Source organism: Serratia sp. BNK-33-b (assembly GCF_048684565.1).
Classification (GTDB): domain Bacteria; phylum Pseudomonadota; class Gammaproteobacteria; order Enterobacterales; family Enterobacteriaceae; genus Serratia; species Serratia marcescens.
Window position 1 is genome coordinate 3,676,046 of record NZ_JBLQTZ010000001.1, and the last position, 227,372, is coordinate 3,903,417.

At 59.6% G+C, this 227,372-nt stretch carries 219 protein-coding genes, 7 tRNA genes, 1 other RNA gene, 3 pseudogenes, 1 riboswitch and 2 other annotated features (2 of these 233 running past the window's edge); of the genes and pseudogenes, 122 read left to right on the forward strand and 108 right to left on the reverse strand.

Annotated features, from left to right (window positions below):
* From asnB to ACMGGK_RS17780, 7 genes are all read left to right on the forward strand, one after another.
* On the forward strand, positions 1-1,292 hold the 3' portion of the coding sequence (gene asnB / locus ACMGGK_RS17750) for an asparagine synthase B (RefSeq protein WP_079449578.1). It extends 373 nt beyond the left edge of the window; the window shows 1,292 of its 1,665 coding nt (coding positions 374-1,665); its start codon lies off the left edge, out of view; its stop codon occupies positions 1,290-1,292.
* Between the two features lie 219 nt (positions 1,293-1,511).
* Positions 1,512-1,588 (forward strand) — tRNA-Met (locus ACMGGK_RS17755).
* Positions 1,589-1,604: 16 nt separating this feature from the next.
* A tRNA-Leu gene (locus tag ACMGGK_RS17760) sits at positions 1,605-1,689 on the forward strand.
* A gap of 30 nt (positions 1,690-1,719) precedes the next feature.
* Positions 1,720-1,794: transfer RNA gene (locus ACMGGK_RS17765), tRNA-Gln, on the forward strand.
* Positions 1,795-1,838: 44 nt separating this feature from the next.
* A tRNA-Gln gene (locus ACMGGK_RS17770) sits at positions 1,839-1,913 on the forward strand.
* Positions 1,914-1,954: 41 nt separating this feature from the next.
* Positions 1,955-2,031: transfer RNA gene (locus tag ACMGGK_RS17775), tRNA-Met, on the forward strand.
* A 4-nt stretch (positions 2,032-2,035) separates the two neighbouring features.
* Positions 2,036-2,110 (forward strand) — tRNA-Gln (locus ACMGGK_RS17780).
* An 87-nt stretch (positions 2,111-2,197) separates the two neighbouring features.
* Here ACMGGK_RS17780 and ubiF read toward each other — a convergent pair.
* Entirely contained in the window at positions 2,198-3,379 is a 1,182-nt protein-coding gene (gene ubiF / locus ACMGGK_RS17785) for a 3-demethoxyubiquinol 3-hydroxylase (protein WP_420277081.1), read from the reverse strand.
* A gap of 197 nt (positions 3,380-3,576) precedes the next feature.
* Between ubiF and miaB the strand changes: the two genes are divergently transcribed.
* The 12 genes from miaB to ACMGGK_RS17845 all read left to right on the forward strand — a co-directional run bounded on the left by miaB (position 3,577) and on the right by ACMGGK_RS17845 (position 15,247).
* Positions 3,577-5,001 (forward strand): tRNA (N6-isopentenyl adenosine(37)-C2)-methylthiotransferase MiaB, encoded by a 1,425-nt coding sequence (gene miaB, locus ACMGGK_RS17790; protein WP_004939964.1) that lies wholly within the window; start codon positions 3,577-3,579, stop codon positions 4,999-5,001.
* A gap of 118 nt (positions 5,002-5,119) precedes the next feature.
* Positions 5,120-5,455, forward strand: coding sequence for a zinc ribbon domain-containing protein YjdM (locus ACMGGK_RS17795; protein ID WP_004939967.1), 336 nt, complete (start codon positions 5,120-5,122; stop codon positions 5,453-5,455).
* Positions 5,456-5,689: 234 nt separating this feature from the next.
* On the forward strand, positions 5,690-6,745 hold the full coding sequence (locus ACMGGK_RS17800; RefSeq protein ID WP_004939969.1) for a PhoH family protein: 1,056 nt from the start codon (positions 5,690-5,692) through the stop codon (positions 6,743-6,745).
* Entirely contained in the window at positions 6,742-7,215 is a 474-nt protein-coding gene (gene ybeY, locus ACMGGK_RS17805; RefSeq protein ID WP_016928766.1) for an rRNA maturation RNase YbeY, read from the forward strand. Before ACMGGK_RS17800 ends, ybeY begins: the two co-directional genes overlap by 4 nt.
* An 85-nt stretch (positions 7,216-7,300) precedes the next feature.
* On the forward strand, positions 7,301-8,179 hold the full coding sequence (corC, locus tag ACMGGK_RS17810; protein WP_004939973.1) for a CNNM family magnesium/cobalt transport protein CorC: 879 nt from the start codon (positions 7,301-7,303) through the stop codon (positions 8,177-8,179).
* A gap of 7 nt (positions 8,180-8,186) precedes the next feature.
* Complete coding sequence (gene lnt, locus ACMGGK_RS17815) at positions 8,187-9,716, forward strand: apolipoprotein N-acyltransferase (RefSeq protein ID WP_420277082.1); 1,530 nt, start codon at positions 8,187-8,189, stop codon at positions 9,714-9,716.
* A gap of 394 nt (positions 9,717-10,110) precedes the next feature.
* A complete protein-coding gene (locus ACMGGK_RS17820) occupies positions 10,111-11,007 on the forward strand; it encodes an amino acid ABC transporter substrate-binding protein (RefSeq protein WP_004939976.1) in 897 nt (298 codons plus the stop codon).
* Positions 11,008-11,220: 213 nt separating this feature from the next.
* The gene (locus ACMGGK_RS17825) at positions 11,221-11,961 is read left to right on the forward strand and encodes an amino acid ABC transporter permease (RefSeq protein ID WP_004939979.1); all 741 of its coding nucleotides are present in this window, start codon (positions 11,221-11,223) and stop codon (positions 11,959-11,961) included.
* Positions 11,961-12,635, forward strand: a complete 675-nt coding sequence (gltK, locus tag ACMGGK_RS17830) for a glutamate/aspartate ABC transporter permease GltK (RefSeq protein ID WP_004939982.1) — start codon at positions 11,961-11,963, stop codon at positions 12,633-12,635. Before ACMGGK_RS17825 ends, gltK begins: the two co-directional genes overlap by 1 nt.
* Positions 12,635-13,360 carry an amino acid ABC transporter ATP-binding protein gene (locus tag ACMGGK_RS17835; RefSeq protein ID WP_004939983.1) on the forward strand — a complete coding sequence of 242 codons (726 nt, stop codon included), beginning with the start codon at positions 12,635-12,637 and terminating at the stop codon, positions 13,358-13,360. Before gltK ends, ACMGGK_RS17835 begins: the two co-directional genes overlap by 1 nt.
* 113 nt (positions 13,361-13,473) lie before the next feature.
* Entirely contained in the window at positions 13,474-14,406 is a 933-nt protein-coding gene (gene rihA, locus ACMGGK_RS17840) for a pyrimidine-specific ribonucleoside hydrolase RihA (protein ID WP_016928768.1), read from the forward strand.
* A gap of 148 nt (positions 14,407-14,554) precedes the next feature.
* Complete coding sequence (locus tag ACMGGK_RS17845) at positions 14,555-15,247, forward strand: FMN-dependent NADH-azoreductase (protein WP_143778555.1); 693 nt, start codon at positions 14,555-14,557, stop codon at positions 15,245-15,247.
* Positions 15,248-15,287: 40 nt separating this feature from the next.
* Here ACMGGK_RS17845 and ACMGGK_RS17850 read toward each other — a convergent pair whose 3' ends face one another.
* Entirely contained in the window at positions 15,288-15,770 is a 483-nt protein-coding gene (locus ACMGGK_RS17850) for a zinc ribbon-containing protein (protein WP_004939988.1), read from the reverse strand.
* Between the two features lie 285 nt (positions 15,771-16,055).
* Here ACMGGK_RS17850 and leuS point away from each other — a divergent pair, with 285 nt between their 5' ends.
* From leuS to ACMGGK_RS17925, 15 genes are all read left to right on the forward strand, one after another.
* Positions 16,056-18,638 carry a leucine--tRNA ligase gene (leuS, locus tag ACMGGK_RS17855; RefSeq protein ID WP_033641093.1) on the forward strand — a complete coding sequence of 861 codons (2,583 nt, stop codon included), beginning with the start codon at positions 16,056-16,058 and terminating at the stop codon, positions 18,636-18,638.
* Between the two features lie 14 nt (positions 18,639-18,652).
* Positions 18,653-19,213: an LPS assembly lipoprotein LptE gene (gene lptE / locus ACMGGK_RS17860; RefSeq protein WP_016928771.1), complete on the forward strand. Its 561-nt coding sequence runs from the start codon at positions 18,653-18,655 to the stop codon at positions 19,211-19,213.
* Positions 19,210-20,244, forward strand: coding sequence for a DNA polymerase III subunit delta (gene holA / locus ACMGGK_RS17865; RefSeq protein WP_420277083.1), 1,035 nt, complete (start codon positions 19,210-19,212; stop codon positions 20,242-20,244). The genes lptE and holA overlap by 4 nt, the downstream gene beginning before the upstream one ends.
* Positions 20,234-20,896 (forward strand): nicotinate-nucleotide adenylyltransferase, encoded by a 663-nt coding sequence (gene nadD / locus ACMGGK_RS17870; RefSeq protein WP_015376938.1) that lies wholly within the window; start codon positions 20,234-20,236, stop codon positions 20,894-20,896. The genes holA and nadD overlap by 11 nt, the downstream gene beginning before the upstream one ends.
* A 194-nt stretch (positions 20,897-21,090) precedes the next feature.
* Positions 21,091-21,408: a ribosome silencing factor gene (gene rsfS / locus ACMGGK_RS17875; RefSeq protein ID WP_016928774.1), complete on the forward strand. Its 318-nt coding sequence runs from the start codon at positions 21,091-21,093 to the stop codon at positions 21,406-21,408.
* A gap of 3 nt (positions 21,409-21,411) precedes the next feature.
* Positions 21,412-21,882: a 23S rRNA (pseudouridine(1915)-N(3))-methyltransferase RlmH gene (rlmH, locus tag ACMGGK_RS17880; protein ID WP_004940002.1), complete on the forward strand. Its 471-nt coding sequence runs from the start codon at positions 21,412-21,414 to the stop codon at positions 21,880-21,882.
* Between the two features lie 38 nt (positions 21,883-21,920).
* The gene (mrdA, locus tag ACMGGK_RS17885; protein WP_016928775.1) at positions 21,921-23,816 is read left to right on the forward strand and encodes a peptidoglycan DD-transpeptidase MrdA; all 1,896 of its coding nucleotides are present in this window, start codon (positions 21,921-21,923) and stop codon (positions 23,814-23,816) included.
* An 8-nt stretch (positions 23,817-23,824) separates the two neighbouring features.
* Complete coding sequence (mrdB, locus tag ACMGGK_RS17890) at positions 23,825-24,937, forward strand: peptidoglycan glycosyltransferase MrdB (RefSeq protein WP_004940006.1); 1,113 nt, start codon at positions 23,825-23,827, stop codon at positions 24,935-24,937.
* Between the two features lie 10 nt (positions 24,938-24,947).
* The gene (gene rlpA, locus ACMGGK_RS17895) at positions 24,948-26,033 is read left to right on the forward strand and encodes an endolytic peptidoglycan transglycosylase RlpA (RefSeq protein WP_079449582.1); all 1,086 of its coding nucleotides are present in this window, start codon (positions 24,948-24,950) and stop codon (positions 26,031-26,033) included.
* Positions 26,034-26,213: 180 nt separating this feature from the next.
* Positions 26,214-27,425: a D-alanyl-D-alanine carboxypeptidase DacA gene (gene dacA, locus ACMGGK_RS17900; RefSeq protein WP_004940010.1), complete on the forward strand. Its 1,212-nt coding sequence runs from the start codon at positions 26,214-26,216 to the stop codon at positions 27,423-27,425.
* Between the two features lie 104 nt (positions 27,426-27,529).
* A complete protein-coding gene (gene ybeD / locus ACMGGK_RS17905; RefSeq protein WP_004940012.1) occupies positions 27,530-27,796 on the forward strand; it encodes a DUF493 family protein YbeD in 267 nt (88 codons plus the stop codon).
* Positions 27,797-27,930: 134 nt separating this feature from the next.
* Positions 27,931-28,599 carry a lipoyl(octanoyl) transferase LipB gene (lipB, locus tag ACMGGK_RS17910; protein ID WP_420277084.1) on the forward strand — a complete coding sequence of 223 codons (669 nt, stop codon included), beginning with the start codon at positions 27,931-27,933 and terminating at the stop codon, positions 28,597-28,599.
* A gap of 1,288 nt (positions 28,600-29,887) precedes the next feature.
* Positions 29,888-30,241 carry a hypothetical protein gene (locus ACMGGK_RS17915; RefSeq protein WP_420277085.1) on the forward strand — a complete coding sequence of 118 codons (354 nt, stop codon included), beginning with the start codon at positions 29,888-29,890 and terminating at the stop codon, positions 30,239-30,241.
* A gap of 37 nt (positions 30,242-30,278) precedes the next feature.
* Complete coding sequence (locus ACMGGK_RS17920) at positions 30,279-30,410, forward strand: hypothetical protein (RefSeq protein WP_420278092.1); 132 nt, start codon at positions 30,279-30,281, stop codon at positions 30,408-30,410.
* 652 nt (positions 30,411-31,062) lie between these two features.
* Positions 31,063-32,154 (forward strand): hypothetical protein, encoded by a 1,092-nt coding sequence (locus ACMGGK_RS17925; protein WP_420277086.1) that lies wholly within the window; start codon positions 31,063-31,065, stop codon positions 32,152-32,154.
* A 150-nt stretch (positions 32,155-32,304) separates the two neighbouring features.
* Here the strand turns inward: ACMGGK_RS17925 and ACMGGK_RS17930 are convergent.
* The 4 genes and pseudogenes from ACMGGK_RS17930 to ACMGGK_RS17945 form a co-directional block, all read right to left on the reverse strand.
* Positions 32,305-32,571, reverse strand: a pseudogene (locus ACMGGK_RS17930) (tail fiber assembly protein); the annotation flags it as partial.
* A gap of 46 nt (positions 32,572-32,617) precedes the next feature.
* Complete coding sequence (locus ACMGGK_RS17935) at positions 32,618-33,199, reverse strand: hypothetical protein (RefSeq protein ID WP_420277087.1); 582 nt, start codon at positions 33,197-33,199, stop codon at positions 32,618-32,620.
* Between the two features lie 159 nt (positions 33,200-33,358).
* Positions 33,359-33,922, reverse strand: coding sequence for a YmfQ family protein (locus tag ACMGGK_RS17940; protein WP_420277088.1), 564 nt, complete (start codon positions 33,920-33,922; stop codon positions 33,359-33,361).
* Positions 33,919-34,227: a hypothetical protein gene (locus ACMGGK_RS17945; protein ID WP_420277089.1), complete on the reverse strand. Its 309-nt coding sequence runs from the start codon at positions 34,225-34,227 to the stop codon at positions 33,919-33,921. Before ACMGGK_RS17945 ends, ACMGGK_RS17940 begins: the two co-directional genes overlap by 4 nt.
* A gap of 402 nt (positions 34,228-34,629) precedes the next feature.
* Here ACMGGK_RS17945 and ACMGGK_RS17950 point away from each other — a divergent pair, with 402 nt between their 5' ends.
* Positions 34,630-34,902: a hypothetical protein gene (locus tag ACMGGK_RS17950; RefSeq protein WP_420277090.1), complete on the forward strand. Its 273-nt coding sequence runs from the start codon at positions 34,630-34,632 to the stop codon at positions 34,900-34,902.
* On the opposite strand, the gene ACMGGK_RS17955 is transcribed toward ACMGGK_RS17950, so the two are convergent.
* The 6 genes from ACMGGK_RS17955 to ACMGGK_RS17980 form a co-directional block, all read right to left on the reverse strand.
* Positions 34,883-35,014: a hypothetical protein gene (locus tag ACMGGK_RS17955; protein WP_420277091.1), complete on the reverse strand. Its 132-nt coding sequence runs from the start codon at positions 35,012-35,014 to the stop codon at positions 34,883-34,885. The genes ACMGGK_RS17950 and ACMGGK_RS17955 overlap by 20 nt on opposite strands.
* Positions 35,015-35,088: 74 nt before the next feature.
* Complete coding sequence (locus ACMGGK_RS17960; protein ID WP_420277092.1) at positions 35,089-35,724, reverse strand: hypothetical protein; 636 nt, start codon at positions 35,722-35,724, stop codon at positions 35,089-35,091.
* 44 nt (positions 35,725-35,768) lie between these two features.
* Positions 35,769-36,353 (reverse strand): head fiber protein, encoded by a 585-nt coding sequence (locus ACMGGK_RS17965; RefSeq protein ID WP_420277093.1) that lies wholly within the window; start codon positions 36,351-36,353, stop codon positions 35,769-35,771.
* Between the two features lie 513 nt (positions 36,354-36,866).
* Entirely contained in the window at positions 36,867-37,025 is a 159-nt protein-coding gene (locus tag ACMGGK_RS17970) for a hypothetical protein (protein ID WP_420277094.1), read from the reverse strand.
* Between the two features lie 139 nt (positions 37,026-37,164).
* Positions 37,165-38,405 (reverse strand): IS3 family transposase gene (locus ACMGGK_RS17975; protein WP_420276929.1). Its coding sequence is split into 2 segments (ribosomal slippage): positions 37,165-38,090 and positions 38,090-38,405, totalling 1,242 coding nucleotides; the frame shifts between segments, so codons are not numbered across the junction.
* Positions 37,981-38,097, reverse strand: a sequence feature (AL1L pseudoknot). Its footprint overlaps the gene before it by 117 nt.
* A gap of 24 nt (positions 38,406-38,429) precedes the next feature.
* Positions 38,430-38,594, reverse strand: a complete 165-nt coding sequence (locus tag ACMGGK_RS17980) for a hypothetical protein (protein WP_420277095.1) — start codon at positions 38,592-38,594, stop codon at positions 38,430-38,432.
* Between the two features lie 286 nt (positions 38,595-38,880).
* Between ACMGGK_RS17980 and ACMGGK_RS17985 the strand changes: the two genes are divergently transcribed.
* Complete coding sequence (locus ACMGGK_RS17985) at positions 38,881-39,558, forward strand: DUF4145 domain-containing protein (RefSeq protein WP_420277096.1); 678 nt, start codon at positions 38,881-38,883, stop codon at positions 39,556-39,558.
* Between the two features lie 25 nt (positions 39,559-39,583).
* Here the strand turns inward: ACMGGK_RS17985 and ACMGGK_RS17990 are convergent, their stop codons facing one another.
* The 7 genes from ACMGGK_RS17990 to ACMGGK_RS18020 form a co-directional block, all read right to left on the reverse strand.
* A complete protein-coding gene (locus ACMGGK_RS17990; protein WP_420277097.1) occupies positions 39,584-39,826 on the reverse strand; it encodes a hypothetical protein in 243 nt (80 codons plus the stop codon).
* Positions 39,827-39,912: 86 nt separating this feature from the next.
* Positions 39,913-40,113 (reverse strand): hypothetical protein, encoded by a 201-nt coding sequence (locus tag ACMGGK_RS17995; RefSeq protein WP_420277098.1) that lies wholly within the window; start codon positions 40,111-40,113, stop codon positions 39,913-39,915.
* Positions 40,114-40,196: 83 nt separating this feature from the next.
* Positions 40,197-40,709 (reverse strand): hypothetical protein, encoded by a 513-nt coding sequence (locus ACMGGK_RS18000; protein ID WP_420277099.1) that lies wholly within the window; start codon positions 40,707-40,709, stop codon positions 40,197-40,199.
* Between the two features lie 6 nt (positions 40,710-40,715).
* Complete coding sequence (locus tag ACMGGK_RS18005) at positions 40,716-41,183, reverse strand: Panacea domain-containing protein (RefSeq protein ID WP_420277100.1); 468 nt, start codon at positions 41,181-41,183, stop codon at positions 40,716-40,718.
* A gap of 319 nt (positions 41,184-41,502) precedes the next feature.
* On the reverse strand, positions 41,503-42,321 hold the full coding sequence (locus ACMGGK_RS18010; RefSeq protein WP_420277101.1) for an antitermination protein: 819 nt from the start codon (positions 42,319-42,321) through the stop codon (positions 41,503-41,505).
* A gap of 29 nt (positions 42,322-42,350) precedes the next feature.
* Positions 42,351-42,599: a hypothetical protein gene (locus ACMGGK_RS18015; protein ID WP_420277102.1), complete on the reverse strand. Its 249-nt coding sequence runs from the start codon at positions 42,597-42,599 to the stop codon at positions 42,351-42,353.
* Positions 42,596-42,886, reverse strand: a complete 291-nt coding sequence (locus ACMGGK_RS18020) for a DUF968 domain-containing protein (RefSeq protein ID WP_420277103.1) — start codon at positions 42,884-42,886, stop codon at positions 42,596-42,598. Before ACMGGK_RS18020 ends, ACMGGK_RS18015 begins: the two co-directional genes overlap by 4 nt.
* Before the next feature lie 28 nt (positions 42,887-42,914).
* Between ACMGGK_RS18020 and ACMGGK_RS18025 the strand changes: the two genes are divergently transcribed.
* Positions 42,915-43,373: a tyrosine-type recombinase/integrase gene (locus ACMGGK_RS18025; protein WP_420277104.1), complete on the forward strand. Its 459-nt coding sequence runs from the start codon at positions 42,915-42,917 to the stop codon at positions 43,371-43,373.
* A gap of 45 nt (positions 43,374-43,418) precedes the next feature.
* Here ACMGGK_RS18025 and ACMGGK_RS18030 read toward each other — a convergent pair whose 3' ends face one another.
* The 3 genes from ACMGGK_RS18030 to ACMGGK_RS18040 form a co-directional block, all read right to left on the reverse strand.
* Positions 43,419-43,568 carry a hypothetical protein gene (locus ACMGGK_RS18030; protein ID WP_420277105.1) on the reverse strand — a complete coding sequence of 50 codons (150 nt, stop codon included), beginning with the start codon at positions 43,566-43,568 and terminating at the stop codon, positions 43,419-43,421.
* 172 nt (positions 43,569-43,740) lie between these two features.
* On the reverse strand, positions 43,741-44,058 hold the full coding sequence (locus ACMGGK_RS18035) for a helix-turn-helix domain-containing protein (RefSeq protein ID WP_420277106.1): 318 nt from the start codon (positions 44,056-44,058) through the stop codon (positions 43,741-43,743).
* 71 nt (positions 44,059-44,129) lie between these two features.
* Positions 44,130-44,549 carry a type II toxin-antitoxin system RelE/ParE family toxin gene (locus ACMGGK_RS18040; RefSeq protein WP_420277107.1) on the reverse strand — a complete coding sequence of 140 codons (420 nt, stop codon included), beginning with the start codon at positions 44,547-44,549 and terminating at the stop codon, positions 44,130-44,132.
* Positions 44,550-44,932: 383 nt separating this feature from the next.
* Between ACMGGK_RS18040 and lipA the strand changes: the two genes are divergently transcribed.
* Positions 44,933-45,898 carry a lipoyl synthase gene (gene lipA / locus ACMGGK_RS18045; protein ID WP_004940018.1) on the forward strand — a complete coding sequence of 322 codons (966 nt, stop codon included), beginning with the start codon at positions 44,933-44,935 and terminating at the stop codon, positions 45,896-45,898.
* 93 nt (positions 45,899-45,991) lie between these two features.
* Here lipA and tatA read toward each other — a convergent pair whose 3' ends face one another.
* Complete coding sequence (gene tatA, locus ACMGGK_RS18050) at positions 45,992-46,207, reverse strand: Sec-independent protein translocase subunit TatA (RefSeq protein ID WP_079449583.1); 216 nt, start codon at positions 46,205-46,207, stop codon at positions 45,992-45,994.
* Between the two features lie 218 nt (positions 46,208-46,425).
* Here tatA and ACMGGK_RS18055 point away from each other — a divergent pair, with 218 nt between their 5' ends.
* A complete protein-coding gene (locus ACMGGK_RS18055; RefSeq protein ID WP_049299645.1) occupies positions 46,426-47,493 on the forward strand; it encodes a diguanylate cyclase in 1,068 nt (355 codons plus the stop codon).
* Position 47,494: 1 nt separating this feature from the next.
* Here ACMGGK_RS18055 and ACMGGK_RS18060 read toward each other — a convergent pair whose 3' ends face one another.
* Complete coding sequence (locus ACMGGK_RS18060; RefSeq protein ID WP_151254830.1) at positions 47,495-47,923, reverse strand: GNAT family N-acetyltransferase; 429 nt, start codon at positions 47,921-47,923, stop codon at positions 47,495-47,497.
* 83 nt (positions 47,924-48,006) lie between these two features.
* Positions 48,007-48,069: riboswitch (Fluoride riboswitch) on the forward strand.
* A 79-nt stretch (positions 48,070-48,148) separates the two neighbouring features.
* Here ACMGGK_RS18060 and crcB point away from each other — a divergent pair.
* From crcB to ACMGGK_RS18075, 3 genes are all read left to right on the forward strand, one after another.
* Entirely contained in the window at positions 48,149-48,532 is a 384-nt protein-coding gene (crcB, locus tag ACMGGK_RS18065) for a fluoride efflux transporter CrcB (protein WP_016928782.1), read from the forward strand.
* 289 nt (positions 48,533-48,821) lie between these two features.
* Positions 48,822-49,418 (forward strand): TetR/AcrR family transcriptional regulator, encoded by a 597-nt coding sequence (locus ACMGGK_RS18070; protein WP_016928784.1) that lies wholly within the window; start codon positions 48,822-48,824, stop codon positions 49,416-49,418.
* Between the two features lie 6 nt (positions 49,419-49,424).
* Positions 49,425-50,615, forward strand: a complete 1,191-nt coding sequence (locus ACMGGK_RS18075) for a multidrug effflux MFS transporter (RefSeq protein ID WP_033641097.1) — start codon at positions 49,425-49,427, stop codon at positions 50,613-50,615.
* A 57-nt stretch (positions 50,616-50,672) separates the two neighbouring features.
* Here the strand turns inward: ACMGGK_RS18075 and cspE are convergent, their stop codons facing one another.
* Positions 50,673-50,882 carry a transcription antiterminator/RNA stability regulator CspE gene (cspE, locus tag ACMGGK_RS18080; RefSeq protein ID WP_004940030.1) on the reverse strand — a complete coding sequence of 70 codons (210 nt, stop codon included), beginning with the start codon at positions 50,880-50,882 and terminating at the stop codon, positions 50,673-50,675.
* Positions 50,883-51,228: 346 nt separating this feature from the next.
* Between cspE and ACMGGK_RS18085 the strand changes: the two genes are divergently transcribed.
* The 6 genes from ACMGGK_RS18085 (at position 51,229) to ACMGGK_RS18110 (ending at position 57,147) form a co-directional block, all read left to right on the forward strand.
* Positions 51,229-52,392, forward strand: a complete 1,164-nt coding sequence (locus ACMGGK_RS18085; RefSeq protein ID WP_033641098.1) for a M20 peptidase aminoacylase family protein — start codon at positions 51,229-51,231, stop codon at positions 52,390-52,392.
* 189 nt (positions 52,393-52,581) lie between these two features.
* Positions 52,582-53,907 (forward strand): LLM class flavin-dependent oxidoreductase, encoded by a 1,326-nt coding sequence (locus ACMGGK_RS18090; protein ID WP_016928787.1) that lies wholly within the window; start codon positions 52,582-52,584, stop codon positions 53,905-53,907.
* 26 nt (positions 53,908-53,933) lie between these two features.
* A complete protein-coding gene (locus ACMGGK_RS18095; RefSeq protein WP_004940036.1) occupies positions 53,934-54,854 on the forward strand; it encodes an ABC transporter substrate-binding protein in 921 nt (306 codons plus the stop codon).
* Positions 54,855-54,863: 9 nt separating this feature from the next.
* On the forward strand, positions 54,864-55,391 hold the full coding sequence (locus tag ACMGGK_RS18100; RefSeq protein ID WP_016928789.1) for a GNAT family N-acetyltransferase: 528 nt from the start codon (positions 54,864-54,866) through the stop codon (positions 55,389-55,391).
* Between the two features lie 31 nt (positions 55,392-55,422).
* A complete protein-coding gene (locus ACMGGK_RS18105) occupies positions 55,423-56,310 on the forward strand; it encodes an amino acid ABC transporter permease (RefSeq protein WP_004940038.1) in 888 nt (295 codons plus the stop codon).
* A gap of 9 nt (positions 56,311-56,319) precedes the next feature.
* Positions 56,320-57,147 (forward strand): amino acid ABC transporter ATP-binding protein, encoded by an 828-nt coding sequence (locus ACMGGK_RS18110; RefSeq protein WP_015376924.1) that lies wholly within the window; start codon positions 56,320-56,322, stop codon positions 57,145-57,147.
* A gap of 36 nt (positions 57,148-57,183) precedes the next feature.
* Here ACMGGK_RS18110 and ACMGGK_RS18115 read toward each other — a convergent pair whose 3' ends face one another.
* A complete protein-coding gene (locus ACMGGK_RS18115; RefSeq protein WP_016928790.1) occupies positions 57,184-57,693 on the reverse strand; it encodes a VOC family protein in 510 nt (169 codons plus the stop codon).
* Positions 57,694-57,859: 166 nt separating this feature from the next.
* Between ACMGGK_RS18115 and ACMGGK_RS18120 the strand changes: the two genes are divergently transcribed.
* Complete coding sequence (locus ACMGGK_RS18120; RefSeq protein ID WP_016928791.1) at positions 57,860-58,339, forward strand: cold-shock protein; 480 nt, start codon at positions 57,860-57,862, stop codon at positions 58,337-58,339.
* 24 nt (positions 58,340-58,363) lie between these two features.
* Here the strand turns inward: ACMGGK_RS18120 and ACMGGK_RS18125 are convergent, their stop codons facing one another.
* The 4 genes from ACMGGK_RS18125 to ACMGGK_RS18140 all read right to left on the reverse strand — a co-directional run bounded on the left by ACMGGK_RS18125 (position 58,364) and on the right by ACMGGK_RS18140 (position 63,119).
* The gene (locus ACMGGK_RS18125; protein ID WP_033634293.1) at positions 58,364-59,812 is read right to left on the reverse strand and encodes a sensor domain-containing diguanylate cyclase; all 1,449 of its coding nucleotides are present in this window, start codon (positions 59,810-59,812) and stop codon (positions 58,364-58,366) included.
* 629 nt (positions 59,813-60,441) lie between these two features.
* Positions 60,442-60,993, reverse strand: a complete 552-nt coding sequence (locus ACMGGK_RS18130) for a flavodoxin family protein (RefSeq protein WP_004940045.1) — start codon at positions 60,991-60,993, stop codon at positions 60,442-60,444.
* A gap of 324 nt (positions 60,994-61,317) precedes the next feature.
* Complete coding sequence (locus ACMGGK_RS18135) at positions 61,318-62,850, reverse strand: glycosyltransferase family 39 protein (RefSeq protein WP_016928794.1); 1,533 nt, start codon at positions 62,848-62,850, stop codon at positions 61,318-61,320.
* 125 nt (positions 62,851-62,975) lie between these two features.
* Entirely contained in the window at positions 62,976-63,119 is a 144-nt protein-coding gene (locus ACMGGK_RS18140; RefSeq protein WP_016928795.1) for a hypothetical protein, read from the reverse strand.
* A 356-nt stretch (positions 63,120-63,475) separates the two neighbouring features.
* On the opposite strand from ACMGGK_RS18140, the gene ACMGGK_RS18145 reads away from it, so the two are divergent.
* Together ACMGGK_RS18145 and ACMGGK_RS18150 are read left to right on the forward strand one after the other, a co-directional pair.
* Positions 63,476-63,787 (forward strand): MoaF-related domain-containing protein, encoded by a 312-nt coding sequence (locus ACMGGK_RS18145; RefSeq protein ID WP_115435688.1) that lies wholly within the window; start codon positions 63,476-63,478, stop codon positions 63,785-63,787.
* Positions 63,788-63,975: 188 nt separating this feature from the next.
* Positions 63,976-64,208: pseudogene (locus tag ACMGGK_RS18150) on the forward strand (tyrosine-type recombinase/integrase); the annotation flags it as partial.
* A gap of 24 nt (positions 64,209-64,232) precedes the next feature.
* Here ACMGGK_RS18150 and ACMGGK_RS18155 read toward each other — a convergent pair.
* Positions 64,233-64,309: transfer RNA gene (locus tag ACMGGK_RS18155), tRNA-Arg, on the reverse strand.
* Positions 64,310-64,721: 412 nt separating this feature from the next.
* Positions 64,722-64,931, reverse strand: a complete 210-nt coding sequence (locus ACMGGK_RS18160; protein WP_176063579.1) for a hypothetical protein — start codon at positions 64,929-64,931, stop codon at positions 64,722-64,724.
* 205 nt (positions 64,932-65,136) lie between these two features.
* On the opposite strand from ACMGGK_RS18160, the gene folD reads away from it, so the two are divergent.
* Together folD and ybcJ are read left to right on the forward strand one after the other, a co-directional pair.
* Complete coding sequence (gene folD / locus ACMGGK_RS18165) at positions 65,137-66,003, forward strand: bifunctional methylenetetrahydrofolate dehydrogenase/methenyltetrahydrofolate cyclohydrolase FolD (protein ID WP_016928798.1); 867 nt, start codon at positions 65,137-65,139, stop codon at positions 66,001-66,003.
* A gap of 10 nt (positions 66,004-66,013) precedes the next feature.
* Positions 66,014-66,226 (forward strand): ribosome-associated protein YbcJ, encoded by a 213-nt coding sequence (gene ybcJ, locus ACMGGK_RS18170; RefSeq protein ID WP_015376914.1) that lies wholly within the window; start codon positions 66,014-66,016, stop codon positions 66,224-66,226.
* A gap of 60 nt (positions 66,227-66,286) precedes the next feature.
* On the opposite strand, the gene cysS is transcribed toward ybcJ, so the two are convergent.
* Entirely contained in the window at positions 66,287-67,672 is a 1,386-nt protein-coding gene (gene cysS / locus ACMGGK_RS18175; RefSeq protein ID WP_016928799.1) for a cysteine--tRNA ligase, read from the reverse strand.
* A 309-nt stretch (positions 67,673-67,981) separates the two neighbouring features.
* Between cysS and ppiB the strand changes: the two genes are divergently transcribed.
* From ppiB to purK, 4 genes are all read left to right on the forward strand, one after another.
* Entirely contained in the window at positions 67,982-68,476 is a 495-nt protein-coding gene (ppiB, locus tag ACMGGK_RS18180; protein WP_016928800.1) for a peptidylprolyl isomerase B, read from the forward strand.
* A 10-nt stretch (positions 68,477-68,486) separates the two neighbouring features.
* Positions 68,487-69,209 carry a UDP-2,3-diacylglucosamine diphosphatase gene (locus tag ACMGGK_RS18185; protein WP_049299651.1) on the forward strand — a complete coding sequence of 241 codons (723 nt, stop codon included), beginning with the start codon at positions 68,487-68,489 and terminating at the stop codon, positions 69,207-69,209.
* A 149-nt stretch (positions 69,210-69,358) separates the two neighbouring features.
* On the forward strand, positions 69,359-69,883 hold the full coding sequence (gene purE, locus ACMGGK_RS18190) for a 5-(carboxyamino)imidazole ribonucleotide mutase (RefSeq protein ID WP_016928802.1): 525 nt from the start codon (positions 69,359-69,361) through the stop codon (positions 69,881-69,883).
* A complete protein-coding gene (gene purK / locus ACMGGK_RS18195) occupies positions 69,880-70,947 on the forward strand; it encodes a 5-(carboxyamino)imidazole ribonucleotide synthase (RefSeq protein WP_240430157.1) in 1,068 nt (355 codons plus the stop codon). The genes purE and purK overlap by 4 nt, the downstream gene beginning before the upstream one ends.
* A gap of 78 nt (positions 70,948-71,025) precedes the next feature.
* Here purK and ACMGGK_RS18200 read toward each other — a convergent pair whose 3' ends face one another.
* From ACMGGK_RS18200 to ybbA, 3 genes are all read right to left on the reverse strand, one after another.
* Positions 71,026-71,325, reverse strand: coding sequence for a hypothetical protein (locus ACMGGK_RS18200; protein WP_016928804.1), 300 nt, complete (start codon positions 71,323-71,325; stop codon positions 71,026-71,028).
* Positions 71,326-71,454: 129 nt separating this feature from the next.
* Entirely contained in the window at positions 71,455-73,887 is a 2,433-nt protein-coding gene (gene ybbP / locus ACMGGK_RS18205; RefSeq protein WP_420277108.1) for a putative ABC transporter permease subunit YbbP, read from the reverse strand.
* Positions 73,884-74,570: a putative ABC transporter ATP-binding protein YbbA gene (gene ybbA / locus ACMGGK_RS18210; protein WP_004940192.1), complete on the reverse strand. Its 687-nt coding sequence runs from the start codon at positions 74,568-74,570 to the stop codon at positions 73,884-73,886. The genes ybbP and ybbA overlap by 4 nt, the downstream gene beginning before the upstream one ends.
* Between ybbA and tesA the strand changes: the two genes are divergently transcribed.
* The 3 genes from tesA to ACMGGK_RS18225 all read left to right on the forward strand — a co-directional run bounded on the left by tesA (position 74,541) and on the right by ACMGGK_RS18225 (position 76,914).
* Entirely contained in the window at positions 74,541-75,179 is a 639-nt protein-coding gene (gene tesA / locus ACMGGK_RS18215; protein ID WP_161545168.1) for a multifunctional acyl-CoA thioesterase I/protease I/lysophospholipase L1, read from the forward strand. The genes ybbA and tesA overlap by 30 nt on opposite strands.
* A 26-nt stretch (positions 75,180-75,205) precedes the next feature.
* Positions 75,206-75,982 carry an SDR family oxidoreductase gene (locus ACMGGK_RS18220; protein WP_097102630.1) on the forward strand — a complete coding sequence of 259 codons (777 nt, stop codon included), beginning with the start codon at positions 75,206-75,208 and terminating at the stop codon, positions 75,980-75,982.
* A gap of 77 nt (positions 75,983-76,059) precedes the next feature.
* Complete coding sequence (locus ACMGGK_RS18225) at positions 76,060-76,914, forward strand: co-chaperone YbbN (protein WP_025160052.1); 855 nt, start codon at positions 76,060-76,062, stop codon at positions 76,912-76,914.
* Between the two features lie 114 nt (positions 76,915-77,028).
* Here ACMGGK_RS18225 and cfa read toward each other — a convergent pair whose 3' ends face one another.
* Entirely contained in the window at positions 77,029-78,180 is a 1,152-nt protein-coding gene (gene cfa / locus ACMGGK_RS18230) for a cyclopropane fatty acyl phospholipid synthase (RefSeq protein ID WP_110146740.1), read from the reverse strand.
* Positions 78,181-78,505: 325 nt separating this feature from the next.
* On the opposite strand from cfa, the gene ACMGGK_RS18235 reads away from it, so the two are divergent.
* Positions 78,506-79,411 (forward strand): SPFH domain-containing protein, encoded by a 906-nt coding sequence (locus ACMGGK_RS18235; RefSeq protein ID WP_004940203.1) that lies wholly within the window; start codon positions 78,506-78,508, stop codon positions 79,409-79,411.
* Between the two features lie 2 nt (positions 79,412-79,413).
* Positions 79,414-79,875: an NfeD family protein gene (locus ACMGGK_RS18240; RefSeq protein ID WP_016928811.1), complete on the forward strand. Its 462-nt coding sequence runs from the start codon at positions 79,414-79,416 to the stop codon at positions 79,873-79,875.
* On the opposite strand, the gene cueR is transcribed toward ACMGGK_RS18240, so the two are convergent.
* On the reverse strand, positions 79,872-80,273 hold the full coding sequence (gene cueR / locus ACMGGK_RS18245; protein WP_015376888.1) for a Cu(I)-responsive transcriptional regulator: 402 nt from the start codon (positions 80,271-80,273) through the stop codon (positions 79,872-79,874). The two genes, ACMGGK_RS18240 and cueR, sit on opposite strands and share 4 nt — an antisense overlap.
* A gap of 406 nt (positions 80,274-80,679) precedes the next feature.
* Between cueR and ACMGGK_RS18250 the strand changes: the two genes are divergently transcribed.
* The 17 genes from ACMGGK_RS18250 to ybaK all read left to right on the forward strand — a co-directional run bounded on the left by ACMGGK_RS18250 (position 80,680) and on the right by ybaK (position 106,199).
* A complete protein-coding gene (locus ACMGGK_RS18250) occupies positions 80,680-81,837 on the forward strand; it encodes an acyl-CoA dehydrogenase family protein (RefSeq protein ID WP_049299655.1) in 1,158 nt (385 codons plus the stop codon).
* Positions 81,834-83,849 carry a DUF6041 domain-containing protein gene (locus tag ACMGGK_RS18255; protein ID WP_240430156.1) on the forward strand — a complete coding sequence of 672 codons (2,016 nt, stop codon included), beginning with the start codon at positions 81,834-81,836 and terminating at the stop codon, positions 83,847-83,849. Before ACMGGK_RS18250 ends, ACMGGK_RS18255 begins: the two co-directional genes overlap by 4 nt.
* Positions 83,846-86,512, forward strand: a complete 2,667-nt coding sequence (locus tag ACMGGK_RS18260) for a PEP/pyruvate-binding domain-containing protein (protein ID WP_240430155.1) — start codon at positions 83,846-83,848, stop codon at positions 86,510-86,512. The genes ACMGGK_RS18255 and ACMGGK_RS18260 overlap by 4 nt, the downstream gene beginning before the upstream one ends.
* A 170-nt stretch (positions 86,513-86,682) precedes the next feature.
* Positions 86,683-89,286: a biosynthesis protein PigD gene (locus ACMGGK_RS18265; protein WP_420278095.1), complete on the forward strand. Its 2,604-nt coding sequence runs from the start codon at positions 86,683-86,685 to the stop codon at positions 89,284-89,286.
* Entirely contained in the window at positions 89,283-91,844 is a 2,562-nt protein-coding gene (locus tag ACMGGK_RS18270; RefSeq protein ID WP_420277109.1) for an aminotransferase class III-fold pyridoxal phosphate-dependent enzyme, read from the forward strand. The genes ACMGGK_RS18265 and ACMGGK_RS18270 overlap by 4 nt, the downstream gene beginning before the upstream one ends.
* 10 nt (positions 91,845-91,854) lie before the next feature.
* Positions 91,855-92,871 (forward strand): methyltransferase, encoded by a 1,017-nt coding sequence (locus tag ACMGGK_RS18275; RefSeq protein ID WP_004940222.1) that lies wholly within the window; start codon positions 91,855-91,857, stop codon positions 92,869-92,871.
* A 23-nt stretch (positions 92,872-92,894) separates the two neighbouring features.
* Positions 92,895-93,158 carry an acyl carrier protein gene (locus ACMGGK_RS18280; protein ID WP_004940224.1) on the forward strand — a complete coding sequence of 88 codons (264 nt, stop codon included), beginning with the start codon at positions 92,895-92,897 and terminating at the stop codon, positions 93,156-93,158.
* Positions 93,155-95,101 (forward strand): aminotransferase class I/II-fold pyridoxal phosphate-dependent enzyme, encoded by a 1,947-nt coding sequence (locus ACMGGK_RS18285; RefSeq protein ID WP_049299660.1) that lies wholly within the window; start codon positions 93,155-93,157, stop codon positions 95,099-95,101. The genes ACMGGK_RS18280 and ACMGGK_RS18285 overlap by 4 nt, the downstream gene beginning before the upstream one ends.
* A 4-nt stretch (positions 95,102-95,105) precedes the next feature.
* On the forward strand, positions 95,106-96,581 hold the full coding sequence (locus ACMGGK_RS18290) for a D-alanine--poly(phosphoribitol) ligase (RefSeq protein ID WP_420277110.1): 1,476 nt from the start codon (positions 95,106-95,108) through the stop codon (positions 96,579-96,581).
* On the forward strand, positions 96,578-98,872 hold the full coding sequence (locus ACMGGK_RS18295; RefSeq protein ID WP_420277111.1) for a polyketide synthase: 2,295 nt from the start codon (positions 96,578-96,580) through the stop codon (positions 98,870-98,872). Before ACMGGK_RS18290 ends, ACMGGK_RS18295 begins: the two co-directional genes overlap by 4 nt.
* Positions 98,873-98,885: 13 nt before the next feature.
* Positions 98,886-99,200 carry a RedY-like protein gene (locus ACMGGK_RS18300; RefSeq protein WP_004940233.1) on the forward strand — a complete coding sequence of 105 codons (315 nt, stop codon included), beginning with the start codon at positions 98,886-98,888 and terminating at the stop codon, positions 99,198-99,200.
* Complete coding sequence (locus ACMGGK_RS18305; protein WP_049299663.1) at positions 99,184-99,831, forward strand: 4'-phosphopantetheinyl transferase family protein; 648 nt, start codon at positions 99,184-99,186, stop codon at positions 99,829-99,831. Before ACMGGK_RS18300 ends, ACMGGK_RS18305 begins: the two co-directional genes overlap by 17 nt.
* Positions 99,828-100,886 carry a hypothetical protein gene (locus tag ACMGGK_RS18310; protein WP_016928821.1) on the forward strand — a complete coding sequence of 353 codons (1,059 nt, stop codon included), beginning with the start codon at positions 99,828-99,830 and terminating at the stop codon, positions 100,884-100,886. Before ACMGGK_RS18305 ends, ACMGGK_RS18310 begins: the two co-directional genes overlap by 4 nt.
* A gap of 18 nt (positions 100,887-100,904) precedes the next feature.
* Positions 100,905-101,633, forward strand: coding sequence for a DUF1295 domain-containing protein (locus ACMGGK_RS18315; protein ID WP_016928822.1), 729 nt, complete (start codon positions 100,905-100,907; stop codon positions 101,631-101,633).
* A gap of 206 nt (positions 101,634-101,839) precedes the next feature.
* Positions 101,840-104,551: a copper-exporting P-type ATPase CopA gene (copA, locus tag ACMGGK_RS18320; RefSeq protein WP_028128262.1), complete on the forward strand. Its 2,712-nt coding sequence runs from the start codon at positions 101,840-101,842 to the stop codon at positions 104,549-104,551.
* 133 nt (positions 104,552-104,684) lie between these two features.
* Entirely contained in the window at positions 104,685-105,491 is an 807-nt protein-coding gene (locus ACMGGK_RS18325; protein WP_420278097.1) for a TraB/GumN family protein, read from the forward strand.
* 228 nt (positions 105,492-105,719) lie between these two features.
* Positions 105,720-106,199 (forward strand): Cys-tRNA(Pro)/Cys-tRNA(Cys) deacylase YbaK, encoded by a 480-nt coding sequence (gene ybaK / locus ACMGGK_RS18330; protein WP_033633969.1) that lies wholly within the window; start codon positions 105,720-105,722, stop codon positions 106,197-106,199.
* Between the two features lie 10 nt (positions 106,200-106,209).
* On the opposite strand, the gene dacB is transcribed toward ybaK, so the two are convergent.
* Both dacB and ushA read right to left on the reverse strand, forming a co-directional pair.
* A complete protein-coding gene (gene dacB / locus ACMGGK_RS18335) occupies positions 106,210-107,676 on the reverse strand; it encodes a D-alanyl-D-alanine carboxypeptidase/D-alanyl-D-alanine-endopeptidase (RefSeq protein WP_049299667.1) in 1,467 nt (488 codons plus the stop codon).
* Between the two features lie 149 nt (positions 107,677-107,825).
* Entirely contained in the window at positions 107,826-109,478 is a 1,653-nt protein-coding gene (ushA, locus tag ACMGGK_RS18340; RefSeq protein WP_033641128.1) for a bifunctional UDP-sugar hydrolase/5'-nucleotidase UshA, read from the reverse strand.
* Positions 109,479-109,656: 178 nt separating this feature from the next.
* Between ushA and ACMGGK_RS18345 the strand changes: the two genes are divergently transcribed.
* Positions 109,657-110,877, forward strand: coding sequence for an MFS transporter (locus tag ACMGGK_RS18345; protein ID WP_420277112.1), 1,221 nt, complete (start codon positions 109,657-109,659; stop codon positions 110,875-110,877).
* Between the two features lie 245 nt (positions 110,878-111,122).
* Positions 111,123-112,814 carry a YbaL family putative K(+) efflux transporter gene (gene ybaL, locus ACMGGK_RS18350; RefSeq protein ID WP_004940247.1) on the forward strand — a complete coding sequence of 564 codons (1,692 nt, stop codon included), beginning with the start codon at positions 111,123-111,125 and terminating at the stop codon, positions 112,812-112,814.
* Positions 112,815-113,575: 761 nt separating this feature from the next.
* On the opposite strand, the gene ACMGGK_RS18355 is transcribed toward ybaL, so the two are convergent.
* From ACMGGK_RS18355 to ACMGGK_RS18410, 12 genes are all read right to left on the reverse strand, one after another.
* The gene (locus ACMGGK_RS18355) at positions 113,576-114,880 is read right to left on the reverse strand and encodes an inosine/guanosine kinase (RefSeq protein WP_004940249.1); all 1,305 of its coding nucleotides are present in this window, start codon (positions 114,878-114,880) and stop codon (positions 113,576-113,578) included.
* A 90-nt stretch (positions 114,881-114,970) separates the two neighbouring features.
* Positions 114,971-115,933: a ferrochelatase gene (gene hemH / locus ACMGGK_RS18360; RefSeq protein ID WP_049299668.1), complete on the reverse strand. Its 963-nt coding sequence runs from the start codon at positions 115,931-115,933 to the stop codon at positions 114,971-114,973.
* Between the two features lie 119 nt (positions 115,934-116,052).
* Positions 116,053-117,216 (reverse strand): glycerate kinase, encoded by a 1,164-nt coding sequence (locus tag ACMGGK_RS18365; RefSeq protein WP_049299669.1) that lies wholly within the window; start codon positions 117,214-117,216, stop codon positions 116,053-116,055.
* 9 nt (positions 117,217-117,225) lie between these two features.
* Positions 117,226-118,491 carry a GntP family permease gene (locus ACMGGK_RS18370; RefSeq protein ID WP_033641131.1) on the reverse strand — a complete coding sequence of 422 codons (1,266 nt, stop codon included), beginning with the start codon at positions 118,489-118,491 and terminating at the stop codon, positions 117,226-117,228.
* A gap of 119 nt (positions 118,492-118,610) precedes the next feature.
* Complete coding sequence (locus ACMGGK_RS18375) at positions 118,611-119,744, reverse strand: sugar diacid recognition domain-containing protein (RefSeq protein WP_016928832.1); 1,134 nt, start codon at positions 119,742-119,744, stop codon at positions 118,611-118,613.
* A gap of 165 nt (positions 119,745-119,909) precedes the next feature.
* On the reverse strand, positions 119,910-120,554 hold the full coding sequence (adk, locus tag ACMGGK_RS18380) for an adenylate kinase (protein WP_004940261.1): 645 nt from the start codon (positions 120,552-120,554) through the stop codon (positions 119,910-119,912).
* Between the two features lie 202 nt (positions 120,555-120,756).
* Complete coding sequence (htpG, locus tag ACMGGK_RS18385) at positions 120,757-122,622, reverse strand: molecular chaperone HtpG (protein ID WP_016928833.1); 1,866 nt, start codon at positions 122,620-122,622, stop codon at positions 120,757-120,759.
* A gap of 143 nt (positions 122,623-122,765) precedes the next feature.
* Positions 122,766-123,371 carry a recombination mediator RecR gene (recR, locus tag ACMGGK_RS18390; protein WP_004940263.1) on the reverse strand — a complete coding sequence of 202 codons (606 nt, stop codon included), beginning with the start codon at positions 123,369-123,371 and terminating at the stop codon, positions 122,766-122,768.
* Positions 123,371-123,700, reverse strand: a complete 330-nt coding sequence (locus tag ACMGGK_RS18395) for a YbaB/EbfC family nucleoid-associated protein (RefSeq protein ID WP_004940264.1) — start codon at positions 123,698-123,700, stop codon at positions 123,371-123,373. Before ACMGGK_RS18395 ends, recR begins: the two co-directional genes overlap by 1 nt.
* Positions 123,701-123,741: 41 nt before the next feature.
* The gene (gene dnaX / locus ACMGGK_RS18400; RefSeq protein WP_420277113.1) at positions 123,742-125,700 is read right to left on the reverse strand and encodes a DNA polymerase III subunit gamma/tau; all 1,959 of its coding nucleotides are present in this window, start codon (positions 125,698-125,700) and stop codon (positions 123,742-123,744) included.
* Positions 124,345-124,409 (reverse strand) — a sequence feature (DnaX frameshifting element). (Overlaps the previous gene by 65 nt.)
* A gap of 92 nt (positions 125,701-125,792) precedes the next feature.
* The gene (apt, locus tag ACMGGK_RS18405) at positions 125,793-126,344 is read right to left on the reverse strand and encodes an adenine phosphoribosyltransferase (RefSeq protein WP_015376864.1); all 552 of its coding nucleotides are present in this window, start codon (positions 126,342-126,344) and stop codon (positions 125,793-125,795) included.
* Positions 126,345-126,497: 153 nt separating this feature from the next.
* On the reverse strand, positions 126,498-126,878 hold the full coding sequence (locus ACMGGK_RS18410) for a DUF454 family protein (protein ID WP_049299671.1): 381 nt from the start codon (positions 126,876-126,878) through the stop codon (positions 126,498-126,500).
* Between the two features lie 134 nt (positions 126,879-127,012).
* On the opposite strand from ACMGGK_RS18410, the gene priC reads away from it, so the two are divergent.
* A complete protein-coding gene (gene priC / locus ACMGGK_RS18415; protein ID WP_033641136.1) occupies positions 127,013-127,549 on the forward strand; it encodes a primosomal replication protein PriC in 537 nt (178 codons plus the stop codon).
* A 106-nt stretch (positions 127,550-127,655) separates the two neighbouring features.
* Complete coding sequence (gene rsmS / locus ACMGGK_RS18420; RefSeq protein ID WP_016928837.1) at positions 127,656-127,835, forward strand: pleiotropic regulatory protein RsmS; 180 nt, start codon at positions 127,656-127,658, stop codon at positions 127,833-127,835.
* A 31-nt stretch (positions 127,836-127,866) separates the two neighbouring features.
* On the opposite strand, the gene mscK is transcribed toward rsmS, so the two are convergent.
* The 3 genes from mscK to acrR form a co-directional block, all read right to left on the reverse strand.
* Positions 127,867-131,259 carry a mechanosensitive channel MscK gene (gene mscK / locus ACMGGK_RS18425; RefSeq protein WP_049299672.1) on the reverse strand — a complete coding sequence of 1,131 codons (3,393 nt, stop codon included), beginning with the start codon at positions 131,257-131,259 and terminating at the stop codon, positions 127,867-127,869.
* 100 nt (positions 131,260-131,359) lie between these two features.
* Complete coding sequence (locus tag ACMGGK_RS18430; RefSeq protein ID WP_016928839.1) at positions 131,360-131,713, reverse strand: DsrE/DsrF/TusD sulfur relay family protein; 354 nt, start codon at positions 131,711-131,713, stop codon at positions 131,360-131,362.
* Positions 131,714-131,724: 11 nt separating this feature from the next.
* A complete protein-coding gene (gene acrR / locus ACMGGK_RS18435; protein ID WP_042705619.1) occupies positions 131,725-132,408 on the reverse strand; it encodes a multidrug efflux transporter transcriptional repressor AcrR in 684 nt (227 codons plus the stop codon).
* A gap of 142 nt (positions 132,409-132,550) precedes the next feature.
* On the opposite strand from acrR, the gene sdeX reads away from it, so the two are divergent.
* From sdeX to ykgO, 4 genes are all read left to right on the forward strand, one after another.
* A complete protein-coding gene (gene sdeX, locus ACMGGK_RS18440) occupies positions 132,551-133,738 on the forward strand; it encodes a multidrug efflux RND transporter periplasmic adaptor subunit SdeX (RefSeq protein ID WP_004940290.1) in 1,188 nt (395 codons plus the stop codon).
* A gap of 17 nt (positions 133,739-133,755) precedes the next feature.
* Positions 133,756-136,902 (forward strand): multidrug efflux RND transporter permease subunit SdeY, encoded by a 3,147-nt coding sequence (gene sdeY / locus ACMGGK_RS18445; protein WP_420277114.1) that lies wholly within the window; start codon positions 133,756-133,758, stop codon positions 136,900-136,902.
* 186 nt (positions 136,903-137,088) lie between these two features.
* Positions 137,089-137,343, forward strand: coding sequence for a type B 50S ribosomal protein L31 (locus ACMGGK_RS18450; protein WP_004940303.1), 255 nt, complete (start codon positions 137,089-137,091; stop codon positions 137,341-137,343).
* A 12-nt stretch (positions 137,344-137,355) separates the two neighbouring features.
* Complete coding sequence (gene ykgO / locus ACMGGK_RS18455) at positions 137,356-137,496, forward strand: type B 50S ribosomal protein L36 (protein ID WP_004940304.1); 141 nt, start codon at positions 137,356-137,358, stop codon at positions 137,494-137,496.
* A gap of 107 nt (positions 137,497-137,603) precedes the next feature.
* Here ykgO and ACMGGK_RS18460 read toward each other — a convergent pair whose 3' ends face one another.
* From ACMGGK_RS18460 to ACMGGK_RS18470, 3 genes are read right to left on the reverse strand one after another with little or no spacing between them, the layout of a single operon-like run.
* On the reverse strand, positions 137,604-138,482 hold the full coding sequence (locus tag ACMGGK_RS18460; protein WP_420277115.1) for a metal ABC transporter substrate-binding protein: 879 nt from the start codon (positions 138,480-138,482) through the stop codon (positions 137,604-137,606).
* Between the two features lie 25 nt (positions 138,483-138,507).
* The gene (locus ACMGGK_RS18465; protein WP_004940309.1) at positions 138,508-139,365 is read right to left on the reverse strand and encodes a metal ABC transporter permease; all 858 of its coding nucleotides are present in this window, start codon (positions 139,363-139,365) and stop codon (positions 138,508-138,510) included.
* Positions 139,362-140,075, reverse strand: coding sequence for a metal ABC transporter ATP-binding protein (locus ACMGGK_RS18470; RefSeq protein WP_049299731.1), 714 nt, complete (start codon positions 140,073-140,075; stop codon positions 139,362-139,364). Before ACMGGK_RS18470 ends, ACMGGK_RS18465 begins: the two co-directional genes overlap by 4 nt.
* A 404-nt stretch (positions 140,076-140,479) precedes the next feature.
* On the opposite strand from ACMGGK_RS18470, the gene ACMGGK_RS18475 reads away from it, so the two are divergent.
* From ACMGGK_RS18475 to ACMGGK_RS18485, 3 genes are all read left to right on the forward strand, one after another.
* Positions 140,480-140,833, forward strand: a complete 354-nt coding sequence (locus ACMGGK_RS18475; protein WP_016928845.1) for a hypothetical protein — start codon at positions 140,480-140,482, stop codon at positions 140,831-140,833.
* A gap of 158 nt (positions 140,834-140,991) precedes the next feature.
* On the forward strand, positions 140,992-141,360 hold the full coding sequence (gene tomB / locus ACMGGK_RS18480) for an Hha toxicity modulator TomB (protein ID WP_004940312.1): 369 nt from the start codon (positions 140,992-140,994) through the stop codon (positions 141,358-141,360).
* Between the two features lie 49 nt (positions 141,361-141,409).
* Positions 141,410-141,613 (forward strand): HHA domain-containing protein, encoded by a 204-nt coding sequence (locus ACMGGK_RS18485; RefSeq protein WP_004940313.1) that lies wholly within the window; start codon positions 141,410-141,412, stop codon positions 141,611-141,613.
* A gap of 329 nt (positions 141,614-141,942) precedes the next feature.
* Here the strand turns inward: ACMGGK_RS18485 and ffs are convergent.
* Positions 141,943-142,039, reverse strand: an RNA gene (gene ffs / locus ACMGGK_RS18490) — signal recognition particle sRNA small type.
* A 156-nt stretch (positions 142,040-142,195) separates the two neighbouring features.
* Here ffs and ACMGGK_RS18495 point away from each other — a divergent pair.
* A complete protein-coding gene (locus tag ACMGGK_RS18495; RefSeq protein ID WP_004940317.1) occupies positions 142,196-142,510 on the forward strand; it encodes an MGMT family protein in 315 nt (104 codons plus the stop codon).
* A 64-nt stretch (positions 142,511-142,574) separates the two neighbouring features.
* On the opposite strand, the gene ACMGGK_RS18500 is transcribed toward ACMGGK_RS18495, so the two are convergent.
* Complete coding sequence (locus ACMGGK_RS18500) at positions 142,575-143,066, reverse strand: YbaY family lipoprotein (protein ID WP_016928846.1); 492 nt, start codon at positions 143,064-143,066, stop codon at positions 142,575-142,577.
* Between the two features lie 230 nt (positions 143,067-143,296).
* Here ACMGGK_RS18500 and tesB point away from each other — a divergent pair, with 230 nt between their 5' ends.
* Positions 143,297-144,160 (forward strand): acyl-CoA thioesterase II, encoded by an 864-nt coding sequence (gene tesB, locus ACMGGK_RS18505; protein ID WP_420277116.1) that lies wholly within the window; start codon positions 143,297-143,299, stop codon positions 144,158-144,160.
* A gap of 90 nt (positions 144,161-144,250) precedes the next feature.
* On the opposite strand, the gene amtB is transcribed toward tesB, so the two are convergent.
* The 5 genes from amtB to ACMGGK_RS18530 form a co-directional block, all read right to left on the reverse strand.
* On the reverse strand, positions 144,251-145,537 hold the full coding sequence (gene amtB / locus ACMGGK_RS18510) for an ammonium transporter AmtB (protein WP_049299675.1): 1,287 nt from the start codon (positions 145,535-145,537) through the stop codon (positions 144,251-144,253).
* Positions 145,538-145,572: 35 nt separating this feature from the next.
* Positions 145,573-145,911: a P-II family nitrogen regulator gene (gene glnK / locus ACMGGK_RS18515; RefSeq protein WP_049299676.1), complete on the reverse strand. Its 339-nt coding sequence runs from the start codon at positions 145,909-145,911 to the stop codon at positions 145,573-145,575.
* A gap of 278 nt (positions 145,912-146,189) precedes the next feature.
* Positions 146,190-147,968, reverse strand: coding sequence for a multidrug efflux ABC transporter permease/ATP-binding subunit SmdB (gene smdB / locus ACMGGK_RS18520; protein WP_016928850.1), 1,779 nt, complete (start codon positions 147,966-147,968; stop codon positions 146,190-146,192).
* Positions 147,961-149,736, reverse strand: a complete 1,776-nt coding sequence (gene smdA / locus ACMGGK_RS18525; protein ID WP_016928851.1) for a multidrug efflux ABC transporter permease/ATP-binding subunit SmdA — start codon at positions 149,734-149,736, stop codon at positions 147,961-147,963. Before smdA ends, smdB begins: the two co-directional genes overlap by 8 nt.
* A 92-nt stretch (positions 149,737-149,828) precedes the next feature.
* The gene (locus ACMGGK_RS18530) at positions 149,829-150,290 is read right to left on the reverse strand and encodes an Lrp/AsnC family transcriptional regulator (protein ID WP_004940330.1); all 462 of its coding nucleotides are present in this window, start codon (positions 150,288-150,290) and stop codon (positions 149,829-149,831) included.
* Positions 150,291-150,412: 122 nt separating this feature from the next.
* On the opposite strand from ACMGGK_RS18530, the gene ACMGGK_RS18535 reads away from it, so the two are divergent.
* The gene (locus ACMGGK_RS18535) at positions 150,413-151,453 is read left to right on the forward strand and encodes a PLP-dependent cysteine synthase family protein (protein ID WP_049299677.1); all 1,041 of its coding nucleotides are present in this window, start codon (positions 150,413-150,415) and stop codon (positions 151,451-151,453) included.
* Between the two features lie 60 nt (positions 151,454-151,513).
* Here ACMGGK_RS18535 and cof read toward each other — a convergent pair whose 3' ends face one another.
* Entirely contained in the window at positions 151,514-152,338 is an 825-nt protein-coding gene (gene cof / locus ACMGGK_RS18540) for an HMP-PP phosphatase (protein WP_049299678.1), read from the reverse strand.
* Positions 152,339-152,442: 104 nt separating this feature from the next.
* Here cof and ACMGGK_RS18545 point away from each other — a divergent pair, with 104 nt between their 5' ends.
* Both ACMGGK_RS18545 and queC read left to right on the forward strand, forming a co-directional pair.
* The gene (locus ACMGGK_RS18545; RefSeq protein ID WP_176063605.1) at positions 152,443-154,158 is read left to right on the forward strand and encodes an SgrR family transcriptional regulator; all 1,716 of its coding nucleotides are present in this window, start codon (positions 152,443-152,445) and stop codon (positions 154,156-154,158) included.
* Positions 154,159-154,273: 115 nt separating this feature from the next.
* Positions 154,274-154,972, forward strand: a complete 699-nt coding sequence (gene queC / locus ACMGGK_RS18550; protein ID WP_143778571.1) for a 7-cyano-7-deazaguanine synthase QueC — start codon at positions 154,274-154,276, stop codon at positions 154,970-154,972.
* 36 nt (positions 154,973-155,008) lie between these two features.
* Here the strand turns inward: queC and ACMGGK_RS18555 are convergent, their stop codons facing one another.
* The 9 genes from ACMGGK_RS18555 to bolA all read right to left on the reverse strand — a co-directional run bounded on the left by ACMGGK_RS18555 (position 155,009) and on the right by bolA (position 165,653).
* Positions 155,009-155,422 carry an acyl-CoA thioesterase gene (locus ACMGGK_RS18555; RefSeq protein WP_004940344.1) on the reverse strand — a complete coding sequence of 138 codons (414 nt, stop codon included), beginning with the start codon at positions 155,420-155,422 and terminating at the stop codon, positions 155,009-155,011.
* A 154-nt stretch (positions 155,423-155,576) separates the two neighbouring features.
* A complete protein-coding gene (locus ACMGGK_RS18560; RefSeq protein ID WP_016928856.1) occupies positions 155,577-155,951 on the reverse strand; it encodes a ComEA family DNA-binding protein in 375 nt (124 codons plus the stop codon).
* Between the two features lie 138 nt (positions 155,952-156,089).
* Positions 156,090-157,973, reverse strand: a complete 1,884-nt coding sequence (ppiD, locus tag ACMGGK_RS18565) for a peptidylprolyl isomerase (protein ID WP_016928857.1) — start codon at positions 157,971-157,973, stop codon at positions 156,090-156,092.
* Positions 157,974-158,151: 178 nt separating this feature from the next.
* Positions 158,152-158,424: a nucleoid-associated protein HU-beta gene (gene hupB, locus ACMGGK_RS18570; RefSeq protein ID WP_004940351.1), complete on the reverse strand. Its 273-nt coding sequence runs from the start codon at positions 158,422-158,424 to the stop codon at positions 158,152-158,154.
* Between the two features lie 216 nt (positions 158,425-158,640).
* Positions 158,641-160,995, reverse strand: coding sequence for an endopeptidase La (gene lon, locus ACMGGK_RS18575; RefSeq protein ID WP_004940352.1), 2,355 nt, complete (start codon positions 160,993-160,995; stop codon positions 158,641-158,643).
* A gap of 194 nt (positions 160,996-161,189) precedes the next feature.
* Positions 161,190-162,461 (reverse strand): ATP-dependent protease ATP-binding subunit ClpX, encoded by a 1,272-nt coding sequence (gene clpX / locus ACMGGK_RS18580; protein WP_004940354.1) that lies wholly within the window; start codon positions 162,459-162,461, stop codon positions 161,190-161,192.
* 143 nt (positions 162,462-162,604) lie between these two features.
* A complete protein-coding gene (gene clpP / locus ACMGGK_RS18585; RefSeq protein WP_016928858.1) occupies positions 162,605-163,228 on the reverse strand; it encodes an ATP-dependent Clp endopeptidase proteolytic subunit ClpP in 624 nt (207 codons plus the stop codon).
* Positions 163,229-163,666: 438 nt separating this feature from the next.
* The gene (tig, locus tag ACMGGK_RS18590; protein ID WP_004940358.1) at positions 163,667-164,971 is read right to left on the reverse strand and encodes a trigger factor; all 1,305 of its coding nucleotides are present in this window, start codon (positions 164,969-164,971) and stop codon (positions 163,667-163,669) included.
* Positions 164,972-165,338: 367 nt separating this feature from the next.
* Entirely contained in the window at positions 165,339-165,653 is a 315-nt protein-coding gene (gene bolA, locus ACMGGK_RS18595) for a transcriptional regulator BolA (RefSeq protein ID WP_004940361.1), read from the reverse strand.
* Between the two features lie 314 nt (positions 165,654-165,967).
* Here bolA and ACMGGK_RS18600 point away from each other — a divergent pair, with 314 nt between their 5' ends.
* The 8 genes from ACMGGK_RS18600 (at position 165,968) to ACMGGK_RS18635 (ending at position 174,875) form a co-directional block, all read left to right on the forward strand.
* Entirely contained in the window at positions 165,968-166,546 is a 579-nt protein-coding gene (locus ACMGGK_RS18600) for a lipoprotein (RefSeq protein WP_004940363.1), read from the forward strand.
* 51 nt (positions 166,547-166,597) lie between these two features.
* Complete coding sequence (gene ampG, locus ACMGGK_RS18605) at positions 166,598-168,076, forward strand: muropeptide MFS transporter AmpG (protein ID WP_016928861.1); 1,479 nt, start codon at positions 166,598-166,600, stop codon at positions 168,074-168,076.
* A gap of 440 nt (positions 168,077-168,516) precedes the next feature.
* Positions 168,517-169,467 carry a cytochrome o ubiquinol oxidase subunit II gene (gene cyoA / locus ACMGGK_RS18610; protein WP_004940365.1) on the forward strand — a complete coding sequence of 317 codons (951 nt, stop codon included), beginning with the start codon at positions 168,517-168,519 and terminating at the stop codon, positions 169,465-169,467.
* Positions 169,468-169,470: 3 nt separating this feature from the next.
* A complete protein-coding gene (gene cyoB, locus ACMGGK_RS18615) occupies positions 169,471-171,462 on the forward strand; it encodes a cytochrome o ubiquinol oxidase subunit I (protein WP_004940366.1) in 1,992 nt (663 codons plus the stop codon).
* A complete protein-coding gene (locus tag ACMGGK_RS18620; protein WP_004940367.1) occupies positions 171,452-172,066 on the forward strand; it encodes a cytochrome o ubiquinol oxidase subunit III in 615 nt (204 codons plus the stop codon). Before cyoB ends, ACMGGK_RS18620 begins: the two co-directional genes overlap by 11 nt.
* On the forward strand, positions 172,066-172,404 hold the full coding sequence (locus ACMGGK_RS18625; RefSeq protein WP_016928864.1) for a cytochrome o ubiquinol oxidase subunit IV: 339 nt from the start codon (positions 172,066-172,068) through the stop codon (positions 172,402-172,404). Before ACMGGK_RS18620 ends, ACMGGK_RS18625 begins: the two co-directional genes overlap by 1 nt.
* Positions 172,405-172,421: 17 nt before the next feature.
* Positions 172,422-173,312, forward strand: coding sequence for a heme o synthase (cyoE, locus tag ACMGGK_RS18630; protein WP_015376842.1), 891 nt, complete (start codon positions 172,422-172,424; stop codon positions 173,310-173,312).
* Between the two features lie 198 nt (positions 173,313-173,510).
* On the forward strand, positions 173,511-174,875 hold the full coding sequence (locus tag ACMGGK_RS18635; protein WP_176519329.1) for an MFS transporter: 1,365 nt from the start codon (positions 173,511-173,513) through the stop codon (positions 174,873-174,875).
* A gap of 34 nt (positions 174,876-174,909) precedes the next feature.
* Here the strand turns inward: ACMGGK_RS18635 and ACMGGK_RS18640 are convergent, their stop codons facing one another.
* Positions 174,910-175,401, reverse strand: coding sequence for a YajQ family cyclic di-GMP-binding protein (locus tag ACMGGK_RS18640; RefSeq protein ID WP_004940373.1), 492 nt, complete (start codon positions 175,399-175,401; stop codon positions 174,910-174,912).
* Positions 175,402-175,583: 182 nt separating this feature from the next.
* On the opposite strand from ACMGGK_RS18640, the gene panE reads away from it, so the two are divergent.
* Together panE and yajL are read left to right on the forward strand one after the other, a co-directional pair.
* Positions 175,584-176,495, forward strand: coding sequence for a 2-dehydropantoate 2-reductase (gene panE, locus ACMGGK_RS18645; RefSeq protein ID WP_079449607.1), 912 nt, complete (start codon positions 175,584-175,586; stop codon positions 176,493-176,495).
* Complete coding sequence (gene yajL, locus ACMGGK_RS18650; RefSeq protein WP_049299681.1) at positions 176,458-177,048, forward strand: protein deglycase YajL; 591 nt, start codon at positions 176,458-176,460, stop codon at positions 177,046-177,048. Before panE ends, yajL begins: the two co-directional genes overlap by 38 nt.
* Before the next feature lie 65 nt (positions 177,049-177,113).
* Here the strand turns inward: yajL and thiI are convergent, their stop codons facing one another.
* On the reverse strand, positions 177,114-178,562 hold the full coding sequence (gene thiI / locus ACMGGK_RS18655; RefSeq protein ID WP_004940377.1) for a tRNA uracil 4-sulfurtransferase ThiI: 1,449 nt from the start codon (positions 178,560-178,562) through the stop codon (positions 177,114-177,116).
* Between the two features lie 160 nt (positions 178,563-178,722).
* Between thiI and xseB the strand changes: the two genes are divergently transcribed.
* The 4 genes from xseB (at position 178,723) to ACMGGK_RS18675 (ending at position 182,893) form a co-directional block, all read left to right on the forward strand.
* Positions 178,723-178,986, forward strand: a complete 264-nt coding sequence (xseB, locus tag ACMGGK_RS18660) for an exodeoxyribonuclease VII small subunit (protein WP_015376838.1) — start codon at positions 178,723-178,725, stop codon at positions 178,984-178,986.
* 5 nt (positions 178,987-178,991) lie between these two features.
* Positions 178,992-179,912, forward strand: coding sequence for a (2E,6E)-farnesyl diphosphate synthase (gene ispA / locus ACMGGK_RS18665; protein WP_047728733.1), 921 nt, complete (start codon positions 178,992-178,994; stop codon positions 179,910-179,912).
* A 34-nt stretch (positions 179,913-179,946) separates the two neighbouring features.
* A complete protein-coding gene (gene dxs / locus ACMGGK_RS18670) occupies positions 179,947-181,812 on the forward strand; it encodes a 1-deoxy-D-xylulose-5-phosphate synthase (protein WP_028128213.1) in 1,866 nt (621 codons plus the stop codon).
* 106 nt (positions 181,813-181,918) lie between these two features.
* On the forward strand, positions 181,919-182,893 hold the full coding sequence (locus ACMGGK_RS18675; RefSeq protein ID WP_016928870.1) for an aldo/keto reductase: 975 nt from the start codon (positions 181,919-181,921) through the stop codon (positions 182,891-182,893).
* Between the two features lie 33 nt (positions 182,894-182,926).
* On the opposite strand, the gene pgpA is transcribed toward ACMGGK_RS18675, so the two are convergent.
* The 6 genes from pgpA to nrdR form a co-directional block, all read right to left on the reverse strand.
* A complete protein-coding gene (pgpA, locus tag ACMGGK_RS18680; RefSeq protein ID WP_420277117.1) occupies positions 182,927-183,421 on the reverse strand; it encodes a phosphatidylglycerophosphatase A in 495 nt (164 codons plus the stop codon).
* Positions 183,414-184,406 carry a thiamine-phosphate kinase gene (thiL, locus tag ACMGGK_RS18685; RefSeq protein WP_016928872.1) on the reverse strand — a complete coding sequence of 331 codons (993 nt, stop codon included), beginning with the start codon at positions 184,404-184,406 and terminating at the stop codon, positions 183,414-183,416. Before thiL ends, pgpA begins: the two co-directional genes overlap by 8 nt.
* Positions 184,407-184,457: 51 nt before the next feature.
* Entirely contained in the window at positions 184,458-184,874 is a 417-nt protein-coding gene (nusB, locus tag ACMGGK_RS18690) for a transcription antitermination factor NusB (protein WP_004940384.1), read from the reverse strand.
* A 20-nt stretch (positions 184,875-184,894) separates the two neighbouring features.
* A complete protein-coding gene (gene ribE / locus ACMGGK_RS18695; protein ID WP_004940385.1) occupies positions 184,895-185,365 on the reverse strand; it encodes a 6,7-dimethyl-8-ribityllumazine synthase in 471 nt (156 codons plus the stop codon).
* A 107-nt stretch (positions 185,366-185,472) separates the two neighbouring features.
* A complete protein-coding gene (gene ribD / locus ACMGGK_RS18700; protein ID WP_420277118.1) occupies positions 185,473-186,582 on the reverse strand; it encodes a bifunctional diaminohydroxyphosphoribosylaminopyrimidine deaminase/5-amino-6-(5-phosphoribosylamino)uracil reductase RibD in 1,110 nt (369 codons plus the stop codon).
* Between the two features lie 10 nt (positions 186,583-186,592).
* Positions 186,593-187,042 carry a transcriptional regulator NrdR gene (gene nrdR, locus ACMGGK_RS18705; RefSeq protein ID WP_004940387.1) on the reverse strand — a complete coding sequence of 150 codons (450 nt, stop codon included), beginning with the start codon at positions 187,040-187,042 and terminating at the stop codon, positions 186,593-186,595.
* A 174-nt stretch (positions 187,043-187,216) separates the two neighbouring features.
* Here nrdR and ACMGGK_RS18710 point away from each other — a divergent pair, with 174 nt between their 5' ends.
* Positions 187,217-187,780, forward strand: a complete 564-nt coding sequence (locus ACMGGK_RS18710) for a DUF3251 domain-containing protein (RefSeq protein ID WP_420277119.1) — start codon at positions 187,217-187,219, stop codon at positions 187,778-187,780.
* 65 nt (positions 187,781-187,845) lie between these two features.
* On the opposite strand, the gene secF is transcribed toward ACMGGK_RS18710, so the two are convergent.
* The 5 genes from secF to queA form a co-directional block, all read right to left on the reverse strand.
* Positions 187,846-188,814: a protein translocase subunit SecF gene (secF, locus tag ACMGGK_RS18715; RefSeq protein WP_004940389.1), complete on the reverse strand. Its 969-nt coding sequence runs from the start codon at positions 188,812-188,814 to the stop codon at positions 187,846-187,848.
* A 10-nt stretch (positions 188,815-188,824) separates the two neighbouring features.
* A complete protein-coding gene (secD, locus tag ACMGGK_RS18720; RefSeq protein ID WP_004940390.1) occupies positions 188,825-190,672 on the reverse strand; it encodes a protein translocase subunit SecD in 1,848 nt (615 codons plus the stop codon).
* Between the two features lie 24 nt (positions 190,673-190,696).
* Positions 190,697-191,029: a preprotein translocase subunit YajC gene (gene yajC / locus ACMGGK_RS18725; protein WP_004940391.1), complete on the reverse strand. Its 333-nt coding sequence runs from the start codon at positions 191,027-191,029 to the stop codon at positions 190,697-190,699.
* 33 nt (positions 191,030-191,062) lie between these two features.
* Positions 191,063-192,187, reverse strand: coding sequence for a tRNA guanosine(34) transglycosylase Tgt (gene tgt, locus ACMGGK_RS18730; RefSeq protein WP_016928877.1), 1,125 nt, complete (start codon positions 192,185-192,187; stop codon positions 191,063-191,065).
* A gap of 72 nt (positions 192,188-192,259) precedes the next feature.
* Positions 192,260-193,330: a tRNA preQ1(34) S-adenosylmethionine ribosyltransferase-isomerase QueA gene (gene queA, locus ACMGGK_RS18735; RefSeq protein WP_016928878.1), complete on the reverse strand. Its 1,071-nt coding sequence runs from the start codon at positions 193,328-193,330 to the stop codon at positions 192,260-192,262.
* 121 nt (positions 193,331-193,451) lie between these two features.
* Here queA and ACMGGK_RS18740 point away from each other — a divergent pair, with 121 nt between their 5' ends.
* The 3 genes from ACMGGK_RS18740 to ggt all read left to right on the forward strand — a co-directional run bounded on the left by ACMGGK_RS18740 (position 193,452) and on the right by ggt (position 196,863).
* The gene (locus ACMGGK_RS18740; RefSeq protein WP_033641155.1) at positions 193,452-194,033 is read left to right on the forward strand and encodes an ACP phosphodiesterase; all 582 of its coding nucleotides are present in this window, start codon (positions 193,452-193,454) and stop codon (positions 194,031-194,033) included.
* Positions 194,034-194,262: 229 nt separating this feature from the next.
* Positions 194,263-194,865 (forward strand): peroxiredoxin C, encoded by a 603-nt coding sequence (locus tag ACMGGK_RS18745; RefSeq protein WP_004940403.1) that lies wholly within the window; start codon positions 194,263-194,265, stop codon positions 194,863-194,865.
* 234 nt (positions 194,866-195,099) lie between these two features.
* Entirely contained in the window at positions 195,100-196,863 is a 1,764-nt protein-coding gene (ggt, locus tag ACMGGK_RS18750) for a gamma-glutamyltransferase (RefSeq protein WP_049299685.1), read from the forward strand.
* A 53-nt stretch (positions 196,864-196,916) separates the two neighbouring features.
* Here ggt and malZ read toward each other — a convergent pair whose 3' ends face one another.
* The gene (malZ, locus tag ACMGGK_RS18755) at positions 196,917-198,740 is read right to left on the reverse strand and encodes a maltodextrin glucosidase (RefSeq protein WP_103686955.1); all 1,824 of its coding nucleotides are present in this window, start codon (positions 198,738-198,740) and stop codon (positions 196,917-196,919) included.
* 245 nt (positions 198,741-198,985) lie between these two features.
* Here malZ and ACMGGK_RS18760 point away from each other — a divergent pair, with 245 nt between their 5' ends.
* From ACMGGK_RS18760 to ACMGGK_RS18775, 4 genes and pseudogenes are all read left to right on the forward strand, one after another.
* Complete coding sequence (locus tag ACMGGK_RS18760) at positions 198,986-200,242, forward strand: mechanosensitive ion channel family protein (RefSeq protein ID WP_016928882.1); 1,257 nt, start codon at positions 198,986-198,988, stop codon at positions 200,240-200,242.
* A 132-nt stretch (positions 200,243-200,374) separates the two neighbouring features.
* Positions 200,375-200,644 carry a hypothetical protein gene (locus ACMGGK_RS18765; RefSeq protein ID WP_016928883.1) on the forward strand — a complete coding sequence of 90 codons (270 nt, stop codon included), beginning with the start codon at positions 200,375-200,377 and terminating at the stop codon, positions 200,642-200,644.
* 58 nt (positions 200,645-200,702) lie between these two features.
* Positions 200,703-200,981, forward strand: a pseudogene (locus tag ACMGGK_RS18770) (type II toxin-antitoxin system RelE/ParE family toxin).
* A complete protein-coding gene (locus ACMGGK_RS18775; protein ID WP_025160069.1) occupies positions 200,981-201,268 on the forward strand; it encodes a HigA family addiction module antitoxin in 288 nt (95 codons plus the stop codon). Before ACMGGK_RS18770 ends, ACMGGK_RS18775 begins: the two are co-directional and overlap by 1 nt.
* Positions 201,269-201,313: 45 nt before the next feature.
* Here the strand turns inward: ACMGGK_RS18775 and proY are convergent, their stop codons facing one another.
* The 5 genes from proY to phoB form a co-directional block, all read right to left on the reverse strand.
* Positions 201,314-202,720, reverse strand: coding sequence for a proline-specific permease ProY (gene proY / locus ACMGGK_RS18780; RefSeq protein WP_028128209.1), 1,407 nt, complete (start codon positions 202,718-202,720; stop codon positions 201,314-201,316).
* 73 nt (positions 202,721-202,793) lie between these two features.
* Positions 202,794-204,110 carry a branched-chain amino acid transport system II carrier protein gene (brnQ, locus tag ACMGGK_RS18785; RefSeq protein ID WP_420277120.1) on the reverse strand — a complete coding sequence of 439 codons (1,317 nt, stop codon included), beginning with the start codon at positions 204,108-204,110 and terminating at the stop codon, positions 202,794-202,796.
* 486 nt (positions 204,111-204,596) lie between these two features.
* Positions 204,597-205,559: a PstS family phosphate ABC transporter substrate-binding protein gene (locus ACMGGK_RS18790; protein WP_420277121.1), complete on the reverse strand. Its 963-nt coding sequence runs from the start codon at positions 205,557-205,559 to the stop codon at positions 204,597-204,599.
* Between the two features lie 14 nt (positions 205,560-205,573).
* Complete coding sequence (gene phoR / locus ACMGGK_RS18795; protein WP_004940434.1) at positions 205,574-206,890, reverse strand: phosphate regulon sensor histidine kinase PhoR; 1,317 nt, start codon at positions 206,888-206,890, stop codon at positions 205,574-205,576.
* Between the two features lie 24 nt (positions 206,891-206,914).
* Positions 206,915-207,604, reverse strand: coding sequence for a phosphate response regulator transcription factor PhoB (phoB, locus tag ACMGGK_RS18800; RefSeq protein WP_004940438.1), 690 nt, complete (start codon positions 207,602-207,604; stop codon positions 206,915-206,917).
* Between the two features lie 215 nt (positions 207,605-207,819).
* On the opposite strand from phoB, the gene sbcD reads away from it, so the two are divergent.
* The 3 genes from sbcD to licT all read left to right on the forward strand — a co-directional run bounded on the left by sbcD (position 207,820) and on the right by licT (position 213,380).
* Complete coding sequence (gene sbcD, locus ACMGGK_RS18805; RefSeq protein WP_049299688.1) at positions 207,820-209,052, forward strand: exonuclease subunit SbcD; 1,233 nt, start codon at positions 207,820-207,822, stop codon at positions 209,050-209,052.
* Entirely contained in the window at positions 209,049-212,300 is a 3,252-nt protein-coding gene (gene sbcC, locus ACMGGK_RS18810; RefSeq protein ID WP_420277122.1) for an exonuclease subunit SbcC, read from the forward strand. The genes sbcD and sbcC overlap by 4 nt, the downstream gene beginning before the upstream one ends.
* Positions 212,301-212,531: 231 nt before the next feature.
* A complete protein-coding gene (gene licT / locus ACMGGK_RS18815) occupies positions 212,532-213,380 on the forward strand; it encodes a BglG family transcription antiterminator LicT (RefSeq protein WP_016928891.1) in 849 nt (282 codons plus the stop codon).
* Here the strand turns inward: licT and ACMGGK_RS18820 are convergent.
* From ACMGGK_RS18820 to mak, 3 genes are all read right to left on the reverse strand, one after another.
* Positions 213,377-213,763, reverse strand: a complete 387-nt coding sequence (locus ACMGGK_RS18820) for a type II toxin-antitoxin system VapC family toxin (RefSeq protein WP_019454226.1) — start codon at positions 213,761-213,763, stop codon at positions 213,377-213,379. The two genes, licT and ACMGGK_RS18820, sit on opposite strands and share 4 nt — an antisense overlap.
* The gene (locus ACMGGK_RS18825) at positions 213,760-213,993 is read right to left on the reverse strand and encodes a type II toxin-antitoxin system Phd/YefM family antitoxin (protein ID WP_420277123.1); all 234 of its coding nucleotides are present in this window, start codon (positions 213,991-213,993) and stop codon (positions 213,760-213,762) included. Before ACMGGK_RS18825 ends, ACMGGK_RS18820 begins: the two co-directional genes overlap by 4 nt.
* Before the next feature lie 102 nt (positions 213,994-214,095).
* Positions 214,096-215,010, reverse strand: a complete 915-nt coding sequence (mak, locus tag ACMGGK_RS18830; protein WP_420277468.1) for a fructokinase — start codon at positions 215,008-215,010, stop codon at positions 214,096-214,098.
* Positions 215,011-215,227: 217 nt separating this feature from the next.
* Here mak and rdgC point away from each other — a divergent pair, with 217 nt between their 5' ends.
* A complete protein-coding gene (rdgC, locus tag ACMGGK_RS18835) occupies positions 215,228-216,139 on the forward strand; it encodes a recombination-associated protein RdgC (protein ID WP_004940461.1) in 912 nt (303 codons plus the stop codon).
* Between the two features lie 65 nt (positions 216,140-216,204).
* Here rdgC and ppnP read toward each other — a convergent pair whose 3' ends face one another.
* From ppnP to ACMGGK_RS18885, 10 genes are all read right to left on the reverse strand, one after another.
* Complete coding sequence (ppnP, locus tag ACMGGK_RS18840) at positions 216,205-216,495, reverse strand: pyrimidine/purine nucleoside phosphorylase (protein WP_004940463.1); 291 nt, start codon at positions 216,493-216,495, stop codon at positions 216,205-216,207.
* 151 nt (positions 216,496-216,646) lie between these two features.
* Positions 216,647-217,438 carry an energy transducer TonB gene (locus ACMGGK_RS18845; RefSeq protein WP_420277124.1) on the reverse strand — a complete coding sequence of 264 codons (792 nt, stop codon included), beginning with the start codon at positions 217,436-217,438 and terminating at the stop codon, positions 216,647-216,649.
* Positions 217,439-217,440: 2 nt separating this feature from the next.
* Positions 217,441-218,772: an HlyD family type I secretion periplasmic adaptor subunit gene (locus ACMGGK_RS18850; protein ID WP_350024485.1), complete on the reverse strand. Its 1,332-nt coding sequence runs from the start codon at positions 218,770-218,772 to the stop codon at positions 217,441-217,443.
* Positions 218,769-220,553, reverse strand: coding sequence for a type I secretion system permease/ATPase (locus tag ACMGGK_RS18855; protein WP_420277125.1), 1,785 nt, complete (start codon positions 220,551-220,553; stop codon positions 218,769-218,771). The genes ACMGGK_RS18850 and ACMGGK_RS18855 overlap by 4 nt, the downstream gene beginning before the upstream one ends.
* A gap of 72 nt (positions 220,554-220,625) precedes the next feature.
* Positions 220,626-221,192: a hemophore HasA gene (locus ACMGGK_RS18860; protein WP_016928898.1), complete on the reverse strand. Its 567-nt coding sequence runs from the start codon at positions 221,190-221,192 to the stop codon at positions 220,626-220,628.
* Between the two features lie 78 nt (positions 221,193-221,270).
* Entirely contained in the window at positions 221,271-223,970 is a 2,700-nt protein-coding gene (locus tag ACMGGK_RS18865; RefSeq protein ID WP_049299693.1) for a TonB-dependent receptor, read from the reverse strand.
* Between the two features lie 156 nt (positions 223,971-224,126).
* Entirely contained in the window at positions 224,127-225,080 is a 954-nt protein-coding gene (locus ACMGGK_RS18870) for a FecR family protein (RefSeq protein ID WP_049299694.1), read from the reverse strand.
* Between the two features lie 76 nt (positions 225,081-225,156).
* Positions 225,157-225,657, reverse strand: coding sequence for an RNA polymerase sigma factor (locus tag ACMGGK_RS18875; protein ID WP_025301723.1), 501 nt, complete (start codon positions 225,655-225,657; stop codon positions 225,157-225,159).
* A 144-nt stretch (positions 225,658-225,801) separates the two neighbouring features.
* Positions 225,802-226,002: a YaiA family protein gene (locus ACMGGK_RS18880; RefSeq protein WP_015376810.1), complete on the reverse strand. Its 201-nt coding sequence runs from the start codon at positions 226,000-226,002 to the stop codon at positions 225,802-225,804.
* Positions 226,003-226,049: 47 nt separating this feature from the next.
* Positions 226,050-226,454: a nuclear transport factor 2 family protein gene (locus ACMGGK_RS18885; RefSeq protein WP_097102683.1), complete on the reverse strand. Its 405-nt coding sequence runs from the start codon at positions 226,452-226,454 to the stop codon at positions 226,050-226,052.
* Positions 226,455-226,550: 96 nt separating this feature from the next.
* Between ACMGGK_RS18885 and ACMGGK_RS18890 the strand changes: the two genes are divergently transcribed.
* Complete coding sequence (locus ACMGGK_RS18890; protein WP_420277126.1) at positions 226,551-227,294, forward strand: helix-turn-helix domain-containing protein; 744 nt, start codon at positions 226,551-226,553, stop codon at positions 227,292-227,294.
* A 36-nt stretch (positions 227,295-227,330) separates the two neighbouring features.
* Here the strand turns inward: ACMGGK_RS18890 and aroL are convergent, their stop codons facing one another.
* Positions 227,331-227,372 carry the 3' portion of a shikimate kinase AroL gene (gene aroL, locus ACMGGK_RS18895; RefSeq protein WP_016928904.1) on the reverse strand. The gene runs 483 nt beyond the window's last position, so the window shows 42 of its 525 coding nt (coding positions 484-525); the start codon falls outside the window, past its right edge; it ends in the stop codon at positions 227,331-227,333.

Sequence of the window (227,372 nt, forward strand, 5' to 3'; positions counted from 1 at the left end):
CCCTGTATGACACCGAAAAAGACGCCTACCTGATCGGCCGCGATCACCTGGGCATCATTCCGCTGTACATGGGCCACGACGAGCACGGCAACCTGTACGTCGCCTCGGAAATGAAAGCGCTGGTGCCGGTGTGCCGCACCATCAAGGAATTCCCGGCCGGCAGCTATCTGTGGAGCCAGGACGGTGAGATCCGTGAATATTATCGCCGCGACTGGTTCGATTACGACAGCGTCAAGGACAACGTGACCGACGCCGCCGCCCTGCGCACCGCGCTGGAAGAGTCGGTGAAAAGCCACCTGATGTCCGACGTGCCCTACGGCGTGCTGCTGTCGGGCGGGCTGGATTCCTCGGTCATCTCGGCGATCACCAAGAAATACGCCGCGCGCCGCGTGGAGGATCAGGAACGCAGCGAGGCCTGGTGGCCGCAGCTGCACTCCTTCGCCGTCGGCCTGGAAGGCTCGCCGGATCTGCGCGCCGCGCAAGAGGTGGCCAACCATCTGGGCACCGTGCACCATGAAATCCACTTCACCGTGCAGGAAGGCCTGGACGCCATCCGCGACGTGATTTATCACATCGAAACCTACGACGTCACCACCATTCGCGCCTCGACGCCGATGTACCTGATGTCGCGCAAAATCAAGGCGATGGGCATCAAGATGGTGCTCTCCGGCGAAGGCGCGGACGAAGTGTTCGGCGGCTACCTGTACTTCCATAAGGCGCCGGACGCCCGCGAATTCCACGAAGAGACCGTGCGTAAACTGCTGGCGCTGCACATGTTCGACTGCGCGCGCGCCAACAAGGCGATGTCCGCCTGGGGCGTCGAAGCCCGCGTGCCGTTCCTGGACAAGAAATTCCTCGACGTGGCGATGCGCATCAACCCGAAAGATAAAATGTGCGGCAACGGCAAAATGGAAAAACACATCGTTCGCGAATGTTTCGAGTCCTATTTGCCGGCCAGCGTGGCCTGGCGCCAGAAAGAGCAGTTCTCCGACGGCGTTGGCTACAGTTGGATCGACACGCTAAAAGAGGTCGCTGCGCAGCAAATCAGCGATCAACAGCTCGAAACCGCGCGTTTCCGCTTCCCGTACAACACGCCGACCTCTAAAGAAGGCTACCTGTACCGCGAAATCTTCGAGGAGCTGTTCCCGCTGCCGAGCGCCGCCGAATGCGTGCCGGGCGGCCCGTCCGTCGCCTGCTCGTCCGCCAAGGCCATCGAATGGGACGAATCGTTCAAGAAGATGGACGATCCTTCCGGCCGCGCCGTCGGCGTGCATCAGGCCGCCTATAAATAATCGCGCGGCGTTTTCCCTTGGGGCGGGCCTTTTGGCCCGCCTTTTTGTTGCCTTTTTCCTCCGCCAACTGCCTGAATTGCCGATTTTATCGCCATAATGTTCACAACCCAGACAAACGGCGCTTCCGGGCGCTTTTTCGGGAAAAAACTTGTTGACGCAAATCGGTCATATACGCATAATGCGCCCCGCAACGCCGATGAAGGCAAAGCAAAAAAAGAGGGCTACGTAGCTCAGCTGGTTAGAGCACATCACTCATAATGATGGGGTCACAGGTTCGAATCCCGTCGTAGCCACCATCTCTTTTTTGCATTTGCGGGAGTGGCGAAATTGGTAGACGCACCAGATTTAGGTTCTGGCGCCGCAAGGTGTGCGAGTTCAAGTCTCGCCTCCCGCACCATTTCTCTTCATCGTCGGCGCAGTATGTTGATGGGGTATCGCCAAGCGGTAAGGCACCGGTTTTTGATACCGGCATTCCCTGGTTCGAATCCAGGTACCCCAGCCATATTCTTTCGGGAACGGGGTTTCAACATAAGATTTGTTTGCAGGTGGGGTATCGCCAAGCGGTAAGGCACCGGTTTTTGATACCGGCATTCCCTGGTTCGAATCCAGGTACCCCAGCCATAACAAACTGCTTGCAAATCAAAGAAGTAAAAAGTAACATCGGCTACGTAGCTCAGCTGGTTAGAGCACATCACTCATAATGATGGGGTCACAGGTTCAAATCCCGTCGTAGCCACCATAATTGGGGTGTCGCCAAGCGGTAAGGCTCTGGTTTCTGATACCAGCATACCCAGGTTCGAATCCTGGCACCCCAGCCATATTTAGAAAAGCCCGCTTCGGCGGGCTTTTTGCTGTCTGGCGTTCAGCCAATCCTAACGGGCCCAGCCGCCGCTGAGCCCTACCGGTTACAATCCCAACGCGTACTTCAACGCATGCTCTTTCAGCTTGCCCGCCCGCTGCGCGGCCATCAGCGCCAGATTGCGCGCCACGTTCAGCGGCGCCAGGTTATTGCTGAAGGCGGTATAAAACAGATCCATGCCGCTCTGCATCAGCAGATTGTCGGTGCGACGGCGACGCTGATAACGCAACAGCACCGCCTCGCTGCTCCAGTCCTCTCCCTGATCCCGCGCCTCGCTCAACACATTCAACAAGGCATCCACATCACGATACCCCAGATTGACGCCCTGCCCGGCCAGCGGGTTGATGGTATGCGCGGCATCCCCCAGCAGCGCCAGCCCCGGCAGCACGTAACGCTGCGCATGACGCCGCGTCAACGGGAACGATCCGGCGGCGTGCACCTTGACCGGGCCCAGTCGCGCTGGAAAAGCGGCGGCGATCTCGCGCTCCAGCTGCGCCGGCGGCATCGCCTGCAGTTGGCGAATGCGCTGCGGGCTGTCATACCACACCAGCGATGCCCAGCTGTCGTACAGCGGCAGGAAGGCGCGCGGCCCGGACGGGAAGAAGCGCTGCCAGGTCACATCCTGCTGCGGCGTGCCGGTATCGACGGTGATCAACATGCATGCCTGACGATACTGCCAACCGTTGGTGCCGATCGCCGCCAGCTTGCGCACCTGCGAGTTGGCACCATCGGCGCCGATAACCAGCCGCGCCTGCAGCGTTTCACCGCTGTCCAGCGTCAACTGCCAGGCCTTGTCCGCCCGCTGCAGCGATTGCAGCCTGGCGGGGCACAGCAACGTCAGATTGGCGCACTGCGCGAACTGCTGCCACAGCGCCAGCTGCAGAATACGGTTTTCCACCATAAAGCCCAGCTCCGGCAGCCCCAGGGACACCGCGTCGAACGCCACCCGCGACGATGCCCATTCCCAGGTCTCCAGCCGGCGATACGGCGCCGTGCGCATCGCCGTCACGGCCGGCCAGGCGCCGAGCTGTTTCAGCAGCCCCACCGAGGTGCAGCCGATAGCGGAAATGCGCAGGTCCGGCGGGCTTTGCGCCTCGAACGCCTGCGGCGCCTGATGTTCCAGCAACGCCACCGACCAGCCCGCCTGCGCCAGCCCGAGGGCCGCCGCCGCGCCGACCATGCCGCCGCCCACCACCACCGCGTCATACCGATTTTGAGATGTCTTCATATTGGCTATGTTTTCTGTGTGAATGCTCGCCATCCCACCCAGGATGGCGTTTTGCGCAGTGTACCGGATTTTCGCTTCGGCTTCAGGTTGCGTGCCATTTTCCCCCGCGCTGGTCACAACGGCGGCAAATGATTACAATACGCGCCCTGCATGTCGCGTAACGCAACTTTCGCTCCGCACTGAGTAATGGCAAGTCAATGACGAAAAAACTACATATCAAAACCTGGGGCTGCCAGATGAATGAGTACGATTCATCGAAAATGGCCGACCTGTTGAACAGCACGCACGGCTTCGAGTGGACCGACAACGCCGAAGAAGCGGACGTGCTGTTGCTGAACACCTGCTCGATCCGCGAAAAAGCGCAGGAGAAAGTTTTCGCCATGCTGGGGCGCTGGCGCTTGCTGAAAGAAAAGAACCCGTCTGTCATCATCGGGGTCGGCGGTTGCGTGGCCTCGCAAGAAGGGGAGCTTATCCGCAGCCGCGCGCCCTGCGTCGACGTGGTATTCGGCCCGCAGACCCTGCACCGCCTGCCGGAAATGATCAACCACGTTCAGGGCACCCGCAGCCCGGTGGTCGATATCAGCTTCCCGGAGATCGAAAAGTTCGACCGCCTGCCGGAGCCGCGCGCCGAAGGCCCGACCGCATTCGTGTCGATCATGGAAGGCTGCAACAAATACTGCACTTTCTGCGTGGTGCCTTACACCCGCGGCGAAGAAGTGAGCCGCCCGAGCGACGACGTGCTGTTCGAAATCGCCCAGTTGGCGGCGCAGGGCGTGCGCGAGGTCAACCTGCTCGGCCAAAACGTCAACGCTTACCGCGGCGCCACGCATGACGGCGATATCTGCTCGTTCGCCGAACTGCTGCGCCTGGTGGCCGCCATCGACGGCATCGATCGCATTCGCTTCACCACCAGCCACCCTATCGAGTTCACCGACGATATCATCGCGGTGTACGAAGACACGCCGGAGCTGGTCAGCTTCCTGCATCTGCCGGTGCAGAGTGGTTCGGATCGCATCCTGACCATGATGAAACGCGCGCACACCGCACTGGAGTACAAGGCGATTATCCGCAAGCTGCGCAAGGCGCGCCCGAATATTCAGCTCAGCTCCGATTTCATCGTCGGTTTCCCGGGCGAGAGCCAGGCCGACTTCGAACAGACCATGAACCTGATCGCCGACGTCAACTTCGACGTCAGCTTCAGCTTCATCTATTCGTCGCGCCCCGGTACGCCGGCGGCGGACATGGTTGACGACGTCAGCGAAGAAGAGAAAAAGCAGCGGCTGTACATTCTGCAGGATCGCATCAACCAGCAGGCGCTGCAATTCAGCCGCCGCATGCTCGGCACCGTCCAGCGTATTCTGGTGGAAGGCACCTCGCGCAAAAGCGTGATGGAACTGGCCGGGCGCACGGAATGCAACCGTGTGGTAAACTTCGAAGGCACGCCTGACATGATCGGCCAGTTTGTCGACGTGGAAATTACCGAGGTGCTGACCAACACCCTGCGTGGCGCAGTGGTGCGCACCGAACAGCAGATGGATCTGCGCGTACATGAATCCCCGCAGTCGGTGATCGCCCGTACCCGCAAAGAAAACGCGCTGGGCGTCGGCATTTACCAGCCCTGACGCCGCGGCGGCCGCCTTATCGCCGCCCATTCACGCTATTCCTTACCGTTTCTCCGCCGGGCGTCCGCGCCCGGTGATGTTTTTTTTTATTTTTTTATTGTTGAAGAGGCGACATAACATGCAACTCCCACACTGCCCGAAGTGCAACTCCGAATACACCTACCAGGACAATGCCCTGTTCATCTGCCCTGAGTGCGCCCATGAGTGGAGCGACAGCGCCCCGGCGGAAGATCAGGACGCGCTGATCGTCAAAGACGCCAACGGCAACCTGCTGGCGGACGGCGACGCGGTCACCGTGATCAAGGACCTGAAGGTCAAAGGCAGTTCCTCGATGCTGAAAATCGGCACCAAGGTGAAAAACATTCGTCTGGTGGAAGGCGATCACAACATCGACTGCAAAATCGACGGTTTCGGCCCGATGAAACTGAAATCCGAATTCGTGAAAAAGAACTGATTCCCAGCTGTCTTGTCCTGTGATGACGCGGCGGGCTTTGCGCCCCGCCGCGTTTTTTCCTTGTCTTCCCTTGAATTCCGCCGACGGCGCACAGATAGATCAGCGGTAAACTTGCGCCGTTGCGGCGCACCATGAATAATTCAAGAAAGAGAGTATTCAGGCTCGTCCTGAACGCGCGCGTCCCGGACGCGCTATGTGACATCAACCAGGCCCGATGTGACCTAGAGGAATAGTTTGAACGTCGCAACACAAGAAATTTTGTTAGAGCCCGCAGACAACCAGCGTTTGCTCAGCCTGTGCGGCCCGTTTGATGACAACATCAAGCAACTCGAGCGCCGATTGGGCATCGAAATCAATCGCCGCGACAACCGTTTCAAGCTGGTCGGCAAGAACCTGTGCGTGGTCGCCGCCGCCGATATCCTGCGCCATCTTTACGTGGATACCGCGCCGATTCGCGGCGTGATCCCGGATATCGATCCGGAGCAAATCCATCTGGCGATCAAAGAGAGCCGGGTGCTGGAACAGGTCGCCGACAGCGTGCCGGATTACGGCAAGGCGGTCACCATTAAAACCAAGCGCGGCATGGTGAAACCGCGCACGCCTAACCAGGCGCAATACATCGCCAACATTCTCGATCACGACATCACCTTCGGCATCGGCCCGGCGGGCACCGGCAAAACCTACCTGGCGGTCGCCGCTGCGGTGGATGCGCTGGAACGCCAGGAAATTCGCCGCATTCTGCTGACCCGTCCCGCGGTCGAAGCCGGCGAAAAGCTGGGCTTCCTGCCGGGCGATCTGAGCCAGAAGGTCGATCCTTATCTGCGCCCGCTGTACGACGCCCTGTTCGAAATGCTGGGCTTCGAGCGCGTGGAGAAGCTCATCGAACGCAACGTGATCGAAGTCGCGCCGCTGGCCTATATGCGCGGCCGCACGCTGAACGACGCCTTTATCATTCTGGATGAGAGCCAGAACACCACCATCGAACAGATGAAGATGTTCCTGACGCGCATCGGTTTCAACTCGAAGGCGGTCATCACCGGCGACGTCACCCAGATCGACCTGCCGCGCAACCAGAAATCCGGCCTGCGCCACGCGGTGGAAGTGCTGTCGGACGTGGAAGAGCTGAGCTTCAACTTCTTCCACAGCGAAGACGTGGTGCGCCACCCGGTGGTGGCTCGCGTGGTCATCGCCTATGAGGCCTGGGAAGCGGCCGAACAGAAACGCAAAGACGCGATTGCCGAACAACGTAAGCGCGAGGCGCTCGCCGCCTCCGAGCAGGAGACACCATGAGCCAGGTGATTTTGGATTTGCAGATTGCCTGTGAAAGCAGCGACGGCCTGCCGGATGAGGCCACCTTCCAACGCTGGCTGGAAGGCGTGCTGCCGCAATTTCAGGAGGAGGCCGAGGTGACCGTGCGTCTGGTGGACGAAGCGGAAAGCCACGAGCTGAACCTGACCTACCGCGGCAAAGACAAGCCGACCAACGTGCTCTCTTTCCCGTTCGAAGCCCCGCCGGGCATTGAGCTGCCGCTGCTCGGCGATCTGATCATCTGCCGTCAGGTGGTTGAGCAGGAAGCGATTGAGCAAGGCAAAACGCTGGAAGCCCACTGGGCGCATATGGTTGTCCACGGCAGCCTCCATCTGCTAGGGTATGACCACATCGAAGACGATGAAGCCGAAGAAATGGAGTCTTTGGAAACCGAAATCATGCACGGACTGGGCTATCCTGATCCGTACCTGGCGGAAAAAGACCCCGTCTGACGTCAGCCGTTTACCCTACAGCCCCTCTGCGGGGCTGTCGCTGACGCCCCTTAACTCTGACATGAGTGACAGTAACGAAAACGCCATGAGCGACGACCATTCACAAAGCAATGACAGCCCCAGTCCCAAGAAGGGGTTCTTTACTCTTATCCTTAACCAGTTGTTCCACGGCGAGCCCAAAAACCGTGGCGATCTGGTCGAGCTGATCCGCGATTCCGAACAAAACGACCTGATCGATCCCGATACCCGCGACATGCTGGAAGGCGTGATGGATATCGCCGAACAGCGCGTGCGCGACATCATGATCCCCCGCTCCCAGATGGTGACGCTCAAGCGCAACCAGACGCTGGAAGAGTGCCTGGACGTGATTATCGACTCCGCCCACTCGCGTTTCCCGGTGATCAGCGAAGACAAAGATCACATCGAAGGCATCCTGATGGCCAAGGATCTGCTGCCGTTCATGCGCGCAGATTCCGAGCCGTTCAGCATCGACAAGGTGCTGCGCACCGCGGTGGTGGTGCCGGAAAGCAAGCGCGTCGACCGGATGCTGAAAGAATTCCGCTCCCAGCGCTATCACATGGCGATTGTCATTGACGAATTCGGCGGCGTGTCCGGCCTGGTCACCATCGAAGATATCCTGGAACTGATCGTCGGCGAGATCGAAGACGAATATGACGACGAAGACGATCTGGATATCCGCCAGCTCAGCCGCCACATGTACACCGTGCGCGCGCTGGCCCCGATCGAAGACTTCAACGAAGCCTTCGGCACCCACTTCAGCGATGACGAGGTCGATACCATCGGCGGTCTGGTGATGCAGGCCTTCGGCCACCTGCCGGCGCGCGGGGAAACCATTGAAATCGAAGGTTACCTATTTAAAGTTGCCATGGCCGACAGTCGACGTATCATCCAGGTTCATGTAAAAATTCCGGACGATTCTCCACCACCGAAACTGGAAGATTAAATCCAACATGGCTAAAGCCTCATTACTTGAACGCCAGCGGGTTCGCGCCCTGCTGGCGCTGTTGTCAGGTGCCGGCGGGACGCTGGCGTTCTCGCCCTACGACTTCTGGCCCGCGGCCATCGTCTCCCTGTTCGGCCTGCTGGCCGTTACCCTCAATCGCACCACCAAACAGTCCGCCCTGCTCGGCTTTGTCTGGGGCTTCGGGCTGTTCGGCAGCGGCATCAACTGGGTGTATGTCAGCATCGCCGATTTCGGCGGCATGCCGTTCGCCGTCAACGTCTTCCTGGTGGTACTGCTCGCCGCTTACCTGTCGCTGTACACCGGACTGTTCGCCGGGCTGCTGACGCGCCTGTGGCCGGCCACCAGTTGGTGGCGGCTGGCCATCGCCGCGCCGGCGCTGTGGCAGGTGACCGAATTCCTGCGCGGCTGGGTGCTGACCGGCTTCCCGTGGCTGCAGTTCGGCTACAGCCAGATCAACGGCCCGCTGAAGGGCATCGCGCCGCTGCTGGGCGTTGACGCCATCACCTTTGTGCTGATGGCCATCGCCGGCCTGCTGGTGTACGCCGTCAATCAACGGCGCCTGTCGGCAGCCGTGATCGCCGCCGCGCTGCTGCTGTTGCCGTGGCCGCTGCGCCAGCTGCAGTGGTTTACCCCGCAGCCGAAGAAAGCGGTGAACGTCGCCATGGTGCAAGGCAACATTCCCCAGTCAATGAAGTGGGATCCGAGCATTCTGCTCAGCACGCTGCAAACCTATCTGGACGAAACCCGCCCCTACATGGGCAAGGCGCCGATCATCATCTGGCCAGAGTCCGCCATCCCTGACTTCGAGCCGCGTCAGAACGGCTTCCTGATCATGATGGATGACCTGATGCGGGCGAAGAACAGCAGCCTGATCACCGGCATCGTCGATGCGCGCGCCACCCCACAAGGCGTGCAGGAATACAACAGCGCCATCGTGCTGGGCGAACCGACGCCGTACAGCTACCCGGCCAAAGATCGCTACAACAAGCATCACCTGGTGCCGTTCGGCGAGTTTGTGCCGCTGGGTGAACTGCTGCGCCCTATCGCGCCGTTCTTCAATCTGCCGATGTCCGGTTTCAGCCGCGGCGACTACGTGCAGCCGCAGCTCAGCGTACGCGGCTACAATCTGACGGCGGCCATCTGTTACGAAATCGTGCTGGGCCAGCAGGTGCGCGATAACTTCCGCCCGGACACCAACTTCCTGCTGACCATCTCCAACGATGCCTGGTTCGGTCACTCCATCGGCCCGTGGCAGCACTTCCAGATGGCGCGCATGCGGGCGCTGGAGCTCGGCCGGCCGCTGCTGCGCAGCACCAATAACGGCGTTACCGCCGCAGTGGATGCGAACGGCGAGGTGATCGCCGAGATCCCGCAGTTTACCCGCCAGGTGCTCGAAGTGAAGGTCACGCCGACCACCGGCGTCACGCCTTATGCGCGCTTCGGCGCCACACCGCTGTGGGTGATTACCCTGCTGCTGGGCGGCTGGGCGCTGATGTTGGGCTTGCGCCGCAAATAATCCTCTTCGCCGGGGCGCGCCCGCCGCGCCCCGCGTTCCCGTCAATATCCCCACCTCAGTCAGAAAACGTCGTTAAATCAACGCGGCTGGCACACTCCTTGCTTTTATCTATGGCGACAACGCGCGCCGGTTTACTTTTGCTGACGTTTTGTCGCACCTGCGCACATTTTGGGTGCATTAAGCGCACCACGCGGGGGCGCCGACGTTTTGTTGCATTGATTTGGTGCGCGCGGCGTCTCAAAAAATGAAACATTTTAGTTTCAATGTGTTCACAATCGGTTATTTTTTAACAGCGTTCAGTTCATAAGACTATCTTTATAACTTGAGCAATAAACAGTCGATTTAACCTGACGCTCTTTAGTCAGAGCCACAACAACAGCAAAGGAGTTGGACCATGCAAATGCGTAAATTGGCGTTATCGTTACTGCTGCTCGGTGCGGCAGGTAGCGTGGCGCATGCGGAAGACCTGACCGGTACGCTGAAGAAAATCAAAGACAATGGCGTGATCGTTGTCGGCCACCGCGAATCGTCAGTGCCGTTCTCCTACTACGACAACCAACAAAAAGTTGTGGGCTACTCTCAGGACTACTCCAACCAAATCGTTGAAGCCGTTAAGAAAAAGCTGAATGCGCCGAATCTGCAGGTGAAAATGCTGCCGATTACCTCGCAGAACCGCATCCCGCTGCTGCAAAACGGCACCTATGATTTCGAGTGCGGCTCCACCACCAATAACCTCGAGCGCCAGAAACAGGCCGCCTTCTCCGACACCATTTTCGTGGTCGGCACCCGCTTGCTGGTGAAAAAAGGATCCGATATCAAAGACTTTAAGGACCTGGCCGGCAAACCGGTGGTGGTCACCTCCGGCACCACCTCCGAAGTGCTGCTGAACAAGCTGAACGACAGCGACAAAATGAACATGCGCATCATCAGCGCCAAAGACCACGGCGACTCCTTCCGTACCCTGGAAAGCGGCCGCGCGGTGGCCTTCATGATGGACGACGCCCTGCTGGCGGGCGAACGCGCCAAGGCCAAGAAACCGGATCAGTGGGAAATCATCGGCACGCCGCAGTCGAAAGAAGCCTACGGCTGCATGCTGCGCAAAGACGATCCTGAGTTTAAAAAGCTGGTCGATGACACCATCGCCCAGGCGCAAACTTCCGGTGAAGCGGCCAAGTGGTTTGAGAAATGGTTCAAGCAGCCTATTCCACCGAAAAACCTCAACATGAACTTCGAACTGTCGGACGACATGAAGCAGCTGTTCAAAGAGCCTAACGACAAAGCGTTGAACTAAATAGAACAAAAGCCGGGGCGGCCGCCAGGCCAAACCGGCCCAGTTGATGACTGGGACAGACAGGAATGAGGGGGGCCGTTCCCCTCCCTCATTTTCCCCAAGGCGCATCACCGACACCCGTACACAACAAGCCAGCCAGACTGGCCGCGCGGCGATCGGCGCTCATCAAGTCATCAATCTTCGGCGCCCTGCGCCCGTTTATCGGAGTTTGTTATGTCAATAGATTGGAACTGGGGTATCTTCCTGCAGCAGGCCCCGTTTGGGAACACCACTTACCTCGGCTGGATCTGGTCCGGCTTTCAGGTCACGGTGGCCCTCTCCGTCTGTGCCTGGATTATCGCTTTCTTCGTCGGTTCACTGTTCGGTATCTTGCGTACCGTGCCCAACCGCTTTCTTTCCACCCTCGGCACCTGTTACGTCGAACTGTTCCGCAACGTGCCGCTGATCGTGCAATTCTTTACCTGGTATCTGGTGATCCCCGAGCTGCTGCCGGCCAATATCGGCACCTGGTTCAAAACCGAGCTGGATCCCAACGTGCAGTTCTTCGTCTCTTCCATGCTCTGCCTGGGGCTGTTTACCGCCGCCCGCGTTTGCGAACAGGTGCGCGCCGCCATTCAGTCCCTGCCGCGCGGCCAGAAAGCCGCCGGGTTGGCGATGGGCCTGACGCTGCCGCAAACCTACCGCTACGTGCTGCTGCCGAACGCCTACCGGGTGATCGTGCCGCCGATGACCTCGGAAATGCTCAACCTGGTCAAAAACTCCGCCATCGCCTCCACCATCGGGCTGGTGGACATGGCCGCGCAGGCCGGTAAGTTGTTGGATTACTCCGCACACGCCTATGAATCCTTTACCGCCATCACGCTGGCTTATATCGGCATCAACGCCGTTATCATGCTGTTTATGCGTCTGGTCGAAAAGAAAGTGCAGTTGCCTGGCAACCTGGGGAGTAAATAATGTACGAATTTGACTGGGCGTCGATCGTCCCAAGCTTCCCTTATCTGCTGCAAGGCATGGTGATCACGCTGAAGATCACCGTGACCGCCATCGTGGTCGGCATCCTGTGGGGCACCGTGTTGGCGGTTATGCGTCTGTCGCCGTTCAAACCGATAAGCTGGTTCGCCACCCTGTACGTCAACCTGTTCCGCTCGGTGCCGTTGGTGATGGTGCTGCTGTGGTTCTATCTGGTGGTTCCAAGCTTATTACAACAGGTTCTAGGGCTGTCGCCGAAAACCGATATTCGCCTGATCTCGGCTATGGTAGCCTTTTCCCTGTTTGAAGCGGCCTATTATTCGGAAATCATCCGCGCCGGTATCATCAGCATCTCGCGCGGCCAATCCTCCGCCGCGCTGGCGCTGGGCATGACCCACTGGCAGTCCATGCGGCTGGTGATCCTGCCGCAGGCGTTCCGCGCCATGGTGCCGCTGCTGCTGACTCAGGGCATCGTACTGTTCCAGGATACCTCGCTGGTTTACGTACTGAGCCTGGCCGACTTCTTCCGCACCGCGTCGACCATTGGCGAACGCGACGGCACCCAGGTTGAAATGATCCTGTTCGCCGGTTTTGTCTATTTTGTTATCAGCCTCGCCGCCTCGGCGCTGGTAAGCTATTTGAAGAAAAGGACTGTTTGATGATATCCCTGAAAAATGTTTCCAAGTGGTACGGTCACTTCCAAGTGTTGACCGATTGCACCACCGAAGTGAAAAAAGGCGAAGTGGTCGTCGTCTGCGGTCCTTCAGGTTCCGGCAAGTCCACCCTGATCAAAACCGTCAACGGCCTCGAGCCGATCCAGCAGGGAAGCATCCTGGTGAACGGCACGCCGGTCAACGACAAGAAAACCAACCTGGCGCAGCTGCGTGCCAAAGTCGGCATGGTGTTCCAACACTTTGAGCTGTTCCCGCACCTGTCTATCATCGACAACCTGACGCTGGCGCAGGTGAAAGTGCTCAAGCGCGATAAGACCGCCTCACGCGAGAAGGGCCTGAAGCTGCTTGAACGCGTCGGCCTCTCCGCCCATGCCAACAAGTTCCCCGGCCAGCTGTCCGGCGGCCAGCAGCAGCGCGTCGCCATCGCCCGCGCGCTGTGCATGGATCCTATCGCCATGCTGTTCGATGAACCGACCTCGGCGCTCGATCCGGAAATGATCAACGAAGTGCTGGACGTGATGGTCGAACTGGCGAACGAAGGCATGACCATGATGGTGGTAACCCACGAAATGGGCTTCGCCCGCAAGGTGGCGAATCGGGTGATCTTTATGGACGAAGGCAAAATCGTCGAAGACCGCAACAAAGACGATTTCTTCAACAACCCCGAGTCCGATCGCGCCAAGGACTTCCTGGCCAAGATCCTGCACTAAACGCTCTCGATGCGCCCCGCCAGGGGCGCATCTTTTCTCCCGGCACTAAAAGCGCTTGTTTCTCCCCGGTTTTGATCCGATGCTCGCTGGATAACAAACAGAGGAGAAAGAACATGCCCCGCCCTATTATCATCGATTGCGATCCCGGCCTCGACGACGCCATCGCGCTGGCCATGGCGCTGCGTTCGCCGGAGCTGGACGTCAAAGCCATTACCACCTCCGCCGGCAACCAGACGCCGGAGAAAACCCTGCATAACGCGCTGGGCCTGCTGACCCTGATGCAGCGCGAGGACATCCCGGTCGCCGCCGGCGCCGGCGGCCCGCTGATGCGCGAGCTGGTGATCGCCGACTATGTCCACGGCAAAACCGGCATGGGCAACACCCACCTGCCGACGCCGACCCTCAAACCCGATCCCCGCGGCGCCGTTGAGCTGATCGCCGACCTGCTGCGCGCCAGCCCGCAGCCGATCACCCTGGTGGTGACCGGCCCGATGACCAACATCGCCCTGCTGCTGGCCCAGCACGCCGAGCTGAAAAGCCGCATCGAGCGCATCGTATTCATGGGCGGCGGCATGAACGCCGGCAATACCACGCCGGTGGCGGAGTTCAACATCTTCGTCGATCCCGAAGCCGCCGAAATGGTGCTGAAATCCGGGGTGCCGCTGACCATGGCCGGGCTGAACGTCACCCATCAGGCGCTGGTGTTGCCGCAGGATATCGAGCGCATTCGCCAGATAGACAATCCGGTCGCGCAGGCGGTCGCGGAGATGCTCGATTTTTACCTGCCGCTGTACCTCAGCCATCCGCGCGGCCTGCCCGGCGCAGCGATGCACGATCCCTGCACCATCGCCTGGCTGCTGGCGCCGCAGCTGTTCACCGGCGTAGAACGCTGGGTCGGAGTGGAGACCAAAGGGGACTACACCGTCGGCATGACGGTGGTGGACTATTTCCAGCAAACCGGCAACGCGGCCAACGTGGAAGTGTTGACCGGCATCAACCGCGAGGGCTTTATCGATCTGCTGGCCGAGCGCGTAGCGCGTTATTGATCCTATCGGGGCGCGCTCGCGCCCCTTTTTCAACTTTTTTGATTTAACTCAGCGAATTTTTGCGCTATCACTGTTGATGGCTTGCCTCTACCATGCGTTTACACCGACTGACATCGTTACCGATTAGCCTTCGCCTGGAGATAAGCCAATGAGCCGCGTACTGGTCCTGAAATCAAGCATTCTGGGTGAATATTCCCAGTCTGGAAAATTAGTCGATTTTTTTGTTGAACAATGGCGTGAAACTCACCCTGAAGACACGTTCACCGTGCGCGATTTGGCCAACCCAACGCTGCCGGAGCTGGATGGTGAAGTGATGGCCGGCTTTACCGCCGGCGACAAACCGCTGACGCCGCATCAGCAAAGCACCCTGGCGCTGTCCGATGAGCTGATTGCCGAGCTGAAGTCGCACGACACGCTGATTATCAGCGCCCCGATGTACAACTTCAACATCCCGACGCAGCTGAAGATCTACTTCGATCTTATCGCCCGCGCCGGCCAGACGTTCCGCTATACCTCCGCCGGCGCCGAAGGGCTGGTGACGGGCAAGAAAGCGATCGTCATCTCCAGCCGCGGCGGCGTCCACGCCGACACGCCGACGGATCTGATCACGCCGTACGTGAAGTTGTTCCTGGGCTTTATCGGCATCACCGACGTTGAATTCGTGCTGGCGGAAGGCTTCGCCTACGGCCCGGAAGCGGCGGAGAAAGCCGCCCAGGACAGCCGCATCGCGATCGCGCAGAAAATCCCGGCCGGCGTCGCCGTACCGGCGCAGGCGGAAGTTGCCCCGGCAACCGTCAGCGGCGGTTTCCTGAGCAATCTGCTGAAGAAACTGTTCCGTTAAACGCCAGCCTTAGCGTTCCCCGCCCTGCCGGGGAACGTCATCACGGTTCAAACGGCCGGCGCTGGAACTGGTCGTGACCGCATTTCGGGCAGAGCGGCAGCACCTCCGGCGTGTAAAACGCCAGATGGTAGTGACACTGCTCGCACACCAGGTTGCCCAGCCCCACCACTTCACCGCTGTGGTAAACGCCGTGGTGGCTGACATCCTTGAACACCTCGCGCCACTCCAGCTGGGTTTTGTCGGTGATATCCGCCAGTTCCTGCCACAGGCTCTCTTTGATCACGCGCATAAACACGCTGTCGGTAAACTCGTCCCGGCTCTCCTGATAGCTGCGCGCGAACTCTTCCAGATCGCGCCGCACCGCCTGCGTCACCTGCCGCACTTCGTCGCGGGTCAAATCTTCGGCCTCGTTCAAGCGCCGCTCCGCGCTGGCCACCAGTTCATCGATATCGCGTTCGCCGTTTTTCAGGCGTTCGCTCAACGATGCCACCAATTCGCGGTAATACTGAGCAACCTTGTTCATAGACTCTCCTCGATAAACGCTGCGCCGGACTTGGCTGTAGGGATCCCCCCTAAGCTACTTGTTCTTATTTTAGCCGTAAATGACTGATGCCACTTGGCAAGACGCGGGATCCGCAGGTTGTGAGCCGCGTCATGACGGCGTTTTTTTTAAATGCGCCGAGTCAGGCGCTGGAGTTGTTGCCGGGAGGTCTTATCAGCTATGCTATGCGGATCTACGAATACTAAATGTTCATTGCGTTGCCTCTGACCGGGGCAACGGTTTACACCTACAGGACCACCGGCCGCCATGCAAGAGCAATACCGTCCAGAAGACATAGAATCGAACGTACAGCTTCACTGGCAAGAGAAGCAGACTTTCAAAGTTACCGAAGACGACAGCAAGGAAAAGTACTACTGCCTATCCATGCTGCCTTACCCGTCCGGCCGACTGCACATGGGCCACGTTCGTAACTACACTATCGGCGACGTGATCTCGCGCTATCAGCGCATGCTGGGCAAAAACGTACTGCAGCCGATCGGCTGGGATGCGTTCGGCCTGCCGGCGGAAGGCGCGGCGGTGAAAAACAACACCGCGCCGGCCCCGTGGACCTACGACAACATCGAATACATGAAGAACCAGTTGAAACTGCTGGGCTTCGGCTACGACTGGGATCGCGAAATCGCCACCTGCCAGCCGGAATACTATCGCTGGGAACAGTGGTTCTTCACCAAACTGTATGAAAAAGGCCTGGTCTACAAGAAGACTTCGGCGGTGAACTGGTGTCCGCACGATCTGACCGTGCTGGCCAACGAACAGGTTATCGACGGCTGCTGCTGGCGCTGCGACACCAAGGTCGAGCGTAAAGAGATCCCGCAGTGGTTCATCAAAATCACCGCTTACGCCGATCAGCTGCTGAACGATCTGGACACGCTGGAAAGCTGGCCGGAGCAGGTGAAAACCATGCAGCGCAACTGGATTGGCCGCTCCGAAGGCGTGGAAATCACCTTCGACGTGGCGGACAGCGAAGAGAAGTTGACGGTTTACACCACCCGCCCGGACACCTTCATGGGCGCCACCTACGTGGCGGTCGCCGCGGGCCACCCGCTGGCGCAACAGGGCGCGCGCAACAATCCGGCGCTGACCGAGTTCATCGACGAATGCCGCAACACCAAAGTTGCCGAAGCCGAAATGGCGACGATGGAGAAGAAAGGCATGCCGACCGGCCTGTTCGTTGTCCACCCGCTGAGCGGCGAGAAGCTGCCGGTGTGGGTCGCCAACTTCGTGCTGATGGAATACGGCACCGGCGCCGTGATGGCGGTACCGGCGCACGACCAGCGCGACTGGGAATTCGCCACCAAATATGATTTGCCGATCAAACCGGTGATCCTGAACCTCGACGGCAGCCAGCCTGACGTAAGCGCCGAAGCGATGACCGACAAAGGCGCGCTGTTCAACTCCGGCGAGTTCGACGGTCTGGACAATGAAGCCGGCTTCAACGCCATCGCCGACAAACTGGTCGCCAAAGGCGTCGGCCAACGCAAGGTCAACTACCGTCTGCGCGACTGGGGCGTTTCCCGCCAGCGTTACTGGGGCGCGCCAATCCCGATGGTGACGCTGGAAGACGGCACCGTGATGCCGACGCCGGAAGACCAACTGCCGGTGATCCTGCCGGAAGACGTGGTCATGGACGGCATCACCAGCCCGATCAAGGCCGACCCTGAGTGGGCGAAGACCACCGTCGACGGCCAGCCGGCGCTGCGCGAAACCGACACTTTCGACACCTTTATGGAGTCTTCCTGGTACTACGCGCGCTACACCTGCCCGCAGTATGACCAGGGCATGCTGGATCCGGCCGCCGCCAACTACTGGCTGCCGGTCGATCAATATATCGGCGGCATCGAACACGCCATCATGCACCTGATGTACTTCCGCTTCTTCCACAAGCTGATGCGCGATGCGGGCCTGGTGGATTCCGACGAGCCGGCCAAGCGCCTGCTGTGTCAGGGCATGGTGCTGGCCGACGCCTTCTACTACACCGGCAACAGCGGCGAACGCGTCTGGGTATCCCCGGTTGACGCCACCGTCGAGCGCGACGACAAAGGCCGCATCATTAAAGCCACCGATCCGCAAGGCCGTGAACTGGTCTATGCTGGCATGAGCAAAATGTCGAAGTCGAAGAACAACGGCATCGACCCGCAGGAGATGGTGGAAAAATACGGCGCGGACACCGTGCGTCTGTTCATGATGTTCGCTTCACCGGCAGAAATGACGCTGGAGTGGCAGGAATCCGGCGTGGAAGGGGCTAACCGCTTCCTGAAACGCGTGTGGAAACTGGCCTACGATCACGTGGAAAAAGGCGCGGTGCAGCCGCTGGACGTGGCGGCGCTGAACGAAGATCAGAAAGCGCTGCGCCGCGATCTGCACAAAACCATCGCTAAGGTGACCGACGATATCGGCCGCCGTCAGACCTTCAACACCGCGATCGCCGCCGTGATGGAGCTGATGAACAAGCTGGCCCGCGCGCCGCAGGAGAGCGAGCAGGATCGCGCGCTGCTGCAGGAAGCGCTGCTGGCCGTGGTTCGCATGCTGTATCCGTTCACCCCGCACGTGTGCTTCACCCTGTGGCAGGCGTTGGGTGGCGAAGGCGACGTGGACACCGCGCCATGGCCGGTTGCCGACGAGCAGGCGATGGTCGAGGACTCCAAGCTGGTGGTGGTGCAGGTGAACGGCAAGGTTCGCGCTAAAATCACCGTATCTGCCGATGCGACCGAAGAGCAAGTGCGCGCGCGCGCTGCCGAAGAGCATCTGGTGGCTAAATATCTGGACGGCGTCACGATTCGTAAAGTGATCTACGTTCCGGGCAAACTGCTTAACCTGGTTGTGGGTTAACACAAGGAGGAGTTGTGCGACAACGTATTCTGACGCTGTTGCTGGGGTTGGCGGTGCTGGTCACCGCCGGCTGCGGTTTTCACCTGCGTGGCACCACGCAGGTGCCTAATGAAATGAAAACGCTGATCCTCGACAGCGCCGACCCTTATGGTCCGTTGACGCGCGCGGTGCGTGAGCAGTTGCGTCTGAACGACGTGACCATCGTCAGCGATCCGAAGCGTAAAGACGTGCCTTCCCTGCGCATCATCGGCGCGACGGAAAGCCAGGATACCGCCTCGATCTTCCAGGACGGTAAAACCGCCGAGTACCAGCTGGTGCTGACCGTGCAGGCGCAGGTGCTGCTCCCGGGCCACGACCTGTATCCGCTGTCGGTGAAAGTGTTCCGTTCGTTCTTCGACAACCCGCTGACCGCGCTGGCCAAAGACTCCGAGCAGGAGATCATTCGCCAGGAAATGCGTGAGCAGGCGGCGCAACAGCTGGTGCGCAAACTGCTGACCGTGCATGCGGCGGAAGAAGAAAACCGGCAAAAAGCCGCTGCCGCCGGCGAACGAGCGGCAAGCCAAACCGCACAATGATCCGTATTTATCCGGAACAACTTGCCGCGCAGCTCCGAGAGGGGCTGCGCGCTTGTTATTTATTGAGCGGCAATGAACCGCTGCTGCTGCAGGAAAGCCAGGATCTGCTCCGGCAGGCTGCGCAACAGCAGCAGTTCAGCGAGCACTACAGCATTTCCCTCGACGCCCATACCGACTGGGACGCCATCTTCGGCATCTGCCAGGCGATGAGCCTGTTCGCCAGCCGCCAAACGCTGCTGCTGATCTTCCCGGAAAACGGCCCGACGGCGCCGATCGGCGAACAGCTGACCAAGCTGGCCACGCTGCTGCACGAGGATATTCTGCTGATCCTGCGCGGCCCGCGCCTCACCAAAGCGCAGGAAAACAGCGCCTGGTTCAAGGCGCTCAGCCCGCACGGCGCTCTCGTCAGCTGCCAGACGCCGGAACAGGCGCAGCTGCCGCGCTGGGTCGCCGCACGCGCCAAGGCGATGAAGCTGGAGTTGGACGACGCCGCCAACCAGTTGCTGTGCTACTGCTACGAAGGCAACCTGCTGGCGCTGTCGCAAGCATTGGAGCGGCTGTCGCTGCTGCACCCGGACGGCAAGCTCACCCTGCCGCGCGTCGAGCATGCGGTGAACGACGCCGCCCACTTCACGCCGTTCCACTGGCTGGACGCCTTGCTGGCCGGCAAGAGCAAGCGCGCCTGGCATATCTTGCAGCAGCTGCAGCAAGAGGATGTCGAGCCGGTGATCCTGCTGCGCACCCTGCAGCGCGAACTGCTGCTGTTGCTGACGCTGCAGCGCCGCATGGCTTCCGCGCCGCTGCGCACGCTGTTCGACCAGCATAAGGTCTGGCAGAACCGCCGCCCGCTGGTGACCCAGGCGTTGCAACGCCTGTCCGGCCCCCAGCTGCAGCAGGCGGTGCAGTTGCTGACGCAAATCGAGCTGACGCTCAAGCAGGACTATGGTCAGTCGGTCTGGCCGGAACTGGAAACCCTGTCGATGCTGCTGTGCGGCAAACCCCTGGCCACGAGTTTTAGCGATGCCCACTAATCCGGAACACCCCACCGTATTGCACGCGCTGTTCGGCGGCACCTTTGACCCGATCCACTACGGCCACCTGCGGCCGGTGGAGGCGCTGGCCGCCGAAGTGGGTCTGAATCGCGTCACGCTGCTGCCTAACCACGTGCCGCCGCACCGCCCGCAGCCGGAGGCCAATGCGCAGCAGCGCCTGAAGATGGTCGAGCTGGCGATCGCCGGCAATCCGCTGTTTGCGGTCGACGATCGCGAACTGCACCGCACGACTCCCTCCTACACCATCGAGACGTTGGAAACGATTCGTAAAGAGCGTGGCGCCGCCCAGCCGCTGGCGTTTATTATTGGCCAGGACTCGCTGCTGACGCTGCATAAGTGGCACCGCTGGCAGGCGCTGTTGGACGTCTGCCACCTGCTGGTGCTGGCGCGCCCGGGCTATAACGATCGCATGGACACGCCGGAACTGCAGCAGTGGCTGGAACGCCATCGCACCGCCGACCCGGCGCTGCTCAGCCGTCGCCCGCACGGCCACATCTATTTGGCCGATACGCCGGAGCTGGAAATTTCCGCCACCGAGATCCGCCAGCGTCGCCATCAGGGCCTCAACTGCGACGACCTGCTGCCGCGCCCGGTGCAGCGCTATATCGAGTTGCAGGGTTTATATCGCTAGCGAAAGGTGCGTGATATACTGCGCCGCTATTTTTCAGGTATCCGCTGAAAACCCCGGAAACCTTAGCTGGCCGGGCAGTCACCAGTTAGCTGGCTTTCAGCGGCAGCCTGCCGAAACCATTATCCGGTTACGCCGCGGCGCGCGCATTTTGCCCGCCGCAGCCGACTGAACAGAACACACCCGAGGGGGAACCTTTGCAAGGTAAAGCGCTCCAAGATTTCGTCATCGATAAAATCGATGATCTGAAAGGCCAAGACATTATCGCTCTGGACGTTCAGGGCAAATCCAGCATCACCGATTGCATGATCATCTGCACCGGCACCTCGACGCGCCACGTGATGTCGATCGCCAGCCACGTGGTGCAGGAATCCCGCGCCGCGGGCATGGAGCTGTACGGCATGAAAGGCCAGGAAGCCTCCGACTGGATCGTGGTCGATCTGGGCGAAGTGATCGTGCACGTGATGCAGGAAGAAAGCCGTCGCCTGTACGAGCTGGAAAAACTCTGGAGCTAAGCGGTGAAACTGCAATTGGTGGCGGTCGGCACCAAAATGCCAGACTGGGTGCAAACCGGCTTTATGGATTACCTGCACCGCTTTCCCAAAGATATGCCGTTTGAGCTGACCGAGATCCCGGCGGGCAAACGCGGCAAAAACGCCGACATCAAGCGCATTCTGGACAAGGAAGGCGAACAGATGCTGGCGGCGGTGGGCAAAGGCAACCGCATCGTTACGCTGGATATCCCAGGCACGCCGTGGGAAACGCCGCAGCTGGCGCAGCAGCTTGAGCGCTGGAAGCAGGATGGCCGCAACGTCAGCTTGCTGATCGGTGGCCCGGAAGGGCTGGCGCCCGCCTGCAAAGCCGCTGCCGAGCAGAGCTGGTCGCTTTCTCCGTTGACGCTGCCGCATCCTTTGGTGCGCGTCCTGGTGGCCGAAAGCCTCTACCGCGCCTGGAGTATTACAACAAATCATCCTTACCACCGGGAATAGCCGGTGGTGACCGTGACAGAGTGAAATAAAGCAGCGGGATGAAAATAGAACGTAACCCTTTTCGCGACTATACGGCTGAATCCGCCCTGTTTGTACGCCGCGCCCTGGTGGCGTTCCTGGTCATCCTGGTGCTGTCCGGCATCCTGATCGCCAACCTGTATAATCTGCAAGTGGTCCGCGTCGAGGATTACCGCACCCGCTCCAACGAAAACCGCATCAAGCTGGTGCCCATCGCGCCCAGCCGAGGCATTATCTACGATCGCAACGGCACCCCGCTGGCGCTCAACCGCACCATTTATCAGCTGGAGCTGATGCCGGAGAAGGTCGACGATCTCAAAGCCACGCTACAGGCGCTGCGCACGGTGGTCGATCTGACCGACGACGACATCGCCAATTTCGAAAAAGAGCGTAAGCGCTCACGCCGTTTCGTCTCCATTCCGGTGAAAACCGCGCTAACCGAGGTGCAGGTCGCCCGCTTTGCGGTCAATCAGTTCCGCTTCCCCGGCGTGGAAGTGAAAGGCTATCAACGCCGCTACTACCCCTATGGTTCCGCCCTCACCCACGTCACCGGCTATGTGTCGAAGATCAACGACCGCGACGTCGAACGTTTGGACAAAGACGGCAAGCTGGCCAACTACGCCGCCACCCACGATATCGGCAAGCTGGGCATCGAACGCTATTACGAAGACACGCTGCACGGCAAAACAGGCTATGAAGAGGTCGAGGTCAACAACCGCGGCCGGGTGATCCGCCAATTGCACGAGCAACCGCCTTCCGCCGGTCAGGACGTTTACCTGACGCTCGATCTTGATCTGCAGCGCTATATCGAGCAGCTGCTGGTCGGCAGCCGCGCCGCGGTGGTGGTGAGCGATCCGCGCACCGGCGCCATCCTGGCGATGGTGTCCAACCCGAGTTACGACCCGAACCTGTTCGTGGACGGCATTTCCAGCAAGGACTATCAGGGCCTGCTGAACGATCCGAATCGCCCACTGATCAACCGCGCTACGCAGGGGGTCTATCCGCCCGCGTCAACGGTGAAGCCTTACATCGCGGTGTCGGCGCTGAGCGCCGGGGTGATCACCAAAAACACCGTGGTGTTCGATCCCGGCTGGTGGCAACTGCCCGGCTCGGAAAAACGCTTCCGCGACTGGAAAAAATGGGGCCACGGCCGCCTGAACGTCACCAAAGCGCTGGAAGAATCCGCGGATACCTACTTCTATCAGGTCGCCTATGACATGGGGATCGATCGGCTGTCGAGCTGGCTGACCAAATTCGGTTACGGCCAGTACACCGGCATCGATCTGTCCGAAGAACGATCCGGCCTGATGCCGACGCGCGAGTGGAAGCTGAAACGCTATAAAAAGCCGTGGTATCAGGGCGACACCATTCCGGTGGGCATCGGCCAAGGTTACTGGACCGCCACGCCGATCCAGATGGCCAAAGCGCTGAACACCCTGATCAACGACGGCACCGTCAAAACGCCGCACCTGCTGCAGAGCACCCGCGTCAACGGCGCGCTGGTGCCGTTCAAACAGGAAGAGAGCACGCAAATCGGCGATATTCACTCCGGCTTCTGGGAAATCGCCAAAGACGGCATGTATGGTGTGGCCAACCGTCCGAACGGGACGGCGCGCAAGTACTTTGCGGACGCACCTTATAAAGCCGCGGCGAAATCGGGTACCGCACAGGTATTCGGCTACGAAACCTACAACGCCCACAAACTGGCGGAGCACCTGCGCGATCACAAGCTGATGACCGCCTTCGCGCCGTTCAACAACCCGACGGTGTCGGTCGCCATCATTCTGGAAAACGGCGGCTCCGGTCCGGCGGTGGGCACCATCACCCGCCAGATCCTCGACCATATTCTGCTGGGCGACAACAATACGCAATTGCCAAGCGAGGCCCCGCTGCCGCCTGGCGTAGAAGGTGACTAAGGTAGAACATGACTGAAAGCCAACAAAAAGGCTCGATCTGGACCAAAATCCACATCGATCCGACGTTCCTGCTGCTGATCCTGGCCCTGCTGGTCTACAGCGCCTTCGTGATGTGGAGCGCCAGCGGCCAGGACATCGGCATGATGGAGCGCAAGATCGGGCAGATCGTCATGGGGCTGATCGTGATGGCCGTCATGGCGCAAATCCCGCCGCGCGTCTACGAAAGCTGGGCGCCCTATCTGTATATTTTCTGCGTGATTTTGCTGATCCTGGTGGACGCCTTCGGCCAGATCAGTAAAGGCGCGCAGCGCTGGCTGGATCTCGGCGTGGTGCGCTTCCAGCCGTCGGAAATCGCCAAGATCGCCGTGCCGCTGATGGTGGCGCGCTTTATGAACCGCGACGTTTGCCCGCCTTCGCTGAAAAACACCGCCATCGCGCTGGTGCTGATCTTCCTGCCGACGCTGCTGGTGGCCGCGCAGCCGGATCTCGGCACCTCAATCCTGATCGCCGCCTCCGGCCTGTTCGTGCTGTTCCTGTCGGGCATGAGCTGGAAGCTGATCGCCGTCGCCGCCGTCGCGCTGGCGGCCTTTATCCCGGTGCTGTGGTTCTTCCTGATGCACGGTTATCAACGCGACCGCGTGATGATGCTGCTCGATCCGGAAAGCGATCCGCTCGGCGCCGGTTATCACATCATTCAATCCAAGATCGCTATCGGCTCCGGCGGCCTGTCCGGCAAGGGCTGGCTGCACGGCACCCAGTCGCAGCTGGAGTTCCTGCCGGAGCGCCATACCGACTTTATCTTCGCCGTGTTGGCCGAAGAGCTGGGACTGATCGGGGTGTTGGTGCTGCTGGCGCTCTACCTGCTGGTGATCATTCGCGGGCTGATGATCGCCGCCAAGGCGCAAACCACCTTCGGCCGCGTGATGGTCGGCGGCTTGATGCTGATTTTGTTCGTTTATGTCTTTGTTAACATCGGTATGGTCAGTGGCATTTTGCCGGTAGTTGGCGTACCTTTGCCTCTGGTCAGTTACGGGGGTTCGGCGCTGATAGTGTTGATGGCCGGTTTCGGCATCATCATGTCGATCCACACGCATCGGAAAATGCTGTCTAAAAGTTTATAAGAGGTGAGTAATGCGTAAGGAATGGCTTTGGATCGGCGTCGCGGCGGTGTTGCTCTCCGCCTGTACCGCCCCGACCACGGAACAGCAAGCCCCTCCGCAGCCGTACAACGGCCCGGTGGTGGAAATCGGCGGCGTCGAGCCTCAATATGAACCCTATAACCCTAATAACATGCAGGATTATAAGGTTAATGGCGATACTTACCGCATCGTAAAAGATCCGCAGAACTTCTCTCAGACCGGCCTGGCGGCCTGGTATGGCGAAGAGGCCAACGGCAACACCACAGCGCTGGGCGAGCAGTTTGACCCCAACGGCCTGACGGCGGCGCACCCAACGCTGCCGATCCCAAGCTATGTGCGCGTCACCAACCTGGCCAACGGCCGTCAGCTGGTGGTGCGCGTCAACGATCGCGGGCCATACACCAAGGGCCGCATCATCGATCTGTCGAAAGCCGCCGCCGATCGCCTCAACCTGTCTAACAACACCAAGGTCAAAGTCGATTTCATCAATGTGGCGCCGGATGGCACGCTGAGCGGCCCCGGCACCATCGGCACCATCGTGGCGAAACAGAGCTACGCCCTGCCGGCGCGCCCGGATCTCGGCTCTAGCGGCATGGGCACCCCCATTCAACAGGACGTGCCGGTCGCCAGCGGCGCGGCGGTGCGCCCGATCGATAACAGCACCCTGCGCACCGACGACAACAGCGCCCCTGCTGCCGGCGGCAATGCCGCCAACGGCCGCAGCGGTTTCCTCGGCGCGCCAAGCGCATTACCGGCCGGCGTGCTGGAAGGTTCCGAACCTGAAGTCGCAGCGGTGGCCGCACCGGTCGCGGCCGGCGCAGCGGCTGTCGGTACGGCTGCCGCCGCCTCTTCCGGCGGCTACGTGGTGCAGGTCGGCGCGCTGAGCAGCGCCGAACGCGCCCAGAGCTGGCAACAGAGCCTGAGCCAACAGTTTGGCGTCCCGGGCAAAGTAGCGGCCAACGGCAACGTTTATCGCGTTCAGCTCGGCCCGTTCAGCAGCCGTCAGCAGGCGGCTCAGCTGCAGCAACGCCTGGCGAGCGAAGCGCAACAACAGTCTTTCGTTACTGCTGCACCCTGAGCGTTAAGCCCGGCGGGCATTCACGGCCGATAAGCGGTTATTTAGCTGAAACATTTTCTTGCAGCTAAAAGGGCACTAACCGCAATTAGTCAGATGAATGGGTAATGCCTGCCGGGATCGCATCTGCTATAGTGTGGCTCGTTTTTTAACTTTACTTTCACGGATGTTGTAGTCCCGATCATGAAACAAGTAACTTCTTTTCGCTTAATCAAAAGCATCGCCCTCGGCACCGTTATCGCAATGAGCGCAGCCTCCGTTGCGCACGCCGATGACGTTAACATCAAAACCATGATCCCAGGTGTCCCGCAGATCGATGCGGAAGCGTACATCCTGATTGATTACAACTCCGGCAAGGTGCTGGCCGAGATGAACGCCGATGCGCGTCGCGATCCGGCCAGCCTGACCAAAATGATGACCAGCTACGTCATCGGCCAGGCGCTGAAAGCGGGTAAAATCGGCCAGGACGATCTGGTGACCGTCGGCCAGGACGCCTGGGCGACCGGCAACCCGGTGTTCAAAGGCTCCTCGCTGATGTTCCTGAAGCCGGGCGATCGCGTGCCGGTCTCCAAACTGACCCGCGGCATCAACCTGCAGTCCGGTAACGACGCCTGCGTGGCGATGGCCGACTACGTCGCCGGCAGCCAGGACGCATTCGTTAACCTGATGAACACCTACGTCAGCAAACTGGGCCTGCAGAACACTCACTTCCAGACGGTACACGGCCTGGATGCCCAGGGCCAGTACAGTTCGGCGCGCGACATGGCGCTGATCGGCCAGGCGCTGATCCGCGACGTGCCGGAAGAGTACGCGATCTATAAAGAAAAAGAGTTCACCTTCAACAATATCCGCCAGATGAACCGTAATGGTCTGCTGTGGGATAACAGCCTGAACGTCGACGGCATCAAAACCGGTCATACCGACGCAGCGGGTTACAACCTGGTGGCTTCGGCGACCGAAGGCCAGATGCGTCTGATCTCCGCCGTGATGGGCGGCCGCACCTACAAAGGCCGCGAAGCCGAGAGCAAGAAACTGCTGACCTGGGGCTTCCGCTTCTTCGAAACCGTGGCACCGCTGAAAGTCGGTAAAGAGTTCGCCTCCGAGCCGGTCTGGTTCGGCGATGCCGACCGCGTTGAGCTGGGCGTGGATAAAGACGTCTACCTGACCATCCCGCGCGGCCGCATGAAAGATCTGAAGGCCAGCTATGTGCTGAACACGCCGGAAATTCACGCGCCGCTGGCGAAAAACCAGGTGGTGGGCAGCATCAACTTCCAGCTGGACGGCAAAACCATCGACCAGCGTCCGCTGGTGGTAATGAACGAAGTGAAAGAAGGCGGTTTCTTCAGCCGCATCGTGGACTATATCAAACTGATGTTCCACCACTGGTTCGGTTAACGGTTGAAACGGGCGAAATTGCCCCCATATACTGAATAACATTAACTCCCGCCCCGGCGGGAGTTATAATTTATAGATTAGCTAGCACTCTGGAGCGCACGCACATGCAAAAAACTAAACTGAACGAACTGCTCGAATTCCCTTGCTCGTTTACCTACAAGGTGATGGGCCTGGCGCAGCCTGAGCTGGTTGACCAGGTAGTTGAAGTGGTGCAGCGCCATGCGCCGGGCGATTACAACCCGCAGGTTAAGCCGAGCAGCAAAGGCAACTACCACTCGGTTTCCATCACCATCAACGCCACTCACATCGAGCAGGTCGAAACCCTGTACGAAGAGTTGGGCAACATTGAAATTGTTCGCATGGTGCTGTAATTCCAGCATAAACCCCTGCTTATCAACCCGGGATGGCGCAGCGTCTTCCCGGGTTGCGCATTTTTGGTCAGCGAAAGGCTGGCCGCCAGCCGGAGCGCCCGGTATAATGGCTTTACCACTTCTGTAACCTGACGATGACTCTTTTGCAACCAGACAAGATCATTTTGCGTCAGCTGGGGTTGCAGCCCTACGCGCCTGTATCCCAAGCCATGCATAACTTCACCGACAGTCGTACCGAGACTACGCCGGACGAGCTGTGGCTGGTGCAGCATCACCCGGTATTCACCCAGGGCCAGGCCGGCAAAGCCGAACACGTGCTGATGCCCGGCGATATCCCGGTTGTCCAGAGCGATCGCGGCGGCCAGGTGACCTACCACGGGCCGGGCCAGCAGGTGATGTACGTGATGGTCGATCTGAAGCGCAACAAGGTCGGCGTACGCCAATTGGTCACGGCGATAGAAGATACGGTTATCAACACCCTCGCCCACTTCCGCCTCGCATCGCGCGCCCGTCCGGATGCGCCCGGCGTGTACGTGGGGGAGCAGAAAATCTGTTCGTTGGGTTTGCGGATCCGCAAAGGCAGCTCATTCCACGGCCTGGCCCTGAATGTGGCGATGGATCTCAGCCCCTTCCAACGCATCAACCCTTGCGGTTACGCCGGCATGCAGATGACGCAGGTCAGCGCGCTGGCGCCCGGCGTTGGCATTGAAGACATACACCCAATCCTGGTACAGGAATTTGTTCATTTACTCGGCTACCAGACGGTCGAGCTTCGTAACTGGAATGTGAATGATTACATGTGATTTTCATTAATTATCAATGAGATAATAAATAAAAACACTGTTTCGCAACCTGTCAAAAACCACTTATTGGCAACCAATAAAATCAAATAGTTGCATAGTGGTTTTTTATTAACCAGTGTCCGCCTTTCCCCATCCATCCCCTTACCGCGCTACATAGACAATCATCACCACACCGAAGCATTCCTCCCCCCTATTGACGTCAATCACACCCCGTTTATATATTCCCTCCGTTCGTCCACCAGCGAACACGGCGCGGCCATTTCCCTCCAGGATTTTCAGGCCGCGCCACCCAATGGTGACCAAGGCCAACAATACTGTCCGCTCCGCAGGCGTTCACTTTAGGGGCTTTGGTTGCCACCCAATGGCGGCACACGCATGATGAACCCTTTGGCAGTCCGAAGATTCAGTGAAAACATGCAGTGTGCCGCAACCCTTCCGTTGACAATCAAATACTCCCTTTTTTAACGTTCGTTTGCTCGAGCGCACCCGAGCACGGCGCGCCGTCACCTACCTCCCTGTAGCAAGTGGCGCGCCACCCAATGACGAACTCCGCAACATGCCGCCGAACAGGCGCAAAAGTGATGGGGCGGAGTGTCGTCACCCAACAATGGCGGCACCTGGGTTAACGTAACTCTTCTCGGGGTTCGGATATAAAGGCGACCAGGTGCTGCCACCCCATCGATGGTGACGTCTGGACAAACTGCAGGGTTCTTATTCGTCGTGCCCCGACCCGGTCCTGCAGCCCAGACGTTGCCGACCCTATTGACACCGCTCAACTCCCTTTTTTACTTTTCGGCCGCTTGCACAAGCGCGGCGCAGCGTTATTCACAGGATTGGTAACACTGCGCCACCCAATGGCTGCTCATTTCAACCAGAGGGGCGAGGGTTATCTTTCATCATCTTTACCGACGTGCGGATACCCACGCATTGAAATGAGCGGCCGCCCAAACAATGGTGACCTTCAGCTTAACCAGCTAACGGGCGTTGGCACATATCGTGGGCTGAAGGTGACCGCCAAACAATGGCGACGTTCGGTGAATTCGCAAGGCAAATGCGCCAAGTCGTTAACCTCTTGCGCACCAAGCGTTGCCTCCCAACAATGCCGGCCGCTGGCTCCAACTACGCAGTGTGAACGTCACCTCACCATCTGCGTGTCAGCGCCCCCTCCTATCTTCTTGATCAAGATATTGACAGGGAAAATCTACCATCATTACTGTTTGCGCACCTATAGTTCAATGTCATTGCTTTACCGTTGATGACTTTCATAATAAAGTGAAATTTGGTAGCCATGAAAGATAACGAAGTATGCGAAACAGTTGAAACCAGCAAAGATATGGCAATCCAGTTGTATTGGAAGATCAGAGAGGTTTCTGGTTGGTTTATCCAGCACGTAAACACCAAAGCATTAGATGAGTTGCGAAATTTCAATCCCTCCTTTGATGAGATAGCGCAGCTTGCAGAACAAGCTGTTATGGTCATAAAAAGCTTGCTGCACTTAGGATTATGGGAAGACGAAAGAGTTATCCTCAACGCACAACAGGCCACCACGCTAATGCAGCAGATTGCAGAGGGGATTACCAAGGATGACCGCCATAGCGTTAAGGATGGCGCAGAACGATTATCACAGATGGATTTTTTTTAATCTATCATATCAAACAGGAGTCATAAAGGAGCTAATCATGCAGAGACAACTCATTGAACGCCAAAAGATAAGGCTTTTGAAACAAGCTATACAATACATCGATAGAATTCAAGAAATCCAATCGTTCATTGACAGTGAAATGCGAAAAAAAGATAAGCTCGCAGCCTAATTATTTTAACGTTCACAAGGGTGCCATGCACCCTTTTTTGTTGATTTCATCGCAACATCCAGAAACCACTTACCCAATTGACACCCCAAATCTCCCATCCATATATTCGCCCTGCTCTTCAAGGGAGTAACGGTGCGGCATCGGTTCCTTGTTGTCAGTCTGATGCTGCACCACCCAATCAATGGTAATGCCCTGCAATTTTATCGCTATGTGCCACTGCCTTTTTAGTGCCGGGCATTACCGCCAAACAATGGCAGTGACGAAAGTTAGTTAGTGTTGCGCTTCCTGTGTCGGGGCTTTCGTCATCGCCACCCAAAAAGGCAGCTCCAGAAGCAGGGATGTGTTCGGAAATGGGGCTGCAGTCCCATATGCAAGGACATGATTATGGTTTGGGATTTTCTTTTAGACATGTGGATGACATCTTGCCTTTTTCTTAATTAGCAGATTTTGATGCGTAGTTTACTGATTACATAAGGTTAAACCTTGTCGATATCCTGCCATAATCGAAGCCTCTGCACTCTGCAACATAGCCTCTTGGTTGACAATTCCAATCTAACATGACTATAAAAGCTTAGGATTAAATTATTAATTTAATAATTAATCCAGAACAATACCTTACTCACCAATCAATAGAATTAGAGAGAAATGATAAATGAGCAAAATTAGCGACCCAATATATCTACCAAGTGATAATTTCCCTGGCGGCCAAGTTAAGATAATTGCATATTGCATAGAGCAAGATTGCGTATATATACAAGGCATAGAAAACAATATATCAACTATCAGTGTGGGCTATAGTGGTAACAAGCTTGAAAAAAACATTAAAACAACTGGAAGCATCGCTGCAATGTGTATTAAGCACGGTTATACCAATGAAGCATACTCTAGCTACTTCCATGTAGACAGGCCGAGCACCTTATCGTTATTAGAATATGACAAGCTTAGCATATCAGAAATCTCACCATTAAAGCAGATGCTCGTCCCAGACGAGCTGGTCAACAGGAATATCATTAATGCTATTCATTTTGACATTGATAATAATGAACTTTATTGCTGTGCAGATAACTCACCCATTTTTTGTGGGTTTTACATATTTGATGGAAATACAAACGAATACAAGAGAAAACTAGATTTAACTCCATATAATTTTAACACACTGGGATTGTCTAACAAAGACATAGCCATTAGCAAAAGGCGTAGAGTATTCATATCAAATGGGCTTCAGGAGAAAATGGAGGCCATATTTTACATTGACGACACAGATGATATGCTTGTTGATGGGTTTTACATGCCTGACATAAATACCACGCCAGTCACAAGCATAACATCCATTTTCGCGGATAATATTACAGACATCCTATACGTAGTCTGTGTTGCTGATAGTGAAACAGATTTTAGCTCAACATCAAAAGTTTATGCCTTTGATATAAACAACAACAATAAACTAGTTGCGGAGTCACCTGCATACCCTCGTAGATTTACCGCATCTGCATTTGATTTTGAAGGTAAGTTATTGTATTTAATAGCCTCACCTGATCCAACACATTCTCAAGACTCTGACGAGCTGATATCATTGACTTTAGAAGATATGACTTTTATTAACTCAATAAAATTGCCAGAAAAGAGAATTGAATCCATAGTTCATCTTGCAGGCAGTCAGCGAGTAGGAGTAACAACAGCGAATATGTCGCTCGACAACCCTATTGCGGCATTTTTTACAGTGAGTCACCCCGGAGAACCATAATAAATATATTATTATACAATAGTCACTATTGTTGTATTTTAATTGGTTACCACATCTACCGCTGATTTATAATCAAGCCCCAATACTCGGGGCTTTCGCTTTTTGGACGTAAAAAAACCAGCTCAGGGCTGGCGGTCATTTCTATGTGGGTTACTCTGGCTTATCCGGCCACGCCGGATTATCGACATCAATCCGGCTCAATTCCACGCTGTAGCGCTCCCAGGCGTCCAACTTGGCCTTTTCTTCGTCCGTGGCCATGTCGAGTTTCACGGCGCGTTCAAGTGGCCTTATCACGTCTTCCGCTTCGCTCAGTAACCGCGATTTCCTTGATACCATGCCCTGGCGGGCTTCCTCGACCGATAACGGCGGAATATCGACCCAGGCTGGCTTGTCTCCCTTGCTGCCGCGCGTCTTGCCTTCCGGGGCTGTCCGGTGAAGGTGGTGTAATCTTCATCGCTGACGTCTAGACGGCATTATTTACCCACTCTTCAGTAGCGAACGTGCCAGCCTTGCTGCTGATTTTGCCGCTATAGGGGTTGAAGTCCCAGGCAGTATCCACATTGCTGTCGCCCTTCACATGGATAGTGGGGTGCGGGTGTTCGTCGTTGGGAGGCATCAGGTAACCAAAACTGACTGCCCCCGGATAGCCCTTGTCCTTGCGGGTTGATGTGCCCTTGGCGATGGGGACAAATATTCCGCCGGTGTTCACCGGCCACTGCCAGTTAGGCTGGAAGAATGGCGCCTGGGTGCTCAATTGGTCGGCATACGCACCGGCACCGGTTGGCATGGCCTCCGGAGTGGTTGCCACGGACGGCGTAATCAATTGGCCCGTCATTGTGTCGCCGGTCTTTTTGACGGCGTTCACATCCTCAGCCGTCAATTCAACATCGCCGGCCGCATCGGGACCGTGGCCATTGACGGTCTTCACAAGACCACCTACCGCGGTTCCCATTAATGTCTCGATGGCCTGGAACAGTTGGGTGTCATCGTTGGGATCCAGCGTCAGGCCCCCTCCTTCCACCACCTTGATAATTTCTCGCTGCACGGTATTCAGCCAGGGCGCCGTTATCCAGGTGCACGGGATTTGTTGCTGCGGGTCGCCGTCGGTAAATTCACCCTGACTATCCGCCGTCGGCGTCGTATCTCCAATTTTTTGTATAGTGCATCCTCGTCAGTTAAGACGCTGTGTATTCATCATTGGGCGTTAAGGTTGAGGCAGGAATATCACCAGCGTTTCCGATGGCGACTGTTTGGTCAACGTACAGACCAACTGCTGGTAATCGGTGTAGTTGGCGTCGGTGATTTTGGGACTGATGACGGTAACGCCCCAGGTAAACGGCCAGTCGCCATGATTCAGCGGCTGACCGGCTCCAGACATGCCGGCACGCAGCGGCCGGTATTCCGTTATCGTGATGGTAAAACCTAACGCCCTGGCCACAGAGATAAAGTAATCCCTAGACAGTCCACCGGTCGCTCCCCATTTTGACAGTACCGCACGCCGGCGCTGCCCCTCGTCTTCCTCCTGCCCTTTCATGCACGGGTCAGGCAATCCCAGCGTCAGCTCCCACTCGGGTAAAAGCAGGGTAGCCGTCGCCGGAAATCCACCGGCGAGCAGCGCCAGGGCGTCCTCGTCACTTTGCTGATAAGCGTGTGCCAGAGCGCGCAACACGGCCGTCTGAACCGCATCTTGCCGGCGGGGCCAGGCGGAGCCGGTAGGCATCAGCGCCTGCAAGGCGTGGGTGTAATCGTCAACGCTGAATTTGCTCATGTGTAGGTCACCGCCCCCCGCACGGGCAGTTGCCCCACGTCCAGGGTGATATTTTCGGTCGGCGCCATCAGCAGGAAACCTTTCGTACCCGGTACGTTGGCGATGGCCAGCTCAATGGAGGACAGGTCAATTTCCACCGGTGGCGTGTCGACCGCCGGTTTAACGCCCGGCCACCCCTCGCTGAAGAACACCTTATCGATGGCATCGTTATCTTCCCCTGAGAAGATCACCCATCCCTTGCTTTTCCATATCGTGATCGTCTTGCGACTGACACCGTGGAGACGCGCAAAATCTGACTGATTCATTGTTACCTCTCGCTGTTACCCCGTGTGTTACCTAAACTGTTACCCTGAAACCAGGTAACAACGTAAAAAATGTCTTGGGTAACACTTTTTCTTCGAAATTATTTTTTAATAACAAAGAATAAGCCATCACTTCGGTTTTACCGAAATGTTACCTGTTACCCAAATTTTGAAAATTTTTAGCTAGAAAAACACTGCGCGCGCGCAATGCCCATACATTAAACCCCTCCAGGAAGGACCCATTTTTTTCTGCCCCTCCCCCCACGGTCGTTTGGTGTTCAGAAAAAAGAAGCCCCCCGCTTTACCGGAGCGATCACTTTCTGTTACTGGCCTGTGTTTCTCGGGGCAGGCTCCCAGTGATATCTTGGAGCTGTCACACGCCAAGATAAAGGAAGGAAAAACACAATGACCAAAGAACAACTGGAGTTAATCGTCGCATTGTTTGCTGCTCAACAAGCAGCGACTGTCCACCTATCAATGCTAGTTGCCCAAAACAACGGGATAGAAAAAGAAAATATGGCTGACTCATTTCGAAAAACAGCAGAACTTTTAGGAGATCATGTTCCGAACAAAGAAATCATATCTTTGGTTTTAAATCAAATTGCTTACGGCATCTCTACATCAGCGGTCGAATCCCAAAAGGTTATTGAGAAGCAAATTAAGGAATTACTCCATTAAGTAGACCTGTTAATTCATTCGTTATTTTTTTAAACCAATCTGAGCTAAATTTTGTAGCAGCCGCAGTATTTTCAGATATTGCGGTATTTTCTTGTTTTTTCGTTTCTTTCATTATTTTCCAACCTTTCATTTTCGATAGATGCAATGGTGTTTTTCTTAACCAAATAAAAGGGCATCGCCACGGCGCTATTTCGCCGTTTTCATCGCGTCAGAGATAGCCTTGCTGAGCACTGACGGCATCAGTGCCGCCGCCATCTTGTTGGCGCGGTCGAAATAATTCAGGTGCTGTTTCACCGGTAAAGCATCACCGTACTGAATAAGTAGTTTGGGAGCGCGCTGTTTGCGCCGCTCACGCTGCGTGCCGTTCGGCGAGCGCTTCGCCCGTTTCCTGGCCTTTTTGTACTTGTAACGCTTGAATACGCCGCGTGCCTTACCAACCTCCCCGACAAACACATCATCCTTGGCCTTCAGCTGCGCCAGCTTGTTGCGTGGCAGGTTGCCGTACTTATTCAGCTTGATGTTCTTCGGGTTCAGCAACGCCTTACCATTCAGCTTGTGAACCCCACCGAACTCGAACGGGTCCAGATACTCGGCGGCGGTATCCATGACTGATACCGTGGCCACCAGGTTGTCTTTACGGGCACCACGAGACTTAACGGAGTTCACGGTAAACGGCGTGGGATTGGCAAAGGAGCGCTCAATGCCCACCTTTTCTGCCGCGGCTATTTGCCTGGCGACAGAGGTTAGTGCCTGGGCGGTCGCAAACGGGATTTGCTTTCTTATCTTTGCCAGCGTCGCCGGCAATTCTCGTATGTCGGGCATAGGGTCTCTCCCCTCATTATTACCGGAACAAATGGCATGATGATTCAGGTGGCAATCTGACCAGCTGCCCGTAGCGCTGCCAGTAATCCGTTAAAATCCGCCTGCGTCGGTGCCGCGGTTAAATCAGCCATCGCAGCAGCCATTTTTACCCCGCCAACCGCACTGGCCGTTGCTGCTGGCAATGTGTAAGGCTCACCTGCACCAATAGCGGTTCGCGCAGCCGCAGCATCTGCAGCTTTTAGTAACTGCTTCCCAACATCGGATGCATCGCTAATATCAGCTGTCGCTGGCTGATAGTTCCCTGCCTTGGCATCGGTTGCCGCAGTCCCAATCTTGAGGTTCGAAGTACCGGCACCAATAGTGCTCAAAATTTGTTCATTGGTCTGCTGTTTCAGCATGGTTTTCACCGGCGCGGAAGCATCGGTAATATTGTCGATAGTGACCGTTCCGTCACCACCCCCACCTCCGCCGCCATCGCCTTTGGCAACCACCTGCACCATAGAGAAGGAGCCCCATTGAATAATCGGGGCACCAAAAGGCTGATAACCATCAGCAATCTTCTCAGCGACCTTCGTTTGCAGGTCATCGGGGTTATCACCCACGACGACGGTATAATCTGTAAGTGCCATATAGACCTCATCATTTAATTTCAGTGGCTGTGCTGACACCCTCGCCACACACACCAAACAGAACAATTATGTTTGACCCGCACGCTCCCCCGTTTCGATACTTAAGCTGCATTGCATTAACGTCTTTGCCTCGTCCTTGAGGCATTCCTGCCCGTCCCCAGACGGGCTTTTTTTCTTGACTCTCCACACCTGCCATTCCCAGCTTTAAGAAGTGTCGTGCGTATAACTACAAAAGCGTTCTTCCAGAGAAGTCTTTAGCCCACAAATACCCCTTGTGGGCTTCTTTTATTCCCCCACCCGATACATCACCACAGCATTACCGTTCACCCATAACGGTCAGGGTGACCGGGCAGGATCCGTTGATGGTTTTGTTTATGCATTTTGGATGGCCCTCTCAAAGGCCACCTGAAGTACTTGACAGAAACACACTGCCTTTTGAACTGTGAAATCGTTCCGTGCAACAATTGCGCTCTTCCTCGTAGAGTGCCGCCCACGTCTCCTTGTGGGCTTTTTTTATTCCTCCACCCGGTACATCACCACGGCGTTACCGTTCACCGATACCCGTGTCACGCTCATGGGCGACGTTGAAGTGATTTGCACGCCGACGTAGCGCTGAGAGACGCAGCCGGTCAGTAAACACGATAACACCAGGCATAACGTCAGCGTTTTCATATCACTGCCCTTTACAGGTCTGGCTTTCGCCTGGGTTGGTATCGATACAAGCAGCCCCGTTCGGGTAGGTCATCACCACTGTGTTGTTGGGCTGTACTGAACCGCCCCGGTTTTTTTGGAGAGTTTTTAGTCCGGAAGCTCAGGCTGCCAGACCATTATTTGTACTGGAAGCATAATAGGCATTTTCAGCTTCTACCGGCGGTATGTGTCCTAGCCGTTCCAGTAACCTTCTATTGTTGAACCAGTCCACCCACGCCAGTGTCGCAAGCTCCACTTCCGCGTGGTTTTTCCAGCTCTTACGGTGGATCACTTCCGCTTTGTAAAGGCCATTGATACTCTCGGCCAGGGCATTATCGTAAGAGTCGCCTGTGCTGCCTGTCGACGCCAACAGCTCCGCCTCCTGCAGCCGCTGGGTGTACGCCAGTGACACGTATTGGGAGCCCTTGTCCGAGTGATGGATTGTACCTGAGGGGCGACGTGCCCACAGAGCTTGTTCCAGAGCATCTAGCACGAACCTTGCTTCCATCGACGATGAGACCCGCCAGCCAACGATCGTGCCCGCGAACACATCGATTATGAACGCCACATAGGCGAAGCCCTGCCAGGTGCTAACGTACGTAAAATCTGCACACCAAAGCTGATTGGGACGTTCTGCCACGAACTGGCGGTTTACCAGATCCGCTGCTGCCGCTGTTTTGCGACCGATCGTGGTCTTGATGACTTTGCCACGGAGTACGCCCCGAAGACCTATTATTTTCATCAGGCGTTCAACAGTACACCGGGCAACGCTAAAGCCCTCGCGGAGCAACTGACGCCAGACTTTTCGTGCTCCATAGACACTGTAATTTTCTTCGTAAACGCGTTTTATCTCCTGGCTGATTTGAGCATCGCACTTTTCTCGTTGGCTACATTTCTCAGGATACAGCCGGCGTTGCTGATGCCAGTAATATGTCGACGGGGCAATATCCAGTTCGCGACATACCGGCCCGACCCCGTGTGTACCACTCAGACACTGCATAAGTGGCATTATTTTTTCCAGTGGCGGTCGAGCTCCGCCTGGGCAAAATAAGCTGAGGCCTGGCGCAATATATCATTGCTGCGGCGTAGCTCCCGATTTTCACGCTCCAGTTCTTTTAAACGCTGGCGCTCATTGGTGCTCAGTCCGCCATCATCAGTGTTGACGGGGCTGACACCACCACTGGCATCATTTTTATGCTGGCGCAACCAGGCTCGTAAGGTGTCGTAATGGCACCCGATTTTTGACGATATGGCACGAATGGCATCCGGCTCAGAGTCATACTCATTACGGTGTTCCAACAACATTCTGACAGCGCGCTCACGCAGTTCAGGGGGATAGCGTTTGGCGGATGGTGATTTCATTTTGGGTCTCCTTTCACTGAGAGTTTAGTCTCCAAGAAACCCGGTACGGTTCAGTACCTCAGCATTGGTGATGCTCTGTCCCTTGGCACCGTTGGCATGTGTGAACGACACAGCAGAACATGCAGCCATGGAGAAAATGGCCACCAGCAGCAGTGCGTTAATTGCACACCGCGTCCTTTTCTTGTTCATGAATTTTTCCTTGCCTGAAATAAAAAAGGCCACACCGAAGTGCAGCCCTGAATGGGTGCCAGAGTCCGTCTGGCGGCGTATACCCTGCCGGTGATAGGGTCACAAGTTTCGCGGTCTAATTTTCAATCGTCTACTCTGCTCAATCAGCTTTCCGATCATTGATACCACTATGGAGTTTCTGGTTTCCTGATCAGCTACTTGATAAAAGCGGAACAACGCATCTTCCGGTCGCTGCGATTGCGAAAGAACCTGTTCAATTTCATTAATGATAGGAGTTAAATTTTTCATGGGAGTTATTACCTTACATGATGTCGCTTGTCCACATTGTTTACGAGAGACGCCAACACTGACTTGTTCAGCGGAAGTTCGTCTGACATTAAAACGTCTATTAGCACTCATTTTTTTATGTAGGAATTGTAACGGGATAACAGTCGCTGAAGTTATCCCTGATGATAATCTAATGAGGCACTATGGTAGCTATATCCAATGGGCGCACAGCACCCAAAGAGATCACGCTATCTTCCCAACAAGTGAAGAGCACCCTCGCGTGGTTAATATTTACCCGAAGCCCAACACGCCATCTAGCCCTGAACATGTTCCCGCCAACATTCAAGCTGTTTATTCCGAATCTGAAGATAATTTCAATCGAGGAAGATTTTCAACGTGTGTCATGTTAGCCAGAAAAACCTTAGACCTCTCTACAAAAGTCTTAGGTGTTTCTGAAGGAATTGATGTCAACGATCTTTCAAAGCGAATTTTTAAGCTCAGAGAAAGCGGAAAAATAACACCTGAAATGGCGCAGTGGGCAAAGATAGTCAGGCTAGATGGAAATACATCGACCCATACAGACGACGAGTTCAACGAGTCAGAAACAAGAGAATTACTGGATTTTGTTGAAACCTTCCTTCTATATGCGTTCACTTTACCGGCGATGGTTGCAGCAAACAAACATGAGCAACAGTAGAGCGTTGAGCGGGCTTGAATGAATACTAACCACCATCGTGGTCGGCATCCCTTTCAACTTCTTCATAGTTCTGCCCGCGCTCTACTTTACCATCGTTACACACTTCTGGGGCATCATCATGATGCTCCATGGCGATAAACGCTGCAGCGACATACTCTCCAGCAGATTTGGCCGACTCAGCACCCTCAAGGCAGTCCCTCACCAATAACGAACAGAGTGCAGTACGAGCGCAATTCTTCGTCTCTTCCGATAACTCTTCAAATTTCATGGTTTTCTCCAATAAAAAAGCCCACGCATATGCATGGGCCTGTAGTTGTCACGATGTGTGGTAGGTCATTGTCACCAGTGGATCACCTACCGTTGGAATTCACCACCAGCGACTGAAATCTGCCCCACACATACTATCTTCGAGGTCGCCTGCCCCTGCCTCATCATCTCCCGGCGAACGTCCGGGTGATTGAAGTCGGTAGCCACCATGCCGTTATCATCGATAGTGAATTTCCCGGTGTTCTCATTAAGAAGGCGAATGAGCCGTTTTTCTGGGTCTTCAAACATTGGCACCTCCAAAATGCAAAAGCCCCGGCAGTTAGCCAGGGCTTCAGTTAATTAGCATAATGTGCAAAATAAAAGTCTCAATATCATTCTTTCTTTGGCGATTTAAATAAACCACTGACAATAAAACCAACTAACCCAACGATGCTGATCGTACTCGTGCCAAGCAATGCTATTATCGCTTCAGGAGGTGGTTTTCCGTCATTGCACGCAAGGTAAATAAAGAACATCAGCGCAACAAACGAACACCACCATGTCATGAAATTAAACGTCATGTCAGCCATATCTCGCCTCAACTGATTGTCAATATCAGTCCCTCGGGATGCCGCTTGTACGGTCTCTATTTCAGCACGGATTTTATCTATTTCAGCTTGCAGGCCATTCATTCTGAGCTTCTGCATGATCTCATGCATTTCATCAGTATTAGCAGCAAATGCAGTTTGCTCTTCTTCCGCGTTGTTTTGACTTTGGGCTTCTTCCTCAGCATTCAAAGGCTCACATTCCTGATGAGCCTGCTTCGCCTTATCAGGATTACCTCTAGATTCCTCTATTCCCGCAGTTGCTTTAATGAGGCGAAAAATGTCTTCAGGACTACCCATGAATAATCATAACCCGTTACATTGCCCCTGCTTTGACATCAGGTTCTTATAGTAAGTCTGAATGGCTTCATTCGATATCACGGTGGACGACTGACGACCATTGTAGGTATCACACCATGGCGTCCCTGGCCTATGCGTCAACTCAGACAAGGTAATACCATCATTTTTACCGTAAATGCGGTAAACAGCTTCGATAACCGCCTCAGCCTTCGGGTCAAGATTATCTTGCACTGCATTTACAGGAGCGGGTATGCCTCTGTTTCCAAAAACCTTGAATGAATCATACATGCCTGGAATGACTGGACCGTACTTCCAAGCTGATACAGGCTCATTAAGCAACGGCGAGTCAGTTAAGGCCAAAAAATAACCATGGGCGATGTAAGTCAGTTTTTGGAGTTGCATATGCGTCAAACTCTCCCCAGCCTGAACGGCAAGGGCTACAAATTTGTTTGCAATTCGCACTGGATTGTACATACGACCTCCTTACCCAACCTAAAACAACAGCAGGATAACATCCAAAGACAGCTCTGAGAAAACCTCAAGACATTGAAAATAATCACATTGCGTAATTCACAACATACATTGTACTTGATGTTCACAGTATTACCAATCGGAATAAACGAACGGTTAATAGGTTGTCTTCTGCAACGAAGGTCTTCACACAACAAAAAGCCCGCACAGAGGCGGGCCAATCAACGCCAGGCACACAACACCCATCGTTAGAGCGAAATTATCCCAGTTTCCGGAAAAAGTAAATAGCTAGCGATAAAATAGCTCACGATTATATGCCTCACTATCTGGTTACATTCCTCAACGCGTCACCGGCGATGGACTCCTCCTCATCCAGGTTGCGGATCAGTCCATCGTAAAATGGTTTGACGGTTTTTTCCCATGAGGCCAAGGAAATGCTTTGAGTGTGTTGCTGAATTGCCTCAAAGGCGTGCGATGCAGGTATGCGCTCATACCCACGGCCAGAGCATCGTTTACAGTTACCTCTGACCGGCACGCCCTGTTTTTCTGTCTCCTTTCGGTCGACCGCTGTACCACGGCCAGAACAATCCCGGCAGGCCGTTGACACACAGCCCTTACCTTTGCAGCTTGGACACATCACTCGAACAACCTCACGAACCGATTTCCATTCCTCCCAGTACGACGGGAACACACCTTTTGTGGAGTTGGCCCACTTGGGTGGTTTGCCGTCTGGGTATTGAATTTTGTTGGTAAACACCTCGGCATCAATGAAACCATTATCACATGCGTCACAGGGCACCTCACTGGCTGCGCTACGGCAGTAATCCATGTATGCAAACACTGCCAACGTAAGTACCACCCTGGCTTTGACCTCTCCCGGCAGCTTGCGAATGGCAGCTACCTTGTCACAGTGCACCATTCCATACTTTGCCAACAGCACCACCGTTTTCACCTTGTCGGTTTCGCTAATGCCAATCTTTCCCAGAAACGCCGCAAGGCCAAATTCTGCTTGCGCCTGGCACATCCCCAGAGCACCCATCACATCGCTAATTGTCAGTGACTCTGACGCAGTGGCAGGTACGGAATCACCCAGCATGGGGGATTTTGGTGAAAAGTATTTCGCTATCGCTTCGAGTTTCATTCTGTATCCCCAGTACGCTCTTAAACCCGCTATGGCAGTAAGCTTTTCAATACCGCTATCAGTTCGCTGGATGCCTTTTCTTCTGCCGCCCTGGCGTCTATCAGTTCATCCGTTGCCTGGGTGGTTTTATGCTTCGCCTGAAGAAAGGCCAGTAGGCAAGGCTGTAATGTTTTCTTCATGTCAGCCTTGTCTGCCAGGCTCTTATCCACTTCATCGGCAACAAGGCGCATTTCTATGGCTTGTTGGCGTAGCCTCTCTGCAGCATTTGCCGATTTCATACCAAAGCCCCTATGCCAAACGAGTAATTCAAAAATTGCGCCAGATGGTCAGTTTGGCTTCCGTATTCAGCCTCCCATGCCGCCGGGTCGTCGTGCAGGTTCCGGTGACACATGCGACACAACGGTATGGTCAGATAGTCGGGCGGCTTGGTTCCCATCCCTCCCAGTCCGTGGCCGATGATGTGGTGAGGGTCGTCAGCTCGAGCGCCACAGCCACAGCAGGGTTGTGTTTTCACCCAGCGGGTCCACTTGCTGTCCTCCACGCGGGTAAGCTTCGGGCGAAGCATGTGTGACTTCGGTGGCTCGGGGTCGACGGTGAAACGCTTGATGGGGTTAGCGGAAATGAAATTTAAAGATGTGCACGATGGGTATCTGTGGATTGTGCAAATCAAAACCGGCGCTCGGGTAAGTCTGCCACTAAGTCTTTCGATACCAGATGAAGGGTTAGTCTTGGAGGAAGTTATTTCCCGGTGCCGTGCGTCAGGCGTAGTGAGCAAATACTTGCTCCACACAACGCGAGGAGGGAAGAAAGGGACGGGATTTAAGCCGGGCACACTATCAAAAGGCTTCAGTTCGGCAAGGGATAAAAGCAACTTGTCCTGGAAAGGCACCGAACCGAGCTTGCATGAGATACGCAGCCTATCAGCACGCCTGTATACCGAGCTTTACGGTAAAGAGGTGGCTCAGGCTATCATGGGGCACAAAACAGCAGCCATGACAGACCTCTATCGTGATACAAGAGGGGCTGAATGGATCACGGTAAAAGTCGGGTAAAAAAAATGACATGGTATACCATGTCATTTTTTAGATTAGTTCCTGTTACGCGCGAACCAAAAAGGCCCAAGATTTCCAGCCATATTCATGCGCATCCAGCTGTTTCCCAGATTTACCACGCACTTTACGATAGCGGCAGAAGATCCAGCGATACCCTTTCGGGGCCGGATTCTTCACGATAGATTTCAATGCCATCCATAATCACCTCCTTACTGGGAATGATTTAGACCTTGATAATCTTCGCGGATTGGCTAATAATCCTTTCTGTCAAGAAGAAGAAGCTCAAGGTGATGAAGTCTCCCAGACCATCATCTTTTTGTTTCTTAAGAGCCCCTGAGCGGTTGGCGCCGTTCAGGGGCTTAGTTTTTTACGCTACTTCAGTTGTCTGTTCTGCGCTTGCTGTGACGACGCCACCAGAATAACCAAACTTAAAATCCCAACCTAAAACACCAAGGATTTCAAATAACTTATCAATCGTGTGATTGGTCAGTTTACCATTTATAATTTCACTAATCCTTGGCTGAGTCGTACCCAGAAGCTTAGCTGCTTGCGCCTGGCTCAATCCGCGCTCTTGAATCATCTTGCGGATGATGTTCATTAACTGAGCACGAATGTGCTTATCTCCTGCAACCCTCGGGTCAGCGTTAGATGATGCATACGGGTTTTTTACTACGACAAATTCCATGATTCTCCGCCTTAGTCAGTTTGAGGTTAACTGACAATTGAATGTTATATCAAATTTGAGATACACGCAAGCTACTTGAATTTTTTCTCTCTCCTGAATGCTTCAAGCTGCTTGTAGCGCTCTTCGGCGGTCCCATATTCCTTCTTGCTTACACCCTCAGTCTTCTTTTTGAAGGTGTGTAGTACATAGATAGACTCAGTGAACTTAGCAACATAGATAACCCGATACGAATCAGTACTCTTAATGGTAAGTTGCATTGCATACTTACCAATACTTTTCATAGATTTTTTCTGGGCCGGGGGGAATTCTTGCTTTTCTTCGTCTGCCGCCTCTTCATCATCATCGCAAACCTCAAATGCAAAATCGTCAAAAGAGTGCGGGCAGTCCGTTTGCAAAGCAGTAAGCTCAAAATTTATTCTATCTCGAACAGGCTCAGGGTAAGCGTCAATCTCCGCCTGTGTTTTACTGTTCCAGTAAGCAATATCTTTCATTCTATCTATGCACCATATGAAGCAACTGGAATAGTATACAGGTGTTTCTGATAACTTTACACCACCACAAAACCAAAAATAAACCTTAATTATCAATTGGATAGGCAAATATCAAAAAATAAAACTCAATTTTACGGATCAATCTCATAGCAAAAGTCACGTGCGACCTACTATCTACAGGAGGATAAGTAAAACTTGAGGCAACTTTAAAACTTGCCCTGCAACGAAAGTATGATGGGAGCACTAAGAGTGGCTGAATGGAACACTGTAAAAGTGGTATAGTATTACCCGAGTTTTACCCCTATTTTACCCGACGATTTTAACCACCTGAAAACAAAGGTAAAAACGAATCGTCGAGCTTCGTAACTGGAACCTGCACGATTATGAGTAAACCAATTCAGATGGAACGCGGCGTCAAATACCGCGATGCTGACAAAATGGCGCTGATCCCGGTCAAAACGGTGGTCACCGAACGGCAGGAGCTGTTGCGTAAACCCGAGTGGATGAAGATCAAACTGCCTGCCGACTCAACGCGCATTCAGGGCATCAAAGCCGCCATGCGTAAAAACGGCCTGCACTCCGTCTGTGAGGAAGCTTCGTGCCCTAACCTGTCCGAGTGTTTCAACCACGGTACCGCCACCTTTATGATCCTCGGTGCTATCTGCACCCGTCGTTGCCCGTTCTGCGACGTGGCCCACGGCCGCCCGATCGCGCCAGACGCCAACGAGCCGGAAAAGCTGGCGCAAACCATCGCCGACATGGCGCTGCGTTACGTGGTGATCACCTCGGTTGACCGTGACGACCTGCGCGACGGCGGTGCTCAACACTTTGCCGACTGCATCTCGGCCATCCGCGCCAAGAGCCCGAACATCAAAATTGAAACGCTGGTCCCGGACTTCCGCGGCCGTATGGATCGCGCGCTGGAGATCCTCACCGCCACGCCGCCGGACGTGTTCAACCACAACCTGGAAAACGTGCCGCGCGTCTACCGCCAGGTGCGTCCGGGCGCCAACTACGAGTGGTCGTTGAAGCTGCTGGAGCGCTTTAAAGAAGCGCACCCGGATATCCCGACCAAATCCGGCCTGATGGTTGGCCTGGGCGAAACCAACGCGGAAATCATTGAAGTGATGCGCGATCTGCGTCGCCACGGCGTGACCATGCTGACGCTGGGCCAGTACCTGCAGCCGAGCCGTCACCACCTGCCGGTGCAGCGCTACGTCAGCCCGGCCGAGTTTGACGAGATGAAAGAAGAAGCGATGGCGATGGGCTTCACCCATGCCGCCTGCGGCCCGTTCGTGCGTTCGTCTTACCACGCCGATCTGCAGGCCAAAGGGATGGAAGTGAAATAACGCGTAATAGTTTGTTACGCTAAAGACGGCGGAAACGCCAAAAAACGGATGTCCGCAAGGCATCCGTTTTTTATTGCGCGCCATCAGACGGAATTAAACGTCTTTCTTTTCGACGCTCTGCTGAGCGGACTGGTTCTCGGCGGCATTGTTGCCGGCGGCCGGCGGCGTGCTGTCGTCGCCCACCGCTTTTTTAAAGCCTTTCAGCGCCGCGCCAAGATCGGCGCCGAGCGTGCGCAGTTTGCTGGTGCCGAACAGTAAAATCACCAACACCGCAATCACCAGAAGTTTGGTAATGCTGATACCTTCCATACTCACCTTCTTATCATAGAGCGCTGCGTGAACAGCGAGAAAAACTGACCTTGCCTGCGAATATTTAGCGACTTTCCTTCGGCTCGCACAACCGCAACATGTAACAGAGTGAGATCCGTCGCAGGAATGCCACGCGCCCCCGCGGTGTGAATCCAAGACTATTCTTAGTTTATCACCCGCATGCTACGCTGCCGTGATGCCTATCAGGGAGATGCCGGATGTATATTGCTCCACCCATTTTCGATGCCCGAAAATCCGGCCTCAGCTTCGCCAAACGCACCTATCTGCCCCGCGTCGCCGGTCTGGGGCTCGGCTTTATCTGCGTTTGCGCCGCGCTCTACCCCTTGGCTCCGCCCACGGCGGTCTGGCTATTGCTGGCCTTTCACGGCTTTCTCTGGCCGCATCTCGCCTATCGGCTGGCCTGCCGGGCCAAAGAACCGTTCAAAGCCGAGATCCGCAACCTCTTGATCGACTCCGCCTTCGGCGGCTTCTGGGCGGCGATGATGGCGTTCAACGCGCTGCCCGCCATCGTCATCCTGTCGATGATGAGCATGAACAACATCGCTTCGGCCGGCAAAGCGCTGTTTGTGAAAGGATTGGCCATTCAACTGACCACGGCGATGCTCACCGCCGCGCTGCTCGGCTTCCCGTTTCACCCGCACAGCACGGCGCTGCAAATCTATCTGTGCCTGCCGATGATCTACCTGTATCCGACGCTGCTTGGGCTGGTGACCTACCGCACCGCCAAACGACTGGCGGAAAAGAAACAGGAACTGCAACGCATCAGCACCCGCGATGGGCTGACCGGCTTATATAACCGCCGCCACTGGGAGCACCTGCTGCATCGCCAGTTCGACAGTTGCCGCCGCTACCAGGATAACGCCACGCTGATTCTGATGGATATCGATCGCTTCAAAACCATCAACGACACCTTCGGCCATGCTTTGGGGGATGAGGCCCTGGCGGCGTTGGCGGAAGAGTTGCTGATCGGCATGCGCAACGTGGATATCGTCGGGCGCTACGGCGGCGACGAGTTTGGCGCGGTGCTGCCGAACACTAACGCTGAACAGGCGGGAATCGTTCTGCGCCGCATCCAGCAGCGGCTGGACGCGGTCAGCTTCAAGGAGGCGCCGCAGCTGCGGCTGCAGATCAGCGCCGGTATCGCTGACTACCACCCCGCGCTGGGCGGCTATCTTGACTGGCTGAAAGCGGCCGACGGCGCGCTCTATCGGGCGAAGCAGAATGGCCGCAACCGGCTGGAAACGGCGGCGCCGCCAGGGAAGTAACTTACTTACTTAATAACTTGGCAAAATACTTCGGCGCTTCGACAAAGCCTTCGCGCCGGTAAAACGCATGCGCCCGCTCGCGGCGGCTGTGGCAATGGACTTCCAGCCGATCGCAGCCGCGACGGTGCGCCAGCGCCTCGCCTGCCGCCAGCAGCCGCCGCCCTACGCCCGCGCCGCGCGCCCGATCGTCGACGCAAAAATAGCTGATGCGGCCAATGTCGCCGGCCAACGCCAGCTGCGGCAGGAAATGCAGCGACAACACGCCCAACACCTGCTCCCCGTCCGCCGCCACCAGCAGCGCCTCATCCGGATGCGCCAACAATTGCTGCATTCGCTGCGTCAGAAACGCCTCGGTGCCGGGATAATCCAGCGCCGTCATTAATTCAGCGATAGCGTGCCGGTCGCTCAGACGCGCCGTTCTGATTTCCATCCGTTTTACCTCGCAGAGTGTCGATACTACAAAATAGGCGGCGTTAGGTGTAACATCCACCGGGTGCGGCGAAAAAGGCCGTGCGGCACGCTGGAGATGACATTCCTCCCTAACCGCCTTCACAGGCTGATGATGTCTACGTAACCTCTCGGAGAGAGACGCGTAGCGTTACGCCTGTCCCTTTCCGAGCCTCGTGAATTTCTCTGATTGAAAGGTAGTTGCCCCATGTTGAGCTCTTTACTGGCCGTATTTATCGGCGGCGGCGTCGGCAGCGTTTTGCGCTGGGCGGTAAGCATGAAAATGAATCCGCTGAACGCCCACATTCCGCTCGGTACGCTGATGGTCAATCTGATCGGCGGTTTTATCATCGGCCTGGCGATGGCGATTTTCACCCGCATGACGCATCTGGATCCCACCTGGAAATTACTGATCACCACCGGGTTCTGCGGCGGCCTGACCACCTTCTCCACCTTTTCGCTGGAGGTGGTATACCTGATGCAGGATGGCCGCTTCGGCTGGGCGCTGGCCAACATGCTGCTCAACCTGGCCGGCTCGCTGGCGATGACGCTGCTGGCCTTTATGCTGGTGATGTGGCTCAACGGGCGCTAAGCCCTTAATGTTTCCTTAATCTTGCATGCGCATAATCTCATCCAGTACCCCTGACTGGATGAGAAACCGCTATGTTTAGCCTGCCGAAAACCGCCGCCGAAGCGATTGCCGTTGCGCTGTGCGTCCTGATCGTCGCCGCCTTTATCAAATCCTACCTGTTCACATAAGCGCCTTTTCCCCGCAGCACGCGTTCATCTTGCGTCTTTCCGGCCGTTTACACTACAATTGAGAATGAACGTTCACACTCAAAAATGTGAACCCGGCTCACGCGTAGCAAAGGATCGGGCAGATGCTCCCCCCCAACGACAGTAAACAGGCCAAAGTGCAGGCTCGCCGCGATCAGATCGTCGAAGCGGCGAAAACCAGCTTTCGCCGCCACGGCTTCCACGCCGCCAGCATGGCGGAGATCGCCCAGGGCTCGCAGCTCAGCGTCGGGCAAATCTATCGCTATTTCGCCAATAAAGACGCGATTATCGAAGAGATCGTCAACCGCATCATCACCAACAAGATGCAGCGGCTGGAAAACCTTGGCGATCACATCAACCTGATCGCCGGCACGTTGGCGGCGCGCACGCTGTTTCAGCAGCCGGGCGAGAGCGAAACCGATCACATGCTGATGCTGGAAGTGACCGCCGAGGCCACGCGCAACCCGGTGGTGGCCAAAATGCTTAGCGATGCGGAAGCGCGGCTGTTTCGCCACGTGTGCCACAATCTGCAGCGGCTGTATCCCCATTTCAGCGCGGAGGAGATCGCCGCGCGGGTGGAGTTTATCGCCGTCATGAGCGAAGGCACCGGTTACCGTATCCTTACCACGCAAAAAGCCGATGCGTCCCTGCTGCGCGATCTGTATCAGCAGGCCATTTCTCACCTGTTCAGGAAATCTTAATCTCCCATGACCAAACACTTAGCCAGACAACGTCTGGTGTACGCCGTCGTGCTTGGCCTGCTGGCCGCGCTGGGGCCGCTGTGCACCGATCTCTATCTGCCCGCCCTGCCGGAAATGGCGGGCGAGCTGAATACCTCTACCGCCGCCGCGCAGCTCAGTCTGACCGCCGGGCTGCTCGGCCTGGGCGTCGGCCAGCTGATTTTTGGCCCTTACAGCGACAAGCTGGGCCGTATGCGCCCGCTGTTGCTGTCGCTGATCCTGCTGCTCGGCGCTTCGCTGTGGTGCGCGCTGGCGCCCACCATCGACCAGCTGCTGATCGCCCGCCTGCTGCAGGGCATCGCCGGCGCCGGCGGCGCGGTGATTTCCCGCGCCATTGCCCGCGATCTGTACGCCGGCCATGAACTGACCCGCTTCTTCGCCCTGCTGATGCTGGTCAACGGCCTGGCGCCGATCGTCGCGCCGGTGCTGGGCGGCGTCATGCTGCAGGTGATGAACTGGCGCGGTATCTTCGGCGTGCTGGCGGCCATCGCCGTACTGCTGTTCAGCCTGTCGGCGTTGAAGCTGCGCGAATCCCTGCCGGTCGAGCGCCGCAGCCAGGGCGGTATCCTGGCGATGCTGATGTCGCTCGGCGGGTTGCTGACCCAGCGCTATTTCATGGGCCTGTGCCTGACACAGGGCTTCGTGATGGCCGGCATGTTCGCCTATATCGGCGCTTCGCCTTTCGTCTTGCAGCAGATCTACGGCCTCAGCCCGCAGATGTTCAGCCTGTGCTTCGCCATTAACGGCGTCGGGCTGATCATTGCGGCGCAACTGGCCAGCCGTCTCAGTTCACGTTGGGGGGAACGCCGGGTATTGAGGGGCGGGTTAACGCTGGCGGCCGTCGCGTCGTTGTTGCTGCTGTTGGCCGCCGCGCTGCATGCGCCGCTGGCCGTGTTGCTGGTGCCGCTGTTCTTCTCGGTGGCGGTGATCGGCATCGTCGGCCCGACCGCCTCTTCACTGGCGATGCAAAGCCAGGGGGACAAAGCGGGCAGCGCCTCGGCCTTGATCGGCGTGTGCATGTTCGCCCTTGGCGCCTGCGCCGTGCCGCTCACCGGGCTGGGCGGCACTTCGGGCCTGTCGATGGCGCTGACCATCGTCGGCTGTTACGCCATCGCCATCCTGCTGTTCAGCCTGTTGGCCCGCCGCAGCGACGCATAACGCGCCCAATAAAAAACCCGCTCAATGAGCGGGTTTTAAGAAATTCAGCTACGCAGCTTAGATAGCAGTAACGTTAGCGGCAGATGGGCCTTTGGCACCGTTCGTGATTTCAAACTCTACACGCTGGCCTTCAGCAAGCGTTTTGAAACCATTGCTAACGATGGCAGAAAAGTGAACGAAAACGTCCTTGCTACCATCTTCCGGAGTAATGAAACCGAAGCCTTTGGATTCATTAAACCACTTAACGCTACCTTTAATCTTAGACATCAAACTTACCTTTAACGTGAATGAAAGACACAAAACCTGTGTCGATTACAGTACAGCAAGCAGGCAGGATTTTGTCCACCACCGCGATCACAGAAATCCGATAAAGAGTGAAAAAATCCGTGTTGCCCGGTGTAAATGCATTGCACCGGTTGCGATACGTTACCGTTCCAGGCCAATCCTCTCCCTGCGCCGGCGAACAACGCGCGAACGCCCAAACCCGCCCGCTGCCCCCAGCGTTGACGCCCCCATGCAGACGCAATCGCTATGAAATATAACCAGATGGTCTTTTTGCTTCTGCGCCCCCTGCACTAGGGTTAGGGTTTATTTCCCACTGTGAGCCAAGCCTATGACCAGCCAGTTGGCAGAAAAGATCATCGCCTATCGGCGTGAGCTGCACCAAAACCCGGAGCTTTCCAATCACGAATTCGCCACCACCGCCCGGCTGACCCGCTGGCTGCAAGAGGCGGGCATTCGTATTCTGCCGTTGGCGCTGAAAACCGGCGTCGTGGCGGAGATCGGCAGCGGCAAAGGGCCGATCATCGCCCTGCGCGGCGACATTGACGCCCTGCCGATCGACGAAATCGCCGACGTGCCCTTCAGCTCGCAAAACAGCGGCGTGATGCACGCCTGCGGCCACGACTTTCACACCTCGGTGATGCTCGGCGCCGCGCACCTGCTCAAAGCGCGTGAAGCCGAGCTGCCCGGCACGGTGCGCATCTTCTTCCAACCGGCGGAAGAGACCTTCAACGGCGCCCGGCACCTGATCGACGCCGGCGCGCTGGATAACGTCGCGGCGGTATTTGGCCTGCATAACGCGCCGGAGCTGCCCACCGGCACCTTCGCCACCCGCGCCGGGCCGTTCTATGCCAACGTCGATCGCTTCCAGATCAGCATCACCGGCAAAGGCGCCCACGCCGCCAAACCGGAACAGGGCGTCGATACTATCGTCACCGCCAGCCAGATCGTCGGCGCGCTGCAGACGCTGCCCAGCCGCAGCTTCAGCTCGCTGGAATCGCTGGTGGTGAGCGTGACGCGCATCGAAGGCGGCAATACCTGGAACGTGCTGCCGCAAACCGTCGAGCTTGAAGGCACGGTGCGCACCCACAGCGACGCGGTGCGCCGCCAGGTGCCGGACAAAATTCGCCAGGTGATCGACGGCGTTGCCGCCGCGCTGGGCGCGCAGGCAGAACTCCACTGGCAGCCGGGGCCGCCGGCGGTGATCAACGACGCCCATTGGGCGGCGTTCAGCAAAACCGTCGCCGCCGAGGCCGGCTACCGGGTCGAAGAGGCGGAACTGCAAATGGGGGGTGAAGATTTCGCGCTGTATCTGCATCATGTGCCGGGCGTATTCGTCAGCATCGGCTCCGCCAGCGAATTCGGCCTGCATCATCCGCGTTTCAACCCCGATGAACGCGCCCTGTTCCCCGCCGCACAATATTTCACACTGCTGGCGGAACGCACGCTGCAACAGCTCACTACCGCGCCAGAAAAAGCCCTCAGCAACGCCTGAATAACGTGAAAGAGTATTTCCCCGACGCCGCAGATGCCGCGCCGGGGATTATTATTTTCGCTCGCCGTGATATTTGCAGTTTTCAACATTTGAATATGCTGTTTTGTTGTTTTACATCCCGTTGCCGCTCATCAATAGTGGACACATCAGACACCGCGCGCCTTTGCGGCGCATGACAGGATAATCACGATGAGCGACAACGCGAATAATCAACGGCAATTACGGCTGGGCGCCATTCTGCACGGCGCATCGGGAAATATGTCCGCCTGGCGCCACCCGGATGCCACCGCCGACGCCAGCATCAACCTCGAATTTAATATCGCCTCGGCGAAAAAAGCCGAACAGGGGAAATTCGATTTCGTGTTTGTCGCCGATGGGTTATATATCAACGAAAAGTCCATTCCCCATTTTCTTAATCGTTTCGAACCGCTCACCCTGCTGGCCGCGCTGTCCGCCGCCACCGATAAAATCGGCCTGGTGGGCACCCTTTCCACCTCTTACAGCGATCCGTTCACCGTCGCCCGTCAGTTCGCCAGCCTCGACCACCTGAGCAACGGCCGAGCCGGCTGGAACGTGGTGACGTCGCCGCTGGAAGGCTCAGCCAAAAACTTCTCGCGCAAAGAACACCCAGAACACAGCCTGCGTTACCGCATTGCCGGTGAGTTTCTCGACGTCGCCAAAGGGCTGTGGGACTCCTGGGAAGACGATGCCTTCGTGCGCAATAAAGCCAGCGGCGAATTTTTCAGGGCCGGGAAGCTGCACACCCTCAATCACCAGGGGGAGTTCTTCTCGGTGCAGGGGCCGTTGAACATCGGTCGCACGCCGCAGGGTCGCCCGATCCTGTTCCAGGCCGGCGCCTCTGAAGACGGCAAACGGCTGGCGGCCCAACACGCCGATGCGATCTTCACCCATCACGACACGCTGGAGCAGGCGCAGGATTTTTATCAGGACGTGAAGCGGCAACTGGTGGAACAGGGGCGCGAGCCGGACGACCTGCGCATCTTCCAGGGCGTCAGCGTGATCGTCGGCGACGACGACGCGGACGTCGAGCGCCAATACCAGGAGACCGCCCGCCTGGTCAGCATCGAGAACGCCCTCAACTATCTTGGCCGCTACTTCGAACATTACGACTTTTCCCGCCACCCATTGGACGCCCCCTTCCCGGACATCGGCGATCTGGGGCAAAACAGCTTCCGCAGCACCACCGACGCCATCAAGCGCAATGCCCGCGAGCGGAACCTCACGCTGCGCCAGGTGGCGCTGGAAGCCGCTTCGCCGCGCCCGGCGTTCAGCGGCACGCCGGAAGCGGTGGCGGACGGCCTGCAACGCTGGTTCGACGGCGAAGCCGCCGACGGCTTCATCATCAGCGGCGGCACGCCCAACGCCTTCGGCCACTTCGTCGATCGGGTGGTGCCCATCCTGCAACAACGTGGCCTGTTCCGCCGGGCGTACCATGGCGACACGCTGCGCGAGCACCTGGGCCTGACGCGCCCGTTGAACAGATTCACCCAATAATAAGAACGCTGTCAGGGATACCCGCTATGCAAAAAACCGTTACCGCCGCCCTCGTGGCGGCCTTGCTGAGCCTGACCGGCGCCGCGCAGGCGGGCACCGGCATCGATTTACAGGCCAATGAAACCCCGATCCATGCGCCGAAAAACCCGCAGGCGATCGCCAAATTGCCGGCCGATTTCCACTTCGTGAAGCCGGGCCAATTCACCGTTGCAATCGCCGCGCTCAACACGCCGCCGCTGGCGCTGTTCGCCGCCGACAACCGGCGGCTTATCGGCAGCGAAGTGGATATCGCGCAACTGGTGGCCGACAGCCTGGGCCTGGAGCTGAACGTAGTGCAAACCTCGTGGGAAGACTGGCCGCTGGGGGTAGTTTCCGGCAAGTATGACGCGGCCATCACCAACGTCACCGTGACCAAAGAACGCAAAACCCGCTTCGACTTCGCCACCTACCGCATCGACTCGCTCGGCTTTTACGTCAAAACCGGCGGCAAGATCGCAACGATCAAACAGCCTGCCGATATCGCCGGATTAAAGATCATCGTCGGTTCCGGCACCAATCAGGAAGCAATTTTGCTGGCGTGGGACAAACAGAATCGGCAACAGGGGCTCAAACCCTTCCAGCCGATCTACGTGACCGACGATGCGGCCGCCACGCTGGCGATCCAGTCCGGCCGGGCCGATGCCTACTTCGGGCCGAACGTGCTGGGCGCCTATAAGGCGGCGTTGAACGGCCGCACCCGGCTGGCGGGCACGGTGGAAGGCGGCTGGCCCAAGGCGGCGCACATCGCCGTCACCACCCGTAAAGGCAATGGCCTAGTGCAGGCGGTGAATGAAGCGCTGAACGGCGCGATCCGCGGCGGACAGTACGATCAGGTGCTCAACCGCTGGGGCGAGAGCGTCGAACGCCTTGCGCAGTCGGAAATCAACCCGCCCGGCCTGGGCGATTAGGAGCGTGCGATGACGCAAGACACTTTCATTCAGACGCTGCCGACCGATCCGCTGATCGCCCCGGTGATCGAGGGGCTATTCGGCGAATATCGTCAGCGCTACGGCGACTATTTTGGTGACCAGGAACCGGAACCGCTGGACCTGTATGCACCGCCGCAAGGGGCCTTCATCGTGCTGCTGCGCGCCGGTGCGCCGATCGCCATGGGCGCCTTCAAACGCTATGACGGGCAAACCGCCGAGCTGAAGCGCATCTGGACCCGGGGCGATCTGCGCCGCCAGGGCCTGGCGCAGCGGGTGTTGCAGCAGTTGGAAACGCTGGCGCTGGCGCAGGGGTATCGCCGGCTCTACCTGACCACCGGCTTTCGCCAGCCCGAAGCGGTGGGCCTGTACCTGAGCAACGGTTACCAGCCGCAGTTCGATCCCACCGTTGACAGCGAGGTTTACAGCCGCCCGCCCTACGATGGCCGCCTGCCGTTCCGCAAAAGCCTGATTGCAGAGGACGCGTGTTGTTGCGCGTCAGAAAGGAAAATCGCCTAACCCCCCTTTATCTGTAGTCAGGAGACATGACATGTCCAAACAAGAAGTCTTGAAAGTGGTGCCCGCCCGCTATCCGCTGCGGCTGATCGGCGCCCTGTTCTCGCTGTTTATTCTGGCCGCCATCGTGCAATCGGTGGCGGGCAACGCGCGCTGGGAATGGGGAGTGTTCGCCGAGTGGTTCTTCGCCCCGGCGGTGCTGGCGGGGCTGGGACAGACCCTGCTGCTGACGCTGCTCGGCACGTTGTTCAGCATCCTGTTCGGCACCCTGCTGGCGCTGGCGCGGCTGTCGCGCTCTTACCTGTTGGCGTCGCTGGCCTGGGGGTATATCTGGCTGTTTCGCTCGCTGCCGCTGATCCTGGTGCTGATCATCCTGTATAACTTTTCCTATCTGTACGACGCCATCTCGCTGGGCATTCCCTTTACCTCGGTGGTGTTCGCCAGTTACCCGACCATCGACATCCTCGGCCAGTTCGCCGTGGCGGTGCTGGGCCTGACGCTGGTGCAGTCCGCCTACACCGCCGAGATCATCCGCGGCGGCATTCTGGGCGTGGATTACGGCCAGCACGAGGCGGCGGCGGCGCTGGGCCTGCCGGGCTATCGCCGCACCTTCCGCATTATTCTGCCGCAGGCGCTGCGCTCCATTATTCCGACCGGCTTCAACGAGATCATCAGCCTGGCGAAAGGCACCTCGATCGTTTACGTGCTGGCGCTGCCGGAGCTGTTTTACACCATCCAGGTGATCTATAACCGCACTCAGCAGGTGATACCGCTGCTGATGGTCGCCACCGTCTGGTATCTGTTCATCACCACCGCGCTGTCGGTGATCCAATACTACATCGAGCGCTATTTTGCTCGGGGCGCGGTGCGCGAACTGCCGCCGACGCCCTGGCAGAAACTGGCCGGCTGGCTAAAACGTTAGGAGACCCGCATGTCTGAAGCCATTGATTATTACGCCTTGCCCGAACAGCCGGCGCGCAATCTCACCCCGGTGCCGGCGCGCGGCCTGATCGAAATCAGCAACGTCAGCAAGTTTTTCGGCAAACACAAGGCGCTGGACGACGTCAGCCTGACGCTGCAGCCGGGCACCGTAACCGTGATCCTCGGGCCTTCCGGCTCCGGCAAATCGACGCTGCTGCGGGCGATCAACCATCTGGAGCGCGTGGACGAAGGCTTTATCCGCATCGACGGCGACTACGTCGGTTACCGCCGCAAGGGCAACCGGCTGTACGAGCTGAAGGAAAAGGCCATTCTCCGGCAGCGCATCAACGTCGGCTACGTGTTCCAAAACTTCAACCTGTTCCCGCACCTGACGGTGCTGGAAAACATCATCGAAGCGCCGGTGGTGCACAAAATTCACTCCCGCGAACGGGCGAAGGCGGTGGCCTATGAACTTCTGGATACCGTCGGGCTGCGCCACAAGGCGGATGCCTACCCGCGCCACCTCTCCGGTGGCCAGCAGCAGCGCATCGCCATCGCGCGCGCGCTGGCGCTGAACCCGAAGGTGATCCTGTTCGATGAGCCGACCTCCGCGCTCGATCCCGAGCTGGTCGGCGAAGTGCTGGACGTGATTAAGGGATTGGCAGATCTGGGCGTCACGCTGGTGGTAGTCACGCATGAAATCGGCTTTGCGCGCGAAGCGGCGGATCGGGTGGTGTTTATGGTCGACGGGCAGATCGTCGAACAGGGCGACGCCAGGCAGGTGCTGGCTCAGCCGCAGCACCCGCGCACCGTTAACTTCCTCAACAAAGTGCTGTGATCGTCGGGGCGCCGCAGCGCCCCGCACCTGATCCGCTTACAGGCCGGCGAAACGCCGCTTCTCGGCGGCGAAATCCAGCGGGCGAATTCCCTGCCGGTTTTTATCCTCTTCGGTCAGCAGCGCCGGCGGAATAAACCAGGTCACCTCAAACAGCAGTCCGTCCGGATCGTGGCCATAAATGCTTTTGTGTACGCCGTGATCCTCTTCCAGCCCGAGAATGCCGCGTTCGGCCAGCTGGTGACGAATGCGCTCCAGCTCTTCCAGACTGTCCACTTCCCAGGCCAGATGGTACAGCCCGGCCGGTGGCTCATGCTCTGCCGGCGGCTCGTTGTTGGCGCGAAACACCCCGGCGCGCTGCTGGCCCAGATTCTTGCTGAACAGCGCCAAATCGTGATCGTTGTCTGAATCGGCGGCCTGGGTAAATACCGCCCGGTCGGGGCTGTCGGACGGCTTCAGCTTGAAGCCCAAAACCTGATGATAAAAGTCGGCGCTCTGCCGCACATCGCTGACATACAGCACGGCGTGATTGAGACGTTTGATGCCCATCGATATTCCTTTTTCGCATTGAATGAAGTCAGCATGAACATAGCATGTGGGGGGAAAGCCGCTAAATGCCGTTATCGCATGACTAAATGCCGCCCGCGCAATCTGTCGCTGCAAGGCATTCCGCGCTATCATAAGCGCTGTATTGATCCCTTTTGTGAGAATAGCGATGAACGGCAAGATAACGACTTTTTTTGAAGACAAAGGCTTCGGCTTTATTACCGACGAGAACGGAGAAAATCGTTATTTTCACGTGATTAAAGTGCAGAATCCGGAGCTGATTAAGAAAAACGCGGCGGTGACCTTCGAACCGACCAATAACACCAAAGGTCCGTCGGCTTATGCGGTCAAAGTGTTGGCGCCCAGCAAATACATCATCATCGCCAATGAAAGAATCAAGATCACCAGCATCAAGTCTTTCAATACCTTCACCAAGGAAGTGCCGGTCAAAGCCGATGTGGATAAAGAGAACACCGTGCTGTCGGTCGGCCTGCTGATGAATCGCATTCGCCCGCAGTCAGAAGAGCAGGCACAGGCCATGCAAACGCTGCGCATGCTGACCATCACCACTTTCCAGAACACCACCCATACCTTCTCCGAGCACGAGATCGACATGGATGAAACCATCAAGGCGCTGAAAAGCCTGTAAGCAACGGTTGCCCGGCGTCGAGCCCTAACGGAACAGGATATGCTCGACGCTGTTGCCGTTCACCACGTTGAACGACTCCACCCGATTACGCCCCTGCGATTTGGCGCGATACAGCGCGATATCCGCCATGTTCATCAGTTGCTCCAGCGATTTCACTTCGTTCATCGCCAGGCTGGCGACGCCGACGCTGATGGTGATTTTCAACGTCTGCTTGCCTTCCACCTGCAGCGCCGTCTGCTCCACCAGCCGGCGCAAATGTTCCCCCAACGCCACGCCCTGCGCCGCCAACGCGCGCGGCAGCATGATGGCGAACTCTTCCCCGCCCAGGCGGCCGAACAGCTGATCGTGCCGCAGCTCGCGCCGCACGATGTGCGCAAACGACGCCAAAACCTGATCGCCGGCGCTGTGGCCGTGCGTATCGTTGATCTGCTTGAAATGATCAATGTCGATCAGCAACAGCGACACCGCCTCTTTGGAGCGATGTTTATGCTCCAGCAGCTCGCCCGCTTTACGCGTCATCGCGCTGCGCGCCAGCACGCCGGTCAAAAAATCGTGGTTGGCGCTGTGCTCCAGACGCCGCATCAGCTTGCGGTTGGCGGCGATAGAGCTGGCGAGGATCAGCGGCCCCATCACCAGCATGGCGATGCCCAATCGGGCGGACATCAGCGTATCGAGGAAGGCGTTGTGGTTGTTCGGCGTTTCATACAGCATCAGGTTGGCGGAAATGCTGCTGATCTCGGTCATGCCGGTCAATAGCGTCAGCAACGTCACGGGGAACAGCTGGTAGCGCACCGCGCACCACAGCAGCGCCGGGATCGGGAAGGCGATAGCACCCGGCCCGCCGATATAGACGCTGAACACCAGCGACAGCAGCAGCGCCAGCAGCGGCAGGCAACCTTGCAAACGCCAACGCACCTGCATGCGCAACAGTTGCTTCAGCCGCGGCGCCGCCATCAGCACCGGCAACAGCAGCAAGGTCGTCGAGAACTGCTCACTGAACCAGGCCAGCCAGGCGATCACCACCGTGTTGTTATAGAGGCTGTCATTACGCAGCACCGACAGCGTCGACGCCACCGCCGCGCCGGCCAAACTGGCGCTGAACATATAGAGTATCGCCTGGGGCTTGCCCATGCGCCGTTGAGATTGGGGCAGCATCAGCATGATGCCGTAACCGACGGCGATCAGCGACATGTTGCAGGCGTTCAGCCACAGCGCCAGGGACCAGCCTTCGCCGGTAATGAGATCGGCGACTATCATGCCCAGATAGGTGGTAAGCCAGCCGAGCGGCGTGGCGTAAATGGGTTTGCGCAGCAGCAGACCGAGCAGAATCGCATTCACCGGCCAAAATAAGGAAAGCGAGCCAATTGGCCGGCTAAGAATACCCACCAGGGAAAGTAAAAAGGCCAGCATGAAAAGATTGATCAGCTGAACCGTTAGCGGCAGGCCATGCCTGGCGTTTATTCTGGCGTTCATCGCCTCGCCCATATTTTGCTAATAACCAGAATAATAATGTGCATACTCGCTCGCCCGGCCAGTGAGGGATAGTCAATCCGAATTTCAACCAAAAAAGCCAGACAAATCAATAATAAAAAACATTAACATTTAATTAATAGACTTTTCTTAGCCTGAGGCGGCCGCGGCGGGACCCCCCGCATAGCGTCAGCAAATAATACCTACTCTGCTGTCAGCATAGCGCATGGCGTAATAGGCCGCCGACAGCGTTAATTACATTAATAAGTTTATGGTTATTGGTCATTAAATGATGTTTGAATCACTGCGCGATTATTTTCCTGCAACTGGGCCGCCTGTGCAATAACAACCCAAAAAAAGCCCGCATGAAGCGGGCTTGCTTGAACAACAGCAAATCGACAGTTACGACACGGCCATGCATTGCATGACCATGCTGACGCGCAGTATAGCGGCGAAAGCTTAAGCAGACCTTAGCAACAAAAAACCCGGCCTAGGAACCGGGAATATTTGTACGAAATGCAGTGTTAGCCCAAGCAGGCTAATAACATTTCGCAGATTACACGCCAATTGTGCAGAGAAAATGAACGCGGCATCCGTTCAACCGCGTCACCGTCCCATCTACGCGATAGGTATTACGCCAGTTTGGCGGCAAAGCCCGCTACGCGCTGACCATAGAGCTTGGCGGTCGCCAGATCGCCCGACAGCATCTCATCCACGCCGGCATCCGCCGGGGTCTGCACCAGCAGCCCCACCGAACCGCCCAGGTTATTGACGTCGGTGCGCTGCGCCGATTTGGTGTTGGCCGGCAGCAGCCCCAGGCTGACCCACAGGCCGCCATGTTGCGAAGCCAGCGTCTGCAGCGCGATCAGCGTCACCTGCTTGTCGCCGTTCAGGCTGGCGCTGTTGGTAAAGCCGCCGAACACTTTGTCTTGCCACTTGCGGCCGAACCAGGCTTTGGAGCTGGCGTCGGCGAATTTCTTGAACTGCCAGGATGGGCCGCCCATATAGGTCGGCGAGCCAAAGATGATGGCGTCCGCCTCATCCAGCGTCTGCCAGGCTTCGTCGCTGATATCGCCGTTCTGATCGATGGCGATCAATTCCGCCCCGGCGCCTTCCGCCACCACTTTCGCCAAACGCTCGGTATGGCCGTAGCCGGAATGAAACACCACTACTGTCTTCGCCATAGAAATTCTCCACTCATTGCACAAAGGCGCCGACGGCGCCCCTCTCGCGTTCAATCTAATCAAGCGCGCAGCGACTGAATACCGAATAAAACTGACGGTGTTATTCAAAAAAATCGCGTTACCCCGCCAGGCATACACAGATAAAAAAAATCCCGCACAAGGCGGGATAAACTTAACAGGGATGGGGTAATACACTACAGGGAATGGATAACACACAACATCATCGGGTAGAGCTACAGTACCAATCTCAATGTATAGAACTGTCATCCCCGCGTAAGTTTGCTCAGCCAGATGTAACGCCGAATGGGAAATATGACATTTTACTCAACGCACCACGAACAGGCGCGACTCAAAACCGCCGCTCTTGAAGGTAGCGGTGTTGACCCAACCCGGCGGCGAACGGCCGAAGTCCTGGTTGAAATCGCCGCCGCTGACCAGCCAAATCCGGCGATGGCCTTTCGATAAGGCGCTGAGCTTATCGACGTAGGTCTGCGCCGCCCGATCGTGGAAAAAGGTACCGAAACCATAGGCATTGGGCTTACCCGAGATGCCGTTGGGCCTGGCCGGCGTGTACAGCAAGGCGCGATAACCCTTCTTGTTGTAATACACATAACTCAGGTAGTTGAACATGTTGCTGACCACCACCGCATCGTTGAGCTGATAGTGGCTGTTGATGTAGTGCACCATCACCTTGAACTCATCTTTCTCGACCGGGTAATCGTTACGCACACCGCAACCGAACAACAAACTGAAGAACAGCAGCAAAGAGATCCCGCGCACTCGGCTTTTCGTTCTGGCGATCAGCACACCCAACACCAACGGGATGCCGAGCGCGGCCGAATAGAGGTAGCGATCGACAAACAGCGGCGAGCGCCAGGAAATGGCGAAGACCAGCGTCACCGGGATCAGAATCCCGCCAAGCAACAACAGAGAGAATGTTCTCGGCGTCTCCCGCCGCCACAGCAGCAATGAACACAACGCGACAAACATCGCCGGCAACAGCCAGAGAATGGCCATGGGATAGTTGCTGCCATCATGCCCAGTGAGAAAACGCCAATACATCGCGGGCAGATCGCCCCAGGAAACCCGAGGGATCCAACCGACGTCGCCGCCGACCCGCAGTTCGGCGATATGCGCCAGCAGATTGAACAGCGCCAGCAGCCAGGGAATGTAGGCCATCCCGATCGCCGCATTGGCCAACCACCACGCCGGCCGTTTGATGTAACGTTCGCCTTCGCGGCGGCACGACAGCGCCAGCAGCACCATCCAGTGAGCGATCAGCGTGAAAATCGTGAAGTAATGGGTATAAAAGCTTAGCGTCATCACTAACGCATACAGCGCCAGATAACGGCGGTTATCCGGCGTTTTCAGCCACTTCGCCAACGCCATGGCGGCGGCGATCGCCAGCAGCCCCATCAGCGCATACATGCGCGCCTCCTGGCTGTAGCGCACCGCCATCGGCATGATCGCCATCAGCCATCCCGCGATCAGCGCCGCCCGCTCATTGGCCAGCCAACGGGTAAAGCGCATCGCCAACGCCACCGTCATCACGCCGAACACCAGACTCAGCGAGCGGGCCGCCAGAATGCCGTCGCCAAACAGCGCCATCCAGCCATGCAGCAGCAGGTAATAAAACGGCGGGTGAACATCGAAGGAAGCGTGATAGAGCAAAGCGCCCACATCGTAACGGCTGGTCAGCACGCTGGAGGCTTCATCGCACCAAAAATACCTGTCCGTTAAGGAAATAGACCGTACGAGCGCCGAAAACGCCACGATCGCCAACGCATAATGTTTGTAACCGATGCCCTTTAAACCGTTGTTGCTCAAAGAAACATTCGATGCCTGCTGCAGTGACATAACCGCATTCCGCCCAAAAGAACCACACAATGTGGAGACGCAGCGTCATCATTGCCGACGGCGGGTAAATGGCGGGTAAATCAGTGCGAAAAATTCGGCGCAGTCCCCTTCAGGGCGCACGGCCCTCAGCGAATTTCAACGCTGATATCCGGGTAGGCCTTCTCGCCGTCGCTGAGGTAATGCCCCAGTGCCCGATATGCCATAACGTACAGCACGGCGGCGGCGCACAGGCACAGCAAGGTCACGAGCAGGAATCTGGATTTGCGCACGATAGGCTCCATGGGGAAATTTTCACCTATTGTAGCGTGACAAACTAAACGAAGGTTCAATGCCGCTTGCCGTTTCCTGTGACCGCGTTCGGTGCCTGGCAAAGACCCGTCACTTAAACCCCACTGTCCCCGCAGTGAACAGTAACCAGCCGCCCGTCCTCTTTATGAACAAAAAGAGAAAAGTGAATTGCCCGCCGGTCCCTTTTTCCACCGATGCGCCCTCTCTACTATTTATTGGCCCTATCCAGCCGCTTAACGCTCAGTTGGCTGACCTCACTCCCGTCTTAGGCACGAGTGATTCGGGATAGCAGCGTGCTTCACCGCCGCTTTTACGACACATTAAAGGAGTTGCGACAATGGCTGTAAAATTTCCTTATGCCGGTCAATCTTTTACCATCAAGATGGACAATGGTCTCGAAGTTAAAAACGCCTACCATGCCAGTGAAAACACCATTACCGTTGAGTTTCTAAACGGAGAACTTCGCGGAACCATTATGAATGTGCCTTTCCAGTGGCGTTCATTGGCTGACGGCTATTTCATGATTTCCTGGCAAGAGTCCGATAAAAATACCGTTGTTCACTGCGATAATTTCGAAAAAAACATTTCTTATGCTTACTACACAACGATGAGTGGAGATTTTTACGTGATGGAAGGGAAAATGCTTTAATTTACTTCAGCGCCTTTAATCCTTTACGCATATTAATTGCCGCTCTATCAAATAGCCTATCCTTTAGCGTGGCCATTTTTATGACTTTCTCATATCGCTCCCACATGACGCAAAAAACGGCCGCAGCCGTTTTTTAAATCAAGCCGTCAGGATAATCCCCAGAGTTGGGGCATTTCTTCAACATGTAGATAACTGATTTCCGCTTTCACGATCTGCGGCATACGTGGGCAAGCTGGTTGGTTCAGGCAGCGCCCCACTTTCGGCACTTCAGGAAATGGGAGGCTGGGAGAGCATTGAAATGGTACAGCGATACGCACACCTTGCACCTAACCATCTCACTGAGCATGCGAGGCAAATTGATGCGATTTTCGGAGGTTTAGTCCCAAATTTGTCCCATGATGAAATTGGGAAGACTGGTTAAAAGGCATAACTCATTGATACTTAATGGCACGCCCTATAGGATTCGAACCTATGACCTACGGCTTAGAAGGCCGTTGCTCTATCCAACTGAGCTAAGGGCGCATTGAGATGCGGCAACCTGCGGCTGCGGGTTGGGATTATACGGTCAGAGGTTAGCGAGTCAATGCCTTTTCATGACGTTACGACGGCGGCCGTGCTTTATGGCGTTTTTTCCGCCAGCGCCCGCGCGGCGAGGGTTCTCGTCAACCGGCGCCGTTATGCTGAACCAGGCCAACGCCTACGTAAATCGGCGTGCGCTCAGCCTCTTGCCGCCCACCGCCCCGCCGCAGACAAAGGCGCGTAGACTGCACCACTGCGGCAATGTCCCCCCAATCGGCATGCTCAATCACCCGTGTGTTGCAAGTCGCCGTCACGCTTTCAACCCATGCGGCGTCAGGGCGCGCGCTGTTTAAAGAAGCCTGGCTCCATGGCGCCCAAAGCAGCCATAGCGTGCAGCCTACCCATGCGCAGCCGTTCATGCGCACAGCTTCCGCCACAGCGCGCTCAGGCGTACCCGCCACGACGGCGCCGCTTCGCGCCGGCCGAGCTGATGCAACGCCGTCAGCTGCGCGCCGTCCGCCGGGTGCAGCGAAGAATCGAACACCGTCTCGCCAACGTGCTTAGGCTGCGCCGGTTGCTCGCCAGGCTGGTGATGCAACGGATAAAGCCGGGTTATCGCTCTCATGATCCTGCCCTCTTTCGCCCTGTGTATGGCCCCAGCGTATGCAAATACCGGTAAAAATGGCGTAGAGGTTCCTGAAGTCGGCATAAAAAAAGCGTAAATCGGTCTCGCCAACGGCGGCGAGGGTGATTCTGCGCCTGACAGCGCGCTCAGCTTCTGACAGAATAGCGGCATCCCCGCTTTTCTTAATTGATGGATTTCCACACTGATGTCAGCAAAGATTATTGATGGTAAAACGATTGCGCAGCAGGTTAGAAACGAAGTGGCTGAGCAAGTGAAACAACGTCTGGCGGCCGGCAAGCGCGCCCCAGGGCTGGCGGTTGTGCTGGTCGGCGAGAATCCGGCTTCGCAAATTTACGTCGCCAGCAAGCGCCGCGCCTGCGATGAAGTCGGCTTCCTCTCCCGCTCCTACGACCTGCCCGCTGCCACCAGTGAAGCCGAGCTGTTGGCGTTGATCGACCAGCTGAACGCCGACGCGGAAATCGACGGCATTCTGGTGCAGCTGCCGCTGCCGGCCGGCATCGATAACGTCAAGGTGCTGGAACGCATCCATCCGGACAAAGACGTCGACGGCTTCCACCCCTACAACGTCGGTCGCCTGTGCCAACGCGCGCCCAAGCTGCGCCCGTGCACGCCGCGCGGCATCGTCACCCTGCTGGAGCGTTATAACATCGATACCTACGGCCTGAACGCTGTGGTGGTCGGCGCCTCCAACATCGTCGGCCGCCCGATGAGCATGGAGCTGCTGCTGGCCGGTTGCACCACCACCGTCACCCACCGTTTCACCAAAAATCTGCGTCACCACGTCGAGAACGCCGATCTGCTGGTGGTGGCGGTTGGCAAACCGGGCTTCATCCCGGGCGACTGGATCAAACCGGGCGCCATCGTAGTGGACGTCGGCATCAACCGTCTGGAAAGCGGTAAAGTGGTGGGCGATGTCGACTTCGACGCCGCCAGCGAGCGCGCCGCCTACATCACCCCGGTGCCGGGTGGCGTTGGCCCGATGACCGTGGCTACACTGATCCAAAATACCTTGCAGGCCTGCGAGGAATATCACGACGTTCAACCTAAATAAGTAAGGCAGTATGGAAATTTTCAATCTGGACAATCATCCCCATGTCGAACTGTGCGATCTGCTGAAGTTCCAGGGCTGGTGTGAAAGCGGCGGCGCCGCCAAAGAAGTCATCGCCGAAGGGCTGGTGAAAGTCGACGGCAAGGTCGAAACCCGCAAGCGCTGCAAGATCGTCGCCGATCAGGTGGTGGAGTTCAACGGCGGCAAGGTCATGGTTAAACCCTAACCCGCAGCCATAGAAAAAGGCGCTGAATTCAGCGCCTTTTTTGTTTTCACTTCGGCCGGCTTACTTACGGCGCCAGGTGGTGCCCTGCGGGCCGTCTTCCAGCACGATGTTCATCTCGTTCAACCGATCACGCGCGGCGTCCGCCAGCGCCCAGTCCTTGGCGGCGCGCGCTTCGTTACGCTGTTTGATCAGCGCTTCAATCTCCGCCACTTCGCCGTCGTCAACCTGTGCGCCCCCTTGCAGGAACTGCTCCGGCTCCTGCTGCAGCAGGCCGAGCACTTTCGCCAGCTTGCGCAGTTCCGCCGCCATGCCGTTGGCCGCCGCCATGTCTTCGCTCTTCAGGCGGTTAACCTCACGGGCCAGATCGAACAGCGCCGAGTAGGCTTCCGGAGTGTTGAAGTCGTCGTCCATCGCTTCGCGGAAGCGGGCTTCGAACGCTTCGCCGCCGGCCGGCACGGCATCGGCGTCGGTGCCACGCAGCGCGGTATAGAGGCGCTCCAGCGCGGTGCGCGCCTGCTTGAGGTTCTCTTCGCTGTAGTTCAACTGGCTGCGATAGTGGCCGGACATCAGGAAGTAACGCACCGTCTCCGCATCGTAATGGCCGAGCACGTCGCGGATGGTGAAGAAGTTATCGAGCGATTTGGACATCTTCTCTTTGTCGATCATCACCATGCCGGAGTGCATCCAGTAATTGACGTACGGGCCATCGTGGGCGCAGCTCGACTGCGCGATCTCGTTCTCGTGGTGCGGGAACATCAGATCGGAACCGCCGCCGTGGATGTCGAAGTGGGTGCCCAGCTGTTTGCAGTTCATGGCGGAGCATTCGATGTGCCAGCCCGGACGGCCCGGCCCCCACGGCGACTGCCAGCTCGGCTCGCCCGGCTTGGACATTTTCCACAGCACGAAGTCCATCGGGTTGCGCTTCACGTCGTCGATCTCCACGCGCGCGCCGGCCTGCAGCTGATCCAGATCCTGACGCGACAGCAGGCCGTATTGCGGATCGCTGTCGATGGAGAACATCACGTCGCCGTTGCTGGCCACGTAAGCGTGATCGCGATCGATAAGACGCTGCGTGATCTCGATGATCTCGGCGATGTGCTGGGTCGCGCGCGGCTCTTGATCCGGACGATCGATCAGCAGCGCGTCGAAGTCGGCGTGCATTTCCGCCAGCATGCGTTCGGTCAGTTGGTCGCAAGTCTCATGATTTTCCGCCGCGCGGCGAATGATTTTGTCGTCTACGTCGGTGACGTTGCGCACGTAGTTCAGCGAATAGCCGAGATAGCGCAGATAACGCGCCACCACGTCGAAAGCGACAAAGGTACGACCGTGGCCGATGTGACACAGGTCATAGATGGTTACCCCGCACACGTACATGCCCACTTTCCCGGCATGAATGGGTTTGAATTCCTCTTTTTGACGACTCAGGGTATTAAAAATCTTTAGCATCGGGAGATTCCGTGGTGTGCGTGATAACAAAAAAGATAACCGGGCTTCAGGTTTTACGCCCGGTAGCGTATTGAAACCTGAAGCCTGATCTATTGCAAGGTTAAGGCCAAGCTTTGCTGATTTCACGCGAAGAAAACGCGTAAAATCCGGCCGCCGGCATAATTGTTATAATATAACAACAAAACAATTACCACAGACAGTGCGCGGTTGACCCGCTGCTGACTCGCCGGGGCGGATATGTTATAAGGGCGGTCTGAATGTTCACTCGCTTTACGTGGCGTCTCACTTCATCTTGTTAGGATTAAAACTATGGTTACTTTCCACACCAATCACGGCGATATCGTCATCAAGACCTTTGCTGACAAAGCGCCGGTTACCGTTGAAAACTTCCTGAACTACTGCCGCGCCGGTTTCTACGACAACACCATCTTCCACCGTGTGATCAACGGCTTCATGATCCAGGGCGGCGGTTTCGAGCCGGGCATGAACCAGAAAGCGACCAATGCGGCTATCAAGAACGAAGCCAACAACGGTCTGAAAAACACCATCGGCACCCTGGCAATGGCGCGTACCAACGATCCGCACTCCGCCACCGCACAGTTCTTCATCAACGTGGCTGACAACGACTTCCTGAACTTCCGCGGCGAAAACGTGCAGGGCTGGGGCTACTGCGTGTTCGCTGAAGTGGTTGAAGGCATGGACGTGGTCAACAAGATCAAAGGCGTGAAAACTGGCCGCAGCGGCATGCACCAGGACGTACCGGTAGAAGACGTCGTCATCAACAGCGTGACCGTCAGCGAGTAATCGCGGCTGCATGAGTACGCTGTTCATCGCAGATCTGCACTTGTGCGCACAGGAACCGGCAATCACTGCCGGTTTTCTGCGTTTTTTACGGCGCGAAGCGATGCACGCCGACGCGCTGTACATCCTCGGCGACCTGTTTGAGGCCTGGATCGGCGACGACGATCCCGAGCCGCTGCACGCGGAGATCGCCGCGGCGCTGAAAGCGCTGCAACAGGCCGGCGTGCCCTGCTATTTCATCCACGGCAACCGCGATTTTCTGCTCGGCAAGCGCTTCGCCCGCGCCAGCGGCATGCAGCTGCTGCCGGAAGAAAAAGTGCTGGAGCTGTACGGCCGCAGGATCCTGATCCTGCACGGCGACACCCTGTGCACCGACGATCAAGCCTATCAGCAATTCCGCCGTAAAGTGCACAACCCGCTGATTCAAAAACTGTTCCTCGCGCTGCCGCTGCGCTGGCGACTGAAGATCGCCGCCAACATGCGCGCCCGCAGCCAGCAATCCAACCAAGGCAAGTCGGACGCCATCATGGACGTCAACCCGCAGGCGGTCGAGCAAACGATGCTGCGCCACGACGTGCACTGGATGATCCACGGCCATACCCATCGCCCGGCGGTGCACCGACTGGCGCTGAGCAATGGCGAAGCCCATCGTGCGGTGCTGGGTGCCTGGCACGTCGAAGGATCGATGATCAAAGTCAGCGCCGACGCCGTCGAGCTGATCTCATTCCCATTCTGAATTCCGCACTGGCGCGAGAGTGAAAATTCGCGCTTTCGACGGTGAAAACCGGCGACGCAACCGTTTTCCTCGCCGTGCGCTCATGGTATGCTCTACGCCCTCATTCGGCCCTCAGCCGACGCCAGACAAATCACAGGAGCCTTACACCCATGGGAGCCAACGCCGCTTCAGCCGCCAATACCGGGGCGAAAATCGCAATTGTAATGGGATCGAAAAGTGACTGGGCCACCATGCAGTTCGCTGCCGAAGTCCTGACCCAGCTCGACGTCCCCTTCCATGTCGAAGTCGTTTCCGCTCACCGCACGCCGGACAAGCTGTTCAGCTTCGCCGAGCAGGCTGCCGCCAACGGCTTTGACGTGATCATCGCCGGCGCCGGCGGTGCGGCGCATCTGCCGGGCATGCTGGCGGCGAAAACCCTGGTGCCGGTGTTGGGCGTGCCGGTGCAAAGCGCCGCGCTGAGCGGCGTAGACAGCCTCTACTCCATCGTGCAGATGCCGCGCGGCATTCCGGTGGGCACGCTGGCGATCGGCAAAGCCGGCGCCGCCAACGCCGGGCTGCTGGCGATGCAGATCCTGGCGCTGCACGACGCCGCGCTGGCACAGCGTTTGGCGGACTGGCGTCAGGCGCAGACCGAAGACGTCTTGAACCACCCCGATCCGCGGGAGGACGCATGAAGCCGGTTTGCGTACTGGGCAACGGCCAACTGGGGCGCATGCTGCGCCAGGCCGGCGAACCGCTGGGCATCGCCGTCTACCCTGTCGGCATCGATGCCGAACCTGAAGCGGTGCCGTATCAGAACAGCGTCATTACCGCCGAGATAGAACGCTGGCCGGAAACCGCGCTGACGCGTGAGCTGGCGACCCACAGCGCCTTCGTCAACCGCGACATCTTCCCGCGTCTGGCGGATCGCCTGACGCAAAAACAGCTGCTCGACCAGCTCGGCCTGGCGACCGCGCCGTGGCAGCTGCTGGCGAGCGCCGCCGAATGGCCGCAGGTATTCGCTGCGCTGGGCGAACTGGCGATCGTCAAACGCCGGGTCGGCGGCTATGACGGCCGCGGCCAGTGGCGCTTGCGTCCGAGCCAAGAAGCCGAACTGCCGGCTGACGCCTATGGCGAGTGCATCGTCGAGCAAGGCATCAATTTCTCCGGCGAAGTGTCGCTGGTGGGCGCGCGCGGCCACGACGGCCGTTCGGTATTCTACCCGCTGACCCATAACCTGCATGAAGACGGCATCCTGCGCGCCAGCGTGGCGCTGCCGCAGCCCAATCCAGCGCTGCAGCAACAGGCCGAGCAGATGCTGGCGGCGATCCTGAACGAGCTGAACTATGTCGGCGTGATGGCGATGGAGTGCTTTATCGTCGGCGATCGGCTGCTGATCAACGAACTGGCGCCGCGCGTGCACAACAGCGGCCACTGGACGCAAAACGGCGCCTCCATCAGCCAGTTCGAGCTGCACCTGCGCGCCATCCTCGGCCTGCCGCTGCCGCAGCCGGTGGTGAGCACGCCGTCGGTGATGGTCAACCTGATCGGCACCGCCGTCAACGAACAGTGGCTGTCGCTGCCGCTGGTGCATCTGCACTGGTATGAGAAAGAGGTGCGCCCGGGCCGCAAGGTCGGCCACCTCAATCTGAACGACCCGAGCGCCGCCGATCTGCGCCAGGCGCTGCAGGCGCTGGCGCCGCTGCTGCCGGGCGAATACCAAAGCGGGCTGACCTGGGCGCAGCAGAAGCTGGCCTAAGGCTCACGCCGCCGAAAGTAAAAGGGGTTAGCCCAAGGCTAACCCCTTTTTTATGACGACAATTTTAAACCGCTGCACTTAATCAGAAAAAATATTCTTATTTTTCCTTAGCATACTTCTTATCATCAGATTCACACCCAAAAAACCGCTGATGCCATATCCAAGCGCTGTGACGATATGATTGCGCAAGAAAGGGTAATTAAGGGTCAGATCGTTAGCGATAAGAATCGAAAACCACGGCAACAATGCAACCAGCAATATGCCCGTTCCGTTAAAGAATCCCGCTGAAGCAAGGCCACGCTGCCAACGTCCGAGACGTTCGCGCAAAGGCAAATTTTTTAATTCCGGGATACTTTTAAGTGACCAGTAGATTTTCATTCCCTTCGTTCCTGGTGGTAACCCGCAGATAACACATTATAAAACACGAAAATAATACAGTTTAAAGACGACGCCTCTCTTTTCTGCCAAGCCGGGTGCTTATCACATCCGGCGTTATAAATAGCCGCATCAACCCTCATAACTGCGGAACAGCGCCTTGCCGCGCAGCAGGCGCACGCCCAGCCAGCCGCCGCACAGCGACAGCAGCAGCGCGCTGGCCAGCGGCAGCGCCCACCACAGCACCGGCGTCGGCGTCCACGGGAAGTCGAACACCCGGCTTTGCAGCAGCCACAGCGCCGCCTCGGCGCCCATCGCCGCCGCGATGCCCGCCACCAGCCCCAGCAAAGCAAACTCGCACCACAGCGTGCGGCGCAGCAGCCGTTTGCCGGCGCCCAGCGTGCGATAGACCACCAGCTCCTGCCGCCGCTGACGCATGCCGACCTGCACCTGCGCCAGCAGCAGCAGGCCGCCGCACAGCACCACCAGCACCACCATCACCTCCAGCGCGCGGCTGACCTGTTGCAGCACGCCGCCGACCTGTTTCAGGATCGCGCCGATGTCCAGCAGGCTGAGCGTCGGGAACTGGCGATTGAGCTGAGTCAGCATCTGGCCGTCGCCGTCGTAGCGAAAGCTGGTGAGCCAGGTCTGCGGCTGGTCGTCCAGCGCGCCCGGCGGGAAGATAAAGTAAAAGTTCGGCTTCAGGCTTTCCCAATCCACCTGGCGCAGGCTGGTGACTTTGGCGCTGAACGCCTGGGTATCGCCGCTGAAGGTCAGCGTATCGCCCAGCGTGATCTTCAGCCGCCCGGCGATGCCTTCATCCATCGAAACCTCACCGGTTTTCGGCGGCCAATTGCCCGCCACCAGCGGATTGTGATCCGGCAGATCGGCCAACCAGGTCAGGTTCAGCTCGCGGTTCACCGCCTCGCCGCCCGGATCGTCTTCATGCACCCGTTCGGTCGCCAGCTGCTGGTTTATCTCGGTCAGGCGCACCCGGACGATCGGATAATAGGTTTCCGGCTTGATCTGGTGCTGCTGCAGGAAGGCTTTCACCTGCGGCACCTGTGCCTCGGTCATGTTGAGCAGGAAATAGTTCGGACTGTCCGGCGGCAGCTGTTGCTGCCAGCGTTCGAGCAGATCGCCGCGCAACACCAACAGCAGCGCCAGCAGCATGAACGACAGCGAAAACGCCGCCAGTTGGCTGATGGTCACCCAGGGCTGGTGCAGCAGGCGGTTGACCGCCAGCCGCAGCGCCAGGCTCTTGAGCGTGATGCGGCGCAGCAACAGCAGGCTGCCCCAGCCGATGCCGCCCAGCAGCAGCGCCAGCACCGCCATGCCAGCCAGGATCGCCCACAGCAGCGTGCTGGCCCCCATCAGCGCCACCAACAGCGCCACCACGATCGCCGCCGTCACCGGCAGGAAGTAGCGCAGCGGCCAGACGTTGGCCGTCACGTCGCGGCGCAGCACCCGCAGCGGCTGGGTGGCCAGCAGCTGGCGATACGGCCGCAGCCCGACCAGCAGCGAGATCAGCACCAGCGCGCCGAGCGCCCACAGCCACGGCCAGGCGCCGGCGGCAGGCAACGCAGCCGGTAATACCGGCTTCAGCAGGCGGATCAGCAACGCTTCAAACGCCAGCCCGATCGCCCCGCCGCACGCCGCCGCCAGCGCCATCACCGCCAGCCACTGGCCGACGATCAATTTACGCAGCGCGCCACGCCCGGCGCCGAGGGTTTTCAGCACCGCGATCAGATCGTAACGGCTGCGGCAATAGTGGCTCATCGCCACCGCCACGGCGGCGATCGACAACAGCAGCGTCAGCAGAGCCGACAGCAGCAGGAACTGTTGGGATCGCTGCAGCGACTTGCCGAGCGCGCTGCCGGACTCCTGCAGCCCGAACCAGCGCTGATCCGGCGTCAACTGCGGCGCCAGCCGTTCCTCGTAACGCTGAATATCCGGCTCGGTGCCGGCGAACATGTAGCGGTAGGTCAGGCGGCTGCCCGGCTGCACCGCACCGGTCTTCTCGACGTCCGCCAGGTTGATCATGATGCGCGGCGCGGTCTGGAATGGATTGAAGCCGGCGTCCGGCTCCTGAATGATTTCACCGGCGATACGCAGCGTAGTGTCGCCCACCTCCAGCGAATCCCCCACTTTCACGTTCAGCAGCGCCAGCAAACGCGGCGCCACCAGCACGCTGCCCGGTTCGGGCTTGATGTTGGCCGGGCGCGTTTCCAGCTTGCCGTACAGCGGATAGGTCAGATCGGTGGCTTTCACGTCCGCCAGCTGCGGCCGCTCGCCGGCATAGGTCATGGTGGTGAACGACAGCTGGCGGCTCACCTTCAGCCCCTGCTGCTGCGCGTCCAATAGCCAGCCTTCCGGCACCGAATGCGCGCTGCGCAGCACCCGATCGCCGGCGATAAAATCGCGGCTCTGCTGGCTGAGCCCTTTGTCCATGCGATCGCTGATGCTGCCCAGCGCCAGCACGCAGGCGACAGAGAGCGTCAGCGCCAGCCACACGATCAGCAGCGACGGCGAGCGCCATTCGCGCCAGAACCAGCGCCAGATCATGCTTCCTCCCACAGCTTGCCTTCACGCAGCCGCAACCGCCGCTGGCAGCGCGCCGCCAGGGTTTCGTCATGGGTCACCAGGATCAGGGTGGTGTCAAAATCGCGGTTGAGAGAGAACAGCAGGTCGGCGATGCGATCGCCGGTCTGACGATCGAGGTTGCCGGTCGGTTCATCGGCGAACAGCACCCGCGGCCGGCCGCTGAAGGCGCGCGCCAGCGCCACGCGCTGCTGCTCGCCGCCGGACAGCTGCGCCGGCAGGTGATCGAGACGTTTGCCCAGTCCCAGCTGTTCCAGTAACTGCACCGCCTGCTCGCGACTCTGCCTGTCGCTCTCGCCGCGCAGCAGCGCCGGCAGTTGCACGTTCTCCAGCGCGTTCAGCGTCGGCACCAACATGAACGACTGAAACACGAAACCGACGTTCCTGGCGCGCAGCGCGGCGCGGCCTTCTTCGTCCAACGCGGTCAGCGACTCGCCGAGCAAACGCACCTCGCCCTCGCTGCCGTCGTCCAGCCCGGCCAAAATGCCCAGCAAGGTCGATTTCCCCGATCCGGATTCACCGATCAGGGCGATCGTCTGCGCGGGTTTGACAAGCAGCTCGACTCCGGTAAGGATGGTGAGCTGATGCTCACCCTGACCAACGTGTTTACTAAGATGATGAACTTCAAGAACGTTTTCCGCTGGCATCTTCCCTTCCTTTTGCTGTTGGGATTATTCAGTTTACGCGCTGCCGCCGCCGATACCTTATTGATTTTGGGCGACAGTTTAAGCGCCGGCTATCGCCTGCCGATCGAGCGGGCCTGGCCGACGCTGTTGGCCGAACAGTGGCAGAAAAAACCGGGCGCGCCGCAGCTGGTCAACGCCAGCATCAGCGGCGACACCGCCGCGCAGGGGCTGGCGCGTCTGCCCGCGCTGCTGAAACAGCATCAGCCGCGCTGGGTGCTGATCGAGCTGGGTGCCAACGACGGCCTGCGCGGCTTCCCGGCGCAGGACGTACAGCGCGATCTCGGCCAAATCATCACGCGGGTGCAGCAGGCCGGCGCGCAGCCGCTGCTGATGCAGATCCGCATCCCGCCGAACTACGGCCGCCGCTACACCGAGGCATTCAGCGCCGTCTACCCGGCGCTGGCCAAGCAGTTCAACATTCCGCTGCTGCCGTTCTATATGGAACAGGTGGTGGTGAAGCCGGAATGGATGCAGGATGACGGATTGCACCCCAATGGGGACGCTCAGCCGTTTATCGCCACCTGGATGGCGGAGCGCCTGGAACCGCTAGTAAAGCATGAGTCTCACTAAATTAGGGTCGAACACTAGGTAAAGTTATGCAAAAAGCGGTATTGATAACCGGCTGTTCCAGCGGGATTGGATTGATTGCGGCGCAGGATCTGCGCAACCGCGGCTACCGGGTGCTGGCCGCCTGCCGTAAGCCGCAGGACGTGGAAAACATGCGCCAGCTGGGGCTGGAAGGCATTGAGCTGGATCTGGACGACAGCGCCAGCGTCGAGCGCGCCGCCGCCGAGGTGATCGCGCTGACCGACGGCCGCCTGTACGGCCTGTTCAATAACGGGGGGTTCGGCGTTTACGGCCCGCTTAGCCGCATTTCGCGCCGCCAGCTGGAGCGGCAGTTCGCCACCAACCTGTTCGGCACCCACCAACTGACCCAGCTGCTGTTGCCGGCGATGTTGCCGCACGGCGAAGGGCGCATCATTCAGACCAGCTCGGTGATGGGGCTGGTCTCCAGCGCCGGGCGCGGCGCCTACGCCGCCAGCAAGTTCGCGCTGGAAGCCTGGTCGGACGCGCTGCGCATGGAGCTGCACGGCAGCGGCATTCAGGTCAGCCTGATCGAACCGGGGCCGATCGCCACCCACTTTAGCCAGAACGTCAACCAGGCGCAGAGCGACAAGCCGGTGCACAATCCCGGCATCGCCAAGCGCCTGACGCTGCCGCCGGAGGCCATCCTGCCCAAACTGCGCCACGCGCTGGAAAGCCCGCGCGCCAAACTGCGCTATCCGGTCACCCTGCTGGCGCACGCGATGAGCGTGCTGCGCCGCATTTTGCCGGGCCGCTGTCTGGATTGGCTGCTGCGCAGCAACGCTTAATTCGCCCGACGGGGTTGAAGAATGGCGGCGCGCCCCCATCTACACCCCATGGCTCCGCACGATCAGAGAGAAAAAAGATGCTAGCTCAAGCTGTTGTTGATATTAACGAAACTAACCTGCACCAGACGCTGGAACAGTCGATGTCCATTCCGGTGCTGTTCTACTTCTGGTCCGAGCGCAGCCAACACTGCCTGCAGCTCACGCCGGTGCTGGACAAGCTGGCGGCGGAATACGCCGGTCAGTTCATTCTGGCCAAGGTGGACTGCGACGCCGAACAGATGATCGCCTCCCAATTCGGGCTGCGTTCCATTCCGACGGTCTACCTGTTTAAAGACGGCCAACCGGTCGACGGCTTCCAGGGCCCGCAGCCGGAAGAAGCGATCCGCGATTTGCTGCAGCGTTTCCTGCCGAAGGAAGAAGATCTGAAACTGGCGCAGGCGCAAGAGTTGCTGGCCGCCGGCAACGCCGCCGAAGCGCTGCCGCTGCTGAAAGACGCCTGGCAGAGCAGCCAACAGCGCAGCGACATCGGCCTGACGCTGGCCGAAACGCAGATCGCCCTCAGCCGCAGCGAAGATGCCGAAGCGGTGCTGGCGACCATCCCGTTGCAGGATCGTGATACGCGCTATCAAGGCCTGGTGGCGCAGATTGAACTGTTGAAACAGGCGGCGGACACGCCGGAAATCCAACAGCTGCAACAGCAGGTGCAGCAGCAGCCGGACAACGTCGAGCTGGCGGTGCAGCTGGCGCTGCAGCTGCATCAGGTCGGGCGTAACGAAGAAGCGCTGGAACTGCTGATGGGGCATCTGAAGAAGGATCTGGCCGCCGCCAACGGCAACGCGCGCAAGACGCTGATGGACATTCTGGCCGCGCTCGGCACCGGCGACGCGCTGGCCGCTAAATATCGCCGCCAGCTGTACTCACTGCTGTACTGATACTCGTCATGCTTGAAGCTGCATCCAGGCAGCAAAGGTGAGAAGCCCTGGGAGCTTAGATAACTAAGCGACCAGGGCTCGAACGTGCAGTCAGCTTGAAATATGGCGGGGATATCAGCGATAGACCCGCACCCCGCCCTCCACGCCCGCCGGGCTGAACAACACCTGCCACAGCTGAATGTTGCGCGAACGGAACGCGCCGGCGCAGGCGTTCAGGTAATAAGTGAACATGCGCTCGAAGCGCTCGGAATAACCGCCCGCCAATTCCGGCCACGCCCGTTTGAAATTCTCCAGCCAGGCCATCAGCGTGCGATCGTAATCGGCGCCGAAGTTGTGCCAATCCTCCATCACGAAACGCCCTTCGCTGGCCTCGGCGATATGCCGCACCGAAGGCAGGCAGCCGTTGGGGAAGATGTATTTGTCTATCCAGGCATCGACGTTAAGGTCGGTTTGATTGGAACCGATGGTGTGCAGCAAAAACAGGCCGTCCGGCTTCAGGTTGCGTGCCGCGACGCTGAAATAGGTCTCGTAGTTTTTCGGCCCGACGTGCTCGAACATGCCGACCGACACGATGCGATCGAACTGATGATCCAGATCGCGGTAATCCTGCAGCAAGATCTCGACGTCCAGCCCGGCGCAGCGTGCCTGCGCCAGCTTCTGCTGCTCGGCCGAAATGGTCACGCCGTGCACCGCGACGCCGTAGTTTTGCGCCGCAAACTGCGCCAGCCCGCCCCAGCCGCAGCCGATATCCAGCAGCGTCATGCCCGGTTTCAGCTGCAGCTTCTCGCAGATCATCCGCAGCTTGGCCTGCTGCGCCTGCTCCAGCGTCTGCGCCTCTTTCCAGTAGCCGCAGGAGTATTGCATGTAAGGATCGAGCATCGCCCGGAACAGGTCGTTGCCGATGTCGTAATGCTCTTTGCCCACCTGCCAGGCGCGCTTGCGCGATTGGCGGTTGAACAGCCGGGCATAGGCGATGCGCGCGATGTCGCTCAGGCTTTTCGGCAGGCGCTCATCGACGCCGGCCTGCAGAATGCGGGTAAACAGCATGTCCAGCCGTTCGCATTCCCACCAGCCGTCCATATAGCTCTCGCCGAAGCCGAGCGAGCCTTCCTGCAAAATGCGTTTGAACAGGGCCGGGTTGTGCACCCGAATATCCCAGGCGCGCGGGCCGTTGATGGCGACGCCGGCTTCGGCCAGCATCTCCTCTACAATGCGATACCAGCGGTCTTTCTTCTGGGCGAGTTCATCAACACTGAGCGAATCCATAACAATCCTTGGCCGAAATGTCATTTCAAAAAGCATAGTCGCAAATAAAAATGACAAATTTTTGACGGTAAACACGGGGGTGTTTTTACTCTAGCCAAGGCGAGCAACATCATGAAATGAATAAAAATTATTGAAACCATGCCATTTAGGCATACTTATCCGCCAACTGTGCCAGACTTATTTCAATAACGTTTTTCTCCCTGTTCGGAACAGCGGTTCCGCTTATGGCGGAGTCGCCAATGTCCTGGATTAAGTCGCGGTATCGGTAGGCATTTTTCCGGCGCTGACGTAATATCTGTTTACATATGTCTGACAGGAGGTTTGCATGCTTACTTTTATTCCCATCGTGATCGTCGTCGCGCTGATTGTGGTGTTCGCCGGCGTCAAAATTGTGCCGCAGGGGTTCCAATGGACGGTAGAACGCTTCGGCCGCTATACCAAGACGCTGATGCCGGGCCTGAACCTGGTGGTGCCGTTCATGGACCGCATCGGCCGCAAAATCAACATGATGGAGCAGGTGCTGGATATCCCCTCGCAGGAAGTGATTTCCCGCGATAACGCCAACGTCGCCATCGACGCGGTGTGCTTTATCCAGGTGGTCGACCCGGCGCGCGCCGCCTACGAGGTCAGCAACCTCGAACAGGCGATCGTCAACCTGACCATGACCAACTTCCGCACCGTGCTCGGCTCGATGGAGCTGGACGAAATGCTGTCGCAGCGCGACAGCATCAACAGCCGCTTGTTGCACATCGTCGATGAAGCGACCAACCCTTGGGGGGTGAAGATCACCCGTATCGAGATCCGCGACGTGCGGCCGCCGGCGGAGCTGATCGCCTCGATGAACGCCCAGATGAAGGCTGAGCGCACCAAGCGCGCCGACATCCTGGAGGCGGAAGGGGTGCGCCAGGCGGCCATTCTGCGCGCCGAGGGTGAGAAACAATCGCAGATCCTGAAGGCTGAGGGCGAACGTCAGTCGGCGTTCCTGCAGGCGGAAGCGCGTGAGCGCGCCGCCGAGGCCGAGGCGCGCGCCACCCAACTGGTGTCCGACGCCATCGCCAGCGGCAACATTCAGGCGGTGAACTACTTCGTGGCGCAGAAATACACCGATGCGCTGCAGAAGATCGGTTCCTCCAACAACAGCAAAGTGGTGATGATGCCGCTGGACGCCAGCAGCCTGCTCGGCTCGATCGGCGGCATTACCGAACTGCTGAAAGAAAGCAAAGGCAAATAATCATGCTCGAACTGATCGCGGCGAATCCGCTGTGGTTTTGGCTCTCCCTCGGGGGCGTGTTGCTGGCGGCGGAAATGCTCGGCGCCGGCGGCTACCTGCTGTGGAGCGGCGTGGCGGCGCTGTTGGTCGGCGTCCTGATCTGGCTGCTTCCGCAACTTTCCTGGGCGTGGCAAGGCGCGATCTTCGCCGTCCTGACCGTCGTCGTCGCTTACCTGTGGTGGTACTGGCTGCGCCGGCGCCCGGCGGCCGCATCCGGCGGGTCGCCGGTGCTCAACCAGCGCAACCGCCAGCTGATCGGCACCCGCGCCACGCTGACGGAACCGATGCACAACGGCATGGGCCGCATCAATATCGGCGACAGCAGCTGGCGCGCGCAGGCGGCGGAAGATCTGCCTGCCGGCACTGAAGTGGAAGTGGTGGCGGTGGAAGGGGTCACGCTGGTGATCCGCGCCATCAGCCGTTAATTCGAACGACAGCATCCCGCCAGATTATTGATGATGGGGCACTCCGCCCCCTCGTCGCCCGGACATTGTTCCGCCAGCGTCAACAGGCGTTGGCGCATTTCTCCCAGTTCGCTGATGTGCCTTTCGATCTCCGCCACCTTCTGCAGCGTGCGCGCCTTCACGTCGGCGCTGTGGCGGGCCGGATCGTTGAATAACGCCACCAGCTCACGGCACTCGTCCAGGTTGAAGCCCACCTGCCGCGCCTGGCGCAGCAGCGTCAGCTCTTCAACGTGCCTGGCGGAATAATGGCGATAACCGTTATCGCTGCGGATCGGGGCGGTAATCAGCGCTTTCTCCTCGTAAAAACGAATCGTCTTGCTGGTTAACCCGGTCTTTTTCGCGACGTCGCTAATATTCATTTTTTCCTCCGGAATGCTCCTGCTCATCTCCTATCTTAAGCCGCTTTCCGCCACTCACCAAGCCTCAACGCCCTACCGTCGATATCGATGAGAAACCGATAGCCACAGCCAAAAGATAGATACTTCACCTGCAAAGTATTCATCAAAAAACAATAGACAATCTAACCTATTAAAATTTGATCAAATTAAGATTTTTATTATATGTAAATTTTTGTGTATAAATAACACAAAATAAAACACAATTAAAACAACAAAATAAAAACATCAATTAACAAAATTGTAATAATAGACCACACAAATAAACATTTGTTTACATTTACCATTACTTTGCCTGTTTGAGTTTTGGCCACCTCCAAACTAGAAATATTAGCTAATTTAATCTCTCAACCCAATGGCGGAGTTCGTCATGGATTTTAACTTATCAAGTGAGCAGCAGGCTCTAAGCGAATCCGCTCAGCGTTTTGCCCGCGAGGTGCTGGATCAGGATGCGCATGCTCGGCTTTCACAGCAGGTATTAAGCCTGGATTTGTGGCGACAAGCCGCCGCCTATGGTTTTACCCGAGCCCCCGTGACGACCGCGTTCGGCGGATTGGGCATGAATGCGCTCGATACTGCACTGATGATTGAGGCGCTGGGTAAAGGCAGCCGCGACATCGGCATGTCCTTCTCGCTCTGCGCCCATCTGTGCGCCTGCGTGATCCCGCTTTCCCGCTTCGGTTCCGAGGCATTAAAAGCGCGCTATCTCGAAGCGTTGGCGGCCGGAAAACTGATCGCGGCGAATGCGGCGACGGAGCCGGACGCCGGTTCCGATATTTATGCCATGAAATCAACCGCTCAACCCTGTGAAGGCGGCTACCGGCTCAACGGAAACAAAATTTTCATCACCAACGCGCCGATTGCCGACATCTTCATCGTCTATGCGAAAACCCATCCCGAACATGGCTTTATGGGCGTGTCCGCATTTGTGCTCGAGAAAGGGATGCCAGGCTTAAACGTAGGCGCCGTCAGCCCGAAAGATTGCCTCTCCAACTGCCCGTGGAGCGAACTGACCTTCAACGACGTCTTCATTCCAGAGGCCCAACGGATCGGTATGCCGGGCGCCGGCGGCGCCATCTTCCACGATTCAATGATCTGGGAAAAGGGCTGCCTGTCGGCTCTGTTTATCGGCGCAATGGAGCGCGTGTTCGACAGCGCGCTGGACTATGCCAAACAACGCCGACAATTCGGCAAAGCGATCGGCCAATTTCAGTCCGTCTCCAACCGCATCATCGATATGAAACTGCGTCTGGAACAGTGTCGGCTAATGCTCTACCGCGCCTGTTGGAAACACGATCGGGGCCAGGATGCCGAGATCGACATCGCCATGAGCAAACTGTTGATTTCCGAATATGCCGTGCAGTCCGCGCTGGACGCGATTCAAATCTTCGGCGGAGCCGGCATGGATCAAGAACTCGGTCTGGTGCGCCACTTGCTGAACGTGATCCCCAGCCGGATCTTCTCCGGCACCAACGAGATACAAAAAGAAATTGTCGCCCGCAAGCTGGGTCTGCGGGGAGGCGCATGATGATCGTTCAACGCGTTTTTGCCGTGCTCTATATGTTGGCCGGCCTGGCGAAAGCCTTCCCTCAGTTGGAAAACGTCGCCGATATTCTGCAGCAGGCGGCCGTGGCGAACCAGGGCACCTGGTACGCCGGGGCGACGGCTTGGTTGGCGGCGCAGGGTACAGTGGTTAACGCGCTGATCGGCGTGGCGCTGTTTGCCTCCGGTGCGGTCTTGATGTTCAACCCGCGTTGGACGCCATTGATCATCTACTGCCAGCTGCTGATGATGGTGGGATTTGTCACGATCCTGCACCGCGCCCAGCCGCAGGTCATGTTGCTCGATGCGATTTTCGCGCTGGCGGCGCTGTACATGCTGCGTCAGCAGCACCACCGCAAACCCAAGCCGCGCACGTTCCCCACGCGCGACTTTTCCACGCCCACGCCGGCGGCAGGCGGCCCGGTAACCCCCGCGCTGGACGGCGAGTATGACGTGGTGATCATCGGCGGCGGCGTCTCCGGTTTGGCCGCGGCCAGCGAACTGACCGATCGCCGGGTTTTGGTGCTGGAAAAAAGCGCCTCCTTCGGCGGCAACGCCCGCTACAGTACGGTGAACCGCCTGAAATTTCCTATCGCCGGCGTCTGCTTCCAGGAACCGCTGCCGAATTCTTTCATGGCGCAACTGCTGAAGAAAATCGGTCTGAGCGGCGTATATAAATCCAATGAAAAGGACACGCTGGTATTTTTCGACACCGTCTTGCTGCTCCGCTGCCTGGGTGAAGTCGTCGTCGGTTTTATCAAACAACCGGGCTACCTGCTTAAACCCGCCGTCTGGCGCCTGACGGGACAACTATTCCTGCATGCCTTGATCGGTAAACCTTATGTTATCGCGGCAAAACAGCTGGGCGATCCGATCTTTGCCGATCTGTACGCCTTCCTGGATACCTTCTCGCCGCGCGGCGAGCGGTACCCCAGCCTGCCCTGGACGCCGCAGAGCGCCTGGAGCAAAACGAATATGGCGCTGCTCGACACTATCCCGCTGTACACGTATCTGTTCGAACCGCACAAACTGGATCAGATCCCGACGGATCTGCGGCCACCGAGAAAATTCGGCAAGCTGGTAGAGAATGCCGTCAGCACCACGCTGCGCGTGGAATGTCTCGATATTCGCGAAGTCTCCGCCTATGTCGGATTGCACTTCCTGGTGGGGTATTTACGCGGCAATCTGGTCACGCTGCCGGGCGGTAACGGCAGCATCAGCGCCGGGCTGCTCGACTATATTGAGGAGCAAAACAACGTCAGGCTGCAAAGCCGCGTACAGCTTCAAAGCATCACGCCCGGCGGCGACGAAACGGTGATCCGGTTCAGCGTCAATGGCGCGGCCAGCGAAATCAGAGCCAAACAAGTGATCTGGGCCGCCCCCAAAACGCATGTGCCCACCTGGTTGCCCACCCTGCCCAAAGAGCAATTGGCGGCGATCCGCCAGATCCGCCATGAAGATTACTACCTGGCGAACGTGCTGTTGAAAAAACCGATCCTCGAACGCTCGTTCGGCGGCTATCTGATCGAGCCGGAAAACACCCGCACACCTTACTATTGGAGCAAAGCCGGCACCTGCCTGGTCGCCAATTGGATGGACAATCACCTCAGCGCGGAAGCCGGGGTATTAACCCTGCTCAAACCAACCACTCGTCCAGAGCGGCAAGGTCGCACCGCGCAAAACGAGTTCCTGGCGCTGCAGCAACAGACCTATGTCGAAATCGCCAAAGTGCTGGGCAACATGGGCATTGACGCCGACATCATTGAAGACATTCAAATCTGGTTCTGGCCCGCGGGTCTGGTGACCTCGGTCGCCGGGCAACAGGCCCAGGGCGTGTTTCACCAGGCCAGCAGGCCGTTTGAGAATATTCACTTCGCCAATCAGGACAGCGTGGGCATCGGTAATATCGAAAGCGCGGTGCTAGCCGGACTGAACGCCGCCAAAGCGGTGAGAGGACGCCTCGCAATGCCCGTTACGCCTGCGGAGGTGATGTCATGAATCCTACCCTGGTGGTTGAACTTTCCGGCGATAAAACGCTGGAACCCCATCGCCTGGGCGGCAAAGCCCATTCGTTGAATCATTTGATTCAGGCGGGCTTGCCGGTGCCGCCGGCGTTTTGCATCACCGCGCAGGCTTACCGACAGTTTATCGAATTCGCCGTGCCGGGAGCGCTGCTCGACACGGGCGCACCGGGCAACGTGCGCGATATGATTTTGAGCGCCGCTATCCCCGCCCCGCTCGATCTGGCGATCCGTCACGCCTGCAAACAGTTGGGCGACGGCGCCTCGCTCGCCGTGCGCTCTTCGGCGCTGGAAGAAGACGGCCTGACCCACTCTTTCGCCGGGCAATACGACACTTACCTGCACGTGCGCGGGGATGACGAGGTGGTGCGCAAGGTGCAATCCTGCTGGGCGTCGCTCTGGGCGGAACGCGCCGCCCAGTATAGCCGGACATCGGCGGCGCAGAGCGATATCGCCGTCGTCTTGCAAATCATGGTGGATGCAGACGCCGCCGGCGTCATGTTTACCCAAGATCCGCTGACAGGCGATGCCAACCACATCGTCATCGACAGCTGCTGGGGGCTGGGGGAAGGCGTGGTATCCGGACAAGTCACCACCGACAGCTTCATTTTGGATAAGGCGAGCGGCGAGATCCGCGAGCGGCAAATTCGTCACAAACCGCACTATTACCAACGCGATCCGCAGGGACGGGTCACGCTGCTGCAAACGCCCGAAGCCAGGCGAGACGCCCCCAGCTTAACCCCGGAACAGCTGCAACAGCTTGCCAGGCTGGCCCGGCAAACGCGGATGATTTACGGCACGGAACTGGATATCGAATGGGCGGTGAAAGACGATCGCGTGTGGCTCCTGCAGGCGCGGCCGATCACCACGCAGGCCAAACCGGTTCAGATGCTTTACGCCAACCCGTGGGAAAGCGATCCGACGATCAAGGAACGGGCCTTTTTCTCCCGAATGGACACCGGCGAGATCGTCACCGGCTTGATGACGCCGCTGGGGCTGTCGTTTTGCCAGTTCTACCAAAAGCATATTCATGGCCCGGCGATCAAAACCATGGGGCTGGCGGATATCGGCGATTGGCAGATTTATATGGGGTATTTGCAAGGCTACGTCTATCTGAATATCTCCGGATCGGCCTACATGCTCCGCCAATGCCCGCCCACCCGCGACGAAATGAAGTTCACGACCCGCTACGCCACCGCCGATATCGATTTCAGCGGGTACAAAAACCCCTATGGCCCCGGCGTACAGGGATGGGCTTATCTCAAGAGCGCCTGGCATTGGCTGAAACAGCAGAGGCATAACCTGCGCAGCGCCGGCGCGACCGTCGATGCCATGATCGCCCTGCGCCAGCGCGAGACGCGCCGCTTTCTGGCGCTGGATCTGACGACCATGACACATCAGGAACTGGAGCGAGAACTCAGCCGCATCGACGGTTACTTCCTCGACAGCTGCGCCGCCTATATGCCCTTCTTCCTTCAGTCGTTCGCGCTCTACGATGCGCTGGCGCTGACCTGCGAACGTTATCTCAAAGGCCGCGGCAACGGATTGCAAAATCGCATCAAGGCGTCGATGAACAACCTGCGCACCATCGAAGTCACGCTGGGCATTCTCAGCCTGGTGGAGACGGTCAATCGTCAACCGGCGTTGAAGGCCCTGTTCGAGCGACACAGCGCACAGGAACTGGTCACCGTCCTGCCCACCGCTCCCGAATCGCGCGCCTTCTGGCAAAGCGACTTCAGCGCCTTCCTGTTCGAGTTCGGCGCCCGTGGCCGCCAGGAGTTCGAATTGAGTCTTCCGCGCTGGAACGACGATCCCAGCTACCTGCTGCAAGTGATGAAAATGTATCTGCAACATCCGGTGGATCTGCACACGAAACTGCGGGAAACAGAGCGGCTGCGCCATGAAGACAGCGCGACGCTGCTTAAAGCGATGCCCTGGTTTGGCCGGATGAAGCTGAAGTTCATCACCAAACTGTATGGTGTGATGGCCGAACGCCGCGAAGCGACCCGGCCAACCTTCGTCACCGAAACCTGGTTCTACCGCCGCATCATGCTGGAAGTGCTGCGGCGCCTGGAGGCGCAAGGCCTGGTCAAACCGGCCGATCTGCCCTATGTGGACTTCGAGCGCTTCCGCGCGTTTATGGCGGGGGAACAGTCGGCGCAGGAAGCGTTCGCCGCCGATCTGATCGAGCGCAATCGCCACCAGCATCTGCTGAACCTGCATGCGGAAGAGCCGCCGATGGCGATCGTCGGGGGGTATCAGCCCAGGATGAAAGCCCCCACGGCGGAAAACGCCGCCGGCATGCTGTCCGGCCTGGCGGCCAGCCCCGGCAAAGTGGTGGCGAAAGCGCGCGTCATCACCGACCTGCTGGCGCAGGCCGGCGAGCTGCAGCCCAACGAAATCCTGGTGGCGCGCTTTACCGACGCCAGCTGGACCCCGCTCTTCGCGCTGGCGGCGGGCATCGTCACCGATATCGGCTCTGCGCTGTCCCACAGCTGCATCGTCGCACGCGAATTCGGCATCCCCGCGGCGGTCAATCTCAAGAACGCCACCCAGTTGATCAACAGCGGCGACACCTTGATTCTCGACGGCGACAGCGGGACGGTCATTATTCAACGCGGAGAACGTGCCGATGGCTAGTCAGCACCACATCCGGCGAAGGTAAACCATCCGCCTGAACACAGCACAATTCAACGAAGGTGATGCGCGCGGCAACCGCCGCCTGCAGAGACCGTCGCGGGCTTTGTCGTGCCGAATTTGCCCGCCTGGCTGAAGCCGTCACTCCATTTTGGCTGCACAAGGAACTCATCATGACGACCCTGACAGGACAAGCAAGACTCACCAACTCCGCCGCCTACGAGCAAGTGTGGCAAGCGGAGCGCCAGGCCTGCCGCACCGACGCGGATCCCGACACCCTGACGGTCGGCGTGGTGGTGGTGACGCGCAACCCGGCGTTTTTCCAAACCGGGCTTAGCGTACTGAACGATATCCGCGATTATGTTTTCAACCGCGTGCATATCCAGTCCGAGATGCCGCTGAAACTGTTGGATCTGGCGGCGGACTCCCTTTATCTGGCCGCGCGCGAAAAGGCGCTGCACTTTCTCAAAGGCCAAAACAAGGCTATCAACGTTCGCATCATCCAATGCGCCAGCCTGGCCGAGGCCACCGGCAAGATCATCTATACGCATGCGCTGGAACAGCGTCCCGAATTTCATTTGGGCATGCTGTTCTACGATCAGACCACGCCGGCCGGCGTCGATGACGGCATCGAACAGATCGATCGCGATCTGGACGCCTTTTACAGCGCCTTGCAGCGCAGCGGCATTCCCGCGTTTTACACCACCTTCTCCACCGTTGCGTTCATTCGCCAGCTGCGATCGCCCTTCCGCTACCTGCCGCAGCAATACCGCGAAATCGTGCGCAGCGAAGATCCGGCGATCTTCCAAACCGAGCTGTTGTGCCTGTGGATGGACTTCTTCGAGATGAACTACACCAACCGCCGGGTCAAGCCGATCGGCGCGCTGGCGCTGCACAACACGCTGGGTGAGCAGCTGATTCAATTTTTCGAGCGTACCGCCGCCGAACGCTGGCTGGTGTCCTATTACACCGGGTCGATCATCTCCAATCTGATCGGCTATCTGGATCGGCATGCGGAGGCGCGCGGCGCGCTGATCCTGCGCGGCCCTAACGAACACGCCATCGCCTGCGGCGCCATGGCCAACTGGCAGCTGTATCGCATGCCGTTCCTCGGCGTAGTGACCTCCGGGATGATGGATGAATTCAAGGGTACGCTGGCCAACCTCAAGGAAACCGCCGCCCAGGGCATCATCGTCGCGGCGGAAAACCGCGGCAATCAATGGTACAGCTTCCAGGGAACGCTGACGCCGACGGAGGACATGCGCGAAGTGCTTATCGCCCGCCGCATCCCGTTCGTTTATATCGATGACGTCGAAATGATCGGCGCCGGTTTGACGGAAGCCTTCCGCCTTTATCATCAAGGCCAGGGGCCGGTGGTGATTCTGGCGACGCAAAACGTGCTGGAGTCGACCCTGTCGCTGGAGGGTGCCGTCGGCGATCCCTCGCCGATCCCGGTTCTGTCGGCGGACGATCCGCTGCCGATGAGCGAAAGCCTGGCACAGGCGATAGCGCTGATCAACCGCGGGCCGGAACGGCTGGTGTGGCAGTTGGGCCCGGTCAGCGACGACGAATACGCCCTGATCCATGACATCGCCGACGCCGCCGGCATCGCCCTGGTGGACTCGTTGGCCCATCCCGGCTCGGCGCCGAAATATTATCAGGGCCGGCGCAATCCCCACTACCTGGGCACCCTGGCGATTTACGGCTATAGCCCGCGCGTCTACAACTTCCTGCACACCAATGACAAGCTCAACGCCATGAGCGAGCAGAGCCTGTTTATGATCAAAAGCCGCGTCGCTCAGATCACCACCCCCTTCTCCGACGGCAGGCTGGAGCGCAAGGTTCATCTGGTGCAGCTCACGCACGATGATCGCCATCTGTCGCCCTATGCCGATCTGCACCTGCACATGAACTGTCTGGCGTTCCTGCGCACGGTGAAAGCGCATCTCGACGTCGATCCGGCATTGCGGGAAAGACGCCGCGCGTTGATCGCCGCCTATCTCGATTCGCCTTCCGACGTTGTCAGCCAGCTTCCCAGTCTGCCCATGTCGGCCAACTACTTCTTCTGCCAGTTGAACCGAGTGATTGAAGAGTTGATCGAAACGGAGGGCTTCGATTTTACCGGCGTATATGACGTCGGCCGGTGCGGCATCTCCGCCGCGCGCAACGTCGCCAAAACGCGCCGCGGCTTTTCCGGCTGGTATGGCCGCGCCCTGATGGGCGACGCTCTGCTGGCCACCGGCTACCTGGCTTACACCAGCCCAAGCCACGTGATGGCGTTTATCGGCGACGGCGCTAAAGGGATCGTACCGGACATCCTGCCGGCTTTTATCGACAACATTCTCACCCATCCGCAGTTGCTGAATAAAAGCATCACCGTCTTCTATTTATGCAACGGCGGTCTGTCCGTCATCAATACCTATCAGGAACGCATTCTGTTCAATCGCACCTCGCGGCAAATGCGGTTGGTGAACGTCGAACAGCCGGACGTCGAACAAACGGTCAATAACTTCCATATCCAGAGCAAAACGCTTACGCATTTCGACGAAGACGTCATTCGCCAGGCGCTGACCACCCCGCACCGACTCAATCTGTTCTCCGTGGTGCTGGGACACAACAATGAAGGCGACGGTATCTCGCTGGCCACCGCCAAAGGCTGGCAGCGCGATCCGAGCGACCACGACGCCCTGCAGGAGCGCAAAGCCTGGGCAGCCCAACAGCCCGAATCGACCAGCACCGCCTTCGACCAAGATCCTACACAGGAAGCCACCTCATGAAATTCGGATTCATCGCTCATCCCACCTCGCTGGGGTTGAAACGTTACGTCAAAATGCTCGATCTGCTGCAACGCAACTCGACCGAGCAGCACAGCGGCTATACGCGTGAACTGTGGGAACGACAAAACCTGGTTCCCTTTATGAACTTCGCCAGGATCACCTCGGCGACCGGCGCCACTTGCGAAGGGGTGATCAAATACATGCCGCTGGTGGCGGATGAGATGCTGGCCGACGCACGCGGTATCGCCGCCAGGGTGGTCCAAGGCATCGAAGAGCTGGCCGGCGATGGCGCCGAACTGGTCGGTCTCGGCGGTTTTACCTCTATCGTTGGGCGACGCGGCGAAGCCACCGCGGAAAAGTCGCCGGTGCCGGTCACCTCCGGCAACTCGCTGACCACCTACGCCGGCTACAAGGCCTTGATGCAGATCCAGTCCTGGCTGGAAATTCGCCCGGAGGAGGAACCCGTCGCCATCGTCGGCTATCCGGGGTCGATCTGCCTGGCGCTAAGCCGTCTGCTGCTGGCGCACGGTTTCTCTCTCCATTTGCTGCACCGCGCCGGCAACCATGATCGCAGCGAACTGCTCAGCCATTTGCCCGAGGAGTATCACTCGCGCGTCACCCTGACCAGCGATCCCGAAGATCTCTACCCGCACTGCAAACTGTTTGCCGCCGCGACCTCCGCCGGCGGCGTGATCGACCCCGCCAGACTGCAACCCGGTTCGATCTTCATCGACGTGGCGCTGCCGCGCGATATCGCTTCGGAAACGCGCCCGGCGCGGGATGACATTCTGATCATCGACGGCGGCTGCGTCACCGCCACCGATGCGGTCAAGTTGGGTGGAGAATCGCTCAACGTCACCATCAAGCAACAATTGAACGGCTGCATGGCGGAAACCATTGTGCTGGCGCTGGAAAACCGGCGGGAAAACTTTTCGCTGGGCCGCTATCTGGCGCCGGAAAAAGTGCTGGAGATCGGTGAAATCGCCGAGCGCCACGGGTTCTTCGCCTATCCGCTGGCCTCGTACGGCGAGCGCATCGATCGGCAGAGCGTGACCAATCTCAAGCGCTACTACCACCATGACATCTATGCCGGGGAACCGGCTGATGCGGCGCTGCCCGCATCGCGCCTGGCGTTTATCGATGCGGTCATCGCCCAAACGCCGGCCAGGGAAGACACCCTCGACCGCTATCATCAATACATCAACCCCATGATGGTGGACTTCCTCAAGTTGCAGCGCTGCGACAACGTTTTCCGCAGCGCCGCCGGCACCCAGTTGTATGACGATGCGGGCGAGGCTTTCCTGGACATGGTGGCGGGCTACGGGTGCCTAAACCTGGGCCACAACCCGCAGCCAGTGGTCAACGCGCTGAAAAACTACCTCGACGCTCAAGGCCCCAACTTCATTCAATACATTTCCATTCCCGAACAGACCGCCAAGCTGGCCGAAGTGCTCTGTCGTCTGGCGCCGGGCAACATGGGCCGGGTGTTCTTCAGCAACTCCGGCACCGAAGCCGTCGAGGCCGCGATGAAGATCGCCAAGGCCTCGACGGGCAAGCCGGGCATCGCCTATCTGCGCAACAGTTACCACGGTAAAACGTTGGGCGCGTTGTCCATCACCGGACGAGACAAACACCGCCGCTATTTCACACCGCTGCTGGACGCGATGGTGGAAGTGCCGTTCGGCGATCTCGCCGCGCTGCGGGAAGCGCTGAACCGTGAAGACGTCGGCGCGCTGATGATCGAACCGATCCAGGGCGAAGGCGGCGTGCATATCCCGCCCGCCGGTTACCTGCAGGCGGTGCAGCAGCTCTGCCGCGAGACCGGCGTGCTGCTGATGGTGGACGAAGTGCAAACCGGGCTTGGGCGCACCGGCAAACTTTTCGCCTGCGAATGGGACGGTATCGAGCCGGACGTGCTGATGCTGTCGAAATCCCTGTCCGGCGGCCTGATCCCCATCGGCGCCACGCTGTGCCGAACCGATCTTTGGCAAAAAGCCTATGGCACGGCGGACCGCTTCCTGGTGCACAGCTCCACCTACGGCGGCGGCAACCTCGCCTCGGTCGTCGCCCTCAGCGCGCTGCGCGAGATCCTGGCGCAGGATTTGGTCGGCCATGCCGAACGGATGGGCGCCTACTTTAAGCAGGCACTGAGCGAGATCGCCGCCCGCTATCCGTTCGTCAGCGAAGTGCGCGGCCGCGGCCTGATGCTGGGGATCCAGTTCGATCAGGCGTTCACCGGCGCGGTCAACGCCTCCGCCCGCGAATTCGCCACCCGGCTGCCGGGCGATTGGCACACCACCTGGAAATTCTTGCCCGATCCGGTGCAAGCCCATCTGCGGGCGGCGATGGATCGCATGGAACAGGCGCTCGGCGAAATGTTCTGCATGAAATTCGTCACCAAGCTGTGCCAGGACCACAAGATCCTGACCTTCATTACCGCCAACAGCTCGACGGTGATCCGTATTCAACCCCCGCTCATCATCAGCAAAGCCGAGATCGACCGTTTCGTCGGCGCCTTTGCCACGGTGTGCGAGGAACTCTCCACCTTTTTAGACTAGGGAGCCAGCAATGCCTTTAACCAAGCAAGATGCCGTCAATCAGATGATGGGCTTTTTCCAGGCCAAGGCGCTGACCGCCGCGCTGGCGCTGAAGCTGTTCGATCAGCTGCGCGATCGGGACGCCGACGCGGCGCACATCGCCGCGCGGCTTGACTGCCCGGCGCGTTCCACCGAGCAGTTGCTCATCGCGCTGCGGGCCATGGGGTATCTCGACCAACGAGACGGCCTTTATCATTTGCCCGCCGCCCACCGGGCTTTTCTGTTGAGCGACGAACCCCAGTGGCTGGGATGGCTGGGCCGCCACATCGATACCTTCCTGTATCCGCTGTGGGGCGAGCTGAAAACGGCGGTGCGAAACGATGCCCACCAGCGCCGCACGGTCTTCGGCGATGACCGCAGTTGGTTCGACATCCTGTACCAAAATCCGGACGACGTGGCGGACTTCCAGGAATTTCTCGGTAAATTCGCCGCGCCCTTTATCGCCGGCTTTGTTCGCGATTACGACTTCTCGCAACACCGTGCGTTTTTGGACATCGGCAGCGGGATCGGCAGCCTGCCGATGGCGATCGCCGACGCTTATCCGGGGATCGCACTCGCGATCTGCGAACTGCCGCAGGCCTCGGCGTTCTTGCGCGACAAGCTGACGCTGCAAGGCTATGGCGAACGCATTGACGTCGTGGAGGGCGATGTCATCAGCGGCGATCTGCCGATCGGCGGCTATGACCTGATCCACCTGGGATGGATGCTGCACGACTACGCCCCGGAAACCCAACTGACCATCCTGCGCAACATCTATCGGGCGATGCCGGCCGGCGGCCGCTTCATCGCTTCCGAAACGCCGCTGAACGAAGACAAATCAGGGCCGGAATTTACCGCCCTGCTGTCGCTGAACATGCTGGTCTCCACCGACGGCGGCATAGAGAGCAGCGCGCAGGAATACCTGGACAGATTCCGTCTGGCGGGATTCAGCAACGCGCGCATCATGAAAATAGCCGGCCCACGCACCCTGATCGTCGGCGAAAAATAACCAGTTAGCAACGGGAGCTCGCAATGTTAGAAAGCAAATTGATCCAGCATATCGCCACCCAGTATCTGGATGGCGATCACGACGGCCTGAATGCTCAAACCCCGCTGTTTGAACTGAACGTCGTCGATTCCGCCTCCATTTTCGATCTGGTGGATTTTCTGCGTCAGGAGTCTCATGTCGCCATCGGCATGCATGAGATCCATCCGGCGAACTTCGCCTCGGTGCAGGCGATGGTCGCGCTGGTGCAACGGTTGCAAGCGCAAGTCGCCGCAGGGGGTGTCGCATGAGCGTTCACGCCGTCGATAGCGCCGCAAACGCGCATGAAGCCGTCCGGCAGTCGGTGCTGCACACCTTCGCCCGGCTGACCGAGTATGAACCGTCGGCACTGGCCCTGACCAGCCATCTGGAAAACGATTTGGGCGTCGACTCCATCGCGCTGGCGGAAATTGCCATGGTGCTGAACCGTCAGTTCCAATTAAATACGCCGCTGGCGATCCAGGAGATCAAAACCATTCAGGATGCGCTCGACGGTATTTTGCAGCGCGGTTTCACGCTGCCGACGCCGAACGCCGCCGCGCAACCTGCCCCCGAGACGCCTCAGGACTGGTTGAGCGCTCTCGTGCGCCAGGTGTTCGCCACCCACAGCGGATATGAAGTGCGTGATCTGTCCCCCGACGCCGCCATCGAAGGCGACCTGGGCATCGACTCCGTAGCGGTGGTGATGGCGCGCAACGAGTTGCTCAAAACGCTGGGCCTGGACGATAACGCAGCGCTGGCGGAGTGCCGCACGCTGGCTGAGCTGGAGCACAACCTGGCGGCGCGGCTGGTTCAGGAACAGGGTGAAGCGTGGTTCAGCCGCTTTGGCCAGCACACCGCCGCGTCCGCCGCGCCGCAGCCCACCAAGGCGCCCGCATCGCCGGACGCGCGCGATGAGCTCGGCGATCCACGCACCATGCGGGACTTCGTCGGCATCGAGCACCCGGATTTGTTCCATAAAACGCGTGAATTCGGCGCTTTTTATCGCGATAAAAAACAGCGTCAGCTTTACTGGTACGGCATGCCGCTTGAAACGCCGTGCAAAAACCGCGCGGTCATGTTCGACGAGGTCACCGGCAAAAGCCGCGAATTTCTGATGTTCGGCTCCAACAGCTATCTGGGATTGTCGAACCATCCGGAAGTGATCCACGCCATCCAGGACGCCGCTGGCCTGTACGGCGCCACCAACACCGGGTGCCGCATCATCGCCGGCAGCAACGTGCTGCATCTGGAATTGGAGCGCAAACTGGCCAAGCTCAAAGGGCGCGAAGACTGCATCGTCTATCCGTCCGGCTACTCGGCCAACCTGGGATGCATCTCGGCTCTGACCAGCCGACACGACCTGGTGTTCACCGACGCCATCAACCACATGAGCATCCAGGACGGCTGCAAGTTGGCGGGCGCGCAGCGGAAAATTTATGACCACTCTTTGACCAGCCTTGAGAAATCGCTGGCCAAATACGCCGATCACCCCGGCGGCAAGCTGATCGTCACCGATGGCGTTTTCAGCATGCACGGCGATATCGTCGATCTGCCGCGCCTGATGAAGCTGGCCGAACGCTACGGCGCACGCGTATTGGTCGACGACGCGCACGCGACCGGCGTCTTGGGCAAAACCGGCTCGGGCACGGCGGAACACTTCAATATGAAAGGCCAGGTGGATCTCGAATTGGGCACCATGAGCAAGGCGCTGTCGGGGTTAGGCGGCTTCGTTTGCGCCGATGGCGAAGTGGTCGAATACCTGCGTTTCTACTCCAACTCCTATGTTTTCGCCGCCACCATCCCCGCCGCAGTCGCCGCCGGCGTGATCGCCTCCATCGACGTGATGCTGCGTGAACCCGAGCGACTGACCAAGCTGTGGGACAACATCTACTACTTCCGCACGTTGCTGCTTAACGCCGGTTTTGACCTTGAGCATTCCGACTCGGCCATCATTCCGGTGGTGGTGGGCGACGACGCCAAAACGCTGCTGTTCGGCCGCGCCGTCCGGGCGCGCGGGCTATTCTGCCAGACCGTGGTCTTCCCGGGCGTCAGCGTGGGTGACGCCCGCTTACGCATCAGCGTGACCAGTGAACACACGCGTGAAGATCTGGATGAAGCCTACGCCATTTTGGTGGCGGCGGCGCTGGAGACCGGCGTGCCGGTCAACGGCGATGTCCGACGGGAAGAGCGCGCACGCGCCGCCGAGGTCTGACATCATGGCAACCTTCATTTCACCGATACTGGAGGCCCTGTTCCGGCACGCCCGCCAAGCGCCGGAAAGCACCGCTCTGCTGTGCGGCGATCGGCGCTGGAGCTATCGTCGCCTGGCCGATCGCGCCTGCATGATGGCGGCGGCGCTGCGACATGTCAGGTTGAAGCAGCAGGCCGTGCTGCTCAACCTGCAGAAAGGGCCCGACGCCGTCGCCGCCATGTACGCATGTTGGCTGAGCGGCAACCACTATGTCCCTATCGATTTCAGCCAACCGACGGCGCGCATCGAACGCATTATCGCCGCCGCCTCACCCGCGCTGATCGTCGATGAGGGCTGGTTGAGCGCGCTCGATGACCGCACCGATCTCGATGGCGCCTGGCCGGAAGCGATCGCCGCGCTCGGCTCTCCCCTCGCCGCCATTCTCTATACTTCAGGCTCCACAGGCACCCCGAAAGGGGTGCAAATCACCCATGACATGCTGACGTTTTTCATCGGCTGGGCCGTCAGCGATACACAACTGACGGCGCGCGACGTGCTGGCCAACCATGCCAGTTTCGCCTTTGATCTGAGCACCTTCGATCTGTTCGCCGGCGTTTGTGCCGGCGCCGCGACCTGGATCGTGCGCGAAGATGAACAGAAAGATTGCCAGGCTCTCGTTCGCGGATTGCAAACGCACGGCGTCACCCTGTGGTATAGCGTGCCTTCGATTTTAGCCATGCTGGAAAAGAGCGCGTTGCTGGCGCCGTCGACGGTGAAAACGCTGCGCCAGGTCACGTTCGCCGGAGAGCCTTATCCGGCCGCCGCGCTGAGGCGCCTGGTTGCGCATCTGCCGGCTCGCTGCCGCGTCAGCAACTGGTATGGCCCGACGGAAACCAATGTCTGCACCGCCTACGCGCTGGATCGAACGCAGTTGGCGACGCTGGAGCAGATCCCCATCGGCCATCCGCTGCCCGGCTTGACGGCGCAGTTGGTCGATGAGCAGGGGCATCTGCAGCCGATTGACGGTACGCCGGGCCGACGCGGAGAATTGCTGATCGGCGGGCGGTGCGTTACCCCCGGCTACAGCAACGTCGCCTCATCGCGGCAAGCGCAATGGCATCCGCGCCAATGCCACGCGACCGGCGACTGGGTGGAGACGACGGCGGATGGGCTGGTCTACCGCGGCCGGCTGGACGACATGGTGAAAATCAACGGCTACCGGGTGGAATTGGGGGAGATAGAATCGATCCTTCATCACCATCCCTCGGTCTGCCAGGCCGCACTGTATGTCGAGCTCGGCGAGCTGAAGCAAAAACTGATCGCCGTGATCACCCTCCATCCCGGCGCGCTCCGCCCTAACCTGCTGGAGCTCAAGCAGTTCCTGCAGCCCAGGCTGCCCGCCTATATGCTCCCCAGCCAACTGGTGGTCGCCGACAGCCTGCCCACCAACGCGAACGGCAAGGTGGACAGAGGACGTTTGTCCGAGGTGAATGCGCGATGAACCAGGAAATTCATGCCGCGCCGCTGGCGCTGGTCGGCATCGGCTGCGCACTGCCCGGCATCGATCGTATCGATCTGTCCAACGGCGCCGCCTGGTCGGCGCTGTTCGACGCCCCGCCGCCGATGCCGTGGAGCGGGAGCGATGCGGCCGCGCCGATCCGCGGCCGCCAGATCGACGACGCCGCGTTTGATTTCAAAAAATTCGCCATCCCGCCGCTGTTTCGACTGGCGGTCAGCCGCGAGACCCGCCTGGCGCTGCAGGCCGCCTCCGCCGCCATGCAGCATCTGACGTTATCCGACGCGTTGCGCGACCGCTGCGATCAATTTTGCGCCACCCATTTGGGCAGTGATGCGGCCTATCGCAACGCCACCAAAATCGGCGCGCTGCGCAGGCTGGCCGAACGGCTTGACGCTCAGGGGCTCTCACCGGCGGCGGTCATGCGTCGGATTGACGATTACAAACAGCCGCTGGCCCAGGCGTTCGGCAGTTCATCCCACGATCGCGTGGGGGAAATGGCCTCCAGCATTCCCGCGCGCATCGCCCATTTCGCCCGCACGCGCGGTAAATGCCAAACCCTCGACGGCGCCGATCTGGGCGGCCTGCGCTTGCTGCAGCTGGCGCAAGACTGTTTTCGCCATGCCGACAGCCGCATGGCGGTGCTGACCGCCGTACAATGCTTCCACCATCAACCTCAGGCGGACATGCTGTTGGCGCAGGGCGTTTCCTCTTCGGCCTGTTGGCTGGAGGGCGCGATCAGCCTGGTCGTTTGCCCGCTGGACGTCGCTCAGGAACAGGGATGGCCAGCGATCGCACATTTGTCGACCCTGATCGCCGAACGGCAGGATGCCGCGCCGAGCGCCGGCTATTTTGCCGGCGCCAATCAGGTTTTCTGCCATCTCCTCGACATGCTGTTGCAACGGCAACAGGCGTGCGCCGGGCACTCGTTCACCGGCTACCGCTGGCGGATCGACGCGGCGTCTCCCCCCTCATTAAAACCGACGGCTTCGCCACGCATCAGCATCATCGACTATCAGCCCATCACCGCGCAGGGGCTGGATAAAGCGCGTTTCTGGCAGGCCTTGCGCAACGGGGAGGACGCCCTGCGCGATCACAGCCCCGAGCAGCTGCACCCCGGCGCCTTCGTGCGACCCACGCCGCAAAAGCTCAGCGCCTACACCGCTCACGCCATGTGCTTCCCAACGCACGATCCGGTGCGGCTTGAGCTGACGCGGCCTATGATGCCGGCCAAAAAACAGCGCCTCGACGTCACACAACTGCACGCCCTCAACGGCTGCGCGGCGTGGCCCGACAGCCTGCGACGCTTTGAACGCATCGCCATTATCGTCGCCAGCAACCTGTCTTTGAGCGCCGATCGACAACAGGCCATGCGCGCCCTGTGGCCGGCGTTGCCTCCCGCCGGCGTCGCCCTTTCGCCACCGCCCCAACCCGCGATCAACCGCTGGAGCTGGCATGGCGCCTGCGGCCTCGGCACCGCGCAGCTGTTGGCGCAACAGCTCGGCGTCGAGGCGGACTGCTACGCGGTCGAGGCGGCCTGCGCCAGTTCGCTGGCCGCCTTGCACAATGCGGTCAGGGCGTTACAGGCCGGCCGCTACGATGTGGTGCTCGTCGGCGGCATAGAAACGGCGACGCTCGAACGCGATATGGTGCTGTGCAGCGCGCAGATGATGCTTTCCGCTTCGCGTATGCGACCTTTCGCCCGACAAGCCGACGGTTTTACTCCCGGCGACGGTGGCGGCTTCTTCATTCTGACCGGCCAGGCGACATCGCGGGCCATCGCCACCATCGAAGCGATATCGGGATCTTGCGACAGCTATTCCATGACCGCGCCCGATCCCGAGGGTCAGGCGTTGGCAATCGAAAAAACCCAGAGCCTGAGCGCCGTCGAAGCGCGCCAGATACAGTATCTCGAAGCGCACGGCACCGGCACCGAACTGGGCGATCGGGCAGAAGTCGCGTCATTGCATCAGGGGTATCGCCGCGCCGCGCACGCCCCTTTGTACATCGGTTCGGTGAAGTACAACTTCGGCCACTGTTTCGCCGGCGCCGGCGCGCTCAGCCTGTGCAAAGTGCTGAGCGCTTTCGAACACGGTCAAATCCCGCCCACGCCGGTGGCGACATTGAATGCCGAACTGCCGCTGGCGGCGATCCCGGCCGAAATCCCGCAAGTCGCGCTCGACTGGCCACACGGTGAAGGCGGACGTCGGGCGGCGATCAACGGCTTTGGCACCGGTGGCATCAATTACCATTTGCTTATCCATCAACCCGTTTAAAAAGGCCGCCCAGATGCACATTATCGTCCATAAGATTCGGCTAAAAGACATCGCCCACCGCGCCGCGTTTCGCGACTGGGTGGAGACGACCGATTACCAGGCTTGCCGCCACCTCGATGCGGTACGCGCCTTCGATGTCATCGAAGTCAGCCCTTCGGCGGAGGCGCCGTTTCACTTTATCGAAATCATTCAGCTGAACTCGCTGAAAATGTTCGAGCGCGAGATGCAAACCCCGCTGTTTCAAAGCCTGGTTGAACGCTTTAATCAGTTGGCGGAAGTCGTTGACGAAATCAGCGGAGAACGCATCGCCGATGGTTATCGAGCTTAGCGTGGCGCCGCGTATCGTCATCGCCCTGGGCGGCACCCACCGCTGCGCCGCCGTTCGGGGATTGCGGCATCTGTCGGCGGTGAAAAACCTCGCGCGGGCGCAGGCCGTCGCGCTGCTGAACCGGACATGGTGCCAGGGGCACGCGACCGGCTTTACGCTGCGCCATGAGACGAGTGGACAACCGTTCGGCGAACACCTCCTGCTGGGACGCCGCCACGTTTCCCTCAGCCATTCGCATGCCTGGTACGCCAGCGCCACCGGCGATATCCCGCTCGGCATCGATCTGCAGCATTATCGCCCCTTCTCCGGCGCGGCGCTGCGCTGGGCCTTTAGCGAGGCGGAGCAGCGATTGGGACGCATACAGGCCTGCGCCGTCTGGGCCATTCGCGAAGCATTTTTAAAAAGCCACGGCCGCGGTCTGCCCTACGAATTGCGGACGATCGGCATCGACTGGCGCACCGGGTTGGTCTCAAGCGCCGACGGCAGTTTGGCGAGCAGACGCTTCTGGCTGTGGCGCAGCCTGGACTGGGCATGCGCACTCTGCTTTCCGGCGGAGGAGAGCATGTTGTTCAGAGCGAACGTTACCGTATTTTCCCTGCCCGCCCCTTCCGCTTTCGGAGCCTTATCATGACCCAAGACCTTTTCGCCGCGGCGCTGCAACAGGCCGTGGACATCGCGCGGCAGGCGCCCTCTTCACACAACTGTCAACCCTGGTCTCTCCACTATGACGCCGACGCCCGATGTGGCCGGTTGGCTATCGACCGCCGTCGCGCCTTGCAGAGCCTGCCTTCGCTGGAACGCGAGATGCTGATGAGCTGCGGGATTTTCTTCGAGTACCTCAGCGCGCTGCTCAACTGTGCAGGCTCGCCTCTCGCCTGGCGTTGGGAGAATGGCCCCACGCATTTACTGAGCTTTGCGCCCGCCGCGCCTGCCGCGCCCGATCGCGCCGCCCATCGCCAATTGGCGCAGCTGATCGGCGAGCGGCATACCGCACGGGCGGCCTATCAGCCTACGCCAATCAATGAAGCGCAGCGGATGCAGCTGCAGACCTTGTTCGACGGAACGGCAAGTTCACTCAGTATCGCAGGTGACGAACGCGCTCGCCGTCGGGTCGCGCAGCTCACCGCTCGTCACGCCGCGCTCGATTTCTCGGATCGCCAAGCCTGGCGGGAAACCTATCAATACATCCGCTTCAACGAACGGCAGCCTACCGACGACGGTTTTCACCTGCACCACCTGTTTGGCCCGGTATCCCCAGCATTCAAGCGCTTCTTTCAAGTGGCGTTTCATCCTCGCTTAAGCCGGCTGGCGACCGGGCTGCGCCTGCCGGCTTATATGGCGCAAGGGCTGGCGCAACGCGTCGCGGAAGGCCCGCAATACCTGGCGCTGTGTCTGAACGACGAAAGTGCCGAGCACCTGTTCGCCACCGGCATGCGGCTTGGGCGTCTGTGGCTCACGCTGCAACACTGGGGTTGGGGATTGCATCCGATCAGCGTTCTGGTGCAACACGCCGAGGCGCGTCGCGAGCTCGCAGCAACCCTGGCGCTCAGCGCTCCCCCGGTGTTTTTTGCCCGCTTCGGCCACCTGCAACAATGGGGCAGCGCAGCGCCCAGACGCAGTTGGCAAAGCATTTTGACCGCGCCGCCATCCGGCGAATGCGCGCACCCGGGGAACGATTCCCCCTAATCCGCTGAGGAGAACACAATGAATGTATGGATTGCTTTGGCCGTTGTTTTGTTGATCCTTGCCCTGCTGGCGTTTATTACCAGCCGCGGCGCCCAGGACACTCGCCCGATGTTCCTGTGGGGGTTCAACGCCATGGGGCCGGTTACCCTGGTCTATTGCTATTTCGGCGAGGGCGATCTGAGCCACAAAGCCCTGATCCTTCTCATGGTCGGCCTGTACCTGCTGCGCATGAACATCGTGCTGACACGTTGGTACGGCAACACCGCCGCGGCCAAACTCAAGGACGTGATGCCCACGCAGCAGGTGCCCTGGCTGGCGGTGATGATGGTCATGATCTTCGGCGGCCTGTACTGCCTGCCCTTTTACTGGGCCAGCCAACTGCAGGGGACGTGGGGCGCGCTGCAATGGCTGGCCATTGGGGTCTACCTGATAGGCACGCTGTTCCACTTCGGCAGCGATTATCAAAAACGGCGCTTCAAACAGGATCCGAACAATAAAGGCCGGTTGCTGAACAGTGGCTTTTGGGGATTGGCGCGCCATCCGAATTATTTCGGCGACTTTCTTATTTTCGTCAGCTTCGGGCTGCTTGCCGGCAACCTGTTTGGCCTGATCGCACCGCTGACTAACCTGGTGCAGTATTTCGCCGACGCCATTCCCAAAAGCGAGAAAATGGCCGAGAAGCGCTACGGCGAGGTCTGGCGCAACTATAAACGTCAGGTTAAGTGTTTCATTCCTTTCGTGCTGTAACCCCAACGCGGCAGCGCGGTTCGGGTAAGCCGACCGCGCTGCCGCCGATAAAACGCCTTGTCATACAACACAAAACGACCGTCACGCCCGCGCAAGTAAAAACCGCCTTGACCTTACCCTTGCTGGAAGGTTTAAGCTCCCTTCTTAGTGAAAACAGGTCAGGCGGTCAACCTTTAAACACCGCCTTCTAAGCAAGGAGTCCAATCATGTCACACACCACTATGCTGGCATTGCAGGGGCTGTCCTGCATGAACTGCGCGCAGCGGGTGAAAAAAGCCCTGGAAAGCCGCAGCGATGTCGAACAGGCGGACGTTAACGTGCATTACGCCAAAGTGACCGGCGACGCACCGGACAGCGCGCTGATCGACAGCGTGATCGCCGCCGGTTATCAGGCCGAAGTCGCGCCGCACGCCGATACCGAACTGCAGCTGAGCGGCCTGAGCTGCATGCACTGCGTCGGCACCACCCGCAAGGCGCTGGAAGCGGTGCCGGGCGTGTTCGCCGCCGAGGTCGAGATCGACAGCGCGAAAGTGTACGGCGATGCCGATTCGCAGGCGCTGATCGCTGCGGTGGAAGATGCCGGTTATCACGCCAGCGTAGCGGGCGCCGCCGCCCCAAAAACTGAGCCGTTGGCTGACGCAACACCTTCGTTGCCGGACGTTCAGCCAGCGGCGCAACCTTCCCTTCCGGCAACCGACAGCGCGGACGACAGCGTACAGCTGCTGCTCAGCGGCATGACCTGCGCCAGCTGCGTCAATAAAGTGCAGCAGGCGCTGCAAAGCGTACCCGGCGTAGAACACGCGCGCGTCAACCTGGCGGAACGCAGCGCGCTGGTGACCGGCGCCGCCGATGCGCAAGCGCTGGTGGCGGCGGTGGAAAAAGCCGGCTACGGCGCCGAGATGATTCAGGACGAGACCGAACGCCGCGAGCGCCAGCAGCAGACCGCACGCGCCAACATGAAGCGCTTTAGCTGGCAGGCGGCGCTCGGTCTGGCGTTGGGTATCCCGCTGATGGCCTGGGGGCTGTTCGGCGGCAGCATGACGCTGACGCCGGAAACCCAGCGCCCCTGGCTGCTGGTCGGCGTCATCACCCTGGCGGTGATGGTGTTCGCCGGCGGGCACTTCTACCGCAACGCCTGGCGCGCGCTGATGAACGGCAGCGCCACCATGGACACCCTGGTGGCACTCGGCACCGGCGCCGCCTGGCTTTACTCGATCGCCGTTAACATTTGGCCCGATTTCTTCCCGATGGCGGCGCGCCACCTCTATTACGAGGCCAGCGCGATGATCATCGGTTTGATCAACCTCGGCCATGCGCTGGAGCAGCGCGCCCGTCAGCGTTCTTCACAGGCGCTGGAGCGGCTGCTGGATCTGACGCCGCCCACCGCACGCCTGGTGACCGACGACGGCGAGCGCGATATCCCGCTGGCGGAGGTGCAGCTCGGCATGACGCTGCGGCTGACCACCGGCGATCGCGTGCCGGTCGACGGTGAAATCGAGCAGGGCGAAGTCTGGCTCGATGAAGCGATGCTGACCGGCGAAGCGGTGCCGCAGCAGAAAGGCCCCGGCGATACGGTGCATGCCGGGACGGTGGTCGACGACGGCAGCGTGCTGTTCCGCGCCGCCGCCATCGGCAGCCAAACCACGCTGGCGCGCATCATCAAACTGGTGCGTCAGGCGCAGAGCAGTAAACCGGCGATCGGCCAACTGGCCGACCGCGTCTCGGCAGTGTTCGTGCCGGCGGTGGTGGCGATCGCGCTGTTCAGCGCGGCGATGTGGTACTTCTTCGGCCCGCAGCCGCAGCTGGTCTATACGCTGGTGATCGCCACCACGGTGCTGATCATCGCCTGCCCGTGCGCATTGGGCCTGGCAACGCCGATGTCGATCATCTCCGGCGTCGGCCGCGCGGCGGAGTTCGGCGTGCTGGTGCGCGACGCCGACGCCCTGCAGCAGGCCAGCCAGCTGGACACCCTGGTGTTCGACAAAACCGGCACCCTGACCGAAGGGAAACCGCAGGTGGTGGAGATCCTCACCTTCAATCAGGTCAGCGAACAGCAGGCGATCGGCTGGGCCGCCGCGCTGGAACAAGGCTCCAACCACCCGCTGGCGCGCGCCATCATGGAACGCGCCGCCGGGCAAACGCTGCCGCAGGTAGCGCAGTTCCGCACCCTGCGCGGCGCCGGCGTCAGCGGGGAGATCGACGGCGTGCAGGTGCTGTTGGGCAACGCCGCGCTGCTGGAGCAGCATCAGGTCGCGACCGCCGAACTGGAAGCGCCGATGCGCGCCCAGGCCGAACGCGGCGTGACGCCGGTGCTGCTGGCCGTGGACGGTAAACCGGCCGCGCTGTTCGCCATTCGCGATCCGCTGCGCGAGGACAGCGTCGCGGCGCTGCAGCGCCTGCACCAACAGGGGTATCAGTTGGTGATGCTGACCGGCGACAACCCGGTAACCGCCAACGCCATCGCCAAAGAGGCCGGTATCGATCGGGTGATTGCCGGCGTGCTGCCGGACGGCAAAGCGGCGGCGATCAAGCAGCTGCAGGCACAGGGCCAGCGCGTGGCGATGGTCGGCGACGGCATCAACGACGCCCCGGCGCTGGCGCAGGCCGACGTGGGCATCGCGATGGGCGGCGGCAGCGACATCGCCATCGAGACCGCCGCCATCACCCTGATGCGCCACAGCCTGCACGGCGTGGCGGATGCGGTGGAACTGTCGAAGGCCACGCTGCGCAACATGAAGCAGAACCTGTTCGGCGCCTTTATCTACAATACGCTGGGCATTCCGATCGCCGCCGGCGTGCTCTACCCGCTGACCGGCACGCTGCTCAGCCCGGTGGTGGCGGGCGCGGCGATGGCGCTGTCGTCCATTACCGTGGTCAGCAACGCCAACCGGCTGCTGCGTTTTAAACCCAGGAAGTAAGCTCCGGGGCGCCGTCAAGGCGCCCCGCCGTTTTCCGGGCTTTCCTGCGCGGCGGATAGCGTTTAGCATGAATGACGATTTCCCCTCGCCTTTCATGCTGAAACGCGCACCCGTTATTCAGGAGCCACGCCGTATGGGTCAACTGTTACGCCGCCTCGCCGCCTTTCTCGGCCTGATTTCCCCCAAACGTTACGCTTATCCGGCGCTGGACATCACTCTGCCAGGCGATCGTCGGCTGCATCTGGTGGGCGGCATCCATATGGGCACCGTCGATATGTCGCCGTTGCCGCCCCGGCTGGCCGCCCGGTTGCAGCAGGCCGACGCGCTGATCGTCGAAGCCGATATCACCGACTCCGCCTCCCCTTTCGACCACGCCGAACTGCAGCCGGCGCTGGAACAGCGCCTGTCCGCCGAAGATTATCAACGGTTGTTGGCGCTGTGCCATGAGTTAGGCGCCGACCCGCACACCTTCGCCACCCTGCCCGGCTGGCAGGTGGCGCTGATGATGCAGGCGCGCCAGGCTCAGCGTCTGGGGCTGCGCGCGGAATATGGCGTGGACTATCAGCTGCTGCAGGCCGCCCGGGCGCAGGACAAACCGGTGATCGAACTGGAAGGCGCGCAGCAGCAGCTGGCGATGCTGGAACAATTGCCGGAAGGCGGCATCGCGCTGCTGCGCGATACGCTGGAACACTGGCATACCAACGCGCGGCTGCTGCAAACCATGGTGAGCTGGTGGCTGGACGCCAAACCGCGCGGCACGCTGGACACGCTGCCGGCCACCTTCAGCGCCGGGCTGTACGACGTGCTGATGCATCAGCGCAATCGCGACTGGCGGCGTCAGTTGGAGGCGCTGCCGGCCGGTGACTATGTGGTGGCGGTTGGCGCATTGCACCTGTACGGCGAGGATAACCTGCCGGCGATGCTGCAGCCGCAGGGGTAAAAAAGTGGCCAATATCGCTATTGGCCAGTCAAAGAGGAATTTCTTGTATTCTAGTTATACGCATAGCAACCGTGTTAACGGTTACAGTAAACAGGGTAGCAACCCGGTGAATATCTTGGCAACCCGCTTTATGTAACAGCCGCTCAGGTTGCCGGGCAGGTTGGATTTTTGTATTTTTAAGGCTGGTTATCACCCTTTCCCCGCTGGGGACATTTTGGACAACACATCATGACGCCCGCAGTCGTTCTGCTTGAGAAACAAAAGGTCGCCTTCACCCTTCATCCTTATCACCACGACAGTGACGAAACCAACTTCGGTGACGAAGCGGTGAGAAAGCTGGGGCTGGATGCCGATCGGGTTTACAAAACCTTGCTGGTGGCGCTGAACGGCGACGCCAAACACCTGGCGGTGGCGGTCACGCCGGTCGCAACCCAGTTGGATCTGAAAAAGGTCGCCCGCGCCCTCGGCGCCAAAAAGGCCGAGATGGCCGATCCGCAGCTGGCGCAGCGCGTCACCGGGTATCTGGTGGGCGGCATCAGCCCGCTGGGGCAGAAAAAACGGCTGCCGACGGTGATCGACAGCCCGGCGCAAGCGTTCACCACCATCTATGTTTCCGGCGGCAAACGCGGGCTGGACATCGAGTTGGCCGCCGCCGATCTGTGCCGCCTGCTGGCCGGCAGCTTCGCCGACATCGCCAAACGCGACTGACGCCGCGCGCTCAGCGGCACGCCACCGTGGCGTCACAGGCCGCCAGCGTTTCCACCAGGCGGTCCTCCAGCGCCTTCACCTGCGCGCCGGGCACCAAATAGTTATTGCTGATGATGGCGAATGCCAGCGGCCGACCGGTCGCCGAATCGACATAGCCGCTGAGCGACGATACGCCGGTCATGGAACCGCTCTTGGCGTGGGCGCGCCCTGCCGCCGCGCTGTTCACCATGCGGTTACGCAGCGTGCCGCCCACCAGCAATCCCGGCTCGCCCGCAATGGGCAAGGCGTGATACCAGTCGGCGAACCACGGCTGTTTTCTGGCCGCCAGCAGCAGCGTCGTCAGCTGTTGCGGCGTGATCTGGTTCATGCGCGACAGCCCTGAACCGTCCACCTGGCGATAGGCGTCGGCCGCGACGCCCTGACTTTGCACAAATCCGTTTATCGCCTGAAGGCCGGCGGCCCAATCCCCTTTACCCTGCGTCTTACGGCCCATCGCCTTGGTCAATATCTCGCCGTAGCCGTTATTGGAGACTTTCAGGAAGGTGACGACCAGGCGGGAGAGCGGCGGCGAGGTTTTTTCCGCCAGCAGCTGTGCGCCGGCCGGCGTCACGCCCTCGTCAACCTTGCCACGCAGGGTGATGCCGTGCGCGCGCAGGGCATGTTGCAATAAGGCGCCGACGACGAGGGACGGTTGATCGACGGTAATCAATCGCGAGCTGGCCTCCGCCTGCGCGGCGATGGTGCCGCTGACCACGATCCGGTTGCTGCCCGGCCGGCGCTCGTACGTCAGCGCGGTGTCACTGCCGGTGGTGGTGCGGTTGACCAGCGTCACCGCGTCATTGGCGGGATAGAAGCTCGCCCGTCCCGGCGCGCCGGCGCGGGCGCCCGGCCGCACCGCCACCTGCACCACGTTGATATCGCCGCCGGGAGTAAAGGCGTAGTTCAGCGCCGAGATCGGCGCAGCGAAGGCGAAAGGTTCATCGTCCCAGCTCCAACCGGCGCCGAATGGCGTCTGATCGAAGGCGCCGGCATCCAGCAACAACCGCCCCTGTATATGACGGACGCCGCGCTGCGCCAGCGCCGCGGCGAAGGTGTCGAGATCGTCCGGATGCAGCGTCGGATCGCCGCTGCCCTGCAGATAGAGATCCCCTTGCAAGGTGTCGCCGTGCTGTTTACCGGCGGTCAGCAGCCGGGTTTCAAAGCGGTAATCGGCCCCCAGCACGCCGAACGCCGCCAGAGAGGTGAACATCTTCATGTTGGAAGCCGGCGCCAAACGCTGATCCGCGTGCGCCTGATACAGCACCTTGCCGCTGTTGGCGTCGCGCACCATCACGCCGCTCGACGCCCCGGCCAACGCCTTGTCCTGGCCGATGGCCGCCAGCGCCTGGCTGAGGGTTTGTTCGTGACGTGGGCCGGATGACGAACACCCCGCCAGCGCCACGATGGCGGGCAGCAGCCAGCCTGCGGTTTTCAACATGTCATCTTCCTGTTTGCGTTATCAAAACCAAATTGTCGCTCAGGCTATCATTGGAAGGCGGCGGCGGCGACTTTTGCGTGCGTTTGAGGCGGGGTTTTCGGCGGGAAAACAGGCGGCCCGCCCATGGGGGCAGGCCGCGGCGGTGGCGATTAGCGATAAACGATTTCGCCCTTCGGTTCGTAAGCCGCCGCATCCAGCGGCGAGTGTTTCTCGATGTATTGCTTCAGCACCTCGGCGTCGATAAAGCCGGTGTTGACATAGCTCGGCAGCCCGTCCAGCTTCGGATAGCCGTCGCCGCCCAGCGCGTTGAAGTTCAGCGTCGCCATGCGGTAAGTTTTATCCGCCTGCAGCGGCTGGCCATTGATCTTCACCTCGCTGACGCCCTTGCCGTCCGCCACCAGGCTGACGTTGGCGAACTGGGCGTAGGCGCCGGAATCCGGCTTCATGTTGGCCACCACCGCCAGGTACTGCTCAACCTCGCGGCCTTTCATATCGACATGCACCAGGGTGTTGCCGAACGGCTGCACCTTGAGCACATTCTTGTAGGTGATATCGCCGCTTTCAATTGAATCGCGCACCCCGCCGCCGCTCATCACGGCGAAGTCGGCGTCGGCGCGCTCCCTCTGCGCGGCCAGCATCACCCGCGCCAGGTTGGTCTGCACGAAGCGCACCTTGCTGCGGTCGCCTTCAAGCTTGCCGTTGACGCTGCCGATCTTCACTTCCAACTGCGCCTTGCCCTTATCCTGGAATGGCGTCAGCAGCTTCATCATGGTCGGATCTTCCGCAATCTGCTGGGTGTAGTACACCCGCTCGCTGGTGCCGTCCGCTTTCTCCACTTTCTTCTTCAGGTTCACCGGAATCAGCTGATAATGCACCAGCTTCAGCTCGCCGTTGCGGAATTCGAAATCGGCGCGCCCCACGTATTTGCCCCACTCGTGCGCCTGCACGATCCAGGTGCCGTTCTGGCGATCCGGCGAGCACGGCGTGCCCGGCACATAATCCGCCTGCTTGCGGTTGTCGCCGGCCATGCACACCGGATCCTGCGAGTGGCCGCCGACGATCATGTCGAGATATCCGGCCGGCAGGCTGCGCGCCATCTCCACGTCGCCCGGCGCGTTCGAGCCGTGTTCGCCGTTGTCATAGTGCCCCATGTGGGTGGCGGCGATAATCACGTCCGGCTTCTCGTCCTTACGCAGTTGCTCCACCACCTGCTTCGCTTCCTGCGCCGGCACGCGGAATTCCATGTCGGTGAAGTACTCCGGGTTGCCGATCTTGGCGGTGTCGTCGGTCGTCAGGCCGATCACGGCAATCTTGATGCCCTGCTTGTCGAACAAGGCGTAAGGCTTGAACAGGCGCTGGCCGGTGCTTTTCTGATAGATATTGGCGGACAGCAGCGGGAAGGTCGCCCACTTCTCCTGCTGGCGCAGCACGCTCAGCGGGTTGTCGAATTCGTGGTTGCCGATCGCCATCGCGTCGTAACCCACCAGGTTCATGCCGCGGAAGTCCGGCTCGGCGTCCTGCAGATCCGATTCTGGCACGCCGGTGTTGATATCGCCGCCGGACAACAACAGCAAGCTGCCGCCCTGCGCCGCCACTTCCTGACGAATGCCGTCCACCAGCGTTTTCTGCGCGCCCAGGCCATATTCACCGTGATCGTTCTGCCAGAAGTGACCGTGATGATCGTTGGTGTGCAGAATGGTAATGGCGTAGGTCTTATCCTTTTCCCAGGCACTGGCGGCCCCCGACAGCAACGTCAGGGAAACGGCCAACGCGCATGCGGTGGTTTTCAGCGAAAAACGCATGGCGGATCTCCGTGTATTAAATGGCTTTTATGATGAGGCCGAAATTGTAGCGCGAATTAATGACAGCTGATTTCAAATTTTTGCGATGTGAGTCTGATTATTTCAGATATGGTAAAAATTGAACGTCCTGCCTAAGATGTCATCTCTGTGCTCAACAACTTATCAGGCTAATAATAATATGACCGACAGTAGCCAAAGCGCGATGCCGCCCGCCAAGGGCAGTGCGGTGAAGGGAACCGCCTTCTCCATCCTTGGAGCCATCAGCGTGTCTCACCTGCTCAACGATATGATCCAGTCGCTGATCCTGGCGATTTACCCGATCCTGCAAGCCGATTTCCACCTCAGCTTCGTGCAGATCGGCATGATTACCCTGACCTATCAGCTAACGGCCTCGCTGCTGCAACCATTGATCGGGTATTACACCGATAAACACCCGCAGCCTTACTCGCTGCCGATCGGCATGGGCTTTACCCTGTCCGGCCTGCTGCTGCTGTCGGTGGCGAGCACCTTCCCGCTGGTGCTGCTGGCGGCGGCGCTGGTGGGCACCGGCTCATCGGTCTTCCACCCGGAATCCTCGCGCGTGGCGCGCATGGCCTCCGGCGGGCGGCACGGCCTGGCGCAGTCGCTGTTCCAGGTCGGCGGCAACTTCGGCAGCTCGCTCGGCCCGCTGCTGGCGGCGCTGATCATCGCGCCTTACGGCAAGGGCAACGTCGCCTGGTTCTCGCTGGCGGCGCTGCTGGCGATCGTGGTGTTGCTGCAGGTCAGCAAGTGGTATCAACATCAGCATCGGGCAACTAAAGGGCAGCCGAAAAGCCCGTCGCTGCTGAAACCGCTGCCAAAACGTACCGTCGCCTACTCGCTGGGCATCCTGCTGGTGCTGATTTTCTCCAAATACTTCTATCTGGCCAGCATCAGCAGCTATTACACCTTTTATCTGATACATAAGTTCGGCGTTTCGGTGCAGAATGCCCAAATTCACCTGTTCGCTTTCCTGTTCGCGGTAGCGGCTGGCACCATTATCGGCGGGCCTCTTGGCGACAAGATAGGACGTAAATACGTGATTTGGAGCTCTATTCTCGGCGCTGCGCCGTTTACCCTTGTTTTACCCTATGCATCCCTCTATTGGACCGGCATTTTAACGGTGATCATCGGGGTTATTCTCGCCTCGGCGTTCTCCGCCATTCTGGTCTACGCTCAGGAGCTGATCCCCGGTAAAGTGGGCATGGTTTCCGGCTTATTCTTCGGTTTTGCTTTCGGTATGGGCGGGTTAGGTGCGGCAGTTCTTGGTTATGTCGCCGATTTGACCAGTATCGAACTGGTCTACCAAATCTGTGCTTTCCTGCCGCTGATCGGCATTATCACCGCATTACTGCCCAATATGGAGCATAAACCGCAATAACCCCGCGAACCGCCCGGATGAAATTATTTATTCATCCGGGTTATCCTACGGATAAATCAATGTTATTTGGTTTATCTGGCCCAAAACCCCCTCATTGCCGCGCCTTAAGTGAGATCCTCTGTTTTTTTACAGAAAAGGCCAAATTAGCCAAGCAAGCCGCGAACAAATGCAATAAACTAAATGTATCTTTTCGTAACTTTGTTGCGATTCTCCCGTGCCGCGATGCATAGCCAGAAGGAGTATGGATGCATAATTCAACACCGCTCATCACCACCATCGTCGGAGGGTTAGTACTCGCCTTCCTCCTCGGCATGCTGGCGAACCGCCTGCGCATTTCCCCTCTGGTGGGGTATCTGGCCGCAGGGGTGCTCGCCGGCCCGTTCACCCCCGGTTTCGTCGCCGACACCTCACTGGCGCCGGAACTGGCGGAAATCGGCGTTATCCTGTTGATGTTCGGTGTTGGCCTGCACTTCTCTTTGAAAGACCTCCTCGCAGTAAAATCTATCGCCATTCCCGGCGCCGTGGCGCAGATAGCCGTCGCTACCCTGCTCGGCATGGGGCTGTCCAAGCTGCTCGGCTGGGATCTGATCTCCGGTCTGGTGTTCGGCCTCTGCCTCTCCACCGCCAGCACCGTGGTGCTGCTGCGCGCCCTGGAGGAACGGCAACTGATCGACAGCCAGCGCGGGCAAATCGCCATCGGCTGGCTGATCGTCGAAGATTTGGCGATGGTGCTGACGCTGGTATTGCTGCCGGCCTTCGGCAATATGCTGGGCAACGACAACGCCAGCAGCAGCCAGCTGCTGATGGAGCTGGCGCTGACCATCGGTAAAGTCATCGCCTTCATCGCGCTGATGATCGTGGTCGGCCGCCGCCTGGTGCCATGGATCCTGTCGAAAACCGCCAGCACCGGCTCGCGCGAGCTGTTCACCCTGGCGGTATTGGCGCTGGCGCTCGGCATCGCCTACGGCGCGGTGAAGCTGTTCGACGTCTCCTTCGCGCTGGGCGCCTTCTTTGCCGGCATGGTGCTGAACGAGTCCGAACTGAGCCATCGCGCGGCGCACGACACCCTGCCGCTGCGCGATGCGTTCGCGGTGCTGTTCTTCGTCTCGGTCGGCATGCTGTTCGATCCGATGATCGTGATTAACGAACCGCTGGCGGTGCTGGCGACGCTGGCGATCATCGTGTTCGGCAAATCCGCCGCCGCGTTCCTGCTGGTGAAAATGTTCGGTCACTCCAAGCGCACCGCGCTGACCATTTCCGCCAGCCTGGCGCAGATCGGCGAGTTCGCCTTTATTCTGGCGGGCCTCGGCATCGCGCTCGGCATGATGTCGGAGCACGGCCGCAATCTGGTGCTGGCCGGCGCCATCCTGTCCATCATGCTCAACCCGCTGTTGTTCACCCTGCTGGAACGCTATCTGGCCAAAACCGAAACCATCGAAGAGCAAATCCTCGAAGAGGCGGTGGAAGAAGAGAAACAGATCCCGGTGGATATGTGCAATCACGCGCTGGTGGTCGGCTACGGCCGCGTCGGCAGCCTGCTGGGCGGCAAACTGGCCGAGGCGGGCATTCCGCTGGTGGTGATCGAGAATTCCCGCCCGCGGGTGGAAGCGCTGCGCGAACAGGGTATCAAGACGGTGCTGGGCAACGCCGCCAATCCGGAAGTGATGGATCTGGCGCGGCTCGACTGCGCGCGCTGGCTGCTGCTGACCATCCCGAATGGCTACGAGGCCGGCGAGATCGTCGCCTCGGCGCGCGCCAAGCGGCCGAACATCGAGATCATCGCCCGCGCCCACTACGACGATGAGGTGGCCTACATCACCGATCGCGGCGCCAATCAGGTGGTGATGGGCGAACGGGAGATCGCCAACAGCATGCTGAACATCCTGCAGTTGGACACCCTGAGCGAAGAAGAAAAAATGGGCGGCTGCCCGATCTGAAGCGCCGCGCGCGCATATAAAAAGGTCCGGCATTGCCGCAATGCCGCTCACTTAAGCCTGAGTGGCATTTTTTTATCCAGCCTCTGGGCGTTCTGTGCAGGGGAATTGCCGTAAATGTCCCGCATTTCTCTGTGGCCAATATGAACGGCAATTGGAGGGGCCGATGGCGCGGCCCCTCCACCCGCGCCTTCGCTTAACACCATCTGTCCGCTACGCGGATACCCTCGCCGCGTCTGCGTTGTCGGACGGGTCGGCTGCGACAAACGTCCCTGTTAGTCTCGCCTCAACCGGCCTTCCCTGGCCGGTTGCCCCTGACAACGCCGTCTTGCTCGGCAGCCGGTGATGCGCGCCCAAGGTCAACACCTGAGCTGGCAGCTACCGGGAAATCTGTCGCTTATGAGGTTGTGGTAGAGAAGTTGGAGATGAGCACGGTGTTGGGCGCCCTTGAAGACGCCGAACGCAGGCATAGCGCATTAGGAGAAACCGCCATGGACGGCGGTTTCAGGTGAGACAGGCAGGGACGCCTGTCGCAACCGGCCTCAATGCGCTATGGCGGAGGGAGGGGAGTTGGCAAAGCCAACCGTCTGACAGGGCAAAGGCGCGGGTTGCCAGGGGCCGCGCCTTCGGCCCCTGGCTCGGTCGAGGTGCGTGAGCCACATGGGGCATCTCACTTTTATCGACCGAAAATGTCACGAACGCCTGCAGAAAAACGCTAACTGATCAGCATTGCGGCATTGCCGGACCTTTTCTTTTTCAGCGGGTTAACGCTCCCAATAGGACTCTTCCAGGCTGTCTTCGCGCTCCGGCAGGCCGCGAGTGAGACGCGGCGAATGCTGGTTCAACACCTGGTAGCTGACGCGGTTGGCGTATTTGCACACCTGCGCCAGGGAGGAGTAGGTCAGGTAACTGCGCACGTGCTTGCTCGAGTTCGGCACGTTGTGGCGGTGATAACCGTTGGCGGCGATATCGTGCAGCAACGCCGACAGCGCGCCGTCGCCGGCGCCGTTGGTGTTCATGATCTTCTCCGGCCCGCCCATATACGGCGCGATGTGCGAATAAACGCGCAGCGGATTTTCACAGTGCTCGCGGCGCATGGCGCGGCTGAACTCGTAGCGGTTGAACTCGGCGATATGCCCCGGCAACAGCGGGTGCTGGGTCTGGCGCTTATTGGCTTCTTCGGTGTAGCCCGCCATATACAGGCCATTCGGCCCGGCGGTGCACAGCACCAGATCCACCCACTCCAGCGCCATGTCCGACGCGGTCAGCGGATCGCTCAGCCCGGTCAGCTCCAGCGCTTCGTCTTCGTTCATCGCCAGAATCGTCACATTTTCCTTCAGGAAGTCGCGCCACCACTGCGGGTTGTCGGCGATCACGTACTTGGTGCCCAGCGTCAGCACCACCGGCACATCGTGTTTTTTGGCGTACTCGATCGCCTGCAGGGTCGCGTCCTTTATCGGCTCCCCTTCCTTGCAGCGCACCAGATAAGAGCTCAGCACCAGCGCCGACGCGCCAGCGATCACCTCTTCAGGAATGCTTTCCGGGCGCAGCTGGTTCATCTGGCCAGGGTTGATGGCGAAGGTGCGCTCGCCGCTTTCGCCGATCAGCGTGAAACAGCGGCCGATGGCGCCATCAACACCCTGCAAATAGTTAAGATCGGTGCGGCTGGAGGTATTGCACAGATAACGGTAGGCGTAGCTGCCGATTTTCACGTTGCTGCACATCACGCCGAGCAGTACCGAACGATCGTCCGCCAGCACCGAATAGTTGTGCATGGTATTGCCGATGGTGCCGCCGGCGAACTGATGGGTGACCAGGTTGTTTTCATTCAGTTCCTGATACAGCGCCTCGGCGACGTCGTCTTCGATCACCAGAGAGTGGCCCAGGCTCAGGCCGTAACGCTGGACAAAAGCATCGTCCACTTTTGCCTCGATATCCACCAGCGTCTGGTCGATGCCGACAATATACGAGGTGCTGATTTCACTTTCGGGCTGGGCCTGCTGCAGAAGCGGATCGCGGGCGCTCACCGGAAAATAGTGTTTGGACTTGCGTTTACCAGGAAATTTCATGTGATTGGCGGTGGTGACGGTTTAACAAGCGGAGAATGTTAACACATCCCCGCCCGATCACGATGCACCTAATAGACAGATTATGGATGATTACAGACGTTGCGCCACCAGCTGCTGCATCATGTCGATATGCGCCGGCTCGTCGTTCAACGCAGAGATGTATTCAAACTTCTCGCCGCCCGCCTTGATGAATATCTCGCGGTTCTGCTCTTTGATCTCTTCCAGCGTTTCCAGGCAGTCTGCCGAGAAGCCGGGGCAAATCAGTTGAATGTGCTTCACGCCCTGCGCCGGCAACCCCTTCAGGGTTTCATCGGTGTACGGCGTCAGCCAAGGCTCGCGGCCGAAGCGCGATTGGTACGTCATCATCACTCGCTCCGGCGCCAGCGGCAGCGTGGCGCTCAGCGCACGCAGCGTATCCTCGCAGCGTTGCGGGTAGTCGTCGCCCAGCCGCGCATAGCGCTTGGGGATGCCGTGGAACGACAGCACCAGCCGGTCCGGCTGGCCGTGCTCGGCGAACGAGCGCTCCACGCTTTGTTGCAGCGCGGCGATATAGGCCGGGTGTTCGGCGTAATCGCGAATGAAGGCCACAGAAGGCAAGCGGCGATAACCTTTCAGCACCCGCGCCACGCCATCCCATACCGCCGCGCTGGTGGAACAGGAATATTGCGGATAGAGCGGCAGCACCACCAGGTTGGTCACGCCCTGCGCCAGCAGCTTGTCGATGGCTTCCGCCAGGCTCGGCGAACCGTAGCTCATGCCCAGCTCCACCGGCGTATTCGGCATACGCGCCGCCAGCGCCCGCTGTTGGCGGCGGCTGTACACCAGCAGCGGCGAGCCTTCTTCCATCCACACCGACTGATAGAGTTTCGCCACGCGCGGCGAACGGATCGGCAAGATCGCGCCGTTGAGGATCGGCCACCAGATCAGCGGCGCCGTGTCGACCACGCGATCGTCACTGAGGAATTCCTTCAGATAGCGTTTGACCGCCGACGAGGTCGGCGCATCTGGCGTGCCCAGGTTCACCAGCAATACGCCGTGTTTCTCTTGCTTCATCTCAGTTCCCCTCATTTCCTTTCCGGCCGGCATTCCGTTCTGGGTCGGGATGTCAGCAGCCATTAATGCCGGCTATTGTAACGGAAAAGTCCTGCATCGAAACCGATAACAGCAACAGGCTATGCCTGTGGGCTTCTTCCTTGCGCCAGCTGCCATACCGCCGCCACGTTGCGCGCCGTCACTTGCAGATTGCGATCGGCGTCCGCCAGCGCTTCTTCCAGCGTCACAATGCGATCGAGCACCGAAAACGCCGCATCGATGCCGTGTTGATGCACCACCGAATAATCCGGCGTCAGGCTGCCGGCGATGGCGATCACCGGCACGCCGTAACGCTTGGCCACCCGCGCCACGCCGATCGGCGTTTTGCCGTGAATCGACTGGCTGTCCAGCCGCCCTTCACCGGTGATCACCAGATCGGCATCGCGCACCGCCTCATCCAGACGCAGGGTTTCAGTGACGATCTCGATGCCCGGCCGCAAGCGCGCGTCGAGCATGCCGAGCAGCGCCGCCCCCATGCCGCCCGCCGCGCCCGCCCCTGGCTGGGCCAGCACGGCGCGGCCGGTTTCCCGTTCCAGCAGTTCGCCATAGTGATGCAGTGCCGCATCGAGCTGCGCCACCATCTCCGGCGTCGCCCCCTTCTGCGGCCCGAATACCGCCGACGCGCCCTTTTCGCCGCACAGCGGGTTATCGACGTCGCAGGCGGCGGTCACGCTCACCCGTTGCCAACGCGCATCCAGTCCGGCGAGATCGAGGTGCGCCAGCTGCGCCAGCGCCGCGCCGCCCACCGGCAGCGGGCGACCATCCTTATCCAGCAATTTAACGCCCAGCGCCTGCATCATCCCGGCGCCGCCGTCGTTGGTGGCGCTGCCGCCGATGCCGAGAATGATCGCCTTCACGCCGCGTTCCAGCGCCGCCAGCATCAGTTCGCCGGTGCCGTAACTGGTGGTGATGCGCGGATCGCGCCGGTTGGGCGGCGCCAAATGCAGTCCGGAGGCGGCGGCCATTTCAATCACCGCGGTTTCGCCGTCGCCCAGCAGACCATAGAATCCCTGTACCGGCTCCCCCAGCGGCCCGGTGACCGTTACCTGGACGATCTCGCCGCCGGTGGCCGCCACCATCGACTCCACCGTGCCTTCGCCGCCGTCCGCCATCGGCAGCTTCACGTAGTGCGCCTGCGGATAAATCTGACGGAATCCCCGTTCGATGGCGTCGGCGACGCCGAGCGCGCTCAGGCTCTCTTTGAAAGAATCCGGAGCAATAACCACTTTTTTCAGCGCTTTCATCACTGTTCCTTATCCCGCCAGGTTAAATACGCCAAACATCAGCGCCGAGATTGCCGCGATGGTGAACCCCACCAACGTTTCATACGGCAGCAGCTTGAGCCGCTCGTGCACCGCCATATTGACGCTGCCGCCGGTGGCGTGGAAGAAACTGCCATGCGGCAGGTGATCCAGCACCGTGGCGCCCGCGTGGATCATCGCCGCGCCGGCCAACCCGCTCACCCCCAGTTCCAGCAGCGTTGAGCTGAACACCCCGGAGGCGACGGCGGTGCCGGCGGTGGTCGAGGCGGTCGCCATCGACATCAGCGCGCCGGACAGCGGCGCCAGCAGCCAGGCCGGCAGCCCGGTGTGCGTTAAGCCGTTAATCAAGACATCCTTCAGCGCCGAATTGGCGATGATGCCCGCCAATGTGCCGGTGCCGAGCAGCATGATAGCCACCGGCGCCATGCGCGACAGGCCGGAAACCATAAACTGATTGCACTGACGAATGCGCCCCATCAGCAGCGCACCCGCCAACCCGCCGACCGGCAGCGCGATCAGCGGATCGACGGCGATCCCGGCGATCGGCCGCAGCGACAACAGCAGGATCGCCACCAGCGGCGCGCTGATCGCCGCAGCAAAACCCGGCCGCGCTCCTTCGGCATGCTGAGTCAGCTCTTCGGCCATCACCCTGCTGCCTTTATCGCTCAGGCGACGCGCCAGCAGATAGGCCACCACCAGGCCGCACAGCCCCGGCACGATGCCGGCCATCATCACCGAAGTGAGCGGCACATGGAAGTTGTCCGCCGCCGCAATGGTGTTCGGGTTAGGCGACATCACGTTGCCGGCCTTGCCGCCGCCGATCATCGCCAGCAGGATCGCCGCGCGTGAAATGCCGGCCTTCTGGGCGATCGACAGCGCGATCGGCGCGACGGTGATCACCGCCACATCGATAAACACCCCCACCGCCGTCAGGATAAGTGTAGCCACCGCCAGCGCCAGCAACGCGCGGGTTTCGCCCACCTTGCGCACGATGGTTTCGGCGATGGTGTGCGCCGCGCCGGATTCGATCAGCACCCCGGCCAATACCCCCGCCGCCAAAATGCGCATCACGGCGTTGGTGATGCCCTGCGCCCCGCCGATCATCAGCGTCACGGTCTGCACCAGGTCGGCGCCGCCGCACAGCCCGCCCGCCAGCGCGCCGGCGATCATGCCGTAAGCCGGCGGCACCTTGCGTAGAATCAGGACGATGGCGACGGCTAACGCCACCAGCGCCCCTAGAGTGGATACGGTTGTCATTGTTGTTTTCTCCGTGGTTGATGTGCAGGCCAACATATCGCGCGCGTCCGGCGTTGACCTGAGGGGAAACAACAAAAAAGCGCCGGGGGAACGGCGCGGAATTTGTGGGTTGGCACAACTCAGTCGTGCATCAGCATGCCGATAAACAACCGCAGAGAGTCAGTTAATTGATTGATTTTCATGCCGGTTATCGCTTCAATGCGCTGCAGGCGATAACGCAGGGTATTGACGTGAATATGCAGCTGCGCGGCGGTCTGCGTCTGATCACAATTCTGCGAAAAATAGTGGCGCAGCGTACTGCGCAGCACGCCTTTTTCATCCTGTTCGCCCAGCGTCCGCCAGGGGCGCCCCAGCTCTTGCGCGCGCCAGTCCTCTCCCAGATCGCACAGCAGCGACGGCAACGGATAGTCGTGGTAGAACAGCGTGGCGTGACGCAGTTTCAGGCGCTGCGCCATTGCCTGGGTGGCGCGCGCCGTCAGGCTGGAACGGTAGGCGCTTTGCGGATCGTCATAAAAACCGCCGACGATCAGCCGCACCCGAAAGCGGTGTTTAAGCTGATTTTGCAAACGCTGCGCCTGCTGGCGCTCCAGCTTCAAACTCCATTCGCCCTGAGCCATGCAGGCCGGGCGCAACAGGGTCATTTCATTGAAGCCGGTAATGGCGATCAACGCGTCGCGCTGGGTGGCCTCCAGCTCCGCCAACAGCTCGCGCAACAGGTGCGGCTGCGCCTCTTGCAGCTCGACGATCCACACGATGCGCGTCTGGCGCAGATCCAATCCCAGATACGCCGCCATCGCTTCCAGCGACGCCGTGTTCGGCTGCGGCTGCAACAGCTGGTTCGCCAGCTCTTCCCGGTAGCGCTTTTCCCACTGGTGCTGATCCAGCAGCGCCGCCTGCTCTACCATCATCTCCGCCGCCATCTTGACCAACTCGGCGTAGGCGCGCACCTCGGCCGGTTCGCCGGAAATGCCAATCACCCCCACCCGCTGGTTACGAAAGCTGAACGGCAGGTTGATGCCTGGCCGCACGCCCTTCAGGTGCTCGGCGGTGGCGCGGTCGATTTCCACCACCCGATTCTCCGCCAGCGCCAGCACCGCGCCTTCATGGCGCTGGAACAGGCGCTGCGGGTTGCCGGAGGCGATGATCACGCCGTTGCTGTCCATCACGTTGACGGAATGGCTGATGATGCCCATCGCCCGCTGGACGATCTGGCGCGCGGTGGCTTCCGCCAGAAGATTGGTTTGTCTGAGCATGCCCGGCTCCCTGCTGAGGGTGAAAACGCAGGCTTGTTATACGCCATTTGGCGTGGGCGATTAACGGGCACGGTTGCAACAAGCCGCAGCGATCACAATTTGGCGGCAAAACGGCAAAAAAAACGCCGGGCCACGGGCCCGGCGTCATGCACAATGCGCTTGCGATCAACCGAGGATGGTCGCCAGCTCTGCGCTCACTTCGGCCACCTTGCGGGTGCCGTCGATTTTGCGGTATTGGGTGTTGCCCGCTGCCGCTTCTTTGCTGTAGTAAGAGATCAGCGGCGCGGTCATCTGATGGTATTCCACCAGACGCTTGCGTACGGTCTCTTCCTGATCGTCCTTGCGCGTGGTCAGCTCTTCGCCGGTCACGTCGTCTTTGCCTTCCACCTGCGGCGGATTGAACTTCACGTGGTATACGCGGCCAGACGGCGCGTGCACGCGGCGGCCAACGATGCGGTCAACGATCAGCTCGTCCGGCACGTCGAACTCCAGCACGAAGTCCACGTTGATGCCGGCTTCTTTCATCGCGTCAGCCTGCGGAATGGTGCGTGGGAAACCGTCCAGAAGGAAGCCCTTGCGGCAATCTTCCTGAGCGATGCGCTCTTTGACCAGCGCGATCACCAGTTCATCGGTCACCAGCTTGCCGGCGTCCATGATCTCTTTCGCCTGCTTGCCCAGTTCACTGCCGGCCTTCACGGCTGCGCGCAACATATCACCGGTGGAGATTTGCGGAATGCCGTATTTCTCCATGATGAATTGAGCCTGAGTACCTTTACCAGCGCCCGGAGCGCCCAGCAGAATGATACGCATTGCGTAAATCCCCTTGCTATGTAGTTTTTATAAAATTGCGAAAACGCTCAACGATACCATTTCAGGGGGGGCAGGCTCAAGGCGCGCGAAGGAAATCGATTGCGGAATGTGCAAAAAAACCGACGTACAAAAGGCGAGAAAAGGTGGGGAAAAACCGAAAATGCGCCCCTAACGGTACCGTTAAGGGCGCATATCTTCAACTTTAGGCGGACAGCAACTTATTCATGCGGCGGATGAACAGGTTCGGATCCTCCAATGTGCCGCGTTCAGCCAACAGCGCCTGATCCAATAACAGGTCGATCCATTCGGCAAAATGTTCGTTATCGCCCACGTCGGATGCGCGTTTGACCAGAGCATGTTCCGGATTAAGCTCGAAAATGTACTTCACTTCCGGCGCCTGCTGGCCGGCAGCGGCGAACAGCTTGGCCATCTGGGTGCTCATTTCGTCGGCGTCGGTCACGACGATCGCCGGCGTATCGGTCAGGCGGTGCGTCAGGCGCACATCCTTCACGCGATCGCCCAGCAGGGTTTTCACGCGTTCGATGAATGGTTCCAGTTGCTTCTCGGCGGCCTTCTGCTCTTCGGTTTCATCCGCCAGTTTATCCAGCGCTTCATCCGCCTTGCTGACCGACTGGAACGGCTTGCCGTCGAACTCGGTCAGGTAGCTCATCATCCACTCGTCGATGCGATCGGACAGCAGCAGCACTTCGATGCCTTTCTTGCGGAACAGCTCCAGGTGCGGGCTGCTCTTGGCCGCGGCGTAGCTGTCGGCGGTGATGTAGTAAATCTTCTCCTGGCCTTCCGCCATCCGGCCGACGTACTCTTCCAGCGATACGGTCTGCGCCGAGCTGTCGCCGTGGGTGGTCGCGAAGCGCAGCAGTTTGGCGATCGCTTCCTGGTTGCCGTTGTCTTCCGCCGGGCCCTCTTTCAGCACCAGACCGAACTGCTGCCAGAATTTCTGGTAGCCTTCGGCGTCGTCTTTGGCCAGCTTGTCCAGCATCTGCAGCACACGCTTGGTCAGCGCGCCGCGCAGGTTTTGCGTCACGCGGCTGTCTTGCAGGATCTCGCGCGACACGTTCAGCGGCAGATCGTTGGAATCGATCAGGCCACGCACGAAGCGCAGGTAGTTCGGCATGAACTGCTCGGCGTCGTCCATGATGAACACGCGCTGCACATACAGCTTCAGGCCGTGCTTGTGATCGCGGTTCCACATGTCCCACGGCGCCTGCGCCGGGATGTACAGCAGGCTGGTGTATTCCTGCTTGCCCTCCACCCGGTTGTGGCTCCAGCTCAGCGGATCGGTGAAGTCGTGGGCGATGTGTTTGTAGAACTCTTTGTACTCTTCGTCGGTCACGTCAGCCTTGCTGCGGGTCCACAGGGCCTGCGCCTTGTTGATCTTCTCCCAGGTGACGGTGTCGTCTTCTTCGTTTTTGCTTTCGATCTCCACCGGCAAGGCGATGTGATCGGAATATTTGCCGATCACCGAACGCAGGCGCCAGGCGTCGAGGTACTCATCTTCGCCTTCGCGCAGATGCAGGGTGATTTCGGTGCCGCGGGTCTCTTTGGTGATGTCGGCGATGGTGTAGTCGCCTTCGCCGGCGGACTCCCAGAACACGCCTTCGTCATCGGCGGCGCCGGCGGCGCGGGTGCGCACGGTCACTTTGTCCGCCACGATGAACGCCGAATAGAAACCGACGCCGAACTGACCGATCAGTTGGCTGTCTTTCGCCTGATCGGAACCGATGGACTCCAGGAACGCTTTGGTGCCTGACTTGGCGATGGTGCCGAGGTTTTCAATCACTTCTTCGCGGCGCATGCCGATGCCGTTGTCGGCGATGGTCAGGGTGCGCTGCTCTTTATCGAAGGACAAACGTACGCGCAGTTCGCCGTCGCCGGCGTACAGCTCTGGCGCGGACAGGGCGCGGAAGCGCAGCTTGTCGGCGGCGTCAGAGGCGTTGGAAATCAGCTCGCGCAGGAAAATTTCTTTGTTGGAGTACAGCGAATGGATCATCAAATGAAGCAGCTGTTTTACTTCAGACTGGAACCCGCGGGTTTCTTGACCTTTCATACTCATTGATTACCTCAAAAGACAATGGCTACCAAAATCGAACAATGAGGATCAGATGAGGGTCAGGGTGTTGTTTTTCAAGCGGACAGCGGGAATTTTTTGGCAAAAAACGGTGGGGCCGGGCGGCCCCATCCGGGAAAACATCAGAACTTGATGGCGTGGCGCCCGGCCAGCGAATGCGACAGCGTGGTGCCGTCGACCATCTCCAGCTCGCCGCCCACCGGCACGCCGTGGGCGATGCGGCTGGCGAGCACGCCATACTGGCCGCACATCTCGGCGATGTAGTTGGCGGTCGCTTCCCCTTCCACCGTCGGGTTGGTGGCGAGGATCACTTCGGTGATGCTTTCCTTTTCCAGCCGTTGCTCCAGGCGATCCAGACCGATATCGCCCGGCCCGATGCCGTCCAGCGGCGACAGATGCCCCATCAGCACAAAGTAGCGCCCGGCGAACTGGCCGGTCTGCTCGATGGCGTGGATATCCGCCGGGCTTTCCACCACGCAAATCTGGCCGTTTTGCTGACGGCGCGGATTGGCGCAAATAGTGCAGACGTCCTGTTCGGTGAAGGTGCGGCAGTCGGCGCAGTGGCCGATCTCCGACATCGCGCGCGTCAACGCCTGCGCCAGGCGCATCCCGCCGCTGCGATCGCGCTGCAGCAGCTGAAACGCCATGCGCTGCGCCGATTTCGGGCCGACGCCCGGCAGGCAGCGCAACGCCTCCATCAGGGATTCAAGGAGCGGGCTGGTTTGCATCAGAACGGCATCTTGAAGCCAGGCGGCAACTGCATGCCGCTGGAGACGGAAGCCATTTTCTCTTTCTGAGTCTCTTCGATGCGGCGCGCGGCGTCGTTAAACGCAGCGGCGATCAGATCTTCCAGCATCTCTTTGTCGTCTTCCATCAGGCTAGGATCGATCTCCACGCGGCGGCAGTTGTGCGCGCCGTTGATGGTGACTTTCACCAGGCCCGCGCCGGATTCGCCGGTCACTTCCAATTTGGCGACTTCTTCCTGCATCTGCTGCATTTTCTCTTGCATTTGCTGGGCTTGCTTCATCAGGTTGCCCAGACCGCCTTTACCAAACATAGTCGTCTCTCGTCGCTAGGGCCGCGCACCTCGCGCGGCGTTTAAAGGGGACGAATACTCTCTTCATCCAGATCCGCGTCGAAGAATCGGCGCAGCGTCTGAATGTTGGTATCCGCTTCGATGGACTGGCGCGCCTGCGCCAGCTTTTCTTCATAGATGGCTTGTCGCCATTCCAGCGGGGTCCGCCCCGCCGGATTATCGTCCTCCACCACGGTCAGCTCAATCGGGCCGCCGTACAGCTCACCGAGCGCGTCGGCCAGCGTCCTCTGCGCCGAAGGCGAATTCAGATGGCGCTGCGAAGACCGCAGATGGAGGTTAATTTTGCCCGGCTCCGGCTGCTGCTTGAAGGCGTTCAACGCCAGCTGCTGCACCAATTTCGGGATCTTCAGCTTATCGATTTCCGCCGCCCAGGCGTCGCGCTCCAGCGACTCCACCACCAGCTTGGCGGCCAGCTCCGGCGTTTTCTCGTGCTCCAACGCCGTGCGCAGCGCTTTCGGCGTCGCCAGCGGTTCCGGCGCCGCTTCCGGCTCGGTCTGCGCGCGCCAGCGATAGGCTTCCGGTTTCGCCGGTTTTTCCGGCACCTTCTTCTCCGCCAGGCGCTGCTGGCTGCGCTCGGTCACGGAAGCCAAACGCCCCAGCGCCGAGTTTGCCGGCCGCGCTATTCCTGGCGCCGCCGGCTCATTCTTTTTTGGTGTGGATGCTCCCTGCTGCCGTTGCAGCTGGGACCGCGCTTTCAACAGCTGGGCGGTGGCATCCGGTAAAGGGGCCGATGATTGTCGCTGTGGCGCGGCCGGCTGCCCTAGCGGCGGCGGCGCGTCCTGAAACTGCGGCGGCTGTTGTGAAGCGGCGGCCTGCGGCTGCGCCATCGGCGCCGGCGCGGTCTGCACCAACGCCACCGGCTCCGGGATCACCGCTTTCGGGTGAAACGCCAGCGCACGCAGCAGGGTCATCTCAACCCCCATGCGGCGATCCGGCGCATAGGCCAGCTCTTTGCGGCCCACCAACAGCGTCTGGTAGTAAAGTTGCACATCGGCCGGCGGCAGGGTTCGCGCCAGCTCGCGCCGCCGTTGCTCCACGGCGGCGTACTGGTTGTCGAGCATCGAAGGCAACAGCTGCACCATCGCAATGCGATGCAGCAGCGCCAACGTCTCCACCAGCAGATTTTCCCAGTCCACGCCGCGCGAAGCGGCCTGCGCGACCTGCGCCATCACCTTTTCGCCGTCGGCGCTGACCAGCGCTTCGAGGATCGCCAGCGGTTGCTCGTCATCGAGCGTGCCGAGCATCTGGCTGACGGTGGCGGCGGTCACCTGCCCCTGCCCCATGGCGATCGCCTGATCGGTCAGGCTCAGCGCGTCGCGCATGCTGCCGTCGGCGGCGCGCGCCAGAAGCTGCAGCGCACGCGCGTCGCTGGTGATCTGCTCCGCCGTCAGCACCGTTTCCAGCTGCTGACGGATCTGATCGACGTCCAGCGCTTTGAGGTGGAACTGCAGACAGCGCGAGAGAATGGTCACCGGCAGCTTTTGCGGATCGGTGGTGGCCAACAGGAATTTGACGTGCGGCGGCGGCTCTTCCAACGTCTTCAGCAACGCGTTGAAGCTGTGGCGCGAGAGCATGTGCACTTCGTCGATCAGGTAGACCTTGAAGCGGCCGCGCGCCGGCGCGTACTGGACGTTGTCCAGCAGATCGCGGGTATCTTCCACCTTGGTTCGGGAAGCGGCGTCGATCTCGATCAGATCGACGAAGCGCCCCTGCTCGATCTCGCGGCAGTTGTCGCATTGGCCGCACGGCGTGGCGGTGATGCCGGTTTCACAGTTCAGGCCTTTGGCCAGCAAGCGGGCGATGGTGGTTTTCCCCACGCCGCGCGTGCCCGAGAACAGATAGGCGTGATGGATCCGCCCCAGTGAGAGGCCGTTGGCCAGCGCGGTCAGGACATGTTCCTGGCCGACCACGTCTGCGAACGTTTGAGGGCGCCACTTACGGGCGAGAACCTGATAGCTCATTAATACCGGAGAAGTCGAGGAATCTGGAGGGTCATGCTAACACAGCCCCGCGGCGATCCGCGAGGCCGTTGTGCCCAAGGGGCAATGCCGCATCAATGGCCGGCGAAGTCCACCAGGCAGTAGCAATCGATGCCCAGCTTGTTCAGACGCGCTTCCCCGCCCAGATCCGGCAGGTTGATGATGAACGCGGCGTCGTTCACTTCACCGCCCAGACGGCGGATCAGTTTGGTGGTCGCTTCGATGGTGCCGCCGGTCGCCAGCAGATCGTCCACCACCAGCACTTTGTCACCCGCAGTGATGGCGTCGGTGTGGATCTCCAGCTTGTCGGTGCCGTACTCCAGCTCATAGCTTTCGCTGAGCGTGGCGCGCGGCAGTTTGCCCGGTTTGCGCACCGGCACGAAACCGACGCCCAGCGCCAGCGCGACGGGCGCGCCGAACAGGAAACCGCGCGCTTCGGTACCCACCACCTTGGTCACGCCCGCTTCGCGATAGCGCTCAACCAGCAGCTCGATGCTGGCGGCGTAGGCCAACGGGTTTTCCAGCAGGCTGGTCACGTCGCGGAACAGGATGCCCGGCTTCGGATAATCCGGGATGGTTTTGATACTGTCTTTAATAAACTGAAGCTGCTGCGCAGTAGCGGTCATAATTGTTGCCTGATAAAACTGCCTGAAAACCGGCGCGCCGCTCACCCGCCGCCCCCGGGTGAAACACACCGGAGAAGAAATGGCAGGCGATCCGCGCACGAAAACGCCCAAATCTATGCAAACTGGCGGACAAATGCAACCAGCGGCGCACAATCAGCGCTGTTTTTGTTGCGACAGGTCAATAACCGGCAGGCGCAGCATAAAGGTCAGCAAAATAGCCAACATCAGCAGCAACAGCCCGCGCACCCACCAGATTTTCACCAGCCACAGCGAACAGGCGAAGGTAAGTACAATAACCAGCACCGCCTTCCACTTCGCCCCCGGCGGCAGCGCGCGATGCTGCTGCCAGTGGCGCAGATAAGGGCCGAACCAGGAGCGGTACAGCAGCCAGTGATGAAAGCGCGGCGAAGAGCGGGCGAAACACCAGGCGGCCAACAGCAGGAACGGTGTGGTCGGCAGCAATGGCAGCACCACGCCCAACGTCGCCAGCACCACCGCCAGCCAACCCAAAATGATCAATAACCCACGCGTCATGCGGCTCTTCGCTCCTCAATCGGTTGCCGCCTACTGTAGCATCGGCGCCGCGCCGGCGGAATATGCGTACGGCGCTTGTTTCACGGCAGGATCGCGGGCAAGCTTACGCCTGTTGAAATCAAGAGGGAGCTTATGTGAGCACTCAGCGTCTATTACAGGTGTTGGCACAGCAGATCGCGGCGCTGGCGGCCGAAGTGACCCCGCGCGGCGACGTTCCGATCCCGCAGGCGCGCTTCGACGCCGCCCTGTTCGCCAATCGCGGCACGCGGCTGCGCGACTACCTGGCCGAAGTGGAGAAAAATTTCGCCCAATTGCAAAGCGCCGCCAACGACAACCGCACCAGCCAGGTGGCCTTTCTGGCCGAAAAACTGGTGGCTCAAATCTCTGCCCTGCAGCGCGAGCTGGCAACCCAGGCGCTGCGGCGCAAGAACCAGCCGAAAGAAGCCCCCGAGGCCGATCTGTACCACAAACTGGCCGAACATCAGGACTACGAACGCCGGCTGATCGCCATGATTCAGGATCGGGAAAGCCTGCTGGGGCGCCAGACCACGCTGGCGGCGCAGCAAAAGCTGCAGCACGAGCTGGCGGCGCTGGAGGGGAGACTGATGCGCTGCCGTCAGGCGCTGGCGCGCATCGAGCGCAATATCGAGCGCAAAGAAAACGGTTTTTGAAGATTTATCACAATATTTTAATGATTATTCCCGGTTGCGCGCCGGGTTCACTATACTCTGCCGAGACACGAGTTTTTCATCCCATTAATTAATAAGCGCAGGTGCTATGTCTCTGGAAAACGCCTCACCCGAACTGCAGCTGGCGGTAGACTTGATTTACCTGCTGGAATGCAACGAGATCGATCCGGCTACCGCGCTGGCGGCGCTGGATATCGTCAAACGGGATTATCAGGAAAAGCTGCAGCGCGCCGGCGTCACCTCGCCCTATCTGCCCGCCGGACAGTAACCGGGGACAGCGCCGCTGTCCCTTTCGCCTCTCATTGCTTATCCGCCGCCGTCTGGCCGCCGTCGTCCGGCGACAGCGTTCTTTTCACTTCCTGCACTTCGTTGCCCTGCTGGTTATGCAGATACACCTCCAGCTGGTTGAAAGCGATGTCGATGTCGTTTTCCCGGCACAAGCGGTCGATTGAGCGATTCAGTTCATCCACCGTGTAGCTGCGATCGCGCAGTTCGCGCACATAGAGCCGCAGTTCGTGATCCAGCGTGCTGGCGCCGAAGTTGAGGAAGAACACCTGCGGTTCGGGATCGGTCATCACCCGCGGGTTGTCGTGCGCCGCCTGCAGCAGCACCTTTTTCACCTTGTCGAGATCGGAGCCGTAGGCCACGCCGACCTTGATCAGCACGCGGGTGATGGTATCGGACAACGACCAGTTGATCAGCCGCTCGGTGACGAATGCCTTGTTCGGAATGATCACCTCTTTGCGGTCGAAGTCGGTAATGGTGGTGGCGCGAATGCGGATCTTGCTGACCGAACCGGAGAAGGTGCCGATGGTGATGGTATCGCCGATGCGGATCGGGCGTTCGAACAGAATGATCAGACCGGAGACGAAATTGGCGAAGATCTCCTGCAGGCCGAAGCCCAGCCCGACCGTCAGACCGGCGGCCAGCCATTGCAGTTTGTCCCAGGATACGCCGAGCGATCCCAGCGCAACCACGGCGCCCACGGCGGTAATCAGGTAAGTGAGCACGGTGGTGATGGCATAGGACGCCCCCTGCCGCAGCTGCAGCCGCGACAGCACCACCACCTCCAACAAACCGGGCAGGTTGCGGGTGAGCACGTAGGCGACGATCACCGCGGCGATCGCCACCATCATGTTGCCCAGCGTCACCGCCTGCGCCACGCTGCTGCCCGCCACGGTGCTGGTGTAATGCCACAGCGTGATGCTGTCCAGGTAAGCGATGACCGTCACCAGATCCGACCAAATGGCGTAGAAGGCGCTGGCGAAGATGGCGAACAGCACCAGGGTGGTCAGGCGCAGCGACTGTTGGTTGATCTGATCGAGCGCCAGCGGCGGTTCTTCCACCACCGGTTCACCGCCTTCGGCCCCCTCTTTCGCCACGTTTTGCCGCCGCGCCAACGCGCGCCGGTAGGCCAGACGCCGCGCCGCCACGCTCAGGCCGCGCAGGGCAGTCAGGTACACAATATTCCACAGGAAAAACAGATACAGGCTGTCTATCCAGCGGCTGGCCAGCCGCAGCGTGGTATAAAAGTAGCCGGCGAACATCAGCCCCAGCAGGATCAGCGGCGTGGCGGCCAGCGCAGTGACCATCACCAGCCGCACGGCGTGCGAGCCCTTTTCACGCCAGCTGTCGCGACACAGCGGGAACACCAGCACCGTGAGCAGCGCCAGCGTCAACATCACCACGATCTGGCCGATAACGTCTTCCACCAGGCGCAGCGGCGCTTTTTCGCCCAATACCGACCAGAAGATCAGCGGCTGCAGCGCCAGCCCCAGCCGCAGCGTCTGGCGGCGGTAATGCGCGCACAGGTTGGCGCCGAAGTTGAAATGCCGCTCGGCGATGCCGCCCGGTTTCAGCATGCGGTAACTGAAAGCGAATACCAGCCATGACAGCGCCAGCTGCTGCGACAATGCCCAGATAAAGTCGCTGATGCCAAAATCTGCGCGATACATCCAGAAACCGACGCCAAGGAGCAACGCGGCGCCAGGCAACACCTTCAGCAAGGTCAGCGCGATGGCCTTCGGCGTATGCAGTTGGCCGTCGCGCTTCAGTTGCCCCACATCGTTGGCCAGCTTTTGTAAATGGCCGTCGATCAGCCGGTAGCGCCAACGCAATACCCCGATCGCCAACAGCAGCGGGATCAGGAACACCAGCGCATTCACCCCGCCCTGCAATAGCTTGCCGCCGTCGAATTTGAGATCGAGCCCGGCAATCTGATCGCGCACCGCCTCCGGCATCGCCTTCAGCCACGCCAGATCGACCGGCTTGTTGCTGTTGACCCAGAAAATCTGCTGGGTCAGCGTATCCTGCAGCGATCCGTAGACGCTGGTGAGCTGCTGTTGGTTAATCTGCAGGTTGATCGACAGCGACAGCTGGTTGCTGAGCTGCTTGTTCAACTGATCCAGCAGTTCGCGGCGCATGTCGACGATCTCGTTCAACGCGTCGATCACTTCCGGGCCGGCCTTTTCCTTGCTCTCGGTCACCAGCTGGTTGATGTAATCTTCGCCCTTGAACAGATCGTCGCGTTGCTGATTGATATCGAACTGCTCCAGCCGCAGATCGGCGATGCGCGTATCCATATCCGCCAGCAGCGTGCCCTGCGGCAGGCTTTGCTGCTGCTGATACAGAATGCGCGACAGCACCAGGCTGCCTTTCAGCACCTGGATCTGCTCTTTCAGGTTACGCTCCGCCTGCAGCCCGCGGTCGAGCCAGTTCTTGACCCGAATGTTCTGCTGGAACAGGGTGTTGCTCTCTTCGGTGGCGGCGATCAGCCGCTGGCTCAGTTGGCGGTTGACGTCCAGCTGCTTGCTGACCAGCTGATCGTGCTGAATATCGGTGGCGTCTTCCGGGTTCTGCGCCTCTTTGGCGGTCTTTTCGGACAGCGTCAACCGCTTGCTGTTGACGATCTCCTGCAGCAGTTGCACCGACCGATCGAGCGCATCGATATGCGCGGTGGTGTAATCGCGCTGCTTTTGCAGCAGATCCTGCAGCGTGGTATTGGCTTCCAGGCTTTTACGCTGCAACTCCAGCTGCGCATTGAGCAGCGCCTGCTCGGTGCTCAGCATCACCTGCTGACTGTTGCGCAGCGAATCTTGCCCCGGCGTCTGGCCGCTGAGCTGGCTGCGGATCTCCTGCAGGCGCTGCGAGGCGGCGTACATGGTGCTTTGTACCCGCTCGGGCTGGGTTTGCAGCGACACCAGTTGGCTGTTGTAGGTGGAGAGGCTCTCCTGCGCGCTTTGCAGCTCGTCGAGCGTTTGATACAGCCGGCTTTCCAACTGACGCAGCGACAGCGGCAACAGCGCAGCGCGCGCCGCCGCATTGTCTACCGGCTGCTTCAGCGCATCCAATTCGGCGGTGACCTGACTGAGTTTCGCCGGCGCCTGCTGCACCTGCTGTTTAAGCTGCGCGGCGTCTTGCCGGTTGCGCTCAAGGGCATCCAGCAGCTCCAGCGTGCGGGTCAAATCCTGCTGGGAGAGCTTTTCGACCGGCGTCAGGGCTTTTTGCTTGTTCAGCATTTCCAGCTGGCTTTGCACTTCGCTGCGCTGCGGCAGATCGCCGCTCAGCGCCGCCTGCGCCGGCGAGCTGAACGCGTAAATAAGGAAAAGGAGAGTCGCGGCGGCGATGCGCCGCCGGCATGCGCCGACAAACATGAGCGGCGCCAGAGAAGGCAGAGTCAACCAGCGATGCATGATTTAGCTTCGGATCGGTTAAGAAGCCTGAAGATTATCACGATCGCCGGCAGGCAACGAACAACAAAAGCGTTGCCGGTGATGTCCCATTGTCGTGAAATCAGAAAGTCAGCACTTTCTCCGCCGCCAGCGTCCACTGCGCCAGCTCGACCAAGGTGCCGATCGCCACGCCGTCCGCCAGCGGCAAGCGGCTGACGCCGCGCGCGTCGGCGCAGGTCTTGCACAGCTTGACCGGCACCTGCTGCGCGGTGAGGATTTCCAGCATCTGCTGCAGGTGGTACCCCTCGTGCGGCTGCTGCCCGGCCAACCCGGCCACCACCGCATCGGACATCAGAAACAGCCGCAGATCGAGATCGCTCTGCTGCTCTTTCATGGCGATGGCCAACCGCAGCGCATTGAACAAGGATTCGTGGCCATAGGCGGCGCCATTGGCGATGAGAACGACTGATGACATGAAATCTCTCCTTATAAAGGCAGGGAGCCGGCGTTGGACGGTGCTGCCGTCGGCATATCGGATTTGAGGCGCAAGGTGGGGCAAAACTGCAGCATCTCCAAAAACGCATCCACCAGCGCTTCGGCTTCAGCCCGCAAATCGAAACTTTCCGGCATAAACAGCCAGTTTTCCAGCAGGCCGGTGATATAACCGCGCAGGATGATCGCCGCGCGACGAGTGTGCAGATCGGCCGGCAATTGCCCGTGGTGAATGCAGTTGCACAGCACCGCCTCGATGCGTTCGTAACCGGCGAGGTACAGCACCTTGCGCGAATCCAGCAGCGGCATCATTTCACCGACAAACTCGCATTTGTGGAATATAATTTCCATCAACGCCCGCCTGCGGCCGTCTTCAACCGTAGACGTCAGAATGTAAATCAGAATTTCTCGGATAACCCGCAGTGGATTATCGGGAAACTTTGCCTGATACTCTGTTTCGAGCTGGTCAATTTTCGGCTCGGTAGATTCCCAAACTTCATTAAACAGGTCTACCTTATTCTTGAAGTGCCAGTAAATGGCTCCACGCGTAACCCCAGCAGCGGTGGCAATATCTGTCAGTGACGTTGCAGCAACGCCACGTTCAGAGAACTCTCTCACCGCAGCATCGAGGATTTGCTGTCGGGTTTCTTGCGCCTGCTGTTTGGTTTTTCGTGCCATGGCATTGTTATTTAGGGGGAGTGTGATTTACATACATTCGCGAATGTATGTACCATAGCACGCACATATAATTAACGCAGCAATGGGTTTTAAAGCTTGTGATCCATTGATCATTTTGAAATCGGACACTTGAGGTTTTTCTATGAACAAAAACAGAGGGTTAACGCCTCTGGCGGCCGTTCTGATGCTTTCAGGCAGCTTAGTGCTAACAGGATGTAACGATAAAGAAACCCAACAGCAAGGTGCCCAACAACAGGCACCTGAAGTGGGCGTAGTCACCTTGAAGGCCGAGCCTCTCAACATCACTACCGATCTTCCTGGCCGCACCGCTGCGTATCGTATCGCCGAAGTTCGCCCTCAGGTCAGCGGCATCATCCTGAAGCGCAACTTCGTCGAAGGTAGCGATATCAAGGCCGGGACGTCTCTGTACCAAATCGATCCCGCAACCTATCAAGCCAGCTACGACAGCGCGAAAGGCGATTTGGCCAAAGCACAGGCCAGCGCTTCCATCGCACGCGTGACGGTAAACCGCTACAAGCCATTGCTGGGTACCAGCTATATCAGTAAGCAGGACTACGACAACGCCGTCTCCACGCTGCAGCAAGCGGATGCCGCCGTCGTGGCCGCCAAGGCCGCCGTCGAAACCGCGCGCATTAATCTGGCGTACACCAAAGTGACCTCCCCGATCTCCGGCCGCATCGGCAAATCCGCCGTGACCGAAGGCGCGCTGGTCAGCAACGGCCAGGCGACCGCCCTGTCCACCGTGCAGCAGTTGGATCCGATGTATGTCGACGTCACCCAGTCGAGCACCGACTTCCTGCGCCTGAAGCAAGAACTGGCCAGCGGCGCGCTGAAGCAGGAAAACGGCAAGGCCAAGGTGAAACTGATGCTGGAAAACGGCACCGAATATGCGCAGGAAGGCACGCTGGAATTCTCTGACGTCACCGTCGATGAGACCACCGGTTCCATTACCATTCGCGCCCTGTTCCCTAACCCGAACGATACGCTGTTGCCTGGCATGTTCGTGCGCGCCCGTCTGGACGAAGGCGTGCGCAGCGATGCGCTGCTGGTGCCGCAGCAAGGCGTCACCCGCAACCCGCGTGGTGAAGCGACGGCGTTAGTGGTCGGTGCAGACGATAAAGTTGAGCTGCGCACGCTGAAGGCGGATCAGGCGATTGGCGACAAATGGCTGGTTACCGATGGCCTGAAAGCCGGCGATCGCGTGATCGTCTCCGGCCTGATGAAAGTGCATCCAGGCGCGCAGGTAAAGGTGCAGGAAGTTGACACTCAGGCGCAAAAACAGCCGCAGTCTGAAGCGCAGAAGTCATAAAAAGGAGCCTGTAATACATGGCTAAGTTCTTTATAGACCGCCCAATTTTCGCCTGGGTAATCGCCATCATCGTCATGTTGGCGGGGGTGCTTGCAATAATGAAACTGCCGATCGCGCAGTATCCCACTATTGCACCGCCGGCGGTGAGTATTTCCGCCACCTACCCGGGCGCAGATGCCAAAACGGTGCAGGATACCGTCACGCAGATTATCGAACAGAACATGAACGGTATCGATAACCTGATGTACATGTCCTCCACCAGTGATTCCTCTGGTAGCGTCACCATTACCCTGACGTTTGATTCCGGCACCGATCCTGACATCGCGCAGGTTCAGGTTCAGAACAAACTGTCGTTGGCCACCCCATTGCTGCCGCAAGAAGTTCAGCAACAGGGCCTGAAAGTAGAAAAATCCAGCAGCAGCTTCCTGATGGTGGCCGGCTTCGTTTCCGACGATCCGAACATGACGCAGGACGATATTGCGGACTACGTGGCGTCCAACATCAAGGATCCGATCAGCCGTTCGTCCGGCGTGGGCGAGGTGCAGCTGTTCGGTGCCCAGTACGCGATGCGTATCTGGCTGGATCCGAACAAGCTGAACAACTACCAGCTGACGACCACGGACGTGACCTCCGCCATCACCGAGCAGAACAACCAGATCGCCGCAGGCCAGCTGGGCGGCCTGCCGCCGGTGCCGGGGCAGCAGTTGAACGCCTCGATCATCGCGCAGACCCGTCTGACTTCGCCGGAAGAGTTCGGCAAGATCCTGCTGAAGGTGAATACCGACGGTTCCCAGGTGCGCCTGCGCGACGTCGCTCACATCGAGCGCGGCGCGGAAAGCTATGCCGTTACCGCGCGTTATAACGGCAAGCCTGCCGCCGGCCTGGGTATCAAACTGGCAACCGGCGCCAACGCCTTGAACACCGCCAAAGGTGTGAAAGACGAGCTGGCCAAGATGGCGCCATTCTTCCCGCAAGGGATGAAAGTGGTTTATCCGTACGACACCACCCCGTTCGTTAAAATCTCCATCAACGAAGTGGTGAAAACGCTGCTCGAAGCCATCATCCTGGTGTTCCTGGTGATGTATCTGTTCCTGCAGAACTTCCGCGCGACGCTGATCCCAACCATCGCGGTGCCGGTAGTACTGCTGGGGACCTTTGCGATACTCGCGGCGTTCGGCTTCTCGATAAACACCCTGACGATGTTCGGCATGGTGTTGGCGATCGGCCTGCTGGTGGATGACGCCATCGTGGTGGTGGAAAACGTCGAGCGCGTCATGTCCGAAGAGGGGCTGCCGCCGAAAGAAGCCACCCGTAAATCGATGGGCCAGATCCAGGGCGCGCTGGTGGGCATCGCCATGGTGCTGTCGGCGGTATTCGTGCCGATGGCGTTCTTTGGCGGCTCAACCGGCGCCATCTATCGCCAGTTCTCGATCACCATCGTGTCCGCGATGGCGCTGTCGGTGCTGGTGGCCTTGATCCTGACGCCGGCGCTGTGCGCCACCATGCTCAAACCGATCCCGAAAGGCGATCACGGGGTTAAAACAGGCTTCTTCGGCTGGTTTAACCGCATGTTCGAGAAGAGCACGCATCACTATACCGACAGCGTGGGCAACATCCTGCGCAGCACCGGCCGCTATCTGATCATCTACCTGCTGATCGTGGTTGGCATGGGCCTGCTGTTCCTGCGCCTGCCTTCCTCGTTCCTGCCGGACGAAGATCAGGGCATCCTGTTGACCATGGTGCAGTTGCCTGCCGGTGCCACCGAGTCCCGCACCAACAAAGTGCTGGAAGAAGTCTCCGACTACTTCCTGAACAAGGAAAAGGACAACGTGGTTTCGGTGTTTACCGTCGCGGGCTTCGGCTTCAACGGTAACGGCCAGAACAACGGCCTGGCATTCGTCAGCCTGAAAGACTGGGGCGAGCGCCCAGGGGCCGGGAACAAGGTAGAAGCGATCGCGGGTCGCGCCATGGGCGCCTTCTCGCAGATTAAAGAAGGCCTGGTGTTCCCGTTCAACCTGCCGGCGATCATCGAACTCGGTACCGCAACCGGCTTCGACTTCGAGCTGATTGACCAGGGCGGCCTGGGGCACGAAAAACTGACCGAAGCGCGTAACCAGCTGTTGGGCATGGTTGCTCAGCATCCGGACGTGCTGGTGGGCGTGCGCCCGAACGGCCTGGAAGATACGCCGCAGTTCAAACTGATCGTCGATCAGGAGAAAGCCAAGGCGCTGGGCGTGAGCATCACCACCATCAACAGCACGCTGAGCACTGCACTGGGTGGTTCGTACGTCAACGACTTCATCGACCGCGGTCGTGTGAAGAAGGTGTACGTACAGGCCGAAGCGCCGTTCCGCATGCTGCCGGAAGACATCAACAAGTGGTACGTGCGCGGTACCAGCGGCCAGATGGTGCCATTCTCCGCCTTCTCTTCGGCGAAATGGGAATACGGCTCACCGCGTCTGGAACGCTATAACGGCTTGCCGTCGATGGAAATTCTTGGCCAGGCCGCACCGGGCAAGAGTACCGGTGAAGCGATGAACCTGATGGAGCAACTGGCGTCCAAACTGCCAAGCGGCATCGGTTACGACTGGACCGGCATGTCCTATCAGGAACGTCTGTCGGGCAACCAGGCGCCGGCGCTGTACGCCATCTCGATTCTGGTGGTGTTCCTGTGTCTGGCGGCGCTGTATGAAAGCTGGTCCGTGCCGTTCTCGGTCATGCTGGTATTGCCGCTGGGGGTTATCGGTGCGTTGTTGGCCGCGACGATGCGCGGCATGAACAACGACGTGTACTTCCAGGTGGGGCTGCTGACCACCATCGGTCTATCGGCGAAGAACGCCATCCTGATCGTGGAGTTCGCCAAAGACCTGATGGAAAAAGAAGGCAAAGGCCTGATCGAAGCGACATTGGAAGCGGTGCGTATGCGTCTGCGTCCAATCCTGATGACGTCCCTGGCCTTCATCCTCGGGGTTCTGCCGCTGGTTATCAGCAGCGGTGCGGGCTCCGGCGCACAGAACGCGGTTGGTACCGGCGTAATGGGCGGGATGATCACCGCTACCGTCTTGGCGATCTTCTTCGTACCGGTGTTCTTCGTGGTGGTTCGCCGCCGCTTCAGCAAGAAGAACGAAGACCTGGAACACAGCCATCCGGTAGAGCACCACTGATCGCTCAGTGACGTGAGCTCCACCTGATAATCGAAAAGGCCGCGCATGCGGCCTTTTTATTTTGTTTCAGTTACTTAATGCAAACCATTCTCATTAATTCACTTTTGTGTGCAATTTGCGCTTGATCGCGATGCCAGGTCAGCGCATAATTATTGTTATAGTATAACATTACACGAGAGGGCTGTTATGAAACCCGGCATCCACCCCGATTACCGCACCGTGGTGTTCCACGACGTCAGCGCCAATGCCTACTTCAAAGTGGGATCGACCATCAAAACCGATCGCACTATCGAACTGGACGGCGAAAGCTGGCCGTATGTCACCCTCGACGTCTCTTCCGCTTCGCATCCGTATTACACCGGCAAGCAGAAAGACTATTCCAAAGAAGGCAGCACGGCGCGCTTCCAGCAGCGCTTTGGCCGCTTTATCGGCAATAAGTAACAAGGAAACCCCATGCAGGTATTGAGTTCATTGCGTTCGGCGAAAAACCGCCACCCGGATTGCAAAGTCGTGCGTCGTCGTGGCCGCATCTATGTGATCTGTAAAAGCAATCCGCGATTCAAAGCGGTACAGGGACGTAAGAAAAAGCGTTAACTCCCAAGTGTCATCTGTCGCAAAGCCCCGTTGCTGCTCAACGGGGCTTTTTTTATGGCGAGAAAGTGCCTGCAAGCTGTCCCCCACCCGCGGGCGGGGGGCAGAGATTACTTCATGCTGCTCAGCAGCGTGTCGACATTGTGTTTGAACGCCTGCTCATAGGTGGCCGCCGGGCCGCCGGCGCGGGAGAGCGCTTCAGGGTACAGCTCGCCGCCCGCCTTGGCGCCGGTGGCGGCGGCAATCTGTTTCACCAGCCGCGGATCGGTCTGGTTTTCGATAAAGTAAGCGTTAACCTTCTCCTGTTTAATCTGCTTAATCAGGTTCGCCACGTCGCTGGCGCTGGCTTCCGCTTCGGTGGAAAATCCGACCGGGGCAAGGAAGGTGACGCCATACTCTTGCCCAAAGTAGCCAAAAGCATCATGGCTGGTCAGCACCTTACGTTTCTGCGGCGGCACTGCGGCGAACTGGGTTTTGGCCCACAGATCCAACTTTTGCAGCTGCTGAATGTAGTCGGCGCCGCGCTGGCGAAAATAGTTGGCATCCTCAGGATCGGCGGCGATCAGGGCGTTCATCACGTTGGTGGCGTACTGCACGCCGTTTTTCATGCTGTTCCAGGCGTGAGGATCGGTAATCTGTTTGCCATCCTCTTCCATCTGGCGGGTGTTGATGCCCTGTGAAGCGGTGATCACCTGCCCTTTATAACCCGAAGCGCTGACCAGGCGATCGATCCACCCTTCCAGCCCCAGGCCGCTGACGAAGACCACATCAGCCTGAGCCAGCTTCTTGCCGTCCTGCGGCGAAGGCTCGAAACTGTGCGGATCGCCATCCGGCCCCACCAGCGTGCTGACCTTGACGTGATCGCCGCCCACCTGCTTGACGATATCTCCCAGAATGGAAAAGCTGGCGACGGCGTCGACGGTCTTCGCCATCGCCAATGGGCTGGCCAGCAGAGCAGCAACCGCCAGCGATATAGGTAAACGTTTCATACTTTCTCCTTGCAAATGGCACTTCTCAACGGCGCGCAAAGGCGTAAATGCCTCCGCGCGTTCCAAACAGGATTGAGACAAAAAAGAGGATGCTGGCGCTGAGCACGATCGCCGGGCCGGCGGGCAGCGAAGCGTGATAGGACCACACCAGCCCAATCAGACTGGAAAGCGCGCCGATGCCCATCGCCGTCGCCAGCGTCTGCGGCAGATTGCGCGCCCAGAAGCGCGCGCTGGCGGCGGGCAACATCATTAACCCAACCGACATCAGGGTGCCGAGGATCTGGAATCCCGCCACCAGATTGACCACCACCAGCGCCAAAAACAGGCCGTGGATCAGCGCCAACCGGCGCGGCGCGTTAACGCGCAGGAAAGTGACGTCGAAGGATTCGATCACCAGCGCGCGGTACAGCGCCGCCAGCGCCAGCAGCGAAACCGAGGCGATCGCACCGACCATCAGCATCGCCTGCGCATCCACCGCCAGGATCGAACCGAACAACACGTGCAGCAGATCCACGCTGGAACCGCGCAGCGAGACCAGCGTGACCCCCAGCGCCAGTGAGCCCAGATAGAATCCGGCGAAGCTGGCGTCCTCTTTCAGCGGCGTGCGGCGGCTCACCAGGCCGGACAACATCGCCACCGCCAGCCCGGCGATAAAGCCGCCTACGCCCATCGCCACCAGCGACATGCCGGAGATCAGATAGCCGATCGCCGCGCCCGGCAACACCGCGTGGGACAAGGCATCCCCGACCAGGCTCATGCGGCGCAGCAGCAGAAACACGCCCAGCGGGGCGGCGCTGAGCGACAACGCCAGGCAAGCCATCAGCGCGCGACGCATAAAACCGAAAGAGAGAAAAGGATCGATAAGCCCATGCAACAGCATCATGGCGCCACCGCCCGCAGATCCGGCAGCCGTTCGGCGGCGTGATGCCTCGGCACCTGCTCCAGCACTTGCTCGGCCGCGCCCCAGTGGCAAGCCTGCGGCGTCAGCAACAGCGCCTGCGGAAAATGCTCGGCGACCATCGACATATCGTGCAGCACGGCAATCACCGTTTTCCCCTGCCGGTGCAGTTGCGCGATCGCCTGCAGCAGGATCTGCGTGGTGGCGCTGTCGATACCGGTGAAAGGTTCATCCAGCAAAATCAGCGGCGCTTGTTGGACCAGCAGGCGCGCAAACAACACCCGCTGCAGCTGACCGCCGGACAGCTCGCCCACCGGGTTGCGCACCAGCGCGCTCATGCCAACGCTCGCCAACGCCTCATTGACCTGGCTCGCCGCACGCTTGTTCATGCCTCCGAACATGCCGCTTTGCGGCCAACAGCCCATCGCCACCAGATCGCTCACCGCGATCGGGAATTGCCGATCCAATTCCGCCTGCTGCGGCAAATAAGCTCTGCGCGGCGGCTTTCCGCCGCTAAAATTCAGGCTGCCGCTCATCGGCGGCAGCAAACCGGCGAGCGTTTTCAGCAATGTCGATTTTCCGGCCCCATTGACGCCCACCACCGCGGTCAACGAGCCGGCGGTAAACTGCCCGCTCAGCGGCGGAAAAAGCGGCGTGGTGCCATAGCCCAGCACCAACTGACGCAGGGTGATCATGGCAGCGATACCGCCCAAAAGATGCCGAGCCACAGCAGAGCCAGCAGCACAGCGGCACCCGCACAACGCGCGGCAGCGGAGGTGGTGAACAACGAATTCAGTGACGGCGCGGCGCCATGTTGCGAAGTGGGAATCAATGTGGTGACCAAAATGACGGGTTAATGGTTATAATATAACATCACAACAACTACCGTATCTCAAGCTATGGCGCGACAATAATGCAACGGAACGTAACAATCCCTCGCACAGCGGATCTTCCCCTGTCCCCCTTACAAAACTCAGGGCTATTTCCATTCGGTTGGAATGTTGGCGTAAGGTAAAGAACAGCGGTAAATCGAAAAATTTACCGACGAGGGTGGAAAAGGAGTAAGATAAGCAGATAACATTGTTGTTGGCCGAGATTAATGCTTGTTACCCTTGCCTGTAACCTGGAAGTCAACGCACTTTCTGTTAAAAAATTAAAGAAAGTGATTAATGACAATAGCGCGGAGTTAGTGCCGGCGCTGACCAGCGGACTCAGCTTTTATTCTGAAAGCGCACGCTATGCCGAAGATTCATTAGAAATACTTGATATAGTGCAGCAAGGTGGCGGCGATTATTCAATGAGTTATCGTTATAAGTGGGGCATTTTTAATGCCTGCCTGGATATCAACAGCGAAGATATCATCAACGACAGCGTCCGGTTTCAAGTGACGTCACGGGGTTTAATCTTCGACATCATTGATAACTCACGCCCATCAACTGCGGATGAATTGTAAGTTTACGTAATAACTACAGGCCAAACGCGAAAAAATGATTTATATTCATTTTACGGGAAGTTTATTTAACCACCGTTAAGCTGCCTCCGTTCATGATGTAAATCAGCTTACTCACATAGTGTTATCACACCGCAATTAAGACTTACGGAGGGGATGATATGGATGAGTATTCGCCTAAGCGGCACGACATTGCTCAGCTCAAATTCTTGTGCGAAAATTTGTATGATGAAGGTATCGCTACCCTGGGAGACAGTCATCATGGGTGGGTCAACGATCCGACGTCCTCCGTCAACCTGCAGCTTAATGAGTTGATCGAACATATCGCTTCGTTTGTGATGAGTTATAAAATTAAATACATGGACGAATCTGACCTGTCGGAGTTAGTCGAAGAATATCTCGACGATACCTATACGCTGTTCAGCAGCTATGGTATCAATGATTCCGACCTGCGCCGCTGGCAAAAAACCAAGGCGAGATTATTCAGAATGTTCTCAGGAGAGGACATCTGTACGACAATGAAAACTTAGGGGATAATTATTCCCAAGCTATTTTACGGTTATTAAACTAAAGGCCACCATGACTAAAACCGACTATCTGATGCGTTTACGTAAATGCACCACGATTGATACTCTCGAACGTGTTATTGAGAAAAATAAGTACGAGCTTTCCGATGATGAACTGGAGCTGTTTTACTCAGCGGCCGATCACCGTCTGGCAGAGCTCACCATGAACAAACTGTATGACAAAATCCCCACCTCCGTTTGGAAATATGTCAGATAATCAGCCCCCCAACGCGTTGAGCCGATGCTTTTATCGGCCTCAATGTTCAAGTTAAATACGTACTTTTCCTATTGACAGTAAAACTTCATTTACGTTCCCTCTTTCGATAATAATATTTCCGGAAACAATTTTCTTTTTTTATCGAGACAGGTTACCTCATCGCCCGCCTCACTATGCCTGCCCCCAGCACCGCTAATTCATTATCCAAAAGAATTGAGGGCGGGAAGAAAAGAAATGCGTGTCGCTCTGCCTGATGACAGAAATGGATAATAGATACGTGGAAGAGAGGTGACAAAAGCGCGGATTGGCGAAGCCCAAATGGGTGGGGACCCTGCCAGCTACATCCCGGCACACACGTCACCTGCTGCGGCTGCTTCCTTCCGGACCTGACCGAGTTCACAAGTTAGTGTTGCGGGAGAACCAACAGGGCCCCCATTGACGGCTTCTGTACTCTGAAGCGGTGGGCATTATCGGCGATGCCCCACCAAATAGCAAGCCAACCGGGGCCAACCGCTGTTTTCTTACCCACCTGCGCTGTGGCACACTCTTCGCCTGGGTTTTGACTCGTGCAGGAACAGCAATATGCAACCAGAAGACGCCTCTTTCAGCCAGCGGGTTTTCCATATCGTGGCCGCCATCCCGTTCGGCAAAGTCACCACTTACGGTGAAGTCGCCCGGCTGGCCGGCTCGCCGCGCGCCGCGCGTCAGGTTGGCGGCGTGCTGCGGCGTTTGCCCGAAGGCAGCACGCTGCCCTGGCACCGGGTGATCAACCGGCACGGACAGATCTCGCAGCAGGGGGAGGATTTTCAACGGCAACGGCAGGCACTGCTGGCGGAGGGGATAATTTTCGGCCCGCACAGCACGGTCGATTTCGAACGCTACGGCTGGCGCTGGTAAAACAAAACAGCCTTTGGCCGAAGCGCAAAGGCTGTTGATTTCATCTTGCTGCACCGCAGTAAGTTTACTGCATGGCGGTTGGCGCAGCCTGAATCGGCACACCCTGAACCGGAACCAGCAGCAGATCGGCGCGGGTGCCGTTGCGGTTAACCACTTCCTGGATGGTGTCGGTAATGAACATCAGGCGCCCGTTGACCGTCACCGCCGCGCTCAGAATGATGCGCGCATTCGGTTGGATGTCGGACGGGTTGTACGGCAGCGTAAAGCTGAATGGCGCCTGCTGCCCTTCAGTACGTACCGCGCGCTGTGCAATCACTTTGGACGGCGCATCTGCCAGCGAAGCGTCAGAGAGGGTGACCGTCAGTACGGCGTCCGGCGGCAGCGCAATGCGCTGACGTATATTAACCGAACCTGTCACCGCCGGGCCCTGAATCTGCGTTTGCGCAGCCGCCGGGTTACCGGCCGCCTGTGTAGGCACATCGGCACTCTTTTGCGCGCATCCTGCCAGCGTGATCGTCAGTGCCGCGGCACCGCCTACGATTTGCCAGAGTTTCATGGATCGGTCTCCTTTTTTATTATCAACATGTTGGTGGCTTTCACCACCTCACCTATTAAACCTAGCACAAAACACTGATAAATCCACTTTACCCCGTCTATTAATCACTTAAACAGCCCAAGGCGTCCATGATTAAGAGCATTCTCATCGGCCCTTAACGCAAAATGTTGACGCCGCGCCGTGATATTCCGCACACTGCGCAAAATGATTATTAGAAAGGTAACAACTTTATGAGCCAGGCATTGCAAAACCTCCTCGATCTGCTGGATCTGGAGAAAATCGAAGAAGGATTGTTCCGCGGTCAGAGTGAAGATCTGGGGCTGCGCCAGGTGTTCGGCGGGCAGGTGGTCGGCCAGGCGTTGTACGCAGCCAAACAGACGGTGCCGGACGAGCGCAGCGTGCATTCGTTCCACAGCTACTTCCTGCGCCCGGGCGACAGCAGCAAACCTATCGTTTACGACGTGGAAACCCTGCGCGACGGCAACAGCTTCAGCGCGCGCCGCGTCAGCGCCATCCAGCACGGCAAACCTATCTTCTATATGACCGCCTCCTTCCAAAGTCCGGAAACGGGGTACGAGCATCAGAACCTGATGCCGGACGTGCCGCCGCCGGAAGGGCTGCTGTCTGAATCAGAGATCGCCCAGAAGCTGGCGCATATGCTGCCGGAAAAAGTGCGCGAAAAATTTATCGGCCAGAAGCCGATCGAAATGCGCCCGGTGAAATTCCATAACCCGCTGAAAGGCAGCGTGGAAGAACCGCATCGCTATGTGTGGTTCCGCGCCAACGGCAGCATGCCGGACGATCAGCGCATCCACCAATATCTGCTGGGCTACGCGTCGGACTTTAATTTCCTGCCGACGGCGCTGCAGCCGCACGGCGTCGGTTTCCTCGAGCCGGGCATGCAGGTGGCCACCATTGACCACTCAATGTGGTTCCACCGCCCGTTCCGCATGGATGACTGGCTGCTGTACGCGGTGGAGAGCTCCTCCGCCTCCGGCGCACGGGGCTTTGTGCGCGGCCAGATTTATACCCGCGACGGCGTACTGGTCGCCACCACCGTGCAGGAAGGGGTGATTCGCCAACGCGACGCCTGATCCGCAGCATAAAGAAAGGGGCGATGTTTCCATCGCCCCTTTTGGCTTCATCATTATTTTAGTCTTTAGCGCACTGCCCTGCTTTGAGCCTTACTGGTTGTAGGCGCTCTCGCCGTGGCTGTTGACGTCCAGCCCCTCGCGTTCCTGCTCCTCCGGCACTCTCAATCCAACCATGGCGCCCGCGATCTTGAAGGCGATAAAGGCGGCGACGCTCGACCACACCAGCGTGATCAGCACGCTCACCAGTTGGATCCAGACCTGATGGCCCATCGTCACCCCTTCGGCGTAACCGGTGCCGCCCAGTGAAGAGGCGGTGAACACCCCGGTCAACAGGCAGCCGACGATGCCGCACACCCCGTGCACACCAAACACGTCACAGGTGTCGTCCACTTTCAGCCATTTTTTCAGCGTCACGACGCCCCACAGGCCAGCGACGCCGCCCACCAGGCCGATGATCAACGCCCCGCCCACCCCCACGGTGCCCGCCGCCGGCGTCACTGCAACCAGCCCGGCGATCATGCCGGAGCAGGCGCCCAGCAATGAAGGCTTGCCGCGCAGCATCCACTCGGCGAAGGTCCAGGAGAGAATGGCGCCCGCAGTGGCAACCACGGTATTGAGGAATGCCAAGGCCGCAATGCCGTTGGCCGCACTGGCGGAACCGGCATTGAAGCCGAACCAGCCGATATACAGGATGGACGCCCCGGTAAACACCATCGGCAGGTTGTGCGGTTTGAAGGCCTCTTTACCGAAGCCGGCGCGTTTGCCAATCAGGTAGGCGCCGATCAACCCGGCGCTGGCGGCGTTGATGTGCACCACGGTGCCGCCGGCGAAGTCCAATGCGCCGTCGGCGGCCAGGTAGCCTCCGCCCCACACCATGTGCGCGATCGGCAGATAAGACAGCGTGAACCACAGGATCGCGAAGATCAGCACCGCCGAGAAACGAATGCGTTCGGCGAAGCCGCCCACCACCAACGCCACGGTGATACAGGCGAAGGAGGCCTGGAAAGCGACGTGGATCATCTGGCTGATGCTGCCGGTGACGCTGTCGATGCCGATGCCTTTCAGCATCGCCGTCTCGAATCCGCCGAACACCGCATTGCCTTCGCTGAACGCCAGGCTGTAGCCATACAGCACCCACAGCACGCAGACCAACGCGAAGGTGACGGTGACCTGCGTCAGCATCGACAGCACGTTTTTACCGCGCAGCAGACCGCCGTAAAACAGCGCGATGCCCGGCAGCGTCATGAACAGCACCAACGCGGTGCAAATCATCATAAAGGCGTTGTCGGCCTTATCGGCGACCGCCGGGGCGGCCAGGGCCAAAGAAGGAACCAGGGTTACCGAACTCAGGCCCAACATGGATAACAGTCTTTTCATTATCAATCATCCCCATCACTTAACTGAGTTCGCGGTTACAGTGCCGATTCGTCGGTTTCGCCGGTGCGAATGCGGATCACGCGTTGCAATTCGGCAACGAAAATTTTGCCGTCGCCGATTTTGCCGGTGTAGGCGGCTTTGCTAATCACCTCAACCACTTCATCCAACTGATCGTCGGCGATGGCGATATCGATTTTGACCTTGGGCAGGAAGTTGACGTTATATTCGGCGCCGCGATACAGCTCGGCGTGCCCCTTCTGGCGGCCAAAGCCCTTCACTTCGGTTACGGTCAACCCCTGAATGCCCACGGAGGACAAGGCCTCGCGCACGTCCTCCAGCTTGAACGGTTTGATTACCACGGTCACCAGCTTCATATTGCCCCTCCACGAATTAAGCCCAAACTCACCCCTGGTACGCGTCATATGTAGCAAGGGCTGTGCCAAATTTAATTTTGCAGGGCGATTCAGCGGATTAGCGGGCACGCGGGCGCAGCCGCGAGGCAGCACGGCACCAATACCTTGGATAGGTTAAATAATGCGCACCGATTTGGTGCACATCGCGTCGAAAAAGTGCAGAAAGGGGGCGTGGCCCAGATGGTTTGCCTGCTTATGGTGCGTTGGAAAGAAAGAAGGGCCGCGAGCGCGGCCCATGTTCAGGCGGGTTGGCTCTCCTCGCGCACCGCTTCCGCCAGTTGTTCGCCCGCCAACTGCAGCTGGTACATCTGGTAGTAACGCCCCTGCTGCGCCAGCAGCTGCTGATGGTTGCCCTGCTCCACCGCCTGGCCGCGATGCAGCACCAAAATGGAATCGGCATCGACGATGGTCGACAGCCGGTGGGCGATCACCACCAGCGTGGTGTGCTCGCGGATCGCACGCAGCGCGCGCTGGATAGCCTGTTCGGTGCCCGAGTCGATATTGGCGGTCGCCTCGTCGAGGATCAGGATTTGCGGCGCCTGCACCAAGACCCGCGCCATCGCCAGCAGCTGTTTCTGCCCGACCGACAGGTTATTGCCCTGCTCTCCCAGGCGGGTGTGGATACCCTGCGGGAAGCCGCGCACCAGATCCGCCAGCTGCACCGTTTCCAGCGCCCGCCAAACGGCGTCTTCCTCGATATTGCGCCCCAATGTGACGTTGGCCAGCACCGAATCGGCGATCACCACCGGATCCTGCTGCACCATCGCTACGCCCTGGCGCAGCGTGCGGTGCGACAAGCTGGAGATCGGGCGGCCATCGAGACGCACTTCCCCCTCGCTGACCGGGTAATAACCCATCAGCAGGTTAGCCAAGGTGCTCTTGCCGCTGCCGGTGTGCCCGACCAGCGCCACGAAGCCGCGCGACGGCACCGACAGCGAAATATGCTGCAGCACCTTTTTATCCGCGCGGTAAGCGAAGCTCAGATCGGTGATGTCGATACGGCCGCCGGCCAATGGACTATCGTCGGCGCCGTAGCTCTGCTGGCTGCGATCCATCAGTTCGAAAATACGTTCGCCGGCCACCACCGCCTGCTGCAGGATCGACTGTTGTGACGTCAGCTCGATCAACGGTTCGTTCAAACGCCCCAGGTAGTTGATGAAGGCATAGAGCACGCCGACGCCAATCACGCCTTCGCCGCTGAAGCCGAACAACATCAGCAAACCGCACAGCACCAGCGCCGAAAACAGGCTGAGCAGCGGCCGCAGCAGGAAACCGTCGAGCCGCAGGGTCTGCATGCGCGCGAGATAGTGCGACTGGCTGGCGGCGCTCATGCGCTCGCCGAAGCGCACCTGCTGGCGGAATTGCTGGATCACGCCCATGCCGTTGATCACTTCGTTAAAGCCGTCGTTGATGTCCGCCAGATAACTGCGCACCCGGCGCACGATCGGCGTGCTGTAATATTGATAGATGCCCATCACCACGAACACCGCAGGGAAGATGCAGATGGCCACCAGCGCCATGCGCCAGTCGAGGCTGAACATCGCCACCAGCATGGCGCCGATCAGCGCGGCGCTTTTCAGCACCGTGGAGACCACCATCACGTACAGATCCTTGATCACTTCGGTGTCGTTGGTAACGCGCGAGATCAATTGCCCGACCGGTTGCGTGTCGAAGGCGCTGAGCGGCTGGCGCAGCGCGGCGTCCATCACGTCAGTGCGCAGCCGCTGCACCACCCCCACCGCCGCCTGGTTGAACAGCAGCGCCTGGAAGTAGTGCAGCGCCGCCGCCAGCAGCTCCAGCAGAATGTAGGCCGCCGCCAGCCCGCCGACGATCATCAGCGGCAGTTGCCCTTTGGCGACGTAATTATCGATAAAATAGCTCACCAGGATCGGCCCGGCGACTTCCGCCGCCGCCGCGATCCACAGCATCAGCACCGCCAGCCCCAGCGGTTTGCGGTACGGCGAGCCGTAGGCCAGCAGCCGCTTCAGCGTCGGCCACAGCTTTTGCACTTTATTCATCGGCCAACGCCTCCTCGCCGTTTTCCGGCGCTTCGTCCAGCGCCGCTTCCAACTGCTGATAACGGTACATATCGCGATACCAGCCCGGCTGCGCCGCCAGCGCCGCCGGATCGCCGCGCTGCGCCACGCCGCCGTGCTGCATCACCAGGATCTCGCTGGCTTCGGTCAATGCCGACAGCCGGTGCGCGCTGATGATCACCGTGCGATCTTGCCCCCAGCTGCGCAGGTTGTGCAGGATCTGGTGTTCGGTACGGCCATCCACCGCCGACAGCGCATCGTCGAGGATCAGGATTTCCGCATCCAGCAGCAGCGCTCGTGCAATAGAGATGCGCTGTTTCTGCCCGCCCGACAGCATCACGCCGCGTTCGCCCACCTCGGTGTCATAGCCCTGCGGCAGCCGCAGAATGTCCTCATGGACGCTGGCCAACCGCGCCGCCTGTTCGATCTGCGCCTGCGTCGCCCCCGGATGGCCCAGCGCGATGTTGTTCGCCACGGTATCGGAGAACAGGAACGGCGTTTGGCTCACCACCGACAGCCGCGAACGCCAGTCGTCGAGTTTGACCTGCGGCAACGGCAGGCCGTGATAGCGGATCTGCCCTTGGTCGACGTCGAACTGGCGCTGGATCAGCGACAGTAATGTCGACTTACCGGCCCCGGTCGGCCCGCACAGCCCCAGCATCTGCCCCGGCTTCAACGTCAGCGCCACGTCATGCAGCGCCGGATGTGGGTTGTCCGGGTAGTGGAACGCGCGAATATCCACGTCCAGCACGCCGCGCCCGGCCGGCAACGCCTGCGGGCCATCCTGCACCGCCGGCGCCTCATCGAGCAGGCTGCGGATGCGGCTGTAGGCCGCGCTGCCGCGCTCGACGATATTGAACATCCAGGCCAGCGCCAGCATCGGCCAGATCATCAGGCCGAGGTACATCACAAAGCTGGTCAGTTGCCCGAGCGTCAGTGAACCGTTCACCACCATCCAGCTGCCGCCGCCGATGGCCAACAGGTTAGACGCGCCGATGGCGATATAAATGGTCGGATCGAAGCGCGCATCCACACGCGCCACGTGCATGTTCTTGGCCCCGGTCTGCGCCGCGACATCGGCGAAGCGGTTCGATTGGTGATCTTCCAGCCCAAAGGCCTTGATCATGCGTATGCTGGTCATGCTTTCCTGCGCCTGATCGTTCAGGCTGGAAAACGCCGCCTGCGCCGATTTAAAGCGCTGGTGCAGCTGGTCGCCGTAATATTTGATGGCGATCGCCATCAGCGGCATCGGGATTAACGCCAACACCGTCAGCTGCCAGCTGATTTGGGTGCTCATCACCACCAGCACCACCACCCCCATCACCAGCGAATCCACCAACGTCAGCACGCCTTCACCGGCGGCGAACACCACGCGATCCACATCGTTGGTGGCGCGCGCCATCAGGTCGCCGGTGCGGTGGCGCAGGTAGAACGCCGGGTTTTGTCGGCTGAGCTGGCGGTAAAAGTTTTCGCGCAGTTCGACCGCCAGCTGGTAGGAGGCGCCGAACAGCAATACCCGCCACACATAGCGCAGCAGGTAAACGACGATCGCGGTGCCGATCATCAGCCCGAGCCAGGCCATCAGCACGCCGGTGGACATCTGTTTTTCGGTGACGCCGTCCACGATGATGCCGACCAGCTTAGGCGGCAACAGTTGCAGGATGGCGATGACGATCAGCAGCACCACCGCCCCGAGGTAGCGGCGCCACTCCCGGCGGAAGTACCAGCCGATTTGTGCAAATAATCTCACGCAGTTTGATTCCAGGATTTTATGGGATTTGTCTCTTTTTCTGCTTCAGCAGAGCAGGATACCATCGTTGAGCCGCCCGTCCGGTGAACTTTTCACTCCGGCACCGGCAGCGCGGTGGTGTATTTGATTTTTTCCATGGCAAAGCTCGAGGTGACGTCAATAAGGCCCGGTACGCCGTTCACCAGGCGCTTATAAAAGCCGTCGTAGCTTTTCATGTCCGCCACTTCGACCTGCATCAGGTAGTCGTACTCCCCCGCCATCCGGTAGAACGCCAGCACCTCGGGCATTTGGCTGGTCAACTGCACAAACGCCTGATACCACTCGCTGCTGTGCTGCTGGGTCTTGATCAGCACGAACGCCGTCAACCCCAGGCCGAGCTTTTCATTATCCAGCAAGGCCACTCGGCCGCGAATATAGCCCTCGTCCTCCAGGCGCTTCAGCCGTTTCCAGCACGGCGTCGAGGTCAAATTGACCGCATCGGCCAGCGCCTGCAGCGACTGTGTGCAATCTTGCTGCAGCATGCACAGCAGCTTACGGTCTGTTTTATCTAACATAGCGGCCACCAGGAGAAAAATTTTCTCTCATTAGGCGATTAAACAGGGAAAATGGCAATCCTTTTTTCCCGCCGACAGGCTATGCTACGCCATAAACCAGCCCCCTATTCTGAGGCCAAATCATGACAAACTCTTGGGTAAAATATGCTATCGGTGAAATAGAAGCGGATTTTCAGCGCTCCGCCGATACGCATCTGATTCGCCTGAACCTGCCGGCGTTTCCCGGCATCTGCCTGTACCTGAAAGATGAGAGCACCCACCCGACCGGCAGCCTGAAACACCGCCTGGCGCGCTCGCTGTTCCTTTATGGCCTGTGCAACGGCTGGATCACCGAGAACACCACCATCATCGAGGCCTCTTCGGGCAGCACCGCGGTGTCCGAAGCCTACTTCGCCCGTCTGATCGGCCTGCCGTTCATCGCGGTGATGCCGTCCTGCACCGCGCGCCGCAAGGTGGAGCAGATCGCCTTCTATGGCGGCCGCTGTCACTTCGTCGATCACGCCGCCCAGATCTACGCCGCCTCCGAACAGCTGGCGAAAGAGCTGAACGGCCACTATATGGATCAGTTCACCTACGCCGAGCGCGCCACCGACTGGCGCGGCAACAACAACATCGCCGACAGCATCTTCCGCCAGATGGCGCGCGAACCCTTCCCGGTGCCGAAACACATCGTGATGAGCGCCGGCACCGGCGGCACCTCCGCCACGCTGGGGCGCTATATCCGCTATCAGGGGCACGACACCCAATTGACGGTGGTCGATCCGGAAAACTCGGTGTTCTATGACTGCTTCCACCATGGCGATCGCACCCTGATCGGCAGCTGCGGCAGCCGTATCGAAGGCATCGGCCGCCCGCGCGCCGAGCCGTCGTTCATCCCGGCGGTGGTCGACAACATGCTGCGCGTGCCGGATGCCGCCAGCGTCGCCACCATTCACTGGCTGGAAGGCGTGCTGGGCCGCAAGGTTGGCGCCTCTACCGGCACCAACGTTTGGGGTGCGCTGCAGTTGGCGAAGCAGATGCGGGAAAACGGCGAGCAAGGGGCGATCGTCACCCTGCTGTGCGACAGCGGCGAGCGTTATCTGGATACCTATTACAACCCGGAATGGGTCAGCAACAACATCGGCGATCTGCAGCCGTATCTCGCGCAGCTGGCGGATTTGTAACGCCAGGCTTCGGGTAAAAAAAAGCCGGGTAGTCATACCCGGCCGGCTGTAAGGAGAACCTCATTCTTCGGGGGAATAGGTGAGGCAAGGTGAACGCAGCCAATGTTGTAAATAGTGGGCCACCGCCTGTTGTTGGCAATGGCCGATAACCGGTAGCTGCGGCAGCAGGGATTTCAGCTGCGGCAGGGCGTTGCCCATCACCACGCCGTGCCCCACCGCTCCCAGCATCTCTTTGTCGTTCATCGCGTCGCCGAACGCCATGCAGTCGGCCATCGTCAGCCCCAGATGACGGCTCAGCCGCTCCAGCGCCGTGCCTTTGTTGCAACCGAGCGGCAGCACCTCCAGACAGTCGTAGGCGGAAAAGCACAGGTCTGCCTCGTCGCCCAACTGCGCCCGCAGCTGCACCTGCAACGCCAGCAACTCTTCATGCGGCGCGACAAAGCACACCTTGCTGTTGCCGAACGCCGGCAGACGGCGCACATCGGCCAGTTGAAAACGAAAGCCGCTCAGGTGGTGCGCCCGCAGCATCTCTTCCGGCACGGGAAACTCGGTCAGCCAACCTTCGTCGCGGAATACATGCATGCTGGCGCGGGTGCGCCAATGATGATGCAGCACCTCTTCGGCAATCTCCGCCGGCAGGTCGGTGGCGTGCAGCTGTTGGCCGCGGTTGTCATATACCCGCGTGCCGTTGCCGGTGATCAGGTAACCGTGCAGCCCCAGTTGCGCCATGATCGGTTGCGCATCGAGGTAGTGCCGCCCGGTGGCGAACGTCACCACCATCTCCCGCTCCACCAGCTGGTTCAGCACCGCCAGCGTTTCCGGACCAACCCGGTGATCCGGCATCAACAGCGTGCCGTCCATATCGAAAGCTGCCAGGCGATACATAAAGACCTCTTGAATGTGAACGCGATTACAATCACTGCAGTATGGGATGGCATTTGCGGAAGTAATAGTGAACAATTTGAGAAAACTGTTCCGGATTTCTGCCCATGCGCCTGGTTCACCGTCTCAGCCAATATCAACGCCTGTACCATCAGCTCGGCAGCGCGCCGGTCGCCGTGACCATCGGCGAGCTGGCGGCGATGTTCTACTGCAGCGAACGCCATGCCCGCACGTTGGTGCAACAGCTGCAGGATCAAGGCTGGCTGAGCTGGCATTCGCAGCCCGGCCGCGGCAAACGCGCTCGCCTGCACTGCCTGAAAACCCCGGATGAACTGCGCGCACAGCTGTTGCAGCAGCTGTTGCAACAGGGCAATCATCAGGGGGCGCTGGAGATGGCGCAGCTCGATCCGCAGCACCTGCAGGATCTGCTCAGCCCGCACCTCGGCGGACAATGGCAGGCCGGCAGCCCGACGCTGCGCATTCCCTATTACCGCACGCTGGAGGCGCTCGACCCGCTCACGCTGACCGGCCGCGCCGAACAACATCTGGTGTCGACCCTGCACGCCGGACTGACGCGCCTGATGACCGGTAACCCGGAACCGCAGCCCGATCTGGCGCACCATTGGCAGATTAGCGATCGCGGCCTGCGCTGGCGCTTCTTTCTGCGCAGCCAGCTACGCTGGCACAACGGCGAACTGTTGACCGGCCACCAGCTGCTGCAAACGCTGGAAAAACTGCAGCGCCATCCGCGCAGCCAACCGAGCCTGACTAACGTCGCGCGCATCAGCCTGCCGCATCCGCTGTGCATTCAGTTCGATCTGCACTTGCCGGACTACTGGCTGGCCCACCGGCTGGCGGAGCTGCCCTGCCTGATGACGCACCCGGAGCTGCCGGCCATCGGCGCCGGCCCGTTCAAGCTGACACTGAATGAGCCGCAGCTGGTGCGGCTGGAACAGCACGCCGGTTATCATCTGCAGCATCCGTATCTGGACACCATCGAATACTGGATCACCCCCGATTTACCTACCGCCGGCGCCGACGCCAGCTGCCAGCATCCGGTACGCATCACCATAGGCCAGCAAGACGATTTGGCGCAGGCCCGGCCGGTGCAGCGCAGCATGAGCCTGGGCTGGTGTTATTTGGCGCTGAACCTGCGCCACGGCGTGCTGAGCGAAGCCCAAGGGCAAAAGCTGCTGATGCTGATCCAGCAGTCCGGCCTGCTGAACCATCTGCCGATCCCCAACAGCGTGATCACCCCCAGCCATGAAATGCTGCCCGGCTGGCGCATCCCGCACCAACAGGTCGAAGAGGACGTCGCCCTGCCCGCCCGGCTGACGCTGCTGTATCGGCCGCCGGTCGAGCTGGAAACGGTGACGGCAGCGCTACAGCGGTTGCTCGCGCAGCACGGCTGCGAGCTGGAAGTGCGCTACTACGCCGGCAAGCGCTGGCAAAGCGAGGAACAGATCGCCCAGGCCGATCTGCTGCTGGCGGACAACCTGATCGGCGAAGCGCCGGAGGCGACGCTGGAGAGTTGGCTGCGGCAGGATACGCTGTGGCGCGGCATCCTCACGGAAAGCCGCTGGCAGCAGCAACAGGATATGCTGCGGCAGATCCAGCAGCTGCAGGCGCAGCAACCGCGCTTCGAACAACTGCAGGCCTATTATCAACAGCTGATGGCCGCTGCCATTATCACGCCGCTGTTTCACTACCAGTATCAGATCAGCGCACCGCCGCGCATGCATGGCGTGACGCTGACCGCGCACGGCTGGTTCGATTTTTGCCAGGCGTGGCTGCCGCCGCCGGTGGATGACGCACCGGCCTGAGCCGAACCGCCCTGCGCCTGGCGGCCCTTTCTGCTACTATTGTCGCCGCAACGCAATTTTTATCCTGCCGCCCGAATGTGTATCGGGAGAGGCCAAAGCCCAAAAAGGTGATTTTATGAAGCGCGCGGTTGTCGTTTTCAGCGGTGGACAAGACTCCACGACCTGCTTGATCCAGGCATTGCAACAGTATGACGAAGTTCACTGCGTCACGTTCGATTACGGCCAGCGCCATCGCGCCGAGATTGAAGTGGCTCAAGCGCTGTCGGTAGCCCTCGGCGCCAAGGCGCACAAGGTGCTGGACGTGACGCTGCTCAATGAGCTGGCCGTCAGCAGCCTGACGCGCGACAATATTCCGGTTCCCGCCTACGATCCCAACCAGAAAAATGCGCTGCCGAGCACCTTCGTGCCGGGCCGCAACATCCTGTTCCTGACGCTGGCGGCGATCTACGCCTACCAGGTCGAAGCGGAAGCGGTGATCACCGGCGTGTGTGAAACCGATTTCTCCGGCTACCCGGATTGCCGCGACGAGTTCGTTAAAGCGCTGAACAGGGCGGTGACGCTGGGTATCGCCCGCGATATCCGCTTCGAAACGCCGCTGATGTGGCTGAACAAGGCCGAGACCTGGGCGCTGGCGGATTATTACCACCAGCTGGATCGCGTACGCCAGGATACGCTGACCTGCTACAACGGCATCAAGGGTGACGGCTGCGGCGAGTGCGCCGCCTGCAACCTGCGCGCCAATGGCCTGACGCAGTACCGGGCCAACCAGGCAGAAGTGATGGCGGCGTTGAAACAGAAAGCCGGCCTGGCCTGAGGGCAGTGACGGCGGCAGCCTCTGCCGCCCGTGAGCTTACTGCGGATTATCCTTCAGCGTGAGCGCCTCCAGGTGCTCGCGCAATTCGCCTTCGATCGGCAGCGCCCGCTGCGTTTTCAGATCGACGCACACGAAAGTCAGCAGCGCGTCTGCCACCGGCGTCCCCGCCGGATCCTGCGTCACCTTTTGGCTCAGCACCCCGCTCTTGCCGTTGAGCTGCACCATCTGGCTGTCGATACGCAGCTTATCCCCCAATACCGCCGGGCTGCGGTAATTGATATTGATGTTCACCACGATGAAAGCGATGTTGTTTTCCGTCATCCAGCGGAACCCGGCTTCGTTCTCCAACCACTCCCAACGCGCCTCTTCCAGAAACTCCAGATAGCGGGCGTTGTTAACGTGCTGGTAAACATCAAGGTGATAACCGCGAACTTTGATAAAGGTTTGCATAGGGAACGATCGCTCCTGCCTGGTGATTACAGAAAGAGGGAGCCACGCTGGCTCCCTCGCCCGTTTGGTCAACGCGCCAAACTGGTAAGACCTGTAAAATGTAGCAGAGGAGTCACGGCCTCAGCGGCCTTTTGCCACGCAGCCGCGACCGGGATCACATTTTCAGCCGGGTGCGGTTCTTCTCAAACAGCGCCGGCCCGATGCCCGGCACCTCCTGCAACTGCTCAACCTGGGTGAACGGCCCGTTCTGTTCGCGATAGCGCACGATGCCTTCCGCCTTCTTCAGACCGACGCCGCTCAAGGCGGCGGCCAGCTGTTCGGCAGTGGCCTGATTGATGCTGACCGCCGCCTCTTCGGTTGCCTTGGTCATCACCGATTGCCCGCCATTGCCCACCGGTGTTGAGAGCATGGGCGCCTCGTTTTTTTCCACCGCGGCGGCCGGCCCGGCCAGGCATAACAACAGCGCGGTCAGCGCGGCGTTAACGTGACGACGGTAACCGAAAAACGCTTTTTTCTCTGAATATTGCATGCTGTATCCTCCTTGTGTGTGACAGCACGGCTACCTTGCCGCGGCGGCGGATATTCAGCAATCGACGGATGTCAGATATGGAAAAGGCCGCGAAAGCGGCCTTTGTTTGTTGCACTGCGTTGCAGAAAAATGCGGCGATTACTGAGGCTGTTGCTCAGCGGCGCCCATTTTGATCTTGGCTTCTTTACGCAGGCTCGCCAGCAGCGAATCGAAGGAGACGCCGGTCGCGCCCTCTTCCATCTTGCCGACGAAGGTTTTCATTTCGTCTTCCGGCAGCGTGCCCGGCTTCACCGCATCAAGCGCAATCAGCACCACGTTGTCCTGGCGATCCTGCGACATGCCGTACACCGGTTTGCCGTCCTGCGGGTGCGGCAGCGCGAACACGCTCTCCACCAGTTGGCTGTCTTCCGGCGCGCGCGCCATCTTCTGCACGGCGCCAAAGCTCAGGCCGGCGGCTTTCATCGCTTCGTCGCCCTTGCCCTGCTTCAGCTCAACCAACAGCTTCTCGCCCTGCAGCTTCGCTGCCTGCAGCGCCTTGTTGCGTTTCACCAGTTCCGCCACGCGGTCTTTTACCTGGTCGAACGGTTCGATGCCTTCCGGCTTGTGGCCGCTCACGCGCACCACGAAGGCGCGGTCGCCGTCTACGGTGATCACGTCGGAGTTGCTGCCCGGCGCGCCGTTCTCGCCGATCAGCGAGCCGTCGAAGATCGCCTGCACCACCGGCTTGAAGTTCAGCGCGGCAGGAATGTTGTCACGGGTGAACCAGTCGCTTTGCGCCGCTTTCACGCCGGCCGCTTCTTCAGCCGAGGCCAGAGATTCGTTGTCGCTGGTCGCCGCTTCGCTCACCTTCTGCTGCAGCGCGTAATACGCGTCTACCGCTTTCTCCTGCTGCACCTGCTTGGCGATAGCGTCATGCACGTCGCTCAGCGGTTTCAGTTTCTCAGGTTCGATGTCGTTCAAACGCACGATCAGGAAGCCGACAGAGGATTTCACCACGCCGGACAGCTGCCCTTTCTCGGTCAGGTTAGCCTGCTTCAGCTCATCGGCGGTGGTTTCCGGCTCCAGCCACCCCAGTTCGCCGCCGGTGCGGCGCGAGATGATGTCGGTGGATTTCTCTTTCGCCAGCGTGGCGAAATCGGCGCCCTTCTTCAGCTCGTCCAGCGCCGCGTTGGCTTCCGCCTCGGTTTTCAACTGGATCACGCTGTAGTTTTTACGCTCAGGCTGGCCGTAGCTGCTCTTGTGCTGGTCGTAGTAAGCGCTGATGTCCTCTTCGCTCACTTTCACCTTGTCCTGCATGGACGCGGCGTCCAGCGGGATATAGCTCACCTTCACCTGCTCCGGGGCGATGAAGCTGTTCTTGTTCTGATCGTAATACGCCTTCAGTTCGTCGTCGCCGGCGCTTTGTTTCGCCTGCAGCGCTTTCAAATCGATGGTCGCCAGGCGCACGTCGCGCTCCTGCAGCACCAGCGCCGCCATGGCTTGCGATTCAGACGGCAGCACGAAACCGGACTCGCCGAAGGCCTGGATCACCTGCTGATTGACCAACTGCTGACGCATCGACTGCGCGAAGTTGTCGGCGGTGTAACCCATGCGGCCGATCAGATCGAGATATTTGGCGTTATCGAACTGGCCGTTGGTCTGGAAGTAAGGCGCCTTGCGGATGGCGTCCTTGATCTGATCGTCGCTGACCGCCAGGCCCAGCTTTTTGGCGTACTGGTCGAGCAGCATGTTGTCGATCAACTGGGACAACACCTGACGGCGCATCTGCTGCATGTAGCCTTCGTTGCCGGCCAGCGCAGAGAACTGGTCACCCAGCTGCTGCTGCATGCGGCTGCGCTCGCTTTGGAAAGCCTGTTCCAGCTGAGCGCGTTCGATCGTCTGACCATTTACTTTCGCAGCATAATCGCCGGAGCCGCCGATCAGGTAGTTACCCACCCCGGTCAGAACGAATGACAGGATGATCAGGGCCAGGATGATTTTGAGCACGACGTGATTGGCAGCCGCGCGTAAATTGTCCATCATAGTGTGACAACACTCCGCTGTGATGTGGATTAACAACCCTTGCGCAGGCGCGTTCCCTGCGACAAAAATAAAAAAAGCGCATCAGTCCGATGCGCCTTGTATCTTACCTTACCAGCACCGCTGCGTCAGGTGATTGTTTATTACAAAACCCTGTTACGCTAAACGGTTAGACGCTAAATCAGTTTACAGCGTCTTTCAGCGCTTTCCCTGCACGGAAGGCAGGTACTTTGGCTGCCGCGATCTTGATCTCTTTACCGGTCTGCGGGTTGCGGCCGGTACGGGCCGAACGTTCACGCACGGTAAAGGAACCGAAACCTACCAGAGCCACGTCATCCCCTGCTTTCAGGGAGTCGGTAACGGAAGCGATTACTGCGTCTAAAGCACGTCCCGCTGCCGCTTTGGAAATATCAGCACCTGCGGCAATCTTGTCGATCAGTTGTGACTTATTCACTCTATCATCCCCTCTAGAATTCTATCGTCGCACCGAAAAATCCCTACGGTTGCGACAGCGCAGCTGTTATATCAATCCCATCGAACCTTGGCAAGCCACCGACTGGGTGACAAAACGCGGGCCGACAGAGATCTAACTTAGCGGTACAAAAAAATACTGGCAAGTCCGAAATGGCTTGCCAGTATAAGTTTTATCAATGGTTTTTGCGATTCGTCACTATTTTGCCGCTACCGGCAGTGCGCCGAAGGCCGGGTTTTGCAACGCAATGTTCAAAACTTCATCGATTCGCTGCACCGGATGAATCTCCAGATCGGCGATAACATTGTCCGGAATCTCTTCCAGATCGCGCTTGTTCTCGTAAGGGATCAGCACGGTTTTGATGCCGCCACGATGCGCCGCCAGCAGCTTCTCTTTCAGGCCGCCGATCGGCAACACCTGACCGCGCAGCGTGATCTCGCCGGTCATCGCCACATCGGCGCGTACCGGGTTGCCGGTCAGGCAGGAGACCAGCGCGGTGCACATCGCGATACCGGCGCTCGGGCCGTCTTTCGGCGTCGCCCCTTCCGGCACGTGCACGTGGATGTCGCGTTTCTCGTAGAAATCGGCGTTGATGCCCAATTTCTCCGCGCGCGCGCGCACCACGGTCAGCGCCGCCTGAATCGATTCCTGCATCACTTCACCCAGAGAACCGGTGTAGGTCAGCTTGCCTTTGCCCGGCACGCAGGCGGTTTCGATGGTCAGCAGATCGCCGCCCACTTCCGTCCACGCCAGCCCGGTGACTTCGCCCACGCGGTTTTCGGTATCCGCACGGCCGTAATCGACGCGCTGCACGCCCAGGTAATCCTTCAGGTTGTCGCCGTTGATCTCGATATGCTTGCGCTTCTTGTCCATCAGCAACGTTTTCACCGCTTTACGGCACAGCTTGGAGATTTCACGCTCCAGGCTACGCACCCCGGCTTCGCGGGTGTAGAAGCGAATGATGCCGATGATGGCGCTGTCGTCGACCGTCAGTTCGCCTTTTTTCAGCGCATTGCGCTCAAGCTGCTTCGGCAGCAGGTGCTGTTTGGCGATGTTGAGCTTCTCGTCCTCGGTATAACCCGACAGGCGGATCACTTCCATACGGTCCAGCAGCGGCGCAGGAATGTTCATCGAGTTCGAGGTGGCGACGAACATCACGTCGGACAGATCGTAATCCACTTCCAGATAGTGGTCGTTGAACGCCACGTTCTGTTCCGGATCCAGCACCTCCAGCAGAGCGGAAGCCGGATCGCCGCGCATGTCGGAAGACATCTTGTCGATCTCATCCAGCAGGAACAGCGGGTTCTTCACCCCAACCTTGGCCATCTTCTGGATCAGTTTGCCCGGCATCGAACCGATGTAGGTACGACGGTGACCGCGGATTTCCGCTTCGTCACGCACGCCGCCCAGCGCCATGCGCACGTACTGGCGACCGGTCGCTTTGGCGATCGACTGCCCCAGCGAGGTTTTACCCACGCCCGGCGGCCCCACCAGACACAGGATCGGCCCCTTGATTTTGCTGACGCGACTCTGCACCGCGAGGTACTCGAGGATGCGATCCTTGACGCGCTCCAGGCCGTAGTGATCGGTATCGAGCACTTCCTGCGCCTTGTTCAGGTCTTTTTTCACCTTGCTGCGCGCATTCCACGGCACCTGCAGCATCCAGTCGATGTAGCCGCGCACCACGGTCGCTTCCGCCGACATCGGCGACATCATCTTCAGCTTTTGCAGTTCCGCTTCGGTTTTTTCGCGCGCCTCTTTCGGCATTTTCGCCGCATCGATCTTGCGCTTCAGCGCTTCGTGCTCGTCCGGCGCGTCGTCCATCTCGCCCAGTTCTTTCTGAATCGCCTTCATCTGCTCATTCAGATAGTACTCGCGCTGGCTCTTCTCCATCTGCTTCTTGACGCGGTTACGGATGCGTTTCTCAACCTGCAGCAGGTCGATCTCCGATTCCATCATCGCCATCAGGTATTCCAGACGCTCGGTGATGTCGGACATCTCGAGCACCGACTGCTTATCGCTGAGTTTCAGCGGCATATGGGCGGCGATGGTGTCCGCCAGGCGAGCGGCGTCGTCGATGCTGTTGAGTGAAGTCAGCACCTCCGGCGGGATTTTTTTGTTCAGTTTGATATAGCCTTCAAACTGATTGATCGCGGTGCGCACCAGCACTTCCTGCTCGCGCTCGTCGATAGCCGGAGACTCAAGGTATTCCGCCTGCGCGGCGAAATGCTCACCGCTGTCGGACAGCGTAGTGATGCGTGCACGCTGCAGCCCCTCGACCAGCACTTTTACCGTGCCGTCCGGCAGCTTCAGCATCTGCAGGATCGACGCTACGGTGCCGACCGAGAACAAGTCGTTAATGCCAGGTTCATCCGTTGAGGCCTCTTTCTGTGCCACCAGCATGATCTTCTTATCGTGATCCATTGCGGCTTCGAGGCACCGAATCGATTTTTCCCGGCCAACAAATAACGGGATCACCATGTGCGGATAAACCACCACGTCGCGCAATGGCAAAACGGGGATTTCAATGCGTTCGGAACGCTCAGGGTTCATAGAGCTCTCTCTTAGTTTAATTTCCGCCAGGTTGAGGGGGAATCTCATGAGACGCAAGCATCTAACGTTTCATAAAATCTGGTTAATGAGTATATGGGGATGAATCTCTTACATTCAACGGCAAGAATGCAGGAAAAAGAAATGGGGGATGAAATCCCCCATTTTGCTGATAACGCGCTGGTTTAACTGGCTAATTATTCGCCAGATGCCTGGGCTTCAGGCTTGCCGTAAATCAGCAGCGGTTTGGATTGGCCGGCGATCACCGACTCGTCGATCACCACTTTGTCTACGCTGTCCATCGACGGCAGATCGTACATGGTGTCGAGCAGCGCGCCTTCCACGATGGAACGCAGGCCGCGTGCGCCGGTTTTGCGCGCCATGGCTTTCTTGGCGATGGCGTTCAGCGCTTCGTCGCGGAACTCCAGCTCCACGCCTTCCAGATTGAACAGCGCCTGATACTGCTTGGTCAGGGCGTTCTTCGGCTCTTTCAGGATCTGAATCAGCGCGTCTTCGCTCAGCTCGCTCAGGGTCGCCACCACCGGCAGACGGCCGATGAACTCAGGGATCAGACCAAACTTGATCAAATCTTCCGGTTCGGCCTGCAGCAGCAGTTCGCCTTCGGTGGCCTTCTCGGACTCGCCCTTGACGGTCGCGCCGAAGCCGATGCCGGAGCCGGTGTTGACGCGTTGACCGATCACCTTATCCAGGCCGGCGAATGCGCCGCCGCAGATAAACAGGATCTTGGAAGTATCGACCTGCAGGAATTCCTGTTGCGGATGCTTGCGCCCGCCCTGCGGCGGAACCGCGGCGATGGTGCCTTCAATCAGCTTCAGCAGCGCCTGCTGCACGCCTTCACCCGAGACGTCACGCGTGATCGACGGGTTGTCGGACTTACGGGAAATCTTATCGATTTCATCGATATAAACGATGCCGCGCTGCGCTTTCTGCACGTCATAGTCGCATTTTTGCAACAGCTTCTGGATAATATTTTCCACGTCCTCGCCCACATAACCGGCTTCGGTCAGCGTGGTGGCGTCGGCCATGGTGAACGGCACGTCCAGGAAGCGCGCCAGCGTTTCCGCCAGCAGAGTCTTGCCGCTGCCGGTCGGGCCGATCAGCAAGATGTTGCTCTTGCCCAACTCGATACCGTTGCTGGTATCGCCGTTGCGCAGGCGTTTGTAGTGGTTGTACACCGCAACCGCCAGCACTTTCTTCGCCTGCTCCTGGCCGATGACGTAGTCATCCAGGTGGTGGCGGATCTCGTGCGGCGTCGGCAGCGCACTGCGCTCACGATGCGGGGCAACTTCTTTAATCTCTTCGCGAATAATGTCGTTACACAGATCGACACATTCATCGCAGATATACACTGACGGCCCGGCAATCAGCTTACGCACTTCATGCTGGCTTTTGCCGCAAAAAGAGCAGTACAGCAGCTTTCCTGAACCGTCTTTGCGCTTATCTGTCATCAGTCAAACCTCTTCTTTAGTCTTGTCCCGCAGGAAAATCACGGCGGCAGTGCGCCCAAACTCATATCGGGAACGCCGAGGGGCTACAACAGAGCGAGCCCCTGCCCACTCTGATTACTATAGTCCATCGGCGCCGCGTGGTTCTAGCTGCGGTGTGTCAGAATGCCGTCAACCAGGCCGTATTCCACGGCTTCTTCCGCGGTCATAAAGCGATCGCGCTCGGTGTCGCGCTCGATCTGCTCCAGCGGCTGGCCGGTATGCTCGGCCATCAGTTCGTTCATGCGCGCTTTCACCTTGAGGATTTCACGCGCGTGGATTTCGATGTCCGTCGCCTGGCCCTGGTAGCCGCCCAGCGGCTGGTGAATCATCACGCGCGAGTTCGGCAGGCAGAAACGTTTGCCTTTGGCGCCCGCGGTCAGCAGGAAGGAGCCCATCGAGCACGCCTGGCCCATACAGATGGTGCTGACGTCCGGCTTGATGAACTTCATGGTGTCGTAAATCGACATGCCCGCGGTGATCACCCCGCCCGGCGAGTTGATGTAGAGGAAAATGTCTTTTTCCGGGCTTTCCGCTTCGAGGAACAGCATTTGCGCCACGATCAGGTTGGCCATGTGATCTTCCACCTGGCCGGTCAGGAAAATGATGCGCTCTTTCAGCAGGCGGGAATAAATGTCGTAAGAACGCTCCCCGCGTGAAGTCTGCTCTACCACCATCGGCACCAGCGCCATGTTCGGTGCAAATTGATCTCGTTCGCCACTGTATGACATTACCGTCTCCTAATAGAAATTGCCTTGGCGGCCAGGGTGTCACCCTAATACGCCGATTCTACTTGAGAACGGCCATGATGACTATGCTCAAGCATTCGACCCGCGCCGCACGTACCCGACGGTTAGTTTATCCCGCGCACTTTGGCAAACAGCCCCAGAATCATTCTTTACAGATTGGGGGATCCCGGCGCAATTTCAAGCCCAGGGGCCGATTTTCTCCGCGCGCCGAAAACGATGCCGTTAATCTGACCGTTATCATGCCAGCCAGTTCCCCAGGCAACAGGGTAAATATAGTGCATATTAACCCGCTTAACCTGAGATTAATCAGCAACGTGGCAAAAAGAAAAGCCCGCAACCTGAGGTTGCGGGCTTTTTCATCGTGCGCCGGTTCGCCAGGCGAAACCGGGGGCGCCGTTCATCGCGCCCGGCACGCCGGCATTACGCCTGTTGAGTCTGGTTCATCAGCTCGCTGAAGGTAGTGGCTTTTTCAGTCACTTTCGCTTTTGCCAGCAGGGCTTCAACCGCTTGCTCTTCCAGAGCCACGTTGCGCATGTTGTTCATCAGCTCTTTGTTTTTGCTGTAGAACTCGATGACTTCGCTTGGATCTTCGTAGGCAGAAGCCATTTCTTCGATCAGCGTCTTCACGCGGTCTTCGTCAGCTTTCAGATCGTTGGTGCTGATCACTTCGCCCAGCAGCAGGCCAACCACTACGCGGCGTTTCGCTTGCTCTTCGAACAGTTCGCGTGGCAGTTCCAGCGCTTGCTTCTCGTTGCCGCCGAAACGCTGTGCAGCCTGACGACGCAGCACGTCGATTTCGCCGTCGATCAGGGCAGCAGGCACGTCGATTTCGTTCGCGCTCACCAGGCCGTCGATCGCCTGAGACTTGATGCGGTTACGCACGGCGCCTTTCAGCTCGCGCTCCATGTTCTTGCGAACTTCGGTGCGCAGGCCGGCAACGGAACCGTCCGCCACGCCGAAACGCTTGATGAACTCTTCGGTCAGTTCCGGCAGCTCGCGCTCTTCAACTTTCTTCAGCACGATAGCGAATTTGGCCGCTTTGCCCTTCAGGTTTTCCGCGTGGTAGTCTTCCGGGAAGTTCACGTCGATGGAGAACTCTTCGCCCGCTTTGTGACCAACCAGACCTTCTTCGAAGCCTGGGATCATGCGGCCCTGGCCCATTGCCAGCACGAAGTCGGACGCTTTGCCGCCTTCGAACTCTTCACCGTCGATAGAACCGGTGAAGTCAACGGTCACGCGATCTTCAGCTTCCGCTGCGCGATCGGTTTCTTTCCAGGTTGCCTGCTGCTTGCGCAGGGTATCCAGCATCGCGTCGACGTCTTCGTCGTTCACTTCAACCACGGGTTTTTCAACTTCGATGTTTTCCAGGCCTTTCAGCTCAACTTCTGGATACACTTCGAACTCAACGGCGAAAGTGAAGTCTTCACCTTCTTTGTACTCGCCCGGCACGTAGTTTGGTGCGCCGGCCGGATTAATCTTTTCTTTGATGATCGCGTCAACGAAGCTGCGCTGCATCGCTTCGCCCAGCACGTCCTGACGAACAGAGGCGCCGTAACGCTGTTCCACGATGTTCATCGGCACTTTGCCTTTGCGGAAGCCGTCGATACGCACGCTTTTCGCTGCGTTGATCAGCTCTTTCTTCACCGCCTGCTTGATAGTATCAGCCGGTACAGTAATAGAGAGACGGCGCCCAAGGCCTTGAGTGGTTTCTACTGAAACTTGCATCTTGTTACCTCAAAAAAATCACAGTGCTCGGTCAACTCCGTTCCAAGAACCAGGACGGCTACAGATAAGAACCGAGTTCCCTGATGACAGAAGCGTCCCGAAACCATTCCGGAAAAATAAGACGCGACATTATAGCGGCGCATGCGTGGCGAGTCGAGGAAAGCTAGGCGGCGCAGGCGCGCTAAAACTCACACTTTTGCCGATTCGATCGCCAAAAGGCCGCCAAAACAGACCGAACGTTGGCCACATTGCGCGTCGGCCATGTCGTCGTCAAAAACAGAAACGGCCCGCAGGCCGTTTCAAAATTCGTCAGTAGTAATACCCTAATTCAAGGGCAAAGTTCCACTGATACCTGAAAATTTCCCCCTCAGGCCAGCGTGCCCGCGCCGCGACACGGCGGCGAGGCCGGCACGGTATCCTGCAGACCTTCCCACTCTTTGAGCGTATAGGTATGCAGCGCCAGCGCGTGTACGCCGTCCGCCAGCTCCTCCGACAATACGCCGTAGATGGAGCGGTGGCGCGTCAAAAAACGTTCGCCGACGAAGCGATCGCTGACCAATACCACTTTGAAATGGCTTTCTGAACCCGCCGGAACGTTATGACGATAGCTTTCATCAACGACTTCCAGATACGCGGGCTCAAACGCCGCCCTTAACTTTGCTTCTATTTGCTCGCGAATCATAGGATCTCCTTACAACACCGGCAGAGGACCGTGCCCATCTAGTTCAATATTAGCCGGTTTTCCCCCGTTTAGACCATCGCCGGGACAAATTTCTCTTTTCTGCGGTCAAATGATGAGCGCCATCCCCGCCGCTTGGGGGATTATCCGATTGAGCGGGCCAAAAAAGCGTGTTTTTATCAACGGCAGGTAAAAATTTGTCACTCAGGCGCCTTCCGCGCTTCCACCGCACGGCGGCGATGCTATGATGTCGGCAATTTGTTGTCGGCTATCCCGCTCTGATTATTGCTAAATCCATCGAGAATGAGACAGAAAACATGTTAAAGAAACTTTGTCTTCCTTTGCTGGCCGCCCTGCTGCTGGCCGGCTGCGCGACCAGCAGCAACACCCTGAACGTCACGCCGAAAATCGTTCTGCCGCAGCAGGATCCTACCCTGCAGGGCATCACTGTCAGCATCAACGGCGCGGATCAGCGCACCGACCAGGCGCTGGCCAAGGTGAACCGCGACGGCCAGTTGGTCACGCTGACGCCATCGCGCGATCTGCGTTTCCTGCTGCAGGAAGTGCTGGAGAAACAGATGGGCGCACGTGGCTACATGATCGGCGCCGACGGCCCGGTAGCGCTGCAAATCGTCGTCAATAATCTGTACGCGGACGTCGCCGAAGGTAACCTGCGCTACAACATCACCACCAAAGCCGACATCTCGATCATCGCCCAGGCGAAGAACGGCAACAAGCAGGTGAAGAATTACCGCTCGACCTATAACGTGCAGGGCGCCTTCACGGCGACCAACGAGAAGATCACCGACGCCGTCAACTCCGTGCTGGGCGACGTGATCGCCGACATGGCTCAGGACACCAGCGTCAACGATTTCATCAAGCAAAACGCGCGTTAATCGCCGCGCCTTGTGCCGCCCGGCGGATCGGGCGGCGCAGACAGGGAACTCATGTCGAAACACTATTTGAACATCTTCACCCAGCGTAACTCCGCCATTCTGCTGCTGCTGGGCTTCGCGTCGGGTCTGCCGCTGGCATTGACCTCCGGCACGCTGCAAGCCTGGATGACCGTCGAAAATATCGATCTGAAAACCATCGGCATCTTCTCGCTGGTGGGCCAGGCCTACGTCTTCAAATTCCTCTGGTCGCCGTTCATGGACCGCTATACCCCGCCGTTTCTCGGGCGGCGGCGCGGTTGGCTGCTGATCAGCCAGCTGTTGCTGGTGGCGGCGATTGTGGCGATGGGCTTTATGCAGCCCGCGCAGCACCTGTGGTGGCTGGCGGCGTTGGCGGTGCTGGTGGCGTTCTGCTCCGCCTCGCAAGATATCGTGTTCGACGCCTATAAAACCGACCTGCTGAAAGCCGAAGAACGGGGCACGGGCGCAGCGATCTCGGTGCTGGGTTATCGGCTGGCGATGCTGGTTTCCGGCGGCCTGGCGCTGTGGCTGGCGGATCGCTATTTCGGCTGGCAAGCCACCTACTGGCTGATGGCCGGGTTGATGCTGATCGGCGTGGCCGCCACGCTGCTGGCGCCGGAGCCGGACGAAAACATCCCGGCGCCGCGCACCATGGAACAGGCGGTCGTCGCGCCGCTGCGCGATTTCTTCGGCCGCAACAACGCCTGGCTGATCCTGCTGCTGATCGTGATGTACAAAATGGGCGACGCTTTCGCCGGCAGCCTGAGCACCACTTTCCTGATCCGCGGCGTGGGGTTCGACGCCGGTGAAGTCGGGCTGGTGAACAAAACCCTCGGCCTGTTCGCGACCATCGTCGGCGCCCTGTTCGGCGGCGTGCTGATGCAGCGCCTCAGCCTGTTCCGCGCGCTGATGCTGTTCGGCGTCCTGCAGGCGGTCTCCAATCTCGGGTATTGGATCCTGGCGGTGACCGACAAGAGCCTGCTCACCATGGGCAGCGCCATCTTCCTCGAAAATCTGTGTGGCGGCATGGGCACCGCGGCCTTCGTGGCGTTGCTGATGACGCTGTGCAACCGGTCGTTCTCCGCCACCCAGTTCGCGCTGCTGTCGGCGCTGTCCGCCGTAGGGCGTGTCTATGTCGGCCCGATCGCCGGCTGGTTCGTCGAAGCCCACGGTTGGCCGTTGTTCTACCTGTTCTCTATCGCCGCTGCCCTGCCCGGCTTGCTGCTGCTCGGTATCTGTCGTCAGACGCTGGAGCACACCCAGCAGCATGGCAATTTTATGCCGCGCACCGAGTTTTCAGAATCTTACCGTTGGGCACTGCGCTTGCTGACGCTAGGCTGTTCGCTGTTGGGCCTGTGGTTGCTGTTGCTTATCGCCAATGCGCTGGATTGGACGCAGGCCCCGCAGTTGGCCGATCGGCTGCTGCAGGCCGGCGCCGCGCTGAGCCTGCTCGGCGTCGCAATGGGCAGTACGTTGGATTACCTCGCCCTGCGCCGCACCCGTTTGGCATAATCTGAACGGCCGGTGATTTCGCCGGCCGAAAAAAAAGCGATCCGGGGGTATATTTATTTCGGTAAAAAAAGATAATCGGCGCGGAAATTATTTTTTTATCCGACTGCCGCGCTCGGAAATAAAATTAAATTCACCTTTAAGACACAATTATTTTACATTAAATAAACCTTTTCTGCGTATTTCCCCGCCGCGCATTTCTTCGCCAAATTCATCATACCTTTAGTTTTCCTTAACATACGGGCTGCTCGTCACGATTCAGCGTGCCAACGCGTTGTTGTCATTGGTAAATTGTCACGCAGGGTTACATCTGTGACCCCCTTAACAGAAAGTGTCAACAAGCCGCTGACACTCCCTTAAGCATGTTTACAGTACTGCAACCTTCCCGTAAAATGCCCGCACACATGAAACGACAATTGAGCCTTTGTTATTGAGGTCGTTAGATGAGACTTAAGAAATACAATAAAAGTATTGGGATGCTGTCATTAATCGCAGGCACTGTATTGCTCAGTGGCTGCGATATGGTTTTGATGAATCCCAAAGGAGCAATTGGTGTTGAGCAACGGACACTGATTATCACTGCAATCGCGTTGATGTTGATCGTAGTGGTGCCAGTTATCTTCATGGCGTTCGCCTTTGCCTGGAAGTATCGCGCTTCCAACAAAGACGCCAAGTACAGTCCGAACTGGGCCCACTCCAACAAGATCGAAGCGGTCGTCTGGACCATTCCTATCATTATCATCGCCATCCTTGGCACCATTACCTGGAAGACCACCCACGAACTCGATCCGTTCAAGCCGATTGTCACTGACAAGAAGCCGATGACGATCGAAGTGGTGTCGCTCGACTGGAAATGGCTGTTCATCTACCCGGAACAAGGCATTGCGACCGTTAATGAGCTGGCTTTCCCGAAAGATGTTCCAGTCGAATTCAAGATCACCTCTAACTCGGTAATGAACTCGTTCTTTATCCCGCAGTTGGGTGGACAGATTTATGCGATGGCCGGCATGCAGACCAAACTGCACCTGATCGGCAACGAAGCCGGTGCCTACAAAGGTATCTCCAGCAGCTACAGCGGCGCAGGCTTCTCCGGTATGAAATTCACCGCGATCGTTACCCCGACCGAAGGCGACTTCGATCAGTGGGTGGCCAAGGTGAAGGCATCGTCTAAAAACCTGAACACCACCGACGACTTTAACAAACTGGCAGAGCCGAGTGAAAACAACCCGGTTGAGTACTTTGCCGCTGTCAAACCGAATTTGTTCAAAGAAACAATTGCCAAATTCATGGGCGACATGGATATGCACAAGGGCGCTGGCGCGCACGAAGGCATGGACATGAGCCAAGGTATGGACATGGGTGAACATGCTGCTCACGCCGGAGCCGAGGAATAACTGATGTTGGGAAAATTAACACTTGATGCGGTTCCGTACCACGAACCGATCATCATGGTCACCGTAGCCGCAATTATTGTCGGGGGCCTGGCAGTGCTGGCGCTGCTGACGTATTTCGGCAAATGGAAGTGGCTGTGGAGCGAATGGCTGACTTCGGTCGACCATAAAAAAATTGGTATCATGTACATCATCGTGGCGATGGTCATGCTGCTGCGCGGCTTCGCCGACGCCATCATGATGCGTAGCCAGCAGGCGTTGGCGTCCGCCGGCGAAGCCGGGTTCCTGCCGCCGCACCACTACGACCAGATCTTCACCGCGCACGGCGTTATCATGATCTTCTTCATGGCGATGCCTTTCGTGGTCGGCCTGATGAACGTCGTGGTGCCGCTGCAAATCGGTGCGCGTGACGTCGCCTTCCCGTTCCTGAACTCCCTGAGCTTCTGGTTCTTCGTGGTGGGCGTTGTGCTGATCAACATCTCCCTGGGGGTCGGTGAATTCGCTCAGACCGGTTGGCTGGCGTATCCGCCGCTGTCGGGTAAAGAGTACAGTCCTGGCGTCGGGGTCGATTACTGGATCTGGAGTCTGCAGATTTCCGGTCTGGGTACCCTGCTGACCGGCGTGAACTTCTTCGCCACCATTCTGAAGATGCGTGCCCCTGGCATGCCTATGATGAAGATGCCGGTGTTCACCTGGGCGGCGTTGTGTACTAACGTCCTGATCATCGTTTCTTTCCCAATTCTGACCGTCACCATCGCGCTGCTGACCCTGGATCGCTATCTGGGCACCCATTTCTTCACCAATGATATGGGCGGCAACATGATGATGTACATCAACCTGATTTGGGCCTGGGGTCACCCAGAGGTGTATATCCTGGTTCTGCCGGTGTTCGGCGTGTTCTCCGAAGTCACCGCGACCTTCTCCAGAAAACGCCTGTTCGGCTATACCTCACTGGTATGGGCAACCATCGCGATCACCGTTCTGTCGTTCATCGTCTGGCTGCACCACTTCTTCACCATGGGGTCCGGCGCGAACGTTAACGCCTTCTTCGGTATCGCCACCATGATCATTTCCATCCCGACCGGGGTGAAAATCTTCAACTGGCTGTTCACCATGTATCAGGGCCGTATCAAGCTCAACTCCGCGATGCTGTGGACCGTTGGCTTCATCATCACCTTCTCCGTGGGTGGTATGACCGGCGTTCTGCTGGCGGTGCCGGGCGCGAACTTCGTGCTGCACAACAGCCTGTTCCTGATCGCTCACTTCCACAACGTCATCATCGGCGGCGTGGTGTTCGGTTGCTTCGCGGGCCTGACCTACTGGTTCCCGAAATCCTTCGGCTTCACGCTGAACGAAAAATGGGGCATCCGCGCGTTCTGGTTCTGGATCATCGGCTTCTTCACCGCCTTCATGCCGCTGTACGCATTGGGCTTTATGGGCATGACCCGTCGTATCAGCCAGAACATCAACCCTGAGTTCCACCCTCTGCTGCTGGTTGCAGCCGGCGGTGCGGCGCTGATCGCCTGCGGCATCCTGTGCCAGCTGACCCAGATCTTCGTCAGTATCCGTGACCGCGAACAGAACCGCGATCTGACCGGTGACCCATGGGGTGCTCGTACTCTGGAGTGGTCAACCTCGTCTCCACCGCCGTTCTATAACTTTGCCGTAGTGCCGCAGATTCATGACCGTGATGAATTCTGGGACATGAAAGAAAAAGGCGAAGCGTATAAGAAACCGGCTAAATACGAACCGATTCATATGCCTAAGAACACCGGCGCCGGCGTTATCATCGCCTTCTTCAGCCTGGTATTCGGTTTCGCAATGATTTGGGAAATCTGGTGGATGGCTCTGGCCGGCTTCATCGGTATGATCGTTGTCTGGATCGGCAAGAGCTTCGATCACGATGTTGACTACTATGTGCAGGTTGATGAAATCGAGCGCATTGAGAACCAACACTACGAACAAATCCGTAAAGCAGGCGTGAACCATGTCAACTGAAACTCTGACCAATCATAACGCAGCCCATGCAGAGCATGGGCACCACGACGCGGGAGAGACCAAAGTCTTCGGATTCTGGATCTACCTGATGAGCGACTGTATTTTGTTTGCGAGCTTGTTCGCGACTTATGCAGTCCTGGTGAACGGGACCGCTGGCGGTCCCTCAGGCAAAGACATCTTCGACCTGAAGTTTGTCCTGGTCGAAACTTTCCTGCTGCTGTTCAGCTCCATCACCTACGGCATGGCGATGATCGCCATGAACAAAGGTAAAGTTGGCGGTGTAAACACCTGGTTGTTCCTGACCTTCCTGTTTGGTCTGGGCTTCGTGGCGATGGAAATCTATGAATTCCATCACCTGATCGCCGAAGGCTTCGGTCCGGATCGCAGCGCGTTCCTGTCCAGCTTCTTCGCGCTGGTCGGCACCCACGGTCTGCACGTGACTTCCGGCCTGATTTGGATCATCGTGCTGATGATTCAGGTGAGCAAGTTCGGCCTGACCGCGACCAACAAAACCCGCCTGATGTGCCTGAGCCTGTTCTGGCACTTCCTGGACGTGGTCTGGATCTGCGTATTTACCGTTGTCTACCTGCTGGGGGTTATGTAATGAGCCATTCATCCCATGAAACCTCTCACGGCGGCGCAAGCCACGGCAGCGTGAAGTCATACCTGATCGGCTTTATCCTGTCGATCATCCTGACGGTAATTCCATTTGCGATGGTAATGAACGGCTCCGCCTCTCATTCCACCATCCTGGCGGTTGTTGTCGGTATGGCGGTTATCCAGGTGATTGTTCACCTGGTTTACTTCCTGCACATGAACACCTCATCGGAAGAGCGCTGGAACCTGGTGGCATTGCTGTTCACCGCTATGATCATCGGTATCGTTGTTGTAGGTTCACTCTGGATTATGTACAACCTCAACATCAATATGATGGTCGATTAAGAGCTGAGCTGCACGTGATGATTAAGCAATACCTGCAAGTCACTAAACCAGGAATTATTTTCGGCAATTTAATTTCTGTCGTTGGGGGATTCCTGCTCGCTTCCAAAGGGAGCATCGACTATCCCCTGTTTCTCGCCACCCTGGTGGGTGTCTCGTTGGTGGTCGCGTCGGGCTGTGTGTTTAACAACTACATCGACCGCGACATCGACAAGAAAATGGAGAGAACGAAGAATCGGGTGCTGGTAAAAGGCCTGATCGCGCCGAGTGTCACCCTGGTTTATGCGACCGTGTTGGGTATTGCGGGCTTCGCGTTGCTGTATATCGCGGCCAACCCGCTTGCCATGTGGCTGGCGGTGATGGGCTTCGTGGTTTATGTCGGCGTTTACAGCCTGTACATGAAACGCCATTCGGTCTACGGCACGCTGATCGGCAGCCTGTCGGGCGCCGCGCCGCCGGTTATCGGCTACTGCGCGGTGACCAACGAGTTCGACGCCGGCGCGTTGATCCTGCTGGCTATCTTTAGCCTGTGGCAGATGCCGCATTCTTATGCGATCGCTATCTTCCGCTTTAAAGATTACCAGGCGGCCAACATTCCGGTGCTGCCGGTGGTGAAAGGCATTTCCGTCGCCAAGAACCACATCACGGTCTACATCCTGGCATTTATGATCGCCACGCTGATGCTGACCCTGGTAGGTTATGCCGGCTACAAGTACCTGATCGTCGCTGCGGCGGTGAGCGTATGGTGGCTGGGCATGGCGCTGCGCGGTTACAAGACCGAAAACGACAGTGTCTGGGCGCGTAAACTGTTCGTGTTCTCCATCGTCGCCATCACCTCGCTGAGCGTGATGATGTCGATCGACTTCAGCGCCACGGCGGCGCCTGAAGCGCTGGTGACCTACGTTTGGTAAGCCAAATCATCTGTGAATGGGCCGCTTTTGCGGCCCATTTTATTTGTCACGCCGAAAAGCGGCCAAACTGTAATATCTGTTAAACAACATTCGATTTACCCCCCCTGCCCCGCACACTAAAATGACGCAGCTTTACAGAAATCATGCCATCAGGCGCTGTCTCAACGTCTGATGGCATGGTTTTTACCGAGGTTTGATGTGAACGATAATTCAATGACCCCGCAGGAGCGCCGCGCTACCTGGGGATTGGGCACCGTATTCTCCCTGCGCATGCTCGGCATGTTTATGGTATTGCCGGTGCTGACCACCTACGGCATGGCGCTCAACGGCGCCAGCGAAGCGCTTATCGGCATCGCCATCGGCATCTACGGCCTGGCGCAGGCGGTGTTTCAGATCCCGTTCGGCCTTGTGTCCGATCGCATCGGCCGCAAGCCGCTGATCGTCGGCGGCCTGCTGATTTTTGCCCTCGGCAGCGTGATCGCCGCGGTCACTGACTCTATCTGGGGCGTGATCCTCGGCCGCGCGTTGCAAGGCTCCGGCGCCATCGCCGCCGCGGTAATGGCGCTGCTCTCCGATCTGACCCGCGAGCAGAACCGCACCAAAGCGATGGCGTTCATCGGCGTCAGCTTCGGTATCACCTTCGCCATCGCCATGGTTCTGGGCCCTATCATCACTCATGCCTTTGGCTTACATGCGTTGTTCTGGATGATCGCCGTGCTGGCGCTGGCCGGCATCGTCATCACTCTGGCAGTAGTGCCTTCCGCCGATACCCATCTGTTGAACCGCGAGTCCAGCATCGTGCGCGGCAGCTTCCGCAAAGTGCTGAGCAACTCGCGCCTGCTGAAGCTCAACGTCGGCATCATGTGCCTGCATATCCTGCTGATGTCGAGCTTCGTGGCGCTGCCGCTGGCGATGGAGAAAGCCGGGCTGGCGGCCAGCGAACACTGGATCGTCTACCTGGTGACCATGCTGGTGTCGTTCGCCGCCGTAGTGCCGTTCATCATCTATGCCGAAAAGTATCGCCGCATGAAGCAGGTGTTTATGGGCTGCGTGGCGGTGCTGTTTTGCGCCGAAGTGCTGCTGTGGCTCTCCGGCGCGCACCTGTGGGGCATCATCGCCGGCGTACAGCTGTTCTTTATGGCCTTTAACGTGATGGAAGCCATTCTGCCTTCGCTGATCAGCAAAGAGTCACCGGCCGGCTACAAAGGCACCGCGATGGGGGTCTACTCCACCAGCCAGTTTATCGGCGTGGCGATCGGCGGCAGCCTCGGCGGCTGGCTGTACGGTTTGCAGGGGGCAGGCTTGGTGTTTATCGCTGGTGCCGTGTTGGCCGCCGTCTGGTTCCTGGTCAGCAGCACCATGAAAGAGCCGCCGTATGTCAGCAGCCTGCGCATTACGCTGTCGGAACTGGCGGTGAAGGATTCGGCGCTGGAAAGCCGCCTGAAGGCGCAGCCCGGCGTGGCCGAGGCGATCGTGGTGCCGGAAGAGCGCAGCGCCTACGTCAAGGTGGACACCAAGCAGACCAATCGCGGTCAGTTGGAAGCGCTGGTCAATTCGCTGTAAAGAAACGGGGCCGGCAATGCCGGCCCCGTAGAGATTAATCGCGGAAGTTCTTGAACTGGAACGGCTGCCCCAGATCGCCGCCGCGCACCAGCGCCATCACGCTCTGCAAGTCGTCGCGTGATTTGCCGGTCACCCGCACTTCTTCGCCCTGGATCTGCGCCTGCACCTTCAGCTTGCTGTCTTTGATCAGCTTGACGATTTTCTTCGCTACAGAGGTTTCAATCCCCTGCTTCAGCTTGGCTTCCACGCTGTAGGTTTTACCGCTGTGGGTAAACTCTTCCGGGATCTCCAGCGCGGCGCCGTCGATGCTGCGCTTGCTCAGCTTTTCGCGCAGAATGTCGAGCAGCTGCTGCACCTGAAAATCAGACTCGGTGGCAACCTTAATGCTTTGGTTTTTCTCGTTTAGCTCAAAGCTGGCCGGCACGTTGCGAAAATCCCAGCGGGTGCCGAGATCGCGGGTGGCGTTCTCAACGGCGTTACGCACTTCCTGCATATCAATTTCGGAAACGATGTCGAAAGATGGCATACTTCTTCCTCCTGAATGAGTGCCTAATAGCTTAGGCGATTTTGATGCCGAGCATGATAACCGCTTTGCCGCCTCAGACAAAATCTGCTGAACGCACGCAGGGATAGCGCTTCAGGCTGCCATAAAGCCTATAGTTAAATCACGGTAATTGAGCGGTATTCCCGTGTTTCCAAGGAGACTGAATGAAAATAACCATTCTTGGTTGCGGCGCGCTCGGACAACTGTGGCTCTCCCGGCTGTATCAGCAGGGCCACGATGTACAGGGATGGCTAAGAGTGCCGCAGCCTTTTTGCGCCGTGAACGTGATCGAGCCGGAAGGCGTCTCGTTTAATCGCAATTTGCCCACCAACGATCCTGAGCACCTCGCGCAGAGCGAGTTGCTGCTGGTGACGCTGAAAGCCTGGCAGGTATCCAGTGCGGTCAGCGCGCTGCTGCCGAAGCTGAACCCTCAGTGCGCCATTTTGCTGTTGCATAACGGCATGGGCACCCAGGAGGAACTGCCGCCAAACGGCCAGCCCATCCTGCAGGGCACCACCACCCACGCCGCGCGCCACGAAGGCAGCACCATTATCCACGTCGCCACCGGCATCACCCACATCGGCCCAACCTCGCCGGCCGCCCAGCACCTCAGCCACCTGGCGGAAGTGCTGCATCAGGCTTTGCCTGACGTTGCCTGGCACAACAATATCGCCTCGGCCAACTGGCGCAAGCTGGCGGTCAACTGCGTGATCAACCCGCTGACGGCGCTGTACGGCTGTCGCAACGGCGATCTGCAGCGCTACCCGGAGCAAATCGAAGCGCTGTGTCGTGAAGTCGCCAGCGTGATGGCGATGGAGGGCTACCACACCTCCTGCGAAGGCCTGATGCAATATGTGATGGACGTGATCCACAGCACCGCCGACAACGTTTCGTCGATGCTGCAGGATATCCGCAGCCAGCGACACACCGAGATCGACTACATCACCGGCTACCTGCTGCGCCGCGCGCGCAGCCACGGCCTCACGCTGCCGGAGAATGCGCGGCTGTTTGAATTGATTAAACGAAAGGAAAATGAATATGAGCGTATCGGCGCTGGTTTGCCTGGCACCTGGTAGCGAAGAAACCGAAGCCGTCACCACCATCGATCTGCTGGTGCGGGCGGGCGTAAAAGTCACTACCGCCAGCGTCGCCGGCGACGGCGAGCTGACTATCGTCTGTTCACGCGGCGTCAAACTGCTGGCCGATGCGCCGCTGGTGGCGATCGTCGATGAGCCTTTCGACGCCATCGTGCTGCCCGGCGGCCTGAAAGGCGCAGAATGCTTCCGCGACAGCCCGTTGCTGGTGGAAAAAGTGCGGCAGATGCATCTGCAGGGCCACATCGTTGCCGCCATCTGCGCGGCCCCGGCGCTGGTGTTGCAGCACCACGATCTGTTCCCGATCGGCAACATGACCGGTTTCCCGGGTTTGAAAGATCGGATACCGGCGGATAAATGGATGGAGCGCCGCGTGGTGTACGACGCACGCGTCAACCTGCTCACCAGCCAGGGGCCGGGCACCGCGATGGAGTTCGCGCTGAAGCTGATAGACTTGCTGCTCGGCAAGGCCAAAGCGGCGGAGATCGCCGCGCAGCTGGTGCTGATCCCGGGAATGTACGATTTCCGCGACTGAGCGGCTTGCCGATAAAAAAGGGCTGAACATCGGTTCAGCCCTTCTCGTTTATGGCGCTACGCGCGTTACGGGCGATAAACCTTCACGTTGCTGAAGCCCTGCTCCAGCAGGTACAACGCCTGCAGACGGCTCATCACGCCGCGCTCGCAGTACAGCAGGTAGGTTTTGCTTTGGTCCAGATCGCCGAATTGGGTGCTCAGCTTGTAGAACGGCAACGCTTTCACTTCAACCTGTTCCAGCTGCAGCGGCTTCTCTTCCTGCTCGTCGTTGGAGCGGATATCCAGGATCACCTCATCGGCGCCGAAGGCCGCAACGGTTTCTACCTCGGTCACCTGCTCCTGCGCCTGCTCGGCGATGGAGCGAATATCGACGTTCTTCGCTTCGCTCACCACCCGATCGAGAATGCTGAAATCGAAGTGGCTCTCTTCCTCTTCGATCTTGGCCTTGACGGCTTTTACCGTCGGGCTCTTCGAAATCACGCCGCAGTATTCCGGCATGGTTTTGGCGAAGTCTTCGGTGCCGATTTCACGCGCCAGTTTGATGATGTGCTCTTTATCGTGCGAGATCAGCGGACGCAGGATCAGGGTGTCGGACGCGTTATCGATCAGGCGCAGGTTGGTCAGCGTCTGGCTGGAGACCTGCCCCAACGCTTCGCCGGTCACCAGCGCCTGCACGCCATAGCGTTCGGCCACTTGCGAAGCGGCGCGCACCATCATGCGCTTGAGCACCACGCCCATCTGGCCATCGTCGACCTTCTCCAGGATCTCGCCCACCACCGGCTCGAAGTCAATGGCGACGAAGCGCACCTTGTGCGAGCTGGCGAAGCGGTTCCACAGGTAGTGCGCCACCTGCTTCACGCCGATCTCGTGCGCGGCGCCGCCCAGATTGAAGAAGCAGAAGTGCACGCGGCAGCCGCGACGCATCAGCATGTAGCTGGACACACCCGAATCGAAACCGCCGGAAATCAGCGACATCACGTCTTCCTGGGTGCCGACCGGGTAACCGCCGATGCCTTCGAGGCGGCGTTTGACCAGCATCAGCTTGTCGTCTTCAATCTCCAGATTTACCGTGACCTGCGGGCGGGTCAGGTTAACGCGCGCGCTCTCGATATGCTGGTTCAGGCCGCCGCCGACGTAACGCTCCACGTCCTGCGAATTGAACGCCTGCTTGCCGCGGCGCTTGACGCGCACGCAGAAGGTTTTGCCTTCCAGCTGGGCGCGGTAGGCTTCCAGTGTCTGCTCGAAGATGTGGTGGATGTCGGTATAAGCGCGATCTTCCACTTCCAGAATATGGTGGATGCCGGGAATGCGCGTCAGCGCGTCGGCGATGATCGGCCGCTGGTTTTCATCTTTGGCGCGAACTTCGATATGATCCCAGTGACGGACGACCGCCAGCGTTTCATCATACTGCTTCAGGACGTTGCGAATATTGGTCGAGAGAATCTTGATAAAGCGCAAGCGCACAGATTGGCTCTTGATGGTGATTTCCGGGAACAATTTAATGATAAACTTCATGGCGGTCTTTGTTGTCAGATAAGAATTACGGCGCGGAGTATATCACCATATCGCCGCGCTCTGCGCACAAAACCACACATGAGCGCCATGATTTGCTAATCAAGATCCGCTAGGATAGGCTCTGGCGCCACGGTTCACATGATGACGTAAAAAGAAAATTATGCCGAAAAAACCAGCACAATCAGCCAGTACAGAGCAAACAGCCAGCTTTGAAAGCGCCCTTGGCGAGCTGGAAAGCATCGTGACGCGTCTGGAGTCGGGCGAACTGCCGCTGGAAGACGCGCTGAACGAATTCGAACGCGGCGTGCAGCTGGCGCGCCAAGGCCAGCAGAAACTGCAACAGGCGGAACAGCGTGTGCAGATACTTCTTAACGACAGCGCCGACGATGCGGCGCTGGCGCCTTTCACACCGGATGCCGAGTAACCGACATGTCTGAGATCGCCCCATCGGCCGCTTTTGCCGATCAACTGCAGATTTTCCGCCAGCGCGCCGATCGCGCGCTGCTGGACTTCATCGCCCCGCTGCCGTTCAACGACGGCAACATGGTGGCGGCGATGCGTCATGGCGCCTTGCTGGGCGGCAAGCGCCTGCGCCCGTTCTTGGTGTACACCACCGGCCAGATGTTCGGCGTGTCGCTGGCCAACCTGGACGCGCCGGCGGCGGCGGTGGAATGCATTCACGCCTACTCGCTGATCCATGACGATCTGCCGGCGATGGACGACGACGATCTGCGCCGCGGCCAGCCGACCTGCCACATTAAATTCGGTGAAGCCAACGCGATCCTGGCCGGCGATGCGCTGCAAACGCTGGCGTTTTCGATCCTGGCCGATGCCGAGATGCCTGACGTGGCGCTGCGCGATCGGCTAGCGATGGTTTCCGAACTGGCGACCGCCAGCGGCGTAGCCGGCATGTGCGGCGGCCAATCGCTGGATCTGGAAGCTGAAGGCAAGCGCGTCGATCTGCAGGCGCTGGAACAGATCCACCGCCACAAAACCGGCGCGCTGATCCGCGCGGCGGTGCGCCTGGGCGCGCTGAGCGCCGGCGAAGCCGGGCGAGCGGCGCTGCCGCAGCTGGATCGATATGCCGCCGCGGTTGGCCTGGCGTTCCAGGTGCAGGATGACATTTTGGACGTTGTCGGCGAGACTGAAAAGATCGGCAAGCGCCAGGGAGCGGACCAACAACACGGAAAGAGTACCTACCCGGCGTTGCTCGGGCTTGACAGCGCGAAAGCAAAAGCGTGGGATCTCTATCAGGAAGCATTAGCTGCATTAGACACTTTGGCAGCGCAATCTTACAACACAGCGCCATTGCGAGCGTTAGCCAGCTTCATTATTGAACGCGACAATTAACGTATGACGTTAACTCCTCTGATATGAGTATCGAATGAGTCTTGATATAGCCAAATACCCAACCCTGGCGCTAGCGGAAAACCCCGAGGAACTCCGCTCACTGCCCAAAGAGAGCTTGCCGAAGCTGTGCGATGAGCTGCGGCAATATCTGCTGAACAGCGTCAGCCGCTCCAGCGGCCACTTTGCCTCCGGGCTGGGTACCGTCGAACTGACGGTGGCGTTGCATTTCGTCTACAACACGCCGTTCGATCATCTGGTGTGGGACGTCGGCCACCAGGCCTACCCGCACAAAATTCTGACCGGTCGCCGCGACCGGATCGCCACTATCCGGCAAAAGAACGGCTTGCACCCCTTCCCATGGCGCGCCGAAAGCGAATACGACGTGCTGTCGGTCGGCCATTCGTCAACCTCGATCAGCGCCGGCCTCGGCATGGCGGTGGCGGCGGAGCGTGAAGGCAAAGGCCGCCGCACGGTGTGCGTGATCGGCGATGGCGCCATCACCGCCGGCATGGCGTTCGAAGCGATGAACCACGCCGGCGACATCAATCCGGACATGCTGGTGGTGCTGAACGACAACGAGATGTCGATCTCGGAAAACGTCGGCGCGCTGAACAACCATCTGGCGCAGCTGCTGTCCGGCAAGCTTTACTCCACCCTGCGCGAAGGCGGCAAGAAAGTGCTGGCCGGCGTGCCGCCGATCAAGGAGCTGGTGAAACGTACCGAAGAGCACCTGAAAGGCATGGTGGTGCCGGGCACGCTGTTCGAAGAGCTGGGCTTCAACTACATCGGCCCGGTAGACGGGCACGACGTGCAGGGGCTGGTCGCCACGTTGAAAAACATGCGCGATCTGAAAGGCCCGCAGCTGTTGCACATCATGACCAAGAAAGGCCGTGGCTACGCGCCGGCGGAAAAGGATCCGATCAGCTTCCACGCGGTGCCGAAGTTCGATCCCGCCAGCGGCACGCTGCCGAAAAGCGCCGGCGGTCTGCCGACCTATTCGAAAATCTTCGGCGACTGGCTGTGTGAAACCGCCGCCAAAGACAGCTCGCTGATGGCGATCACGCCGGCGATGCGCGAAGGCTCCGGCATGGTGCAGTTCTCCCGCGACTACCCGCAGCAATATTTTGATGTGGCGATCGCCGAGCAGCACGCGGTCACCTTCGCCGCCGGGCTGGCGATCGGCGGCTACAAGCCGGTGGTGGCGATCTATTCCACCTTCCTGCAACGCGCCTACGACCAACTGATCCACGACGTGGCGATCCAAAACCTGCCGGTGATGTTCGCCATCGATCGCGGCGGCATCGTCGGCGCCGATGGCCAGACCCACCAGGGTGCGTTCGATCTGTCGTTCATGCGCTGCATCCCGACCATGGTGATCATGACGCCGAGCGACGAAAACGAATGCCGCCAGATGCTGTATACCGGCTATCACTACAATGCCGGCCCGAGCGCCGTGCGCTATCCGCGCGGCACCGGCACCGGCGCGGCGCTGGAGCCGCTCAACATGCTGCCGATCGGCAAAGGCGTGGTGCGCCGCCAGGGGGAAAAGATCGCCATTCTCAACTTCGGCACTCTGCTGCCGGAGGCCGCGCAAGCGGCGGAAGCGCTCAACGCCACGCTGGTCGACATGCGCTTCGTCAAGCCGCTGGACGAGCAGTTGGTGCTCGAACTGGCCGCCAGCCATGAAACGCTGGTGACGCTGGAAGAGAACGCCATCATGGGCGGCGCCGGCAGCGGCGTCAACGAACTGCTGATGGCCAAACGCCGGCCGGTGCCGGTGCTGAACCTCGGTCTGCCTGACAGCTTCGTCTCGCAGGGCAGCCAGGAAGAGCTGCGCGCCGATCTGGGGCTGGACGCCGCCGGCATTCAGCGCCAAATCGAAACCTGGCTGGCGCAGTAATCACCCCCGCGCCTGAAAAAACGCCTCCGCTCTCGGAGGCGTTTTCGTTTCCGCCCTCCGGGATCCGCGCTACAGTTACTGTCTGAGCTGTGAATGGGAGGCAAACATGAAGTACCTGAAACTGGGCAACACCGATCTGAACGTTTCGCGCATCTGCCTGGGTTGCATGACCTACGGCGAACCGAATCGCGGCAATCACGCCTGGACGTTGCCGGAAGAGAGCAGCCGCCCGCTGCTGAAACAGGCGCTGGAAGCGGGCATCAACTTTTTCGACACCGCCAACAGCTATTCCGACGGCAGCAGCGAGGAGATCCTCGGTCGGGCGCTGCGCGACTATGCGCGCCGCGAGGACGTGGTGATCGCCACCAAGGTCTATTTCCCGCTGAGCAACCTGGAGCGCGGTTTGTCGCGCGCCAAGATCATGCAGTCCATCGACGACAGCCTGCGGCGTCTGGGCACCGACTATGTCGATTTGCTGCAGATCCATCGCTGGGATTACGAAACGCCGCTGGAAGAGACGCTGGAAGCGCTGCACGACGTGGTGAAAGCCGGTAAAGCGCGATACATCGGCGCCTCCTCGATGTACGCCTGGCAGTTCGCCAAAGCGCTGTATACCGCCGATCTGCACGGCTGGACGCGCTTTGTCAGCATGCAGGATCAATACAACCTGATCCAGCGCGAAGAAGAACGCGAGATGCACCCGCTGTGCGCCGCCGAAGGCATCGCCGTGCTGCCGTGGAGCCCGCTGGCGCGCGGCCGCCTGACCCGCCCCTGGGGCGAAACCACCGCGCGGCTGGTCTCCGACCAGTTCGGCAAGAGCCTGTACGAGGACACTGAAGGCATCGACGCCATCATCGCCGAGCGCGTCGCCAGCCTCGCCGACGAACGTGGCGTTTCACGCGCGCAGATCGCGCTGGCCTGGCTGCTGAACAAACCGACGGTCAGCGCGCCGATCGTCGGTGCTTCACGCAGCGAGCAGTTGGATGACGCCATCGCCGCGGTCGATTTGAGTTTGTCGCCACAAGAGGTGGCGGAACTGGAGACGGCCTACGTGCCGCACCGGGTGACAGGGTTTGAATAAAGAGAAGCGGGCGCGAAGAAGCGCGCCCGTCTGTCAGAACAGCCCGATAGGCCAGTGGTGGCCAATCAGGTAGATGATGCCGGCGGACAGCACGCCGGCGATGATATCGTCGACCATGATGCCCATGCCGCCATGCACGTTGCGGTCGAACCAGCGGATCGGCCACGGCTTCCACATATCCAGAATGCGGAAGATGACGAAACCGGCGGCGACCCAGCGCCAGTCGTTGATCGGCAGCGCCATCAGCGTGATCCACATGCCGACGAACTCATCCCAGACGATACTGCCGTGATCGTGCACCTTCATGTCTTTTGCCGTGAGGTGGCAAATATAGACGCCGATACAGATGCTGAACATCACCGCCAACGAGTAGAGCTGCCACGGCAGCTGGATCAGCAGCAGCCAGAACGGGATCGCCGCCAGCGATCCCATGGTGCCCGGCATCACCGGCGACAAACCGCTGCCAAAACCGGTGGCCAGCAGGTGCCACGGATTGCTCATCCGCAGCCGACGTTTGGCTTCATCCATGGGTGCCCGGCTCCGCATTGAAATGATCGAACCCGGCCCAGTCCAGCTCTACCGCTTCGTCGTCGCGATAATAGCGGATGCCTTCAGACAGCGGACCAATTTGGCCGATGCAGGTGTAGTCGGCGCCGAGGTGGCTCAGCGCCACTTCCAGCGCGCCGCGGTTGATCTCCGGCACGGTGAAGCACAGCTCGTAATCTTCGCCGCCCGCCAGCGCCCAGCGCAGCGCCTGCTCGGCGTCGGTGTGGCTGCTCAGCGCCTGCGACATCGGCAGCTCGTCCAGCACGATGCGTGCCCCGCAGTCGCTGGCCTTCAGGATGTGTTTCAGATCGGAAATCAGGCCGTCGGAGATGTCGATCGCCGAGCTGGCCAGATCCCGCAGCGCCTGCCCCTGCAGCACCCGCGGCTGCGGCCGCAGATGGCGAGCGAGCAGGTAATCGCGCGCCGCCGCATCCGGCACCGCCAGGCGATCCTGCAGGATCGCCAGACCGGCGGCGCTGTCGCCCAGCGTGCCGGTCACGTAGATCCAGTCGCCGATGCGCGCGCCGCTGCGGGTCAACGCCCGGCCGGCCGGGATCAAACCCTGAATGGTCAACGTCATGCTCAGCGGGCCGCGCGTGGTATCGCCGCCGATCAGCTGCATGCCGTAATAGTTGAGCTGATCAAACAGGCTGTCGCTGAAGGCCTTCAGCCAGGGTTCGTTCACCTCCGGCAGGGTCAGGGCCAGCGAGAGCCACGCCGGATCGGCGCCCATCGCCGCCAGATCGCTCAGATTGACCGCCAGCGCTTTATAACCGAGATCGGCCGGATCGATATCCGGCAAGAAGTGCACGCCCGCCACCAATGTATCGGTACTGACGGCCACCAGCTGTTTTTCCGGCACTGCCAGCAGTGCGCAGTCATCTCCAATGCCCAACTGTACATCCCGGCGCACGCGCTTAAACCGGTCAAAATAGCGGGCAATGAGGTCAAATTCGCCGCATGCCATATCGATATTCCACGAGAAGAAATTAAGGCCGGGAATGCCGGCCTTAATGTTTTACTTTTTCTTGCGAAGGGTTGGCGCCACTTTATCCAGCACCCCGTTCACAAACTTGTGGCTGTCTTCCGCGCCGAAGGTTTTCGCCAGCTCGATCGCTTCGTTGATCGCCACTTTGTAAGGGACATCCTCGCGCATCTTCAGTTCAAACAGCGCGACGCGCAGCACCGCGCGCTCCACCTGGCCCAGCTCTTCGAGCTGACGCGACAGGTATGGCGCCATCAGTTCGTCCAGCATACCTGCATTCACTGCCGCGCCGGACAGCAACTCGCGAAAATAGGCGACGTCAACATCTTTGACATCCTGCTCCGTCAGGAACTGGTGTTCAACATCGGCAAGGTCGTTTTTAGACAACTGCCAAGAGTAAAGCGCTTGAACAGCGCACTCACGAGCGCGGCGACGAGCAGCAGGTTTCACGGAATTCCCCTTAACTAAATTCAGGCTTTAATAGCTTTGATAACATTAATCATTTCAAGTGCGGTCAACGCGGCTTCAGCGCCCTTGTTGCCCGCTTTGGTGCCGGCGCGTTCGATCGCCTGTTCGATGCTTTCGGTGGTCAGCACGCCAAAGGCAACCGGGATTTCGGCATTCATCGCAACGTTGCCAATGCCGGAGCTGGCTTCGCCCGCCACATATTCGAAGTGCGCGGTGCCCCCGCGGATAACGGTGCCCAGCGCGATAACCGCGTCGTATTTGCCGGTTTTGGCCAATACGCTCGCCGTCAGCGGCAGCTCGTAAGCGCCCGGGACCCAGACAACGGTGATGTTGTCGTCAGCAACCTGACCAATGCGTTTCAGCGCGTCGATGGCGCCTTCCAGCAGGCTGTCGTTGATGAAATTGTTAAAACGTGCAATTGCGATCGCCACACGGGCATTTGGAGTAGCAACAACACCTTCGATAACTTTCATGGGCTTTCCTTAAAAATGGGTTCAATACCCCGCAGGGGGGCGGATTCTATCATATTCTTTCATCGCCTGCGCGGCGCTTTTGTAAAACCGGCGCGCGGGCGCGAGATTCAGTGTTTCGCCCGCAGGCGCAAACGCAGATCGGGGCCGACCTGGCGCACGTCGCTAAAGACGAATTCCGGCGCGTCGGCCAGCCGTTCCAGGCCCGGCAGATGACACAGGCCACGGCCATTATCGCCCAACAGTTTCGGCGCGATGTACAAAATGAGCTCATCCACCAGGCCGGCCTGCAGCAGCGCACCGGCCAGCATTGCGCCCGCCTCTACCCAGATTGAATTCACCTGGCGCTTGGCCAACAGCATCATCATCATCACCAGATCAATGCCGCCGCCGTGCGCCGGGCAGATAAACTGTTCGACCTCTTGCGGCCAGGCCTGTTCATCCGCCTGCAGGCGCGCCAGCCAGGTAGCGCCCGGCTGCTGCACCACGCGGTGCTGCGGGGTGATGCGATTTTGGCTGTCGAGCAGGATGCGCAGCGGCTGGCGCAGATTTTCGCGCGGATAGAGGCGCTGCGTCTCGGCGTCCAGCTCATCCCAACGCACCGTCAGCGACGGATCGTCCGCCAGCACGGTGGCGCTGGTGCTGAGAATCGCGGCGCTCTGCGCGCGCAGGCGCTGCACGTCCTGACGCGCTTCGGGTGAGGTGATCCACTGGCTCTCGCCGGTGGCCATCGCCGTGCGGCCGTCCAGCGACGCGCCCAGCTTCAGCTGCACGTAAGGGAAACCGGTGCGCATGCGCTTGAGGAAGCCCAGGTTGACCGCTTCGGCCTCGGCCAGCATCAGGCCATGACGGACTTCGACGCCGGCCTGCTGCAGCTTGTACAGCCCGCGCCCCGCCACCTGCGGATTGGGATCTTGCATCGCCGCGACCACCCGCGTCACGCCGGCGGCCACCAGCGCATCGGCGCAGGGCGGCGTGCGGCCGTGGTGGCTGCACGGCTCGAGCGTCACATAGGCGGTGGCGCCGCGCGCCTTGTCGCCCGCCATGCGCAGCGCGTGCACTTCCGCGTGCGGCTCGCCGGCGCGCAGATGGTAGCCTTCACCGACAATTTCGCCGTCGCGCACGATAACGCAGCCGACGTTCGGATTGGGCGCGGTGGTGAAACGCCCCAGGCGCGCCAGTTCGAAGGCGCGCGCCATATAAAATTCGTCGTGATGCATGAAAGATCCTTTAGTCTTGCAGGCGGGCAATCTCTTCGCCGAACTCGCGTACGTCCTCGAAGCTGCGGTACACCGACGCAAAGCGAATGTAGGCGACCTTATCCAGCTTTTTCAACGCGTCCATCACCAGATTGCCCACCAGTTTGGTCGGCACTTCGCGTTCGCCGGTGGCGCGCAGTTGGGATTTGATATGATTAAGGGCGTTTTCCACGTCGTCCGAGCTTACCGGGCGCTTTTCCAGCGCTTTCAGCATGCCGCGGCGCAGTTTGTCTTCGTTGAACGGCTCGCGCACCTCATCGCTTTTAATCACTCGCGGCATCACCAGCTCGGCCACCTCGAAGGTGGTGAAGCGCTCATTGCACACCAGACACTGGCGGCGGCGGCGCACTTGCGAACCGTCCCCCACCAGGCGGGAATCAATGACTTTGGTATCAACGGCGGCGCAGAAAGGGCAATGCATAACACGTCCTGATAAACGTTTTTATAGATAAACGCAGTTTACCCCGAAGTGCAGCCACAACAAAGGGCGGCGGCCATTTGTTGCGACACGCCGCCGGGAAGCGGCGCCGATATGACTTTCCCCTCCGAGCGGACTAAGCTGATAGCAGGAGATTCAGCATAGGAAATCGCCGTCATGACAACCTGTTACCCCAAAATCGCCCTGCTCGCCGCCGCCGCCGTGTTGCTGGCAGGCTGCGCGCACAACGCCGCCGTGCCTCAACTGCGCCATCAGGTCGCCGCGCTGAACCAGAAAGTGAGCGTGCTGACCGATCAAACCACCGCGCTGGAGCGGCAGAATATGCTCAATCAGCACTCCGACAACGGCGTCTACCTGCTGCCGGCGGCCCGAAGCGCCGCCCGTTTGCAGAGCGGCATCGGCGAGCTGAGCGTTTCGCTGAGCCACATCAAGAGCGAAGCCAACGGCACGCAGGCGCAGCTGCATGTGCGCATCCTCTCACAGGCCACGCTGCCGCCGTTCAAAGCGGTGGTGGAATGGGGCCAACTGGACGACGCCACCGGGCGGCCGCTGACCGCCGAGGCGCTGTCGCAACCGATCGCCAGCGCCGATTCGCTGCTGCCGAAACCCGGCCAGGACTTTGAGCTGCGCTTCAGCGGCGTGACGCCGGAACAATTGGGCTATATCCGTCTGCACAGTCTGGTTTCGACCGCCCAACCGGCGGTGGTGCAGCAACGCTGAAACCCAAAGCAAAAAAAAGGAGCGCCGATGGGCGCTCCTTCTCATTTCGCTGAATACTGCGGCGGTTAAGGCAGAATCGAAGGCTGATCCGCGCCCTCTTTTTCCACTTTTTGCTGCAGCATGTGCTCGCGTTTCATCCCCAGTTTCAACGCCAGCGCGGACGCGACGTAGATGGAGGAGACGGTACCGATCGACACGCCGATCAACATCGCCAGCGAGAAACCTTGCAGCATCGCGCCACCGAAGATGTACAGCATCAGCACCACCATCAGGGTAGTACCGGAAGTCATCAGCGTACGGCTCAGCGTCTGGGTCAACGACACGTTCATGATCTCGTAAGGCGTGCCGCGGCGGATCTTGCGGAAGTTCTCACGAATACGGTCGGAAACCACGATGCTGTCGTTCAGCGAGTAACCGATAACCGACATCAGGGACGCGACGATGGTCAGGTCAATCTCGATGTGGAACAGCGACAGCACGCCCAGCGTGATGATCACGTCGTGCGCCAGCGCGATAACCGCCCCCAGCGCCAGGCGCCATTCGAAGCGGAAACCGACGTAGATCAGGATACAGATCAACGCCACCAGCAGCGCCATGCCGCCGGTTTGCGCCAGTTCGCTGCCCACGCTCGGGCCGACGAACTCGATGCGCTTCACGGTGGCGTTTTTATCCACCGAGTCGTTGATCACGCCGATCACCTTGTTGCCCAGTTCCTGGCCTGCGGTGCCGGTCGCCGGTGGCATGCGCACCATCACGTCGCGGCTGCTGCCGAAGTTCTGGATGATCGGATCCTGGAACCCGGCCTTCTCCAGCGTATCGCGCATCAGGTCGAGGTTAGCCGGTTTCTCCAGGTTGATTTCAATCACCGTACCGCCGGTGAAATCCAGACCCCAGTTAAACCCGCGCACCGACATGGTGACGATCGACGCGACCAACAGCAGCAACGAGATGCCGAAGGCCAAATAGTCCCAGCGCATAAAGTCGTAGACTTTACGGCCGTAGTTGAGTTGCTCAACAGTATAATCCTGTGCCACAACGCACTCCTCAGATAGACAGCTTGTTAATGCGTTTGCCGCCGTAAAGCAGGTTGACGATGGCACGGGTACCGACAATCGCGGTGAACATGGACGTCGCCACACCGATAGCGGTGGTGATCGCAAAGCCTTTGATCGAACCGGTGCCCACTGCGTACAGGATGACCGCGGTGATCAGGGTGGTGATGTTGGCGTCGACGATACTGGAGAACGCGCCTTTATAGCCCTCATGGATCGCCTGCTGAACGGACCGGCCGTTCTTCAGCTCCTCCTTGATACGTTCGTTAATCAGTACGTTGGCGTCAACCGCCACCGCCAGCGTCAACACGATCCCGGCAATACCCGGCATGGTCAGCGTCGCCCCCGGTAACAGGGACATCACGCCGACGATCAGCACCAGGTTGGCGACCAGCGCCGTGGTGGCGATCACGCCGAACTTACGGTACCAGACCACCATGAAGACGATGGACGCCACCAGGCCCCACAGACAGGCTTCCAGACCTTGAGTAATGTTCTGCTGACCCAGGGTTGGACCGATGGTGCGCTCTTCAACGATCTGAATCGGCGCGATCAGCGCACCCGCACGCAGCAGCAGCGAAAGCTGACGCGCTTCGTTCGGGTTGCCGATGCCGGTGATGCGGAAGCTGTTGCCCAGACGCGACTGAATGTTCGCCACGTTGATCACTTCTTCCTGTTTCACCAGCACCGCACGGCCGTTGGCGTCTTTCTTGCCGCTGTCCTTATACTCCACGAACAGGGTCGCCATCGGCTTGCCGATGTTGTCCTTGGTGAAGTTGGACATCGACGTGCCGCCGGCGCTGTCCAGCGAGATGTTAACCTGCGGCTGGTTGTATTCGTCTGTGCTCGAAGTGGAGTCGGTGATGTGGTCACCGGTCAGGATCACGCGCTTGTACAGCACGATCGGCTGGCCGTCACGGGTGTATTTCACCTCGGAGTCGCCCGGCACGCGGCCATTGGCCGCCGCAGTGGCATCCGCATTGGTGTTCACCAGACGGAACTCCAGGGTCGCGGTGGCGCCCAGAATTTCTTTGGCGCGCGCGGTGTCCTGAATGCCCGGCAGCTCAACCACGATGCGGTCGGCGCCCTGGCGCTGCACCAGCGGTTCGGCGACGCCGAGCTGGTTGACGCGGTTACGCAGGATAGTGATGTTCTGCTGTACGGCGTATTCGCGCGCTTCGCTCAGACGGGCGTCCGTCAGGTTGGCTTTCATGGTGTTGGCGCCGTTGGCGGACAGCACCAGATCGCGCTGACGCGGGCCGATGTAGCTGATGGCCTGGTCACGGGCCGCATCGTCGCGGAAGCGAACTTCCACGCCGTTGTTGTCCAGCTTGCGGATAGACGCGTAAGGAATGCCCTTCTCGCGCAGCTCGCTGCGCAGGGTATCCATGGTCTGTTCCTGCAGCTTGCTCAACGCGGTGTCCATGTCCACTTCCATCAGGAAGTGCACGCCGCCGCGCAGGTCCAGGCCGAGTTTCATCGGCTCTGCGCCCAGCATGGCCAGCCAGGTCGGCGTGGCCGGCGCCAGGTTCAGCGCCACGACGAATTTGTCACCCAGCTCGGTCACCAGCGCTTCGCGGGCGCGCAGCTGAACGTCAGGATCTTTAAAGCGAGCCAGGATGGCGCCATTTTCCAGCGCAATCGACTTGCTCGCGATGTTGTCTTTTTCTAATACGGTACGGACCTGGTCCAGCGTAGTTTCACTGGCGGCGACGCCGCGCGCGCCAGTGATTTGTACGGCCGGATCCTCACCGTAGATGTTGGGAAGCGCATAAAGCAGACCGACGAGGATCACGACGATCAACATCAGATACTTCCACAAAGGATAACGGTTTAGCACGGCAATTCCCTTCGGGAAAAAAGATTACAGGGCCTTCATGGTACCTTTCGGCAGAACGGCCGCCACGAAGTCACGCTTGATCATCACTTCCGTGGTGTCGTTCAGCGCGATGGCGATGATGCCGGTGTCGGCCACTTTGGTCACGCGACCGATCAGGCCGCCGGTGGTCAGCACTTCGTCGCCTTTACCGATGGAGTCCATCAGCTTCTTGTGATCTTTCGCGCGTTTCTGCTGTGGGCGCAGGATCATGAAGTAGAAGATCAGGCCGAACACCACCAGCATAATGATCAGAGAGTACGGGCTTCCCTGAGCCGGAGCCCCTGCGGATGCGACGGCGTCAGAAATGAAAAAGCTCATTGAAATTCCCTCATTAAGTTATCAATTATTAGATCAAGCGTTTAAAGGCGGAATCGGCTTGCCGATCCGACCATAGAAATCCGCAACAAACTGCTCTAATTTACCCTCTTCGATAGCCTGGCGTAAACCCGCCATCAGGCGCTGGTAGTGACGCAGGTTATGAATTGTGTTCAGTCGAGCACCCAATATTTCGTTGCAACGGTCGAGATGGTGCAAGTAGGCGCGGCTGTAATGGCGACACGTGTAGCAATCACAGTCCTTATCCAGCGGAGAAGTATCATCCTTGTGCTTGGCATTACGGATTTTTACCACACCGTCAGTCACGAACAAATGGCCGTTGCGGGCGTTGCGGGTCGGCATGACGCAGTCGAACATGTCGATGCCGCGACGCACGCCTTCCACCAAATCTTCCGGCTTGCCGACGCCCATCAAATAGCGTGGCTTATCTTCCGGAATTTGCGGGCAAACGTGTTCAAGAATGCGATGCATATCCTCTTTCGGCTCGCCTACAGCCAAGCCGCCCACAGCGTACCCGTCAAAGCCGATATCCACCAGCCCTTTGACGGAAACATCACGTAAATCTTCGTAAACGCCGCCCTGAATGATGCCGAACAGCGCATTTTTATTTTCCAGCTCGTCGAAACGCTGGCGGCTGCGCTGCGCCCAACGCAGCGACATTTCCATCGAACGCTTGGCGTAGTCCCAGTCGGCCGGGTACGGCGTGCATTCGTCGAAAATCATCACGATGTCGGAGCCCAGGTCATACTGGATTTCCATCGATTTTTCCGGGCTCAGGAACACCTTGTCGCCGTTGATCGGGTTACGGAAGTACACGCCTTCCTCTTTGATCTTGCGCATCGCCCCCAGGCTGAACACCTGGAAACCGCCGGAGTCGGTGAGGATCGGGCCCGGCCACTGCATGAAGTCGTGCAGATCGCCGTGCAGCTTCATGATCTCCTGGCCCGGGCGCAGCCACAGGTGGAAGGTGTTGCCCAGCAGGATCTGCGCGCCGGTCTCTTTCACTTCTTCCGGCGTCATGCCCTTGACCGTACCGTAGGTGCCGACCGGCATAAAGGCCGGGGTTTCCACCACGCCGCGGTCGAAAATCAGGCGGCCGCGGCGTGCGCGGCCATCGGTAGTTTGTAGTTCGTACTTCACAAAGCCTCCAGCATCAGAGAAACAGTCTGATGTCGTTGAAACGGGGCCGCGCCGTAGGCGCAGCCCGGGAAATTAACCGCCGACGGACTCGTTTTCCGCCTGCGGATTACGGCTGATGAACATCGCATCGCCGTAGCTGAAAAAGCGGTACTGCTCGGCCACCGCCTGCTGATAGGCGTTCATGGTATTTTTATAGCCGGCGAAGGCCGATACCAGCATGATCAGGGTCGATTCCGGCAGGTGGAAATTGGTCACCAGCGCGTCGATCACCTGGTAGTGATAACCTGGATAGATAAAGATGCTGGTATCGCCGAAGAACGGCGCAATCAGCGCCTCTTTGCTGGCCGCCGCGGCGCTTTCCAGCGAACGCACCGAGGTGGTGCCCACCGCCACGACGCGCTTGCCGCGCGCTTTGCAGGCCAGCACCGCATCCACCACGTCCTGCGGCACTTCGGCGTATTCGGCGTGCATCACGTGATCTTCGATGGTTTCCACGCGCACCGGCTGGAAGGTGCCGGCGCCGACGTGCAGCGTCACGAACGCCATTTCCACGCCTTTGGCGCGCAGCGCCGCCAGCAGCGGTTCGTCGAAGTGCAGGCCGGCGGTCGGCGCGGCGACCGCGCCCGGTTTCTCGCTGTAGACCGTCTGATACAGCTCACGGTCGGCGTCTTCATCCGGGCGAGCGATATAAGGCGGCAGCGGCATGTGGCCGGCCGCGTTAAGAATGGTGAATACGTCGCGTTCGTCGTTGAAGCGCAGCTCGAACAGCGTCTCGTGGCGCGCCACCATGGTGGCGGCGATGCTCTCGTCATCCCCCAACAGCAGCTCGGCGCCCGGCTTGGGCGCTTTCGACGCGCGCACGTGCGCCAGCACGCGATGGTCGTCCAGCACGCGCTCCACCAGCACTTCTATCTTGCCGCCGCTGACCTTGCGGCCGAACATGCGCGCCGGGATCACGCGGGTATTGTTGAACACCAGCAGGTCGCCGGCTTCCAGCTTATCCAGCAGATCGGTGAATACGCCGTGCGTCAGCGCCCCGCTCGGCCCATCCAGCTGCAGCAGGCGGCATGCGCTGCGCTCGGCCTGGGGATAGTGGGCAATCAGGGATTCGGGAAGTTCAAACGAAAAATCAGCGACGCGCATGGGTATTCACTTCTTCAATTTAAGGCTGGTTGGTAAAAAAACAGGCGGCCTAGTCTAAAGCCGGGGGCGGTCAGCGGCAAGAAATAAGGAGGATTTGCCTGACTTCAGGTATAGTTGAGGGATGAATTTTCTCGCTCACCTTCACCTGGCCATGCTGGCAGACAGCTCGCTGCTGGGCAACCTGCTGGCCGATTTCGTTCGCGGCAACCCCGCCGCCGACTACCAGCCCGAGGTCGTGGCCGGCATCATGATGCACCGCCGCGTCGACGTGCTGACCGACAGCCTGCCGCAGGTGAAAGCCTGCCGCGACTATTTCAGCGCCCCCTACCGCCGCGTGGCGCCGATCACCCTCGACGTGGTGTGGGACCATTTTCTGGCGCGCCACTGGCAGCAGCTGGAGCCTTCACGCGACCTGCACCAGTTTACCCAGGAAGCCCGCAGCCAGATCGAACCTTACCTGCCGCTCACGCCGCCGCGTTTTCAGAACCTGAACGGCTATCTGTGGCCGGAACGCTGGCTGGAACGCTACGCCGAATTGCCGTTCATCGCCCGGGTATTGCAGGGCATGGCCAGCCGCCGTCCGCGCCTCGAAGCGCTGGCCGGCTCGTTCGCCGACGTCGAACAACATTATCATCAGCTTGAAACACAATTCTGGCAGTTTTATCCGCAAATGATGCAGCAGGCGAAGGAAAAAACGCTCTGAGGTCAAGCCCAAGCGTTTGAAATTGCAGCGCCTTGCAAGAATTTACGTTTTGCCGCTTGCCCTTTTGCAGGAAAAGGTTATTTTTAAAGCTTGATAAATTATATCAACGACTTTGATAGGTAAAAGCTATCTCATTGATTGGTCTTTTACCCTTTATTCACCAAGTCATGGCCCCTATACTGGCCCTTGTTTTTACATCCACCCTTTAACACCTATTACAGGAGTAATTATGGTCCTGGTAACTCGTCAAGCCCCTGACTTCACTGCAGCTGCCGTACTGGGTAGCGGCGAAATCGTTGAAAACTTCAACCTGAAGAAGCACCTGAACGGCAAACCGGCCGTGCTGTTCTTCTGGCCAATGGACTTCACCTTCGTATGCCCTTCCGAGCTGATCGCTTTCGATCACCGCTATGAAGAGTTCCAGAAGCGTGGCGTTGAAGTGGTTGGCGTTTCCTTCGACTCAGAATTCGTCCACAACGCATGGCGTAAAACCCCTGTCGACAAAGGCGGCATCGGTGAAGTGAAATACGCAATGGTTGCTGACGTTAAGCGTGAAATCCAGAAAGCTTACGGCATCGAACACCCGGAAGCCGGCGTTGCGCTGCGCGGCTCCTTCCTGATCGACAAAGACGGCATCGTGCGTGCTCAGGTTGTTAACGACCTGCCAATCGGCCGTAACATCGACGAAATGATCCGTACCGTTGACGCGCTGCAATTCCACGAAGAGCACGGTGAAGTCTGCCCGGCTCAGTGGGAAAAAGGCAAAGCAGGTATGGGCGCTTCCCCAGACGGCGTGGCAAAATACCTGTCTGAAAACGCTGCCAAGCTGTAATTTCAGCCTGATAGTGAATCAACCGGCCCACGCGGCCGGTTTTTTTATGCCCCTTTTTGGGGCAGACCGCCCGTCTTCAGTGCTTTATTTCCCTGTTTCCGCTCACATTTCCCGCCCAGTTCACCGCGCGAATGCCCATCTGCGGCTACTATCAATAACGCTGGCTCGCGCTTTGCAAGCGAACAGCGGCAAGCAAACACAACACAATAAAAAACTGACAGGGTAGGAATAACTATGTTTTTACAGAAATGGAGCAAACCCCTGACCATGGCGGCGCTGCTGGTCAGCGGCAGCCTGTATGCGGCATCCAACCCAGCGGTGGAAGCCCAAAACGGCATGGTGGTCACCTCGCAGCATCTGGCCTCGCAGGTCGGGGTGGATATCCTGAAGATGGGCGGCAACGCCATCGACGCCGCCGTGGCGGTCGGCTATGCGCAAGCGGTGGTGAACCCCTGCTGCGGCAACATCGGCGGCGGCGGCTTTATGACCGTCCACCTGGCGGACGGCACCGATACCTTCATCAACTTCCGCGAAACCGCGCCGGCGGCGGCCAGCGCCAACATGTATCTGGACGCCGACGGCAAGGTGAAGAAAGACGCCAGCCTGTACGGCTATCTGGCGGCGGGCGTGCCGGGCACCGTGCTGGGGATGGAAACCGCGCGTGAGAAGTACGGCAAACTGAGCCGCGAACAGGTGCTGGCGCCGGCGATCAGGCTGGCGCGCGAAGGCTTTGTGCTGACCCGCGCCGACACCGATATCCTCGACACCACCATCGCGCGCTTCAGGCAGGATCCCGAATCGGCCAAAATCTTCCTGCGCCCGGACGGCAGCCCGCTGCAGCCGGGGGACAAGCTGGTGCAAACCGATCTGGCCAACACGCTGGAAGCCATCGCCAAAGGCGGAACCGACGCCTTCTATAAAGGTAAGATCCCGCAGGCGGTAGAGGCGGCGGCCAAACAGGGCGGCGGCATTTTGACCGCCGCCGACTTCGCCAACTATAAAGTCACCGAAACCCCGCCGATCACCTGCAGCTATCGCGGCTACAAGTTCGTGTCAGCGCCGCCTCCCAGCTCCGGCGGCGTGACGCTGTGCGAAATCCTCAACGTGGTGGAAGGCTATGATCTGAAGAGCATGGGCTTCAACTCGGCGGCGGCCATTCACACCATGACCGAAGCGATGCGCCATGCCTACATGGATCGCAACACCTACCTTGGCGACCCGGAATTCATCAAGAACCCGATCGACCGGCTGGTGAGCAAGAGCTACGCCGAGCAGATCCGCAAGAAAATCGTCGCGGACAAGGCCACGCCGTCGGAAAACGTGCAGCCTGGCATGGAACCGCATGAAAAACCGGAAACCACCCACTATTCGATCGTCGATCACGACGGCAACGCGGTCTCCACCACCTATACCGTCAACGGCCGCTTCGGCGCCGTGGTGATCGCACCGGGCACCGGCTTCTTCCTCAACGACGAGATGGACGATTTTACAGTCAAAGTGGGCGAGAAAAACCTGTACGGGCTGGTGCAGGGCACCGCCAACAGCATTGCCCCCGGTAAGCGCCCACTATCGTCAATGAGCCCGACGCTGGTAACCAAGGACAACAAGATCTTTATGGTGCTAGGCTCGCCGGGCGGTTCGCGCATCATCACCATCACCCTGCAGACCGCGTTGAACGTGATCGACCACGGCATGGCGCCGCAGGAAGCGGTGGACGCACCGCGCATCCATCACCAATGGCTGCCGGATGAGGTGTACTACGAACAGCGCGGCGTTTCCGCCGATACGCTGAAGCTGCTGAGCGGCATGGGCTACAAGATGGTCGAGCAAACGCCGTGGGGCGCCGCCGAACTGATTCTGGTCGGTTTGCCGGGCGCGGCGGGCGTCAGCCCGGCCAACTCCGGCAACGATTCGGCGGTATCCGGCAAAGTGCGCGAAGGCTATCTGTACGGCGCCAACGACGTGCGCCGCCCGGCAGGCTCCGCGGTCGGTTACTGATGTAAACACCCACTCACCTTAACCGCGGGGGCGTTTCTGCCCCCGCACTCCCTTTAGCCCTCGCAACGCCACACGGTGGCCGACTCTTCCGCCAACTGCAGGCGCAACCCTCCTGTCGTTTCGCTCAACTCGCCTCGCCCTTCCACACGCCGCCACGGGCCGCGGGCCAACAGCGGGTTGTGCGGCAACTGCGCCTGGCCGCTGCCGTCGCGCTGCAGCGCCACCAGCACCTGCTCCTGCTGATACAGGCGCACGAACACCAGCGTTTCTCCGCTGGCGTACAGCACCTGACAGCCGCCTCGGCGCAACGCCAGGCTCTGTTTACGCAGCGCCGCCATGCGCTGGAACAGCGTCAACAACGGCCGATCCCAGTCGCCGACGTCCCATGGGAACGGCTTGCGGCAAAACGGATCGTTGCCGCCATCCAGGCCAATCTCATCACCGTAGTAGAGGCAAGGCACGCCGATCCAGCTCAGCAACCACACCGCCGCCATCTGCATGCGCGCCGCATTCCCCTGCAACAGCGTGAGGAAGCGCGCGGTATCGTGGCTGTCCAGCTGATTGAACTGGATCAGTTGGCGGCTGTGCGGCAGCCCGGCGCGGTAACCGTCCATCCACTGCGCGCACCCGGCGGCGTCCAGCCGCACCGGGTGGTAGGCCACGTCCAGCCCCGCCAAAAACGCCCGCACCGGCAGCGCGAACCCCATGTAGTTCATCGCCGCATCCTCCACGCCGGCGTGCAGCCAGCGGCGCGCGTCGCCGAAGTGCTCACCCAAGACATAGGCCTGTGGATTCTCCTGCTTCACCGCCTGATAGATGCCCGCCAGGTGGCGCAGATTGCCGGTGGCGCCGCCGTTCTCCCCCAGCATATGCACCACGTCCAGCCGCCAGCCGTCGATGCTGTACGGCGGGCGCAGCCAGTGACGCACCACGCTGCCTTCCCCCTGATAAATCGCTTCCGCCACCTGCGGCTCGGCGAAATTGAGCTTCGGCAGGCTGGCGTTGCCCTTCCAGTCGAGCGCGCGGCCGTCCGGGTAAAAGTTGAACCAGCCGCGATACGGCGAATCGGGGTGGTGACAGGCGCCGTTTTCGCCCTGACGATGGCGGTCGAACCACGGGTGCGAGTCGCCGGTGTGGTTGAAGACCCCGTCCAGCACCAGTTTCATGCCCACCTTGTGAGTGCTCACTCGCAAACGCTGCAGCGCCGCGTTGCCGCCGAAGTGCGGATCGACCTGGTAATAGTCCTCGGTATCGTACTTATGCACGCTCGGCGCGGTAAAAATCGGGTTCAAATACAGCGCCGTCACGCCCAGCTGCTGCAAATACGGCAGTTTGGCGCTGATGCCGTCCAGATCGCCGCCGTAAAAGGTCGAGGCGGCGTGGCGATCCTCCAACGGGTGCTGCCAGTCGCGCCGAATCACCTCGGCGCCGGCCGCGTGATGGCGATAGCTGCCGCTCTGGATGCCGTGCTCGCCGCCGCTGCTGGCGAAGCGATCGGGGAAAATCTGGTAGAACAGCTGATCCGCCACCCACGCGGGGCCATTGTCAGGATCGTCGACGGCGAACTGCGCCAGCTGGCCCGGCGGCGTTGGCGACCAGCCCTGCGGGCCGAACCACTGTTGGCGATCGGCCCACAGCAGCTTGAAGCAGTAACGCCGCGTCGGCTCGCCCTCATTCAGCGTCAGGCTGGCCTGGTAGCGCCGCATCCCCTCGTGGCGCTGCGCTTTCATCGTCAGCAGCCACTCTTCGTTGTCCGGTTCGGCGCGCAAAAATACCCGTTCCGGCAGTTCATCCCCTTGTAACCACAGCGTGATATCCAAACGTTGCCCTTGTTTCACCACAAAAGGCGGGACCGGTTGATGCCAGGCGTTAAGCATACTGTTCTCCTGCTGTACCAAACGAAATCGACGGCGTTCTTCAAAAACGAACAATGCCACGTTAAGTGCAACTCCCCCTCCTCTCTGGCCGCAAAACCCGGGGATGAGCCGGGGGGCGGAGACTGAAAAATAACGCTAACTTGATGTAAAAAAAGGTAAACAGGCACAAATCCTGCACGTTACCCCTTAGGCTAACGCGTTTTAAGTTTACAGGATATTTTTTGCGCATTTTTTAAGGAGCGGTAATGCAACAACAGATAACGCGCTGGCTGGAACAGTTTGGTTTGGAATTCGGCGGAGTGATGTCGCTGTTGATGGTATTGGGGTTGATTGTTCTGATCTCGGTCGCGATCCACCTGGTGCTGCACCGGGTGGTGTTGGCGGCCCTTCAGCGCCGTGGCCAGCAATCGCAGCGCGTCTGGCAACAGGCCATCACCCAATACAAACTGTTCCAGCGCGTGGCGCTGCTGCTGCAAGGGGTGATCATCAGCATCCAGGCGACGCTGTGGCTGCAGAGCGGCAGCCAGACTCAGGCGGTGATCGTCACCGCCGCGCAGGTGTGGATCCTCGCCTTCACCCTGTTGTCGCTGTTCTCGCTGCTGGATACGCTGCTGGCGCTGCTGCGCCAAAGCCCGATTTCCAATCAGCTGCCGCTGCGCGGCATTTTCCAGGGCCTGAAGCTGGTGGCGGCGATCCTGATCGGCATCATGATCGTCTCATTGCTGATGGGCAAATCGCCGCTGCTGCTGCTCAGTGGCCTGGGCGCCATGACCGCGGTCTTGATGTTGGTGTTCAAGGATCCGATCCTCGGACTGGTGGCCGGCATCCAGCTCTCCGCCAACGACATGCTGAAGATCGGCGACTGGCTGGAAATGCCGAAATACGGCGCCGACGGCGCGGTCACCGACATCGGCCTGACCACGGTCAAAGTGCGCAACTGGGACAACACCGTCACCACCATCCCCACCTACGCGCTGATCTCCGACTCATTCAAAAACTGGCGTTCGATGTCGGAATCCGGCGGGCGCCGCATCAAGCGCAGTTTGAATATCGACACCGGCAGCGTGCACTTCCTGTCGGAAGAGGAACAGCGCCGCCTGCAGCGCAACCCGCTGCTGCACAGCTACCTGAACGTTAAGACCCAGGAGCTGAGCCAGCACAACCAGGAAATCGCCGTCGATCTGGCCTCGCCGCTCAACGGCCGCCGCCTCACCAACCTCGGCACGCTGCGCGCCTATCTGGAAGCCTACCTGCGCGCTCATCCGCGCATTCACCAGAACATGACGCTGATGGTGCGCCAGCTGGCGCCGACGCCGGAGGGCCTGCCGCTGGAAATCTACGCCTTCACCAACACCACGGTCTGGGCGGAGTACGAAAGCATTCAGGCGGATATTTTCGACCATATCCTGGCGGTGATCGACGAGTTCGGCCTGCGCGTGCATCAGACGCCAACCGGCAATGACCTGCGCGGCATGCTGCGACAAAGCGCGAACGCTTCCTGACGTCGGCTGACGTAACTGTGTCTGCTGGTAATTATTCGCTTTCAATTGCCAGCAGATATCTCCATCCCCTTCTTTTCCCCGGCGAAAACGGCGTTAATGCGCCATCACCTTCACCACCGAGAGGGAAAGCCCTTGCTGAAACGGATACGTCATCGGCTGTTTACCCTGCTGGCCACCCTGCTGTTTATCGGCTGCCTGCACAGCGCGTCTCTGGATGAAAGCCGCATGCCCCGCAATCTGCAACCTTCGCTGAGCGCCCTCAGCAGCAACCTGCAGGACATTCGCGAAGTGCTGGCGCGCTGCGCCGGCGAGGAAGAGGAGGAACGGCTGAACGACGGCGGCATGCGCATCGAAGCGCGCGCCGCCGGGGAGGAGGAAGCGGAAGACAAACGCTTGGCATAGCAGGTTAAAAAACGCCCCATCTTGTTGCGCCACACGCAACACTCATGGAGCCATCAGGATGATAAGAAGCTTCAAGCATAAGGGACTCAAAAAGTTTTTCGAAACCGGTTCAACGGCAGGTATCGACGCCAAGCAGGCGAAGAAAATCGCGCTGCGGCTGAGCGTGCTGGATCTGGCGAAAGTGATTGATGACGTAGATCTGCCCGGCTTCTTCTTGCACCCGCTAACGGGCGCTCGCAGCGGGCAGTGATCCGTCACCGTAACCGGCAACTGACGTATCACGTTTGAACTGGTCGAGGGTGATGTTTATATCGTGAATTATGAGGACTATCACTAATGAACCGCATGCATAATCCTCCTCATCCTGGAGAATTGATCAAAGAAACCATGGAAACGCTGAATCTCAGCGCACGCGCGCTGGCCAAAGCATTGGACGTCGCGCCGTCTACGGTTCAACGCCTGATCAGCGGAAAATCCGATATCTCGCCGGAAATGGCCATCCGCCTGTCCATCGTAATAGGCAGTTCCGAACAGGTCTGGATGGGCATGCAAGATGCTTACGATCTGTGGCAGGCCAGGCAGTCCATCGACGTTTCGAAACTGCGCAAGCTGGACTTCGCTTAACGCCTGCCCCTAAAAAAACACCGGCCTCAGCCGGTGTTTTTCCATTTAGTCTTGCTGCGTCGCCAACGGCACGCGTTTTTTCTGATGGTTGACCTTGAACCAGTACCCCGCCAGCAGCAACACCACCCAGACCAGGCCGGCGTACAGCGAGACGCGCGTGGTCGGGAAGTAACCGATCAGGCCGATGATGAACACCAGGAACACGATCGCCACCACCGAGGTGAACACCCCGCCGCGCAGCGGGAACGCCAGCTGCTTCACCTGCTCTTTGCTCAGGCTGCGGCGGAAGGCGATTTGCGAGAACAGGATCATGATCCACACCCACACGGTGGCGAAGGTCGCCAGGGAGGCGATCACCAGGAACACGCTCTCCGGCATGATGTAGTTGAGGTATACCGCCAGCAGCAGCGCCAGCATCATCACCACCACCGTCACCCAGGGAATGCCGCGTTTCGACACCTTGCTGAACATCTTCGGCGCGTGCCCTTGCTCGGCCATGCCATGCAGCATGCGGCCGACGCCGAACACGTCGCTGTTGATCGCCGACAGCGAAGCGGTGATCACCACGAAGTTGAGGATGCCCGCCGCCACGGTGATGCCCATATGCTGGAAGGTCAGCACGAACGGGCTGCCGTTGGTGCCCACTTGGTTCCACGGGTAGATCGACATGATGACAAACAGCGTGCCGACGTAGAACACCAGAATGCGCCACGGCACTGAGTTGATGGCTTTGGGAATCGATTTTTTCGGATCCTTGGCTTCGCCGGCGGTGATGCCGATGATTTCAATGCCGCCGTAAGCGAACATCACCAGCTGCAGCGACAGGATCATGCCGATAACACCGTTGCTGAAGAAGCCGCCGTTCGACCACAGGTTATGAATGCCGGTCGGTTGCCCGCCGTTGCCGATACCCCAGATGATGATGCCGATGCCGGCCGCGATCATGATGATGATGGTGGCGACCTTGAAGAACGAGAACCAGAACTCCAGCTCGCCGAATACCTTGACGCTCATCAGGTTGATGGCGCCGATGATCAGCACCACGCTCAGCACCCAGATCCAGTGCGGCACTTCCGGGAACCAGACCCCCATATAGATGCCGAAGGCGGTCACGTCGGCGATGGCGACGATCAGGATCTCAAAGCAGTAAGTCCAGCCGGTGATGTAACCCGCCATCGGGCCGAGGTAGTCCTGCGCGTAGCGGGAAAATGAGCTGGCCTGCGGGTTGTTGACCGACATCTCCCCCAGTGCGCGCATGATGATAAAGGCCACGATGCCGCCGATCAGGTAAGCCAGCAGCACGCTCGGGCCGGCCATTTTGATGGCGTCCGCCGAGCCGTAGAACAACCCGGTGCCGATGGCCGATCCCAGCGCCATAAAGCGGATATGACGCGTGCTGAGGCCGCGTTTCAGCTTATTGTCGGGGGCAGTGGTGGGTGACTGTTGTTGCATGAAAATGACCCATAGTTTTAAACGAAAAAAAGCCACGGACATGTCCGTGGCCCTGGATTTAGCCGGGGGATTATCAGTGCGCGGTCACTTGGGAACGCGTGCACACCCGATCATAAATCGCGACCAGCGCCAACATCAGCAGCGAAGGCGGCAACCATGCCAACCCCTGCTCCGCCAGCGGCAGGTGAGTGGACCAGGCCGGCAACAGTTGCTGGAAACTGGACGCTTTCACCGCGTCAAGAATACCAAACAACAGGCTGACAAGCATCACCGGCGCAATGATGCGCGGCGCGCTGTGCCACCAACACAGGGTGAAGCTCAGCACCACCAGCACGATGCACGGCGGATAAATCGCGGTCAGCACCGGAATGGAGATCTGGATCAGGTGGCTCAGGCCGAGGTTGGACACCACCATCGAGAACAGGCCCAGGATAAACACCAGCGTCTTGTAAGAGAACGGCAGGTATTGCGCGAAGAACTCGGCGCAGGCGCAGGTCAAGCCCACCGCGGTCACCATGCAGGCGATGAAGATCAGCGCCGCCAGGAAGAAGCTGCCGAGGCCGCCGAAGGTGTTCTGAACGTAAGCGTGCAGGATCACCGCGCCGTTGGTGGCGTCAGGCACCAGCGCGCCGCTGCCGGAGCCCAGCTTGAACAGGCTCAGATAAACCAGCGTCAGACCCACGCCGGCGATCAAACCGGCCAGAATGGTGTAACGGGTCAACAGACCGGCGTCTTTCACGCCGCGCGAGCGCGCCGCGTTGACGATAACGATGCCGAATACCAGCGCGCCCAGCGTATCCATGGTCAGATAGCCGTTAACGAAGCCGGAGGAGAAAGGCACGCTCTGATAAGCCGCCGTCGCCGGGATAGGCGCGCCGGCAGGCCACAGCAGCGCGGCGATACCCAGTACGGCCAGCGCGACGATCTTCAGCGGCGCCAGCACGTGGCCGACAGTATCGAGCAGACGGCCCGGATACAGGGAGATGCCGATCACCAGCGCGAAGTACACCAGACTGTAGATGAACAGCGGCATGGCGCCGTCGCCGGTCAGCGGGGCGATGCCCACCTCAAAGGACACGGTGGCGGTGCGCGGCGTGGCGAACAGCGGGCCGACGGCCAGGTAGCAGACGGTCGCCAGCAGCAGGCCGGCGCCGCGGCCGATCGGCGAACTGAGGGCGTCGATGCCGCCGCCGACGCGCGCCAGCGCGATGACGGTGATGACCGGCAGGCCCACGGCGGTGAGCAGGAAGCCCAGCGCAGCGATCCAGACGTGTTCACCGGACTGCAAGCCGACCATCGGCGGGAAGATGATGTTCCCGGCCCCAACGAATAAGGCAAAGGTCATGAAGCCCAGTGCCAGGATATCTTTTGACGTTAAACGATGACTCATACGATGTCGTGTTGCCTGTTCAAATGAAAAAAAATTGTCCGATAGCGTGGTGGCGAAACGCCCCACCCGGTTGCCGGCATGCCCGATCGTCGCAGCGCCAAATAAGCACCCTAAACGCAGTCGATCCGGCGTTTATGTCCCTATTCGAAAGTGGCCGCTCATGAAGATGGGCAAAATTTTAGGAGTTATAAAAATGGAGGTTTAATCCGACAACGAAGGCTAAGGTAAACGTTTATAGCGCTTCAAGGCAAGACGCACGGCGAAAAGCAGAGCTATCGACCATATAAACTTTAGCCACCAGTCGATCATATTGGCTATCAATAAATATACACTACATGATTTGTATCATTTTTGAACAATGAATTCACGAAACGTGAAGCATATATCGCATTACCGCGCGAAAACGCCAATAAATGCCCGGTTTTCGCGTGGTATAAGCTCCGTTTTGCCGTGAAAAAAGGCGAAAATTACGCCGATTTTTGTCGCTTATTGCGCCGTGGCCAGCGCGAGCGGTGGCAACCCGAGCGCCTGACGAGTCTTCTGCAGGGCGGCCGGCGGCAGCGGCAGATAGCCGTCGTGGTTGACCAGGCTTTGCCCTGGTGTCGACAGCACGCGATCGAGGAACGCGGCGGTCAGCGGCTCCAGCGGTTGATTGGGGGCTTTGTTGATGTAGATATACAGATAGCGCGACAGCGGATAGCGATCGTTGCGCACGTTGGCGGCGGTAGGCGCGACATAGTCTTCTCCCGACTCCGCCAGCGGCAGCAGCCGCACGCCGCTGGCGCGAAAACCGATGCTGGCGTAGCCGATGCCGTTGAGCGAACCGGCCACCGCCTGCACCACCGAAGCCGAACCAGGCAGCTCATTGACGCGCGGCATGAAATCGCCGCCGCACAGCGCGCGCAGTTTGAAATAGCCGTAGGTGCCGGACGCCGAGTTGCGGCCGAAGCGTTGCAGCGAGCGTGTCGCCCAGTCGCCGCGCAGCCCCAGCTCGCCCCAGCGCGTCAGCGGCTGGCTTTCACCGCAGCGCCAGGTGGCGGAGAAAATGCGATCGAGCTGCTGCAGGTTAAGGCCGCGCAGCGGATTGTCCTGATGCACCAACACCACCAGCGCATCCACCGCTACCGGCACCGCCAGCGGCGCATAACCGTAACGGTGTTCGAACGCCGAAACCTCGGCCGCCTTCATCGGCCGGCTCATCGGGCCCAGCTGCGCGGCGCCCGCCGCCAACGCGGTCGGCGCGGTCGACGAACCGGCGGCCTGGATCTGCAGGTTGACGTTGGGATAATGCTGGCTGAAATCCTGCGCCCACAGCGCCATCAAATTCGCCAGCGTGTCGGAGCCGACGCTGGACAGGTTGCCCGCCAACATGCCGTCAGGCTGCGCCAGCGCGCCGCGTCCGGCCAGCAGCGCCAGGCAAAGCAACAGCCCTCGGGTAATTCGGGTCATACCGGTGTCTCGCGTTAATTTTTCACCGCATTCTCTGATAAAGCGGCGGGAACAATCAACCGATTGGGCAAGGTAAAGATAAAGCGGGTGCCGATCCCCGGTTCGCTGAGGATCTCCAGCCGCGCGTCGTGATGGCTGAGCGCGTGCTTGACGATCGCCAGCCCCAGCCCGCTGCCGCCGGTCTGGCGCGAACGGGCCTTGTCGACGCGATAAAAACGCTCTGTCAGGCGCGGCAGATGCTCGGCTGCGATGCCCGGCCCGTTGTCGCTGACCTGGAATTGCGCGCCGTGCGCCGTCTGCTGCCAGCTGACTTCGATATGGGTGCCCTTCGGCGTGTGGTTGACCGCGTTGTACACCAGGTTAGACACCGCGCTGCGCAACTGGTCTTCATTGCCGAACACGTTGAGCTGTTCGTTCACCCGGAAGGTGATCTCGTGATTGCCGCCGCTCAGCGATTGCGCCTCGCGCTGCAACACCCGCAGCATCAGCGGGATATCCACGCGCTCGTTCATGTCGACATTGGGCGCCGCCTCGATGCGCGACAGCGTCAGCAACTGCTTGACCAGCCCGTCCATCCGGCGGGTCTGCTCTTGCATGGTGCTAAGCGCCTTGCTGCGCAGCGAGCCATCCTGCTCTTCGTCGCCCATCATCTCCAGATAGCCCTGCAGCACCGTCAGCGGCGTGCGCAGTTCATGACTGACGTTGGCGAAGAAGTTGCGCCGCGCGCCCTCCAACTGGCGCATCTGGGTGACGTCGCGCGCCACCATCAGCAGTTGCCCTTCAGAATACGGCATCACGCGGAATTCGACGTAGTGTTCGTTGTTCAGCTGCAGCGTCAGCGGGCGCGAAAACTCCTGCTGTTGCAGATAGTGGCTGAATTCCGGATAACGCAGCAGGTTAAGGATGTGCTGGCCGTTGTCTTCCGGCCAGCGAAAGCCGAGCAGATGCTGCGCCAGCCCGTTGCACCAGAAGATATTGCCTTCGACAGTGGTCATCACCACCGCGTCAGGCAACGATTCGGCCCCGCTGCGAAAGCGCTTGATCAACAGCGCCAGCTCGCGCCGGCGGCGGCGGTTGCGCTGCTGCATCTGATATAGGCCATAGAACAGCGGCTCCCAGCTCCAGCGGCCGGGCGGCGGCGTCATGCTGCGGTCGATCCACAGCCAATGGGAGAGTTTGAGCTGGTTGTAGAAATTCCACACCAGCGCTGCCAGCGCGGAGGCCAGCAGGAACCAGGGCAGATAACCGAAAATCAGCCCCAGCAGTAAGGCGGGCAAACAAAAAAGAGCCAGCTCCAGAGCCAGCCTCTTCCACGACAGACGTTCTAACACGGCATATTCTCCAGCGCGGCGCGATCAGTAGCGCGTTGAGAACCGGTAGCCGGTGCCCCGAACGGTTTGAACCATTTTATCATGCCCACTGGTTTCTAACGCTTTGCGGAGCCGACGGATATGCACGTCAACGGTACGGTCTTCCACATAAACGTTAGTGCCCCAGACGTGATTAAGCAACTGCTCACGGCTATAAACCCGCTCCGGGTGGGTCATAAAGAAGTGCAGCAGCTTGAACTCGGTCGGCCCCATGTCCAGCGCCTGATCGTTCGCCATCACGCGGTGGGAGGACGGGTCCAGGCTCAGCCCTTGCATTTCAATCACCTCCTCCACCGCCATCGGCGAAATGCGGCGCATGACCGCCTTGATGCGCGCCACCAGCTCCTTCGGCGAGAACGGCTTGGTGATGTAATCATCCGCCCCCACTTCCAGGCCGCGCACCCGGTCTTCTTCTTCGCCGCGCGCGGTCAACATCATCACCGGGATATCGCGGGTCAGCGCTTCGCGCTTCATATGTTTGATAAACTGAATGCCGGAACCCCCGGGCAACATCCAGTCAAGCAACACCAAATCAGGGAACGGCTCAGACAGACGCGTCACGGCGCTGTCATAATCCTCGGCTTCCAACGGTTGGTAACCATTCTGTTCCAACACAAAGCACACCATCTCACGGATCGGCGCTTCGTCTTCCACCACCAGTATGCGTCTTGCCATCGTCAATCCTGCCAATGTGTTAGCGACTTTTCGGGCGCCATTATGCGTCAGTTTTGTGACACTTTTATGAAAAAAACCGGCTGTTATAGGCAGTAAGCATAGCGATTATTTCCCGCAGTAAAGAAAAATCATCCGGTTGTCATCATCATTGCGCCGGGACAGCCGCCGCCGCGGCCTTTATAATCATCGCCATTATCTTTGCATCCGGGAGTGTCATGCGCCTGATCCACACCTCTGACTGGCACCTTGGCCAGTACTTTTTCACCAAAAGCCGCGCCGCCGAGCACCAGGCTTTTCTGAACTGGCTGATCGAACAGATCGAACAGCAGCAGGTGGATGCGCTGATCGTCGCCGGGGATCTGTTCGATACCGGCTCGCCGCCCAGCTATGCCCGCGAGCTGTACAACCGCTTCGTGGTGGAACTGCAGCGCACCGGCTGCCAATTGGTAGTGCTGGGCGGCAACCACGATTCGGTCGCAACGCTGAACGAATCGCGTGAACTGCTCTCCTGCCTGAACACCACGGTGATCGCCAGCGCGCAGGGCGCCCCGGAACAGCAGATCGTGGTGCTTAACCAACGCGACGGCCAGCCGGGCGCGGTGCTGTGCGCCATCCCGTTCCTGCGGCCGCGCGATCTGCTCACCAGCCGCGCCGGCGAATCCGGCGCGCAGAAACAGCAGGCGCTGCAGGAAGCCATCGCCGAACATTACCAAGCGCTGTATCAGGCGGCCTGCGAGCGCCGCGACCAGCTGGGCCTACCGCTGCCGATCGTCGCCACCGGCCACCTGACCACCGTCGGCGTCACCACCTCCGACTCGGTGCGCGACATCTATATCGGCACCCTCGACGCCTTCCCGGCGCAGGCCTTCCCGCCCGCCGACTATATCGCGCTCGGCCACATTCACCGCGCGCAGAACGTCGCCAAATCGGAGCATATTCGCTATAGCGGCTCACCGATCCCGCTCAGCTTCGATGAGCTGGGCAAAGCCAAAAGCGTCTTCCTGGTCGATTTCGCCGACGGCGCTTTGCAGCGGGTAGACGCGTTAACGATCCCGCAGTTTCAGCCCATGCAACTGATCAAAGGCGATCTGGCCGAGATCGAACGGCAGCTGCGGCAATTTGCCGACCATGCCGGCGAGCTGCCGGTGTGGCTGGATATCGAAGTGGCGACGCAGGACTACCTCAGCGACATCCAGCGCCGCATCCAGCTGATGGCGGATGAGCTGCCGGTGGAAGTGGTGCTGCTGCGGCGCAGTAAAGAGCAGCGCCGCCAGGCGATCGCGCAGCAGGAGAAAGAAACGCTGAACGAGCTGAGCGTCAACGAGGTGTTCGAACGGCGTCTGACACAGGAGGCCGACATGCCCGAAGCGCGCCAACGGCGGATGCACCAACTGTTCCGCCAGGTGGTCGAGGCGGTGCAGCACAACGCCGAGGAGAACACCCCATGAAGATCCTCAGCCTGCGGTTAAAAAACCTCAACTCGCTGCAGGGCGAATGGAAAATTGACTTCACCGCCGAGCCGTTCGCCAGCAACGGCCTGTTCGCCATTACCGGCCCGACCGGCGCGGGCAAAACCACCCTGCTGGACGCCATCTGCCTGGCGCTGTACCACCAGACGCCGCGCCTCAACGTCACGCCGAGCCAGAATGAACTGATGACCCGCCACACCGCCGAATCGCTGGCGGAGGTCGAATTCGAGGTCAAGGGCGTCGGCTATCGCGCCTTCTGGAGCCAGCGCCGCGCCAAAAACGCGCCGGACGGCAATCTACAGGCGCCGAAGGTCGAACTGGCGCGCCGCGAGGACGGCAAGATCCTGGCGGACAAGGTGCGCGACAAGCTGGAGCTTACCGCCGCCATCACCGGGCTGGACTTTGGCCGCTTCACCAAATCGATGATGCTGTCTCAGGGGCAGTTCGCCGCGTTCCTCAACGCCGATGCCAACGATCGCGCCGAACTGCTGGAAGAGCTGACCGGCACCGAAATCTACGGGCGGTTGTCCGAACAGGTGTTCGAGTCGCACAAGCAGGCCAAAACCGACCTGGATGCGTTGCATCAACGCGCCAGCGGCATCGAACTGCTGAACGACGAGCAGCGCCAGTCTCTGACCGAACAGCTGACGGCGCTGAGCGCGCAGGAAATCGCCCTCGGCGAGCAAACCCAGCGGCAGCAACAGGCGCTGAGCTGGCTGCAGCAATGGCAACGCCTCCGGCAACAGCAAAGCGAGGGGCAATTGCGGCTGGACACCGCCCAGCGCGAGCAGGCGGAGGCCGCCCCGCAGCTGCAGCGGCTGGCGCGCAGCGAGCCGGCCGAGAAATTGCGGCCGCTGCGCGGCGAACGCGATCGTTGCCGCGCCGAGCTGCAGACGATACAACAGCAGGCAGCCCAGCTGACGCAACAACAGGAACAGCACTCGGCGCAGCTGGCGCCGCTGCAGCAGGCGGTGGAAAAAACCCGTCTGGCGCAGCAAACCCATGCCGAGCATATGCGGCAACAGCAACAGTTGATCGATGACCAGGTGGCCCCGCTCGACCATCAAATAGCCCAACTGCAGTCGACACAGGCCGAGCGGCGACAGGCCGGCGATGCCGCCGCGCAGCAATGCGCCCAGCAGCAGACCACGCTGGAGCAGCTCACCGCCCAGCGCAGCCAACTGACGACGCAGGCCGCACAGCATCAGCAGCAGTTGAACGCGCTGACCGAAGCGCTGGCCGTTCAACAACAGCAGCAACAGGCGCTGGAGGCGCAAACGCCGTTGGCCCCGCTGCGCCAACGCCTGAGCGCCCTGGCGGATCTGCGCCCGACGCGCCGGCAGTTATTTGCTCTCGCTTCTTTATCGCAGCAAATCGTTAAACGGCTGGAACAACAGCGGCAAGAGCTAAACAGCGGCCAACATGAACTTACCCAGTTGGAACCACAGCTAGAACTCATCCGTCAGCAATTTAAGCAGCAGAAAGCCCACCAGGCCGATGTTGAAAAAACCTATGCGCTGGAACAACGGATCGTGGGTCTGGAGGCCGAGCGCGCCCGTTTGCAACCCGGCGCCCCCTGCCCGCTGTGCGGCTCATGCGAGCACCCGGCGGTAGAACAATACCAAGAGGTAAAACTGTCAGAAACCGCGCAACGTCTGGAGCAAATGAAAGTCCAGACCGAAGCATTGCAAAAACAAGGCGTCGAGCTGCGAGCCCGTTACGACAACCTGCAACAGCAATTGCAGCGTCAGCAGCAAACCATCGCGCAGGATGAACAACAGCTGGCCGGCCAACAGCAGCAGTGGCGGCAGCTCAGCGCGCCGTTGGCGTTCGACTTTACGCTGGCGGATGGCGAGCAACTCAGCGCCTGGCTGAACGGCTGCGACGACGAAGAACGGCGCGGGCAACACGCGCTGCAACAGCATGAACAGGCGGCGCAGGCGGTACAGCAGGCGAAGGATGCGCTCATCGCTCTGCAAACGCAGCAGCAGCAGACGCAGCAACAGCTGGCGTTGCTCGAAGAACGCTTTACGCTGCTGCAGAAAGCCCACGCCGACAGCCTGCAACAGCAGCAAGAGCTGCATCAACGCTGGCAAGAAGGCGAGAAGACCCTTGCCGAACGACGCACGCAGCGGCTGGCGCTGTTCGGCGAACAGCAGGTCGCCGAGGTGCGCGAACAGCTGCGCGCCAAACAAACCGCCTGCGAACAGGCCAGCGTTCAGGCCGCCGAGCAGTGGCAAAAGGCGCAGGAACTGCGCGAACGCCTGGCCGGCCAGCAGGCCGGGCTGCAACATCAACACACTCAGATGCAGGAGCGGCTGCAGCAGGCGCAGCAGCAGTGGCAGCAGGCGCTGGCCGACAGCGAATTCGCCGATGAAACCGCCTTCACCGCCGCGCTGCTGGACGATGTCCTGCGCCGCGAATTGCAACAGCGCAAAGAACAGCTGCAACAGCGGCAGGTGGAGGCCGCCGCCCTGCTGACGCAGGCGACGCAAACGCTGGAGCAGCACCGGCAAAACCGCCCTGAAGGGGTGGATGAAGCCAACGCGGATCTCGATGCGCTCACCCAATCGCTGGCCGAACTGGCACAGCAGTTGAAGGCGCTGCAGCTGCGCCAGGGCGAACTGCGCAACCAGCTGGAAAGCGACGCCGAACGCCGTCTCAATCAACAGGCGCTGTTCGAACAGATCGCCCGCAGCCAGCAAGACTACGACGACTGGAGCTGTCTCAACCAGCTGATCGGCTCAAAAGAGGGCGACAAATTCCGCCGCTTCGCTCAGGGGCTGACGCTCGATCATCTGGTGTATCTGGCCAACCTTCAACTCGGCCGGCTGCACGGGCGCTACCTGCTGCAGCGTAAGACCAGCGACGCGCTGGAGCTGCAGGTGGTGGACACCTGGCAGGCCGACGCGCTGCGCGATACCCGCACCCTGTCCGGCGGCGAGAGCTTTCTGGTCAGCCTGGCGCTGGCGCTGGCGTTGTCCGATTTGGTCAGCCACAAAACCAGCATTGACTCGCTGTTCCTCGACGAAGGTTTCGGCACGCTGGATGCCGAAACCCTCGATACCGCGCTGGACGCGCTGGACAGCCTGAACGCCTCCGGCAAAACCATCGGCGTGATCAGCCACGTCGAGGCGATGAAAGAACGCATTCCGGTGCAGATCAAGGTGAAAAAGGTCAACGGGCTCGGCGTCAGCCGGCTGGAGGCGCACTTCAGGCTGGAATGATCCCGCGGCTCGCGGCGCAGAAGTGTGACCGCGGCGGCACTCCGCGGTGAAAAGCGTTGAGCCGCGGCGGGCACGGGTTATTATGCCAGCATAACAGGATTGTTACTGTATCCCCTCCGCCGCTCAGGCCGCAGGGCAGAAAGATAAAATACAGGCAAAACCTGACGCCCGGGATCGCTTCCGGGCGTCAGGTTTTTTCGTTTTCAGGATGCTGAAACACCGGGAAAAACCATGAAAATCGCTAAAATACTCAATAATAACGTGGTGATTACGCTGGACGACCGTCAGGCAGAGACGGTGGTGATGGGAAAAGGAATCGGCTTTAAAAAGAAGCCCGGCGATACGCTGGACGAAAGCCTGATCGAAAAGGTCTTCACCCATAACGGCGGAGAAATCGCCGAGCGCTATAAAGAGCTGCTCGCCGAGATCCCATTGGCCTGCGTCACCACCGCCGACAGAATCATCACCCTCGCCCGCGAACGCCTGCCGGGCAAGCTGCATAACATCGTCTACATCACGCTGACCGATCACATCCACTTCGCCCTGCAGCGCTATGCGCAAGGGCTGGATATCAAAAATGCGCTGCTGTGGGAGATTAAAAAACTCTATCCGGCCGAATTCGCCGTCGGGCTGGAGGCGCTGGCCCTGATCGCCCAGCGGCTGGATACCGCGCTGCCGGAAGACGAAGCCGGATTTATCGCCCTGCACCTGGTCAACGCTCAGCTTAACGACGAGATGCATAACACGCTGCACATCACCCGCGTGATGCAAGAGATCCTCAACCTGGTCAAATACCATTTCCGCTTTGATTACAATGAGGAATCCCTGAGCTACCACCGCTTCGTCACCCATTTGAAGTTCTTCGCCCAGCGCCTGCTGGGGAAAAACTACGTCGACAGCGACGACGACTCGCTGTATCAGGTGGTGAAAGAGAAATACCGCGAGTCTTTCGCCTGCGCCGGCAAGATCAACCGCCACATCGAAAAGCACTATCAGCATCAGCTCACCACGGAAGAGATGATGTTTCTGACCATTCATATCGAACGGGTGCGCAGCGAAAGCGAGGAAAAGCCGGCTTAACGGCGGGCGTCCGCCACCCGCACGCCGTACTGCGGAAACACCGCGTCGGCGGAGATCAGCGTCAGCCCCTCGGCCTGCGCCTGTGCGATCAGCATGCGATCGAAAGGATCCTGATGATAGGGCGGCAGTTGCCCGGCCTGTTGGCAGTGAAAGGCGTCCATCGGCAACGACAGAAAATCTTCGGCCTCGATGATCGCAAAGATGTCTTCCGGCAGCGCCAGTTTGCCCAGCGCCTGCTTGATCGAGATCTCCCAAATGCTGGCCGCGCTGACGTACACCGCATTGCCCGGATCGGCGATCTGCCTTTTGGCGTTCGCGCCCAGGCAGGCGTCATCAATCAACCACCACAGCAACGCGTGGGTATCCAGCAACAGGCGCTTCATTCATCGCTCTCAAACAACGCCGCAATGGCCGTATCCCCCGCGTTGAAATCCGCCGGCACGGTGAACTTGCCCTTGGCGGCGCCAGGGCGGCGCGCTTCCCCCTTGATGGCGACCAGCTGTACGTACGGCTTCCCTGCTTTTGCAATAATCACGGTTTCTCCCTCCGCGGCTCTGTCCGCCAACTGACTCAGATTGGATTTGGCTTCGTGCATATTGGCCTGAATCGGCATACGCGTTCTCCTTAGCTAAGTTAGCTAAAGCATAAAACGCCGTCCAGTTTTTGTACAGTGAAGGGTTTAAAGCGCGAGCAGCCTCGCGCTTTGTTGCAACGCTTAGCGCTGCTGTTGCGGCCACAGCCAGGCCGCGCCGCGCACGCCGCTGGAGTCGCCGTGAACCGCCTTGCGGATCGGCGTTTCACACTCGCCGCCGAACACCCAGTCTTTCACTCGCTGCGGCACCGTGCGGTACAGGCGATCCACGTTGCTCATGCCGCCGCCGAGCACCACCACGTCCGGATCCAGCATGTTGATCACATGCGCCAGCGATTTCGCCAATCGCATTTCGTAACGTACGATCGCCTGCTCCGCCAGCGCATCGCCCCGCTCGCTCAGCGCCATGATCTCATGCCCTTGCAGCGCGTTGCCGCTCAGGCGCGCATAGTCGATGGCGAAACCGGTGCCGGAAATAAAGGTTTCGATGCAGCCCGGTTTGCCGCAGTAGCACGGCACTTCGCGGGCGTAACGCAGCTCATCGTCATCCTGCCACGGCAGCGGGTTGTTGCCCCATTCGCCGGCAATGCCGTTGCCGCCGGAATGCGCCTGGCCGTTCAGCGACACGCCGGCGCCGCAGCCGGTGCCGATGATGACAGCAAACACGGTTTTCGCGCCGGCGCCGGCGCCATCGGTGGCTTCCGACACCGCCAGGCAGTTGGCGTCGTTGGCGATGCGCACCTCGCGCGCCAGCAGCGCCGACAGATCCTTATCCAGCGGCTGGCCGTTGAGCCACACCGAGTTGGCGTTCTTCACCCGCCCGGTAAACGGCGACAGCGTGCCGGGAATGCCGATCCCGACCGATCCTCGTTCGCCGGTATGATCCTCCGCCAGTTTCACCAGTCCAGCGATCGCCGCCAGGGTTTGCCGGTAGTCATGGCGCGGCGTGGCGATGCGATGGCGAAACAGCTCCCGCCCGTCATTCGCCAACGCGATCACTTCAATTTTTGTTCCACCCAAGTCGATGCCAATGCGCACGTATTTTTTCTCCTCGATGCCACGCAACGTTGTCACAGCCTAATGTAAGCGCGCGAATGAATCACCTGTTTCCCATTCTCCGTCCCGTCCTTCCCCGGTGCGCAAAGCGACGCAATTCGGAGAGAATGGGGCGATTTTTCAGCGTCAATTCGTTATCATGCCGCCCTGCTTTTGACGAATCAGCGTGCCGAACGCACGCCCAGCCAGGGATAACATTATGCTGTGGTTTAAGAATTTGATGGTTTACCGTTTGAGCCGCGAAGTGGCGTTAAACGCGGATGAAATGGAAAAACAACTCAGCGCGTTCGCCTTCACGCCGTGCGGCAGCCAGGACATGGCGAAGACCGGCTGGGTCTCCCCGATGGGCTCGCACAGCGATGCGCTGACGCACGCGGTCAACGGCCAGATCGTCATCTGCGCGCGCAAGGAAGAGAAAATCCTGCCGTCGCCGGTGATCAAGCAAGAGCTGCAGGCCAAGATTGAGCGCCTGGAGGCGGAGCAACACCGCAAACTGAAGAAAACCGAGAAGGACGCGCTGAAAGATGAAGTGCTGCACAGCCTGCTGCCGCGCGCGTTCAGCCGCTTCAACCAGACCTTCATGTGGATCGACACCGTCAACGATCTGATCATGGTCGACGCCGCCAGCGCCAAACGCGCCGAAGACACGCTGGCGCTGCTGCGCAAAAGCCTCGGCTCGCTGCCGGTAGTGCCGCTGACCATGGAAAGCCCGATCGAACTGACGCTGACCGAATGGGTGCGTTCCGGCGAGATGCCGGCCGGCTTCGCCATTCAGGATGAAGCGGAACTGAAAGCGATTCTGGAAGAAGGCGGCGTGATCCGCTGCAAGAAGCAGAATCTGATCAGCGACGAAATCGCGGTGCACATCGAAGCCGGCAAGCTGGTGACCAAGCTGGCGGTGGACTGGCAGGAGCGCATCCAGCTGATGCTGTCGGACGACGGCTCGCTCAAGCGCCTGAAGTTCGCCGACACGCTGCGCGAGCAGAACGACGATATCGATCGCGATGACTTCGCCCAGCGCTTTGACGCCGACTTTATCCTGATGACCAGCGAGCTGGCGGCGTTGATCAAAAACACCATCGAAGCGCTCGGCGGCGAAGCTCAGCGTTAATCCCGCCTCAGAAACGACCAGGGCCCAGCCTTCGCTGAGCCCTGCGTTCCCCTAACGAGCAACGTTTATTTGCTCAGGTAGCGGCACAGATAGGCGGTGGCGTCGGCCACCTGCAGGTTGAACTCGCTGTGCCCCGGCACGAAGAACTTCTCGCCCGGCGTAAACACCTGCCAGTCCGGCGCCCCCGGCAGCAGCACTTTCAGCGCCCCGGTGATCACCGTCATTTCTTCCGGCTGCGCGGTGGAGAAGGTGTATTCGCCCTCTTCCATCACGCCCACGCTGGTAAGACCGATGCTGCTACTGTCAAAACCGATAGACTTCACTTTTCCGGCAAAATACTCATTCACTTTCAGCATAGACTGGCACCCGCGTAATCATCTTGATGGAAAATCCATATTGGGGGATTGCGGTTGATCTGTCACTGGTTTTTCGCGCGAAATGCGATCGCGGCGCAGAGGCAAAGGTTTCCGTGCGCCACGCTCAGGCCATCGCCATGAAACAACCGCGTCAAAAACCCGCGCCGCGCAAACTGAAATCGATCGGCAACGTCAATTCCACCGTGCCGTTGACGTAGGCGTCCGCCGGCGGCGTGGGCAGCGGCGACGCGCGTTTGACCAGCGCCTGGATTTCACGATCCAGCGACGGCAGCCCGGCGCTGCTGACCAGCGTCACCGCCAGCACGTGGCCCTGTCTGTCCAACGTGAAACGCACCTGCCCGACGCCCTGGCGCTTCAGCCGCAGTGCGTCTTTGGGGTAACGCTTAAAGCGATTCAGGCGGCCGCTGATGCGGCTGCGCCAGTTGTCCTCCCCCGCCTGAGCATAGGGTGTCAGGCGGGTTTGCGGCGCGGCCGTTTTATCCGCGCGGCCCGGCGGCGGCGCGCCGGCGCTTTGCTCCTGAACCTTCGGCGGCGCGATGATTCTCTCGTGCGGCGGCGTGCGGGGCAGGTTGTTTTTCTTCACCGGCTTAGGTGGTTTTTTCTGTTTCAGCGGCACGGCGATGTTCGGCTGCGCGGCGTCAGGCGCTTTCACTAGCGGCAACGGCTCCGGCGGCGCCGGCGGTTCAACCTGAGGCGGCGGCGTCCTTTGTCCCGGCGGTTGTTTCGCCTCGGCCGGGGCCTGCGGCGCGGCGGCCATCAGCACCATCACCGCCGGCGGCGGCACCCACGGCGGCTCGGCCTTGTCTCGCCAGGACCAAAGCAGCGCGGCAACCAGCAGATGCAGCGCCAGCACCAACACCAGACAACGGCGCCAGGGCATGGCGGTGCCGGGCGCGGCGAAAGGCAGCGGCGAAACCGACATGCTCACTCTTCCGTCAGCGCCAAATGGAGGCGATCGGTCAGCGGTTTGAACAGATAGTTCATCATCGAACGCTCACCGGTGCGGATGAAGCCTTCGACCGGCATCCCCGGGCGGATCTCCAACCCGCTCAAGCGTTGCAATCCTTCTTCGCTGACCTTGGCGCGCACGCTGTAATAAGGCGCGCCGCTTTTCTCGTCGGTCAGGCGATCGGCCCCGACCAGCGTCACTTCGCCCTCGACGCGCGGCGTGGTGCTTTGGTTGAACGCCGAGAACAACAGTTCGACCGGCAGTCCCACCTGCACCTTGTCGATCAGTTCGACCGGAATACGCGCCTCCACCTGCAGCCCGCGATCGCTGGGCACGATCTCCATCAGTTGCTGACCGGCGCCGATCACGCCGCCTTCGGTGAACACGCTCAACCCCACCACGGTGCCCGCCACCGGCGCTTTCACCTGCGTATGCCCCAGATCGGCCTCCGCCTTGGCCAGGCGGTTATCCAGCTCGTCCAGCTTCATCCGTACCTCGGCCAATTGGCTGCTGACCTCTTTTTGATACTCCTCCCGCCGCTGGATCGCCCGCAGTTTCAGCTCCAGGATCTGGCGCCCCAGACGGCCGATATTGCCGCTGTCCTCGGATGCCTGGCCGTCGATCTGCGCATGCTGCCCCTCCAGATCCAGCAGCCGATTGCGCGCCACATACCCTTGCGCCGCCAGCTTGCGCATGCCGCCCAGTTGCTCCTGCAGCATGGCCTTTTGCCGTTGCTTGCTGGCGTAAGACTGCCGAACCCCTTCCAACATCGCCTGCGATCCGGCGATGCTTTCCGCGATCGCCGCCAGCTCGCTCTGCAGCGCCGCACGGCGGCTGGTGAACAGCTGTTGCTGCAGCAGCATCAGCGACATCACCTCCGGCTCTTCTCGCCGCGTTTGCAGCGATGGCGGGAAAGCGATCGCTTGCAGACCGTCGCGCTCGGCTTGCAGCCGCGCCTGCTGCGCGGCGTTGCTCAACTGCTGGCTGCGCAGCGCATCGCGCTGGGTGCGGCTGTCGACGGTATCCATCAACAACAGCACCTGCCCGGCGCTGACCCGGTCGCCCTCATGCACCTGAATCTGCGACACCACCCCACCGCTCGGGTGCTGCACCGCCTTGCGGTTGCCGGCCACCACCACGCTGCCGGAAACCGGCACGCCTTTGTCCAGCGGCGCCAACAGCCCCCACAGCAGGAAACCGCCAAACCCCAACAGCACCAGCCAGCCTCCCAGCCGCAGATAACGGCCTTCGTCGAACTGCCGGGAAAGGGCGTCGATATCGCCGGGGATCACACTCTGATTGCTCATACTTTTCGTTCACCGCTGGCCGTTTTGGCGAAGTTGGCGTAATTGACGTTGAAGCCGCCGTTGCTGCGCCCGGCATTGGCCGGTGCGGCGGCAGCGGCGGGCGCAAAACCAGGCTGTTTTTTCAGGATGGCGTCGCTGGGGCCGAAGTGCTGTATCTGGCCGGCGCTCAGCACCAGCAATTTGTCGGTGGTCGCCAGGATCGCCGGTTTGTGGGTCACCAACACGATGGTGGTGCCGCGCGCCTTCAGCGCTTCGATCGCCCGCTGCAACGCCCCTTCCCCTTCGCGATCGAGGTTGGCGTTCGGTTCGTCCAGCACCACCAGCGCCGGAGATCCATACAGCGCGCGCGCCAGCGCCACCCGCTGACGTTGGCCGCCGGACAGGCCGCTGCCGCCTTCACCCAGCTCGGTCTCATAGCCTTTCGGTAAATGCAGGATCAGCTGATGCACGCCGGCCAGCGCCGCCGCCGCCACCACCTTCTCGGCGTCGACCTGCCCAAAGCGGGCGATGTTATCCGTCAGGGTACCGGCGAACAGCTGGATATCCTGCGGCAAGTAGCCGATATGCGGCCCGAGTTGTTGCTTGTCCCACTGTTGAATGTCTGCACCGTCCAGCCGCACGTCGCCGCTGATCGGCGTCAGCGCGCCGACCAGTTGGCGCATCAGCAACGTTTTGCCGGAGCCGGACGCGCCAATCACGCCCAGCACCTCGCCGGCTTCCAGACGAAAACTGACGCCGTGCAACACCGGCGCCGTGCCGCCGGGCGCACTGGCGGTCAACTGGCTCACGGTCAATGCGCCGCCGGGCGCCGGCAGCGGCAGACTCGGTATTCGTGGCGGGTTAGCGGCCAGCATCACCTCCAGACGCTGCAGGGACTGGCGCGCCGATGACCACTGCTTCCAGGCGCCGATCAGCTGATCGATCGGCCCCAGCACCCTGCCGATCAAGATCGATCCGGCGATCATCATGCCCGGCGTAATGTCACCGCTGACCGCCAACAGCGCGCCGCAGCCCAACATCAGCGACTGCAGCGCCAGCCGCACGGTTTTCGACCAGGCGGTGACGGCGGCGATTTTCTCGCTGGCGCGGTTCTGCAACAGCAGGAACTGCTGATGCTGCCGCAGCCAACGCAGGCGCAAGTCGGTCAGCATCCCCATGGCGGCGATGGCTTCGGCGTTGCGCAGATTGCCGTTGGCCTGCTGTGTGGCACTCAGCGCGACCCGGCCGGCCTCCGCCAGAGGCGCTTGCGACACCCGCTGATTGAGCCAGGCCAGCAGCACCAGCACGATTACTCCGGCGCTGGCCAACGCGCCAAGCCAGGGGTGGAGCAGAAAAACCACCAGCAGATAAACCGGGAACCAGGGGGCATCGAAAAAAGCGAACAGCGCATTACCGGTGGCGAACTGGCGCAGGTTGGTCAGATCGTTCAGCGCCTGCCCCGCCAGCGGGTTGCCGGTTTTCAGATTGGTTTCGAAGGCGGCGTCGTAGACTCGCTGATTGAGGCGCATATCCATCTGGGCGCCGAGGCGGATCACCACCTGGCTGCGCACCCACTCCAGCAGCCCCATAAACAGGTAAAGACCGACTACCATCAGGGTCAGCATCGCCAGCGTCATGCGGTTGCCCGACGGCAACACGCGATCGTAGACCTGCAGCATGTACAGCGCCGGTGCCAGCATCAGCAGGTTGATCACCGCGGTAAACAGCGCGATGCCCCAAAATCCGCGCCGGTATGCGGCCAGCACGCTCATCACTTCTCCGCGCCTGACGGCGTTTTTCATGGCGTTTTCCATCGGCTAAAAACGAGAAAACGCCCGCCGGGGCGCACGGCGCCGGCGGGCAAACGGCCGCGATCAGGCCGCCAGCAGTTCCGGGCTGTCGGCGTGCTGCACGCCCACCGCCGTCGCCGCCGCCACCTGATCGAAGGTGGAGTTGACGCTCAGGCCGTAGTCGTCGAGGATGCCGTTCAGCGCGGTCTCCAGCGCGCCGGTATCGCCGGACATCAGGCCGTACACCACCTGGTGCACCACGCCATCATGACCCTGCGCCTGCAGGCTGCTGAGGTTCAGGCCGCCAAAGCTGACGTCAGGCACCTGGATGCTGTACGGCGATGTATCGCCACCGCTCAAACCGTCGCCGAAGGACAGGGAATCCAGCTGGCCGTACAAGGTATGCGCCGGTTCGTTGAACAACGTGTAGGTCAGGTTGCCGCCCGCCACGAAGGCGGTCACCTGGTTTGCCGTGCTGCTGATGGCATACTGACTACCGGACAGGCTGCCGCCATAGAAGCCGCCGCTGTTGGCGTCGGTGACATTGCCGTTGGTGTGATTGACATCACCGAATGTCGAAGCCCACTGGCCCAGATAGTCATGAATGCTGTAACCGCCGAAGCTGCTGTCATAATTGACTGAAAATGCCATTTCTCTATCTCCATTGATGAACGGCGCCCCTTGCGAGGCGGCCCTTGTGCTCAAGGATGAGCAACGCCCTTTTACTGCTTAAAAACGGTATTCCACCCCGCCCTGCACGGTGCGGCCGCGCCCCAGGGTATTGGCCAACGTCTCGCCGTAGCTGACGACATAGGCGCGGTTGGTCAGGTTCTCCACCGAGCCGCGCAGCGTCAGGCTGTCGGTCAGCTTGTAGCTGGCGTACAGATCGAACAGGGTGTACTTCGGCCAGTCGGCCAGGTACGGGTAGTTGGACGGTACCGAGCTGTCCTGATAACCCGGCGCAAAGCGTACGGTCACCCCGGCGTCCAGCTTGCGATCGAAGGCACGCCCGCCCAGCGTCACCGAACCGCGATCGCCCGGCAGGTAGGCGGCGGAGCCGAACTGCGTCCCCCCATCACACGTGACGAAGTCATTGGAAGCGGCATCAGGCTCAACATAGAAGTTCCCGCGGCGCGAGCCGTCGCCGTAGCGCAGACGCCCTCCCAACCAGGCCTTGTTCGAGCAGAACTCGTTTTTGCCGATCATGTGGGTGTAGGTCAGGTCGGCGTAGAACACCCCGGCGTCATAGTTGAGCTGGTACTCCAGCCCGCGGAAGCGGGTTTTCGACAGATTGTTGACGTAAGCGGCATTGCCGATGCTCGGCTGCACCAGCCCCGGTTTATTGCGATCTATCGCCAGGTTGATGTAGTTATCCACTTTGGTGTCGAAGTAGGCCACCTTGGCCACCAACCGATCGCCCTCAAACCACAGATCCGGCTGCTGCACGTTGAACCCGACTTCCCAGGCGCGCGAACGCTCGGGCTGCAAGAACGGATTGGGGTATTGCGTGGAAGAACTGTGCGCGCTGCCGTTGGTCAGCGTTTCAGTGATCGCCGGCGGCCGCCAGGATTTGCCGTAGGTGGTATACAGCTCCAGCCACTCCACGCCGGGGCGCACCGCCACCGCCAGCGTCGGCGACAGCTTGCCCTGATCGCGATCCACGTCCCAATCTTCGCGGGTGGTGGTTGAACAGCCGGTCAGACGCAACGCTTTGCAAGGATTGTCAATCGTGTAGCGTTGCCCATCCTTGGCCAAATCCGGATAGCTCAGGCCGGTCTGGCCGCGCAGGCGATAGCGGTCGTAACGCAGCCCGCCTTCCAACGTCAGCCAGCCGTCGTAGTCGTAGGTCAGATTGGCGAATAGGCTGGCTACCGAACGGTTGCCGGCCGGCGTCACCCCTTCCATGCCTTGGCGAGAAGAGTCGCTGGTCGCTTTGTCGTAATAGAACTCCAGCCCGTAATTGGCGCGGAAGTCATGCCCCGGCGCCAGGCTGAAGCGCGAGGTGTTTTGCGCCTGTGCGCCATAGGTACGCAGGCGGGTGCGCGTCGCGTAGCCGTTGTCCAGCAGCGAACTGGTGCTGTAGGTGTCGCTGTCGTCCTGAGTATCGACGTAATACAGCTTGGCCTGAAAATCGAGCCAGTCGACGTCTTCCGGCGCCAGGCTGTAGTCGAACGCCGCGTTGCGCGCCATCACGTCGGTGTAGCCGGTGCGTTTCCAGCCCAGTTCATAGGGCGGGCGAGTGCCCAGGTTAGTCAAGGTGCCGGCGATCGGCGATGCGGTCTGGGTCTGCAGATAACTCAGCTGCAGGCGCTGGTTGGCGGGCAGATTCCAGCCCACCTTGGCCAGCCGCGAGTGCATGCGGTAATGGGTGTCGGGGATTTTGTTGTTCTTGATGCTCTCGGCGTAGCGATCGTAATTGCCGGTGTCGTTATTGATGCGAATGTTGCCGATGTCACCCTTGTTGCCGGGCCAATAGTCGCCGAGGTGGCGTTCGCTGGCGGCCAGCAGGATATCGCCGGTTTCGTTGCCCAATGCCAGTATGCCGCTGCCGATGAAGTGGGTGCCGTTATCGCCGGTGCTGGCGTGCAGCTTGCCGCCCAGCTCTTTGCCCGGCGCCAGGAAATCGCTCGCGCTGACGGTATTGAAGGTGGCGATGCCGCCGAGCGTGCCGGCGCTGCCCATGCCGCCGGTGGTGCCCTTGTCGATGGTCACGCCGGACAGCAGTTCGGAATCGATGTACATGGTGCCATTACGCTGGCCATGGCCGCTCTTTTGAAAATTCTGCCGCATGCCGTCGATATTCATGTTCACCCGGCCATAGTCTTGTATGCCGCGGATGTTGACCGACAGCGCAGGATCTTGCTGGCTGACGCTGGAATAGGCTCCCGTAGTCTGCTCCAGAATATCGGCCGCGTGTCGCGCCGGGCGGTTGTCCATCTGTTCGCGGCTGATGACGCTGACCGAGCGCGGTTCGTCGTAAACCCAATCGTTGGCGTTGATGCCGCCGGCGCCCAGCACCGTCAGGCTGTCCAACGCCAGCGCGCCACCGTCGCCGTTCGCCGTCGGCAGCCGGCTCAATACGATCTGCCCCTGCGGCTGCAGGCGGAAAGCCACCGGATTGCCGCCGATCAAGCGCCGCAGGCCCTGTTCTACGCTCATGCTGCCGTTCAGCGCCGCCGCCTGCATGCCATCGAGTTTCACCTCGTCAAAAAACACCTGCATGCCGGCCTGCTCGGCGAAGCGCAACATGGCGCTCTGCAGCGGCTGCGCCGCAATGTTGAAATTCTTTTGCTGCGCGGCCTGCGCGCTGCTCGCCTCAGCCTGGGCGGCGAGCGCTACCGCCGGCTGAGTCAACATCATCGCCGCCAGCGCGGCGCGTACCGCCGTGGCCAATCGGCCGGCCGGCGTGGTTCCCTTGTGAATAAACATGCGTGTGTGTTCCACCCGAAAGAATGCCAAACCAAGTGATAATGGAAATCAATCTCGTTTAAACATAAGGACGTTCCGGGAGGCAAAAACCCGTAAAGATTTTTTACAGAAAGTGAAAATAGCGGCGAAACGGGCATCCCGGCCCGCCTTGGCCGCTCAGTAAAGCAATGTGATGCCGGGGAGATTCAGTTGGCGGGCGGAGAGTTCCTGACGAATGGCGCCGACGCCGTCGTCGAGTTTATTGAGCGCGAACACGCCGCTGACCGTGCGCGTTCTTAGCGTGGGATTGACCGCCACGATGCGGGTCTCGCGATAGCGGTTGAGCTGCGCGAGCGCCTGCGTCAGCGGTTGGCGGTCGATCACCAGCCAGCCGCGTCGCCAGGCGTCATCACCGGCCGTTTGCCGCGTCAGCTGCAGCTGCCCGTTGCGGTAATGCGCCGCCTGGCGTTGCGCGACCACCAGCGAGCGCTCGCCGCGCTCAAGCGTCACCCGCACGCTGTGCTGATGCACGCTGACGTCGACGCCCTGTTCAGTGCGCGCCACGCTGAACTCGGTGCCCAGCGCCTGGGTGACGCCGTTTTTCGCCTCCACCCTGAAAGGGCGACGTTCCGCCCCGCCCAACGGCGCGACGATAAAATAGGCGGCGCCGCTCAGCAGCCGCACCTTGCGCTCGTCTGCGGAATACGCCAGCGCGATCGCGCTGCCGCTGTCCAACGCCACCCGGCTGCCGTCCGGCAACGCAACTTCGCGCACCTCACCGCGAACGGTTTGATAATCGGCCTGCAGGCCGATCCACAGATCCGGCCCGCGATAAACGCCGAATGAAACGGCGAGCGCCACCGCCGCTGCCACCGCCCAGCGGGGCCATCGATGGCGAGATGGCGTTTTCAGCGCCGCCACCTGCGGTTGTAACGCCTGCCGCTGCTCAGGCGGCAGTTGCCCAAGCGTCGTCCATAGCAGGCGAGCCTGACGCAGCGCCGCCGGATGCTGCGGATCGGCGGCCAGCCAGGCGTCCAACGCTCGCCGCCGATCGGCCGGCAGCGCCCCTTCGGCCAGACTCACGGCCCAGGCGGCCGCCTGCTGTCGCGCCTGTGCGGTTAGCGGTTTCATAATGGCATAGACCTCTGTTTTTTCTGGTTATAGGTTAAGACGTCTGAGCGCGGATAAACCCGTAAAAAAATTGCCATTATTGTTCTTCCATCCGCGCCATCAGCCGCTCCAGCGCGCTGGCCAGGTGTTTTTCCACCGTGCTGAGCGACACGCCCAGCTGCGCCGCCACCTGCGCCTGGGTCAGGCCATCGAGCCGGTTAAGGCGGAAAATCTGCTGCGTGCGCGGCGGCATGTCCGCCAGCGCCTGCTGTAACAACTGCAGCAGTTGGCTATCGATCGCCCGTTGTTCAAGCGCCGGTTCACCCGAAGGATACTGCGCCAGAATGTCGTCTTCGACCGCTTCGGTCTGCCGCCGCTGCTGCTGGCGCAGATGGTCGAGCATCAGATTCTTGGCGGTTTTATACAGGTAGGCCTCAATATCGAGAATGTTACCCTGCGGATACTGCTCGGTAAGGCGGGTAAAACTTTCCTGCGCCAAATCCGCGGCCAGCTGAGGGTCGCGCAGTTTGGCGTTCAAATAGGCTTGCAGCGGCCGCATATGGCGCAGAAACAGCGCCTGCAACTCGGAATTGGACATCTCTTTTCCCAGAAGTGAAACACCCAATAGGGGCGATAAAAATCACATAAATGATTATCATTATCAATATTGTTCTGGGAAATATGTGCTAAGGCGGGGATAAACAGGAAACCGGCCTGACGCCGGTTTCCGCTGGGCTGCAGGTCAGTGCTCTAGCGCCTCGTCTTCATAGCGGTGCTTGGCGTCGAGCGCTTCCTGCTCGGTTTCATGTTCACTGAGCAGCGTATTCGGCTCAATGTCGTCGGTGCGCACTTCAAAACGGCGCAGATGCAGGTTCGGGTCACCCCGAAACACCTCTACGACGCGGGCACTCCGCGGATAAGCAGGTTGATCATTTTCGCGCATGCCGTTCTCCCGTGTGTTTCACACAGTAGCAAGTATAGCAGCCGCCCTCATTCCGACACGCGCGAGCCAAGATCGCGATCGCCGGGGGCGCCCGTCAACAGCTCGGTCAATTCGTCGCAGGCGCAAATACGCCCTTCACGCACGGTGAAGTGCGCCAGCACCCGCACGCGGCTGCGGGAACCGTCGCGCTTTTCCACCTCGACCAGATGGTGGGTCAGCACCGCCTCGCCCTGCGCTGCCGCCGCGATCACGCTCAGCGTCATGCGGCGGGTTTGCCGCTTCAGCAGCGCCATATGCTGCTCAAACTGCTCGAAGTTCAGCACCTTGCCATCCACCTGCTGGCGGTAGCCTGCGCTGAAACGGGCAGCGAGCTGCGTCGGCCGATGCTCCGGGCTGGCTATCACCTGCTGCAGCGTATCGAGCACCAGATTCAGCGGGGTAAGTTGAGTCATCACATTTCTCCGAAATAGGGTGAAAGGCGATCCTATCCCGGCCAGGCGATGGCATAATAACCACATCAAGACTTTCAATAACGTTAAACGGCCAACATGACGCAGATCCGCAGCCAACGCCTTCAGCATGAAAAAAAGCACCTGACGCCCTGGCACCGGCACGAAGGCGGCCAGATCTATCTCTTGACGCGCGGCATGCTGGCAATGGAACTCCCGGGCCGGCAATGGGCGATCACCGGCGGCACGCTGGGCTGGCTGCCGCCGGGATGCGCCCATCAGGCGCTGGCCTGCGGCGACGTGGCGGGCTGGAGTCTGTATCTGCCGAGGGAAAGCGTGCTGGAGATGCCGCCGCTGCCGCAGCTGTTCACGGCCTCTGCGCTGTTGCAGGCTCTGGTGGCGCGCATCGCGCAGTTCCCCGTCGGCCCGCTGAGTGCGCCGCAACGGCGGCTGCTGCAGGTGCTGCTGGACGAAATGCACGCGGCAAGCCGCGCGCCGCTGCAATTGCCGCTGCCGCAGGACGCCCGGTTGCTGAACATCGCCCGTGCGCTGCTGAACGATCCCGCCAGCCCGCGCAGCCAGCGCGACTGGGCCGTCTGGGCCGGGCTCAGCCCGCGCACCCTGAGCCGCCGTTTTCTGCAGGAAACCGGCATCAGCTTCGCGCTGTGGCGCCAGCAGGCGCGGGTGTTGCGTTCACTGGAGGGATTATCACGCGGCAAAGCGGTTGGCGAGGTGGCCGACGCCTGCGGCTATGATAACGTCAGCGCCTACATCGCCGCCTTTCGACGCCGCTTCGGCGTCACGCCCGGGGCGTACTTTGCACCGGCTCGGCAAGCGGAATAAGAAAACGGGCGCCCAGCGCCCGAAGAGAAGAAAGGGTTACTTCACCGTCTCACGCGGCAGCACCGCGAGGATTTGTTC

Coding starts and splice junctions, on each gene's coding strand:
- ACMGGK_RS17825 (WP_004939979.1), top strand. CDS start 11,221: ATGTCAATAGATTGGAACTGGGGTATCTTCCTGCAGCAGGCCCCGTTT.
- ACMGGK_RS17845 (WP_143778555.1), top strand. CDS start 14,555: ATGAGCCGCGTACTGGTCCTGAAATCAAGCATTCTGGGTGAATATTCC.
- ACMGGK_RS18110 (WP_015376924.1), top strand. CDS start 56,320: ATGTCTGAAGCCATTGATTATTACGCCTTGCCCGAACAGCCGGCGCGC.
- nadD (WP_015376938.1), top strand. CDS start 20,234: ATGCCCACTAATCCGGAACACCCCACCGTATTGCACGCGCTGTTCGGC.
- amtB (WP_049299675.1), bottom strand. CDS start 145,537: ATGAAAAGACTGTTATCCATGTTGGGCCTGAGTTCGGTAACCCTGGTT.
- ACMGGK_RS18845 (WP_420277124.1), bottom strand. CDS start 217,438: ATGTCGGTTTCGCCGCTGCCTTTCGCCGCGCCCGGCACCGCCATGCCC.
- mrdA (WP_016928775.1), top strand. CDS start 21,921: ATGAAAATAGAACGTAACCCTTTTCGCGACTATACGGCTGAATCCGCC.
- tesB (WP_420277116.1), top strand. CDS start 143,297: ATGAGCCAGGCATTGCAAAACCTCCTCGATCTGCTGGATCTGGAGAAA.
- rihA (WP_016928768.1), top strand. CDS start 13,474: ATGCCCCGCCCTATTATCATCGATTGCGATCCCGGCCTCGACGACGCC.
- cueR (WP_015376888.1), bottom strand. CDS start 80,273: ATGAATATTAGCGACGTCGCGAAAAAGACCGGGTTAACCAGCAAGACG.
- xseB (WP_015376838.1), top strand. CDS start 178,723: ATGCCGAAAAAACCAGCACAATCAGCCAGTACAGAGCAAACAGCCAGC.
- dacA (WP_004940010.1), top strand. CDS start 26,214: ATGAAACAAGTAACTTCTTTTCGCTTAATCAAAAGCATCGCCCTCGGC.
- ACMGGK_RS18760 (WP_016928882.1), top strand. CDS start 198,986: ATGCAACAACAGATAACGCGCTGGCTGGAACAGTTTGGTTTGGAATTC.
- ACMGGK_RS18710 (WP_420277119.1), top strand. CDS start 187,217: ATGACAACCTGTTACCCCAAAATCGCCCTGCTCGCCGCCGCCGCCGTG.
- ACMGGK_RS18225 (WP_025160052.1), top strand. CDS start 76,060: ATGCTAGCTCAAGCTGTTGTTGATATTAACGAAACTAACCTGCACCAG.
- dxs (WP_028128213.1), top strand. CDS start 179,947: ATGAGTCTTGATATAGCCAAATACCCAACCCTGGCGCTAGCGGAAAAC.
- holA (WP_420277083.1), top strand. CDS start 19,210: ATGATCCGTATTTATCCGGAACAACTTGCCGCGCAGCTCCGAGAGGGG.
- ACMGGK_RS18115 (WP_016928790.1), bottom strand. CDS start 57,693: ATGGGCATCAAACGTCTCAATCACGCCGTGCTGTATGTCAGCGATGTG.
- rdgC (WP_004940461.1), top strand. CDS start 215,228: ATGCTGTGGTTTAAGAATTTGATGGTTTACCGTTTGAGCCGCGAAGTG.
- lipB (WP_420277084.1), top strand. CDS start 27,931: ATGACTCTTTTGCAACCAGACAAGATCATTTTGCGTCAGCTGGGGTTG.
- ACMGGK_RS18095 (WP_004940036.1), top strand. CDS start 53,934: ATGCAAAAAACCGTTACCGCCGCCCTCGTGGCGGCCTTGCTGAGCCTG.
- ushA (WP_033641128.1), bottom strand. CDS start 109,478: ATGCGTTTTTCGCTGAAAACCACCGCATGCGCGTTGGCCGTTTCCCTG.
- ykgO (WP_004940304.1), top strand. CDS start 137,356: ATGCAGGTATTGAGTTCATTGCGTTCGGCGAAAAACCGCCACCCGGAT.
- mscK (WP_049299672.1), bottom strand. CDS start 131,259: ATGCATCGCTGGTTGACTCTGCCTTCTCTGGCGCCGCTCATGTTTGTC.
- ACMGGK_RS18745 (WP_004940403.1), top strand. CDS start 194,263: ATGGTCCTGGTAACTCGTCAAGCCCCTGACTTCACTGCAGCTGCCGTA.
- ACMGGK_RS17920 (WP_420278092.1), top strand. CDS start 30,279: ATGCAGAGACAACTCATTGAACGCCAAAAGATAAGGCTTTTGAAACAA.
- ACMGGK_RS17995 (WP_420277098.1), bottom strand. CDS start 40,113: ATGTTTGAAGACCCAGAAAAACGGCTCATTCGCCTTCTTAATGAGAAC.
- ACMGGK_RS18875 (WP_025301723.1), bottom strand. CDS start 225,657: ATGTCCAATTCCGAGTTGCAGGCGCTGTTTCTGCGCCATATGCGGCCG.
- ACMGGK_RS18880 (WP_015376810.1), bottom strand. CDS start 226,002: ATGCGCGAAAATGATCAACCTGCTTATCCGCGGAGTGCCCGCGTCGTA.
- sdeX (WP_004940290.1), top strand. CDS start 132,551: ATGAACAAAAACAGAGGGTTAACGCCTCTGGCGGCCGTTCTGATGCTT.
- ACMGGK_RS18260 (WP_240430155.1), top strand. CDS start 83,846: ATGAATCCTACCCTGGTGGTTGAACTTTCCGGCGATAAAACGCTGGAA.
- ACMGGK_RS17950 (WP_420277090.1), top strand. CDS start 34,630: ATGACCAAAGAACAACTGGAGTTAATCGTCGCATTGTTTGCTGCTCAA.
- ybaL (WP_004940247.1), top strand. CDS start 111,123: ATGCATAATTCAACACCGCTCATCACCACCATCGTCGGAGGGTTAGTA.
- ybbA (WP_004940192.1), bottom strand. CDS start 74,570: ATGCCAGCGGAAAACGTTCTTGAAGTTCATCATCTTAGTAAACACGTT.
- queA (WP_016928878.1), bottom strand. CDS start 193,330: ATGCGCGTCGCTGATTTTTCGTTTGAACTTCCCGAATCCCTGATTGCC.
- ACMGGK_RS18315 (WP_016928822.1), top strand. CDS start 100,905: ATGAATGTATGGATTGCTTTGGCCGTTGTTTTGTTGATCCTTGCCCTG.
- ACMGGK_RS18620 (WP_004940367.1), top strand. CDS start 171,452: ATGTCAACTGAAACTCTGACCAATCATAACGCAGCCCATGCAGAGCAT.
- ACMGGK_RS18485 (WP_004940313.1), top strand. CDS start 141,410: ATGACTAAAACCGACTATCTGATGCGTTTACGTAAATGCACCACGATT.
- ACMGGK_RS17795 (WP_004939967.1), top strand. CDS start 5,120: ATGCAACTCCCACACTGCCCGAAGTGCAACTCCGAATACACCTACCAG.
- dnaX (WP_420277113.1), bottom strand. CDS start 125,700: ATGAGCTATCAGGTTCTCGCCCGTAAGTGGCGCCCTCAAACGTTCGCA.
- ACMGGK_RS18265 (WP_420278095.1), top strand. CDS start 86,683: ATGACGACCCTGACAGGACAAGCAAGACTCACCAACTCCGCCGCCTAC.
- ACMGGK_RS17985 (WP_420277096.1), top strand. CDS start 38,881: ATGGGAGTTATTACCTTACATGATGTCGCTTGTCCACATTGTTTACGA.
- ACMGGK_RS17940 (WP_420277088.1), bottom strand. CDS start 33,922: ATGAGCAAATTCAGCGTTGACGATTACACCCACGCCTTGCAGGCGCTG.
- tesA (WP_161545168.1), top strand. CDS start 74,541: ATGAACTTCAAGAACGTTTTCCGCTGGCATCTTCCCTTCCTTTTGCTG.
- ACMGGK_RS17990 (WP_420277097.1), bottom strand. CDS start 39,826: ATGAAATTTGAAGAGTTATCGGAAGAGACGAAGAATTGCGCTCGTACT.
- clpP (WP_016928858.1), bottom strand. CDS start 163,228: ATGTCATACAGTGGCGAACGAGATCAATTTGCACCGAACATGGCGCTG.
- ACMGGK_RS17915 (WP_420277085.1), top strand. CDS start 29,888: ATGAAAGATAACGAAGTATGCGAAACAGTTGAAACCAGCAAAGATATG.
- ggt (WP_049299685.1), top strand. CDS start 195,100: ATGTTTTTACAGAAATGGAGCAAACCCCTGACCATGGCGGCGCTGCTG.
- ACMGGK_RS18740 (WP_033641155.1), top strand. CDS start 193,452: ATGAATTTTCTCGCTCACCTTCACCTGGCCATGCTGGCAGACAGCTCG.
- ybcJ (WP_015376914.1), top strand. CDS start 66,014: ATGGAAATTTTCAATCTGGACAATCATCCCCATGTCGAACTGTGCGAT.
- ACMGGK_RS18075 (WP_033641097.1), top strand. CDS start 49,425: ATGACCAAACACTTAGCCAGACAACGTCTGGTGTACGCCGTCGTGCTT.
- ACMGGK_RS18290 (WP_420277110.1), top strand. CDS start 95,106: ATGGCAACCTTCATTTCACCGATACTGGAGGCCCTGTTCCGGCACGCC.
- ACMGGK_RS18600 (WP_004940363.1), top strand. CDS start 165,968: ATGTTAAAGAAACTTTGTCTTCCTTTGCTGGCCGCCCTGCTGCTGGCC.
- ACMGGK_RS18855 (WP_420277125.1), bottom strand. CDS start 220,553: ATGAAAAACGCCGTCAGGCGCGGAGAAGTGATGAGCGTGCTGGCCGCA.
- ACMGGK_RS18185 (WP_049299651.1), top strand. CDS start 68,487: ATGAGTACGCTGTTCATCGCAGATCTGCACTTGTGCGCACAGGAACCG.
- ACMGGK_RS18325 (WP_420278097.1), top strand. CDS start 104,685: ATGGGTCAACTGTTACGCCGCCTCGCCGCCTTTCTCGGCCTGATTTCC.
- ACMGGK_RS18235 (WP_004940203.1), top strand. CDS start 78,506: ATGCTTACTTTTATTCCCATCGTGATCGTCGTCGCGCTGATTGTGGTG.
- ppnP (WP_004940463.1), bottom strand. CDS start 216,495: ATGCTGAAAGTGAATGAGTATTTTGCCGGAAAAGTGAAGTCTATCGGT.
- ACMGGK_RS18865 (WP_049299693.1), bottom strand. CDS start 223,970: ATGTTTATTCACAAGGGAACCACGCCGGCCGGCCGATTGGCCACGGCG.
- purK (WP_240430157.1), top strand. CDS start 69,880: ATGAAGCCGGTTTGCGTACTGGGCAACGGCCAACTGGGGCGCATGCTG.
- ACMGGK_RS18220 (WP_097102630.1), top strand. CDS start 75,206: ATGCAAAAAGCGGTATTGATAACCGGCTGTTCCAGCGGGATTGGATTG.
- ACMGGK_RS17945 (WP_420277089.1), bottom strand. CDS start 34,227: ATGAATCAGTCAGATTTTGCGCGTCTCCACGGTGTCAGTCGCAAGACG.
- cyoE (WP_015376842.1), top strand. CDS start 172,422: ATGATTAAGCAATACCTGCAAGTCACTAAACCAGGAATTATTTTCGGC.
- cof (WP_049299678.1), bottom strand. CDS start 152,338: ATGTATCGCCTGGCAGCTTTCGATATGGACGGCACGCTGTTGATGCCG.
- leuS (WP_033641093.1), top strand. CDS start 16,056: ATGCAAGAGCAATACCGTCCAGAAGACATAGAATCGAACGTACAGCTT.
- miaB (WP_004939964.1), top strand. CDS start 3,577: ATGACGAAAAAACTACATATCAAAACCTGGGGCTGCCAGATGAATGAG.
- rlpA (WP_079449582.1), top strand. CDS start 24,948: ATGCGTAAGGAATGGCTTTGGATCGGCGTCGCGGCGGTGTTGCTCTCC.
- ACMGGK_RS18545 (WP_176063605.1), top strand. CDS start 152,443: ATGCGCCTGGTTCACCGTCTCAGCCAATATCAACGCCTGTACCATCAG.
- ybbP (WP_420277108.1), bottom strand. CDS start 73,887: ATGATCTGGCGCTGGTTCTGGCGCGAATGGCGCTCGCCGTCGCTGCTG.
- ACMGGK_RS17980 (WP_420277095.1), bottom strand. CDS start 38,594: ATGAACAAGAAAAGGACGCGGTGTGCAATTAACGCACTGCTGCTGGTG.
- nrdR (WP_004940387.1), bottom strand. CDS start 187,042: ATGCATTGCCCTTTCTGCGCCGCCGTTGATACCAAAGTCATTGATTCC.
- thiL (WP_016928872.1), bottom strand. CDS start 184,406: ATGGCATGCGGCGAATTTGACCTCATTGCCCGCTATTTTGACCGGTTT.
- folD (WP_016928798.1), top strand. CDS start 65,137: ATGTCAGCAAAGATTATTGATGGTAAAACGATTGCGCAGCAGGTTAGA.
- licT (WP_016928891.1), top strand. CDS start 212,532: ATGAAAATCGCTAAAATACTCAATAATAACGTGGTGATTACGCTGGAC.
- ACMGGK_RS18430 (WP_016928839.1), bottom strand. CDS start 131,713: ATGTCATCAGTCGTTCTCATCGCCAATGGCGCCGCCTATGGCCACGAA.
- ACMGGK_RS18300 (WP_004940233.1), top strand. CDS start 98,886: ATGCACATTATCGTCCATAAGATTCGGCTAAAAGACATCGCCCACCGC.
- ACMGGK_RS18100 (WP_016928789.1), top strand. CDS start 54,864: ATGACGCAAGACACTTTCATTCAGACGCTGCCGACCGATCCGCTGATC.
- ACMGGK_RS18310 (WP_016928821.1), top strand. CDS start 99,828: ATGACCCAAGACCTTTTCGCCGCGGCGCTGCAACAGGCCGTGGACATC.
- cfa (WP_110146740.1), bottom strand. CDS start 78,180: ATGGATTCGCTCAGTGTTGATGAACTCGCCCAGAAGAAAGACCGCTGG.
- ACMGGK_RS18285 (WP_049299660.1), top strand. CDS start 93,155: ATGAGCGTTCACGCCGTCGATAGCGCCGCAAACGCGCATGAAGCCGTC.
- ACMGGK_RS18090 (WP_016928787.1), top strand. CDS start 52,582: ATGAGCGACAACGCGAATAATCAACGGCAATTACGGCTGGGCGCCATT.
- ppiB (WP_016928800.1), top strand. CDS start 67,982: ATGGTTACTTTCCACACCAATCACGGCGATATCGTCATCAAGACCTTT.
- ACMGGK_RS18295 (WP_420277111.1), top strand. CDS start 96,578: ATGAACCAGGAAATTCATGCCGCGCCGCTGGCGCTGGTCGGCATCGGC.
- sdeY (WP_420277114.1), top strand. CDS start 133,756: ATGGCTAAGTTCTTTATAGACCGCCCAATTTTCGCCTGGGTAATCGCC.
- ybeD (WP_004940012.1), top strand. CDS start 27,530: ATGCAAAAAACTAAACTGAACGAACTGCTCGAATTCCCTTGCTCGTTT.
- bolA (WP_004940361.1), bottom strand. CDS start 165,653: ATGATTCGCGAGCAAATAGAAGCAAAGTTAAGGGCGGCGTTTGAGCCC.
- ACMGGK_RS18375 (WP_016928832.1), bottom strand. CDS start 119,744: ATGCTCAGACAAACCAATCTTCTGGCGGAAGCCACCGCGCGCCAGATC.
- crcB (WP_016928782.1), top strand. CDS start 48,149: ATGTTGAGCTCTTTACTGGCCGTATTTATCGGCGGCGGCGTCGGCAGC.
- ACMGGK_RS18885 (WP_097102683.1), bottom strand. CDS start 226,454: ATGACTCAACTTACCCCGCTGAATCTGGTGCTCGATACGCTGCAGCAG.
- rsmS (WP_016928837.1), top strand. CDS start 127,656: ATGTCTCTGGAAAACGCCTCACCCGAACTGCAGCTGGCGGTAGACTTG.
- ACMGGK_RS18055 (WP_049299645.1), top strand. CDS start 46,426: ATGTATATTGCTCCACCCATTTTCGATGCCCGAAAATCCGGCCTCAGC.
- cyoB (WP_004940366.1), top strand. CDS start 169,471: ATGTTGGGAAAATTAACACTTGATGCGGTTCCGTACCACGAACCGATC.
- ACMGGK_RS18860 (WP_016928898.1), bottom strand. CDS start 221,192: ATGGCATTTTCAGTCAATTATGACAGCAGCTTCGGCGGTTACAGCATT.
- cyoA (WP_004940365.1), top strand. CDS start 168,517: ATGAGACTTAAGAAATACAATAAAAGTATTGGGATGCTGTCATTAATC.
- ACMGGK_RS17960 (WP_420277092.1), bottom strand. CDS start 35,724: ATGCCCGACATACGAGAATTGCCGGCGACGCTGGCAAAGATAAGAAAG.
- ACMGGK_RS18640 (WP_004940373.1), bottom strand. CDS start 175,401: ATGCCATCTTTCGACATCGTTTCCGAAATTGATATGCAGGAAGTGCGT.
- ACMGGK_RS18005 (WP_420277100.1), bottom strand. CDS start 41,183: ATGTACAATCCAGTGCGAATTGCAAACAAATTTGTAGCCCTTGCCGTT.
- ACMGGK_RS18345 (WP_420277112.1), top strand. CDS start 109,657: ATGACCGACAGTAGCCAAAGCGCGATGCCGCCCGCCAAGGGCAGTGCG.
- ACMGGK_RS18355 (WP_004940249.1), bottom strand. CDS start 114,880: ATGAAATTTCCTGGTAAACGCAAGTCCAAACACTATTTTCCGGTGAGC.
- ACMGGK_RS18825 (WP_420277123.1), bottom strand. CDS start 213,993: ATGCCGATTCAGGCCAATATGCACGAAGCCAAATCCAATCTGAGTCAG.
- ACMGGK_RS18085 (WP_033641098.1), top strand. CDS start 51,229: ATGACCAGCCAGTTGGCAGAAAAGATCATCGCCTATCGGCGTGAGCTG.
- ACMGGK_RS18555 (WP_004940344.1), bottom strand. CDS start 155,422: ATGCAAACCTTTATCAAAGTTCGCGGTTATCACCTTGATGTTTACCAG.
- ybeY (WP_016928766.1), top strand. CDS start 6,742: ATGAGCCAGGTGATTTTGGATTTGCAGATTGCCTGTGAAAGCAGCGAC.
- dacB (WP_049299667.1), bottom strand. CDS start 107,676: ATGTTGAAAACCGCAGGCTGGCTGCTGCCCGCCATCGTGGCGCTGGCG.
- copA (WP_028128262.1), top strand. CDS start 101,840: ATGTCACACACCACTATGCTGGCATTGCAGGGGCTGTCCTGCATGAAC.
- ACMGGK_RS18365 (WP_049299669.1), bottom strand. CDS start 117,216: ATGAAAGCGCTGAAAAAAGTGGTTATTGCTCCGGATTCTTTCAAAGAG.
- ACMGGK_RS18010 (WP_420277101.1), bottom strand. CDS start 42,321: ATGAAACTCGAAGCGATAGCGAAATACTTTTCACCAAAATCCCCCATG.
- ACMGGK_RS18035 (WP_420277106.1), bottom strand. CDS start 44,058: ATGGAATTTGTCGTAGTAAAAAACCCGTATGCATCATCTAACGCTGAC.
- ACMGGK_RS18370 (WP_033641131.1), bottom strand. CDS start 118,491: ATGACAACCGTATCCACTCTAGGGGCGCTGGTGGCGTTAGCCGTCGCC.
- ribD (WP_420277118.1), bottom strand. CDS start 186,582: ATGCATCACGACGAATTTTATATGGCGCGCGCCTTCGAACTGGCGCGC.
- ACMGGK_RS18775 (WP_025160069.1), top strand. CDS start 200,981: ATGAACCGCATGCATAATCCTCCTCATCCTGGAGAATTGATCAAAGAA.
- proY (WP_028128209.1), bottom strand. CDS start 202,720: ATGCAACAACAGTCACCCACCACTGCCCCCGACAATAAGCTGAAACGC.
- ACMGGK_RS18850 (WP_350024485.1), bottom strand. CDS start 218,772: ATGAGCAATCAGAGTGTGATCCCCGGCGATATCGACGCCCTTTCCCGG.
- ACMGGK_RS18820 (WP_019454226.1), bottom strand. CDS start 213,763: ATGAAGCGCCTGTTGCTGGATACCCACGCGTTGCTGTGGTGGTTGATT.
- mrdB (WP_004940006.1), top strand. CDS start 23,825: ATGACTGAAAGCCAACAAAAAGGCTCGATCTGGACCAAAATCCACATC.
- ACMGGK_RS18015 (WP_420277102.1), bottom strand. CDS start 42,599: ATGAAATCGGCAAATGCTGCAGAGAGGCTACGCCAACAAGCCATAGAA.
- ACMGGK_RS18070 (WP_016928784.1), top strand. CDS start 48,822: ATGCTCCCCCCCAACGACAGTAAACAGGCCAAAGTGCAGGCTCGCCGC.
- ACMGGK_RS18250 (WP_049299655.1), top strand. CDS start 80,680: ATGGATTTTAACTTATCAAGTGAGCAGCAGGCTCTAAGCGAATCCGCT.
- ACMGGK_RS18535 (WP_049299677.1), top strand. CDS start 150,413: ATGACAAACTCTTGGGTAAAATATGCTATCGGTGAAATAGAAGCGGAT.
- ACMGGK_RS18060 (WP_151254830.1), bottom strand. CDS start 47,923: ATGGAAATCAGAACGGCGCGTCTGAGCGACCGGCACGCTATCGCTGAA.
- thiI (WP_004940377.1), bottom strand. CDS start 178,562: ATGAAGTTTATCATTAAATTGTTCCCGGAAATCACCATCAAGAGCCAA.
- ampG (WP_016928861.1), top strand. CDS start 166,598: ATGTCGAAACACTATTTGAACATCTTCACCCAGCGTAACTCCGCCATT.
- ACMGGK_RS18450 (WP_004940303.1), top strand. CDS start 137,089: ATGAAACCCGGCATCCACCCCGATTACCGCACCGTGGTGTTCCACGAC.
- yajL (WP_049299681.1), top strand. CDS start 176,458: ATGAGCGTATCGGCGCTGGTTTGCCTGGCACCTGGTAGCGAAGAAACC.
- ubiF (WP_420277081.1), bottom strand. CDS start 3,379: ATGAAGACATCTCAAAATCGGTATGACGCGGTGGTGGTGGGCGGCGGC.
- hemH (WP_049299668.1), bottom strand. CDS start 115,933: ATGAAGCAAGAGAAACACGGCGTATTGCTGGTGAACCTGGGCACGCCA.
- ACMGGK_RS18145 (WP_115435688.1), top strand. CDS start 63,476: ATGGCTGTAAAATTTCCTTATGCCGGTCAATCTTTTACCATCAAGATG.
- ribE (WP_004940385.1), bottom strand. CDS start 185,365: ATGAAAGTTATCGAAGGTGTTGTTGCTACTCCAAATGCCCGTGTGGCG.
- ACMGGK_RS17835 (WP_004939983.1), top strand. CDS start 12,635: ATGATATCCCTGAAAAATGTTTCCAAGTGGTACGGTCACTTCCAAGTG.
- cysS (WP_016928799.1), bottom strand. CDS start 67,672: ATGCTAAAGATTTTTAATACCCTGAGTCGTCAAAAAGAGGAATTCAAA.
- ACMGGK_RS18270 (WP_420277109.1), top strand. CDS start 89,283: ATGAAATTCGGATTCATCGCTCATCCCACCTCGCTGGGGTTGAAACGT.
- ACMGGK_RS18280 (WP_004940224.1), top strand. CDS start 92,895: ATGTTAGAAAGCAAATTGATCCAGCATATCGCCACCCAGTATCTGGAT.
- ACMGGK_RS18240 (WP_016928811.1), top strand. CDS start 79,414: ATGCTCGAACTGATCGCGGCGAATCCGCTGTGGTTTTGGCTCTCCCTC.
- ACMGGK_RS18135 (WP_016928794.1), bottom strand. CDS start 62,850: ATGTCACTGCAGCAGGCATCGAATGTTTCTTTGAGCAACAACGGTTTA.
- sbcC (WP_420277122.1), top strand. CDS start 209,049: ATGAAGATCCTCAGCCTGCGGTTAAAAAACCTCAACTCGCTGCAGGGC.
- ACMGGK_RS18120 (WP_016928791.1), top strand. CDS start 57,860: ATGAACGGCAAGATAACGACTTTTTTTGAAGACAAAGGCTTCGGCTTT.
- ACMGGK_RS18500 (WP_016928846.1), bottom strand. CDS start 143,066: ATGAAACTCTGGCAAATCGTAGGCGGTGCCGCGGCACTGACGATCACG.
- ACMGGK_RS18255 (WP_240430156.1), top strand. CDS start 81,834: ATGATGATCGTTCAACGCGTTTTTGCCGTGCTCTATATGTTGGCCGGC.
- glnK (WP_049299676.1), bottom strand. CDS start 145,911: ATGAAGCTGGTGACCGTGGTAATCAAACCGTTCAAGCTGGAGGACGTG.
- ACMGGK_RS17820 (WP_004939976.1), top strand. CDS start 10,111: ATGCAAATGCGTAAATTGGCGTTATCGTTACTGCTGCTCGGTGCGGCA.
- ACMGGK_RS18395 (WP_004940264.1), bottom strand. CDS start 123,700: ATGTTTGGTAAAGGCGGTCTGGGCAACCTGATGAAGCAAGCCCAGCAA.
- corC (WP_004939973.1), top strand. CDS start 7,301: ATGAGCGACGACCATTCACAAAGCAATGACAGCCCCAGTCCCAAGAAG.
- lnt (WP_420277082.1), top strand. CDS start 8,187: ATGGCTAAAGCCTCATTACTTGAACGCCAGCGGGTTCGCGCCCTGCTG.
- ACMGGK_RS18870 (WP_049299694.1), bottom strand. CDS start 225,080: ATGAAACCGCTAACCGCACAGGCGCGACAGCAGGCGGCCGCCTGGGCC.
- ACMGGK_RS18890 (WP_420277126.1), top strand. CDS start 226,551: ATGACGCAGATCCGCAGCCAACGCCTTCAGCATGAAAAAAAGCACCTG.
- ACMGGK_RS18790 (WP_420277121.1), bottom strand. CDS start 205,559: ATGACCCGAATTACCCGAGGGCTGTTGCTTTGCCTGGCGCTGCTGGCC.
- ACMGGK_RS17970 (WP_420277094.1), bottom strand. CDS start 37,025: ATGAAAACGCTGACGTTATGCCTGGTGTTATCGTGTTTACTGACCGGC.
- yajC (WP_004940391.1), bottom strand. CDS start 191,029: ATGAGCTTTTTCATTTCTGACGCCGTCGCATCCGCAGGGGCTCCGGCT.
- ispA (WP_047728733.1), top strand. CDS start 178,992: ATGTCTGAGATCGCCCCATCGGCCGCTTTTGCCGATCAACTGCAGATT.
- ACMGGK_RS17955 (WP_420277091.1), bottom strand. CDS start 35,014: ATGAAAGAAACGAAAAAACAAGAAAATACCGCAATATCTGAAAATACT.
- panE (WP_079449607.1), top strand. CDS start 175,584: ATGAAAATAACCATTCTTGGTTGCGGCGCGCTCGGACAACTGTGGCTC.
- pgpA (WP_420277117.1), bottom strand. CDS start 183,421: ATGGATGAAGCCAAACGTCGGCTGCGGATGAGCAATCCGTGGCACCTG.
- malZ (WP_103686955.1), bottom strand. CDS start 198,740: ATGCTTAACGCCTGGCATCAACCGGTCCCGCCTTTTGTGGTGAAACAA.
- tatA (WP_079449583.1), bottom strand. CDS start 46,207: ATGGAAGGTATCAGCATTACCAAACTTCTGGTGATTGCGGTGTTGGTG.
- ACMGGK_RS18470 (WP_049299731.1), bottom strand. CDS start 140,075: ATGATCACCCTGCGTCAGTTGGTGCTGGGCTATGGCACCACGCCGCTT.
- ACMGGK_RS18410 (WP_049299671.1), bottom strand. CDS start 126,878: ATGACGCGTGGGTTATTGATCATTTTGGGTTGGCTGGCGGTGGTGCTG.
- sbcD (WP_049299688.1), top strand. CDS start 207,820: ATGCGCCTGATCCACACCTCTGACTGGCACCTTGGCCAGTACTTTTTC.
- ACMGGK_RS17925 (WP_420277086.1), top strand. CDS start 31,063: ATGAGCAAAATTAGCGACCCAATATATCTACCAAGTGATAATTTCCCT.
- htpG (WP_016928833.1), bottom strand. CDS start 122,622: ATGAAAGGTCAAGAAACCCGCGGGTTCCAGTCTGAAGTAAAACAGCTG.
- ACMGGK_RS18495 (WP_004940317.1), top strand. CDS start 142,196: ATGCAACCAGAAGACGCCTCTTTCAGCCAGCGGGTTTTCCATATCGTG.
- ACMGGK_RS18020 (WP_420277103.1), bottom strand. CDS start 42,886: ATGCTTCGCCCGAAGCTTACCCGCGTGGAGGACAGCAAGTGGACCCGC.
- ACMGGK_RS18475 (WP_016928845.1), top strand. CDS start 140,480: ATGCTTGTTACCCTTGCCTGTAACCTGGAAGTCAACGCACTTTCTGTT.
- recR (WP_004940263.1), bottom strand. CDS start 123,371: ATGCAAACCAGCCCGCTCCTTGAATCCCTGATGGAGGCGTTGCGCTGC.
- cspE (WP_004940030.1), bottom strand. CDS start 50,882: ATGTCTAAGATTAAAGGTAGCGTTAAGTGGTTTAATGAATCCAAAGGC.
- lon (WP_004940352.1), bottom strand. CDS start 160,995: ATGAACCCTGAGCGTTCCGAACGCATTGAAATCCCCGTTTTGCCATTG.
- ACMGGK_RS18625 (WP_016928864.1), top strand. CDS start 172,066: ATGAGCCATTCATCCCATGAAACCTCTCACGGCGGCGCAAGCCACGGC.
- ACMGGK_RS18200 (WP_016928804.1), bottom strand. CDS start 71,325: ATGAAAATCTACTGGTCACTTAAAAGTATCCCGGAATTAAAAAATTTG.
- brnQ (WP_420277120.1), bottom strand. CDS start 204,110: ATGAGTCATCGTTTAACGTCAAAAGATATCCTGGCACTGGGCTTCATG.
- ACMGGK_RS18275 (WP_004940222.1), top strand. CDS start 91,855: ATGCCTTTAACCAAGCAAGATGCCGTCAATCAGATGATGGGCTTTTTC.
- tomB (WP_004940312.1), top strand. CDS start 140,992: ATGGATGAGTATTCGCCTAAGCGGCACGACATTGCTCAGCTCAAATTC.
- ACMGGK_RS18130 (WP_004940045.1), bottom strand. CDS start 60,993: ATGGCGAAGACAGTAGTGGTGTTTCATTCCGGCTACGGCCATACCGAG.
- ybaK (WP_033633969.1), top strand. CDS start 105,720: ATGACGCCCGCAGTCGTTCTGCTTGAGAAACAAAAGGTCGCCTTCACC.
- ACMGGK_RS18675 (WP_016928870.1), top strand. CDS start 181,919: ATGAAGTACCTGAAACTGGGCAACACCGATCTGAACGTTTCGCGCATC.
- ACMGGK_RS18560 (WP_016928856.1), bottom strand. CDS start 155,951: ATGCAATATTCAGAGAAAAAAGCGTTTTTCGGTTACCGTCGTCACGTT.
- purE (WP_016928802.1), top strand. CDS start 69,359: ATGGGAGCCAACGCCGCTTCAGCCGCCAATACCGGGGCGAAAATCGCA.
- smdB (WP_016928850.1), bottom strand. CDS start 147,968: ATGAATAAAGTGCAAAAGCTGTGGCCGACGCTGAAGCGGCTGCTGGCC.
- adk (WP_004940261.1), bottom strand. CDS start 120,554: ATGCGTATCATTCTGCTGGGCGCTCCGGGCGCTGGTAAAGGTACTCAG.
- clpX (WP_004940354.1), bottom strand. CDS start 162,461: ATGACAGATAAGCGCAAAGACGGTTCAGGAAAGCTGCTGTACTGCTCT.
- lipA (WP_004940018.1), top strand. CDS start 44,933: ATGAGTAAACCAATTCAGATGGAACGCGGCGTCAAATACCGCGATGCT.
- queC (WP_143778571.1), top strand. CDS start 154,274: ATGAAGCGCGCGGTTGTCGTTTTCAGCGGTGGACAAGACTCCACGACC.
- ACMGGK_RS18105 (WP_004940038.1), top strand. CDS start 55,423: ATGTCCAAACAAGAAGTCTTGAAAGTGGTGCCCGCCCGCTATCCGCTG.
- ACMGGK_RS18530 (WP_004940330.1), bottom strand. CDS start 150,290: ATGTTAGATAAAACAGACCGTAAGCTGCTGTGCATGCTGCAGCAAGAT.
- ACMGGK_RS18460 (WP_420277115.1), bottom strand. CDS start 138,482: ATGAAACGTTTACCTATATCGCTGGCGGTTGCTGCTCTGCTGGCCAGC.
- ACMGGK_RS18000 (WP_420277099.1), bottom strand. CDS start 40,709: ATGGGTAGTCCTGAAGACATTTTTCGCCTCATTAAAGCAACTGCGGGA.
- ACMGGK_RS17850 (WP_004939988.1), bottom strand. CDS start 15,770: ATGAACAAGGTTGCTCAGTATTACCGCGAATTGGTGGCATCGTTGAGC.
- tig (WP_004940358.1), bottom strand. CDS start 164,971: ATGCAAGTTTCAGTAGAAACCACTCAAGGCCTTGGGCGCCGTCTCTCT.
- ACMGGK_RS18040 (WP_420277107.1), bottom strand. CDS start 44,549: ATGAAAGATATTGCTTACTGGAACAGTAAAACACAGGCGGAGATTGAC.
- ACMGGK_RS18160 (WP_176063579.1), bottom strand. CDS start 64,931: ATGAGAGCGATAACCCGGCTTTATCCGTTGCATCACCAGCCTGGCGAG.
- phoB (WP_004940438.1), bottom strand. CDS start 207,604: ATGGCAAGACGCATACTGGTGGTGGAAGACGAAGCGCCGATCCGTGAG.
- ACMGGK_RS17965 (WP_420277093.1), bottom strand. CDS start 36,353: ATGGCACTTACAGATTATACCGTCGTCGTGGGTGATAACCCCGATGAC.
- apt (WP_015376864.1), bottom strand. CDS start 126,344: ATGACCGCTACTGCGCAGCAGCTTCAGTTTATTAAAGACAGTATCAAA.
- acrR (WP_042705619.1), bottom strand. CDS start 132,408: ATGGCACGAAAAACCAAACAGCAGGCGCAAGAAACCCGACAGCAAATC.
- ACMGGK_RS18125 (WP_033634293.1), bottom strand. CDS start 59,812: ATGAACGCCAGAATAAACGCCAGGCATGGCCTGCCGCTAACGGTTCAG.
- gltK (WP_004939982.1), top strand. CDS start 11,961: ATGTACGAATTTGACTGGGCGTCGATCGTCCCAAGCTTCCCTTATCTG.
- ACMGGK_RS18305 (WP_049299663.1), top strand. CDS start 99,184: ATGGTTATCGAGCTTAGCGTGGCGCCGCGTATCGTCATCGCCCTGGGC.
- ACMGGK_RS18465 (WP_004940309.1), bottom strand. CDS start 139,365: ATGATGCTGTTGCATGGGCTTATCGATCCTTTTCTCTCTTTCGGTTTT.
- ACMGGK_RS18030 (WP_420277105.1), bottom strand. CDS start 43,568: ATGGCATTGAAATCTATCGTGAAGAATCCGGCCCCGAAAGGGTATCGC.
- ppiD (WP_016928857.1), bottom strand. CDS start 157,973: ATGATGGACAATTTACGCGCGGCTGCCAATCACGTCGTGCTCAAAATC.